Here is a 230686-nt window from a genome sequence, read left to right as displayed (position 1 = left end):
CTGAATCTCCCATTGCATTCGATCTCCCAGCCGCATCTGCATAATTTGAAGATAACGCTCTGCGTGTTCCAGTTCGTCGGCAATCGTAACCCATTCATCCTGCTGTGAACTGGAGATCGTATAGCGGAATAATCGGGACATCGCCACAACCATGTGTGCCATCTCCTCGTCTCCCTTTTCCTCAAGGGACCAATAGAACGCCTCCAGTGTGTTGAATAGAAAATGGGGATTAATCTGAGACTGTAACGCCTTCAGCTCGGCCCGGGACTGCATGACTTCCTTCTCATGAACCACACGGGTCAATTCGTTCTGCCTGTAGACCATCTGGTTATACACGTTGTTGAGTTCGTTGATCTCCATCGTAGAGCTGACCATTAGATTAGGCCTCATTGCTCCCGGCTGTGCACTGCGCATGGCCCGCATCAGGCGTATGAGCGGACGTGTAATCATCGTGGACAGGAAGAAGGACATGATAAGGAACAGAACAACTCCAATCATTCCCGAGACGAGCAGCGCCGTCCTTAGAATGGATACACCTTCCGTTGTCTCCCGCAGTGGAGTCAGGACAGCAAGTGTCCATCCCGTCAACTCCGATTTTTGACGGACGATGATATAGGAGTCCTCCCCATTGTGGACGACTGATCCGCTGTCCAATATGGCTTTTGGATCAAGATTAATCTCCATATCGGAAGTCACCACTTCGCCTGCCCCATCCAAGAGCATGATGGAGTCCTGCGAACCATCTGCCCCATTCGAATCATTGAGTTGAAAGAAACTGCGTTGCATCCGCACCACAATATAGCCTCCATGCTCAAAGGAATGTTCCAGCAGGTTAATGCGTCGAATAGCCAGAAGCACTCCTGGGTCTTCAGGATCATTACCTGCCCACACCAGTCTGCCTTTTCCTTCATCCGCCTTGGTTATCCAGCTGTGTTCCACTCTAAGATCGAGGGATCGGTCATCCATGGGGAAGATGCGATGGTAACCGGTTGTGTAAATCTCCATACTTTGCGCACCATTGATAAAAGACTGATAACTGCCTGCAATCTGCAAGAGGGCCTGACGCTGATTAAAGGTGGCCGGATTGCCTTGCTTCTCATCGCTGAGTAGACGCTGCACATATGAATCATCCGCCACCTGGGCGGTCAGCGAATTCACTTGTGCAATGAGTGCATCCAATCTGCCACTGGCTTGGACGGCGGTTTGATGAATATGTTTCTCTGCATTGCTTTTCAGCAAAGCAGCCACCCGATCATAAGCCGATATGCCTGCGAGCAGCAGAACAACGAGCATCACCATAACGAAACCAATGAAGATCTGATTGCGGAGTGAGTTAAAATGTCTCTTTTTCCCGTGCAACTTCCCCATTCTCCTCTCATTACGCATGTAAAAGAATCCACCACCTTACGCCCGTGCTCTTGAAGACTGGGTACAAACGATGCCGGATTTATCCACGTATTCAGTTTTTCTTGTTAAAGCGCTTGCATAAAACAGAATCCCCTCTTCTCATTATCTTTGTTTACCGATTAAACGAACGACTAAAAAATAGCATAGATTTACAGGTTAATCAATCCTCCCGAGCGTTCCCAAACGTCAAATGACAAGAATCAAAAAAAGAGAGGGGACGTTTACAGTCCACCTCTCTTTGTTCATATCCCTTCACACCTATTCTTTTCTTTAGCACATCTTCAGTTATTTCACTGACCCTTGTGTAACCCCGTTGATGATCCACTTCTGTGCGAACAGGTAGATGATAATCATCGGCAGCAACGCGAGCAGGTAGGATGCAAATGCCAGGTTAAACTCGGTATTGAACTGTCCTTGGAATACATACTGTACCAGCGGCAACGTGTACTGCCCCGGATCACTGATAATAATGAGTGGCAGCAAGAAGTCGTTGTACGTGGACAGGCAGGTCAGAATACCAACCGTGGCACTGATGGGTGCCATGAGCGGGAAAATGATTTTCCAGAACGTGCCCCAGGTTGTCGCCCCATCCACAAAAGCCGCTTCCTCCAGCGCTACCGGAATGGAACGGATATACCCCACGTACACAAATACGTTGAATGCCAGACCATAGACCGTGTGCAGCAGGATCAGACCTACCAGGTTCGTCATCTCCAGCGATGCGGTCAGCTTCACAATCGGCAGCATGATAATGGGGAACGGAATAAACATCGCGCTGACGAAGTAATAATAGAGCCCTTTGAAAAACTTGCGTTTCTCCATATTCCGCGCAATCGCGTAGGCCACCATCGAGTTACTGAGCAATGTCAAAAGCACGGTTGACGCGGTAACGATCGCACTGTTACGGAACGATTGGAAGAAGTTCGTCATGTCGATAGCTCTCGCGAAATTCTCCCAGTGAAGCGTTGTCGGAATGGCAAAGACCGATTGGGCCATCTGTTCCGGATTTTTCAAAGCAATCGTAACGGTCATATACAATGGGAACAGGATAAACAGCGTGCCCAGTACAACGAGCAGCATAACGAGCCAATTGATTCGTGTACGGCTTCTCATTACAGATCCATCTCCCTTCTTTGCAGGAACCGGATTTGCAGAATTGAAATCACCGCAATAACGATGAAGTAAATAACCGAGTTCGCAGATTGATATGCATATTCGCCGCCTTCGAATCCGCCGGTATAGATCAGATGGGAGATGGACTGCGTCGCCCGTCCGGGACCACCGTTGGTCAAGGCTACGATTTGGTCGAAGACCATCAGCGAGTTTTTCATCGCCAGCACCATATTAATGGTGAAGAACGGGGCAATAAGCGGGAATGTAATACTCCAGAATTCACGCCATTTGCCTGCACCATCGAGGTTGGATGCCTCGTATAGCGTCGTTGGTATCGTTTGCAGACCAGCCAAATACAGAATCGTATTCAGAGCCACGGATTGCCATACGGCAACAATGACGATACCGATCCAGGCCAGACTTTCGCTACCAAGTATGTTCGTAGATAGTGCGTTAATGCCCAAATTTTGTCCCCAGATCGGGAATACGTTGGAGAACAGGTAGTTAAATATGTAACCTACGATCAGCACACTCAGAATATTGGGCAGGAAGTAGATGCCACGGAAAAAGTTACGGAACTTGATCTTGGCATTCAGCCCGAGTGCAATGAGCAGGCTCAGAATATTCGTCAGGATCGTCACAACGATCGCAAATTTGAAGGTAAACCAGTAGGCATTACCTACATTGTCATCCTGGAACAAGTTGAAATAGTTTTTGAAGCCAACAAAATCATACTCTTTCCCGAATCCGTTATAATTCGTAAATGAATAATAGATTCCCTGAAGGGCCGGCAGTGTCATAAATACGAAGAACAATACTACCGCCGGAACCGTCATCCAGTAATAGGGTGCGATACGCTTGTTCATATTCCATCCTCCTTCAGACAAGGCTTAGCGCCGATTGGCAACCTTGTCCCATTCTTTGTCGAGTGTATCTAGATAGTTGTCGATGTTTTGGTTCTGCAAAAAGGACTGTACGATGGAATTCAGCTGCACGGCAGCCGGAATATAGTGATCGGCAAAGTCAATAACCTTCCCCTGCTCGATATAAGGCATCAATTCCTGTACGGCAGGATCATCCTGCTTCACGTCTTCTACCGCAGAGAACAACGTCTGTTCGTCAATGTATCTTCCGATATTCTCAGGCTCCAACAGAAACGCAATAAACGTCTCTGCCTGCTCGCGATTAGGCGTGTCCACCGCAATGGTAAACAGGGAGTCGATCCCGTTCACCAGCTTAATCTCGTTTGCATCGTTGCCCGTCGGGAATGGGAAGAAACCGATGTCCACATTCGGGTTCGCTTTGCGAATCTCCGAGATGGCCCAGGTTCCCTGGATGTACATGAAGGCTTCACCATTAGCAAAGGCACGGTTACCATCTGAATAGGCTTTACCAAAGTTATCGCCGTGACCATACTTCATGAGTTCCAGCTGCTTCTCAGCTACCTCGCGGTACGACTCCTTAAACGTCACTTTGTTATCCCGACGCTCCTGGTAGAAATCGATACCGACCAGATTGGAGCCGAGTGCATTGAAGGGCAGGCTCGTCTGCCAGTCATCCTTATATGTGAAGTAAAAAGGTATTTCACCTGCATCCTTGATCTTTTGGGCGGTCGTAATGAGTTCATCCCACGTCTTGGGTACGTCCAATCCCATTTCCTTAAACAGTGTTTTGTTGTACATGATGCCGTTTGCATTGGTTGCGTAAGGAATACCCGTTACTTCGTCCATACCTGTGAGATCCTTCAGCATTTGTATGTAGTTCGGATCAATCGTCTTGAGCAGTGAACTGTCCGTCAGATTGGTAAAAATATCACTTTGGGCCAGGATTGAATACGTATCCGTTGCACCCATGGCCATAATATCCGGGATATCATTTTTGACGACACGTGTCTTCAATACCGTCTCCGCGTCTGGCGGATTCACCTGTGTCACCTGAATATCATCATGCTCCGCGTTGAACGTTTTAATTAATTCATCAAAGGTTGTTTTGGCTTCCGGCTTGTTCTGGAAAAATTCAATCTGCACTTTGCCATTCGCACTATCCCCACTGGTACACGAAGATAGAAGTACAGCCATCATTCCACATAGCAACATGGTTCCGAGAGCCTTGGTAAGCGTTGTTCTCATGTTGTACCTCCCTCAGCTTTATAAATTAAACTAATATGATTTACACGGTGCCACTCCGATTGCAGTACCATCTTCCGATCGTTGTTATCCCCAGATTTTTTCGATTCCCTTCTCAAAGGGAAAATCCGGTGATAAACACGCACGCTTCGCTTCTTCAGATTGGTTCTGCACTCTCCGTGTTCGTGTATATCTTAGTTTCACTTTATATACGTAAGAATTTACCCATTCAGATGGTGAAATAACCATTTGGTTAATCCTTCCATCCACTCATACTATGAGCGTTGACTATACAGGTCTTTATTATTTCTAAAACGGTTTCGATAAAAATGAATCAAGGCATTTCTTCCCATGGGCCAAAATTGGCATAACAAAAAGGACACTGGATAATCTCCAATGTCCCTCATTGATTATGCTTATATTCAGCGACTGCAAAGCTTTTATCCGTGTATCACGAACGCTCAACTTTCGGCAAAGCATTGCGCAAACGCTTGGCTCTATAACTCTGATATGCACGAATCAACATGCCGATAATGATCATGATCACGCCGATGTTAATTGCGACATCAGCGAGATTTAAGATACCGCGTCCTGACGGAAACACGAGGAAATCCGTTACCCTCGCATAGATAAATCGATCGATCGCATTTCCTAGAGCCCCGCCGACCATAAAACCTGCGCCAGCTTGCATCCAGAATCCGCGAATCTCCCCTTTACTCCGGTAGTACAGCATGCCCGCTATGAACAGAACAGCAATCACACCAAACAGACGTGCATTTCCCTGAAACATGCTGCCCGCCATTCCACTATTCTCATAATGCTGTAACTGCATGCCCGAATTACCCAGTCTCATGACATCGCCAACTTCCATATACATCCGCACTACAATCTTGGTTCCCTGATCTATCAAAGTCACCAGCAGTGCTACAAAATAAAACAGCATCGTGTTTCTCCTCCTGCCTACTTAGCCATACCTTATTTTAACTTTAAGAGTGTTGTATATTTTGGGTCCTTTCACTTTAACACAGCCGATGTATGGTCTCCAAATGAGCCAGCTTCAACCACGCCTGTAACATCCACTAAACAAACTCGCCCAGTCTGCATGGGGAAGGTACTATGCCCATTCATGTCGAATGTAGACATCAATCATATATGTAAAGGGGCTGCCTGTAATTTGAACCTGACCATGACCGAAAGATTAAAGGAAATGCAGCAGGAAGAAGTGGACTTGGTATTTGGCACATTTGATTCTGCAACAGCGCTTAACCTCGGCCTGCATCTGGTTGAAGAAGCGAAGCGTCGTTCCCAAGCCGTGACCATCGATATTACGCTGAAGGGACATCGTCTCTTTTTGCACGCCATGCAAGGCACTCATCCCGACAACGAAGACTGGATTAGACGCAAGAACAATGTGGTGAACCATTTCTCTTCCAGCTCCTGGCATACCGCCCTGCGGTTGAGAAATGAGAATCAGACACTTGAGCACGACTTCAACCTGCCTGCTTCTGATTATGTCCTGGCTGGAGGTGCCTTCCCACTGATTCTGTCAAATGAGGGGCAGGTCGGCACCATTACGGTATCGGGTCTGCCTGATGAAGAAGACCATGACCTGGTTACCACAGGAATCCGTTCATTTTTGTTACAGCAAGGTTAGATTAAAATGAGCAAAAAAATCCGTACCTGGGATAGGCACGGATTTTCTTCTTTTTCCTGCAGTTTAAATTACTGCGTTTATTGGATCGCTGAGAGAACGTCCAGAAGCATAGATTTGAATTTTGGCCGATCAATGGCTTCACATACACGTACATTAGGCTCTTTGCCAAAACGTCCGTTGATATCAACCACACTGTATCCGCGTGTCAATTCTCCTGCCGCTTCTACATCCACATAATAGTGACCCGACTTGGTCATGATGGATTCATCTGCCGCTACAGCCATCAGCAGCGTATCGGGATGAGTGGTGCCATTCAGCTTATGTACCGACTTGTTGAACTGCATAACCACTTTGTTGATTGTGGTGAAGAAATCGGCACCAGATGTACCCAGAGCCGCAATCTCAGCATGATCGTCATCATCCATCACTGAATATTGCGTGCACATCTCCCAGCCAACCATCGTGATCGGAATGCCCGCATGCAGTACAATTTTCGCTGCTTCCGGGTCTACGTAGAAGTTGTACTCCGCCGCCGGTGTGATATTGCCTAGTGCATTATTCGTTCCACCCATGATGTACAGGTGAGCAATCTCCGGAATAATCGTTGGGTCTTTCTGGATCGCCATCGCAATATTGGTCAGCGGGGCAATCGCCAGCAGCTCCATTTCACCGGGATGTGCATGCACCTTCTCAATGATAAAATCAACCGCGTGCCCGCTCTCGGGACGCTGATCCGCCTTCGGAAAATGTGCGCCACCCATGCCGTCATCGCCATGTACGTCTTCCACTGTACGGTGCTGGGCCTTTCCGTAGGCCATTAACGGACGCTCGCAACCTTTATACACGGGTACCTTGCCGCCATGTCCAGCAACCTGTACCGTGTACAGGGCATTTTCAACCTCCTGGTCGAATTGAACGTTACCGCCCGTAATGGTGATGCCCTCCACCTGAAAGTGGTGCAATGCCGTCAGGATCGCAATCGTATCGTCTCCTGCTGTATCTGTATCGATGATGACTCTTCTCATGATGCCGCGCTCCTTCTTCCGTTTATTAGTACATCCTATAAAACACTATGTCTTATTTTACATCAAAAATGTACCGATGACGATGGAAACGCCGATGATGATCGAACGCAGCAGTTGTGCTACTGCCATATTGCCCCGTGCAATTTCCTCACACACCCGCATCTTCGGAATCAGGAAGTCAAATATAATATAGACCAGACACAGAATAATGATTCCAAGCGCCGACCACATCAGCATATCCAGCCACGAGTGCGTCGAGAAAGATACCATTCCCACAATAATACACAGCCCGAGCAATTTGCTGCCCATATACATGCCTGCCGCCTCGTTACCCTTGGCGATTTCCTCACTATCGTTATACCGGGTCAATTTGCTAAAGGCAAAATATCCACATACCAATACCACCAGCAGAATGCCCACACCCACCGCCACATTCACAAGGTTTAATCCCAGGTTCTCCATTCGTTCTCCTCCTCATCATTCATCCGTTTACGAACCGTAGCCGCGCAATAATACGCCATATCTCCGGTTACTTTCTCCCCGACCCGTGGTAACAACCCGGCCAACCGTCCACCGATAACAAACACCCCTGTAAGCAGATAACCGCTGTACGCTCCGTCTTCCGTCTTGATCATGACCTGTTCCATCGGAACCAGCTGCTGATAGATTTTGGGCTGATTTTCGTAATAAGCTGTAATTTCCGCTTCATCCACATCTGTTGCCCCAGTCGCGAGTTTGGATTGAAGCTCCTCGGTAAGAGGATGTTCTATATTCTGCTGTCCAAAAGCATTGTCCGTTCCTAAATCCAACAAAAGTGTTCCTCTACCCTCGCGTCCCCAATAGCTCTTGGCTACATATGACATGGCGTTCAAGCGGAAGGGTTCAGCCGAAAAATAAGTTGGCAGCAGATATCGGAAAATCACGTCCATTTCTGCTTCATCAAAGAGGGTAAACCCGCAATATTCCGGGGTTTGCTCGTTACGCTCATAGAGCGACCAGATCGCCGCCATGAAGCCTTTGCTCTGCATGAGCACATGCTGCACCGGATTCATCAGGCCCAATTGTCCATCTCGCACCAGATCAAGCAGTGCAGCGCCAATGTCCACACCGGTTGTCTCATCCCGATCATCGATCAGATATTCCAGTGGATAGAGGCGGTATAGCAGATTAATCTTCCGACCCTGATGGTACAGCGCTTCCCCGGGAACAATCTCCAGCTCCTCCAGTGGGGCATAGAGAACATCGTAACCCGCTTCCTGACAGCGTTTCATCAGGTATTTCGTATTCGTTCGATCTTCGACATGTTCGCCAAAAGAAGTGAACGTCACCGGACCCTGCAATCCCTGTTGTGCATAGAATTCCAGCCATATCCTGAAACATTCCTGAATAAGTCCATCCATCTCGGCAGATAGCGCTGCTAGCGTAGTATCCTCGGCAAGACCGACCAGAATATTTTCCAGAGCAGCAGCCTCCGGTATACCCGTAGGGGTGTCCGTATTATTTTCAATACACTTGGGACCCGCTTCTCCAATAATCCAGTCCTGACGGGTAATGCCTCCAGTAACTATCTCCATACGTGCCGCCGGAATTAGCCCCGGATGGATACCGAGCTGATGCTCCAAAAAGGAATCCGGCATGTACTGTTGGATAAATCGCATCACTTTGCAATAAATGCCGTCTACCGCCTCGGCTGCGGTACGCAGCTCTTGTACCTCCGAGGGAGAATAGACCGTTAATGCAGGCACACAATATTGCTTCCCGTACATTCGATGGTATGGAATCTGTTGTCCGGCTTCACCCTGAAATACCTCTTCGTGACTTAACGGCAGTTGAACCACTTGCCTCATCAGGTTATCCTCCCGAACTGCGGAAGAAGCTACCGAAGCCGCTTGATTTGGATTTGGATTTGCTAATGGAGCTGTTACTGTCCTTGTTGCTTCGATACGACGACCCACCATAGTAATAGTGTCCACTGCTGGAATCATATTCGCAGCCGGTATCGTACTCCGGATCACATTCATCATTGTTGCTGCCACAACCGGATAACACGGCAGGAACGGCCAGCATCAGGGAGAAAGCAACCAGCTTCGCTTTTGATCCGGGTTTGGATGCTTGCCCCCGCTCTTGGTCACTCATCACAGATCCACCTCTTTCATATAAAACAACACTTTCTTGCGATCCGCATCCAGCACGGAATACAGGAACTCATACGTCTTGCCATCACGAACCATGTAATGGTCCAGCAATTGCTCGGCAAGCTCCATCGTATAAGTGGATGACGCTGTCAGTTCCAACTCCTGAAATGAGCTTCCATTCCACAACATATACTCTGCGCTGTACATGGAAGACATTTTGCACATCGCCAGCGCAGCATCCGCAATGGCTGCACCGTACTCGTCCGGCATCTGTTGGTCATAGGCCGTCACGTATACTGCATGTTCACGCCCATCCTGGCATTCATTGGACAGATGTGCCCAGAGCTTGTTTTTCACCAAGGTGGCATCCACCAGTTTGCGCATAAACAGTTCATCTCGGGTGACTGAAGTCTGTTCCAGCACCCCTGTCTCCACCTGTCGATCATCCGACCAACTCCGATACGTCAATGAATAATAGATACCGATTACCTCCCTTTCTGTAAGCTCTTAGATGAGCCGTTTCCATTCATACAAACGTATTTAACGCATGTGGAGGAAAAAAGTTACACTAATCCAGTTGTATTGAGTTATGAAATTGATTTGATTCACCATGACATGTAAAAAAAGAACAGATTGTCGCCAAGGTTTTGGCTCAACAAAGCTTGAAAAAAGGTAGATTCCGCGTTTGGTATATTTTAATCACGCTCCAAAAAGGCCAGAGAAGATTCTCCGGCCTCGTTGGTTCCATCTTATGCTCATGCCATTCCGACTTATAACTCAGCCCACTGGGCCAATACATCATTATATTTAGCGGACAATTGCTCGCGATCATGCCAGATTTGTTCCAGTTCAAGCGGATTGTTCTGCACCGTTTCCAATTGTTGATCCAGTGCCTGAATCTGTACCTCCAGACGAGCCAAAGTCTGTTCCAGCTTCTCCGCAGACGGTTGGTTGCCATTGCCACCTCTATGATTCGATGAAGCTTCTGCCGAGGTAGCTTCTGGCTTCTTTCCTGATCGGACAGTCCCGCTCGACGCTGTCGTCATACCTGACTTCATCTCTGACTTGGCGTTTCCGCCGGATGGAACGACTCCCCCTGCTGTGCCCTGACCTGCCGCCGCCGAACGAGCTTGCATATCAAGCTTCTTCTCGCGATACGCTTCATAGTCTCCGAGATAAGCGGTCATCTGTCCGTCCTCCAGTTCCCAGACACGGGACGCGAGGCGATTGACGAAGTATCTATCATGCGAGATGGCAAGTACAGTTCCTTCAAAATCAACTAACGACTCTTCCAGTGCTTCTCTGGATGCGATATCCAGATGGTTCGTCGGCTCATCGAGCAGCAAGACATTGGGTTTGCGTTGCACCAGCAGCGCCAGCCGCAGGCGCGTCCACTCCCCGCCGGATAACTGTCCCACTGCGCGGAATACATCCGCGCCATAGAATAGATATCGTGCCAGAATCCCGCGTGCTTCACCTTCCTCCACGCCTGCTTCGAGACGGAAGTATTCGAGTACATTCAGCTTCGGATTCGCAGGTTCCTCCTGTTGAGCCAGATACCCCACATCCACGCGTGCTCCCCACTCCAGCTTGCCCGCATTGGGTTGCTCATCTCCAAGCAACAACTTGAACAAGGTCGTCTTGCCGGAACCATTGCGGCCAATGAGTGCGATCTTGTCGCCATATTCCAGCAGACCCGAGATCCCGCGTAGAATTGTACGCTCGCCATAACTCTTCTCCACTTGCTCCATGACAATTACCCGTTTGCCCGTGCGGTCTGTAGGACGTACATCAAAGTCTGCGCTGCGGCGCTCCAGCACAGGACGCTTCACCTGTTCCATCCGTTCCAGCGCCTTACGCATGGAAGCGGCCCGCCGGAAGAACTTTTCATTCCCACCAACTCGGCCCCACTCCTCCAGTTGACGGATCGTTTCTTTCATTTTCTTGATCACCTTCTGCTGCTCCTTGAACTCCTCGAATTGCTGCAACAGCCGTTGTTCCTTCACTTTCATATATTCCGTATAACCGCCAGCAGACGTTTCCGCTTCTCCATCCTCCAGCTCCAGTGTTCGATTCACCACCCGATCCAGGAAATAGCGATCATGTGAGATCAGGACAATGGTGCCAGAGTATTCTCGTAAAAATCCTTCCAGCCACTCGACCCGCTCCAGATCAAGATGGTTCGTTGGTTCATCCAGCAATAACAGGTCGGGTCTGACGATTAGCTGTGAAGCCAACACGACCCGAGTCTGCTCCCCACCGGACAGCGAACCAAAGCGCCAATTATAATGGGCCTTGGCGATATCCAGACCGTCCGCCACCTGATCGATTCGGGCATCCATTTCGTATCCACCCTCACGCTCGAACTGATCTTGCAGCGCCGCATAGCGTTTGAGCAGGCGTTCCAATTGATCTGGGTCTGCTGCACATGCCGGATCGGACATCTGTTGTTCCATATCCTTCATTTGCGTGCGACACATCATAAGCTCCCTGAATCCAAGACTCAGTACATCCAGAACGGTATGGTCATCCAATCCTTCCGGAACCTGAGCCACATAACCCATTCGTGTATCTTTCTTGATCATCAATTGCCCTTCATCCGGCTTGTTTAGTCTTGCCATCAGGCGCATAAGTGTGGTTTTGCCGCTTCCGTTGCGGCCGATCAGGGCGACCTTGTCGCCTTCCATAATCTCAAACGTAATGCCGTCCAGCACCAGATGTGCTCCGTGGTATTGAGTCAGTTGTTGCGCGCTAATCATCATCATAATAAGGTTCCTCCTATGGTATGGAAGATCCTGACCGCAACACAAAAAGAGCCGCAGGAGGTTAGCTCCGCGGCCCTTCAGAATTCAAGCAATATCGCTTATCGTCCGAATGAGGTCAAGGCAGGCATCTTCTCGCACATGTTAACTTCCGTATATTCAAAATTGGACAGACTTCTCCCGTTGGTCAGAAAAGTATGAACAATGCCAGCCATAGCAATCGGCAGCTGGCTAATACGGTTGTTAAGCATCTCGTGATTCACCTGTCTTCACCTCCCTTGTCATAATTAATGTCAATATATCACAGACGAATGCATTCCTGCAACCATCCTTTGGCCTAATTCATCCTTACTCGACAATAGCTTTACTGCTCGATCTAGTTCCTGCCCCGTCGTCGAAGCATCACATCCCTGATCGCCACCGTAATAAGTGTTAACATTCCCGAGGTACCCAGTGATGCGCCGAGCAGGGCGTAACCGATGCCGTTCCACCCGCCCATATCGATACTGATCATGATTACAACGGCACCGCCAAGCAAGGCCACACATGGCAATATATATTGAACCCACGTCATTCGCCGTCCTTGCAAACGGTAGATAAGCCATTCAATCAGCAGCTGCACCGCCCACATTCCCAATGTCCACAAGATCAGTACTTCCATAAAGTCTCCTCCTAAGTGCTGGAAATGGAAAGTGAACCTCCATCCAATGGTCCTGCCTTATTTCAACCTCATTATTACTGATCCGTCCAACTTCATACCCCGCACGATTCTCCTTTATTTTAACCAATCGGAGAAAAACTGCCGGTACCCTTCCTTCATCTTCGTACGCGAAAAGGCACCAAACGCATACTCGCGGTTGTCTTCCGACACACTGCGCGGCGCGGCCGCAGCCATGTTCACCAGTTCAAACCAATTATCCTCGTTGCCTGCAAAGGCATGTGTGGATCGAATATGCCCGTAGCAGGCATGCTCCGGTTTCACGACCATTTTGCCCATCGCCATCGCTTCAGTCAGCGGCATCGCAAACGTATCAAAGGCGGAACAGTTCCAATAGACCTTGGCAGAGTTCATCAACGTAAATATCTCGTCCTGCGTGAGCGCAAATTTCAGCTTAACGTTGGCAGGAATGTCGTACTTCTTCATGGTTTCCTTATAGCGAACACCGCCGAACACCATGTACACTTCCTTGTCCGGGTTCTGCCGAGCGTACTCCAAAACCAGATCAGGGCGACGGTTTGCTTCATCCCGACCGATCCAGAGCACCCGATTATGCACAACCTGACTCGGGTCATAGTGCCGGTTCGCCAGTTCTTCGCTGAAACCAATCGGGATGACGTTCACGTCATGTACGCCAAAATTACGGCCTAGCTCTGTTTTCAAAAACTCGGTCTGCACAATCGCCTTATCCACCATCGTATAAAATGGCTTCATCATCTCATATCCCGTCAGCGCGGGATCGGGGAAACTGTGCGGGAACAATACACTCTTTGGTAGGAACATCTTCAAAAACGTAAACCCGGATACGGTGTAGATGACATGCTCAATATTTTGGCTATGAATCTGGTCCAGCACGATATCGTAATTCACCAGGTCACCTTTCTCATGCTCATAACCTGGCAACCAGTCGTATCCGCTGACATGACGCTCCGGCGAAATGAACACAATATCCACGCCCAGCTCCAGACCAATCTGCTTCAGCCGATCCGCAAATACGCGCGGTCCCTGAGCTTCCGTGAATTGAATTTTACGCATAACAAGTCCGACTTTACGCAAGCTTCTCACCCCTCATTTCTATTCCTCACCCAAGTGCTTCATGCACTGTTCCAGCGTCGCTGCCGTCTCATGCCACTGGTTACGCAACTGTCCCTTCGGCCATACACATTCCTCACTTCTCAGGTCACCATCAATCAAATGCAGCATCCAGAGTGAGAATACAATAGCATAGGCGTCGTACCATTCTGCAAAAGAAACCCGTTCAATCTGCATGCCCAGGCTCCCCAGTTTGTCCAGATACACATCCATGACCCGCTCTCGCAATGCAGGCGTCACCGTTCTAGGAAACAGCGGATGCGAGAGATCAACTAGGTGATATATATCCCACAGTGGCGTATTCAGATGGGCATGCTCCCAGTCCAAGACGACCAGTCTGCCGTCCACTTCTGCCAGATTACCGGGATGCAAGTCTCCGTGACACAGAACGGTTGGAAGTTCTTCCTCTGCCGTGAGGATCAATCTGGTGATCTTGTCCCAATCGGATTCGGACAGATGCATATCCAGTCTGGATAACAGTTCATCGTTAGATTGCCTATGCATTTGCAACACATCCAACATCGTGCGAATGGACGGTTTCTGCCCCACACGAGGCAGCTCACACCAATTCGTAACAGGCAATGCATGCCATGCTGCCATATGTGCCGCTGTGTTAAGCATGGTCGCTTCTTGCGAATCGTGCACCAATTGACCCAGATCCTCATAGATCATCCAGCTCTGTGCTGGAGCAATGGTAAGATCCGACGCTGCAATGAGTTGCGGATAGATCGGTGGCAAGCCAGACATCACACGTTCGTACATCCATCGTTCCCGTCCATGCTGCGCAGGATTCGTCAGCGGTTTAAAAATATAACTTTCACCGGTAGGAACAGTGAATCGCTCCACATATCGTCCGTTCATTCCTTTATACAACTGTTCGCGGCTTGTTATATAGTGATCATTCAGCATTCCTTCAGGCGTCACCCAGCTGTATGCATCCAACTCTTCGTTCACGCTACCCACCATCCATTTCGTTCTTCCTGCTGCTCCGATGTTGATTTCTATTCATCATACGTTGCTGTTCACTAGCCTGCAAGCTTTGGTCGTAAGCGCTTATTCCATGGTTCAAGTCAGAGGATTTAAAATGCTTGTTGCATTTTAGTTAGTAATCACTTACTATACAATCATGAAGAACAAACCTCATGTGGATAGCAAAAAGAAAGATATCCTACAAGCGGCGATGCGCTTGTTCGCAACCAAAGGCGTTGACGGCATATCCGTCAAAGAGATCGGTGACGCTGCCGGAGTAACCGATGCGGCGATCTACAAACATTTTAAAAACAAGGATGCCGTTGCCCTGGAAGCCTTCACCCAATACTGCGCGGACTATACCTCACTGATTGACGGGTATGTTCGACAGGAAGGTCCGGTGTTGGAACGTTTCAAACAATTGGTGACCGAGGTTCTCCATCTGCACGATGAAGATCCCTACGGGCTGCTGCTGATTTCACAGAATCATGAAATATTCATTGAAGCTGGAAGCAGCGAGGATTACCGTCAGCCATTGGATGCGTTAATGGATCTGATCGATCAGGGAATAATGCGGGGCGAACTGCCTCAGCAGGATTCACGGCTCACAGCCGTCCTGGTGATCGGTGCAATTACACGTATGGCTGTCTCCAGTATGCAAGGTGAGCTACCGGAGCTGTTGGTACCTTATACGGGCGAGACAGTTCATCGTCTTGCATCCATGTTGGGACAGATAACCCCAGAGTAGCGAGAGAGAATGGGAACCATTCTGACATCACAGAACACCAAGTAAGGTTAAGCGCTAAACGTTATAAAAAGAGAGTTTTCAACATACGATCAGGATATAGTGATCGATTACCAGGTCATACGTGACCTTTTCTTTTTGCACATGAGGTTAGTGTTCATTAACTAAAATAGTCAGGAAGTGTCATTTCCAATGAAGAAAATATTAATTATTCAAGGTAATCCCGTCTCACCGAGTTATAACGGCGCACTAGCTGAGGCGTATCGTAAAGGAGCTGTGCAGGCGGGTGCCGACGTCCGCATGATTACCCTGAACGAGATCACGTTCAACATGAATCTGGAGGGAGGATATCGTAATAAACTTCCACTCGAACCGGATTTGCTACAAGCTCAAGAAGCAATCAAGTGGGCCGAGCATCTCGTATGGGTGTTCCCAATCTGGTGGGGAGGACCTCCTGCCCTGCTCAAAGGTTTCATTGATCGAATCTTCATGCCAGGTTACGCATTCAAGTATCAAAAAGGAAAACCCTTCCCGGATCAGTTGCTCAAAGGCCGCACCGCCCGCGTGATCACCACGATGGATGGTCCGAGCTGGTACTTCAAATGGTTCCAGGGTGAGCCCGCACATAAAATGATGAAAATCTCCACATTTGCACTCACTGGCATCAAACCTGTTCGGATAACAACTGTAGATCAAGTGGGTAAGAAGTCAGATGAACAGAGAAAGAGTTATCTGGATAAGATTGAGCAGCTGGGGCGGAAGATGGAGTAAACGATTTCTGCAAGAAAGCCCTCATTGAAGCAGATGTTTAGCTCCAGATGATCACCTTATACGTTAAATCGAAAATCGGGGGATATGCACAACAGAGGTAGTCCGGTAATTCGAGTGGCTCCATTGTAATTTTAGTTTAACTTATATAAGAAAGTCGAACTGTGCCTACTTCCATTACAAAAAAAGGTTGCCCTTATGTCTTGTTCAAGACGTAAGCGACAACTTTTTTAGTATTCATGATGGTCTAACGAACCGTAAACACGCTATTCGCCCCATTTCCAATAAATTTGGGGTGTTCGTTAGCCACTTCGCACTTCTCATCGCATTACCCAAACCTAATACGACCGGACGGATGCTCAGGCAAAATAGCCGTAATCAACTGCTGCACAGCCGGATGATCCGACTGCATGACCGAATCCCCGGCATCACCGCTATAGACCAGCCTGCCCTGGTCCATCACGGCAATGCGGTCACAGATCGTCATGGCAGCCCGAATATCATGCGTGATAAATAGATACGATAACCCATACGATGCTCTGAGCTCCGCCAATAAGGATAGGATTTGCGTCTGGTGCACCATGTCCAGGCTGCTGATCGATTCGTCCAGTACAATTAACTTGGGCTTGAGCGCAATGGCTCGTGCGATGTTAATTCGCTGTAATTGCCCGCCGCTGAACTGGTGCGGAAGCTTGCTCCCATCCTCTGGTGTAAGTCCAACCTGCTCCAGCAGTTGTCCAACCACACGAAGCTGTTCTTTTGCCGACAAACGCTCGTAATTATCCAGCGGCTCACCGATGATCTGCGCGGCAGTCATAAGCGGATTCACAGCTGAATAACAGTCCTGAAACACGACTTGCAGATCACGTCGTAATCCCTTAAGCACGGGTTTGCTGGATCGGTAGATATCCTGACCTTGAAACAAAACCTGACCCTGGCTGGGCTTCTCCAGACCAAGGATGATTTTACCCAAGGTACTTTTACCTGCCCCGCTTGTACCCAGCAGTCCCAGACATACACCTTTCTCAATCGTAAGTGAGATGTCTGCCAGCACAGGAGGACGCGCTCCCGAACGATCCAGCCAATTGCGTTTGCCATAGCTATGGCTTACTTCACGTACCTGAAGCATCAGGTCATCCTCCTCTCTTGTACTTGGCAGAAGCAATCTCCGAAGAAGACGAAATTACACATCACCATATCCATTCCACCCCTACACTACCCACTCAAAATACAGTTCATACCCGCTCTACGTATACATCCACTTTGTAAATATACTCATCTATAATTTGCTATCGTCCCAAAGACATACTGGGCCTCGCATTTAACAACATCCGGGTATACTCATGCTGCGGCTGATCGAACAGTTGATACACATTCGCCTGCTCTACAATTCGACCCTTCTGCATAACCGCGACTTCATCTGCCATTTGCGAGATCACGCCCAGATCGTGGGAGATGAGCAAGACGGATGTGCCGTATTCGGTACGCAGCCGATCCAATTCCTGAAGCACCTTCAACTGATTCACAACATCCAGTGCCGTCGTTGGTTCGTCAGCAATTACCAAGGCGGGGCGCAGGCACATCGATATGGCAATCATCACCCGCTGCAACATGCCACCACTCAATTGGAAGGGATATCGCTTCATCAGCTTGGCCGGTTCGGGCAGGTTCATATCTGCCAAGGCGGCAATGGCTCGCTCCCGGGCAGCTGCTTTGGACATTCCCGTATGCGTACGCAAAGTTTCAATGAATTGAGATCCAATCGTATATACGGGTGTAAAAGCATTCATCGGATTCTGCACAATAAATCCGATGTCCTTGCCTCGGATGCGTCGCATCTCCTCCCCTGACAACGAGCCCAGCTCCCGTCCATTCAGACGGATGCTGCCCGATACCTCCATCCTGCGTGGATCAAGCAGATGGAGCAACGCGTTACATGTAACCGTCTTGCCGCTGCCACTCTCGCCGACAAGGCCAAAGACACGACCTTTTTTCAATTCAAAATCAATGGGCGCAAGTAACGGGACGGAATCCTCCGCTGTTCTAAGATTCACTTGCAGACCACGAACTTCGAGTACCTTCGCTGCATCATCCATCGTTACGTTCACCTCCGTGTGAGTTTGGTTCCGAATCAACTACCGTTTTGCAATGCCATAACGCTCGGATAATGCTTCACCCAAGATATTGAATGTAATGACGACCAGCAGAATCAATGCACCCGGGTAGATCATTAACTCCGGATGACTGCGAATATAACCCGTTCCTTCATGAATCATGGCGCCCCACTCTGCATTGGGTGGTTGAATGCCAAGCCCCAGGAAGGACAGTGCGGATATATCCATAATCGCCCAGCCCATCTCTAACGTGCCCATAACAACAATGGGACGCTGCACGTTGGGGATGATATGTTTACGAATAATCGTCCACGAAGAAGAGCCGCTAATCCGCGCCGCCGCGATGAAATTCCGTTCCTTCAGACTCACGACCATATTCCGGCAGATGCGTGCATAATACACCCACTGTACCATCATGAGTGCTAGGAGCACCTGCATCAGACCTGGACCAAATATCCCCACAATACCGAGCACCAGCACCAGATTCGGAAACGCCATAATGCCCTCACACAAGCGCATTAGCAGACTGTCCATCCAGCCACCAAGATAACCGGAGATCGAACCTACAATGACACCAATGAGCAGAGAAGACAGAAAAATCAGGGTAGCAAATCCAAGCGACACTCTCGCGCCGTACATCAGCCTGGTGAGATTGTCGCGTCCCAGATGATCCGTTCCCAGCCAATGCTCCAGTGATGGACTCGCCAGCTTCTGTAACAGATTCACCTTCACAGGATCATGAGGAGCAATCCACGGAGCAAGCAGTGCAATCACGAAGAAAAGCAATAGGATCACCGAGCAGATCTGGATGGCTCTCTGTCCTCTAAATACCGCACGCCATTTGTTTATCAATGCTCTGCACGTCCTTTCGCTGAGATCCGTGGGTCCATATAGAGCTGCACCAGATCAACGAGCAGATTGCATACGATGAACAGGCATGCCGCGAGGAAGACATAACATTGAATCACGGGAATATCCCGGTTAAATATTGCATCGACAAAGTATCGTCCGAACCCCGGCCAGGAAAACACTTGCTCCACAATAATGGTGCCTGTGAGCAGCTTGCCCATACTCATCCCCATCCCAGTAATAAGAGGCGATATGGCGATCTTCAGAACATGTTTCAGCATGATGACTCGTTCGCGAATCCCGCGTGTTCTCGCATACTGTACATAGGTCTCCTGCAATTGCTCCAGTACACTGGAACGCAACAATCGGGTGTAGATCGCAATAAGAATCAAGGACAGTGTAATCGTAGGCAGAACCAGATTCTCCCACGATCCACGCCCCTCCACAGGCAGCCAGTCCAGCTTCACCGAGAAAAAGAAGATCAGCAGGTAACCGAGCCAGAATTGCGGGATAGATGCTCCAAAATAGGAGATTGCCCGGCTGACCATGTCAATCCAGCTATTCTTGTACACTGCGGCCAGTATTCCCAAAGGAATACTCACCAAGGCCGATAACAATATACTCCAAAAGGCCAGTTCAGCCGTAGCCGGAAGCCTTAATTTCACTTCATCCCATACGGGTTTATTGGTGAGATAGGAAGTGCCGAAGTCCAACCGGGCAATCTTCTGAATCGTATGCGCATATTGGGTCAACAAAGGCTGATCCAGGCCAAACTCATGCCGCTTCTGCGCAAGCAGCTCCGGTGTTGGATAGATATGAGCAGCTGTCAGATAAGCCTCGGCCGGATCAACCGGTGAGATATGAATAAGCCCAAAGGTCACAAGTGTAGCGACAAAAACGATAGGAATGATCGCGATCATTCGTTTACCAATATAACTGATCACCAAACGTTCCTCCCTTTCATCAAGCTACATGACCTTACCAAGGCCGTACCACTTCCGGAATTAGAGTAATGACATCTTACTGATTGCCCAATTCAATGCCCACAAACGGATTTTCGTCACGGTTTGCCGGGAAAATAAAATTGGAGATTCTCTTCTGATATACAGCCGTTTTCTTAATATAAGAGATCGGTACGATCGCCGATTGCTCCTGAAGTGTCTTCAGGATAGAGCCATATAACTCCTGGCGTTTCGTCTCGTCTGTAGATGACAGGGCTGCATGCACCTGATCGTCCAGTTCCTTTTTCATCGGCAATGCACTCAGGGTCTCGGAAATCCCGAATCCAGGGCTCGCCACAACGTTAATGAAGGAATGCGGATCATACGGCGCGCCGTAGTTATACCAGAAATACAGGTCAAAATCATTGGCTTTCAGACGTTTGATCTGAACCGTCAGTTCCAGTCCCGTGAGGTTTACTTTAACCCCAAGCTCACTCCATTCCGCCTGAATGGTCTCCGCCATCGCTTTCTGAATCGGGTCCGTTTTATCAAAAATCATCTCGAACTCAAGCTGCTGCCCGTCTTTCTCACGAACCGTACCACCAGCCGGCAGCTTCCAGCCCGCTTCATCCAGTAATGCTTTGGATTTCTCCACGTCATACGTGATCGGTTCCAGGTCTACATTGGTGTACGGATAGTTTTTGGACAATACGGTATCGGCTGGTTCTTCCAAACCGGAAGTAACGCCTTCCACCATTGCCTGTTTATTAAACCCTTGCTGTAACGCCATCCGTACTCTGACATCGGACAGCTTCGGATTGGAAGAGTTCAGCAGCAAGCTGCGAGTACCCACCGGATCAGACAATTGGGTCACATATTCATCGTTGTCACGCAACTGTTGGAACGCATCCAGACTGATTACACCTTCACCGTAGATCAGGTCAAGATCGCCTTTTTCAAAAGCAAGTACACGGGTTTCACCATCAGGAATGATTTTGACTGTAATCTGATCGACCTTCGGTGCTGTTCCCCAATAGTTCGGGTTGCGTTTGAACACAGCATATTCGTCCTGCTTGTAATCAGCCAGCATCCACGGGCCAGTACCCACCGGCTCTTTGATGCCTTGGGATGTATCCCCGTCATCCGGGAATCCGGCTTCACCAAGGAAGCGGAAAGGACGGACTACCGACAAGTCCTGAAGAACCGGATAATAAGGCTCAGTGAGTGTCAGCCGGAAAGTCTGCTCGTCCACAACCTCCGTCTTGTCGAGCACACCTACAATGCCCAGCCAGCTATGTGTATCTTTATTTTTCATTACAGCATCAAAATTCTTTTTCACAATCTCAGCATTAAATGGCGTACCATCTGAGAATTTTACACCTTGGCGAAGCTTGAATGTATATACTTTGCCGTCATCGGAGATGGTCCATGATTCTGCCAGCGCAGGTTCCAGTTTTCCGTCCTTCTGGTAACTGATCAGCGGCTCATAGAGCATCGATTGGGCAAATAATTGCGAAGGATTGTACGTATGCGGATTCATTGTACCGATATCACGCGGCCACGACATCGTAATCGACTTCGTTGATGTATGATCCGAGGCAGCAGATGAGGACTCATCTCCACTTCCTGTATTGCTGCAACCCACAATAACAAATAGCAACAAGAGCATCGTTGCCAATGTGAGAGCCGAAGATTTGCGATGTTGTACAGACATGGATGTTGAACCCCTTTTCTCTATTTTATGATAATGATTATCATATTCATCCATTAAGAATAGGCAGGAGCCCTCCTTTTGTCAACAAAATTCGACATTGTATGTATACCTATTAAATATGCCAAAAAAGCCCTTCCTGCGAGAGGAAGAGCGACTTGACCTGAATATGCCTACATATATACGAATAAGCTTGCCTTTACGTGCTATTCCTTGCTCACAGCCCGGATATCTTCGAAAGTATAACGTGCCCGAAACAGGTTTGGTTGAATCCACCTCATTAGTTTAGATAAAGAAATCCTGAATGATAATCTACATCTAAAGCTCCAAAAACGCCTGTAACGTTCGATCAGACAAACCCGGAATGTACTCGTGTCCGTACTCGTGATAGACCACCAACTCTTTTTCCGAACGAATCCGGTTGTATGTTGCAAACTGGGTGGATGGCGGGCAGATGGTGTCCGCAAGTCCGGTAACAAACAAAACCTTGGCCTGAATCCGTTCAGCCAGATTGGAGATATCAACGTATCCCAGCTTATTGAAGATGGCATTCTCCCGCTCATGATTCGGATCAAATAACCGGAAGTAATACACCAGTTCCTCATAGGCAGAGGTTGAGGCCCCTAATTCCCATGCTTGTCTGTAATCTGATAAAAAAGGATATACCGGCACTGCCAGCTTCACGTGCGGTTCAAGTGAAGCACACGCCATGGCTAACGCCCCACCCTGTGAACAGCCGTATACACCCACCCGCTCCGCATCAACGTGTGGCATTGACATCAGAATGCGCACGGTCTGCACCGTATCGAGGAAAACGTTACGGAAATATAACTTATTGGGGTCAGGGTCATCGATGCCCCGAATGATATGTCCTCGAATGGTTGTTCCTTGGACATGCAGGTTATCCTCGGAGAGGCCACCTTGTCCACGGCAATCCAACGCCAGCACCGTGATGCCATGAGCTGCATATGCAATCTTGTCGAACCAGTCGCCGCTATCACCGGAATATCCATGAAACATGGCCATTGCCTGGCCTTTGTTATCAATAGATGCTGCTATAGGCCGAACCAGCTTACCATGTACGCGTGCGCCTCCCACACCCGTGAAATAAAGATGGAAGCATTCTGCAAGCGGCGATGTGAAAGCCGCCGGAATCAATTCATATTCAAGCGATTGCGCATCAAGCTCCGCGAGGGCCCGGCTCCAATAAGCATCGAAATCGTCCGGTTTCGGACTGCTTCCGCTATATTTTTTCAATTGCTCCAATGGCATGTCGCCCATAGGATTCACTCCTGTCTGCATGTACACGAAACATGCCTCTTCGTGAGTCATGTTCAGCTCGTATTTAAATGGATACAAAAAAGACGCATATGAGGATATCACTAAAGATTCTTCTTCACATACGCCCTCTTGTTTCTGGTTAGACTTCTACCGTGATGCCCTCATAGAACCGACGAATGACCTTCTCCGCGGGCTTACCATACACCCCGTATCCGTCATCGATCAACGCATCCTTCTCTGCGTACAACTGTGCGCTCCAGTCCCATAGGCCGAATCCGCGCACCCAGTCACGCTGACCAACATGCCGGAACATGGCTTCATAGAAACGTTCCTGTTCCTCCGCGCTCACTTCGCCTTCCAGTCCCCAATCATTCGGCACCTGGGCTGATCCGCTGCGGCTGGGGCAACCGGCTTCCGCAAAGAAAAAGGGTTTGCCATAGGGAGCAACTGCCTGCTCAATACGATCGAGCTGTGCCTCCCAATCTCCAATGGGGTAATAACCGCTGGATGAGATTACATCCACAGCATCCCACCACTTCACATGGGCTTCCTGATACTTGTCGGTGTTATACGATACGAGTCCGGAGTACACTTCACGAACAGCAGTGATCACCTCACGCCACTCCTGATCCCGACGCTCGGACTGTACCATCTCACAGCCAACGATGAACATCTCACACTTCTCCTGCTCCGCAATTGCCGCATAGTGCTTCTGAAATGCCGTGTAGCTGCTGAACCAATCCTTCCACTTCGGCTCACAAGGTACATCGATATCAAAAAAGTTAATGTGTGCACGCCATGTGCCATCCGTGCAGTTGACGGTTGGTTTCAGAATGACACGCAGCCCGAGTGTGCGGGCATATCGTATCATGTCCACCAGTTCATCATCCTCCACCAGATGTGCACCGCGATATTTCACCTCTACCGCCTGCGGATGATCCTGATGTGCCGCCAGTGCAAAAATAATATGAGAACTGCCTGTGCGCTCAGCCATCAGACGCAACGATTCTTTGGCCTCCGGCTTGCGGAAGTCTCCCCTGCCACTCATCCAGCCAAATGTAAATCCCTTGATGTACTCCATGTGCATTACTCCCCTGTGTTCCTGTTCACTTTAATTACAGCTTGCCTTCCTCGTGGTCACCAGCAATGACTTCGTCCGTCTCGATCACATAGTTCACGATCTCTTCGATGGTCGTGTACGCCACCCCAACATACGTATCGGCTGCGCCGTAATAGATCGCAATGCGTCCGGTTTCTGCATCATGCAGCGTTGCACACGGGAAGATGACGTTATCTACAAATCCTTGTTCCTCATACCATTTTTCCGGTGTCAGAACGAAGTTGGAGGAACGATATTTTACTTTGGAAGGCTCATCCAGATCCAGAATGACCACACCCATGCTGTAGACAAACCCGTTACATGTTCCAGTTACGCCGTGGTAGAACATCAGCCAGCCTTCGGACGTTTCAATCGGAGCAGGTCCGCCGCCAATTTTGACCGATTGCCACCAGCCTTGGCCGCCTTTACTCATCACATGACGATGTTTGCCCCAGTACACAAGATCCGGGCTCTCGCTCAGGAAAATATCTCCGAATGGCGTATGTCCACTGTCGCTCGGTCTGGACAACATTACATAGTTATCGTTGATTTTTCGCGGGAATAACACGCCATTACGGTTGAACGGCAGCATAGGATTTTCGAGACGGACAAATGTTTTGAAGTCATCCGTTTTGGCCAGTCCCAGTGCTGCTCCGTAAAAATCGGTACACCAGATGATATAATACGTATCTTCGACTTTCACCAGACGCGGATCGTACGCATAGTTCGGCATAAACGGATCGCCATTTTCATCGACAAAGGCAATGCGTTCCTCTTCAATCGTCCATTCCAGACCGTCCTCACTCGCTCCCATGTGAAGATGCGGACGTCCATTAACGGTTTCAGCGCGGAATACCCCAATGAATTTCCCTTCATAAGGTACAACGGCACTGTTGAAGATACGGGCAACGCCTTTAACCGGGTTACGCGGAACTACCGGATTCGCCGAATGTCTCCATACCGGCCCTTCTGTTCCCTCCGGTTTGGCTTCCCACGGCATATTCGGCAAAGCATCCCCAACAATGTGTACGTTTTTCGTTTCAGCAACTGACATTTTCATTTCTCCCTTCGAATTTTATTTAACTGAGCCTTGCGCGAAGCCATTGTAGATGTACTTCTGTAGCAGCAGGAAGATGATCATGGTAGGAATAATGGCGATCATGATGCCGGCGCTGATGACTTCCCACTGCGATCCGAACGGTCCCTTGAATTTGAACAAGGCGGTGGATATGACCTGCAGATCGGTCTTCGGCATGTAGAGGAACGGTGTGTAGAAGTCGTTATAGATGTTCACACCTTTCACGATAATGACCGTTACAATGGCCGGTTTCAGCAGTGGCAAGATGATTTTCCAGTAGATCGTGAAGTACGAGGCTCCGTCCAGCATGGCAGATTCATCCAGTGCACTTGAGATGGAGCCAAGGAACTGCAGGAAGATGTACACCGCAATGATATCTGTCCCCAGGTACATCACGATGGCTGCCCAGCGCGTGTTGAACAGGTCGAGCGCGTTGATGATCTGGAATGTGGCGACCTGCGTCGTAACACTTGGAATCAGGGTGGCGAGCAGGAATGCAGCGACCATGATCTTTTTGCCTTTGAATTTGAATCGATCCAGTACATACGCAATCATGGAACCCGTTAAGGTTGCACCAATAATGGAGATGATCAGGATAATAATCGTATTTTTGAAACCAACCAGCATGTTGCCATCCACGAAGGCCTTCGCATAATTCGCAAAGTTCAGCCAGTTGGCGGGTGGGGCAAGCGGGCTGCTGGTAGCATATTCTGCATTCGTTTTGAGGGATGCGAACAGGATGACCACGATGGGTAACAAGGCGATAAACGCTGCCAGAACCAGGGAAGCATATTTCACCACGCTCGCAAGGGTGTATTTAAATTGTGTCACGTTTATTCCTCCCCTTTCATGGTAACGCGCTGCACAAGCGTAACAAGAATAACAATCATGAGCAGCACCACAGCCATGGCGGATGCCAGTCCCAGCTTGCCGTATTTAAACGCCAAATGAACCGTTTGGATTACAAATGTCATACTGCCGTTGGAACCATCGGTCATGATATATGGAATATCGAACGCACTAATTGCGCCGCTAATGGCCAAGATCAGGTTAAGCTGCAGAATGCGCGTAATACTCGGCAGAATGATATGGCGGAATTGCTGCCAGCGATTGGCACCATCAATATCCGATGCTTCATACACATCCTTCGGAATGGAAGAGATCGCACCCAGGAAAATGATAAAGTTGAAGCCCATGTATCTCCATACCGATGCGCCTGCAAGCGACACATTGATAATATTCGGATTACCGAGCCAGAGCTGTGTATATTGTCCAAGACCTACAGCATGCATGAGCATATCAAGTGTGCCGTCCGGTTTGAAGAAAAAGAGGAAGATAAAACCGATAGCTACCCCATTCAGCAAATAAGGGAAGAACAATATGCCTTTGAAGAAGTTTTTGCCTCGGACTTTGAAACTCAGAATTGTGGCAAAGTAGAGCGCCAAGCCCATCTGCACGAACGTAGCCGCGAAGTAGTACAAACTGACAATAAATACTTTGAAGTATTCTGGATCACTAAATATGCGGGTATAGTTCTCAAAGCCAACATAATCAAATCTTTTACTATATCCATTCCAATCGGTGAAACTGTATTTGAACATGTTGATGACAGGTAAGTATGCAAACGTGAACAGCAACGCCAGCGGAATAATTGAGAAGGCACAGATGATAAATATGCGTTGCGCTGAGTAACCCCAATTCGAAAGTTTTAAGTACTTCATGCTCTCCACACCTCCAAGCGGTTCTCCCGCCTATATATCGAAAGACTCCCGTCCAGGAAAATTTGGCCAAACAACTGCCAGGGAAGGCACATTCGGCATCATAACTTTTGAACCCCCATGCCCCCCAACATGGATTTCTCCATGTTCCCGCAGTCTGTTCGCCATCTGATCCAATTACGTTAATCCATTTATTTCGTGAGTTCTGCTCGTGCTTTTACCCACTTATCGTTCAGATCTTTCATGATGTCGTCATACGATTCCTTGCGGTTGCCGATACCTGCCTCGATAATGCGTTTTTTGAAGTCAGGCTGCCAGAGGCCAATTTCACCTTCGTTGTCGATCTTGTCAACCAGACCTTCCTGGCCTTCTTTGGCAGGTGTAAGTGTAGAGAATTTAACGTCTTTGTATTGATCCAAAATCGGTGGCAATTCCGCATTTTTGTCAGCATCCATACCGCCGCCCTGTTCAACTGCGTAGTTCGATTTCGCCAGGAACCAGTCAATCCAGGCTTTGGCAGCAGGTTTGTTCTCACTGTTCACGTTCATGCCGATGTTGTAGTCAGCAGAAAGTGGTACCACAACCTCGCTTGCATTGGTTGGGAATGGAAGGAATCCAATATCGTCTGGTGTATCCGTCATCCCCTGGATCTGTGTAATCGCCCAAGAACCAAGTGCCATTGTAGCAATTTTGCCTTTGGCCAGATCCGCTTTGGAGCTTTCCCAGTCGGTGGTTGTTGGGTCTTTCTCAATCAGACCGTTCTTGGCTGCGTCATAGAGCACTTTGTACAGTTCATAATGCGGCTGACCGGGCACAAAGTTCTCATCTGTGTTCGGTTGGTCCACATTCACGTAATCTACGCTGCCGGCAACTGTTGGCAGATCCGATTCCCATTGCGTTAATGCCCAGCCGGATGCGTAGTTGGTATAGAGCGGAACGGCATCAGTATTGTCTTTGATTAACTGAAGCGCAGCCTGGAATTGCTCCGGTGTTTTTGGAACTTCCAGAATGCCTGCGTCTTTGAAGACCTGTTTGTTATAGATAATCCCGGAGAACGTGATGACCGTAGGGATCCCATACACCTGACCATCCACCATGCGTTCTTCAATCGCGGTATATTTGTCTTTCAGTTCATCGTACGTGCCGAGCGGCTCGAAAAAGTCCGGGATATCCGCGATCGGAACACTGGTCGGGATCATCAGTACGTCACCATAATCTTTGGTGCTCATACGGATCTTTACTTGCCCTTCATAATCAGCCAGCGCCTGGAAGTTTACTTTCACATCCGGGTATTCCTTATTGAACTCCGCCGCGTAGTCTTTGAACACGGTATCCACAATATCTGTCCGTTGCGTCAGAACAGTGATTTCACCTTTGATATCTGCCGGATCCGTACTGATCTCCTCCCCCGCCTGCGAAGATCCACCTCCGGATGAACATGCAGCAAGTAGCGAAGTGATGAGCAGCATCGTCAGCAACATCATCCAACCTTTGTTTTTTCTCAATTGTTTCGACCCCTTTCTTAATTCCATTAGGTTATCGTTAAGGTTACAAAATGAATTCTATTATGGTAACGCTTACCTGTCAATTGATTTATTTATAACCTAACAAGAAAATTTGTGAGGGATTTCGTTGACATCTGTTTTTCAGAGCACTAATATTATTTTATAAAGTTACCGTTAACTTAATATATTAGAATGATGCACTATTTTGAAGGAGCGCTCACTTATGAATACAACAACATCCCAACTCCAATCTGAGATTAAGGCGCATTGGGAGAAGCAGATTTTACCCTTCTGGTCCAACCTTAAAGATACAACCCACGGTGGGTTCTATGGCTGGGTGGGCAATGATCTTCAGTTGAATCCGCAAGCCCCCAAAGGCGGGATCGCCACGGCACGTCAACTCTGGTCTTTTGCAGCGGCGTATCGGGTTACCGGAAACGAGAGATGGCGCGAGCAAGCGGAACACGCATACCGTTTTCTCGCCGATCATGTGATGGATACCGAACATGGCGGTATGTACTGGATGGTAGATTACACAGGGGAAGCACTGGACACGAGCAAACATGTGTATACGCAATCCTTCGGCGTGTATTCACTCAGTGAGTACTATCGTGCAACCGGGGATGCTTCTGCATTGGAACTTGCGAAAACGCTTTTTGCTCTCATTGAGGATAAAGGTCTGGATGCCGAGCTACCTGCATACAAGGAACAATTTGATCGCACATGGAAGGAACAGCCCAATGAAATGCTGAGCGAAAACGGGGTGATTGCGGATTACACCATGAATACGCATATCCATGTGTTAGAGGCCTACACCACACTCTATCGCGTGTGGCCAAATCAGCAAGTGAAGGCGGCGCTGGAACGCCTGCTCGGCATTCTATATGAACGGGTGTATGACCAAGACACCACGTTTCTCGGGGTATTTTTCAACAAACAGTGGGAGTCCATCATTGATCTGCGCTCGTTCGGACATGACATTGAAGCCAGCTGGCTGATTGACGAAGCACTGAAAGTTCTGGGGATGGAACAACATCCAGAGTATGCGGCGATGGTAACAGATATTGCCTATAACATCTCCAATGTAGCCGTGAATGCGGATGGTTCCCTGCTCAATGAACAAGAAGGTGAACATGTCGATGAGAAGCGCATTTGGTGGGTTCAGGCGGAGGCGATGGTCGGTTTCTATAACGCGTATCAGCGCACAGGTGATCCACTGTTTCTGGAGAGAGTGGAACGCTTGTGGACCTATACAAAAGAAAACATCATAGATCAACGTGCCGGCGGGGAATGGTACTGGTCGGTTGATGGGAACGGAACACCGGATCAGAGCGAAATCGCAGGACCGTGGAAATGCCCGTATCACAATAGCAGATTCTGTATTGAACTAATCGAGAGGATGGGATCAGAATGATACACCCGAAGTACAAGGAGTTACTGGAGAAACAGGAGCAGTTGCTTACACGCCCCAATAAGATCAATTCTTCTTTCTACAACGGCATATATGATCGGTATCAATACCCGGTCATCACTCGCCATCATGTACCGCTGCATTGGAGATTCGATCTGGACGAGACGACCAACCCGCATTTCATGGAACGTCTGGGCATTAATGCGACGCTAAATCCAGGAGCCATCTATTTCAATGGCAAATACGTCATGGTCATCCGTACGGAAGGATTGGACCGTAAATCGATCTTTGCGCTCGCCGAGAGCGATAATGGAATTGACGGATTCCGTTTCACCGGTAAACCATTGGTCTGGGATGATATCGATGCGGAGGAAACCAATCAGTATGACATGCGCCTCGTTCAACATGAAGACGGCTGGATCTATGGCATCTATTGCTCTGAACGCAAAGACCCCGAGGCTCCTCCATTTGATACATCCAGTGCAGTTGCACAAGCTGGATTGGTCCGTACACGCGATCTTACAAGCTGGGAACGGTTGCCCAACATCACAACCAATTCCCCTCAACAGCGCAATGTCGTATTGCACCCGGAGTTCGTGGATGGAAAATATGCCTTCTACACCCGCCCACAGGACGGATTCATCTCGACTGGCAGCGGCGGCGGTATCGCCTTCGGTCTGTGTGAAGACATCCTGAACCCGGTCATTCATGAAGAGACGGTTATTGATGAACGGCAATATCATACGGTCTACGAAGTCAAAAACGGCCAGGGCCCTGCTCCGCTCAAGACGGATCGCGGCTGGATTCACATTGCTCACGGGGTTCGGAACACCGCAGCAGGGCTGCGTTATGTGTTGTACACTTTCGCAACGGATCTGAATGATCCGACGCGGATGATTGCCAAGCCCGGCGGCCATTTCATTGCCCCTTATGACGACGAACGTGTAGGCGATGTATCCAATGTTATTTTCTGCAACGGTGCCGTGGTCAATGAGAAGGAAAAAGTCTTTATCTATTACGCATCCAGTGATACCCGCTGTCATGTGGCAACTACCACTCTGGAGAAACTGGTTGATTATACGTTCAACACACCGGCCGATCCATATCGTTCCCTGGACTGTGCCAGCCAGCGGGGTCAGCTGATTGAACAGAATGAGAAGCTTCTTCAGAAACAATTAACGTAACATCGGTAGAACGTCCTCTCAGGGAAACCTGCCATGTGCTGAAAATTAGCGAAACAACATCCAGAATGGCTTTATTCCAAGTGGGTAACGATGTATACTGATATGGATTGTTATTATGTTGGAGGAAAGCACTCATCATAGTGACAGCACAGTGTGCCTATACCGGCTTGAAGGAGGCGACCATACTGAAGAACAATATCACCATGCGGGATATCGCCGACAGGCTCGGGGTCAGCAGTGTGACCGTCTCGAAAGCGTTGAATGATAAAGATGGCGTGAGTGGCGAATTAAAAGAAAAAATTAAAGTGCTTGCTATTGAAATGGGCTATCGTTATAATGCCGCTGCCCGTTCGATGAAGGAAGGCTTAACCCATAATATTGGCGTAATTATCCCGGAGCGTTTTACCGGACCTACGCAATCGTTCTATGTACGCGTGTTCCAGCGCATTACGAAACATCTGGAGGAACAGGGCTACTACGGTATTCTGCACATTCTGAATGTGGAGGATGAGGAAGAACTAACACTGCCCAAGCTGTACAGCGACAACAAGGTCGATGGTTTCATCGTGCTCGGACAGATCAGCAAAGAGTATATTGAACTGGTGCGATCAATGGAAGTTCCCAAAATGTTTCTCGACTTCTACGATGAACATTCCGACATTGATTCCGTCGTTACCGATAACTTCTACGCTGCCTATGAGCTGACGAATTATCTGGTTCAGCAGGGCCACCGTAACATTGCTTATGTAGGGAACCTGTATTCAACGAGCAGTATCCAGGACCGATTCCTCGGGTATTACAAATCCTTGCTGGAACATCGCTTGCCAATGAATCCGGATCTGGTCTTAAATGATCGGGATGAACGAGGTACTTTTATTGAGATTGATCTGCCTGAGCAACTGCCAACGGCTTTTGTATGCAACTGTGATCAGGTCGCTCACCTGCTGGTCCAGAAACTGACTTCCATGGATATTCAGGTGCCTGGCCAATGCTCTGTTGTTGGTTTTGATAATGATATCTATGCCATGCTCTCCGATCCCAAGCTGACAACCGTCGAAGTGGATGTGGAACAGATGGCGCGCACGGCAGTCCAGTCGATGCTCAAAAAGATCGACAATCCGAACCGCAGTTTCGGCCGTGTTCATGTGAAAGGTAATATCATCTACCGTGACTCGGTGAGTGCTGCGTCTGCCTCATCCGATACCACGAATATCTGAATTAAAGAATGAGATTAACGAACACAGATGACTGGCCTCTACCATACTGGCCAGTCTTTTTCTGATGCATCCGGGCTTAAAGACGGCGACGATCTGTTGAATCCGTCAAAAACGTAGTCGTTCTCCAAATCGAGAGGATGAGAATCAGCTCATACACATTGGTTAAAGTCCCGGTTTCCACCGGTAAGGAGATTAACTGCCCTACAAACAACAATGCAGTCCCAACAAACAGCCATACCCATTTATGTTTGAAAAGAACGATTAGGCTAACCAATAAAAGTACAATCCCAACGATGATAACCATCATCGGCGGACCTCCATGACCTTCTGCCATATATCTCAGTACTCCATACTCTTCTATAACCTTGAGATGGTTAACTTCGGATAGAGTAAAGCCTACGATCTGGTAGATGACCAGACCCAGTGTAATGAGCCAGGCTGCCACTTCCGATATTCTTCTATTTGCAAACTTGGTACCTGAGCTGCGCAAGATATGGTAGCCAACAAGAATAAGGGTAGGGGTAGCAAAGGAGTGTAGCCAAAACCGAAGGCTACTGAGAACCATTAGCAGTCTCCCCTCCCCTATCACATTACCTGCAGCAATAATTCCATTGTCATATGCCAAACTGAACGCTACCAATAGTTGAAAACTGGAATACGTGAGCCATTGCTTACTTCGGGTTAAATTGACGGCCATCCAAACCACAAGGATCAAATAAACAAGAGTAAGTGCGGAGTATATCCATACATCCACGCTGTTTCATCCTCCCTTTACCCAGCCCTATTCATACAGAAAAGGCTGTTCTAATTTTTTTAAGACTTATGTGTTAATTCTTACTCATTCTAACCATGTATTGATTAGCCCCCTTTCTATGACCAAAATGTCATAGCGATAATTAATAAATTATATTTACCGGTAAGTAAAATTACAAGACGAATTTGTATAAATAGTTAATTTGTCATAAATTTAGTCATAATTTATATAGAAAGAGCACCCCCGGCTATCGTAGCTGCAGGAGCACTCTTTTCTTAGTTTAAAGAATGAAAAAGCAACAGGTTACTCTGCTGTCCCACGCTTGGTTCTCCGACCAAAATCACATCATCGCTTAATAACTTGTTTTCAACCAATTGTCCTTGGACCAAGTCAGTTTACCCGAACCCGCCCCATTGGATGCTGTGAGGCGTGCATTCAACGTGGAGGGGTCATCCGTGGTATAGCTGTATGGAAGTGACGAGAAGCCGTTCCAGGAGAATGATTTTACCACGGCCGGGATTGGCGCCAGCGGGCTGCCAGATGTATCGCTGCTGCCACGGAAGGAGCTTCCATCCAAAGAATACATCGTATCGGTCACTCTGATTTTGCCGGTATAGGTTGGATCTGCCGGATCGGTTTGATTGTTACGAACAGGATACAGCACGTCTTTAATGACTGACTTCTCAACCAATACAGCTCCGCTCTCCGTAGAGATTGCCCCATTGCCAATGATATCGAACTTATAGCCTTTGGACGCAATCGCTGTTGCCATCGCCGTTGTAATTTTGGCTTTAGCGGCACGTGCCCCTGTTGCATCCATCACGATGTTGTACGCATGTGCGTTTCCTCCGCGCAGGCGTGGCATCCGGTCCTGAATATCTTTGTAGAGATTATGGTGCAGCGTCATGGACAGATTGGCGTTAGCTGATTCCAGGCTGGTCGAACCGACCAGATGTCCTTTCTTTTGCGGTCCCGAGATGGCGATAATGTCCGCTTTGCTAAGACCTACAGCACTGCTGCGGAGGTAGTTGTACATGGGATAGGAAGCCTTGTTCGCTTCCAATTCATTGATCTGCTGGGTAACCCAGCTGTTCGAGCTGCCGTCATCCCCTTTGAAGAGGGACCAGGAGATGGTCACGCCACTGGTTCCTTTTTTCGAATCGATGAGTCCGTCATAAGCTTTATTGAAAGTGCAGTGATCAATCCATACGTTGCTGTTCTCCTCCAGGGTGATATAATCCCAATCGTTCTTGTCGTAATCGCCCTTGGTGGATTCATCCCATTCCCATAACTCATCGAATTCCAGGTTGCGGATGATCACGTTGGAGCTTCGTTTCACGCTGATCGCAGCGTGTTTGATTTTGGAGCCGTTGGCGGAGAAAATGGTGAGTCCATTGAAACCGTCAATGGTGAGCTTGCTGACACCTGTCTGTTTCAATACGGGATGGGTCAGTGCATCATTATGCTTGGCAAAAGGCGAAGTCTGCGCTGCACTCGGAATTTCATTCCAGCCCAGATTCAGATCGTTCATGATCTCAACCACTTTGACACCCGAGTTCTTCTTCAGAGCCAGTGCCAGATCGGTCGCATTATACACTTTCTTATACGTGGCTGTGTTCGATTCACTAATGATGCCGCCGCCCGTGTTACCTTGGGAGAAGCCTGTGAGATTGTAGTCCGCATTGCCCGCTGCCCGCACACTTGCCGGTCCGGACAATAATGTTAGCCCCAACGTTATAGCCAAGGCTGTGCTGCACCAGCTTCGAAATGTCATTTTCATCGAATCCATTCCTCCCGATATATGATGATTACAATCGTCCAGCGCTTCCATGACAGGTCACGAAGGACATGTCCTCAATGTAAATGTTGTAAGCGATTACAACAATAATCCCTATCTCACATTCAGGTGGAAATGCTGATGCAGATAGGGATTGTACCGGAAGCAACCTTGAATCGTACGGAGTTAACTTGGGATGTAAGATTTCCGTGATCCCTTGAGACAGCAAGGCGATGTCGGATAAATGGAAACCAAAAAAGCAGGACTGCATCTGCTGCAGACCTGCTCGATTCTACTTTTTGATGGAACGTGTCCAGAAGCCGCCATGGAACTGTTTGGGCTCCACGGTAATGACAAATGCTTTGGGGTCCAGATCGAGAATCGTCTGATAGAGCAGTTTCTGGTTTTTGCGTTTCGCCAGAATCTCCATCACAAGCCGATCCCCGTCACGTCCACTCCCCACCCATGCAGTAACGCCGTACCCTTTATCCCGCAGGGCATTCGCTACGTTGCCGCCCATCTGGTTACAGATGACTTTAACGGTAACGTAACCGAGTGCAATCTTCTCTTCAATCCAGGCTCCGAGCAACACACCCAGTCCATAACCCACAGCGTAGACGATCAAGGCAGAAGGCTGGGTCAGATATTTAAGTACCAGATTCAGACCGAGCACATAGATCACAATCTCACCCATGCTGATCAGTGCGGCGATATATTTCTGTCCTTTGAGTGTCAGAATCATCCGGAGTGTATAAGCCGATACGTATACAATCTGGATCAAAAAGATAAATACCAATATTTTAAACAATCACAATCCCTCTTTCCTGGCCTTCACAACGGAATTGGCCCTTTGCTGCATCTACTCGACGATTTCGTTTCATTCTATGCTCTCTGTACGTTCGCTCTATCTCCATCATTGGACGTTATACCCTCATTCTAAACGGTTGGATGTAAATCCGTAGGCATTTTCTGCTCTCCGGCATACCGGAACTGCCATTATAGAACCGTTTGTACCGATTATCAACCCGGCGAAGGTCCCAGGGTCGAAAACCGGTGATTGTGAATATGCTGTATCATCATAACGCCGAGCACGAGCGTACAGAACCAGGATGGATGGGTCACAACAAAAGGGGGTATCGTCATGCAGCTATGGCAGGAGATGGAGCGGGAAGGCATGGAGGAACTCATTTTTTGCCATGATGCGTATAGTGGTTTGAGGGCAGTCATTGCCATTCATAGCACAGCCCTTGGACCTGCGCTCGGTGGATGCCGCTACTGGACGTATGCGTCCGAAGAAGAGGCTGTTCGGGACGCTGTGAAGCTTGCCAAAGGCATGACGTACAAAAATGCAATCTCCGGACTGCCCTATGGCGGCGGGAAAGCGGTCATATGGGATGTACCTTTTGCAAGGAATGCAGCACCTCATAAGGGGAGTCATGGGTCTCAGAACGTTGAGCGTGTCGTTGGAGGTCTGAAGGTAGAGCACCAAGAGAGCGTTGCCTCTGAAGGGGAAATCGTCGCTGAGGAAGTGTCGCATCATATAGCTGGGAGCCCGGATACAGACGTATTCAGGCGAGCGGAGCGCTTTCGCGCACTGGGACGTTGTCTGGAGCGACTGAACGGGCGGTACGTGACCGGTCTTGATCTGGGTACCACGGCGACAGACATGGACCAGATCCGAATGGAGACCGCACATGTGACGGACACCACCGGTTCGCTTGGGGCGCAGGATGACTTCACAGCGGAGATGACCGCCTACGGCGTACACATCGGCATTGTGACCTCGCTGCGCCAGCAAGGCATTGCATCCTTGCAGGGCATTCCCGTTGCCGTCCAGGGACTGGGCAAGGTCGGGCATGCCCTGTGCCGTTACCTGCATGCAGCCGGGGCACGGCTCATCGTGGCAGACGTTGTACCGGGGCGTGTACAACGTGCCCTTGAGCAGTTCAGCGGCGCCATCTCGGCCAATCCGGCCCATATCCACGCCGCTGAATGCACGGTCTTCGCCCCCTGTGCCCTAGGGGGCGTACTGACCCCGGCAACGGTGGAGGAGCTGCGCTGCTCCATCGTTGCCGGGGCGGCCAACAACCAGCTGAGTGAACCACAGCTGGTTGCAGGCCGCATGCAGGCGCGCGGCATCCTGTACGCGCCTGATTACGTGCTCAACGCAGGCGGAATCATCTCCACTGCCTACGAGCTGGAAGGCGCCGAGCCTGACCTGATCCGCCAAAAGGTGGCGGGAATTGCAGGCACGCTAAGCAAGGTATACGCAGAAGCTGCGCAATCTGCACTCTCCACAGCGGATGCAGCTGATTGGCTGGCGGAATCCATCCTCCGATCTGGCCATAAAAAATAGGTCGCCCCACTCTGCCACCTGGGTATATTCATACCGCCAATACCTTCTCCGCCACGCTATAGATTCAAAGTTATAGCATAACTGGAACTCATTCATTACGGGCTTCATTGGATGCCGACCTACCCGCAAGAGGAGCCAGCATCTGTTTTACTCCATTCTAACGAATCTGACACACGCTATTTGCCCCTTTTTCATGGATCTAATATGTAACGAATCACAGAGACGTTATCCCGCTTGATTGGGTCCTCTTTTGAGCAAAAAGACCACTTTTCGGAAGGATAGCGTTCTTGAGATTCGTTAGAATTTATATTTTAGATATTTACACTGAATAGGTTGTCTCAGGTTCGTTAGCGCTACGGCGGCGAAGGTTTCTTCAGGGAAACATCACCTATCAAAAAGAGCTAACCTCGACATCCGTGTCAAGGTTAGCTCTCCTTAGCTCTTCTCACTTCATCCTTCTCATCTCTAATCCCTTGATTCTTGGTTCTTGCTTCCTCGTTCTTCATTCTTGGCTTTTGGCTCTTTATTCCTCGGTGTTTAATCCATGCTTCTCTGGTGCACTGCAGCTCTAATATCTTGCTTCTCTAGAACGTTGATCCTTAGGTTCGCCTCATCCAAGTGCTCTAAAGCACAGATGGCATGGAGTTTTCTTGGAACATTCCCTCTTATCCCAATCACCTTTTTGTTCGCTCCATCTTTTATTCTTTTATTCTTTTTCTTCTGTTCTCTATTCTCTGTTCTCTGTTCTACTCTATTCTTAAGCTGCAACCGGCCTCTTATCCGCTGTCTTCTTCTCCCGAAACAGCAGCGTCCACAGCAACACATTTGCCACGATCAATAGCACTCCATAGATCCATACGCCCCCCGGCACGGAACGGAAAAAGACATGGATTCCCCAACATATGGCAAGCACAGGGAGGGCGGCGAATACATACCAGCCATCACTTTGTTGCGCCATACTGAAGGATTGAGAGAACGGTGGCTTGCGCAACAACAATTTGCCTGCCAGCGGGACAAGCGCCGTAGCTGTCAGCATAATAATCGCAATATCCGGCAGTATCCGTAATCCAAATGTCCAGGTAAACAGCACGGCATTCGCCAGAAATATAGGCAGGAACATATTGCACAGGAACGCCTTCAGAGCACCTTTGTATAACGCGCTATCATTTGCCATCGGTGCAGCGCGAAAGGTCCAGAATGCCTTATATTGTCCCGAAAATTTCAGCATGACTACGACCGTGACAACCAGCATTAGCACGATATAAAAGGTGTATACGAACGAACTTTGCCTAAACTCTGTCCAGGTAGAAGATTGCAATTCGGTAAACCAAAATACATAAGGTAAAACAAATGATAATCCAAGCGATGGATACACCTTCAGCTTGAATTCCCGTTCATTACGCATCATGCTGGCTGACAGACGGAAGCAAGCTTGTTCCTCTCTGGAACGACTGACCACCTTGGAGATCAACCGATCCCATCTTCCACGTCTGCGTCCAGAGGACTGGCCCGAATGTGCCATTTTTTCCAAATACAATTCGAAGGCAGGCATAAGCTTCACATATACGATCAGACTCACCACCGGAACAAAGACTGCCAGTGCTGTGAACGTATAGATCCACACATTTCCGCCCCCTGCAAATAACCATTCATATGCCGCCGCATACCATAACGGAGGCAACAGCAACTGCCACCATGCCGGGGTAAATACCATACCAAAATCAATAATGCTGCACGAGCGGATGACCAGCTGATAACCGATTGCAATCCCCACCGAGAGCAAAATCTGCACCATGTTGATCATATCCTTCAGCTTCTCGCCATCCAGAAACTTCATCATGAACAGATAGATCAGGGACGTTGTCACCAGAATCAACATATTGATCAGAATCAGTTCCACAAGGAAGATCAGGAAGAATAAGACCCCATGTGTCACCAATGCAGCAATTAACGGTATGCCAGTTAAAGAACCCGTCAGCAGCAGCAGATATACGCCTGCGTGGATAGCACGTGCCATACCCACCGTTCGCCCATTAACAGGCTTCGTCATGATGATATTGCGGTCCCGGATGTCTAACAGTACGGAGGAAAAATCCGAGATCATGGACGTCATGATCATAAACATCAAGATGCCAAACACAAGTCCCATCTGAAGCATGAAATGCCCCGTATCCCAGACGATGAAGGGAACCATCATCAGTCCCATTAATCCATACAACCACAGGGAACGAAGAAACTGATTACCTTCCTTGCGATCTTTTTTCCCTGAATTGTTGGACAAGATGGTAGGTACTCTGCGTTGATCCATCTGGAACTTCACTCGCAAGATGAGGCGCAGCACATCATAATCCGCCCCTGTTCTGGCGATGAGCGGACGAAAGCGATCCAGAATCTTGAGTGTGCGGAAGTCGGAGGTTTCCTCCATATCAGTACACCTCCTGCACAATCGATACAAACCGCTCTGCAATGGCTATATGCTCATTGAATCCCGTCAATTGATTAAACACTTCCTCCAGCGTGCCTTCCATCGATTGCTGTTGGAGTTGTTTAAACGTTCCATCTGCCACTACGCGTCCTTCAGCGATGAGTACAATTCGACTGCTGATCTTCTCCACCACATCCATGATGTGTGACGAGTAGAAGATGGTTGTGCCTTTGGCTGACAACTGCGACAATATCTCTTTGACCACCATCACACTATTGGCATCCAAACCGCTGAGTGGTTCATCCAGGAACAGCAGATCCGGGTCATGAAGCAGCGCAGAGATCAGCAACACTTTCTGACGCATGCCTTTGGAGAAGGAGGCAATGCGAGCATGATATGATTTTTCGAGTCCAAAACAATCCATCAATAGCTTGGCTTTGTAATCTGCATCTTCATAGGACATCCCGTACAGCTCACCCGTAAAAGTCAGATACTCCGCAGGCGTTAATTGTTCGTACAATTCCGCCACCTCAGGAACATAGCCGATTCTGCGCTTATACTCCACATCCCCATCCGCAATATCTTTACCAAAGATTCGCACCGTACCTACATATCCTTCAACCAGCCCGAGTAAAATCTTAACCGTTGTACTCTTGCCGGCTCCGTTGGGACCAATATATCCAATCATCTCACCGCGATTTACTTCCAGATCGATGCCATTCAGCACATAACGTCCGTTGTATCTCATACGCAAGCTTTCAATTGATAGCACTTGTTGTTCATTCACTTCGTTATCCAGCTCCTGTCTCTATCTTTTTCTACAATTCTACTAGTTTACCACAGTTTGGGATGGTAATGATCGGAAATGCATCACGAAGTGAGCCATCATCTGGTTTCCCCTTTGGTGCAAAAGCATCACGTAACAAGCGTGAACACATCACAAAGCCCCTGTCCCACCTTAAAGGCAAGAGACAAGGGCTTCTACTTCACTTTATTCGGAAACTTATTAGGTAATATCTACAAAGTCTTAAAGTCTTACTGCACCTTCACAATCTGAAAATGCTGATTCGTACCCCCATTATCCGTCCACTGGATGGCCGCAGCCCCATCAGCCAAAGATTGACCCGAGATGTCCAAGACCTTGCCTGTACTGCGGTTCTTCAGTTTATAATAACCACCACCTACATGGACGAGCTGCCATTGCTGGCTGGCCCAACCCCCGTCATTCCACTGTTCAATGACCGCCCCATCGGTCGTGGCACCATTCTCTACACCGATCAGCTTACCGCTGGAACGGTTGATTATTTTGACATAGCCGCCACCCGCATCGGTAATCTGCCACTGCTGACTCGTTGTTCCCCCATCTGCTCGCTGCTCCAAATCCGCACCGTTGGCGGAGGAACCCCCAATAACATTCAGCAATTTGTTACTCTTGCGGCTAATCAGCTGATATGAAGCATTCGGGTCCCATACCTCTGATGTACTTGCTCCAGTTACGTTACCAGTTGCTGTATCAATCGTAATACTGCTGGCCCAGTTCATTGCCAGACTGGTTGCGCTTGGGAATGAAAGTGGAAGCCAGACATACTTGGAATCCTGCACAGGCCCGCTCCACGCCCCTGCCCATCGATCACCCATGTAGAGATAGGAGGTCGTCTGCGAACCCTCTACCGGAACAACATAGGTGGATTGAGAACCATATGTTGTGCTGTCTCCAAAGTTGCTAAGCCCACTCCATGTACCTGTAATGCTGGAGGCTGTCGCATATTTGGCCTGATTTGGATTCCATCCGGTCGCACCCGAGGTGATCAGGAAGTAGACGCCGTCTTTTTTGAACAAGGCAGGTGCTTCACGATATTGTCCGGGCCACAGTGTTGTGACAAGAGAATCCACACCCAGGAAATCCGGGGTCAGCTTATATATATTCAGATCCGCATTCACTCGGGTTGCAGAGATCAGATAAGCAGTTCCGTTATCGTTATACACCGTCATATCTCTGGAATCATATCCAAGTGGACGATAGCTGCCCACATATGTGTAGTTGCCATCAACCGTATTCGAAGTAGCTACGGCTACTCTGGCTTCGCCATAATCCAGCCCATTCTCCTTGTGCATCCAAAGCACATATTTGCCAGTTGCACTGTTGTAGATGACTTTCGGGCGTTCAATGTTGGAGACATTCAGCTCGGCTGCCGAACTGCTGGTAAGCACATCATTGCGATACTCCCAGTTCTTCAGATCCGATGAACGATACACCGACACCGCCTTGAACGTTCCATTCGGGTTGCGATTCTCCCCAAACCAGTAATAATACCCGTTTGCCTTGATCATCCCGCCCCCATGGGCATGAACAACATTGCCATTGATGTCTTTGAACTGGATCCCGTTCGTTACACTGAGCGGAGCAGCTGAAGCATTTGGTCCGGGTGCGAGCAACATGCCTAATGATTGCAACGCCAAGAGTAAAGCAAGCAGATAACTCAAGCGGCGAGTAAAGCGGCGTGAATGTGTATTCTTTTTTAACCATCCATCGTTCATAGCCATATCGTAATGCACCTCCATGTTTTTTTGTGAAGCGCTTACACAAATAAAATCGATATGTCTCGTCTGCCTCCGATCGATGATGCATTTTAACAATAGAATCCCTGGTAAGACTGGCTGGGCATTCACCTCCCTGATTCCGATTGTATCCGCCACGTTCCTGCTCGAATAGTGAACAATCCGGCGGAAGATGTACAATTATATACTCCGCTCTCTCCATCAACAGCAAAAAGACGCTTCCCCCGAAGCGTCCTCTGCTATACCTGCCCTGCCCCTCCATGATGAACGATCTCTAGCTGTGTGTAGCTGTTCATAGGCAGGTTTATATGATGTTTTAACAGCGTATGCTCGCCCTTATTGCTTAATCTTGATCGTCAAAATCCTGGTCGAACGATAACACTTTACCTGTGTTGGCATCAATATCTACATCTGCTTCACCTTGGGCGGTTCTCAGTTCGATCTCATACACATAGCGACCATCATCATGATCCAGTTCAACTTTGGTTACCTTACCACCCGTAACTTGTTTCAACGCAATGTTTGAAGCTTGGGATGCCGTCAATTTGACCTGCTTGGAAGCAGAGTTGTTAGATGTATTGCCTGTTACAGCACCCTCATAATCATCGTCATCATCGTAGTCTTCATCATCCACGACTGCCAGGATTTTGCCTGTGTACGCATCCAGACGAACGACAACATCATTTTTGCCTTTTCGATCGATCTCGATTTCATAAAACGTTTGGCCGTTTCTTCGCTCCAGATCCACATCATCCACCTTACCATCGGCTGCTTTCAACGCCAACGCTTTCGCCTGGGATGCATTCAGCATTTTGCCTGTGCTGTTCTGGTTCTGTGTTACGGATTGTGTTGTTGATGCTGGTGTCGTTTGCACAGATTGTCCATTCACATTCCCACTAGCCGCCACGGCTGATCCACCAAGTAATACCGCTGCTGACAAGCTGCCAATCCATAGTTTATGTTTGTTCATCATCATCATTCATCTCCTCGTTTGTTGTTCTCGTTCTCGTCTACATCTATAGAATAACTTGCAGGAATGAGAGATCAGCGAGAGTTAGATTAGAAATTGATGAGAAAATGAGGAGAGTGCTCATTTAACATCTGTTCATGATGCAGGTGTTCATAAACATGTATTCAAAAACAAATGAAAAAGATGATTCCACATCAGGAATCATCTGTCCAACGAAGTAACGCTATATTCAATCGGTCTTTTGTAAAAGTTAATCCTCGTCCTCATCCCAAGTTACGGAACGAATTGCTCCCGAGATCGCATTCACCTGCACGATAGCCTCCCGGCCATCCTCCAGATCAATTTCCACCAGATAATACGGATTACCGCTGTTGGTTCCACGCAGTTCGATGTCATCCACTTCCCCCGGGACCTCCGCAAGTGCCTTCTGCTTGGCTTGTTTTTCGTTCAGAAACTGAGGCTTGGGATCATCCTTGGTTGGGTCAGTTGTCGGGGCTGCGATTGTTTTGGATGATATCGTCTCTCCCGTATACGGATCAATCGTGAGTTCTTCACGGCTGTTATCCTTCGCCTTCACGACCGCCGTGTAGACCGGGCTGCCTTGTTGCTCCACAAGTTCAAGCGAGACCAATTGGTTATCCGTTTGTTGTTTTAACAAAGCCGTCTTGATCTGCTCGCGGCTCCATAACGTCTTCTCTTCCGCTTGCGGGTTCGACTCCAGCCGTTTGATGGAATTCACAGTAGCCGTAACAGCATCCACTTGCACGTCATATAATCCGGTCTCCGAACGGAGCTGCATGATATACGTCCCGTCTTTCAACGTGGAATTCACAATCTCTCCTGGATATTGATCCAGCACCGATTGGGCTGCCGCATCTGCCGTAAGTACCTCACCAGTCGATTGCCAAGGCTTCCACCAGGCAACTGCTGCCACAATCAGCACAATGAGAAGCCCCGAACCCCACCAAAGTGTTCTTCTCGATTTGGCCCAACCACTGTCCCCCTGCTCATGCCGCTTCATTTCCGGTGGTCGCTGCTCATGCTCTGTCATCCTTTTTCCCCCTAACTCCCCCATAGCCGAATTCTTTTGCTGTATATCAGTATATAAGAGAAGAATGAGAATTTCATGAGAGCGGTCCGTTCTGAGCCGATAATGGCAAAATAATGGAAGCCTCGGTACCTTCACCCTCGGTACTGGTCAGTTCAACCCGCGCTCCCACTGCACCTGCAAGTTCTTTGGCAAGCGACAATCCCAGACCTGAACCACTTGCGCCCAAGCTGCGTGTTCTGGCTGGATCAACCCGGTAGAATCGGTCAAACACCTTCTCCAGCTCGTCCTCCCGCATGCCAATCCCTGAATCCACAATCTGAATACGGCACTCTTGTCCCTTGGCTTCCAGCTTCACTTCAATTGCATCTTCACTATACTTCCGGGCGTTATCCAGCAAAATAAACAACAGTTGCTTCAGCTTGCTCTCATCGCTGATCGCCCAGATTGGACCCGGATCTTCACACTGGACTTCGCGGTGGTAGGCTTCGCGAAACGCACGTGTGGATTCTGTTGCCAGTCTCGTAATGTCCACACGCTCCAACTGTACATTCCACTGCTCTGGCTGCTTCGCGAGCAGTAGCAGTTGCTCGGTCATCTCCCGCATGCGAACCGATTCGGACAGAATCGCTTCCACCGCTTCATCAAATACCTCGGGACGTTCTTTCCCTCGCCGCTGTAGCAGACTGGCATAACTTTCAATAATGGTCAGCGGTGTTTTGAGCTCATGAGATGCATCGGATACGAAACGTTCCTGTCGTTCAAAGTTGGATTCAAGCAGATCCATCATCCGGTTAAACGTCTGTCCCATCGTTTTCAGTTCATCCTTCGACCCTTCCTCCAGTGGTAGGCGCTTGAATTGGCCGCTGGACTGAATGTCACTCATCGTGCGTGTCATCTGCTGAATCGGTCTGGTCATCCGGTTCGCCAGAATCCGGCTGGAGATGATGGCTGGAATAAGAGCAATAATCGTGACTGCCACGAGCACGGTACGAAGTACGGACAGACGATTCTCCGTCTCTGCAATGCTCTCGGTGACCTGCACGTTCACCACCTCACCATCAGGCCAGATGACGGGGACCGAAACCCACACGTAACCAATCTGTTCAACTTGGGTATACTCTGATTTCTTCTCACTTTCGTACTTATAGGGCAGCTTGCTTAGCTGTTCGGAAGCTGCTGTTGTCGTCACCGGTGAACTGGTGCCGTCCTCATTGACGATCCGAAGCATGCCGTTCACAGGCGCGTAGGCCCGCAGCAAGTCATCCGGCGGAATGGAGCCGGCAGACTGACGCACTCCTTTGACAATAGACTCCGCTTCCGCTTCCACCCGATTAACCTCGTTATCAATGGACATCCGTTCAAACACGATATAGACGGACAGGTTGACCGCGATTAACAGCACAGCAAATAATACAGACGAATATCCGTAGATTTTACTGCGCAGGCTCATGACTGTTCCTTCAGGACATATCCCACGCCCCGTACGGTATGTATTAAGGGCGGTGTGAATCCGTTATCCACCTTTTTGCGCACATAACGGATATACACATCCACCACATTGGTATCTCCATAATAATCGTATCCCCACACGGCCTGTACAATCTGGTCACGACTGAGCACCTGACGTTGATTCTGAAGCAGATACACCAGCAGATCGAACTCACGTGGTGTGAGTTCAATAGACACACCATCTCGGAATACCTCTCGCGTTCCTTCATTCAGTTTCAGCCCGGCAGCCGTCAACCAGCCTGCATCAGCTTCATCCTTATGCCCAGACAAGTCATTGCCTGTATCAGCAGGTGTAGACGAAGAAGCGGAAGAAACAACCGATGCCACTGCACTAAGCCGCAATGCGGCCCGAACTCTGGCAAGCAGCTCTTCAATCTGGAACGGCTTGGTGATATAGTCATTGGCTCCGAGATCCAGGCCGGATACTTTATCTTCCACGGAATCTTTGGCGGTGAGCATAATAATCGGAACTGTAGCATCTTTAGCCCGAACTCGGCGCAACACTTCAATTCCACTCAGACCAGGCAGCATCACATCAAGCAGAATCAGATCCCACTGACCTTCCCCATACTTCTCCAGTCCTTCTGTTCCACTCCCCGCCTTGCCTACCTGATATCCCTCATACTGTAATTCCAGTTCAAGCAGACGTGCTATTTTGGGCTCATCCTCTATGACCAGCACGGCTTCGTTCATGCAGCGCTCCCCCTCATCCCCATCATTTCATTCTCCCGTTATCTTACAATAACATCTACAGTTTGCCCAAGGCATCTTCAACGGACTGATTCCCGGCAATCAGATCAAAGGCCATTCGGTACGTCTTCTCTTCCTGCAAAGAAGCCACGATGACGCGGGCCACATCTTCACGCGGGATGCTACCCGGTTCCAGATCGGTTCCAACTGCAATCTTGCCAGTGCCCGGCTCATTCTTCAGACCACCCGGGCGGATAATCGTGTAATTCAGATCACTTGCAAATAAAGCACGATCCGCATAATGCTTGGCCACGTAATATGGCTTAATGGACTCTGACCATTTCTCCCGTTGATCTGCGCCATACGCACTGACCAGAATATATCTGGAGATGCCTTGCTGCTCTGCGGCTTCCATCGTTTTCACCGCACCGTCGAGATCAATAAGCAGTGTTTTGTCCTGACCCGTAGATCCGCCAGAACCTGCTGTAAACACAATGGCATTATGATCCTTCATGGCTTCAGCCAAGTCGTTAACACTACCCTCCAGATCACCAATTACTACTTCGGCACCAAGTTCCTTTAGTGCTTCTGCCTGCTCCGGTTTGCGGATCAGGGCCGTTACCTTATGCTGGCCTTCCTGTACCAGCTGCTCCACTACATACTTGCCGATTTGTCCATTGGCTCCTATAACTAAAACGTTCATGCGTCATTTCTCCTCTCAGTTGAACGGACTGCCTATTGCAGCTACCCATTCCTTGTATATATGGATGCTCATCCTATCATTTAAACGAAAGCCGGCGCTTCTAAGCGCCGGCTCCTGGTCCATGTCCGTTGAATACTTATCCGGTACATCATCTGAACATCTATGGGAAATGCAACATTCCGTTGTCTAATAATATACCTTAGACCCTATATGATTTATACGCGACCTCAGATCGGCCACTACCGCCGCATTCTCTTCACATCTGAATAGTAATGATCTTTGTTGTCCATTTCAACAGAAAAAAGGACGCCCAGAAGGACGCCCTTGAATGACATGAAGATTAGTAAGCCAGTGCGAACAAACCGTGAATGTGAGCCAGGTAACGAATGTTACTTGCTTCTTTCATCATGGTTGCAGGCAGACCTTTCAGACGAGTCTGGTTGCCACCGATCATGCCGACAGCATCTTTGCGACCCAGACTTCCCAGCGTACCGGAGAATACTGGTGTGAAGGATTCCATTGCGCCACCTTTGAACATTACGCCCAGGTTGTGACCAATGGTTTCACCCATTTGCCAAGCCAATTGTGCTGTTGGAGGATAAGGGCGAGCACCTTCGCTAGGGAAGACCACTGCGCTGTCACCAGCAACAAACACATCTTTGTGGGATGTGGATTGCAGAACTTCCGTAACTTTCGCACGGCCGCGATCCACTTCAATTCCGCTGTTAGCAACAACCGCGTTACCTTGAACGCCACCAGTCCATACGAGAGTGTTCGTAGGGATGGAGCTGCCGTCTTTCAGCATAACTTCATTTTCTTTCATCTCGGTAATCGCTACGCCAACGATGAAGTTAACGCCACGTTTCTCCAGACTGGATTTCGCACGATCAACCAGCTCTGGCGGGAAACCAGCCAGGATGGAAGGACCTGCTTCAACCGTGTACAGGGAGATATCGTTGAAATCGATACCTTTCTCTTTACATGCAGCTGGAAGAAGATCAACGAATTCGCCGACAAGTTCGATACCTGTCAAGCCGCCGCCACCAATAACAAACGTTGCGTCTGCTTTGTTGCCGGATTTTTTGTATGCATCCAGACGTGCATCAACGTGTGCACGAATGCGGTTTGCATCACTAACCGATTTCAGCGTGAAGCTGTACTCTTGCAGTCCCGGAATTCCGAAGTAAGCTGTTTCGCTACCCAGGGCAACAACGAGTGCATCGTAAGAGTATGTGGAGCCGCTGGTCATCAGAACTTTCTTCTCGTCCGGCTTGATTGTATCCACCGTATCGATTTTCAGGTTCACGTTTTTGCCACGCAGCAATTTTTCGAGCGGAAGAGCAACTGCTTGCTCAGCAATGCTTCCTGCTGCAAGACGGTGCAGTTCCGTGATAATTTGGTGTGTAGGGTAACGGTTCACGACAGTAATTGTCGCTTCTTCCTGAGACAAGTATTGACGTGCAGTCAATGCAGTCAACAGACCGCCGTATCCTCCACCCAAGATCAAAATTTGCTTCGACATATCCATCCTCCGTTCTTCTAAGTCTTAACGTTTCGGTTGTTGACGCTCGTTCAGGATGCTCAGGAAAGATTGAGCAAAACGAAGCGATTGTTGTACGTTTGGATCTTTAAGCATTTTCAGCATAGCGAACAAGCCAACTGAAGTTTGCTCTGTTTGCGCACGGTCATTGGCTTCGATGGCAGCAGAAGCTACACCTTTAGCTTTGTCTACAACAGGCTTAGCGAACTCGCCCATTGCGCTCATTGTGTCGCTGATCAGAACTTTGTCTGTTGCTACACTTTGTGCAAAGTCATAAGCTTTCGTCATAGCAGTAACCATTTCAGCCAGTTTAGGCAGGTTCTCCACCAGAACGGTTAAAGACTCCTGTACCTCAGGCTTCATCAGTTGATCCAGTACATCCAAGGACTGGCGTTGGGAAACGTCGGCACCTTCTGTAACCGGCACCTCTTGTTGAGTAGGCGATTGTGACATAAGAGAAAGTCCTCCTTTACTTTGGGATAGAAGTCCGCGACTTTCATGATGCCTGTCAAGCAGAGCCGAACCACAAAATACATTGAATACAACTAAATGTACCAAATTTCACACAATAGGATAAGCGTAGCTCAGGGCCACTCTCACATCATGCATTGTATCTTGGATCTATTGCGGACAACATGTGTTGACGCACAAAACGACAAGCAGGCCGAAACCGAACTCTATACCCTTATATTACACCTCTTACACATGAACATGAAAAAGAAATTTTTTACACTTGTGAAGATATTGTGAACATTGTAACAAAATCGATTTTTTTGTCAACCCGTGCAAGCAGGATAAGTCCGCCAATTCCTCTGTCCAAAATCCGTATACCTACCATATGTGGTATGAAGACAAGATCACATATGACCAGATGTACGATATGTACACAAGAAAGGGTGTATTCATCAAAAATCACAGGAATTGTTTTCCAAATCCAAGAATCTTGTGCAACGAAATTGGTCACTCTCGTTATTATGCAGCGTTGGGCTCAGCCTTATTCCATCATTGAGACATCTTTTCTATTTCAAGTATGAACCTCTTGCACCGCGATTGCAAAAATTGAATTAAACTGCCTGCGTTTAGATTACGGGCATCCCGGTTAATAAGGACTACACCAGACAACGAAGGAGATGTTCGATATGAGTAATTCAACTGGCGATAAAATCAAAGCAGGCGTAAACAAGGCCAAAGGCGAAGTGAAGGATCAGATCGGTAATGCAACCAATAACAGATCCCTTCAGGCTGAGGGTAAGAAAGACAAAGCCAAAGGTGCTGTACAGGATAAAATTGCCGACATTAAAAAAGATCACTAGATCCTTTTGATGTGAGGTCAAAAAGCACGATAATTCGTGCAATATATCGTTTGATAGTTAGCCTGCGTCTGTATTCGGAAGAAAACCGAAAGATGAGACGGAGGCGCAAAAAAGCCAAGGAAGGTGTCAATACACCCTTCCCTGGCTTTTTTTGTGTATGTGTATTTTACACAGCTGGAACCGCGTATCTTGCCATATCGATAATAAAACTGCGTGTTTCCCTTGTTCTATGATATTCACGGCTGAACTGTCTTACCCATTCGGGATGTTCCTGGTACCAGCGGAAGGTTCTTTCCAATCCTTTTTCCAATGTCATCTGGGGTAACCATCCCAGTTCGGCCCGGATTCTACCTGAATGTACGACCAGACTGGACCCTCTGGACTGAGTGGGTTCTTGCTCCCGAATCTCTACAGCCGCTAAGGATCGATCCATTGGTTGCAATAATTCCCCGATCTCCTGCATGGTTGTTCCAAGCCCTGTCGATATGTTGTATACCTGTCCGTCTTTGCCTTTCAGCATGATCTGCTCAATGGCCCGAAGCGCATCATCCACATACAAGAAATCACGCACTGCCGATCCCTGAATATCCAGAGGCAGTCCATCCAGCATCCGACCGAAGTTTCGAGGAATAATACGGTCTGGCAATTGCCATGGACCATAGAGGTTGGTCAAACGAAAGAGTTTGACTGGAAGCTCGTAACATTGAGCGTAGGAGTGGGCTAGCATCTCACAGGCGACTTTGGATGCAGAATAAGGAGAGACGGGTGCATACGGATCTGATTCATGATAGACCCTGCCCCAATCCCCGCCATACACTTCAACAGATGATGCCAGCAAGACAGGGATGTGATGTTCGGTAGCATATTGCAGAACAGCCTGAGTACTGAGGGTATTATTGCGGAAGACTTCCCCTGGTTGATGATACGAATAATCCACGTGAGGCATGGCTGCCAGATGAATAATGTAATCTGTGCCAGAAGGCAGATGAATCCGGTCTGAGGCAAGGTCACAACAAATGAACGGCATCTCATGCAGAGGAGAGGCGTGAACAAGCCTCTGACAATAATCATCCCGATCCAGCAGGGTGATTCGATGCCCCTTTTTTGCCAAATACTGTGACAGATTAAATCCCACAAATCCAGAAGCTCCTGTAATAACAATGTTCACACACGATTCCCCCTTGCGATTTATACAACGAGTGCATTGAAGAGAGTTTATGTACTGAGTATAACCTTAAAATGATACATTTTGTATCATTTTACAATTGTTTTTTGTTCGTCCTGGAACTTATCGGGTAATTTATAATGAGGTGATATGAGATGAATGAACGGAGAAAGAATGTAGAGACCTTATTTCTTCAGGATAACGGTGTAATTCCCAATCATCCGACCCTGCCTGTGCTTTTGTATAAGAACGTATGGCCTGAAGAGGCCCTTCACGCAGAATCGTTGCTGAACCGTCATGGATGGGGAAATAGCTGGTTGAATGGTGTGTTCAATTATCATCATTATCATAGTAACGCGCATGAGGCTCTTGCGGTGGTGAGTGGATTCGTGGAACTGATTCTAGGCGGAGAAAATGGGCAAAAAGTTTATCTTCAAACAGGCGACGTTGTTGTGCTTCCCGCCGGGACAGGTCATAAACGTCTGGAATCCAGCACGGACTTTCGTATTGCCGGTGCCTATCCAGGCGGTATGAGTTACAACACACGCACAGGTGAAGAAGACGATCGTGCCAAAGCTCTTCAGGAAATCCAGGAGGTTCCGATTCCCGATACCGACCCGGTCTATGGGCAACACGGACCGCTACTGGAAATCTGGAGTGGGAAGAAGTCATAACAGATATCATGGAGAGGAAAAAGAACTTTATTAAACAATGCACAGGAGAAATTGGTCAAGTATTCAAGCATGAACAAATAGACTGTCCCCCGGACAAGTAGGAGAATCATGCCGGAGTACAGTCTATATGTTTTTCTTCAATCTCTAATCTACAGCACGCAAGTAACTTTTAGTTCCGCTCCTTACTCGCAAGTCTGACACCATAGTATCTCATCGCATGTGGGATACCTTCCATCTCCAGTCGGCCCTGCAGCACAAGTTGACGTATTCGATATTCAATAAATGCGTCTCCCACAGTTTGTTCTAAATATCCAAGTACTTCACCTACAACACGGGCACATATTATAAATTCATCTGATTGTCTGGTTAACGTAAGATCTCTCACCTTTTGCATTATGAAATCATCAATTCCGTCCTCCGACAAGCTATGAATCTTACTATCTTTCATTATTCTCAGATGGCCTGGTTGTTCAGAGAGACGATCCCACTCTTGCTCCATTTGCTTGCGTTCTTCTGAAGACACTGGCTCTGCATTAGCACAATGGTTCCACATGGCCAACAACTTCTCAGATACAATCTCTCCTGTTCTCCAAACATCATACTCGATATCAGGGTTATGGAATAACTCCTGATACAGTCCACTTGTCTCGATGAGATAAATTGGACTCTTCCTGTTACTCAGCAAATGCATAGCATGCAGGAGACCTGTTCTCTCATGAGCGTTATTTGCATACCACATGGTTATTCTGGTCTCTTCATCGATGGAACTCATCACAGTATTTAATTGCATCAGTTCATCTAAGCCTTTGATAGCGTAACTTCCGTGTTCACTCAAATAAAGTCGCTCCAGCAACCAAAGGTGTCTGCGTTGTAGAACTATCTTATCAGTAAGATCTCCCAATGGTCCGATCGCATAGTAGTCATTCATAGAATAAAATCGCCGCTCCAAGCGTCCCGGAACGTTACCCATGGCAACCTTAATGCTACCCAACGGCGATTCACCAATCGCTATATGAATTTCACGCGGCTTCTGTGTATCAAGCAATTTCTGCTCAGCTTGCTTCCTTTTCCTCTCCTCGTCTAACCCCTCAAAAATCCGCTGTACACTCACTGCAAAATGAACTGAATGTTCTTCTGTCTGATGACTGACTGCCATGTCCACGCTAAGATAGAGCATACGCAATAATGAACGAAGTTCTTCTTCATCCATGCGATATAATTCTTTATCAAAATCAAAGACATTTTCAATCATACTGATCCCCCTTTAAAAAGGTTCATCTCCGAGGTAATTCATAATACTACATAACTATACCACTGTACCCCGAAACTAGGAGGAAATCGATTTTCCATCTGGTTGATTCAGATCTTGTAGATTCTCGCGTTCTGATGATGACCGGGTAAAATGTCGCTCCAGTTTGCGGCTTGCCCACAGGGATACCGCTATGAAGAGCAGTACGCCTATCCAACGCACAGGATGCTCCAGAAATTGTGCCACATTGGAACCGATATACGTAACAGAGAAGATCATAATCGCTTTACCACAGCCCACCGCAAGCAGGAAGGATAATAACCGCATTCGCGCGATACCTGCTGCCACATTAATAATGACGAACGGACCCACCGGGAAGATGCTCAGCAAAAAAACATAACTGAATGCATTCCTTCGAATCCAAACCATACTGCGTTGCACACGCGGTTTGCGTGCCCACCGTTCCACAAAAGCGGATTTCCCGATCTCCCGTACGATCAGAAATGTAACCGTACAACCAAGGACCATGCCGATCCATGAATATAAAAACCCTGCCCACAGACCGTATACCGCACCGTTCACACCCACAATTAACAGCGTTGGCAGTGGCGGTACAAATGATTTCATAAACGTAAGCAAAATTCCCGGTAATGGGCCCAGAGAGCGGAACTTTTCCAGCCAGAAACGAATATTTTCTTCCGTAATATATGACATAATGTCCAATGCTGCCGGGGTCATCTGCATCCATCCAATCTATACCGTCTACGTTCTCAGGTTTGATGTTCACTATACATTTCATCAACCTTAAGGATGATGAAGCTTCTTTAGCAACTCCCTCCCAGTATAACGTACATCTTCAATGAACACCGTTGTCAATTTGAAGAAATTTATTGCACGGTGAACTAACGCCCCACCGGAAACATAATTAAATGCAAAAAGCACACCTCGACCTCTTGTGGTCTTGGTGTGCTCTTGATATCCAAACCCCGATTCCATCTTCGGGGGCATATTATCATGATTCCAGCTGCGCTTCCTGCATTTCCAGTTCAATCAATTCTGCCTGATGGGCAGCATTCCATTCGGGAATACCTGAACGCATGAACTCTTCGGCATCCATCGCTGCTTTGGACTGGTTGCACAGATTGCAGGCGCAGACACAGTTGAGGGGAGTAGTGTGTCCACCTTTGGCACGCGGCAGCAGATGGTCAATCGTATCTCCGTACGATCCACAGAAGTAACAGGTGTAGTGATCCCGGGTCAGAATATACCGCTTGAAATCCTTATTGCTGAACAACCGGCGAATCGTGTACCGATTGACCACCACGGCGGCTTTTTCCTTCACCAGTGTGACGGCAAGCTCCATGTCCACTTCCTGATGCCAACGCCTGCCCTTATCCGTCTTGCCGCGCATTCGTACCATGCCTTGCCGGTTGGTCCGGAGCAAAGCCGGATCTTCCGGGTCAATGGCTACCGGGGTCGCCGGCGTCTGGCGGCGAGGACGGCCATCCGTGCCAGCTCCGTGACTACGGCTGGCATGCGCGGGTCGCTGCCCGGATGTACCGCGGGCAGCATCTTCGCCGTTCGCCTTGGGCGCACGCTCCTTGCGCGTCTGGCGCGGCTTGGACCCTGGCGAGCCAGGCTGGCGCACGGGCGCAGGAGGCCCTGCCTCCGCAGCAGCCCCCGGCGCTTGCCCAGGCTCGCGCCTGGCGGCGGCAGGCTGTGCCTCCGCCGCCTTAGGTGCAGCGACCGTGGTGGCATCGCCACGGTCGCCCAGTGCCGGCGCATGGGCCTCAGCAGCGATGCTGCGGGCCTGCCCTGCGCCGGGCGCAAGCGCGGCAGCACGCTTGCGGCGCCGCTTGCGCTTGCGTTTGGCTGCGGTCGGTTGATCCGCAGCCATGGGCTCTGCTGCCGGGCCTTGCGGCTCAGCCGGCAGCAGCGCTTTGGCCGCCGCAGTCTGCTCGGCGGCCTGCACGGCAGCGGCTGCTCGCGCGCCAGCCCGCTGTGCAGTGTCCCTTGCATTCGCAGATGCATGGCCCTGCGAATGCCCCGCGCCACGCCAGCGCTCGCCTGGCTGTGACTCAGCAGAATCAGTTACAACCTCACCTGCCAAACCATCATGCTCCAGACTTGTCTCTTTCTGCTCATTACCTTTCGTTCCCTCTATCCGCTTGCTCTTCCTCCGTCTTCTCCTCTTCTTCCGAATACTTGAGGAAGAGGATGAAGAAGTCACCAAGTCAGCATGTTGATTGTCATTGGAAGATGACGAGTCTCCTGACGTTTGAGACACCAGACTTCGATCAGACTCAGACACCGTAGCAGCTCCCTGCTCCGTACCACCTGCCTCATATCTCGCAGATGCTGAGGGTCTGACAGGAACAGGACGAGTTCCCACGCTATCCCGTTGAGTCTCCCTCGGTTCAGCTGCTTGCCCGATGGAACGAGTATCCTGATCAGCCTGTCCACCGAGCTTACGACAGCTGCGGCAGGCTCCCCGTCTGGCTCCGGGACCTGCCCGCTTTCCGGTTCTGCGCCGGAATTCGGACATCGGCCGCTGTTGTCCGCAATACATACATGTTTTGCTCATTCGCGCTTCTTGTTCCGTCTTTCCTTGCCGGAAAGGGGCTGGACCCGTCTCCATGTTGTCACCTCGGTTCCGTATGAATCCGGTTTCTTTCTATTGTATCACATCTGCTCGTGAACACCCTCATGGCCATAGGCCTGATAATCTTTCGAGTTGTAATCCTGAGTCTGTTCACTGCATTCGTGAAGAATGTGTTCCACATATTCCAATATATCTTGCATCGGTCTCCCGCATTTTTCGCATGTTGTCATTATATTCACCTTAATCCTGTTATCCATAGTGTATTATCGTTCCGCCTTATGATTACCCTTCAACCATGAAAAAGAAACACTCGTTCGCCATATCATGCATATCTGTGCAGGCAAAAAAACCGCCCCCTGCTCTCCCCTAAGGTCGACCAAGAAACGGTTTATTATTCCGGTGTTGGAAATGTATCTTAACGAACGTCCAGTTGGCCCGAGTTCTGTTGTGGGGCGAGACGTGGTTTGGGTTTCGGCAGATTGCCAAAGATGACCCATGCATATGGAACGAACCTTGCCGTCAATCCAACGACGATCCACGAAGCGATCAGAGCTACGCCAAATCCTCCGGCATACCAGAGATGCACTAACCAGGAGACTCCTGTTTGCGGTGGAAATTCACGATACACCAGCAGGAAGAAGGGATGGATCAGATAGATCCCGAAAGACAGAGCCCCAAGCCGGTTTAACGGCTTCACGATCAGTGATGGCCCTTTGCGATAGAGCAAGTAGGCAATCTGGATAAGTACCAGCGCACAAGCGAAGGTATGCACATTCCAGAAGAATTCATACCACAGTGTGTTATACGTTGCGATCTTCAGACGCAGCAGATAATAGATATACACATGGCCAAGTCCGGCAATGATCCACACAGCCCAGAGCAGAATCCATGAAGCTACGCGTCCTTTGGTAGCATTGGCCCGACTGATGACAAACCATTGCTTGATTTTAGGAAAATACACCCCAATAAATGCACCCAGCATGAAATAGGAGAAGTACGAGAACGCCCAGCTTCCCTTGTTGGGTACCTGGAATCCATATTTATTGCTTACGATGAATGCCCATTGAATCAACAGTCCAATCGGAACAGACCATTTCACCACGGAAGGGTACTTCTTGAGCAGCCATAATACCAATGGGAATAACAGATAGAATTGCATGTTAATGAATACAAAGTACAGATGTGTATAAGCCTTACCCGTAAACAATTTTGTGATGAAGCTTACTGCCGATTCGCCGAAAGGTCGGCCTTGGTAATGCGTGAAATGCAGCAAAACAAAATACATCAATGAAAACAGGAAGTATGGAAGTAAAATATATACAAATCTTTTCTTGTAAAAGTTACTCACAAGTTTCTTGTCCAGCGGACGGGAATAATAATTATAGAACAGTACAAAGCTGCTCATAAAAATAAAGGTTGGCGTACCATATTTCATAAAAATATTGATAAAGTTGTACAGCCAGTAGTAGCCTGAGCCCGTCATGTCTACCGTCGCATAAGACGTGGAATGCACGCACAGTACGCCGATAATCGCCATGGCACGTACCAGATTCAGCTCTGGAATTCGCTCTCTTTTCAGTGTTTCACTCATGTTCACGTTTCTCCTTCATGTGTTCGTCAATATGTCAGATATGACTTAATACATTAAAGCTCTCTATCTATTAAAAGCCATATTGCTTAAGAAGGGTAGTCCAATTTCTTAATAATTCCTAAATTTTCATCACATTTCACACTATTTTCATGTCTATATATGTAAAAAAGACCGCGAATACGCGGTCTGTAGAACATCCTGTGTTCAATCAATTAATTGTTGGTTCAAACGGATGAGAATGGTAAATCGGGCTTCAGGGAATGAATCATCCTCTGACCGATTCTACTTCTCACGGCTCGCCAGAATCTGTTTATACACGTCAATCGCCGCCTGTCTCGATGCCTTCAGATCCACAATGGCATCCTTGCGCGGCTGATGGATGTCCTTACTGTGCAAATCTTTCAATTCAGGCAACCACTTGCGAATATAATCACCTTGCGGATCATATTTCTCGGATTGCGTTACCGGATTGTTTACGCGAAAATACGGAGCTGCATTCTCGCCGAGCGAAGCACACCATAGCCAGTTCCCCCGGTTCTGAATGTTATCATAGTCACGCAGCTTGCGCCTGAAATAGGCTTCACCCAAGGTGAACGGGCATTGCAGGTTTTTGGTGAGGAACATTGCCGTGAGAATCCGTAAACGGTTCGGCATATGTCCGGTCTCATTCAATTCCGTCATGGCTGCATCAATAATCGGAATACCCGTCTCCGCCCTGCACCACCGTTCAAAATGTCCGTCATGGAGAGACGAGAGATCATACACCTTTTCATAGGTAAAATAGTGACTCTCATAGACCGCCCGATACAGATAGAAGTCGCGGAAACATAGCTGCCTGATCCATTCCCCAGCATCCGCTGTGAGACTCGCCGCATCGTACATCTTGCGGATCGACACGGCTCCCACCGCTACGTATGAGCTAAGATGACTCGGCTCGTAAGCCTCATATTCATCCCGATGATCTCCATATTCAGCAATTCGATCCGATAAGAATTGCTGCAACAGCAGGTGCGGGTCCTCATCCTTCGAACCACTGCCCTCCAGCAACTCCTGAGGTACCTGCATTGCATCCGGCCAATCAATCTGACGATCACTCACCTTCAACTCTGCAACCGTTGTTGACGAAGGAGGGTTGGGATGTTCATTCATGAATTCCACCCACCGCCGATGGAACGCTGCAAATACTTTATAAGGCTCCGACTTACCTGTGAAATCAGCAAATCCATTCAAATCCATCAGCAGATGATCCGTCAGTTGTGTAAAGGTAACCTCGTGTGCCTCGCTGACTTTGCGTATGGCCCTGTCCCGCTCGATTGCATATGGCGTCATGTCCCGATGGACCACAACCTCATTCATCTCGCCTTTGAATTCGTTCAGGATGTAGTCAACCACTTCATCCGGTTTTCCGTAAGCAACATGCAGTTTTTGTTTGGCTTCAAGATACTGCCTGCCTAATGCCGCTGCATGCTGTCTAAAATTCACACCGCTGTGTTCCTTCTCTCGTCCTTGACGCAGTAGAAATGAATCATAGATGAGAACATGTACACTCTCTTCCTCGTGATGCAGCAGATAATCGAATGCGGTCAGATCATCCGTACGCAAGTCTTTGCGGTGTATGAATAGCTTCATGCCCCACCCTCCTGTCTCAGCTTACGTTAATTTATCCGTCAGCCTCTGATATAACCTGCTTGTTTCCGGCTCTGGCTGATGCCCCAGATCCTCATTCAGGGTCAATGTAAATGAATGATATAAACGAAGTATGCCTTGCTGATCATCCATGGATGCATACACTTCCATCATGAGTCGGCAGATTTCTTCCGAATAAGGCTCCCGTTCCTGCAATATCGTTAATTGCTCAATCGCTTCCTTGCTGCGGCCCTGCATCATGTCCCATCTCGCGATATCCATAACCAGCCCTGTATACTTGCGTCTGAGTTCCCTTGCTTTGGCCTGTGCCCATCGATAATCATGCTCTTCCAGATAATCGCCACGATAAAGTGGAATCATGTGCCTCAAGTCACCGACATTGTCTGATGTGATGACGTTGTAGACCATGGCTTTTTCAAATTGATCCACATCACTTACCAGATTGCCTGATAACAGACGATAGCGGTTCATGTTGTACTCCAGCTTGCCTGTCATGTTCCATTCCTTAAGCAGCTTCCGAATCTGGTACACGGAAGTATGTAAATGGGTTAACCCCTTTTCCTGGGGGACATCACCCCACAGCTTATCCAGCAGAATCTCTTTGCTTACCCATTCTTCCCGGTGATGAAACAAAAAAGCAAACAGTTCCTGTGATTTGGTTGTGCGCCACTTATGTTTCTCGGCACCCAGATCCAAGCTTTTGTAAATATCCAGATGTTTGAACGTAAGCAGCCCCGGAACTTCGGTATCCAGCTCCACAGAGACAGGTTCCGATTCCTGTACCTCGGCGGTGGCTGCAACCTGGGAAGTATATGACAGGGTGCCCGCAATTCGATCAATGGTTTTGGCCAATCGTGCGGAGCTTACCGGTTTAAGCACATAATCCAGTGCATGCAGCTCAAATGCCTCAACCGCATGGTCCGCATAAGCCGTAACAAAGATAATACGAATACTCTGATCCAATTGCTGTATATATTCAGCCGCTTCCAGGCCATTCATCTCCGGCATTCCAATGTCCAAAAATACAACATCCACACGTTCCTTTGCCAGGAAATGAAGACCATCACGAGCTGTTGAAAAACATTGCACGGGTGTAATTCGTCCGTCCGTTCGCAGTAGACGCTCCAGATGAAGCTGCGCCGGCTTCTCATCATCGATCACAATGGCTCTCACCGTTCTTCCAGCCTCCTGCCATGAAAGATTCAATAGGAATACCGATTCTATCGGCATCCGCTTATTAGTCTGTTAACCATAATTGCTTAACTCGGCACATGATTGAGCTTAATCCACCCTTTGCACAGGGATACGGAATCGGATCTGCGTGCCTTTACCCACATGGCTATGAATCTCCAGTCCGTGACCATATAGCGACATCAGGCGACGGTTGATATTTTGCAGACCGACTCCACCCGGACCTTCGGTACGTCCAGACTTCACCTGCACCATACGCTCAGGAGGGATCCCCACACCATCATCCTGAACCTGAACGACTACATGCTCGCTCTCTTTGAAAATCCTGAGATGGACTGTACCACCAGCTGCCCGCTCCATCACGCCGTGTCGAATGGCATTCTCCACAAGCGGCTGAATACTGAGAGGTGGCAGATATAGATGCACATCCGATTCCACCTCATACTCAACCACCAGTCTTTCCTCAAATCTGGCCTGTTCCAGATGCACGTAAGACTCCACGAGTTCCAACTCTTTGGTCAAAGGAACAAGCTGTTCCCTGTTCTGGAAATCAAAGCTTCCGCGCAGGTAATGACTGAGTTCAATCAGCAGATCGGTTGCTTTGTCCGGATTCACTGCACAGGTCGCGATAATGACATTGAGTGCATTATACAGAAAGTGCGGCTTGATCTGGGCTTGCAAAAAGGCCATCTCGGTCCGAATAGCTTCCTGCACAGAACTCCTCATCTCAATTAAAGTCCGAACTCTGGCTCGTAATTCACCGGCATCCACCGGCTTGCTCAGGAAGTCATTGGCTCCTGCCTGGAATCCGTGCTTAATATCCTCAGGCAACCCTCGGGCGGTCAGCATCAGAATCGGTAACTCAGACAAGGAACTGTGTTCGCGCAGCTTGCGACATAATTCAAGCCCGGACATTTTAGGCATCATCCAGTCCGTAATAACAAGATCAATGGACGGGAATTCTTCACGGAGTTTCAAGGCAGTGGACCCGCTGTCCGCTGCAATCACACGATACCGTTCTGTCGATAACAGGTTAAGCAATACCTGTCGATTGACAGGGTCATCGTCTACAATCAGAATCGTGTGCTCCGCTTCTGTAAGATCCGAAGGCTCATCCGACTCTCTCGTCACAAGCTCCTTCGTCCCTGCCCCTTGTGCAGCAACATATCGGGCGGCAACTGGTTTCGAATGAGTTTGCAGCAGCGGCATCTTCATAACAGGCAAGGTGAAATGAAAGGTCGAACCTTTCCCCGGCTCCGATTCAACCCATATCTCACCACCGCCAAGCTCAACGAGTTTCCGCGTAATACTCAGACCCAGTCCGGTTCCATTATTCAATCGCTCGATCGTCCCGTTACTCTGCTCATACGCCTGAAAGATATCCTCCTGTTTGTCCAAGGCAATGCCTACCCCTGTATCAGCGACAGATACCTTCACCCAATCCCCTTCAACACTGGCGTACAACCGAATCTCACCTTGCTCAGTGTACTTATAGGCGTTACCCAGCAAGTTATACAGAACTTGGCGGAGGCGATCTTCGTCTGCCTCAACAAGCGGCAATGACTGGGGCCACTCCTGAATCAACAAAACCGGCTTATCCTCAAACGTGAACCCCGACACTTCAACCACAGTACGAGCAACGGATTCCAGATCGACAGCTACCCGTTTCAACTCAATCTCACTATTTTTTAATTTTGAAAAATCCAAAATGTCGTTAACCAACAGTGACAGGCGCTTGCCGGTTGAAGTAATCATGGACAGATTTTTGGCTTGCTTGGGCGTAACCGCTCCGGCTGCCCCTTCCAGCATCGATTGCGCAATATTAATGATGCCGTGCAGGGGAGTTCGCAGCTCATGCGACGTGTTCGCCATGAACTCGTCCTTGAGACTGTCAATGGCAAGCAACCGCTCCGACAGGGCTTCCACATCGCGGAATGATTGTGCAAAACGGATGGCGGTCACAATCATCTGGGCAATGACAAATAACAAAAGTTCAATCAGCGCGAAGAATGCTGTGTCTACCGTAGTGAACGCACCAAGCGTGTGCAACACAACAACCATAAGTATGCTCATCATGCTCACCAGTGCAAAGTGGCTATCATTCGGACGTCCTTTCAACCAATAGAACATCGCTCGCAATGCATAGAACATGACAACAAGCGAGATCAACAGCATGGGAAGCTCAAACGATGAGAAAAGCGTCGGCGGGAGCGTTAGACCCACAATGGTTTGGACAACGATTAGCACGACAGCCAATCGAACAAACCACTGATGAACTGCTCCCGGTACACGGGCATCCATATACCGAAGCAAAAAGTAATATGCTAGGGCTGAACTAAGGAGCTGAATCCGAAGCATCTCATTATTGGTCAGGAACGGTACAAACGTACCCAGTAACTTCTCTCCATGGGTCAGAGCGTATACCGCACCGGAAAGGCTGAATAATCCGAGGAAACGAAGCTCCTTTTCCGTACGCCGCAATCTGAACAGAAGCAGAAAAAAGGCGGCAGGCAAGATAAAACCGAATAAGGTCATCAGATCCTTGAGCCAATCTTGTTGCTGGCTTTTCAGAATACTATGCTCGTCTCCAAATAAAATGGGCGCTACAATGCCCCCAGAAGAATAACTATAGTTCGATACCTGAATTACAATGTCAGCCGTGTTGCCATCAATGGACGTGAATCCCGTAAAAGGCAGATTTAATTGCACATCTGTCGCCGGGGTTCTTCCTGGCAGGCCTTTGCCGCCAATCTCTTTACCATCGATAAATACCCGGTGAGCCATACGGATATTCTGCGTGCGTATACCATAATCGTTTTTCATCGTCCGGGGTGTAAGCTGGACTTGCAAATGATAGGTCCCATACCCATGCGCTTGCCCCAGCGATTTGTTCCATCGGGCCGGAACCTGAGTACCAGACGAATCCGGCAATGGCTTACGGCCAGATACACTCGCTTCAATATCCGCCGGGCTCAGCAACTGGCCAGGGTAGAAATCCCAGTCTCCCTTTAAAGACGCTGCACCCTTACGATCAAAGTCCCATTGGGTCAGGTCAATTTTTCCATCCGTAGCCTGGGGGTTACCACGCTCGTTAATTAACGTCTGGGCAATCCAGCCCAGCGGAAAAATAACAATACATATGAAACTGATGGTCAGCATAATCCAGTGTTTTCTCATCTATGTATTCCTTCCATCCACAATGGCGAGAGACGTCTAATGTTGTCGAATTTATTGCTATAAAACATGTTACACGTTTCTGGTGCTCACGAAAATAGTTTCCGTTTCATAATTGGTCATTATCGTTATAATTTGAAGGTTTTCTGTCTCTTTTCACCCGTTCCTGGTACACCAAGGAACCCCAGACCGATGTCCACCCGGATGAGCGGGCGAAATGGGCTGAGGTTGATTGTATGAAGAAGTTTAGATGATAATCTTTTTTTGAATCTGATTCCGGAATCTGAATTTCAATGATTATTTAACAACTTGGGCAAGCTTCTGAACAATTCCGGCCCATCCTTGTTCCATACGTTCCCGCACCATGGCATGTGCTTGTCCAAACTCGGTTAGTTTATCCGCATCCCAGCCGCTGTGAATCAGTGTGAACTCCGTACCTTCCGGCTGTTCATTCAGTTGGAACGTCAATGTCCAGTCCTTACCCCAGCGAAATGACAGCTTCTGCAGCGGGAGAACTTCCGTCACCTGACATGGTGATTGGCCGAAGGGGCCTGCCTCCAATATAAACTCGTGACCCTCCACAGGTTCCAGATTGCCCGGCATGAACCAGACACCCAATCCTTGCGCTGTCGAGACCATCTCCCACACCTTCTCTACAGGTGCATAAAGTAATAGTTCCTCCCGGATATCCGGCAATGCACTTGATGATGATTCCACTTGAATCGCCTCCTTGGATATATTTATTCATTGTTTGAGATTTTAAGATTCATGTCAAATGGGTTCACATAACGACCAATAAAGGTGTTGACCCCAACTATGACATCACCCATAATTGGAATATACTACATATAAGGTGCGTGATTTCTATGATAGTCTGCTCTGAAAAATACAATTCCAACCGCTGCCGGAAGGGATAATCATGATTAACTTCCCTTCCACGATCTCAATCATTATATTGAAATGTGGGGGATACTTACACGATGTCTTTCAGTTATTATGGTCCATTGTGCACTGCCGTTTATGATCTAACCAAACCCGTGGGGCACTCCCTGGGAGGAGACATCGAATTTTATCGCCATGATCTTCAAGGCTGCAAAGGACGAATTCTTGAAGCCATGTCCGGTTCAGGCCGAATGCTCATTCCATTGCTTGAAGCAGGTCTGAAGGTGGACGGAGTTGATTATTCAACCGATATGATTGACTCTTGCCGTTCTCGTTGCACCGAGCGGGGATTGCCCATGCCTGAGCTGTTCGTTGCCAATCTGGAGAAGCTTGACCTTCCATATCGATACGAAACCATTATCATTCCCGGAGGATCATTGCTCCTCATTCAAGACAGAGAGGCTTCGATTAAAGCATTGCATAATCTATTTCAACATTTGGAACCTGGCGGCAGGCTTGTGTTTGATCTTTTTCTACCCGATGTGACACAGCCATCCTCCGTAGAAACATCAACCGTTCCATTACCCGACGGGAATACAATCACCGTAGAAGTGAAAACCATTGAAGTGAACCTTCTACACCAATATAAAGTAAGTCTGATTCGATACGAACAATGGCATCAGGGCCAACTTGTCACTACAGAGATGCAACAACTCACTCTGCGTTGGTACGGCATTGAAGAGTTACGCCTGATTCTCGAACACATTGGTTTCTCGGATATTAAAGTATATGCCGACTTTAACCCGGATCAGCCACCGACACATCCGAACCAAAAATTCGTTTATGAAGCAACTCGAAGAGTGTAGTCATTGGAAATTGGATGCATAAGATAAGGCCACAGCATAAGGTTTAACCATGCTGTGGCCTTTTTTTTATTTACTATAAAAATTTGCACTAACATTTACACGAAAAAGAGGACAGAAATAACTTGAAGAAGCGGAGCGTTCGCCTTTATCCTCAGATTTTCACCTTTGAAAAAGTAAATCAAAAAATCTGAGGATAACAGCGATCGGAAGGTTGTTCTGTCATCGGAGTGGCAAGTGTAAATATAATTTAGAGCAAATTAGTACCCACGGGAATATTGTTCCGCAATGGCAGCTTGGTCCTTGCTGACACCCAGCTCCAGAGCCGCATGGTTCGCCCAGTACGGATCACGCAGCATGCCTCTTCCAACGGCAACCAGATCCGCATCGCCGTTTCCAATTACCGCCTGAGCCAATGCTGCATCCTCCAGCATCCCCACTGCGATGACAGGAACATTCAGTTCCTCACGGAAGCGACGGGCAAAGGGTACCTGATATCCCGGATAGTTCCCCGGTTTCCGCTGTCCCGAAGGTCCTTCTCCACCTGAACTGATATGGAACATGTCCACGCCTGCCTCCTGGTAGGCACGAGCGATATTGATCGTGTGGTCGATGTCGTATCCGCCATCCGCGTATTCTACAGCCGAAACCCGCATAATGAGCGGCATATCTGCTGGCATTTCTTTTTTCACTGCACGAATGATCTCAACGCCAAAACGGGACAGATCCTGCCCATATCCATCCTCACGATGGTTCATCAGCGGGGAATGGAACTGGTGAATCAGGTAACCATGTGCACCGTGCAGCTCTATGGCATCCACTCCAGCCTGTACTGCGCGGCGAACACCGTCTGCGAACTTCTGCACCATGGCTTCTAACTCTTCCGTACTTAACGCACGTGGTTCCTTGTAGTTTTCTCCCGGGAATGTAACTACCGATGGGGCAACCGGCTGAGGGGCATCCTCTGCTTTTCGTCCGGCATGTGCGATCTGAATAGCTACTTTGGAGCCGTAGGCATGGATTCCATCTACCAGTTTGGTGAATGCAGGCACATGCTCATCTGACCATATACCCAAGTCATTATCGGTAATACGTCCATCCGGATCTACATCGGTCATCTCAATTACAATCAGTCCTGTTCCTCCAACCGCACGGCTCACATAGTGAACCTGATGCCAATCGTTCGGAATGCCATCCTTCGCAGTGACAGAATATTGGCACATCGGTGCCATGACGACACGGTTATTTAATTGCAGACTCTTGAATTGATAAGGGGAAAATAGTTGTTCAGTCATTGTTGCTGCATCTCCTGTTCCATGATCATGATATATATGAAGCCTTACGTATTGTCCAAATCCGAAAACAGTTTACCATTCTTGCCGTAATTGTCCTTCTCCAAATCCTCAATGAAGATAAAGACTTTGCTCGGATCAACATCCAGTGTCTCACAAGCCACCTGAGTCATACGTTCAATCAGCTGACGTTTCTGCTCAACCGACTTGCCTTCCAGTACCTTAACTGTAATAAATGGCATGTCTAGAACTCATCCTTTCTTCATCATTTATTATGAACCTCAGTTATAGAAATACAAGTACGTACATTTTTGTGACCTAGTACCCTTTTTGATACCTAACCATCCTCATATTTCGATGCTGTCCATTCTGGAAATGACTGCAAAACATGATATGATAACCATAGAGAACCACAATAATTACTATACCCAATTTACATAAGTTGTGACTAACGGTTACACGATACAGCGATCAGAAGGTTATTCTGGCCTCGTAGTGGATCTGTGTAAAACAAGTAGCTCAACTTATATACTACTCAAGCCAGGGAGAGATTATAGATGAAAGATATATTAATTCAAAGACTGAGTACTTACGTTCAGATGGACACCCAATCCGATGAAAATAGCGAGACCTGCCCTTCCACACCCGGCCAACTGGCCTTGGGCAAACTGCTCGTAGAAGAGTGCACCTCCATCGGTCTGCAGGAAGTGACAATGGATGAGAACGGTTATGTCATGGCTACCCTGCCATCCAATACGGACAAGGATGTTCCCGTGATCGGTTTCTTGGCTCACCTCGATACAGCGACAGACTTTACAGGGAAAAATGTCAAACCACAGGTTATCGATAACTATGACGGTGCTGACATTGTGCTGAATTCCGAACTGGATGTAGTCCTGTCCAACAAGGATTTCCCGGAATTGCACGAGTATAAGGGCCACACGCTGATTACAACCGACGGCACAACGTTGCTCGGTGCAGATAATAAGGCAGGTATCGCCGAGATTATGACCGCAATGGCCTATCTGATTGCACACCCGGAAGTGAAACACGGCAAGATTCGGGTTGCTTTTACCCCGGATGAAGAGATTGGCCGCGGACCGCACAAGTTTGATGTCGCTGCATTTGGAGCCAAATATGCATATACCGTCGACGGAGGGCCACTTGGTGAACTGGAGTACGAGAGCTTTAACGCAGCAGCAGCCAAAATCACCGTACGCGGTACCAATGTGCATCCCGGAACAGCGAAGGATAAAATGGTGAACTCTCTGAAAATTGCGATGGAATTGAATCGTCTCCTGCCGGTGGAGGAGGCTCCCGAATTCACGGATGGTTATGATGGTTTCTACCATCTGCTGTCTCTGGAGGGTGACGTCGAGCTGACCATGATGAGCTACATCATCCGTGATTTTGACCGGGAGAAGTTTGAAGAACGCAAAACAAATCTGCTCCAGATCGCGAACGAACTGAAGACCAAGTATGGGGAGAAAAGCATCACGGTTGAAATGAATGACCAGTACTACAACATGCGCGAGAAGATCGAACCCGTACGCCAGATCGTCGACATCGCTCATGAAGCCATGACCCGATTGGACATTGAACCTGTCATACGCCCCATCCGTGGAGGAACAGATGGTTCCCAGCTATCCTATATGGGCATGCCAACACCGAATATCTTCACTGGCGGTGAGAACTACCATGGCAAATTCGAATATGTATCGGTAGATAATATGGTGAAGGCAACTCGTGTCATTGTAGAGATCGCTCAATTGTTCGAGCAACGCGGAGATATCTGATCCACTTGATGTACAGTGCACAAAGAGCACCCCCTGATATACTCGGGAGGGTGCTCTTTGTTATGCCGTATTGTATTTTATTGTGCGCCGCGTCATGTCGTATGGCTACACTGGCTTGATCAATATTTTAAATGCCTTCACTCATATATATTGCCTCCCGCGATGATACGCAACTGTTCCAGATCACGGACGACAAGCTTTCGCTGCACTTTATGAATAATATTTCGATTACACAGATCCTGAACGACTCGGTTAAGATGTCTATAGCTGGTGCCCAGCATATCCGCCAGTTCGGTAAGTTTGGAAGTCTGGATCTCTTCCGAAGGGGACTCCTCCCGGCCCATTGTGGACAACAGATAGCTGGCAAATCGGCTCTCGACCGGATATAACATATTCAGACTCGACAGGTTGGAAAAGGTATATAATTTGTGCGTAACTTGACTCAGCATAAAATGGAGAAATCTAGGGTTCTCTGCATACGTATTCCGGAGAGAGCGATAACTGATACCCAGCAGCAGGCTTTCGCTCACAGACTCTACCGTATTCATCGCCTCCTTGCCATTAATCAGTTCCAAATCCCCCACGAGTGCGAGTGGTGTACTGAAACGAAGCAACAGAGACTTACCGTTAGGCAGGGTGGTATAGATCTTGAGCTTGCCCTCCACGAGAAAATACAAACGCTCGGGTCGTTCACCCTTGGCACAGATCAACTCGCCCTTCGCAGACTCAAGTAATCGCAACTCAGCGAGTGCAGACTCGTCCAGCACCTGATCGAGCCCATTCTCACGAGCGAGTTGCTGCACCCGTCCAAAATCCATGATTTCTTTCATTTCCGACTTCCCCCTCCGTTGCCCCAAATAACCTACACAAAGGGACATATGTCCCATAATGGATATACTTTCTTACAATTATCTTGATATAAAAATAGTTACAACTAGAACTTATATCCAAGAAATCATTTTAGATGGGAAATATTTTAAAATTTAATCATAAAATGTTCATTCTTTTAACAGAATGCCGTTCACGAAAAGCCATTTCTATCCGATGATAGATAGAGTCAATCCATAGACCGTTAAACTATTTTATTTATATATTGAAAGGATGGTCCTATTCCATGAACGTTGTAGATGCCCTGCTTAAAGTAATGCCTTATATCAGTCAGATCCTCAGAGAACCCGCAAGCCTAACGGTATATGATCACGAGAAGGTATTGGAAGTTATCACCACGGAGAAGTTTAACCTTGGTTTTGAAAAAGGAATGGCCCTCCTGGATTCGTTCCAAAACTTTTCTGTTCTAAAAAATGGAAGAGAGGCCAGTCTTTCCACAATCCCCAAAGAGGTTTTTGGTGTTGAACTGGATACCCTGAACGTTCCGATCTTTGATGATAACCAAAACGTTGTTGCTGTTTTCTGTGTATCTTACGACCAATCCAATCAGAACCAACTTGAAGATATTATACAAGAAAATCAAACCATCAATGGTAACCTCGTTGATATGGTGCAGCATGTTGCCGCTCATGCCGAAGAATTGCAAGCAACGAGTGAACAGATCTTGCAGAACACAAGACTTGCTGTTCAGAACTCTTCCCAGATCAATAAGGTTGCCGGATTCATTCGTGAAATCTCTGAGCAAACCAACTTGCTTGGCCTGAATGCCGCTATTGAAGCCGCCCGTGTTGGTGAAGCAGGTGCCGGATTTGGTGTGGTTGCATCCGAAGTACGCAAGCTCTCTGTGGATGCGAAACAAGCTACAACAGATATTGATGTCAGTCTAAGAGATGTACAACAGGTGATCAAACAGATGGAAGTTGAGGTTTCACAGATTGCTGCTTCTTCACAGGAACAAGCGACGCTTGTATCATCCTTCACAGATGTCATTGAGAAACTCAATGACACAGGCGAGCGAATGAAGGCTCTGTCTGAACAACTGATTAGCTACTCGATTAAAAACTAAATCTTGATGTAATAGAAGTGCTTCGGTTCGTCCGAGGAACTACCACTATGTATGTAACAAACAGGACTCGGGTTGCCCAATGATGGATAATCCAAGTCCTGTTTATTATGTCCATTTGTATGAATCAACTCAATGTAGCTGCAAACTTATTTCACTACATGTACTGATTTATCTCCAATAACTTCTTCTTCCGACTGCCAGCATTCTACCTCACCCGGAATATGAATTCGGTCCCGGGTAAAGACGGGATCAAGCCCTTCAGCCTTCTGTTTTTTGTAGTCCTTCAATGCTTCGAAAGTCACCTTGGACAGCATCAGAATCGCAATCAGGTTCACCACCACCATAAGCCCCATGAACAGGTCAGCCAAATCCCATACCAGCTGAACTTTGGCTACCGCACCAAACACCACCATCGCGATAACGCAAATACGGTATACCCACAGCCAAACTTTGTTGGATTTGATAAACTCAATGTTGGTTTCTCCGTAATAATAATTTCCGATGAGTGTACTGAAGGCAAACAGGAACACCATAACCGCCAGGAAACCTGATGCCCATGAACCAATATGTACACTTAATGCTGCCTGAGTTAACTCAATGCCACCCAGACTGGAACCTTTGTACACTCCGGATAGCATAATAATCATGGCTGTGCTTGTACATATCACTAACGTATCTGTCAGCACGCCAAACGCCTGAATAAGTCCCTGTTTCACCGGATGAGTTGTATCCGCCGTTGCAGCAGCATTCGGGGCACTACCCATGCCCGCCTCATTGGAGAACAATCCACGTTTCACACCGTTCATCAGTGCAGCGCCCAACGTTCCGCCAGCGACCTGTTCGATGCCGAAGGCATTTTTGACGATCAATGCAATCATGGCCGGAAGCTGGGTAATGTTCGCCAGCACCACAAAAGCCGCTACCCCAATGTACAATACCGCAAGCACAACGACGATGTATTCCGATGCTTTCGCAATTCGTTTGACGCCACCCATAATAATTCCTGCAAATACCACGGCCATAATGATCCCAACCGTTAAGCGATCGGTACCAAATGAGTTCTCAAATGCAACCGTAATCGTGTTAGACTGGACCGCATTAAAGACCAAGCCGAATGAAAGTGTGATGAGGATGGCAAATAAAATGCCCATCCAGCGCTTCCCTAGCCCACGCTCCATATAATACGCCGGACCCCCGCGGAATCCGCCCTTATCCTTCACTTTATAGATCTGAGCCAGCGTGCTCTCCACAAAACTGGAGGCAGAACCAATAATCGCAATCACCCACATCCAGAATACAGCTCCCGGTCCCCCCAGTGCGATAGCCAGTGCAATACCAGTGATATTCCCTGTGCCTACCCGGGCCGCCATACTGATACAAAATGCCTGAAATGGTGAGATTTTGCCTGGTTCCTTGCTTTTCCGCTCCAGAAGCACCTTCACCATATCGCCAATCATGCGGAATTGCATGAAACGCGTCTTGGTGGTGAAGTATATCCCACATACTACCAATAGTATAATTAACACTTTGGACCATAGAAAATCATTGAAAATGACGACAATATCTTGTATTGTTTGCTCCATCGGTATGCCCCTTTTATATGGTGTATTTCAAGTACAGAGATGGGTCATGTGAAAGTTTGTACCATTCTGCACAACACTAGCCCCGGACTTCGGGATGTTACTTATACTACAAGGGCATCTACGAAAATCGACAAATACCTACATGCATTTTCTACATTTATTTTAAAAATGGGCTTTGATCGCCCAATCATTGTCATTTAACCTGACATGTCAGGTTCTATGCAAAAAGGAAAGAAACGATTACACTGGAGCGAGAGTTCATGGCGGAGTTAACCGCCTTTACCATAGATTTATCAATCACACCATTCGCAAAGAAAGGGAATGACTGACATGCGTTATTTTATCGTGGATGATGATCCTGGCGTTCGTTCCATGTTAATGGATATTATTGAGGATGAAGGCCTGGGCGATATTGCCGGGGAAGCTGAGGACGGAGCACATATTCACGCGGAACTGTTGGAACTGCATAAGGTGGATGTCCTGCTGATTGATCTGCTGATGCCACAACGAGACGGGATTCAGACCGTGCGGGCACTAGAAGGCAGGTTCGAGGGCAAGATCGTCATGATTTCCCAGATCGAGTCGAAAAATATGATTGGAGAAGCCTATTCACTAGGCATTGAATATTATGTTACGAAGCCCATTAACCGATTGGAGATTCTATCCGTTCTGCGGCGGGTCAGTGAAAGGCTTCGGATGAAGAAGTCCATCGCAGATATTCAGCGGACATTGCAGGGACTGTCCGGTTTGCATCCCAACGAGCGCACTGCGGTTCCAGTTCCGGACAAAACCATTACAACAGCAGGACATTTCCTGCTGTCCGAGATGGGCATGATCGGTGAAGCGGGCAGCAGGGATCTCCTGGACATGCTGGAATATCTGGAGCAGGTAGAGACAGATGAGCATAAGCTTTCCCCCTATACATTCCCATCTCTCAAAGACATCTTTCAGAACGTGGCGGTACGCAAATTGGGGGAGAACGCCTCTCTTGCAGAGGTTAACAAGGAGATCAAGGCTTCAGAACAGCGTGTGCGCAGAGCCATATTCCAGACACTGAGCCATGTGGTTTCACTCGGGTTAACAGATTATACCCATCCCAAATTCGAGAACTATGCCTCCAAATTTTTTGATTTTACCGAGATCCGCAAAAAAATGCTGGAGCTGCAGAACAATGTGGAGCCTTCCTTGTCCCAGACCCGCATTAATACGAAAAAGTTCGTACAGGTCCTATATCTGGAATCCAAACGATTGCTGCATTAGACAGGTAGTGATGGATATTGGGTAAAAAACAAACGGGCATGAATATGACGCCGGTATGATACCGCCTCTTCAACTGAGGCAATGCATCCCGGCTATATTCATGCCCGTCTGTATATTCAGGTGTTGCTGATCTATGTGATTCGTTCTGTATATAAAATTAAAATCCCTTCGGGTTCAAGCCCGTGAATGGTTTCGGCTAATTCGGTTATACTCATTAATCAATTCGTCCAATGCCATAGACTGCCGAATCACATCGGGATGCCCAAGACCACCCTTGTTATGCTCTACCAGCATATGAAGGTTATGTCTGGCCTTCTCTATTTTATTTTTCAAATCCAAACTCATAACCATGACCCCTGATACCTCCTTATTCTGTGAACCATTTTAGTTTTTCCTGTCAATCTACAGTTGGATTAACATATGGCATAGGAGACAAGGATGTTTTGTATTCTTCTCCAAATTTTGATAAATATTATTTTATCATACAAGTGCTTATCCGAAAATGGCTGATATGACGCAATTTAGCGGTAATTACGAGAGTTCGATTCCAGCCTCTAGCCTCATCGTTCAGGGCCAGAACGGATTGTGTCGTAAATGTGTATATTGAAAAATCAAAAACTCTATTGACTCAAAAGGTAATAAAATCCCTTTCCTTAATGGGGTCATTCAGGTACAATAGGGCGATGTGTGTGTCCGGACCCGGCGGATACAAATGATGTAATTTAGAGGACAGCCAACGACGGCTATTGATCCTGATTTGATATTATTGGAGGCTTATCATCACCATGCAGACCGATTCACAGACTAAAGTCAAAATTGTTAACGCCGATCCCAGCGCAATGGGATTATTTGGGTTGGCTATCGTAACCCTGGTCGCTTCTTCCCAGAAACTTGGTATTACGGATGGACTTAGCTACGCTATTCCTTGGGCAATCTTCCTGGGTGCCTTTGCCCAGTTATTCGCATGCATTCAAGATTCCAAACGCAACAATACCTTTGGCACAACGGCTTTTGGCGCGTACGCATTCTTCTGGTTCGCCATGGCTGCCAACTGGATGATCAAAATGGGCGTATTCGGCTCCACTCTCGCTGAACAGGCCGATGGCAAGCAACTCGGATTTGCTTTTGCCGGATACCTTGTATTCACCCTGTTCATGACAATCGGTGCGATTGAAGCGAATAAAGTATTGCTTATCATCTTCATTCTGATTGACTTCCTGTTCCTCGGCTTGACTTTTGACGCTTTCGGCGTAGCTCCTCACATTTTCCACACCATTGCAGCATATGCTGAAATGGCGATCGGAATTGTGTCCCTGTATGGTACAGGTGCTTCGGTACTGAACGCCCACTTCGGCTATGCGTTCTTGCCGATCGGCAAACCGTCCGGCATTTTCAAGCCCAAGGCTTAATATACAGCAGTAAACCGCCAGCGCGCCGGTCCGCGCCTGGCGGTTTTTTTGCAGTCCAACTTCATTTGAATATGTCTGACCGACACCTATACTAAAAGATACTATATAAGTCAAACTAAACATTTACACAGAACGAAGAGGAGAGAAATAACTTGAAGAAGCGGAGCGTTCGCCTGAAAGCTTTCTGAAAGAAAGCTGCATCGGAAGCATACGCTATCCGCGGATTTTCACTCTATAAAAAGGAATAATAAAAATCTGGGGATAACAGCGATCGGAGAGTTATTCTATCATCGGAGTGGCCGATGTAAATAATCTTTAGTTGAACTTATGTCACAGCAGCCATACGGTGAGGAGGAACAAGCATGAGAGAGATACCGAAACCTACGGAGATGGATCAGGTGGAGAAAAAGTACGTACGCGAAACGCGTTGTTTTAAGACGGCACGGGTGTTCCCGACCGATGTCAATAATCATAACACTTTGTTCGGCGGGAAGCTGATGTCATACATTGATGATATCGCATCCATCGCCGCTTCCAAGCTATGCCGGGTCAATACCGTTACAGCATCAACCGACTCGGTTGACTTCCTGTACCCAATTAACCCAACGGACTCCGTTACGCTTGAATCGTTCGCGTCCTGGACAGGACGCAGTTCCATGGAGATTTTCGTAAAGGTGATTCGAGAGGATCTGAAGACCGGAGAGAAGAAAATTGCGGCGACTGCATTTCTGACCTTTGTGGCCCTGGACGAAAATAATCGCAAACTGATCGTACCTCGTATTATCCCGGAGACCGAAGAAGAGAAGAAACTATACGAGACTGCTCCGGATCGGGCGGCCATGCGGAAAAGGCGGCGGGAAGAGAGCAAGAAATTCGCTGACTTCCTGACCGTTACTTATCCTTGGGAATAAGAATGCGCTAAATATGCACAAGCTCGAACTACGATTTATCTGGACGATGCCGGATAGATGGACACCGCTCTGTTATCCGGCAGTTCGCCCCCCATCGAGACACACCACTGTTGATAGATGCGATACGCTGCGCCACTTTCCAGCAACCCCTGACAAGTGTATATGCCCTCTTCGATGGAATTAACTCGCCCCGCTGCGTACAAGCGGAACCCCCCATTTAACAAGACCTGATTCACAAAAGCAATATGACCTTCGCCGCATAACACACTTTCCGCCACTTCGAGCTGCTTGGCAGCCGTCCAGACCAGTTCCGGCACAGGCATATCCAGTTCGTAAGCTGCGGGGTCAATCAGTTCCAGCTTCATATCCCCGTCTTCTACTGCGTATACGCGGGTTGGCCGATCAATATACAGATCCTCAGAACCTTCCATTCCCTGTACCACATAAGCACGGCGGTAGACAAATCGGGTAAGAAGCTTCGCAATCCGATCCAAAAAGGTATTATGAAACACACCGAACACCAGATATGGTGAATGGTTATAATCAATGAGTTTCTCTGCCGTGTTAAATACCGTGCGGAATCCCAACTCTTCCCGTAACGGACGAAGCTTGCGAAGAGGCTCGCACCACTCCTCGGAGGATACGTACATGACACCTGAACGCAACGCAGCACTTCGGGCATCTTCCCGATCCATCTTACCCGTATCTATCCCCGCTTCCTTTAGCAGTAACGACAGCGTAACGCCCCACTTGGGCGGTAAAGGATCACTCCCGTGCAGAGTCACTGGTAACCCGGCCGCCGCAAGCACAAACGCAACCGGAAACGTCGCCATGAACGACTTGGTCCGCCCGTCATAAGGGCCGGCACAGTCCAATCCGTCCTGAAATACGGAGAAGCGTTCAGCACTGTTACGGCATGCATGAACAAAGGCTTCCAGTTCCTCAACGTTTTCCATTTTCATTCGTTCAGCCATTAGAAACGCAGCCGTCTGGGCAGGGGAAACCTCCTGTTTCAGGATTTTCTCCGCAACGGTCAGTGCCTCTGTATAGTTCAGATCACGCGAGCCTCGTTTCCCACGTCCGACTTCTCGGAGTATGTGAGACATATCCATGGAGAATCCTCCTTCCAAATTAAGACTGGAGCAGTTGATGTGCCTTCACAATAGCTGTGGCTACGTCGACCATCCGTTTGCGTTCATCCATCGCTTTCTTACGTAACAGGTCATAGGCTTCGGCCTCGGAGATCTGCTTCAGGTCACTAAGAATGGCCTTCGCCATATCAATCCACTTTCGATCCTCCAGCCTCGATTGCAACTGCTTCCGTTCTTGCTCCCACTGTTTACGTTCCATGTAGCGCCGAGCTGCAAAGTGAAGCGTCCAGTGGATCTCGGGCCCGGTCATGGAAGGTGTAAGTATTCCATCAAATGAAGTTTCGACCTCGCAGGATTCTGCGGAGGAAGAGGCCGTATCTGGCCCGCACCACCAGAGCAGCGGGGAATCCGCCTTCCCCTTTCCCAGGCAGTTCACCCAGTACTCCACATCAGCCAGCGACAGATGCAGGATGGAAGCTTCCGCCTCACGGGCGAGCTTCAACGCATCCGCTTCACTGCCTGCCACCTGTACATGGTACCCGTTCGCTCCCAGCAGTCTCTCCGGTGTCAGAGGGATTGCATCGGACGAATCAGCTATCGTCGATTGTATACGGATGACCAATAAAGATCGCATGATGGAGCAATCCCTCCCTAATTACGTATAATTAGAATCGCTTTATTTAAGGCATTAACACATGAAAGCGCTATATATGTTATATTACCTGACAAAAAATACAGATCAATCTGATTTTACACTTGATTTCGAGATAATGAATACAAAAATTATGACGGATCGTCCTACTAGCCAAAAAGAGTGAAACACTAATCATGACACCTTTTCTACAATTTATGTAGTGACCGGTGCACTATTTTTCACTAAAACATTCATTTTTATGAATATATATCCTTAAAACCTCTTCGATCATTCGTGTTCCAATAAATTCATGTAAACATAATTAACTTTAAATTTCAAATACTTTTTTGTGTCAACTATATTGACATGGGTGGATCGATCTTTTATAGTTAAGCCATAACAACTCCATATTTGAATCGATCACAGTTACAACGGCGTAGCTGGTTGAAACGGCAATGAAGCCTGTTTTGCAATCTCGGAGCAAGGGATGCGTATGTATATGCGCAGTCCTCCGAGGCATAACAGGCTTTTTCGATTTTAGAGACAAGGTTTCGAGGCAGTATGCAGAATGGACCTAAGGGGGCTAATCATAATGAGTACAACGAAAAAACTGGTGCTGGTCGGCAATGGCATGGCGGGAATCCGCACAATCGAACATATCCTTAAGCTTGCTCCGCACGCTTATGAAATTACAGTCTTCGGCGCAGAGCCACATCCCAACTACAACCGGATCATGTTATCCTCTGTATTGGCTGGCGGAACATCCATCGAAGATATTGTAATCAATGAGTGGAGCTGGTACGAAGATAACGGCATTAAGGTATACCCGGGTGACCCGGTCGTTCAGATCGATACCGAGCGCAAGGAAGTTGTATCTCAGAATGGTGTACGCGCAGCCTATGATGAGCTAATTATGGCAACCGGTTCACAGGCGTTTATCCTCCCGCTTCCCGGTGCTAACAAGGAAGGTGTTATCGGCTTCCGTGATATTAAAGACTGCGAGACCATGATGGCTGCATCGCAAAAGTATCGCAAAGCGGCCGTCATTGGAGGCGGATTGCTGGGACTGGAGGCGGCGCGCGGGTTGCTCAATCTGGGCATGGACGTTACGGTCATCCATATTAACGGCCATCTGATGGACCGGAATCTGGATTTGCCAGCAGGCCTGATGCTCCAGCGTGAGCTTGAAGAGCAGGGCATGAAGTTTCTTTTGAATAAACATACCGAAGAAATCACAGGCAAACATCGAGTGAAAGCCATTCGTTTCACCGATCAGTCGGTACTTGAGGCTGACCTGGTTGTCATGGCTGTCGGGATTCGCCCTCAGATTGAACTGGCTCGGAAAGCCGGCCTTGATGTCAATCGGGGTGTCATTGTAGATGATTATATGCATACCAGCATCCCTGGTATCTCTGCCGTAGGCGAATGTGCAGAACACCGCGGGATTGCCTACGGACTGGTTGCTCCATTATATGAACAAGGTATGGTACTCGCGAAACGCCTGGCTGGTGCGGCAACCGAAGGATACGAGGGGTCGGTCACGTCTACCAAGCTGAAAGTATCCGGTGTGGACGTATTCTCTGCCGGACAATTCAAAGACGCCGCTGACACTCGCAGCATTCGTATTCAGGATGATGTCGATGGTGTGTACAAAAAGATGGTGATCAAAGACGGGCAGTTGATTGGAGCTGTATTGTTCGGAGATACCACAGACGGCGCATCGCTGTTTTCCCTCATTAAGAGTGGTGAGAGCATCAGCGGTCGTGAGAAGGAAATTTTACTCGGCGTACCTTCCGGTGGTTCAGGTTCAGGTCCGTCTGTCGCAGAACGCATGGCCAGCATGCCGGATGATGAGATCGTCTGTGGTTGCAACGGTGTTACCAAAGCTTCCATTGGAGATGCTGTGCTGAATAAAGGCTGTAACACCCTTGGTGCAATTAAATCCTGTACCAAAGCTTCGGCTTCCTGCGGTGGATGCAAACCTATTATTGAGAACCTGCTCACATATTATGCGGGTGATAATGTAGGCGAACAGACCAAAGAAGGAATCTGTGGTTGCACATCCTACGATCGGGATGAGATTGTTGCACAGATCAAGGAAATGGGCCTGAAAACCGTCAAGGAAGTCATGAATGTGCTTGGCTGGAATGAGCCTGAAGGTTGCTCCAAATGCCGCCCTTCCCTGAACTATTATCTCGGAATGATCTGGCCGGCTGAATACACAGATGAGCGCCAATCCAAATTCACCAATGAACGTTACCACGCCAACATCCAGAAGGATGGTACGTATTCCGTTATCCCTCGGATCTATGGTGGTGTTACTTCCCCGGCTGAATTGATCAAGATTGCGACTGTCGCAGAGAAATACGATGTTCCGATGGTGAAGTTCACGGGTGGACAACGACTCGATCTGCTCGGTGTACAAAAGGAGAACCTGCCGAAGATCTGGGAAGAGCTCGATATGCCTTCCGGTTTCGGTTATGGCAAGGCACTTCGTACCGTGAAGACGTGTGTTGGCAATACATTCTGTCGATTCGGTACACAGGACTCCATCGAGATGGGCATTCGTCTGGAGAAAAAACTCGACAAAATGGTGGCGCCGGCCAAAGTGAAACTCGCTGTCTCCGGATGTCCGCGGAACTGCGCGGAAGCAACCATCAAGGATCTGGGTGTTGTCGCAATCGATGGTGCATGGGAGATTCATGTTGGTGGTAACGCCGGAGTCAAAGTTCGTACAGCCGAGCTGCTCTGCACAGTGAAGACCGATGCGGAAGTGGAAGAGTGGACTTACGCCTACCTGCAATATTATAGAGAAAACGCCAAATGGAATGAGAGAACAGCGGCTTGGATTGAACGGGTAGGTCTGGATCACGTGAAGGAAGCATTAGCGGATCGGGATGTACGTCTCGCTCTGATCGAACGTTTGGAAGTTACATTGGGTCACACAGTCGATCCTTGGAAAGAAATCCTTGAAGACGAGAAGTTGCGCAAGAACTTCACCCCACTGTCCGGTGCCGAGCCGGTAACTCATTAGAATAGGAGGAACAGCGATGAACAAATTCCGGATTGGACACGTTGCGGATATTGATGAAAAGGGAGCACGGACCTTCCTGGTACAGGATACCGAAATTGCAGTATTCAAACTGAGCGACGGCAGTCTGCACGCCGTCGAGAATCGCTGCCCTCACAAGGGCGGCAAGCTTTCGGAGGGCATGGTATGCGGAACAGCCGTTCATTGTCCCTTGCATGATTGGAAGATTGATCTGCGCAACGGCAAGGTACATGAGCCTGACGAAGGCTGCTTGAATACCTACAAAACCGAAGTGGACGGCCACAGTGGAGAAATCTACATCACAATTGCAGGTTAAAGGCTAGAGATACCCTGACATCAAGGAGGCGTGCGCGATGGATTTTGTTAAACCTGCAGAAGTGCTGCAATCGATGGTCGAAGCTGGTGAGAGCAAAGCCAGAATGAATCGGGTACAGATGCTGATTCGCGGTTTTCTGGCAGGGGCTATTCTTGCTTTTGCTACCACAATGGCATATACCGCTGTATCTCAAACTTCCGTTGGTTTGGCAGGTGCACTGATATTCCCCGCGGGGTTCGTCATTATTATTCTGCTGGGCCTTGAATTGGTGACAGGAAACTTTGCGATGCTTCCACTCGCAATGATGAAACGCAGAATCACATGGATGGATATGCTCCGTAATTATTTCTGGGTGATCACAGGTCATCTGCTTGGATGTGCATTCTATGTTCTGTTATACGGCATGACCATTACCAAGATGGGTACGGATATGAGCAACCCTCTAATTCAAACGCTGATCCAGACCAGTGAAGCCAAAACATTGGGATATCAACACTTGGGCGGAGCTGGCATTGTACTGGTGATCATCAAGGCCATTCTATGTAACTGGATGGTCACACTCGGGGCAGTGATGGCGATGACATCCACGTCTACCCTGGGCAAAATCGTAGCGATGTGGCTGCCCATTACGATATTTTTCGCCCAAGGTTTTGAACACGCTGTGGTGAACATGTTTGTCATTCCGGCAGGCATGATGCTCGGTGCACAGGTCAGTCTCGCTGACTGGTGGTTGTGGAACCAGATCCCGGTGTTGGTGGGTAACCTCATTGGCGGAGCTGTATTTACAGGCCTTGGTCTATATGCTGCCCATCATTGGGGAAATCCGATAAAGCTCACATCCTCCAAACTGGCAACCATTCAGGGTGGTCGTTCAGGATTGGCAAGTTCCGATGTTGCACCGAAGATGGGGACACGATCATGAGCCGGGGCCTGGTCAGTATTGTTGGCGCAGGTCCTGGCGACCCGGATCTGATTACGGTAAGAGCCCTGAAACGTATTCAATCCGCAGATGTCATTATGTACGATCGGCTTGTGAATGATCAATTGCTCGCTGAGGCTCGTGAAGGAGCACTCCGCATCTATTGCGGCAAAGCGCCAGGCCTTCACTCCATGAGTCAGGAGATGATTGGACGAATGCTGGCTGCACACGCAGCAGAAGGCAAACAAGTCGTACGACTCAAGGGCGGCGATCCGTTCATCTTTGGCCGTGGTGGCGAAGAAGCGCTTTTGCTGGCAGAAGCAGGGATAGCATTTGAAATCATTCCCGGCATCACTTCAGCTGTAGGTACATCCGCTTCCTCCCTTATTCCGTTAACTCATCGCGGAATTTCTTCATCTTTCGCATGTGTCACGGGAACCGGCAGTGATGGAAATGTTTCATCCGTTCGCTGGGACCTGCTCGCCCATAGCGTGGATACACTGGTCATCTATATGGGCATTAGCCAACTCCCCCAGATCCAACATGAATTGCTTCACCATGGGAAAAGTGGACACACCCCTGCAGCTTTGATCGAACGGGGAACCACCTCGGATGAACGGATTATTACCGGCACACTTGCCGAACTTCATTCACTCGCCCTGTCACATCAAGTGAATAATCCGGCACTAATTCTGATTGGAGAGTCAGTCCTGATTCGCGAACAGCTGCTTCAGATGCAACAGGCCGTGAGCGCCTCCATGACCGGATAAGCGTTCACTTTAATCCAACAGCATGCGCTCGTGAATCGTCCGACCCTTCTGTCCTGGTTCAATCAGCAGACGGGTCGGTTTGATGTTGATCAGTGCCGTAAGCTGCTCTCCCATATAATGCGCAGAATACTTGAATCCAATCTCCGCCCAATGCATGATCACTCCCACCGTAGCAGATACCAGATAACTTAACATGATGTCGTAATTAATCGTATGCTCGCTATCTTCGGTCACCAATACAAAATCCTCGGTTAGATACGTTCTAAACATATTGCACAGCCGGGAATTCATATCGGAATGCATCGTGATTAATGCGCGAAAAATATCCTGATGGGCTTCAATATATTCAAATACAGGCATCGTGGATGGCAGCAATGCAGTCATATCCACTTCTTTGAGCTGTGCGTATGGTGCTGCATAAGCTTGTCCTACTCCCTGCATGAAATCATCCAGTATGAACTGCAACAACTCCGGTTTGCCGGGAAAATGTAAATAGAAGGTTCCGCGGTTATAATCCGCCCGCTCCGTAATATCCCGGATGGTGAGGGCATCCGCTCCCTTCTCCAATATCAAAGAAACCGCCGCAGCGATGATGGCATCCTGCGTTCTTCGTGCTCTCCGGTCCTGAGGATGTTCAATAATCAACATTCTCGCCTCCTTTGTTCATTATTGTAAACTAAATGAACACCGCTTACATCACTGTCCGATAGCTGACATATGCGCTGTCAATGATTATTGTCACATGGCTATGTATATCTTAACATTGAGACAGGAAAGATAGACGACAGGTTGAAACTTTTTTTGAGAAATACCTGCCAATAATGAATAAGGAGCGAGTATATCATGAGTACATCGTATACACATACAGCCGTTATTACAGGAGCAGCCGGAGGCATTGGTAAAGAATTGGCACGCCGCCTCGCTGAGCGTAAAATCAATCTGGTTCTGGTCGACCTGAATGAAGAAGCCATCCAACAGACAATTGCTGATCTGAACATCGACAAAGAGCACGTCATCGCCGTAAAAGCGAACGTATCTCAAGAAGCCGACGTGAAAAACTATGTGCAAAAAGCATTGGATGCGTTTGGCCGAATCGATTATTTTGCCAACAATGCCGGGATTGAAGGTCCAACAGGACTGATCGAAGACCTGAGTGTTGAAGCACTCGACACCGTATATAACGTCAACATTCGTGGCGTATTCCTGGGTCTGCAAAATGTCATTCCAGTGATGAAAAAACAAAAATCCGGTGCGATTCTAAATACCTCTTCCCTTGCGGGTCTGATGGGTGCACCTGCTGTATCTCCATATATTATGTCCAAACATGCCGTAGTTGGCCTCACGCGTACCGCTGCCAATGAACTGGCACCTTACAATATCCGCGTTAACGCTGTATTGCCAGGTACAATCAATACCCGTATGATGCGTCAGATCGAAGCAAATTCCGGTAATGTGGAAGATTATCAATCTGCTACGGTATCTGCCATTCCAATGGGCCGTTACGGTGAACCGGAAGAAGTCGCTGCGGTGATGAACTTCCTGTTGTCCGAAGAAGCATCCTATGTAACAGCTTCCCTTTACACTGTAGATGGCGGCATGATGGGTCAATAAGGAGCTGTAAACTGTAGGAGATACACCGACAGGTGCCCCTGAAGGGATGCCTGGTCACTACAATCTAAAAAAGGCCTCAACACCACCATAATGTGGAGTTGAGGTCTTTTTTACAGTACGATACTTCGACTTAGCATGCTTAAGGCAGATGGCTGCACATGTGAAATGTTACTTTTGGAACAGCCTTATAACGCCTCGCCGTTGCCCTTGTGATCACTCACGCTAACGAACCCGGATTTTGACTACGCTGAACTTAATCGACGTACCCCGCGTGCCCCTTGTCCATCAAGTAGTCCATCTCAGCATCCAAAATGCTTTCCACGGTCAACTCATCCAGCTTCACATCTTTACGACTAAGGATGTAGTCAGCCAGATCATCGCCATCAATATCCACGTCATTACCTTTGGCATTTTCGTGTGCCTTGTTGATGTAAGCTTGCTCATGCTTCAGCACAAGAGCGATGTTCGCCTGGCTTGCCTTCGTTTTATCTGCAATATATTGCATCATTTCTTGTTCATTAATTGCGTTTGCTTCTGCCACGTTCCATTCATCTCCTTGATCATATATACTGTTGCCATTGTAGCATAGGTTAACCCGTTACAGGCAGATCTTATGCCTCATGAACGATTATAGATAGAGCCGGAAGCAAAGCCCCCCCACTCCCGCCCTATGCTCTAAACCTTCATCCGACTCTACGTCAGCAAATCACTCTCCCCTACGACAACTGCACGTAAAATGTGGCACCCTCTCCGACCACACTTCTGGCGTATAGCTCTCCTTTGTGCTGAGCCACTATGGAACGAGCAATGGCCAGACCCAGACCATGCCCACCATGTTTGCGGGCTCTTGACGAATCCGTACGATAGAATCGATCGAAGATCCGATCCAGGTGTTCCGGTGCAATGCCTTCACCAGTGTTGGACACGGCCAGCATAACATCATTATTCTGTTTCTGGAGCGTAACGTTCACGGACCCTTTGGGCCCGGAATACTTCACCGCGTTATCGAGCAGGATCAGAATGACCTGTTTGATCTGCTCACTGTTCCCATGAACCGTAAGATTCGGCTCAATGTTGTAATCGAGGGAAATATTTTTTTCAAAAATCACGGCCTCCATCGGTAAAATAATACTCTCCACCGCATCGCTTATATTAAACTTCGCATGAATCATCGTGGAACGTGAATCGTCCATCTGTGTCAGATAGAGCAGATCATTCGTAAGTCCGGTCATGCGCTCGGTTTCCGACTTGATGTAGTGAAGCCATTTGGCCTGGTTCGCTATGGTATCCTCCTGATTTGCAAGCAGCACGTCTGCATTGGTATTAATGATCGCCAGCGGTGTCTTCAGCTCATGTGAAGCATCACCAATGAACTGTTTTTGCTTCTCGAACGCTTCTCTGACTGGCGCAATGGAGCGATTCGCAAAGTAACGACTCAAGAAATAGATCACAATTAACATGACCAGTCCGACAACAGCAAAGGTATAGATCAGATTCGTAAGAATACCTTGTTGCGCCGTCACATCAATGAATACGACCATATGCCCTTCACTGCTCGGATCAACCACATAGGCCCAGTCCGTCCCATCCAGTGCAAACTGCCCGGTTTGCCTTTCCGAATCGCCACCTTTATTCTGGTCAACTTTTTGCAAAGCCTCCGTATAGAACGCATCGTCCATATCAAAGCGGGAATGTGTGTCTGTAATCTGCCACTGACTATCGGTCTTGATCATGAATGAAACGGAACGTGCCGGTGGTGAGTTGGGATCGCCCCCCGGTCCTCCATTGGCACCACCCATGGCGTCGGAGGGCAACGATTCTGAACTTGAACCTGTACCAGCGCCTGTCCCCATCCCCCCATCTTCTCCGCGCGGCATCTTGGACGAATTATAAGGACTGTGATAGAAATCAGACACCTTGTACAACTCCATATTTGTCTCCCGTTGCACATTCTGATAAGTAATCGTATAGATCGTCGCAAATGCCACCAGCATCATAATGGAGATGGACACCAGATTCACGATCAGGAATCGATTTCGGAGTTTTTTGAACATCAGGACGTCACCTCAAGTACATAGCCCACACCCCGAATGGTGTTAATGCGGACAGCCGAGTTCAGGAAGGTTAATTTTTTGCGCAAAAACGAGATGTACACCTCCACATTGTTATACTCCACTTCCGAATCGAATCCCCATAACTTCTCAATAATCTGCTCTTTGGAAGTGATCGCCTGTTTGCGGGCAATTAACAGCTCCAGCAGTTCATTCTCCTTCAGATTCAGCTTGATTTCCTTACCCTGAACGCTCAGCTTCAGCTGAGTTGTATTCAGCTCCATGTCGCCAAACTTCAGCCCGTCCTCCGGAACCACTTCGCCTTTACGTCGCAAGGCTGCTCGAATCCGGGCCAGCAATTCTTCTGTGGCAAAAGGCTTGGCAATATAATCATCGGCACCATAATCGAGGCCTGTCACTTTGTCCGATAGTTCACCCTTGGCCGTAAGCAGAATGACAGGCGTATGATTGCCTTCGCTGCGGAGTTTCTTCAGGACGGTGATCCCGTCCATCTCCGGCATCATGATGTCGAGCAGTAACAGGTCATAGATACCGCTTTGCGCATAATCGAGTCCTGCTCTGCCGTCGTGGACCATGTCCACGGAGTAGTTGTTTTTTTTCAAAATCTGAGATACTGCCTCTGCCAAATGAACCTCATCTTCCGCAATTAATATTCTCATCATCTATTCATTCCTCTGCTTGAATTATTCGTCATCATGAACGCTGTATGGTATCACCTATTCTATCAATTAAACCTTGAATCAATCTTAATATTTTTTTGGGGCAGCAACTATATAAAATGAACAAAAGAATATTTACACTTGCCACTACGATGACAGAATAACCTTCCAATCGCTGTTATCCCCAGATTTTTTGATTCCCTTTTGAGAGGTGAAAATCCAGGGATACAGGCGAAGCATATGCTTCCGATGCAGCTTTCTTTCAGAAAGCTTTTAGCTCCGCTTTTTCAGCTTATTTCTGCCCTCTCCGTTCTCGTGTAAATGTGTAGTTCAATTTTTATATTATAGGAAGGTAAAAAAATGTTAACGCAATGTAAAACCATTTAAGATTCATTCAAGGTTGACGCTCTAAGATACAGACATGGAAGCAATACACGATGCAACAAAACATACAACCCACCAACGAAAGGAATGAGTCCCACATGGCTATTGAAGTATTCAACCGATATGAGAGCAAGTATCTTCTGACGGATGAGCAGTACGCACATTTTTACAATGACCTGCTGAAATACATGGAGCTGGATGCCTACAACAAGAAACATGAGTACTACTCCATCAGTAACCTGTACTTCGACACTCCGCAGGATTCACTGATTCGCGCCAGTCTCTCCAAACCAAAATACAAGGAGAAGCTGAGACTGCGTGCGTATGGAGTCCCTGAAGAAAATGCCAAAGTGTATCTGGAGATCAAAAAGAAAGTCTTTGGCCTGGTGAACAAGCGCAGAACCGCCTTGAAGCTGGATGAAGCGTACGAATTCGTTCGTTCAGGACAGGCACCGGAGCTGGCAGATTATATGAACAAGCAGGTTGTTGAAGAGATCAAATACTTCCTTCGCCTCTACGATCTTGAACCAAAAGTGTATCTGGCGTATGAACGCAAAGCACTCTTCGACAAGAACAGCCGGGATCTCCGCATTACCTTTGACACCAACATTCGCAGCCGCAGATACGATCTGAAGCTGGAACAGGGAGATTACGGTGAACCGCTCGTGAAGGACGGAAGGTGGCTGATGGAAGTAAAAGCCGAGAAAACCGTTCCGCTGTGGCTGTCGCAACTGCTCTGTGAGCATGGTCTATATCGCACCGGATTTTCGAAATACGGCAACGAGTTCAGACATCTGGTGAGAACAACCAACCTGAATTACCAGTCGGAGCGCATTCTTGTACCAGGCACCGATTTCAACCCATCCATAGAACAAGATAAAACGATTATAGAAAGAGAGCGTGTCCTATATGCTTGATTCCCTGTTCAGTTCAGCCCTAACCGATACCAACCTGACGTTTAACAACGCAGTCATTACCATTGGTCTTGCCATCATTCTGGGATTAATCATTAGTCTCACGTACATGAAGACCAACCAAGCCACATACTCCCAGAGCTTCACCTTAACGATGGTCGTCCTGCCCGTCATTGTCGCCATCATCATCCTGCTCATCGGCAGCAATATCGCTAGAGCATTCAGCTTGGCAGGTGCCTTCTCAATTATTCGTTTCCGCAGTGCCCCTGGTGATCCAAAGGATATTGCTTATGTATTGTTCACGATGGCTTCCGGTCTTGCCTGCGGTGTAGGTGCTTTTGGATACGCAGTGCTGTTCACGATTATTCTGTGTGTGCTGATGTTTGTCCTGAGTCGCTTCAACTTCGGCGGCAAGAAGAGTCAGCTGAAAACGCTGAAAGTCACCATTCCTGAGAATTTGAGTTATGAAGAAGCACTTAATGAAGTGTTCCATACATTCAACGTACCATTTGACCTGAAAAAGATCAGAACGACCGAGCTCGGCAGTCTGTATGAGCTGGTCTACAGTGTAACCATTCACGAAAGTGTTAGCCAAAAGGAATTCCTTGATGCCATCCGCACACGGAACGGCAACCTGGATATCTCGTTAACCATGAGTCCAACAACGGAATATTAATTCTTAATTCGAAGGGAACGATCTATATGAAGAAAAACATGATAACAGGCAGCAAACTTTGGTCCATCGCCATGATTACCGGCCTACTTGCCGCATGCAGTTCACCAGCAACCACAAGCACAACCGCCAATGCCGCAACGTCAACGACAGGAACAACCAAAACGGTATCGGTCAGCGAGCAAACCTCTGTGAAATATGCAGATCTGGTCTCTCTGGATGCTGACGATACCAACATTAGCTGGAGCGAGGCAGATTCCACAGCGATCAAGCTGAACGGAACAACGGCAACAGTGACCGGTTCGGGCGCCAAAGCAGCGAGTGGTTCGGTAACCATCTCCGAAGCAGGTACTTATGTACTTAGCGGTGAGCTAACCGATGGGCAAATCGTGGTCAACGTTGCCGATAAGGGCACCGTACATCTCGTATTAAACGGAGCTACGATCCATGATAATGACAGTGCAGCGATCTATATTCAGAAAGCCGGTAAAGCGGTAATTACACTTGAAAAAGGAACCAAGAATACTGTTTCCGATGGTAAAACGTATGTGTACGCCGACGCTACGACAGACGAGCCGGATGCTGCGATCTTCAGCAAAGCGGATCTTACGTTCAACGGTGCAGGTCAATTGACTGTAACAGGTAACTATAATGAAGGTATTACGAGTAAGGATGATCTGAAGATCATCAGCGGTAACATCCGTGTCAAAGCGGCTGATGACGGCATCAAGGGTAAAGACATGGTCGCTATTCAAGCGGGTACGATTACCATTGAATCCGAAGGTGACGGCATCAAATCCACCAATGACACGGATACCACCAAAGGCTTCGTTGCCATCGCTGGAGGTACCTTCGATATTCAAAGTGGTAACGATGGTATTCAGGCCGAAACCGCACTCGTTACAGATGGCGGCACATACAACATTGTGACTGCTGGCGGTAGCGCCAATGCACCAGCCAAAGTCGAAGAAGGTCCATTTGGCGGCGGTGGCGGATGGGGTGGCGGAACACCTCCAACCGATATGGGCACACCACCAGATGGCGAACCTCCTGCAGATATGCCGGAGATGCCTAATAACAGCGGGACCAATGCAGGTGCTAATACAAACGGCACAACATCCAGCTCTGCGAATACCGATACCAATGCCGATGCGGACACTGCTACAACAGCAACCGAGTCCACAAGTGCCAAAGCACTCAAGGCAGGTACAGACCTTACGGTGAATGGCGGTACGTATACCATTGATTCCATGGATGACTCCCTGCACAGCAACAATAACGTGACAGTTAACGACGGAACATTCAACATTGAATCCGGTGATGACGGCATTCATGCCGATCAGGAGCTGACGATTAACGGCGGAACCATCACGATTGCGAAGAGCTATGAAGGACTTGAAGGTGCAATCATCACCCTGAACGATGGCGATGTGGATGTAACAGCATCCGATGATGGTGTTAATGCTGCAGGTGGCGAGACGGAAACGGCGGCTAGTACAGATCGTGCTACTACTGCAACCGATGCTGCTACGACTTCCAACATCTCTGTAACTGAAACGACGGGCACAACATCGACTACCGATCAGGCATCCCAAGGTACAGCTACTACGCAGCAAGGACGTGGACCGGGCGGTATGGGAGCAGCATCGAGCAATAACGAGTTCCACATTAATGGCGGTACACTTACTGTGAACGCTGGTGGTGACGGACTGGATTCCAATGGTTCCATTAACATGACTGGTGGTACGGTTATTGTAAACGGCCCAACGGATAACGGTAACGGAGCATTGGATTATGACGGTACATTCGAGATCAGTGGTGGATACCTCGTGGCTGCCGGAAGCTCTGGCATGGCACAAGGAACATCCGAAGCGTCTACGCAAAATACCATTGTGATGACATTCCCTTCAACGCAAAAAGCTGGAACACTTGTCCATGTACAAGATAGCGAAGGCAACAACATTCTGACGTTCGCTCCGGCAAAGGAATATCAAACTGTGGTCGTCAGCTCCCCGGATCTGAAAAAAGATGGCTCCTATGTAATCTACTCCGGTGGTACGTCTACAGGTAAAGCGGTGGATGGACTCTACACAGACGGTACCTACAGTGGGGGAACTCAAGTCGTTGCATTCCAATCGACAAGCAATGTAACTTGGGTGAATGAATCTGGTGTAACTACAGCCAATACAGGTATGGGCGGTCCTGGTGGCGGCGGCGGACAAGGTGGATTTGGAGGCGGACGGAATCGTTCGCAATCCGGTACAACCTCTGAGAGCACAGGCACAACGGATTCTGCAAAATAATCACAATTTTAGTTAAGTGTATGATAAGAAGCACGAGGTCCCGAAATCACGATAACAGTGAATTCGGGACCTCGTGCTTTCATTTTTTCAGGAAGAACATGAGTAACTGTTCATGCGTTCCTTTTATTTGTAAGATACAAACTGGGGATTAGAATAATTACAAGAATAACGCTGGATAATAGAAATCCGGCATGGTACCCCTTCAACTCATTTAAGCCCGTTGGTTGCAACCCTTGTATGACCGTTGCAACAACCGTTGCGATAATAGCTGAGCCAAAGCTTGAACCAAGGTTCTCAATCATATTAATGCCCACACTCGCTTCGGGGAGCTGCGTGCTATCAAGTCCAGTGTATGCTTCACTTGTTAACGGCAGGCTAATCCCTCCAATACTCGCACCACGAATGAACAATATAGCGGAAATCCAGATCATACTTGTTTTATCAGAGATGAAAATAAGCGGAATTGAACCAATGAGAGAAAGAAATAAACTGACGATCACTACATATTTGGGTCCAATTTTATCAATCATTTTTCCAAGTAAAGGCCGAGTAACAAGCATCCCAACCCCTTGCGGGATAAGAGCAACTGCTGTTTCAATCGCCGTAAAATGGCGAAAGTTTTGAAAAAATAGCGGGAGGATTAACATCGGGCCCATGAGAGCAATATTTGCCATAAACAGGCCGGCGCTTGAAGCAGCAAAACTTTTGTAAGTAAACAAACTCATGGGCAGGACCGTTTGATTCTTGCGGATGAGATTATAAGCCATATATATGACAGCCAAACCCACACCAATACCCACCCATAAGATCGTTTCATTGTTGTTAAACGTAGTATGTTCCGCAGCTCTCGTTATCCCGTAGATTAAAGCCCCGCTCATGGAAGACAAGTTAATAATGCCAAACAGATCAAGCTTGTTCTCTTTGTTGAAAGGTTCAAAGTCAGGAATGGTTCTCATCATTACTGGCGCAGCGATCAACACGATGAACACGTTAATGAAGAAAATCCATTGCCAGGATGCCCCCTGAACGATGAATCCTCCAAGGACTGGACCCAGAATAGGGCCGAAGATCATAGGCGTACTTACGATGGCCATCACTTTTCCCAGGTGATCTTTCCCCGCCGTTTTCACCAAGAGGGTAAACATGAGGGTCGTAATCACCCCTGCGCTGAACCCTTGAAGTAAACGAAAGAAGATAAAACTCGAAATGTCCCAGCTAACACCTACTAAACTAGAAATAACTCCAAAGAGGATAACAGCACCGATGAAAATCTTCTTGCTATTAAACTTGTTCATAAGCCAACCGGAGATGGGAACTGCCATGGCAAGAGCCAGAACATAGCCTGTAATGGCCCATTGAATAATATTCAAGGTTGTATTGAAATCATGTGTTAATTGATCTATGGCAATATTAACCATGGTAGAGTCAAGCATAGGTGCAATGGCTCCAAGAGCTATAGCCCAGGCTGCAATTAGCACCCCTTTGGGTAATTCAGTGGTTTTGACGTTTTCTTTAGTCATATGTGTCTCCTTCTTGATTATTGTTTCCTATTCAACAAAAATGTAACTCTTTTTAGTTTCCTTGTCAACAATAATTATTGAAAATAAAAAGCAACCTGCCCTTTATTAGAGTAGGTTGCTTATTGTGTTACGCTTATTACACACACACATATATCTAAATGTCCAAACCCTGTTTCTTTATCTCTGCGTCCAAATGTTTGCTGTATTGCTCCATAAACCTGAGCATTCCCTCCAATTGCGCCTCGGTTACCTGCTCAAACACAGCCTGATCCCGCTTTTGAAAGTCTTGGTGAAGTTCCTCGTGAATACCGAATACAACGGTCCCTTTCTCTGTCAGTCTGAAATAGACCTCTTTCTTGTTCTCCGGCTTTTGGTAGACTTCGATCAGTTTTTTTTCGATAAGTTTCTTCGTCAATTTACTTATGGCACCCTTGGTCATATACAGCGACTCTGCAAGCTTTGTCACATTGGGATCTATATTCTTTCCAATATATTCAATGCAATGAACTTCGGAAGACTTATAACCACGAAGGCTGGCTTCCATCTTCGACTTGTTAATCCAGACCATTTTATTAAATAATTCTCTGAAATGATTGGTCACTTGTTCTTGTTTATTCATGGCTGTACACCCCACGTGAGTTATAACATGCATTGAACGAAAGCCTCTTCATCAAAAAGCATACACATACACCTTGGTTCGCAAGGCATCCCGGCATGTAATCGTACGTAGCGGTTCTTTGCCCGGCAGGGCAAAACAGACGCTAATTACCTTGGCACCCGGCGGAAGCTCCCGACTGAACTTGTCCAGAAGCCGGGTCATGGCTCCCGGAAACAGATAACAGATTACACAATCTGCATGTTCATAGGAACTGGTGTAGATATCCCCGCGCATGAAGCGCAGCCTGCCCTTGAGAGAGTGCTTGTTCCCTTTCGCTCGACGTAAGCGAACACTGAGATAGGCAATCATTTGAGACGACCATAAGGGAATGACTGAATTCTCAATTCCAGTCAGCCTTTTACCAGGGCAATGCCTTACAACATCCAGCCCCAGTGTGCCCCATCCGGAACCTGCTTCAAGCACGTCACCGTACCCGGGTATACGATTCACCTCTTGAATGACCACCTGCCTGACGCGACTGGATGTGGGCATCGGTGAAATCCCGTTTTTCCAACTGACCAGTACGATGGATATGACACCTATTAATGTCACCACGGCAATCAGCCATGGAATCAGGTATATGACGAACATGAACTCATCCCTTTGTTATCACTCATTCATTCCGGCACATGAGACTTCATATATACACCCTTTTTATAAACGGACTTAATGGTAAAGTGTACACCCAACTTGCGATTCGTCCGATAGATCAAGGAGTTAATCTCGTCAATCCCTACCGCTTCACTCTCCAGCATGCTCCGTTCCGGCCACACCTGAGCCACGATCTGTTCCCTTGTCACAAAGTGGTCAAGTTGGCTGTACAGCAGCTTGAACAGCTGATATTCCTTCTTGGACAACGGTATCTCCACTTCACCGATCTGCACGGTTTGCAGGTGATCCTGCAAGCGTACACCCTCACCCAGCAGATCCGAAACCCGATATTCCCTCGTCTCTCCAAGATCACCTTCAGCGCGAAGCTGGATCAGGCCATTGACCAACGTCAGGCTGTCTCCTTCGCCGAACGGGTATTTCTCATGGGGAACGAGGCGCTGCCCGTTCAGTTCGGTTCCATTTTTGCTATCCAGATCCTCAATCCATAACTGTTGCTGTACATCATAATGAATGCGGCAGTGCCGCTTCGATATCATCTGATTATAGACAGACAACTCCAATTCACTACCGCCTGTGTAACGTCCCACCGTAATGGAGCGACCTTGGCTTACATAAGCGAATGAGCCGTCACTTTCCTGTCCTGGCGTACGAATGACGATTTTTGCCGTCTCCCGCATATTATTCTCCCACCTTCAATGATCACTCGATTTCTATAAGAGGTTGTTCAAAAAACCGCTTTTGAACACGTACTATACACATTTCGTTATTAATAATGATAGATTCATCAGATTTGTTCCATTGTTTGCCCCGCTGTAATTCAATATAGTGGTATACAGGAACGAATGAAGTTTGGTTCTATTCACTCTACTATACCAGACGTTGTGCTTTTTTTCTCATGACGGCCGGATACCCACTTTAGCTTATTCAACAAGAGAGGTACCTTTCCATGAACAAAAAAAACATTTTCATAACCGTACTGCTCGCCTTCGCCTTGTCCATGACATTAACCGTGCTCTCCCGTATGAACGATGATGGCGGAGAATCACTGAAAGGCACATCAGCTGCCGAAACCTCATGGTTACAAATGAAGATCCAACCCTAAGTCTACTCTATTATAACGCGATCTCTGCGCAAAACGTTTCACGAATGTCATATTAGGCTATAAGATCGAATCCAAATTAAAACAGATCAACAAGGCTCCGGATTGCTGGTCACAGCAGCCCGGAGCCTTATTTCAAACCAAAGAATCTATAGTACACGCAAGATCGTCTATCCGTTCAACAATAGAGATAACGACTTATTTCCAAAAGCAAAGTGAGGTGGACAGCGGATTCCCACTATCCCATCAACACTCAAGTCAATGCCGCTTCTTTCTCGCGCCGAACTTCCTCCACGCATACACGGTAAGAGCTACAGGGCCAGCAAGCCATAACAGCTGCCATAGCATGATTTTCAGGTCGAATCCCATCTCAAGACTCCCTCCCCAAATCATTCGCAAATGCGACTTTGGTCGTTCAAAATCAAAGTTAGTCTTGTTCTTCCTCAGGTACAGTCGGTTCATCGCCAAGCTTCGCTGTTTCCCTTGACTGTATTTCCTCCATCCGGCTGGACACCTTCTGATACAGGTAAGAGATCCCAAGCAATAGTACGCCGAAGCTGAAGTAGGCAAAGATTTTGCTGCCCGAGGTGAGCATCCCCACATCATAGAACACCATCTTACCCGTGGCGAACAATGTTAGACCCAGACCCAGACGACGAATCATGACATATTTTCTACGGAATCCATAGGCAATATAGAGAATCGCGAGCAGCAGATAGATCAGGCTGAACATCAGCCCCACATCACCCCACTGGAACTGGATCGTCAGGAATACGGTGATGACACCTAGCAGATATACCCCTGCAATCACCGGGTACCATTCAATGCTCTTGAATTGCCCGCGGATGCTGGCAATGAGCAGATCCCTTCCTGCAAAGAACACCCCTACATTAAAGATAATCAGCACCAGCAAACCAACAATCTCTGCTGCTGTATGCTGCTGAACTTCCGGTTGAAGCGCTGGCATGGTTAAGGTTACAGCCAGTGCAATACAGCAGCCAATAGCATGCAGGAAGGTCGTATACACCTGCACGTATCGATCATGCAGCAGCTTCACCTTGCTCAGTCCATATGCCAATGCAATCGTGAGCGCTGCGAACATGAGTAACTTGTAGAACATGTATAACAGGAACGTCTCATCCACTGCTCTGGTATACAATTCATTCGATTCATACAGCACGTATAACCACAGGTTCGCAAGTGTCACATACTTGAATCCATTTAGGAAGCCCAGCTCTAGTTGGCTGTACTGGAATCTCTCCTTGGCAACGGAGCTGCTGTGAACTGCCCAGGCATAATACAACGTAATAAGCAGAGTCCCCAGCGTGATGCTGGAGTATTTTAACATAAAGTAAGAACGTTCCCCGATGAAGAACAACGCCAGCAGGTCGTAGTACACGAAAGTGATTAGACATAAAAGCACAATGCCCCATCCGGCACGTTCCACCGACTTGAGCCGTTTCAGATGTCCAAGCGTAACCAGCAGAACCCCTTCAATTAACCAGCCCATTGATAACCACTTGGCCCCGAACTGGAACGGAATAATCAGAATGGCAAAGGTCAGGGAAGTGACATAGAAGAGCAGAATGGTCTGTTTCTCCTGAGCCATATGGCGCTGAACGAATCGTGCGAGGCCCAGATACACCACGCAGAAGATCAACGCCAGCAAGCCCTGAGCATCATTCCAATTCGCCACATCGAATAACACATATAACATCAGACAGCTGATACTCGTATTCATGGCCAGCAGAGCGAAATCCCACCAGGTTAACTTCATCCGATGTTTGAACGGATATGCCAGTGTAATGCCCAGATATAATGCAAACGTCACAATGGAATACAACATGCCAATCTTCTCACTTGGCGACAGCCACAAGAGGATAAGCATGGATGGTGTGTTGAACAGGAAACTGATATAGTGCACTACCGGCCACCGTTTTCCAAACGAAATGAACACAATAATGCCGTTTAAGAGCAGCAGATAGATCATGGCTACATAGACAGCCGTGCCCTCAAGCCCAAACGAGAACATGTAGGAGAATAGCGGAAGATATCCACCTACCAGACCCAGTGAACAGATGGTCTTCGACTGATACCTCAGGGACAACAATACGGAGATTGCCGATACCAATACTGACAGGGCAAGTCCCGTATATAACCCGATAATATGCAGCAAAAAGTAACTATAGAAGATGGAGCCGAACAAGACGGAGATCCCGCCGCCAAGCAGGCCCATCGCAAACGTCTGCTTTTTACGGCGGAACAGCCACTCTCCTCCAGCAAGCATCAGTGCACCGAGCAGGAAAAAGGCTCCGCTCTTCATCTCGTCATTAAACCAGGTCGAGTATGAGTACTGGAATGCTGCTCCAACCCCCAGAATGAGGAGCAGGATGGCTACTTTGTTGATCCAGCTGAGTCCAATCTTCATCTCCATGCGATTCTGCTTGATCCGCCGTTGAATCGTCTCTTCGCTCAACCCTTCTTCCGCCATGTGCTCATATCCACGTGCCATGTGCCCACGCAGAGCCTCTTCTCTCTCCCGCACGGCTCGTCTGTGCGATTCAATGCGCTCATTCACCTCTGCCGCAAGGGATGCAATTCTCTCCTTCACCTCGTGGGAATCCTCTTGCAACTCCTGTGCCGCCTGGTTGTACAGCGCGTTCAGGTTGGACTTCGTTCGATGTTCATGGAATGCAATTCGATCATTATGTACTGCTGTTTTCCCTTGAAAATAGGTCTCCATCTTCTCCCGGGATACCCGGATCAGATTGAGCTTCTCATCCAGCATCTGTTCAGATAACGCCATGCGAAGACGTGCATTCTCTTCTTCCATCTTGCGTGAGCGAAGTTCAAGCTGATGCAGCTTGAGTTTGTGGGCTTCATACTGTTCCTGTAACTGTTCATTCTTAACGATCAGATCATCGGACTGGTATTCCTGGAGCAAGGCTTGATACTCCTTGGCCAGCTGTTTCTGCTGCTCCTGAACTTGCCCAAGCCGATCCTTAAAGTCCTTCATGAGCTTCCTCCGTTGGTTGATGTTTAGTCTTTTCCCTATATTTTACTATATGTATGCCTTAAAAAGAGGTTTAAACATTAGATATATCCGTACAACATTTCATCCAAAAGATTACGAACGCAAAAAAGCCGGGAAGCAACCGCTTCTCCGGACTTTTATCCATATGAGTATTTTGCACAAGAATCGAGGTTTATGCCGCGTCACTCGTCTCCGATTGTTCGGCTGACTCGGGTTCAATAATCTCGGTCGCATCCGGGTCCAGCCAACTGGCGATCATGCCACGCACATATTGCAGATCGTCCTCCGACAGATCGTAGAACCATACGCCACTGCGCATTGCACCTTCCCCCTTCAGCATATAGTTGCTGATCGTAGGTGCACTGTCTTTCATATATAAGGACTCGGCAAACTTAACGATGAAGTCCGAGGTCATGTTGGTTGTAAAATTCGATCCGGCAATCTGGATGACGTCCGGGATCTTGGTCAGATTTTTGACCTCCAGCGCACGATTCATGAAGGCACTTAAGAAAATCCGGTGGCGCATCGTCCGATTGAAATCGGAATCTTCCCGGTAACGCACATAACCAAGCGCTTCTTCCCCGCTATAGATCGGCTTATTGGCTTCAACAAAAAGTTTCTCATGCGCTTTTGATTTGTTCTCAATGTTCTTCTTGATCGGCAGTTCAACTCCGCCCACCGCATCGACAATGTCCTTGAGCCCGTTAAAATTAATCGCGGCATAGAAATCCACTTTGTTCTCCAGCAGATTCTCCACTGTATCCATCGCCATCTTGGCCTCACCGTGGGCATACGCTGAGTTGATCTTCGACTTCACATCCCGGCCAACAATTTCGGTATAGGAATCACGCGGAATGGACAACAGCAGCACTTTATTGTCTTCTGGACGCACGACGGAATAGATAATGGTATCCGAACGGCTTGGTTCGTTATCCCGTTGGTCAATACCCAGGAGCAACAATGAGAACGGGTCCGTATGTTCCACGACCGGGGCATCCTTATCGCCAGCTGGTTTAAAGGAGTCATCCAAGGCTTCCTTCACCGTACCGGAGGCGAACATATTAAAGGCAAACACGACGAGTTGCTTTTGATAAATAAATCCGAATCCTCCAAGCACAAGCAGCACAATTAGGGTGATGATTAATGGCTTCTTCCATTTCTTCTTCGGTTTCTTCGGCTTCCGTCTTGTTAAATGTGCAGCACTGTTTTCCATCTTATCTCCTTTAATAACGGGTTCTTAGAATCATTTAACTATATTAATAACACGTTTACAATAGATTACGTTATAATCTGCAATACAAGAGAAGGTACAGAAGGAGAGATGAAGGATGGAGTATAGACCTTTAGGCAATAGCGGTCTGCGTGTGTCGGCGCTGGGGCTGGGCACCAATGCATTTGGCAAACGCGCGGATGAAGCAGCTTCTACCCGTATTATTCATGCAGCGATGGATCAGGGCATCAACTTTATTGATACCGCCAATATCTATGCAGGTACAGAATCGGAACGCATCATTGGACAGGCTCTCACAGGTCGACGGGAAAACGCGGTGCTTGCTACCAAGGCCGGATTACCCCGGCATGACGGTCCCCATGGGCGCGGTTCCTCCCGCTACCATCTGCAACAAGAGCTGGAACATAGCCTGCGGCGTCTTCAAACGGATTATGTGGATCTGTATCAGATCCACACCTTTGATCCGCACACACCGCTGGATGAGACACTGCGCACACTGGACGATATGGTCGCTTCCGGTAAAGTTCGTTACATCGGAGCCTCCAACTACGCAGCCTGGGAGTTGATGAAAGCGCTGGGCATTAGTGAACAGAAAGGTTATGTACGCTATATCTCCACCCAAACCAGCTACTCCCTGGCTGACCGTACGCCTGAACTGGAACTGGTACCGATGTGTCTCGATCAGGGCGTAGGCATTATCCCGTATTTCCCACTGGCAGGCGGGATTCTGACAGGTAAATATAACGGACAGACCAGCGTGCCTTCCGGCTCCAGAGCCGACACCGATCCGTCCTTCAACCGTTTTCTGCTGGAGCATAACATCAAGCTAAGTGAACAAGTAAGTGCAAAAGCCGCTTCATACGGGTGCTCCCCAAGCGTCTTGTCGCTTGCATGGTTACTGACACGCCCGGCTGTATCCACAGTGATTGTCGGCGCTACACGTACCGAGCAACTGGAACATAATCTGGCCAGTCTGGACATGTCACTGCCTGATGAGCTGTTGGCTGATCTGGATCAGATCAGTGACTCCTTCCGTCGCCGCGAGCCTTTTGCGTCCTACCGAATCGATTGAAGCAAAGCAACTGAAATAAACCTCCCGACGGATGAAGTCAGGAGGCTTATTTTGATTTTTGCATAACATTATAACCATTAGTATTCAGAAAAAATACCAATTCCACTACAATCTGTAGTTTAATAAATTAAAAAAATTATATAAATGGACTAGCCCTCTGATTTTTGGCGAAGAAACTCCTGCATAATCTCCATATACTCTTCCTTGCGATCATCCAACGTTTCAAAGAATGCCTTGTCCGATTCCTCGACCAGATGGATTCCCTCCACAGCCAATAGGGTACCTTCTTCGGTCGTTGTAATAATATTGGCACGCGTATCTGTCTGATGACGAGCTCGGGTAATTAATCCTCTCTTCTCAAGAGCACGCAGGACCTGTGAAGTCACGTTAACGTCCACTTTGGCAAATTGTGCAATCTGAACCTGAGTTACACCTTTGCCTTCCTCATCATGTTCATTAAGCCATAAACAGGCGTGCAACAATACAAATTGAGGTTGTGTCAATTCGAGGGGTTCCAGCACCCTCCGTACTTCCTTTTGCCACATGGCTGTAACCTGCCATAACAGATAACCCGGACTTTCTTGTGCATTTTTATACCGTGAGCTTGTCATCTCATACCTCCATGATGTGCGACCTTATGCAACGGATTATGTACCCACCAGTCAATGAAGCAAATCCATTATTCATATAACGATGATGGAAACTCATCCGTTGCAACTCTGTGTGTCTTTTCTCCAAAATTGAATTAGCGCGCAGGGATAAACTGCTTCACCCATTGTCCGAATCCTTGCGGATTGCGGCTCTGTATAAGAATGGTTCCTTCTCCCCGGAACCGACATACCAATCCTTCTCCACTTGTAACACTGGATAACCAGCCCTGTGAAGCTTTCTCAATACGGTAATCTACATAATGAGGCCATGCCACCAAATGGGCGTTATCCACGATTATTTCTTCACCTGCTGCCAGATTAATCGCATGGATTGCACCATAGGAAGACAGAAACACGGTTCCACGTCCGCTAATCTCAATAATGAAGAACCCTTCTCCGGAAAAGAGGCCTTTCTTCAGGTTCTGCATTTTGGTATTCACCTGAATGCCCTCAGACCCTGCCAGAAATCCATCTTTCTGCACATAGAGTGAGTAGGAACCGTCCAATTCGACAGCCTCTACATCGCCCATGCTTGAAGGTGAGAGCAGAATCTCTGCCGACCCGCCCGCAGCCGTCAGTTCCTGAAAGAAAAACTTCTCCCCGCTCAGCATTCGACCAAACCCGGCAAACATCCCGCCTTCTGCTGAACCCTTTAGTTCAACCGTAGGGGTCATGGATACCATCGCGCCGCTTTCGGCCTTGAACCGCTCTCCCCGCTGCAAATGTACCTTGAGCATCGCAAAAGCACCATCATATAGAATCTCATAGTTCACGGTTGTACCAGCTCCCTATTGTCAGAGTTAAAATCATTGAGCCCATTATCTTCCAGCACAGCTGATTTGTCTCCATATTCCTTCACAATATGTTGATCCCCCCAATTACAGAGCGCATTGAGAATCGGTTCAAGGCTTCGCCCGTAATCACTCAATTCGTATTCTACTTTGGGAGGGACCTGATTGTATACAATCCGGTTTACGATCCCGTCGTTTTCAAGCTCTCTCAATTGCTGTGTTAACATTTTCTGTGTAATTGCGGGCATAATACGCTTGAGATCACTGGTTCGCCTTTTCCCATGTGTCAGATGACAGAGAATGACGCATTTCCACTTGCCACCGATCACCTCCAGAGTAGCTTCAACCGAGATGTTATATTTTTTTCTGACCATAACTTGTTACCTCCCTGATGAATTGGATTACATCCGTCGCATGCTGTATAGGCACCAAAAAGTACGTAGGGTACTAAAAAGTACGTACTATTCAATCTATACCGAATAACTCATAATAGCATTTGCCGGTACGTAAATCTACATTCGGGGGAGTTGAGCAAGAAATGTTACACGATTCAAAACGCAGCACGTGGGCGCTGCTGGCTCTGGCTATCAGTGCGTTCGCGATCGGTACCACAGAATTTATCAGCGTTGGGCTGCTGCCCCTCATTGCAGATGACCTGGGCATTTCCGTAACTACAGCGGGACTGACCGTTACTTTATATGCTTTGGGCGTCACTTTCGGGGCTCCTGTTCTGACCTCGCTCACGTCTACCGTATCACGCAAAACGCTACTGCTTGCCATCATGATTGTCTTCATTGCGGGTAACACGATGGCTGCACTATCGACGGGCATCACCATGTTACTCATTGCACGAGTGGTGTCCGCTCTGGCACACGGCGTATTCATGTCCATCGGCTCCACGATTGCCGCCGATCTGGTACCTGCAAACCGCAGGGCAAGTGCCATTGCCATCATGTTCTCCGGTCTAACCATTGCCACAGTAACCGGTGTACCTCTCGGTACGCTCATCGGTCAACATTGGGGCTGGCGCGCTGCGTTTATCCTGATCGTTGTGGTTGGCATCGTTGCGATGATTGGAAACCTCGTACTCGTGCCATCCACATTGAAGCGAGGAACACGAACGGCATTTCGGGATCAGCTGAAGCTGGTTACAGGCGGGCGTTTGCTGCTTGCATTTGCCATCACTGCCGTTGGGTACGGAGGTACATTTGTTGTCTTTACGTATCTGTCCCCATTGTTGCATGACATCAGTGGATATTCCGAGAAAACAGTCGCGTTCATTCTGTTGTTGTACGGAATCGCCATTGCGGTGGGCAATATTATCGGCGGCAGAGCTGCCAATCGCAACCCGCTCAAGGCCCTCTTCTACATGTTCATCATTCAGACCATCATTCTGGGTGTGATGTACCTCACTGTCCCGTTCAAATTGGCAGCATTGCTTACGATTATGGGTATGGGACTACTTGCCTTCATGAATGTGCCTGGTCTTCAGATGTACGTTGTAACTTTGGCTGAACGATATGCACCACAGGCCAAGGATGTAGCCTCAGCCTTCAACATTGCGGCATTTAATGCCGGGATCGCGATAGGTGCCTATTTGGGTGGAGTGATCAATGACTCCATTGGTTTGATTCACACGACATGGGTCGGAGCCTTGATGGTTCTCGTAGCTGTAATCCTCACCGCATGGGCTAAAGTGCTGGAAAGCAAGGATCAACATGCATCCGTCGAAATGGAGAAAGCTTCGTTCTAAGTTCTTTTCTGACTGGGCTCGCCCCTTGTCCTAGTGGTTCCAACCACTGAAGGGAACCGGTTTCATATCGTTTATAATTATACTATATACGTTGAACCCAATTTGATCTACTATGATTTGATTTTGTATGATGAAATAACAGCAATACAACTTGAAATAACTGATTTTTACACATTTGAAGGAGGAAATCTCATGACAACAGCTCAAACTGCACAACATTTACAATCCACAGTAACTCTGCATAACGGTGTTCCTATGCCATGGTTCGGACTCGGCGTATTTAAGGTAGAAGAAGGATCTGAACTGATTGCTGCCGTGAAAAATGCAATTAAACACGGCTACCGTAGCATCGATACTGCTGCAATATACGGCAATGAAGCCGGTGTGGGCCAAGCGATTGCCGAAGCTCTGCAAGAAAACAACCTGAAGCGCGAAGAACTGTTCGTGACATCCAAAGTATGGAATGCAGACCTCGGATATGAAGAGACGCTTGCTGCTTTTGATACGACATTGAACAAATTGGGACTGGAATACCTGGACCTGTATCTGATTCACTGGCCTAAGGCAGGCAAATACAAAGCAGCCTGGAAAGCAATCGAGGAGCTATACGCAGCCGGCCGTATTAAGGCTATCGGGGTAAGCAACTTCCAGATTCATCATCTCGAAGACCTGATGCAGGATGCCAAAGTGAAACCGATGATCAATCAGGTGGAATATCACCCTCGCCTGACTCAAGTTGAGCTCAAAGCCTTCTGTGAGAAGCATGGTATCCAGCTTGAAGCTTGGTCCCCTCTGATGCAAGGTCAGCTGTTGGACAATCCAGTACTCACGGCGATCGCTTCAGCTAAAGGCAAATCGGTTGCACAAGTAATCCTGCGTTGGGATCTGCAAAATGGGGTCATTACCATTCCGAAGTCCACCAAGGAACAGCGAATTATCGAGAATTCCTCCATCTTTGATTTTGAACTTTCAAATGAAGAGATGGATCAGATCAGTGCCCTGAACGAAGATGTACGTGTTGGACCTGACCCGGACAACTTCGATTTCTAATGAATAGCTTTTGGAGCATGCTTTGTTTGATATAGCATAGCGAAAAACCACCGGACCAGGAGCCGGTGGTTTTTTCATTATATTCTCTTCCCTATAGCCAAACCTCGCTAACACTGCACGTTTCAATTCAAAATGAGGTATTGCAAATTTTTACTATTGAACCTGCCACAATGCAGGAACATTGGATGGCTCCCATCCAGGCAAGGAAGTGTGGGCCTGCAAACATTTATACGTCTTGCCGTTATATGTGACCAACTGTCCTACAGTATAGGCTGTATTCGCTTGCCAGGCGGAAACACCCGGATTCGTCGTTCCTGTTGCCGTTTTCACGGTCACCGCATTGCTTGCAGCAGAACCATTCCCCGCCGCATCCTTTGCTTTCACCGTAATCGTATACGAGGTATCCGCAGCAAGCCCGCTGATCGTTGCGGTCGTCCCAGTCACAGATGTTGCAAGTGTCGTTCCAATGTACACATCATAACCGACTACACCCACGTTATCCGAGGATGCCGACCAGTTCAGCGTTATGCTGGATGTCGTTTGCGCTGTCGATGCCAAGTTCGTCGGTGCAGTTGGCGCTTGTGTATCACCTCCCGGCTGAGTCGTAGTGCTTACGGTTACAGCATTACTGGCTGCAGACAGATTGCCTGACGCATCTTTTGCTTTGATCGTAAAGGTATACGAAGTACCCGCTGACAGACCGCTGATTGTTGCGGTTGTTCCGTTGACGGAGACGGCAAGATTGGCGCCATTGTAGACGTTATACCCAGTAACACCCACATTATCTGTTGAAGCATTCCAAGCCAGTGTCACCGAGGTAGCCATCACACTTGTCGAGCGGGCATTTCCCGGTACGCTTGGCGCCGTCGTATCTGCTGGAGGCACTGTACCTCCGGTAGGCAGGTCGGCTTTCAGTTTATTTTGGAGTGTTTTGTTCCGGTCACCGCTAAGCTCCCAGAACATCGCACCGCCGAGTCCTTTGCTCTTGATATAAGCCGTTTTATATCCAATAGACTCCGCATCGTCATAGCTAATAAATCGCTTGTTGGTCGCATTATAGAGATATGGCACCTTGGCCGTATCATTCCAGTAACGTGTGTACCCGTTTTTGTTAATGTAATTGGTCTCCAGATCATAGAAGTCAAAGGAACCTGCTTCCCATGTTCCAACGGAAGAACCCCCCGTGCAGGTCTGATATTGGCCATTGCTAGCCTGTGCGCATCCATCCCAGCCGCGTCCATAGAATGGAACACCAAGCACAAGTTTGGCGGCTGGTACCCCGGCATTCAAATGCCCTTGTGCTCCGGCAGCCACATTAAATGTATTGGCATCCGGCACCCCAGCAGCTGATGCCGCAGGGTCATAGTTCAACGGCGCGTTATGCGCGCTGACTTTTTGCCAAGCCCCGTTAAAATCGTATGTCATAATGTTAATCCAGTCGACGATGGCAGCTATGTTGGCAAGCTCTGTATTCGCAGCATAGGTCGTCGATGCACCGCTTGCAATCGTAAGTAGATACTTCTTGCCGTCCACAGCCCCGGCAGCATCCAGCTTCTCACGGATTTTGCTCAGAAGCAGTGTGTAATTTTGCTTATCATCAGGACGTTTGCTGTTACCATCAAGTCCGCCTGATACCGGATACTCCCAGTCCAGATCTACCCCGTCAAAATTGTATTTGCGCAGGAAGTCGACGGCAGAGTTCGCAAAAACCTCTCGCGTTGCAGCAGTCGCAGCCACATCAGAGAAGCGGTTGGACCATGTCCATCCTCCGACGGAGATGATGGTCTTCAGATTAGGATTGATTTGTTTTAGCTTGTTCAGCTGATTGATATTGCCTGCAATGGGTTGATCCCACGTATCCCCTGCAAATGTCTTGCCGGTATCAATCCATGGATCACCAAGCACGATTGTCCCATTCGGTACATTGATCGTCTGGCTCTTTTCATTCTGACACGTCCAGGTCACCGGATTGGGGCCCGAAGGGTCCGGATTCCCATGAATACCGTTCCAGCAAATATCGGCAAACGCATAGTTGATATGCGTCACTTTGGCCGGGTCGATATCCGTTACATTATAGTTCCTCCCGTACGCAGCCCAGGACGGGTAATAACCAACAATTTTATAAGAATTTGCTGCTGCTGCCGTAGCGGGTTGAAGCACAAAAGAAGGAACAATAACAGATAAGAACAGGGACAGACCCAGTAAAAATGTTGCAGTCTTCTTGAAAGCAGTGTGTTTATTAACATGTATCATCTAATACACAACCTCCTTTGTCGTTTGCGTACTCAGCCCGTTCAGGAATGGACGATGTGCGCTCGAAAACTGGTTATTCGTATATGCGTCCCAGTTGATTGACCAGGTCATAATCCCTTTTATTCCCGCATAGCCCGCAGGCTGGCGCAAAGTATAGGAACCGCCGTACGACGCACCTTTGATTAGGTAATTCAACGCCTTCTGCAGATCCGCTGGCGTGGTATACCCGCCTCCGGCAGCCTGCTGGGAAGCCGGTACACCGATTGCAATCTTGTCTGGTCGCAAAGCACTAAAGAATGGGCCGGAGCTGCCGCCTACATGAAAGCCCTGAAGCAGCATCTCTGCCATGGCCACATGGAAATCAGCAGTCCCTTGGGCGTAGGAGCGTCCATCCAGTCCCACCATGGAGCCCGTGTTATAGTGCTGCACATGAAGCAGGGTCAGGTCATTACGCAAGGCATGGATAACTGGCAGGTATGCTCCCCAAGGCCCGCCGTAGCTCAGATATCCGCCCTGTACATAGGCCGTTTCCGGTGCTGCCGTCAGGATGAAATTGGTGCCGAAGTGTGACTTAACCGCTTTCACGCCTTGAATGAGGTTCACAATTTTCGGTGTGGTTGGACTACGAAAATCGGTATCCCCTGCATTCAGAGACAGGGAGCTTCCTTCCAGATCGATATCCAGACCATTGAAACCATAGGTGGAAATGATTGATTTTAACGACTCTTCGAATTGCTGTCTCTTGGTCGCATCGGTGAGCTCAATGGTACCGTTGGCTCCCCCCATGGAAAGCAGTACCTTTTTCCCCTGGCTTTGCAGATAGGCAATATCGGATTTGAATTCCTCTACCGTCGCATTATATGGAGTAAAAGCAAGTGTTCCACTGCCATGTGAAATCGGTTCGGCAAAGGAGACATTAATGACGTCATAGGCTGTTGATACATTACGAAGTCTGATATTCGTTGAACCATTATCGAAGTTGTGCCAGTAGCCGATCAGCCATTTGCTGCCGATTGGCCCAGGATTAGAAGATCCGTTGGAAGTTGTAACACTGAGGGAGGTGCTCGCAGCGGATATATTGCCTGCGGCATCTTTGGCTTTTACCGTAAAAGCATAGGTCGTGCCGGCTGTCAGTCCCGTGACTACAACCGTTGTAGTTGAAGAACTTGTCACAAGAACGCCGTTCCGGTACACCTCATATCCCGCTACGCCCACATTATCCGTGGATGCATTCCAGGAAAGACTAACAGAGGTGTCCATAATGGAGGATGAGGTCAGACCCACAGGAACAGATGGGGGCGACGTATCTGGCGTTGGCGTTTCGCCTCCCGAACCTTCCCCGACATATTTCCACAATGCGGGCACAACAGAGGGCTCCCATCCCATCAACGCCGTGTGGGCCTGAATACACTCATAATCTTTATTCTGATATGTTACGAGGTCTCCTTTCTTGTATGCGGTGCCTGCCTGCCACTGGGCGGCGGCATCGGCTCTCGGTGCAAACCACGAAAGAAGGAGAAGAAACGCCATAGCAAATATAATGACCGGGCGGAATCGAACAGATTGATCCATGCAAAATCCCTCCTGTACTAAGGATACGTTCACCTTGCAAACTAAGCATCCATCGTCCACCTGCATCTGATCTGTGATTGATTAGAGCCAGCTCATTCAGCCATCTGATGTTGCGTGTCGCTTCACTCCCTTCCCTTATCAAAATGGACCTTCCCTCTCGTTTTCTCTTTCAGCAGACATCACCAAATTTTACAGGGAATTTACAGATCCTCACCCTGTATTTAATCAGTAAAATGCCTGGGAGATAAGGGATAAAATAGTTCTATTGGGGGCGAAAAATGTAATATGGAACGCCGAAAAGGCTTTCCGCCAAGTCCTCAGGAGACTTGAAAGAAAGCCTGTGTTATATATTGTGTAGAGAATAGGGCGAATCTTACCGCTGCTCCCCTTCCCCTTCAAAAGGCTGCCAACCATCCACGCCGGATAGAATCAGAGGTATAGCGTACTCCGCCGCTTCCTGTTCGGTCAGCATTTTGGCCCAGGGCACACGATCAGCAGCACGTCCGGCACCAGGCCCGGCACTGTTATATTCCGCATACTGAACAGTCTGCTCCGCTTCTGTCTTGTTCCAGTTATGCCATCCCTCCCGCTTCACATGAGCGCCGATCCAGCAGTTCAGAAAACAGACTTTGGCATGATGACGCCACGGCCTGCCCAGATACACCGACTGCGGCGGAGCATTGCTGGTCAGATCACAGTCCAGAAACACATAGCCGTATCGTACATCCTCCGGAGTAGACGCTGCGGTAATCCAGCCGTTCACTTGTCCATCCGCAGCCTCCGCTTCGGTCAGGCGATTCTTCGTAAAAATCTCGCAGCCCTTAAATACCACCGTAGCCGAGCCAAAAATAAAATCGATATCGCCTTCAATGTAACAGTCCTCGAAATACTGCCGCAGTTTGCGCCGCTCGGCACCATCACGTGGCCCGCCAAAGTAACTGCGATCCATGGGTTGCTCCGGCAATGGGCCGGTGAAGATCGTATCCTGGTGGCCGATCAGACGACAGCGGCGAAAGACCGCCCGGTCTCCATCTACGTAAACGGCCAGCGCCTGACCAACCTGCTTGCCCGGCCCGGCAGCATTAACGAAGGAAATGCCCTCTGCCGTAAAATCATCGGCACCGATGAAAGCGGTATAGGAATGAAACGTATGATATGGCGACCCGTCCGGGAACTTCTTAAGTGCATAATCATCATACGTAATGATCGTCTGCTCCGCCCCGTCACCAATCAGATGGATGCCCGGCTTCTCCATATGCAGCTTCTCATAATAGACGCCAGCTTTTACTCGAATCGGAACGTTTCCGATTCCATTCTCCGGCAGCGCATCAACTGCAGCCTGAATCGTCACATAATCCCCCGTCCCATCTGAAGCAACAGTCAGACAGGGAGTCGATGGTTCCAATGCTGTATTCGGAAATTTTTGCTGTGTCATGGCAATCGCTCCATTTCCAGCGCTGCCAGCAGGAGCGGAGCCACCCCCATAAAGGAATCGCTTACAACCGCTTCGCTCACATAGTAGCTGTACGAGCCATCCCGGTCCAGACTTAGTCCTGCGCCATGACAGATCCCGTTTAACCGAACGCCATCAGCCGTCTCCTCCACCAATCTGGAGGAAAGCCCCTGCCATCCTTTCTCCGCCGCAGCTCTGAAATGCGGCTCCAGATACTTCAGCCGCACACCCTTTGCAAGTGCATATACAAACATGCTTGACCCGGATGCTTCCAGATAGTTGCCTTTGCGGAAGCCCTGATCCAGCACCTGAAACCATAACCCGCTCTCCTGCTCCTGCACGCGCACCAAAGCATGGCACATCCGTTCAAAGATACCAATGATGGTTCCGCGCTTTGGATGATTCACGGGAAAATGTTCCACGCTGTCCACAATCGCCATAGCATACCAGCCCATCGCCCGGCTCCAGAAGTGTGGCGAGCACCCTGTCGATGAATCGGCCCAGACCTGCTCCTTCGATTCATCCCAGCCATGATAGAGCAGTCCGGTCCGGGGATCACGGGTCTGGCGTTCGATCAGCAGAATCTGGTGGGCCACTTCATCCCATAACTCGGGGTGATCAAATGTCTTCGCATACTCGGACAGAAAGGGAGAGGACATATACAGACCGTCCAGCCACATCTGGAATGGATAGATTTTTTTGTGCCAAAAGCCGCCCTCCGACGTTCGAGGTTGCCCTGCGAGCTGTGCGGCCAAGAGATGTGCCGCTTCTGCGTAACGCTGATCTTCAGCACCCTCCAGTAATGAAAACAGGTTTTTCCCCTGATTAATCTGATCCAGATTATATTCTTCCAAAGTATACGTGCCAATAGAACCATCTGGCTGGATATACAAGTCCATATGTTTTTTCATAAAATCAACATACTCTTGCTTGCCATAATATCGCCCAGTTCGAGCCATCGCCATCAATGTCATGCCTTCCACGTATGCCCATCGTCCCGAAGGGAACGCATGATAACCGTCCCCGTCACATTGCTGGATGATCGTTGCTGCAATTCGCTCAGACCAGGATAACTGCGTCTGTACCTGCATAAGCAATTCCTCCTTGAATGTTGTACTTAACTAATACATGTATGACTAACGGATAACCGCTTCACTCTTGCTTATTGTCGGCACATTGCCGTTGAATTGCGAAGGTTCAGCTTGGGCTGAATGACTACCGGAACATCGACCTGTTCATCACGAATCAACGATACAATCAGCTCCGCTGCCTGCACGGCCAGTTCATCCAGAGACGGGCCAATTGTCGTCAAGGCCACTTCGGCATACTGCATATCCGGCAGATCATCATACCCGATTAACGAGATATCGCGCGGAACGCTGTAACCTGCCTCAAGCAAAGCCCGAAGTGCACCTCGGGTGACCAGGTTGTTCAGCCCAATAAAAGCTGTCGGCGACTCTGTCCCAAACGCATGATTACGTATGGCAAAATACCCGTCTTCCCAGGAGGAATACGCTGGCAGCACATGGTCTTCATTAAAAGCCAGACCCGTACGCTGCAACGCTTCCCGGTATCCCTCCAATTTAATATTCTGCGAGTTGCCGATGAACCCGATTCGGCTGTGCCCCAGCGATTTCAGATGCTCCACTGCTTTGAACAGTCCTTCTTTGCGATCAATCTTAATGTAAGGAGAGTTCGGCGCTTCATCTGTACCCAGCACAAAACATGGCATGTTGAGTGTTGCGAACTTTTTCCAAAATACATCCCGATTATCCAGTGCATAGTCCCACAGAATACATCCATCCACACGCAGCTGGCTGAAGACATCCACGCCATCATCGGCCACAACCAGGATCATCTGATATCCCCGCTTCTTCAGCTCGGTGTGCAGACGGCCGGAGATATTCGAGAATAATGGATTGCTCAGCTCATCCAGCACAAAGCCGATGATGTTGCTCCTGCCTGTGGAAAGCTGCCGGGCCAGCATATTTTTCCGATATTGATGTTTCTCCGCGACCGCAAGCACCTTCTGCTTCGTTGTCGGTTTGATTCGGGGATCATCATTCAGCGCCTTCGATACCGTGCTATAGCTCACCCCCGCCAGTTTGGCAATGTCTTTAATGGTTATCAAAATCAATCAACACCTCTCATACGCCTGAAACCCTATTTCCTATTTCTGTGCAGCCTTATAACGATCATATTGTGCCTGTCTGCCCGCAATAACCTGCTCTATATTCATCTTCTTCAACGTCTCAATATAACTGTCAAACTGATCCAGACTGGCATCACCGCTAATAAACTTGAAGTTCATCTCTTCCACATATGTGGTAATGTCAGGCATCGCCATGCTCTCCACGCTCGCTTCATCCGGCAGGGCATAGACAAACGGGAACGGTTCGCGAACATACGGCTCCAGTTCCTTATCCATCTTTGCATGCCAAGGGGCTACGACGGAATCGGCAGAATCGGTGGATTGGATGTTCGGCAGATTCACCGGACCGATGCCGAGCTTCTGAATGTATTCATTGTCCTTGCCTTTGTCCGTAAATGTCTTCACGCCGTTCTCTTCCGTATACGTATCATCCTTGATGCCCCACGTATAATACGTCTGCGCCTCTTCACTTACTGCATAATCCAGGAAACGGAAAGCCAGCTCCGGATTTTTGCTGTCCCGCGTGATACCGAAGATGCCGCTAACCGGGGTACGACCGACGTAGAACTGATCGCCATGCGGTCCTTTCAGTGGCAGAATGCCTTTGATGATCGGCTCTTCCGGATTGTAATCCTTGAACAGCGGGCTGTAGACCATCGACATGTACCAGCTGAAATTAAACGTTGCGCCGGTCACATCCTGAGAGATCCGCGATGTGACCTGATCACTCGTGGTACTCGCATAATCTACCCCAAGCAGACCTTCCTTGTACAGTCCATTCAGATAGGTCAGGTACTCCTTGTATGCCGGCTCATAATAGCTGAAATGCACCTTGCCCTGATCGTCTGCATAAAACTGATTGGACAGATCAAGTCCAAATGCAGGGCCAAAGGCCATGGACACAAATTTCGCTTCCATGGACAGCGGAATCTCATCAGCCTGGCCGTTCCCGTTCGGGTCGTCTGTCTTGAATTTGCGCAGCATCGCCGTGAATTCATCCAGCGTCGTCGGCTCGCTTAATCCCAGCTTATCAAGCCAGCGCACATTAACCATAAATACTGGCATGTAATTGCGAGTGAGCGTCTGCTGCGGGATATAATACATTTTACCATCTGGCGTCGTTAAACTGGCTTTGACCGAAGGTGACTTTTCATATATTTTTTTGAGATTCACGCCGTACTTCTCCACCAGATCATTAATCGGAATGAATAGACCGCTGTTGATGTACTTCATGAGCTGATCCTGATCCGGCAAATAGACGATATCGGGCAAGCCGGTACCGGCAGCCAACCTCGGATTCACGGCATCTGCATAATTCTGTGGTGGAATCAGATCCCAGTCCACTGTAACGCCGGCATTGCTCTCAATTTTCTTCACAATGGCGGCGGTAGACAGATCCACATTGGTCGTCCAGGCGTTGGTGCCGAGAACAGACAACTTGGCATCCGGCTGATCCGTTACCGGTCCTGCACCGGTGTAATCAAATGCAGGTTCCGAGCTGGTTGGAGTACTTCCCGCATCGGTTCCCGCCCCTGTTCCGCCGCTACATCCCGCCAGGCTGATTGCCAGTATCGCTGCCATTACGCTTTTTCTTCCTGCCCCTTTAAATCTCATCCATCATTCCTCCTTGGTATGAACCATCTTGAACTCCCTTGAATGACATGAAACTAAGCATTACAAGCTATCCTTTCACGGCTCCGAGGGTAATTCCCTTAACGAAGTACCGTTGGATAAACGGGTAGATCGTAACAATAGGCAGAATGCTGACCACAATGGATACATAACGAACCTGAAGGGTCGATACCGCCAGTGCGCCGGATGTCATCGTGCCGCCCATCTTCTGCATCACTTCCGGTGATGCCATGATCAGCACCCTTCGCAGGAACATCTGTAAGGGCTGCATATCCTGTTTGCCCAGATACAATAGGGCCGAGAAAAAGTTGTTCCAGTGGAATACCGCATAGTACAGCGTGAGCACAGCCAGTGTAGGCTTGATGATGGGAACCGCCAGACGATACAGCATCGTCATCTCGTTGGCCCCGTCGATACTGGCACTTTCAAAAATCTCATTCGGAATGCCTTCAAAGGCCGAGCGGCAGATCATGACGTTAAACGTAATGACCAGCACGGGCAGCACCATGACCCAGCGGGTATTGTACAGCCCAAGCGAGGTAATCAGCATGTAGACCGGAATAAGCCCGCCCGAGAAATACATGGTGAAAGCGATGAAAAAATTCAGCTTGCGACGTAAGAAAAACTGCTGCCTGGATAATGGAAACGCGGCAAGACATGTGGCCACAATGTTCAACAGTGTGCCTACCACGGTGTACCAGAGGGTGTTGTAGAATGAAACCCATAACTCCTTGTATTGGAGTACCATTTGGTAACCTGACAAGGTAAAGCCGACGGGCCACAATACGACTTTTTGTTTGTCGATGGCATCCACCGAGCTGAATGAAATGCTGATGACGTACAGAAAGGGATACAACGTGACAACTACCGCCAATATGGTCAGCAGGTAGACACCTCCGTAGAACAAACGGTCACTTCTCGATTTTTGCATACAGGTCTCCTTTGGTCCGGTTTATAGTCTTACCAGAGTGACATCTTGGTCAGGCGGCGGGTCATGGAATTGGCAGCAAACACAAGCACAAAGGTGATAATCGAGTTAAACAGGCCGACCGCTGTGGCGAAGCCGTAGTTCTGGCCCTCAATCCCCATCCGGTATACATAGGTGGACAGGACATCCGCCGTTTCGTAGGTGGCTCCGTTGTAGAGCAGATATACTTTCTCGAAACCTACACTCATAATGCCGCCAAGCGACAGAAGCAGAAGAATGACAATGGTTGGTTTGATACTGGGAAGGGTCAGGTGCCATAGCTCCTGGAATTTGTTAACGCCGTCAATTTTGCCGGAATCATACATCTCGGGGTCGATCCCCATAATGGCTGCAATGTAGATGATGGAGCTGAAGCCAAAGCTCTGCCAAATGTCGGAACTTGTGAAGATGGTACGGAACCAGCCGGCATCCATCATGAAATTCACTTTTTCCAAACCGAGACTTGCGATGAGGGTGTTCACAATACCGTCTGTTGGTGACAGGAAGTTAATAATCATGCCGGCTACAACGACAGTGGAGATGAAGTGAGGAAGGTAGGTAACCGTCTGGGCAAATCGCTTGAATGTCCGATTCTTGATCTCTACGATGCAGACCGCGAACAGAATGGGAATCGAGAAGCCAAACAGGAGCGGCAGAAATGCGAGCAAAAACGTGTTGCGCAGCAGCCGCCAGAAGTAAATGGAATTCACGAACTGTTCGAACCAGCGGAGTCCCACCCACTCCCCGCTGAGCATCCCCTGCCCCGGCAGGAAATTGCGAAATGCCAACAGCACGCCAGGCATCGGAAGATACATGAAAATGAGGTAATACAGAAAGATAGGTGAAAACATCAGCAGCAGATACTTATCCCGTCTGATCAGGCTGAACAGCATGGACATGCGTTTTTTCAACGTGAAGCACTCCCCTTCGCCACATAATTACAACGTTTGAATTTTTGAATAAAAATGAACTTTCATTTTACTGACGTTTTGCTATTCATCCCATCCCATCTTATAACCACCTAAATTTTTCTGCATAAAACGAGATAAATGCTCGAGATGGTCCTTCTTACACCGTAATTCCGCTATATTCATAATTACCAGAACCATAATTACAACGTTGTAATTTTAGCTTAAATGTATACGCTTACATAAACTTTTTCCCATCTTAGCAAAGACTTCAATGTTTGGCAACAACAAAAATCAGTGGCATGCTGAAACGTAACAAAAAACAGTCTCGCACACGCGAGACTGCCCATTGTATTCTACACCTGATTCCGATATTGCATTGGTGTCATAACATACACTCGCTGAAAGGCTCTATATAACTGGCTGACGCTGGAAAATCCCAGATCATAACTGATTGTGGTCACGGAATCTGTTGTAAGGCGGAGCCTCCTGGAGGCTTCTTCTACGCGCAAATTCAGCAAATATTGATACGGTGTTGTTCCTGTGAGAGCCTTGAACGAACGCATAAAATGATGCCGACTCTGATGTGCAACCATCGCCATCGAATCAATATCCATTGGGCCAGTGTAGGCACTGTGAATGTAATCCAGCACGCGTTGGAGATGAGGATCCATGAATGTGCCGGGATCTAAAGTCCCTTTACCATGTTCCTGCCCCGTCAACGTGCGTCTTAGATACGTTTCGATCGCCAGCTCTGTTTCCTGCACTTGCAGCAAGTCAGGCACGTCTTCCAACAGAATGGAACTCCAGTTTCGAAACAGACTGCTGATCTCAGCAGGATCAAACGTCTGGACAGGTCGAAACTCAGCTCGTCCCCCACTTAACCCCGCACCTTCAAGGCTGCCTAATGGCGGTTTGCGGAACTTGATCACAATGACAGCCGAATCCGACCCTATCTCAAAATAATGCTCAGTCTGAGGATGGGCAATAATCCCCATGCCTGCTTTCAGAGGATAATCATACCGTTCCTGCACCAGATAACATTGGCCTCTGACCGGCAGCGTTAGCTGATACCAGTCATCATGCACATGAGGTTCATTCGAGAACCCTCCTGTAGCTTTCCATAATTCCAACCCATTTAGCATCATGTTTAATTCCATCATTACCTCACCTGCTGACATTATAGCAAATCGTGCTCACTTTCCAAGCACTTTTCACAAAGACATGATCTGCCCCCTTCTTTTATCATAGAAAAAAAATAATTCGAGGTGATCTCCCATGGCTCAGGCCACTTTAAGCAAAATGCAAATCAACTCTTCCGCCAATTGGGCACTCGCCGGAGTCAGCTTCGCCCATCTGCTGAATGATGCAATGCAGACGGTTGTTCCGTCTGCCTTCCCGCTGTTCCAGCAGACCATGCAGCTCAGTTTCGCCCAGATGGGCTGGATTGCCTTCACCCTGAATATTACTGCATCCGTCCTTCAACCCCTGGTCGGTTATATGTCGGATCGCAAACCCATGCCGATTCTGCTTCCCGGGGGCATGTTGTTCTCCCTGATCGGTGTTCTTGGCTTAGCCTTGTCTTCCGAGTTATGGATGTTACTTGTATCCGCAGCATTGATTGGCATAGGCTCATCCATCCTCCACCCGGAATCCTCACGCGTGGCCCATATGGCAGCAGGCCGTGGACGCGGAATGGCGCAGTCGATCTTCCAGGTGGGAGGCAACACAGGACAGGCCATTGCTCCATTACTGGTCGCTTTCATCCTGCTGCCGCATGGCCAGCGTAGTTTTCTGTGGCTGATGGGCTTTGCCCTGATCGGCATCTTTATTCAGTCTTATGTCAGTCGCTGGTACAGAGACAAGCTTGCCGAGACTCGCATTCGTCAGCAACAGCCTCTCAAATCAAGCGGCACAGAGCCAGTAGCCCGACCTGTGAGCAGAGGATTCATCGCTTTTACAATGGGCATTCTTATCCTGCTGCTGTTCTCCAAATTCGTATATATTGCTGGCATGACCGGATACTACGCCTTCTATTACGCCGATGCGTATCAATTGCCTCTCTCGCAGGCACAGATCTGTCTGTTTATTCTGCAATTCGCAGGCATGGTCGGAACCCTGCTCGGCGGCCCACTCGCTGATCGCTATGGACGCAAACCGATGATCTGGTTCTCCATTGCAGGCACTGCACCGTTCTCCCTGTTGCTGCCTTATGCAGGACCCGTCTTGTCCATGGTGTTGTGCGGAATGATTGGACTAATCCTGATGTCCGGCTTCAGTGTCATCATTGTGTATGCACAGGAGCTGCTTCCTCGTCATATTGGAACGGTATCCGGATTGTTTTTCGGCCTGTCGTTCGGCATGGCTGGACTTGGCTCGGTTGTGTTAGGTTCCTTAATTGATGTGACCAGCGTTGCGTTTGTTATCAAATTATGTTCGTTTTTGCCACTGCTTGGTGTGTGTGCTGTATTTCTTCGTAGAGATCAACCAAGAACCGCGTGATAACCGTTGAAACCTCATTGATATTGTGACTACAATACACCTAGGACAATCGAGGATAACAGAAGGAAGGGATAACGCATGATTATCGATGTACAGCATGTCACTTGGAAAAGGGGACCCCTTACCCTGCTGAACGATGTCAACTGGCAGGTTAACGACGGCGAACACTGGGCATTGCTTGGCCTGAATGGCTCCGGCAAAACAACACTCCTGAACATGATCACCGGTTATCTCTGGCCTACCGAAGGCAAGATATGCGTGCTGGGCCATGAATATGGGGATGTGGATCTGAGACAGCTCCGCAAATCCATCGGCTGGGTCAGTTCGTCTCTGCAAGAGAAATTGTACGGCACGGATCGCACACAGTATGTCGTGATCAGCGGCAAACATGCCACCATTGGCTTGTATGACAAGCTATCGGATGATGATCTGGACCAAGCAAAACAATTGATGCAAACGCTGGGCTGTCAGCACCTGTGGGATCGTGAATATCGTACCTGTTCTCAAGGTGAGAAACAGAAACTCCTTATTGCCCGAGCACTCATGGCCAATCCGCGCGTACTCATTCTGGACGAGCCGTGCAATGGACTGGATCTGTTCTCAAGAGAGCGACTGCTGGACAGCATTCGTGAATTATCACAGCGTCCTGACACCCCTTCGCTCATCTACGTCACCCATCATACCGAGGAAATATTGCCAGTGTTTAGTCACAGTCTCTTGCTACGCAGGGGTGAAATCGTGAATAGCGGATTAACGAGTGGGCTGATGAACACCGAAGTGCTGAGCAACTTCTTCGAGGCCCCTGTGGAAGTTGATCGACACGGGGAACGTGTGTATGTCAGAGCTGCGGCGGATTCATAATCGCGTGGTTATACACAGCAAACGCAGCATAGGTGCAGAAACATAACAATAAAAGCCCAATATCTTATCCACATGTGGATAGATTTTGGGCTTTTCACTGCTATATCTAGTGTTATCCACCGTTTTCTGTGTAAAACTTTCTACGTTTTGAGTATAACTCACCTATATCCATCTATATTCTTCTCCGCGATCTATTTCCGGGCAGCCAGGAACAGAAACAACGGAATACGCTGCCTGCGCAGATAGGTTTCCTCGTTTATGAAATGGGCACGTTGTGGTGCTGACTCACGTAAATGTTCTACACGAAACCCCGCCCGCTGCAATGCCATAAAGTAGGATTCAATGGAACGATGCATCTTTTTCACAGAACCGCCCAGCCACTGCTGCTCACGGAATCCTTCCACAAAATACTGATCAACAACCCAATCCGTTCGTGTCCCGGAAGGTTGCAGTGTGGACGTGATCACAGGATGTTCTACGGAGAATACGAATGTCCCGTTCTCTTTCAACGTATCGTATATGTTACGGAACAGGCTCTCGACATCCTCAATATAATGAACAGCGAGTCTCGATATCACCAGATCATACGCCCCGGCCGGGTAGGTCCAGTCTTCCATGAATGCTTGTTCAATCCGGGCATTCAATCCTTTTACGGATTCGTTAGCTGCCTGAATCATATTCACCGAACCCTCAATCCCTGTATACGTTGCACCTTCGCGCTCCCTGCCCAATAATTCTGCGGCGAACCTGGCATCCCCGCAACCGAGGTCCAGTATATTCTTGCCAGTTACATCTCCGATCAACTCCAGCATCACCGGCTTCTCCAATGTATCATTGGCGTTCTCCTGCCACTTGCGACGTTCCATATACTTCTCGAAATTCGCCTCATCATCGTAAAAGTCTGATCCTCTGTCCAGCATTCCATGACCCTCCCTATCGGATAAGCACGATCCTATTTACAGCCTGTATGAGTATACAGAATATGGATGATCCTGGCTATAACAAAAAAGGCTGTTACCTGGCGTTAACCAGCAAACAGCCTTTCTGCTCACACGTCTACAATTTTCATCGCCTAGCCAAAACGTTCTGTTTTGTACCATTTGCTCTCGCGCTTCCGAATCTTGTCCATAATCAAGGAGTAGAATGCCTTGATCGAGATCAGGATGAACAGTTGTGCATACGTGAAGTAGGATACACAGGCATAGATGAAATTGCGAGTATTACTCTGTCCAATATCTGCGGCAAGTGCCAGATTGATCTGCAACACGTAAATAAAGTACATAAGTGCCCAACCAATGACAAGGAAAACATACGCATCCCCGGCAAACTGGAACGGTGAAATGACCTCTGGTTTAAATATGGCAATGACCCGATAAACCAGATTCACGAGAAATATAATATCCGATACAATGATCGCCAGCATAAACCAGAAATAACTGACGGCATAATAGATGACCAGCAACTTATTACGCCAACTGGAACGGTTAAACAGGTTATGGATATTATCCAGTACCACCTGATAATTTCCCTTGGCCCAGCGCTCGCGCTGCTTCATGTATACACTAAGCTGCTCCGGCTCCTGCTGATAGGCTTCCGCTTGCGGCGCCAGTGCCACAAACTGTCCACGATTCAAAATCTCGAATGACAACGCGGTATCTTCTGTAATGGCTGTCACATCCCAGCCACCAATTTCCCGAATCAACTTGGTTTTGATAATATAATTCGTTCCCGGAATAGAACCCAGCTGGAACAATTCCCACAGACCCGTGTGATACACACGTTGCGAAGTAATAATCTCCAGATTGATGCATTTGGAGAGAAAATTCTGTCCTCTGTTACGTGCTTTGTTTCTGCCAAAAACCACGCCATATTGTTCAGGGTTCTCAAGCGATTTTTGCGCCAAAAACATTAATGAATTTCGTTCAGGTGCGGCATCTGCATCGAAGATACAGATCCAATCGCCCGTGGCTATTTCCAGTCCATCGTTTAAAGCCCCGGACTTGCCACCTGTTCCTTTTCGCTCCATTACCGTCACATTGCGATGCAAATAACTGGTCTGACTGAGGAATGATCTTAGCTTCTCTGCGGTATCATCTGTACAGTTATCCGCGATCACGATGACCTGAACTTTATCCTCCGGATAATTCAAGCGCAGGATGTGCTCTACCGTTGCGACAATGACCTTACCCTCGTTGTGCGCAGGTACCATAACAGTAACTGTTGGATAATGATGCATATTTTCAGGGATCTGAATCCCTTTTTTGTCCTGTTTATTAATAAAGCGAATTGCACCTGCCATAATAACAATCGACTCGAATACGGCAATCCAGATACTGAATATGGATAATATTAATATAAAATCAGCCACTTACCTTCCTCCGATCATACTTGCGAATAACTCTCGATCGAAAGCGAAGGGTTGCAATCGTTAACCAAATCGTAAATACCGCAAATAGTCCACTGACGGCGATACAGATCGGGATGAACCAGGACATATAGTCCACTGTGCATCTCTCCTTCCCCTATATATATTCACCGATGAGATCTGTCTCTGTGTTTCGTTCAAGGGCTGCAATAACTGCGTCTATGTCCTCGTATTTGCTGAATTGCTCCTTCTGAAATACCAGAGCACCGGAGCGGATCACCGTCTGCAACTCATTTCCCTTTTTATCAATGATGTGAAGATCCATAATGGCTTTTTTGATCCGCTCTGTTAGAACGGGAAGATACTCCACATTCATCATCGGACATAGGATGACAAATCGTCCACGATCCACGAAAAATTTATAATCCTCATACCGAATCTGCTTCTGAATCGTACCCGAGATTTCAAGAAGGAACTGTGCGTACCGGACTGAACCGAGAGATTCCATTACCAGCGGCAAAAATTCAATTTTGAACATGGCGATACTAAATCCATATTTTTCGGAGTACCGACGAGCAAGGTTACTATGTTTGATTAACGTATCTGCCAGAGCTCTTTTATTACCAAGCGAGGTATCCAAGTCAATTTCCGGGTTACGATCCTGCATATCCTCGAGACGCTCCACTACACGTGCACTGCGCAGCAGGCTTGCCTTGATGAATGCAGCAACGGCAAGGTTGGCAGGGATGAGCAACCACCAGGAGAATACAAGCACATTCGCATCGGCGTACGTAACAAGCCATACAAAATAAGAGACCAGATATACAAATCCCGTCACGACGGATACGCCAACAGGCAGTAAAAGACCAAAAACCAATGCACCCAGCGACACGATACTAAAAATCATATCTCCTGCAGTGTAGCTCTGATCCATGTACACTTTAAGAAAAATCAACAGTTGCTGCATGAGGGCAAGTCCAATCAACAGGGCATATCCCCATGCAATACGGCGGGTAGGTGCTTTATTTCTCATAATTCCTTCTCTCCGTTGCATTTTTGAGAACTTTGGTACACACTCACTCTTTATATTGCAACAATTTATGACACGATTAGACAAAACTATGCTAACACATTGAACAAATCATTAAATGACAAAATTATTACTTTTTAATGTTTTTCTGTAAATCAGTTTCTCCCAACAAAGGAAAAAGATTATCAAACAGATGCGTGTTACCGTCAAATACATATCCACCTGGATAACGGGCATCCTGACCACGCAACGTAATCATATGGTTATACAGCTGTTTGGCCCATTTTGGATCACCTGAACGTACAGCCAGTAAAATGGCGAGGCCATATACCGATGAAGATTCATAAGATACCGCAGGTGTGCGTGATTCTCGTTTATATTGTCCGGGCAGCTGATGCCGGGTGTTGAACTCCTTTTTCAGGAAAGCAATGAGCTTGTCCGGTTTGCGATCGGTTACCGTTAGATGATTCGCTACAATCAACTGGTCGATCAGATTGACCGTATCATCATACGTATAATCTTTACGAACCACATCGAAGGTCTTTGGGTAAAATACTCCATCGTCAGGCATCTTCTTCAGCAAAGCTTCGTATTTCGCGTAGGTTCCGGGTTCCACCATTTCATGTTTTTCCATCGCTTGAAGAGACGGAAGATCTACATAGACCAGACTTAATGTATTCGTTGAATGTCCACCCGCAAAATCGTGAAAATCTACCAAATATCCTTTCTGCCGAGTTGACTGTGTTAAGGCACGGGAAATAGCGGCTGCGGTCGTAAGCTTAGCCTCTCTCCCTTGCTCCCACTGATCCGTAGCCTGTAATAGGCTACCTATAATGCGAAGATCGTCGCCAAGTGCATTGGTCGTTACTTGGGATTCACCCTTGGCATTCAGCTTCCAGGCTATATAAGGGTCTGGCGGCGTGAGAAAATAGGTCGTCAATTGCTCGTAGCTCTGCTCAAACAAAGCCTGATTATCACTCGCCAGGGCATATTGCATCCACAGACCGAGTGACTCCGACAGCGCCTCTCTTCCCGCAACAATATCCGCTTCCTTCGAAGCTGCATCCTGTAAATAGGTGGCCAGCGTTCCGTTCGGATTGGTCATATCATTCTCGATAAAAGATACTGTTGGAGATTCTTCGTCCATCAGGAACCGCTCCTTTATCAACAACCAGCTGGCTGCGGTAATACTGATCAGCAGTAGGACCAGCCATGTTCGTTTTTTTCGAAATATGATCTTCACGCCATTCCTCCCGAATATATACGACTGTGAACTCCTAAATTTTCTGGTGTGTGACTGAGGCACATCGAGAGTTCGCATTATTCAAGGTTATCCATATAAGGCCGTCGTCCACCCTTTTTGACAAATTTCCAGTCCACTTCAATGTTATGACGCATCCGTCTGAGAAGGTGAATGGCTGTCTCAATCTCTTTCTCGGTCAGACCATCCAGAGTCACCTGATCCGAATGCACTCCCTCTTTACGTATGAATTCCCATGCTTCAAGCCCAGCATCGGTGGGATACAACACCTTATTCTTCTTATTACCCAATGCTGGCTGTTTAATAATGAATCCATCCGATTCAAGTTTGCTAATGGCTCTGGCCGCCGTCGTGCGATCCACTTTGATTAGTTCAGCAAGCTGATTCGGAATAATACCTGGATTCTCACAGATTCGATACAGATACAGATATTGTCCACGGGACAGGTTTAGATGCTGAAACTCGACATTACTGATGGAATCCAGACAGCGGGCAATCATGCCGATTTCCCGCAGCACTTCTTTTTTCTCAGTCAATATATTCACGCCCCTATAAAATTGTTGCATTCGCAACATAATCAATGGTATAACTACAGTTGAATTGGTTTCAATTTTAAACATATAGCTCAAACGTTATACATGGAACGAAAATCGTTCCAACTCCTGTTATGTACCAGTTTATCACGTCAGGATCACATTACGATCACCCAAAGGAGAAACATTCATGAATACAACCATTGTTGAAGTTAATAATCAGGAATTGCTTGATGCCTGCTTCGCCATCCGTACCGCTATTTTCGTTGAAGAACAAGGCGTACCCGCAGCGGATGAATTCGACGCTTATGATACATTAGACGCGGAGGCGCGCCATATTCTGCTCTACGTAGACGGTGTACCTGCTGCCTCCTCCAGACTGCGCGTTGTGGAGCAGGTCGCCAAATTGGAACGGATCTGTGTCATGCTCGATTACCGTAAACACGGTCTGGGCCGTGTGCTGATCGACAAGCTGGAACAGATGGCTGTTGCCGAAGGACTTGAGAAAGCCAAGCTGCACGCCCAGGTACAAGCTTCCGGGTTCTACGAACGTCTCGGATATGCACCCGCTTCAGACGTATTTATGGAAGACGGCATTCCCCATCTGCTGATGACCAAAAAACTGAAATAATGACATTCCAAAAACGCCTCCGTTATCACTTCTCAGTGATGTACAGAGGCGTTTTGTATTCAGGCAACACATTCATTGGTGAACCAACAGCGTTAAATAGCACGCACAGACACCGATTATAGCAACCAAGTAAGCTAAACTGACTTGCCCGCTCCGCGTTGTGTCTTATCCCAATGCCAGACGGTCTGGCTCTGATTCGGCAGTGTTGTTCTTCATTTGTTTACTGCGCAACTGTCCGCAAGCAGCATCAATATCGGTACCATGTTCCATACGTACAGTGGAGTTGATATTGTTCTTTTTGAGTGTATCATAGAAGCCCAGAATCGATTCTTCTGTACTCCGTTGATACTGACTGTGTTCATCCACCGGGTTGTATGGAATCAGATTCACACTGACCATACTTCTGCGACTGGACAACAGTTCAGCGAGCTCAGCGGCATGCTCACGTTGATCGTTAACATCACGCAGGAGGATATACTCGAACATGATACGTTTGTTCGTCGTAGCCAAGTAATAATCTACCGCGTCCATCAATTGCTCAATCGGGAAAGCCCGGTTGATCTTCATGATGTGCGTACGCAGTTCATTATTCGGTGCATGCAGAGAGATCGCCAGATTGACCTGTAGACTGCTGTCTGCAAATTCCTTGATTTTGTCCGGAAGGCCACTCGTCGATACAGTAATCCGTTTGGCGGCAAGTGCCAGTCCTTTGCGATCCTTGATCACTTCGATGAAATCACTCATGTGCTGGAAGTTGTCGAATGGTTCGCCAATCCCCATTACCACCACGTTAGTTACCCGCTCTTCTTGACCTGCTGCATCCAGATGTCGCTGCACGTGCATAATCTGTTCGACAATCTCGCCAGCGGTCAGATCACGGCTCTTCTTGATCAGACCGCTCGCACAGAAGCTACAGCCAATGTTACAGCCCACTTGTGTGGTCACACAGACGGTAAGTCCGTATTTTTGCCGCATCAATACGGTCTCAATCAGATTACCGTCCTGCATCCGAAGCAGAAACTTCACGGTACCATCTGCCGATTCCTGCTTCACATGTTCGCTAAGCGAGTTCATGGTGAAATGCTCGGAAAGGACATCCAGACATTCTTGACGGACATCGGTCATCGCTGGGAAATCGTGTACACGCTCCTGATATAACCATTCCCAGATCCGGGATGCACGGGATTTCTTCTGCCCATGCTCCGGCAGCCAGGAACGTAATTGCTCTAATGTTAATCCATATATGGATGATTTGTTCATTGTATAATCCTCTTTTCGCAAGAAAGCATATGGCTTATCGGTCCTACCCAAAAAACCTCTACTCCGTATTGTCCCAAAATTGACGAGGGAAAACAAGGGCTTTTGCATTTCTTCCAAGAGGTTTTATCCATGGTAAATCTGCACAACAGACCATATTTAACCCTATCGGGCCTTCACATTTTAGAAGTGAATGATACCGGATGTGTGCAGTAGAACCAGCAGAACCAGGATCGGAGCCACGTAACGGAGCATGAACAGCCACACCCGGAACCATCCGGAACGCAGACCGGAAGCTTCAGCAGCCGTTTTCCAGAAGTATCCGGCAAAGATCGTCACAAGCAGTCCACCTACAGGCAACAGGATGTTGGATGCGACAAAGTCCATCCAGTCGAACACGCTCTTCGATCCAATCGTCCATTCAGGCAGCAAACCGAGCGATAGTACCGAAGGAAGCCCCACGATAAAGACCGCGAGTGATATTACCCATACCGCACGATTCCGGCTCCATGACAAACGTTCCATGAAATATTTCACCGGAACTTCCAGCAAGGATACTGCTGACGTCAAAGCCGCAATAGCCAGCAGGATGAAGAACAATCCGCCAAACAGGAATCCAAGCGGCATAGCTGAGAAGGCTGCCGGAAGAGCCACAAAGATGAGTGACGGGCCTTGGTCCGGTGCAATACCGAATGAGAATGTCGTTGGGAAGATGATCAAACCAGCAATGAATGCATAGATCAGGTCACCCGCACCAACGGCGACGGTTGCCGCACCGAGAGATTGATTTTTATCCACATAAGATCCGTATGTTACCAGAATACCCATCCCAAGTGACAGGGAGAAGAAGGCATGTCCAAGCGCCACCAATGCAGATTCAGTTGTCAGCTGCGAGAAGTCCGGATTCAGGAAGAAGGATACACCCGCACCTGCACCCGGTAATGTTACTGCACGGATCATCAGGATAATAAGAAGCACCAACATCGCGGGAATCAATACCTTGTTGAACTTCTCGATTCCGTTCGATACCCCTTTGGCCACAATCCATCCTGTGATCAGAACGGAAACCAGTTGCCACACGATCGGCATATACCCGCCTACAAAGGAGCCGAATTGTCCAGCATAATCCGGATTGTCAAACAACGTACCGCTGAAAGACGTAATCGCGTATTGCAATGTCCAGCCCGCGATAATGACATAAAAGGACAGGATGATAAATGGTGTTAATACTTGCAGCAATCCGGCTGCGAGCCAACCTTTATGTCCACCTGCTTTGATAAAAGCAGTGGCTGCACTCCCTCTGCCGCTGCGACCAATCGCAAGTTCAGCCAGGAGCACGGGCAGACCGATGAGCAGCAAACAGACGATGAAGAGCAGGAAAAACGCTGCTCCTCCGTTCTCCCCCGTAATGTACGGGAATTTCCACATGTTGCCCAGACCAACCGAACTACCAATGGCTGCCAGGATAAATCCAGCTCGGGAGAAGCGTTCTCCTTTGCCAGCGTTGTCTTGATCCAGATTAGGCTTACTAAAATTCATCGTATCTACTCCATCACTTTAAAGTTTTCCCGTAATTATATACTACTCTACCTGTTAGGTCATTCGAAAATCGAAATTTGTCGAAATGTTATTTATTTACATAATGTATCCATGGAAAGCTTCATTGCATAAATTCTCTTAGAAAACAGTATGTGATAAAATCCGGTCATTCAACCGCATCAAGTTACGCACAAGCCAATCCCTTAGCAGTAAAGGTAAATAAAATAAAAAAGGCGTCCCGTTAGACACGTTCATGTCCGCGGAGCACCTCGTTCTCTGATTACACTCTTATTTCAAGCAACTCATATTTGATAACGCCCATCGGAGCGTTGACATGAATGACGCTGCCCACTTCTTTGCCCATCAGTTCTTTGCCCAGTGGGCTTTCATAGGAAATTTTATTATCTGCTACATCGGCCTCAGCAGGACCAACCAGCTTATATTCAATCTTCTCAGCGAACTCGATATCATCAAGCAATACCGTGGAACCTACACCCACCTTGTTGGCATCCATGTTCTCGGACGTAATAACTTTGGCATTCTTCAGCATCTTTTCCACGATCAGAATCCGGGTCTCCATAAAAGCCTGATCATCTTTGGCTGAATGATATTCACTATTTTCCTTGAGGTCACCATAACTGATCGCGAGTTTCAGACGCTCAGCCAGTTCTTTACGCTTCACTGTCTTCAATTCCCTCAGTTCGTCCTCCAGCTTTTCCAAGCCTTCCTGTGTCAAAATCACTTCTTCATTAGCCATTTTTCCATCTCCTAATCCTGCTATCTATCTATATTCTAACCTATATCCACTCCAAAGGGTTAGCATACCCCAGAAAAAGAAATAGCTCATCCATATATTGTATTTCATTGTCATCAAATCCATGTATATCTCTTGAGATCATTTTCGAGACTGTCCTAAGAATTGTACCGTTACAGTTGGCTCAATTGACCATGTTGTTTTCACCCGTTCACTTCTACAATGAACTCAGGGCAGCAGAAGTTTATAAGCAATACCTGCTCCCACTATTTAACATGAGGTGATCTGGATGATTGAACGATTAAATACAGCTGAAATACAGGCCTATCTGAAACGGATCGGCATTGATGGTATAAAGAAACCCACACTGGAATTCTTGGCTGAACTCCAGCGAGCACATGTGCAATATCTATCCTGGCAAACCGTCGATATTTATACAGGTCGTCCTGTGGGTATCAGTCTTCAAGAGTCGATCCAACTTATATTACAAGGCCGCAGCGGCTACTGTTTTCATCTCAATGGTGCATTCAGTGTTCTTCTCCGCTCGCTGGGTTATACGGTTGATTGGCATCGGGGCGGAGTACAGCCTCATGGGGAACAACCCCGTGTGAACTCGTTCCATCTCGGTCTGTCTGTTCTTCTGCCGGATGCCGACCCGACAGTTGAGCGCTGGATTGTGGATGTAGGTCTTGGTGGAATGCCCTTCGAACCTCTGCCACTTCGTTATGGAACCTATGGTTCCGCTCCATTCACATACCAATTGATGCCATCATCTGTTGCAGCTGGGGGATGGCGGCTTGAGTACGAACCAAATGGGCCAAGTAAAGGCGTCGACTATGCCCCTGAGGCGGTTCACGATCTGGGGGAGTTCATACCGAAGCATGAATTCTACAGTCAAGCGACCGAATCACCGTGGCATAATGTATTTTTGCTTCGTCAGCGGGATGAGAACCGCAGTCACGAACTACGAGGTTGTATGCTCCGAACCCATGATATCGAAGGAATCCGCAAAACGGAGATTCAGACCTACACGCAGTGGCGTGACGTATTAACTGAACTATTCCATGAGCCATTGGTGAATTACAGTGAATTGGAATGCCAAGACATGTGGGAGCGATTGCAGGCTGCGCATACCGAGTGGAAACAAGCGCAAGAAGCATAGAGATCAATTAAGGGTTCGTTCCATATAAAGGAAAGTTATTGATTCGTGCCGAATACGTCCTTAGGTGATAAATGATGATAACAATTCGTGTGCTCCACGTTCCAGAAGTATTGCCCGAGGCGTACTGGAACCATTTCCTCTCGCAAGTCTCTGCTGAGCGTCGTGCCCAGGCTTCGCGTTTTGTGCGTCAGGCCGATGCGTATCGCTCCGTACTGGGAGAGATATTGACTCGTGTGACTTTGAGCAAGTTAACTGGACTGAGACCTGATGTGCTTTCTTTTACCCGTAATTCCTACGGCAAGCCTTCGCTCAGTCACCATTCGGATGTACCATTCAACGTCTCCCACTCTGGTGATTGGATTGCTCTGATCTCCGGCGGTACAGATGAACTGGGTGTGGATGTGGAAAAAACAGCACCCATTGACATGCAGATTGCAGAGCGATTCTTCTCTGCCATGGAGAGCCAGTTCTTGACTGCCGAGCCTGACAATCGGCAGCTGGAAACCTTCTACCGTCTATGGACGCTGAAGGAAAGTTATATCAAGGCAGTCGGTATGGGCTTGTCCATACCATTGGACTCCTTCGCGATCCTGCCTGACGAGGCAGGCGCTTGGCAATGTGAGCAGGCTGGGACATATCGCTTTCACAGTCAGCGACTGGATGAAGGGCATATGCTGGCAGCTTGTTCGGCTGGGGGAGAGCTGCCGAGCCAGCCCGAGATCATTACCTTGGAGGATCTATATACAGAGTTGGTTTAGTGCACGGCTAGTTGCGGCTTGATTGGGGGGGCTCTTGGAGTCTAGTTTGAGTTTGGGGGTAGGGTCAGGGTTAAGATTGGGTTCAAGCTTTAACGAATCTGACACGCCTTATTAACTAGAATTACGCGACTCTCGCACTCTAAGGAATCCTAAACACGTTATTCCCTTCAATATGCTCTGTTTTACGTTGTTATTGCTTAATTCTACACCAATAAGGTGGCTAAGGTTCGTTAGGTTTCCCTACACCCAATAATCCACTATTAAGAGGTGCGCGATTCGTTAGAATCTCTCACCTCTTCTTGCAAATAAATAAGCGATTAACCACTTACCTAACCGATCCAAAAAAGAGCGAGTCACTCCGGCGATAAATGTCTCCTTGCCCGGTATGACTCGCTCTTATTTATCAAAACTCTATTAGGTAGCACCATCTGCTTGTCTTTCGTTGCTTCGTTCTCAAACTCAATCCTATCCTTCTTGCTGTGCCACCGATTCTGAAGAACCCACCGCGGACGTACGTTTCAACTTGACAAATAATCCTCCAGCTGGCGTCTTCCGTATCGTGGCTGCCGCATCGGTATCACGGATTTTCAGGGCAAACCATAGCCCGATGAGCAGAAATGCTGCTGCCCCCAACAAAGCCAAACGGTACGCCAGCATATTCGGCTCCATCGCGCCTGTAGCAGTCACCGTTGTTGTACCTACACCTGCCAGAACAGCAGAGAGTAAAGCCATGCCGATGGCTGATCCCAGACGGTTTTGCACCGTGAACCAGGTGGAGGCTCGTCCCATGGATGCAGGCGGAATCTGGGCAAAGGCAGCAATCTGCACAGCCCCTACCGTTTGTCCCAGGAAAATTCCCACACCGAACAATAATGAACGGATGAACCATGGGTTCGTATCCACTGTGATCTGACTAAGCGTGATGAAAATGACTGCCGTACAGATCAAGCCCATCGATATCAGCTTTCGCGGGCCCAGCCGCGGATAAGTCCAAGGGACCAGCTGAGAAGCAATCATCAGTCCCAGCGCTTCCGGGAATGTGGTTAGCCCGGTTTCCAGTGCAGAGGCCTGTAGTACATTTTGATACATTAATGGGAACACATACAGCATGCCCAGCAGTCCAGCTGCCCCACATACGGATACCAGGCCTGTATAACGGAACAGTCGGTGCTTCAGCAAACGCAGATCAAGCAAGGGCTGCTTGGCGCGCAGCTCCACCACAACGAGCAACGTCAGCAGCAGCATGCCTGCAAAGCCCGCTCCCATAATAAGCGGTGACGTCCATCCCCGCAGCGGCCCCTGACTGAGCGCATACATCATCAGTGCGAGTCCCGGTGCAGATAATAACCACCCCGGCAGATCAAGTCGACCAGCTCCCTGTTCTCGGTGCTCCTTCAGATACAGTATGCCGAAGATCACGGCTGGAATACCAACAGGCAGATTCACATAGAAAATCCAGCGCCACGACAGTTGATCCACAATCAATCCGCTCACAATCGGCCCCAAGGCTGGAGCAAGGGCAATGGGCAGCACCAACATACGAGATACCTTGGCCCGCTCCTGCGGTGGAAAGGTCCGAAATAACATCGCCATCCCTACAGGTGTAAGCAGACCACCTCCTGCTCCCTGCAAGATGCGGAAAAATGTCAACGTGCCTAGTTGATCAGCTGTGGCACACAGCGCAGAGGACACCGTAAACAGTGTCAACGCCGACAGGAAAACCCGTTTCGTGCCCCATCGGTCACCAAGCCATCCGGCAACAGGCAGAAATACAGCCAAACTCACCAAATAACCTACATTCAAGGTACCGGCAGCAGCCGGGGGAATACCCAGTTCGTCACTGATGGTTCGCAGCGCCACGTTTAAAACCGTTGCATCCATGGCAACCATAAACATCGCCAGAACATAGACAATGCTCACAATTGCCTTTGGATTCAGACGAAACCTCATCTGCCAACCTCATGAATCATCCCCGGCATCCCCGTTTCATCACAGAGACTCAGCGGCTTCAGGTCCGTCCACTGCTCCGCAATGTAATCCAGACATACACGTCGTTTGGCTTTCTCCAGCATCAGGGTCCAACCTGCCGGTACCGGAATGGATGCAGGCCACAGCGAATACTGTCCTTCATCGTTCATTAACACCAGATAATTGCTGTCTTCATATTCGAAAGGGTTGCTCATCAGCTCATCCTCCTATTTGTGTTGAATGTTACGCTTCTTGTTCAGCATCTCCAGCCGGACGGACAGGGTACGGCAAATTTCCTCCAATGGACCCGGCTGACAAAGGTCTTTGTGACGACAGGCAATATCATGACGTTCCAATTGGCCTCCAATGAATGTATTCCACATCTCGGGTTCGATCGGATCGAACCAGTCGGGAATAATGGTAGAACGGAAGAAGATCAGGTCACCTTCGAATCGGGATGGCGTGTACGCCCCCAAGATCCGGACGGAATTTTCATAGGTTTTCCGCAGCTTCATGATCGTCTCTTCATCCAGACTTGCAAGTGCACTTCCTTCGCTGCGCAGGATGCGCATTGCTGTAGCCATATCCAGCGGCCCATCCCCAATACTGTCCGGATCATATCCGCCGAGTGCAAGCAATGCCGTTAACGCCTCTTCCTCATCCGGTTCCCCGCGAATAGGTAGATAGTGACTCGGATACGCATCCAGCATGGCGAGAAACTCTACTTCCTCCCCTTCGGACTGAAGTTGCACGGCCATAGCCTGAGCCACGTTACCGCCCAGTGACCAGCCGAGCAAACGATACGGGCCTTGCGGCTGCACAGACCGGATGTGACGGATGTAATCCGCCGTCATATCCTCCAGTGTCGACGGGAGCTCCTCGTACTCGGCAATCCCTCTTGCCTGCAATCCGTACAGCGGATACTCCATGCCCAGATGTTTCATCAACCCGGCATAACACCAACTGAGTCCTCCCGCCGGATGCACACAGAATACAGGCAGATGCTGCCCATGAGTCCTCAGCGGTAACAACACTTGCAGCGAGCTTTTCCCGGAATCGGCACCCATCTCCAATCGCTCGGCCAGACCAGCTACCGTGGCGGTCTCGAACAAAATACCGATGCCCGGCTCCTTGCCCATCGCTTCGCGAATTCGACTCATCAGGCGCACCGCAAGCAGCGAATGACCACCCAGTTCGAAGAAGCTGTCATCAATACTCACACTCCGCAATCCCAATACTTCGGCAAACAGATCACAGAGAATCTGCTCCTGCGGATTGCGCGGTGCTCGGCCATCAACCGAACATTGCATCTCCGGGGCAGGCAACGCCTTGCGATCCAGCTTGCCATTTGGCGTAAGTGGCAGGATGTCCATCCAAACAACCGCAGACGGAACCATATAATCCGGAAGGCTCGCTGCCGCATGTCGGCGTAACGCAGCCGTTTCCAGTTTCGCTTCAACGTCCGATGCAGGAACAGTATAAGCGACAAGACGCTTATCTCCCGGCTGGTCTTCACGAACGATAACAGCAGCCTGAGCCACGCTCGGATGTTTTGCCAGTACAGCCTCAATCTCGCCAAGCTCAATACGGAACCCGCGGATTTTCACCTGTTGATCTGCTCGTCCCAGATAATCGAGCGAACCGTCGTGCAGGCGCTTTGCCAAGTCCCCTGTACGATACATTCGTGTACCCGGTGGTCCATAAGGATCCGCGACGAATCGCTCTGCCGTGAGATCCGGCCGTCCCCAATATCCACGTGCCAGACCGGCTCCCGCCACATACATCTCTCCAGTTACACCTGTCGGCACAGGCTTCAGATCATCATCCAACACATAGACGCGCAGGTCTGGAATAGCGCATCCAATCCAGCTGCTTGCGCCTTCTGCAGCGCTGCCCGCGTGCAGTTCCTTGTAGCTGACATGAACCGTTGTTTCCGTAATACCATACATATTGATGAGTCTTGGAGCGTCATCCGCATGGCGTTCATACCAGTCATCCAAACGTCCCAGCTCCAGTGCCTCGCCTCCAAAGATCACATAGCGGAGCGCAAGCTGCTGTCCCGAGACCGGATTTTCCCTGTCAGCCTGCATCAGTTGGTAGAATGCAGATGGCGTCTGGTTCAGTACGGTTACCTTCTTTTCGGCCAGCAGTTGCAGGAACGCTCCAGGTGATCGGCTAATCTCATGGGGAACAACAACCAAGCTGCCTCCATACAACAGAGGGCCCCAGATTTCCCACACGGAGAAGTCAAACGCATAGGAATGGAACAACGTCCACACATCGCTCTCGTCAAAATGGAACCAGTGCTGCGTAGCATCCAGTAACCGGATGACATTCGCATGCGGAATCACGACACCTTTGGGTTTCCCTGTTGAACCGGAGGTATAGATCATGTAAGCCGGGCTCAGCGGAGTCACCCGTCCGTTCCGTTCATGGTCTGCCGGGTTTCGCTCATCCATGGATTCCAATTGCCGCTGGGTATGCAGATCGTCCATGTTGATACATTCAATATTCGCCATCTGCGGCAGCAGGGCGTATACGTCTGTACTTGTAATCATCACTTTTGGCGCTGCGTCCGTCAGCATATGCGTTAAACGGTCTGCCGGATAATGCGGGTCCATGGGCAGATAGGCAGCGCCCGTTTTGAGTACAGCAAGAATGGCTACGACCATCTCTACCGATCGAGGTAAGGCTAAAGCCACCATCTGTTCCGGCCCAGCACCTTCTGCGATCAACAGTCTCGCCATTCGATTAGCCCGTGCATTCAGCTCCCTGTAAGTCATACAGATATCCTCACAATGGAGGGCGACCGAACTGGGGTGAGCGGCTGCCTGCACTTCAAAATGCTCGGCTATGGTCAGCTGTGGACCTTCATGCGGTGAAGATGTCCACTCCTTCTCAAGCTGGGCATGCTCTGAAGGTGTAACCAGGTCAAATCTGCTGATGCGTTCATCCATCTGCTGTACAGCATCCTCAAGCACCTGCATTAACCGAACCACCAGCTCTCCAGCAGTCGATTCACGGTAGAGATCTGTACTATACTCCAGTACACCTTCAATTCCGGCTGGGAGTCCGTTCTGCTCCCGTTTCTCCGTCAGTTCAAGTGTGAGATCGAATTTGGATGAACCCACACCGTGGATGCGAGTCTCCGCTTCAACACCTGGCAGGTCAAGACGAACATCTGGCGTGTTTTGAAGCACCAGCATCACCTGAAAGAGTGGATGTTTGGAACGCGATCGGGGCGGATTCAGCACTTCGACCAGCCGTTCAAACGGTAAATCCTGATGTTCATAAGCCGCAAGATCTGCATCCCGTACGCGGGCCAATAGCTCTCGGAAAGTAGGATCGCCCGAAGTGTCTGTACGCAGAACAAGCGTATTGATGAACATCCCCACGACATCATCCAGCGCATCGTCACTCCGTCCGGCAATCGGTGTACCTATCGCAATATCCGTCCCTGCACCCATTCGAGTAAGCAGCACGGATAACGCGGAGTGCAGAAGCATAAACAGACTGACTTTATGCTCACGGGCAACTATCGCAAGCTGCTCATGCAGACGTTGACTGATCGTAAACGGCACCGATCCGCCTCGGTAACTGGACACAACTGGACGGGCATAGTCTGCAGGGAACGTGATTTGTTCTGGCAATCCTGCTAGCCGATCAGTCCAGAACGCTAACTGCCTCGCGATCAGACTGTCCTGCCGCTTCTCATCCCCAAGCAGGCTCTCCTGCCACACCGCATAATCTGCATACTGAATGCGTAGCGGCTCCCAAGCCGGAGCAGACCCACGCAGACGAGCAGTATAGGCCTCCGACAAGTCCCGGATGAGCCGTGATAAGGACCATCCGTCCCCTGCAATGTGATGAGTCAGCAACAGCAATGCATGTTCATCCGCATCCGTATGGAATAATTCCGCGCGTATACCCGGCTCGGTACTAAGTTCGAAGCTGTAACGTGACGCTTCTGCCAGCAGCTCGGGCAGCTTCTCAGACGAAGCCCGGGTGAGCTTCATATTCACCGTCACCTCTGATGCAGGGAGGATATGCTGGCTCGCCGAACCCAGATCTGGCGGATACAATGTGCGCAGCGTCTCGTGACGGGCAACAATATCTTGCAGAGCGTTTCGGAGAGCGTCCACATCCAGCTTCCCGGTCAACCGTGCAACCAACGGAATATTGTAGGTGGGATTAGCCCCCTCAAGGCAATAGAGGAACCATAACCGTCGCTGGGCAAAGGAAAGCGGAATCTCACCCGCACGCGGAACAGGTTGAATAACGGGTCTGACGGACTTCGCCTGATCCAGCTTTCGGGCAAGCCCTGCCGCTGTCGGAGATTCAAACACACTGCCGATGTTCAATTCAGCTCCGAATACATCACGCACTCGGGCTATAATTCGCCCGGCCAGCAGGGAATGTCCACCCAGTTCGAAGAAATCATCATCAATCCCTACGCGAGCTACACCCAGAATCTCTGCAAACAGGCTGCACAGGATCTCCTCCTGCGGTGTACGTGCCTCCCTTCCGTTTGCATTAGATATCAATGCAGGCACAGGAAGACGTTTGCGATCGATTTTTTTGTTCGGTGTCAGCGGCATCTCTGGAAGCAGCATGAAGGCAGAGGGCACCATATAATCCGGTAACGCATCACCTACGTGTGCTCTGATATCAGCCAGATCCATGTCAGCTTGACGATCTTCCGCATCAACCACAATATATGCCGCTAACCGCTGATTCCCAGGTTGGTCTTCACGCGCCATGACCGTGACCTGTGCTACACCCGGATATCTGGAGATGACTGATTCAATCTCCCCCAGTTCAATACGAAAGCCCCTAATTTTGATCTGATGATCTGCTCGTCCCAAATAATCGATGGAACCGTCCGGCAACCATTTGGCCAAGTCTCCTGTCCGGTACATTCTGCTGCCCGGCTGTCCGAAGGGACTCGCGACAAAACGTTCTGCGGTCAGATCAGGTCTGCCCAAATATCCCCGTGCAAGTCCCTCTCCTGCGATATACAATTCCCCTGCTACACCCGGAGGGACAGGTTGCATACTCTGATCCAGCACATAGAGCTGTGTGTTACGAACCGGACCACCAATAGACGGTTTGCCTGAATGTCCTTTCCCAAGCGATGCAGCTGTAGAATAGATGGTTGTCTCCGTTGGCCCGTACTGATTATTGACCTGACAACCCAACGCCTCCAGCGAAAGCTTCAGTTCCTCGGATAAGGCCTCTCCTCCGGTAATCACCGTTATTCCGTCGAACCTTCCCGGGCGGCTCGCAACCAGAGACTGCCATAACGTTGGCGTAGCCTGTATAATCGTCGTCTCTTGCTCTCTCATCTTCCTGGCCAGTGCTACCGGATCAAGAATGGTTTCCTTTTGTGCGATATCCAGTCTGGCCCCAGTCGTCAGAGGCAGGAAGATTTCCAGTACCGAGATGTCAAAAGCAATCGTGGTCACCGACAGCCAGCGATCCTGCGGACCGACATGTAGTCTCGTCTTCATATCTTCAAGCAGATTCGCTAATCCAAGATGGGTCACAGCTACACCCTTTGGTTTACCGGTAGAACCCGAGGTATAGATCAGATACGCAGGGTTGAGCAGAGAACCTGTGCCTGTCAGATCGTCATCTTCGGGATTGCTTCCCGACCGACCGCTCACTGCCTGTATCCTGTCCGGTTCATCCATGACCAGAATCGGTACACCGGACGCCTGCGGAATGTGAGAGAAGTTGTTCATCACCGTCACTACACAAGCAGGCTTGGCATCCTCCAACATGTAGATGAGACGCTCTTCGGGATAATCCGGATCAAGCGGCAGATAGGCTGCTCCTGTTTTGTGAACAGCTACAATCGCGATGACCACTTCCAATGAACGAGGCATCGCAATGCCAACCACCTGCTCCGGCCCTGCCCCGTAAGTCTGTATCAGTTCATGTGCCAGTTGATTGGCACGTTCGTTCAGCTCTGCGTAAGTCAGCGATGTCCCTTCGAATGTCACTGCTGCTGCAAGAGGTGTACGCCGAACCTGCTGCTCAAATAGCGCTGCCGAATTCGATTCAACGAAGGCATGTTGCGTCTGATTCCATCCTTCCAGCACTTGTTCGCGTTCGGCAGGGAGCAGAATGTTGATCTGTCCAACCGATATGTCTTCTGCCCCTTCTGACATCATGGATTGCAGGATTTGCACATAACGAAGCTGATGATTACGCAATTCCGAATCCACATAGATCGAAGGGTTCGCATCAAAAGAAATACTCAGTCCATGACCATGTCCCTGGTCTACAATATGAATCGACAGATCGTCCACCGGACCGGTGGACAGATTATGGATCATGCCGCGTGCGCCTGCAAAATTCAACTCATGATGGAAGGGCATTACATTGATCATCGGTCCAAACAGACGCCGATTCTCTCCCAGAAGCCTGAGGTCTCGCCGCAGGTCCTGATGTCGGTATCGCTGGTGTTTGCGTACGGACCGAATCTCCTTCACAATCTGTCCCATCAATTCAGACAAGTTCATCTGCGAATTCAGGTACAGGCGGAGCGGAAGCACATTCATGACCATGCCCGGAACACGCAGCGATGCTGAACCCAATCGGCACATCACGGGCAAGGCCAGAACAACATCGTTGGACCCTGTCATTCGCTGCACATAGACCGCTGTTGCCGCTACACACAGATCCGGCCAAGTCGCACCGAACCTCCCCGCTGCTGCTTGCAATTGCTCCCGTTGTGACGGCGTGAGCACCGCACTCTGTCGTAAGAACTCGGTGGATGTACGCGAAGCACGTTCACCCAGACTGACCACATCCGGTGCATCCGCGAATCGGTCGATCCAGAACTGCTGATCCTGCTCACGGTTGGTGGAGGATGAGTACACTTCATCTTCTTCCAGAACGGAAGTCAGTGATCCAAACGCTGCCGTGCCCTGTACCTGTCCCGCACCCTCTCCCTGAATGCTTGCAGAGTACAAGCTGGCAACCCTGCGTGTGATCAGGGATACGCCGTACCCATCAATCGCAATATGGTGAATGCGCTGGTACCAGTAATACCGATCCTCACTCACCCGGAACAGAGCTTCTGTGAAGAGTGGACCAACTGCCAGATCAACAGGCTGTGCCAGATCCTGCTTCATCCAGTTGAGCGCAGCCGTATGAGGATCAGCCTGATTACGCACATCCATGACATGGAATGTCCAATCATTCCTATTGGTGCGCAGACATTGCCACGGGCCTTGCTCATTTTCGCCATATACCATATTCAGCGATTCGGCCTCCATCACGGTCTGGCGTACACTCTCCTCTAAGCGTCCCGTATGGATCTCACCCTCAATAACCACATACTCGGCCGTGTTGTACATCGGGTTGTCCGGATTCAACTGTTGGGCATACCAGATGCCCGACTGTGCAGAAGATAAAGGCCAAGCTGTGTTCCGACTATGCGACATCTGCACCGCCCCGCTCAAAAGTAGTCTCCGTTCGGCAGTACTTTCGGTTGGACATGATCAAGGAGTCTTGCCCAAGCGGCCAATGTAGGCTGCTCCGCCAGATCAACAAAGGTAACCTCTGCTCCTTCCGCGCGAAAACGTTCAGCCAGACTCATCATGCGAATGGAATCCATTCCCCAGTTCTGAATCAGATCATCATGCTCCCCAATGGAATTGGGCTGCTCCTGTAACAGATCACCAATCTGAGCTCGTAATGCTACCAACCTTGCATGATCAACGCCTTCTCGTCCTTCTACGACACGCCCAGTCTCCGCGGTGGATGCTGAGTGCTGCTGCACCTCGGACGTAACTTCCTCTCCAATTCTGGTTGAAGCTGATGCATTCAGCAACGCAATCGAACGTTCGGTCGTTAGTGTTACCGCACACCGCTCTGCCGCGTACGTCAGCGCCATACGATGTTTTTCCGCTGAAAAATCAGCAACCGCATCGGCAATCAGAAACGCCTGAATGTCTCGCATGAATGCCTCACTTGACGTCATCAGACATCCGATATGCGCATATATGCCGCAAACCATCAATTGATCCCGGTCTTGCCGCTCCATCAATTCAAGCAGTTCTGTCTTCTGGAAGGCGCTGTAGCGCCATTTGGTCATGAAGATGTCCTGTGGAGTGGGTGCTAGCGATTCTACAATTTCTTTTTGCACAGGTCCGCCATCAATCCCCGCACCCCAGAAATCCAGCTGTAACCCACGCTGCTCCGGTGTCTGCCCACCCGGTTGTGCCGAGTAGACCACGGGAATCCCTAGTTCATGACACGTTGAACGAAGCTCTGCAATATGATCAATCAGCTCTACCGCCGGGGATGCTCCCGCCGTAAATGCATTCATGAAATAGTTCTGCATATCGTGGATCAAGAGTACTGCACGCTTCGCATCCGGTGTCCAGGCTACCTTGTTGACCGGAAGCTCCGAAGCTACAGGCATTGCATATGGTTGAATCACTGGAAGTGCCATGAATATCCCTCTTTTCGGCTTTATTTATCAAAAATTCTTATTTAGTTACAGGTTGCTCGGTGGTGAACATCTCACGTAATGCTTTTTTGCTGACCTTACCTACTTGCGTCTTCGGAAAAGCGTCTACCCACTCAATCCGGTCCGGGATTTTATAACTGGCCAGGCCCCGATTGCGTAGAAACGATTTGATCTCGGCCACCGCCAGCGCATCACCGTTTGGCACGATAAAGGCGCAAGAGCGTTCGCCCAGATACTCATCCGGCATGGAGACCAAAGCTGCATCATGCACACCAGGATGGGCCAGCAGGTGATTTTCCACTTCCTCGGCAGCCACTTTATCCCCGCCACGGTTAATCTGATCCTTCGCCCGCCCTTCGACAACGAGATATCCGTCAGCCGTCAGGCTCGCAATATCGCCTGTGCGATAGAAACCGTCCGTAGTAAACGATCTGGCGTTATGTTCCTCGGCTTTGTAATAACCACGAATGGTATAGGGCCCGCGTGTCAGTAGGTGTCCGGCTTGTCCCTGCTCCACCTCAACGTCTTCGTCATCCACAATCCGCACCTCGTCATAGGGTGACATTGGTTTCCCTTGTGTATGGGTAATGACATGCTCGGAATCGTCGAGACGTGTGTAGTTCACCAGCCCTTCGGCCATCCCAAACACCTGTTGTAATGTACAGCCAAGAACCGGTTTGACGCGTGCCGCCACCTCTGCACTGAATTTGGCTCCCCCCACTTGAAGCACCTGGAGCGACGGAAGCTTGGTTCCTCGGGCAGCCGCTGCGTTGAGCCAGACGAGAGCCAGCGGCGGCACCAACGCCGTGATCGTTACCTGATGGCGCATAATCAACGGAAAGGCTTCATCCGGGCTTGATCCCCGTGACAGCACAATCGTGCCACCTGCGTACAACGTGCCCAGAATGCCAGGTGAGCTCATTGGATAGTTATGTGCTACAGGTAGTGCAGCCAGATAGACGCTTTCGGGACTGAGACCACACACCTCAACGCTTCTTCGTAAACTGTAAATGTAGTCATCATGAGTACGTGGGATCATCTTGGACAACCCGGTACTTCCACCCGACAACTGTAGAAAAGCAACATCCGAAGACATCGGTTCATCCGGCAGTGTGACAGGTTCTGCATAGACATCTTCCAATGCTGTAAACGGCCCGGCCTCTCCCGCCACGAAAATATGCCGAAGTCCCGGAACCTCTGCCTGTACCTCCTCTGCCAACGTGCGATAATCAAATCCTCCATCCTGATCCGGAATCAGATATGCTACGGCCTCGGAGAACCGAGCGAAATATGTGATTTCGCTCTTTCGATGCAAGGGAAGAGCGAATACAGGCAGCGCACCGATGCGGAATAAAGCAAAACATGCTTCAGCAAACGCTATAATATTGGGCAGCTGAAGAATAACCCGGTCATGCTGCCGGATGCCTTTGGCATATAAACCAGAAGCCAATCGATCCACCCGGTCATCCAGTTCTGCATAAGTGAGCTGTTGTTCACCGCTAATAACGGCTACCCGATTGCCATATAGATCAGCTCGCTGGCGAAGCATTTCCCCAAACGTAATCCCTTCCCAGCAACCCTCCTGCCGATAACGCTCTGCAACTTCCTCAGGCCAAGCCTGATATCCTGACAGCATTGCTCATTCCTCCTTCTGACTGGACACAGTCGAATCCAAACCCATCGCGAGCAGCATCGTTCTGAACTTGGCAGCAGTCTCTGCCAGCTCAGCTTCTGCTGTAGAACCTGCTACAATGCCCGCTCCAGCGAACAATTTCACAGCTGTGCCTTCCACTTCAGCACATCGGATTGTTACGGCCCACTCGCCGTCGCCCTCACTGTCGCACCAGCCCACCATTCCCGTAAATAATCCCCGGTCGAACGGCTCCTGTTGCTTAATCGCTGCCCGCGCAGCCTGTACAGGTGTTCCACAGATGGCGGGTGTGGGATGAAGAGCCAAAGCGAGCTCCAGTGACGTTGTGGCTGCGTCCGCCAGCTCTCCGTGGATTTCGGTGGATAAATGCCACATCGTGCGCGTCTGAATCAGCGAAGGTTCTGCTGGAACGGATAGTTGGCGGCATAATGGGCGCAGTGCCTCCACAACTGCCTCAATGACTACGGCGTGTTCATGCCGATCCTTGGCTGAAGCCAGCAGTGCCTCTGCACGGCGGCGATCTTCTGCTGGATCATCACTCCGGGCAGCAGAGCCTGCCAGTGGGTTGGCACGTACTTTTAATCCTTTGCGGGTAACTAATAGTTCTGGACTTGCCCCGATGAAGGTGCGACTCGTTTGGTTTCCAATTTGTTCGTCTATTTTTAAATGTTTTTCCTTCGTTGTTAGAGTACTTTTTGACTGAGTTATGCTCTTCATTGGTACAGCAAATGTATATCCATGCGTGTTGTCCTTGAACAAATTACGCAGTAATTGATGCGTGTCCACAATGGTCTGTGATGTCACCTCAAGTGTACGGGATAACACGACTTTGTGGAGGGCACCCTGGTTCAGGTCAGCCAATACGTTATCTACACTTTGCTCATACACTGTCCCCGCCGGTGCCTCAACGACCTCACAACCTACAGCTGCTGGCAGCTTCTGAATGAATGCTCGTGATTCCAAGGGTAGCGGTTCAGCCCACTGCACCGTCTCTGGTACATATAGCTCAACAGAATCGTCTAGCGGATCAAACGGGATGGCGCCAACCACCATCGGGTTCGATTGTCCAGCTTGTTTGGCCTTGTCCATAAGCTGTTGAATACCATCTATATAAAAATGTATCTCTTCCTTATGTTTATGTTCAATAAGATCAGCAGAATCGCTGGGATCTGATAGAATTGCGTGCTCCGAATGTAGCGGAGACCAACGAATCCGTTCTCCTTGCGCGAGCAAGGTATGTTGCGGTGAAGACCAGAAAAAGGACGTCCCCTCCCGATATTGCTCCAGAAGGTGTATGGCGGAAGTTGCAGTGACCGTACCCGCTTTTGACATGATTCATCATCTCCTTATCTCTTGATTCAGGCACCAAGTGTGGCGCCTCCATCCACACATAGATCGTGCATCGTAATATGTCTGGCTTGATCCGAAACCAGGTAGACCACCGCGTCCGCGATATCCTCTGGTAATGCCATCCTGTTCAGCGGAATGCCCAAGCGGAAAGTTTGCGGTGAGCCTGCAATGACTGCCTCTGCGCCATATTCATCCTGCCACATAGCTCGCTGCATTGGCGTGTCCGTTGAGCCTGGAGAGACAATATTGCAACGAATATGCCGATCCGCGTATTCCAGAGCCAAACATTTGGTGAAGATGGTCGATGCGGCTTTGGAAGCCGCGTAAGCAGACATGTGCATTCGCGGAACACCCGCAGCATTCGAACCAACGGTAACTACCGCACCCGTCTGGCGTTCAGCCATATTTCTCACTACCGCACGCGACATATAAAATACACCATGCGTATTCACGTCAAATGTCTTCGTCCATTCTTCATCTGTCAGCTCGCTGACTGCCCCTGTGTGCAGTACCCCCGCTGCATTCACCAGAATGCCAATGGGGCCCACGGTCTCTTCGATCCGTTGAACGGTATCCTCAACCGCTTGACGATTCGATATATCAGCAACGTGGGCTGTTGCCTGATGGCCCTGACTGTGCAGATCGGTGACCAGTTGATTCAGCAAAGACTCCTGTCGATCCACCAGAGCAACGATAGCGCCATTCTGTACAAGCAACCTCGCCACCGCTTCACCTATTCCTTGCGCAGCACCGGTGACCACGGCTACTGTTCCATGGATTCCTGTGTAGCTCACCTCGTATACCTCCCTTACTACCTATAGCTGTGTTCTCCCCTAGAAAATTTCCCTCATTCCATCCTTCTATCACTCCGGACTACAGGCAAAACGCATCGTGCGACTAATCAGAAAAGGCAATACCGAGACATGGTTCTCTTCCTCGAACTCGGTGTAGGCGATATTTAGCCCCGGCTGATTTAATGCAGATAAACGTTCCGTGAGACTCGATGCCTTGTCATTGTTACGAGCCGGGTGGGTCTTCTCCTGTTCTCCCATACCGATCCACACCCTGACATTCACCGGATGCTGTTCCAGCCTTGCAACAAACTCCTGTTCCTCGGCCTGCATGACCTTCTGATTCCAGTGCAACGAGGGACTGCCGGCAATGTAATATCGAAAAGCCTCTGGCTTCTTAAATAATGCATGGATCACGAACAACCCACCGAGCGAATGACCAAATATAGCCTGTCTATCCCGATCAATCCGAAATTGCTGCTCCATATCCGGTTTCAGTTCTTCTTCAATAAAACGCAAGAATGCATCGGCGCCTCCTTGTTCCGGAAGAGGTGTACCATCGGACTTTGTGGTATATTCCGTTGTGGCCTTTGGAGTGAAGTCATAATATCGGTGAGGGGAAAAGGGGCCCGTGATTGGGTACCCAATGCCTACGACAATTGCTGGGACCGCTCCTGTCTTCTCCGGTCTGCGTCCCTGTACACGAATGGCTTCCACCATGGTGCCGAATACGGAATTGGCATCCAGCAGGTAAATCACCGGGTAACCGGACGGAGGCGGAGGTTCGGCAGGCTTGAATACCATAATCTGATAGTCATGATGGCCTGAACGTGATTTCATGATCCATTGTTCGGCGTTTGGGATATGAACGGTACTGCGTGCGATGTGCTCCAGGGAGCCAGGAACGGTTGGGTTGGGCTGAAACGTCATTACGGATGGGTCCTCCTCGTTGTTCTGCTTATATAAGTTGAATAAATAACTACACATACACTACGCCGTCAGAATAACCTTTCGATCGCTCCGTTTCTGTGTAGTTCATAAACTCAACTTATATTGGTTATGGTTAATTAAATAATTGATCAGTATATGAGATTGATTCTCATTACCAATTATAAAAGAGTGAATGCGGCTGTCCCATGGACGATATCCAGAAATCATTTTGATTATCTCCATATTTCCATATTTATGTCATATCATGTTCACGTTTCTATTGTAAAAAAAAGCTCCCTCACGGTGCACCCGAAACGCTGGACTATCATCCGGTTCCCGGCACTCCAAAGGGAGTTGTACTTTTGCGATTATTGCGTTAACGCTTTGAGTGTATCATCGATAACATGACCGTATGCGATCAATCCACCGCCCAGCCACGGAGCTGGCTCAACAGCGTACACATGCCCTGCTTTTACCGCAGGCATACTGTTCCATACGTTGGTTTCGGTCATTTCCTTCATACTGCCCGGGCCCTGTTCCACGGTGAAAATAAAGTCGGCATCAATCTCGGGTAATACCTCAGCGGATACAATAGCGCTGTTCTCCGACTCGACCAATGCAGGCTTACCAAGTCCCAGTTGTTCATATACAACGTAACCGCTGAAGTAGTTTCCACCCATCATGCTGATGCCACGCGGGGCAAAACGGATGATGGCTGCTTTTTTGCCTTCGGCTACTTTCGCCAGTTCAGCTTTGGCTGACTCAACCTTGGCATGGTAGGTTTCAATGGCCTTTTCGGCTTCAGCCGTTTTGCCCAGCAGATCACCAATGACCTGCAAAGACTTCTCTACATCACCCGAAGCGTTCGTAAATACGTAGGTCGGTGCGATCTTGGAATAACTCTCGTATACCCCGTTCTCGGCATACTGGGCCGTATGTAAAATAATAAAGTCCGGTTTATACGACATCAACGCTTCAGGTGAAGGTAACCCACTGGAGAAATCAAGTGTAGGGACATCACTAAGCTGATCCTGGAGATAGACATGTCCTTTCGTACCACTCGCCCATTGGGCTACCGGTTTAACACCAAGGGTTAACAGGGAATCTTCCAGATATGGCGCAAATACACGCTCTGTCTTCGCAGGTACAATCACATCATGTCCCAAGTCGTCTTTTACGGTGCGTTCACCCGCCGTTTCTTTCGCTTGTTCTTCCTCTACAACCGTCTCGGTCGCCGGGGTTGAAGTCTCCGTTGCAGGCTGCTCCTCTTGGGCCGCTCCTGTATTTTCGGATGCTGTGCCACAGGCAGACAACAATCCTGTAATTAACATCAATAGGATCAGAGCTGACAGCCGGGCACTGCGGAATTTGCTACCAACGGAACGTTGTCCGATGCTTTTGATATAGTGAAGCATGTGTAATATCCCCCTTGATAAACATTCTCATTTAGATACAAGGATTATATGTCACGTCGCTTTAGAATCACCATGGACGTTATCCAGATAAATGTTTGGACAATATCCCGTGAAGATCAGTAGCGCTTCATCCAGCATACGCATTACGCCTACAGCCGAATAATCAAACCAAGGGTCGCCAGTGATCAGATGGACCTGGTACTGACGAATAGCCTTGAGCTGACGCCATGTAACCGAATGCTGCAAACTGAGCCAATACGCCCGTGAAGCTGCTTCGGGACACACCATCACGAGAATCCGATCAGGGTTCATTGCGGCGAGCTGCTCCAGCGTTAACGGATTATTGGCACTAAGATCAGAGAACGTATCCCGTTGCAGAGCTCCATACAATACTTCTTCAATACCGGGATTGCTATAGAGGTACAGACTCTGCCCGTAAACCCGCACGACGATCACTTTCTCCCGGCCCACTTCCCGCTGTACCGATTCACGCGCCTTTTCTGCTCGCTGGTTGTACATGTGTATCCATTGCTCCGCCTGTTCCTCCCGCTCCAGAAATGATCCAATCATTCGGAGCTGTGCCCGCCAATCCGAATGATGTTTGGGGACAAAACAGCAAGGCGCAATCTCGGCCAATTGGGCCTGATCCTGTTCACTAATCTCATCTGTACCTAAAATGACATCAGGGCGAATATGAACCAACCGTTCCACATTGGCCTCAAACCGCAAGCTCGTGTAGGGATCCGTCAATTTCAGGTGAGACTGAATCTCTGTACGATGTGAATTATAATAGTACGCCGTCCATTTGGGGTCGATGGGTGCAGCGACGGGGATGACATTGAGTGCCAGAAGTTGTCCAATCACACTGGAAGAGCAGGTAGCAATCCGTTTTCTGGCGTTTTTTGCATATTCCGAAGGAGATACGCCAACTTCCTTTTTAAACTTGCGGCTAAAATAGTATTCGTCACTGTATCCCACTCTCAGCGCAATATCGCGAAGCTTGTATCTGGATTCCTTCAGATATCGCTTGGCGCGATTAATGCGCAGATCAGTAAGATACTCCATTGCACTCTGTCCGTATGTTTTCTTGAACAAATCCACGAAATATTTCGGACTGATTCCCGCTTTCGAGGCGAGATCTGCAATCGACAGGGGCTGATCGTAATGTTTGTCCATGTATGTTTTAACGTTGGCAAGATCCGTCTTGGGACTGCGGCCGGTAACAGGGTGGTGCGCAGCAATTTGCGAATCATTTTCCAGTATCATGAGGCCACTCCTTTCGATCTGCTTGATATTTAGCTAGAGAATGATAACGGCAGGCAGCTTAATAAATCCAAACGAAAATGATAATCATTATCAATAAAATAACATAACTATTTCCAGATCGTCAATCCAAATATGGTAACATGTACACACCTCACTCCACACCAACGGCTCTCCTTCTGCTCGCAATGTTGCTTTCAGACTACCTCCAGATAAAACAAAAAAGCCAACGACGTGTAACACGCGTTAGCTTTGTGGCTTTTTAGCTTTAAATTCAAGCTCCGTTTACTTCTCGAACATGATTTAATCAGGACTAGTCCCGACTCCGCAATTTGCCAAGCAAACGGATGATCTCGATGTACAGCCATACCAGTGTAACCATCAATCCAAATGCACCGTACCACTCCATATACTTGGGCGCACCACGTTCGGCACCACCCTCGATGAAGTCGAAATCAAGGACCAGATTGAGGGCAGCAACAATGACGATAACGACCGAAATACCGATGCCGATCAAGCTGTTATCATGCAGATATGGAATCGAAATGCCGAAGAAACCAAGTACAAAGCTCAGCAGATACATGATCATGATGCCGCCAGTTGCAGCCACAACACCCAGCTTGAAGTTCTCTGTAGCTTTGATCAATTTCGTCTTGTATGCCATCAACAACGCGATGAATACAGCCATCGTCAACAGGGCGGCCTGCAAGGTAATCCCGTTATACAGGGATTCGTAGGTTGCAGAGAGTGCCCCAAGGAACAGTCCCTCAGCTACCGCATAAATGGGTACGAGATAGGGTGCCATCACTGGTTTGAACGAAATGACAAGCGCCAGAATAAAACCAACGATTAAACCACCATAAGCGAGCGGCATCACTTGTTGTCCGTTAAAGAACATCATCCAGGTTGCAAAAGCACTAGCCAGCAGGATCACCAGCGTAATAAACGCTTTGTTCACCGTGCCGTTGATCGTCATGTAATTCTGATACCGATCTTCTCCATACCCTCTGTTTTCAAACGTGCTGTCTTTAAGTGTAGGGTTACCGCTACGACCGATCAACACAATCACCTCTTCATATGTATTTGGTATATCTGTGATACTACGTTTGTTTGGGCTTGCTACGTTTCCAATTCTACAATCTACTCCCTCGAAAAATCGGGATGGCACCGATGGGATGATCGGATGCAATCCTTCGATTACATCCTTGCCCACTAGCGCAACTCTTAGGACATATGTCCCAGACATTGCCTATTCAGTTGCTTTTATGCGGCTTATTTGTACAACACTTTGTCTACATTGTATTTCGCACGCATGGTGTTAATGATATAGGTCTCGTAAATTTCACGATCTACCGGATCTTCAATCACGCACACTTCAATCTTTGTTACTTCCTCACGGTGGTTCTTGATTGGTGATACAGTATCTTCAAAATGCTTTTTGATGCGGGGTCTTAATTTTCGTGCTTTCCCGACAAACAACAGCTCTCCAGCGGCATTGTAAAACATGAAAATTCCGCCCAGTTCCCGGGTAATCAGGTGAAAATCAGTGAATCCATAAATGTGGCTAAGCTGTGGATCAACCTGTTTGGTAATGGTTACATCTGGTGTTGGCACGGTAATATTAATCAATAGGCTCACTTCCTCATTATCTATAGGTTTACATCCTATCACATATTATAAAGGGACACCATTTCAATCTATATGAAGTACAATTCACGCAATTTTCGCTATTACGACAAATATTTCAAAAAAAAGGTTAACTTCCCTGATTCAAAGTGGTACTATAGGGGTATGAGGAAGAAATTGGGCACTGAGACATACGTCTTTATATCTACCTCCGTCTATTGTATCCTATGATTGAAAATCTTTTTCATGCTGAATTCTGTTACGTGATCACAACAAGAGTACAGTTAGCAAGAACCTTAGCTTATAGATTGTAGATTCATCATCTAATCGACCCTTGCAGCAAGCAAACGTAGAAAGACCCAGATTCCGGATCCACTGTAGATTTTAAGTATCACCTAGAAAGCCTGCAATTATAGTCGTACTGAAGTTAATAGACACACGTAGAAGGTCAGATAGCTATCGATCCTAGAGAGACTAGTCATGTAATGCAACTGTAGAGTTATAGCAGCAGTACTATAGAAGATGGATCAAGTTCCACCACCAGGCCCAGGCATAATGCCAGGGCTTTTTTGCGTTTGCGCGAACAACCAACCACACTCGCAGGGAAACAGAGGTATCGTGGTTCTTTCTGCCGGGTTTATAATATGACAAGATACCAGTAGAGGGAGTGATGGGATGTATTCCGATCTGCAACTGACGGAGGACCGCCCTGTATATATACAAGTCAAAGATTATATGAAGCGATTGATGCTCAAAGGTGGCCTGCAAGCCAAACAAAAGCTGCCCTCGACCCGTGAACTCAGTACACTCATGAAGGTTAGTCGCAGCACGGTCCTGCTCGCTTATGCTGAGCTTGAAGATGAAGGTCTGATCTATGCCGTCAAAGGCAAAGGCAATTACGTCAGTGCTTCCATTGAAGCGCCTGAGGCAACCGTGAGCTGGCAATTGGACTGGACGACCGAGATGAGCGAGTATGCCATTCAGGCAGAGCAGTACGATTTGATGAAGCATGGTTCCGGAGCAGAGCGTGGCGAGATCTCATTTACCAGCATCGCACCGGATGAAAAGCTGTTTGATCTGCACAATGTGAAGCGGGCTTTTCTGGATCGCATGTCACTTGAAGGTGAAGTACTGCTGAATTACGGATATGCGCAAGGATACAGACCGCTGATGAACTATTTACTACGCTATATGGAGAACAAAGGGGTTGACCTCCGTGGCAAGGACATCCTGATCACCAACGGATTCACCGAAGGTTTCGACCTGGTGCTTGGAGCATTACGCAAAAAGAGCGAAAAAGCGCTCTGCGAGAATCCAACGCACCACACGGCAATCAAAAACCTGAAGCTGCACCAGTTCCACCTGACCGGTGTGAATATGGAGCCGGACGGCCTGGACTTGAAGCTGCTCGAACATGAGCTTGAAACAAGTCCATATGATCTGATGTACCTGGTGCCCTCCTACCACAATCCAACCGGGATTGTGACTTCACCCGCGAAACGTGCAGAGATCATCCGGTTGATGAACAAGTATCAGGTACCCATTATTGAGGACGGGTTCAACGAAGAATTACGCTATTCTGGCTCCCACGTCTCGCCTCTGATTGCCAGCATGGGTCAAGGCAACGGGCTGGTATATCTGGGCAGCTTCTCCAAAGTGTTGTTCCCGGGACTGCGGGTTGGTTGGGTTATTGCAGATGCAGCGCTGATTGATTATCTGGAGAGTATGAAACGGGCACGCAGCATCCACACCTCCACACTGGATCAATCGTTATTGTATCAATATCTGAGCAACGGTAATTTCGAGAAGTATCTGAAGCGAGCCCGCACGGAGTATAAGCGAAAATATGAATTGGTTGTGCGTTGCCTGAAGCAGCATCTGCCTATGTGCCGGATTTCCGGTGAAGGTGGTCTGCACCTGTTCGTGCAGTTCCCTTCGGAATACAGAACGCGTGAACTGCTGGAGGCTTGTAAAGCAAACGGTGTAACGTTCACACCAGGGGATACCTTTTATCTGGAGCCAGGTCAGGGCGTAAACACGATGCGTCTGGGTTTCTCCAGAGTCAGCGATGAAAATATACGTAAAGGCATTCGCATCATTGGCGAGACAGCAGCCCACATGAAATAAGGAGGATTTTACATGAAAGTCGGCGTGATTATGGGCGGTACATCTTCAGAGCGGGACATTTCCCTGCTCACCGGACAGGAGATGATTGCGAATCTGAATAGAGATAGATACGAGGTAGTGCCCATTGAGCTGAATACCAAGCGCGATCTGATCGACAAATCAGCGGGGATCGATGTGGCACTGCTTGCCCTGCATGGCAAATACGGTGAAGACGGTACCGTCCAAGGCACACTGGAATCCCTGGGTATTCCCTACACGGGCTGTGGTGTACTAGCAAGCAGTGTATGCATGGATAAAGACATGTCCAAACAGCTCATGCAGCATGCGGGTGTCCTTACCGGGCAATGGCTGCGGGTTAGCCATATGGAGGAACTTTCTTCTATTCCTGTTCAACAATTAACGTACCCCGTGGTGGTCAAACCCAATTCAGGCGGTTCCAGCATTGGTACACAAGTGGTGTACGAAGCTTCCGCCCTATCCGCTGCTGTAGAGGCTGCCCTCGCCTGGGATGATACGGTCATGATTGAACAGTATATCGAAGGTGAAGAGATTACCTGTGCCATTCTGGATGGCAAGATGCTGCCGGTGATCTCCATTCGTTCGAATGCTGCATTTTTCGACTATGCTTCCAAATACGATGACCACGGGGCCGATGAACAGGTAGTGCAATTGCCTGTGGACCTTCACCATCGCGTCGAAGCTGCGGCCTTGGCCTGTTATCAGGTGCTCAAATGCAGCGTCTACGCTCGCGTGGATATGATGATACGGGAAGGCATGCCTTATGTTCTTGAAGTGAACACGCTGCCGGGACTTACCCGCAACAGTCTGCTGCCCAAAAGTGCAGCCGCTGCAGGCATTTCTTTTGCAGAGCTGCTGGATACCATTATTGAACTTTCATTGAAGGAAAGACCCAAGGAGGATACAACTTTATGAGCCTGGATGTGACGATTAGACATAGCTCCCCTACCGATCTGCAAGATATGGTCATTCTGATGGACCAACTCGGTTATCCCACCACTTACGCCGAGATGGAGGAGCGCTATACCCACATTGCTGCAGACGCGAACTTTACCACATTGGTTGCTGAAGCACGCGGACGTGTCGTTGGCTTGATCGGATTACAGACATCTTATCTGTATGAAAAGAACGGAAGACACTGCCGCATCATGGCTTTGGTTGTACATGACCAGTTCAGAGGCTCAGGTATTGGCCGTCAGCTCATTCTTGAAGCTGAACAATGGGCAGCCACGCATAATGTGGACTCCCTGTCTCTGAACAGTGCCAATCGCCCGGAACGTGACGCTGCACATCAATTTTATCGCCAGATGGGCTTCACAGCCGGAAGTACCGGGTTTAGCAAAAAGCCGCAGATTTTGCAGCACACTTAACCTGCGGGATACGTTATCCGCATGATATGAAAAAGAACGCCCCACTCAGCACATTGGCCAGTTAAGGGCGTTCTTCCGTATATCTATGGCTCTTCGTCGGACAGCAGGAAGGCAACGATGTGCCTTTCAGGACTTCAAAGTTTCATAAGCCGCGAGCAACTTCTCTACCTCTACTCCGTTGATCTTCATCCCAGCCACTTGACACTGTTCCAACTGAACCCCAGATAGATCGCAATCGACAAAACGGCTCCCTCCAAGATCACAATGCGCCCAATGCATGGGCACACGGTCAGGTCCAAGATGAGTATCCTGGAATTGAACGCCATCCAAAGCACAGAATTCAACCTTGCTATCGGTTAAGCGTAAATCAGCTAGCAATATGTTGGTCATATTTAAATTGGTGAACTTGCTGCCACTTAGGTTGCAGTCGGTGATCCGACTATTGGTCAGATTACTGCTACTGTAATGAACGGAGTCCAGATCAGCTTGAACAAACTCAATCACCGAGTCACCCGAGTCCTTGAATGAGGTCTTATCACTTTTTGGATCCAAAGAAACCGATGATACATTCTTCTCGTATCCAAACTCTTCCTCAGATGCATAGGTACGAACATATCCCATTTTTTCGTAAAAATGATGATTATCCAGCTGCCGACCTGAGGTCTCCAGCTTCCAGGTTTCTATCTGCGGATACTCAGCCTCAATAAGCCTCATGACTTGAGTTCCCACGCCACGTCCCTGACATACGGGGTCAATATAGATCTTATCGATCCGGGCATGTTTTCGTCCGAGCACGTTAACACTCACTCCGCCGATAGCACATCCATCTGATTCGACAACATAATAATCCCATTCACGGATTACGTAACGATGCATTCGAACTGACGAATAATCAGGTGGACACAGATTCCTATCGATATCCTCCCCACCATCGGACCAGACTTTTATGACATGATCAAAAGCACGAGTGCAAATCTCTTTAAGTACAACAGCATCTGCTTGCTGCGCTCGTCGTAAGCGAATTTCAGAATGTACCTGGTTCAATTGACTTTTCATATACAACACCTCTGGGGATTTATTTAGGATGACACGACAAAGAGGAGCACCTCCAATAGAGGCACTCCCCGATCCGTTTCATCATTTCAGAAACGCGGAAGCTTCTCGTAATGGGGCAAAAGGACACACGTATCCCGTTCATGGTCTAACGGAATTTTTGCAGTGTTCTTTTCACGATCATTACGAGAAATCTGGCATACTCTGAAATCCCCTCTCATGCTAAGGAATACTTCAACGTCTCAGTTAAGGACGGTCAATATAAATCCAGCCTGTTTCTTGTTCCTTATCTACAGTAGCTCCAAGGGATTCAGCCATAAAGCGCAGTGGCACATATGTCTTGCCATCCTTGCCTACATAGGCGGATTCCACCATGGTTACTTCTTTACCAGCAACGGTTGCTTTCTTGGAACCTACAGTCAGGACAATCTCATCACCAGTGATGTCGTCAATGACAACAATTTGGTTCGAGCCTTTGGTCCATTTCACTTCAGCATCCAATTCTTCAGACACGTAGCGAAGCGGAACAAATGTTGTATTCTTAACGGTGATCGCTCCAGCGTACTCGTCATCCGGGAAGAGCACTACACTTTTACTCGTGATCCCGGCTTCATCTTTCAGTAATTGGTATGCCAGTGAATTGGAATCAAAATTGCGCAGCATCTGACCAGGCGTAATGTCATCCTTCATCAGATCCATAACGCCGCCCGATACATCCACTTCATCGACTGCAACCGTTCCACCGATATTCCACTGTTCACTGTCTCCGCTCACGGTTACAGCGTTCACTGGCAGATCTTCGGAAGCCGGCAGTGCCACTTTCAGTTCAAAGTTTTGCTTGCGAATATCCAGTTTGTTGTCGAGATAGAAGTCCAATTTCAGTTTGGTATCTGTGCCAAATACCGTTTTGAATTCAGGCGTCTCATTCAACAGGTTGTTCAGCTCCTGATCATAATTGACCAGCATACTGTCCAGTCCCACTTTGATCATGGCATACAGTGAAGCCACCGCTTCATCTTTCGATTCAGGAATGATGGAATTCAGCGTTTCATCTCCCCCGCCTTCAACCTCATTCACAGCTTCAAATACCGGGTAGAACACATCGTACAGATCACCAATCAGATCTTTCAGTCCCTGCTCATCCTTCGAAATACTCGTCAGGAACGGTTTAACCATGGCAAGCATCTCTTCACCACTAATCTCCAGGTGCAGCTTGGAGAGGCTAAGTGCTTCGCCATTCACGGATTCCTGTACCGGTGTTACGGAGATGTTTTTCGGATTGGACAGATGCTTCAGGACAAAAGAAAACAGTTTCGGGTAAATTTCTTCGAGTTGTTTCTCCAGAGCCTTCGTGTCTACCATTGGAAGAGCCTGAGCATCCTGGAACGTATCCAGAGATATGTACAGCGGTTTCTGGGCTCCATCCAAATCAATGACCAATTGGGACTCATTCATGGACAGGTGGAAAGGTAACTTCGTTCCCTCCATGCTCAGTGTCCCTTTAATCGATGCTGTCTTCGCATCTTTCATTTTGGCTTGATCAATATCCAGGGATATGGAGTTAATGAGTTCAATCATTTCAAGGTCTTTCTCTGTCGCAAATTCCTTAGCCGGTTCTAGCTTTATATTCATGGATTGTCTGGATTCACCGGACTTGATACTCGCGCCATTAGCCATGGCTTTGCCAACATCTACTCCACCCACAGCCTGACATCCTGTAAGAACAACCATTAATAATACGAGTGGCACCGCCATCCATTGGACTAACTTCCGATTCGTAATAGGATCTCCCCCTTAGAAAAATATGGTTCATTTCCATTATGAAGGTACAGGTAATTCTTGTAAACGGATACGCAAAAAAATAAACCAAAAGGCTGGAACATGTCCGACCTCTGGTCTATCTATATTTCAGCATATCGTAAATTTCGATAAAACATCCTGCTTCATTATGCATAGCTGAAAGTTAATCTTGCTCCTGATCTTCTGCAAGTTTCTCATCCGTTTCTTCATCTTCCGCAGTTACGGGAGTCTCGAATTGATCCGGCTCGTCCTCTTGAATCGCTTTGTTCTCTTCGTTCTGATCCTGTGTCATATCGCATTCCCTCTCTTCTACCGGATTGTCTTGTCAGCAAGGCCTGAGCCTTGTGTCTATCAATAACCCGAATAGGTATAGTTCAAACCTTTCCCGGCGTTGGCCAACCATTTTCCCTTCATCATTTCATGCTCATCTAGAAAACATAAAAGACGATCCCGTTCCCACTTGCACCCGTTGCCTGAAATAGGGCCTGGACATCATCCACGGTCTGAACGATCTCTTGGAATGTCTCTTCCGCATCCCAATCTTCCATGACAGGATAGACGCCTTCTGCGATCATCTGGTCCAGACTATACCGCTGCTTTAATTCTTCTCGTGTGAGCTGCTCCAATGCCATGTAGGCTTCCAACACCTGCTCATTACTGAGCAAGAACAGATCCATGTCCGAATAGTTTCCCAAGTATTGCTCACCTGCGAGAGGCACCACATAACCCAAGGGCGGTTCCCCTTCTACCAGATTCCCGTTCAGCGTGAATTGAAGCATCTGCCATGTTTTATCAATATCCAGATCAACTGCACAATCATGCACACTGATCTCACCTGACTTGATGGATTCAACTAGCTCCTTCGTTACCACAAGATATCTGCCGGACATTCCCATACCGTTATCCCTCCTGTGTAATTCCTTCTGTTGTTCCCCATTAACCGTGCTTGTTGGTTCAGAATCGGGGTAATCCCTATTTAAGGAGGGCATATAAATGAAAAAATTTGATTACAGTCTCAATTATGAAGAGCTCAATCTGCGCAAACATCCTGAACTGTACACCGTAGGCCGGGGTGAGCAGGGTGTGCTGATGGTAGAGCCCTACAAGGGCGAGATCCTGCCACACTGGCGGTTCAAAACACCCGAGATTGCGACAGAGTCATCGGAGAAGATCTATGAGCTATTTTTGGAATATAAGAAAAAGGGAGATTTCGTGGGTATGGATATGGCTCGCAAATTTCTCCAGATGGGCTATACACGGGCCAGACGGTATACCAATCACAAGGGTGGACGCAAATATTCGAAGGAGGATGGCTCAATCTTGCCCTACCAGAATGATAAGGTGAAAGCAGAAGCCGCAGCCATATTCAAAGCGCAATGGGAGATTGCGAAGACGGATCCGGACTATGTGAAGATGAAGAAGGAGCATCGGGAAAAGTATGAGTCTGATGAGGCGTAGGAAACCAACACAGTGCCTCTAAAGCAGCGTATTAATCATGCCCTAATTAAATTAAATTCTAATAAGACGTTACCCGAGCTTCTTACACCGATAACGTCTGATATTTGAATCGTCAAATCTGGATATTTTCTGGTCTACCACCCTTGGAACGTGGACGAAAGTCCATGGATATACAAACAAATGAAAAAGGAGCAGGTCCATTGGCGTAATACACCGAGGACGTGCTCCTTTATTGGGTTCATTCAATCTATAACCATATCGACTTTCAGCCGATTTAGCGTGCTTCTTGGTTCTCCGCTTCCCAGCGTGCAATCTCTTTACGCACGATTGGAGCAACTTCTTTTCCGAGCAGTTCGATTGCTCTCATGACCTCGTTGTGCGGCATGGTGCCGAGTGGGGTGTGCAACATGAAACGTGTAATACCGACTTCTTTGCGCAGATGAATAATTTTCTGAGCGACGGTATCCACATCACCTACATACAATGCGCCTTCCAGGCTGCGCGCCGCATCAAATGTCGCACGACTGTAGTGTCCCCAACCACGTTCACGGCCCAGTATGTTCATGACCGCCTGAGCTGGCGGGAAGAATTTCTCCACAGCTTCGTCAGTTGTATCGGCAATGAAGCCGTGAGAGTGAGAAGCAACGGTCAGCTTGGAAGCATCATGCCCCGCATGAGCAGCTGCTTTCTTGTACAGCTCCACCAGTGGTGCGAATTGCACCGGACGACCACCGATAATGGCAAGCACCAGCGGCAAACCGAGCAGTCCTGCACGAACAACCGATTCCTGATTACCGCCGCTGCCAATCCATACCGGAAGTTTTTCCTGTACCGGGCGAGGGTAGATGCCCAGATTATTAAAGGAAGGGCGGTGTTTGCCTTCCCAGGTTACTTTTTCCGAATCACGCAGCTTGAGCAGCAAATCCAGTTTCTCGTCAAATAGTTCATCATAATCATTCAAATCATAGCCGAACAGTGGGAACGATTCGATAAATGACCCCCGCCCTGCCATAATCTCTGCACGTCCGTTCGAAATGCCGTCCAGTGTCGCAAAATCCTGATATACCCGTACCGGATCATGTGATGACAGTACCGTTACCGCACTCGTCAAGCGAATATTCTTGGTCTGAGAAGCTGCGGCGGCCAGAATGACAGCTGGGGATGAAGCGGCGTAATCAGCACGGTGATGTTCCCCCACGCCGTATACATCCAGACCCACCTGATCTGCCAAAACAATCTCTTCAACGACATCGCGAATGCGCTGCGCATGACTGATAAGCTCTCCTGTTTTCACATCCGGGTTCGTCTCCACAAATGTACTAATTCCGATTTCCATTGTCTGTTCCTCCTTGGTATGAAGCGATCCGTCGTCTATCTAACCTATTGTAAGTAGATCACCTTTTGTTATGTATCTTAATATTGAACTATTTTGACGAAAAACACAAGTACCCCCTGTTTCCAGAGGGCACTTTTATGTTATTTCTTCCTCCCGATGTACAACAGATGAGACGAGATTCCCAATATGGAAGGGTCTTTGGCGGCTTCAATCATATATTGAATGAGTTCATCATACTCGCCACGTTCTTTCCAGTGTTGTTGCTGCTCGTTCGTAAGCATGGCTCTAAGACTGGATGAACCAATGAGATCAACGGTTTCAAATCCTTGTTGCTCCATGAAGGGCGTAACGTCCTGAATATTAAAATAATATGCCCCCGTAAATCGTCCTTGATCCTGATGATCGAAAATACCTTTTTCCACAAAAGAAGAGATCGCTGCCATATTATCATTCGGCTTCCAATGCTGCGGGGATTGCAGCGAATTGATACTCATGCGCATGCGGCTTTGCATCGCTACAAATACCACGCCTCCTCGCTTGGTCACACGATACAACTCCCGTACAGCAGTCGTCCGCTCCTCGTCTGTCTGCAGATGATATAACGGCCCCAGCATAAGGGAAGCATCATACGTCTCGTCAGCCATACCGGATAGCGAAGTGGCATCGAGAACATGGAATCCATTGAATTGCTTTGTCAAACCGAACTCCTGAGCCTTTTGCCGTGCAATATCCACGGAGGAGGGTGTCAGATCCGACAAAGTGACCTGGTACCCTAGCTTCGCCAGTTCCATGGCATACTTTCCCGGTCCTGCGCCATTATCCAGGATGTGACCCGTAGCAGGGAGACACGCCTTGATGTAGTGCATGTTAATGATAAATTCAATCGGTTCCCGCTCCAGTCTTCCCCATTCATCAAACCCGGAATAATATTGGATAATATGATCTCTCTTCATCACTCTGGCACCTGCCCTTTTTTAATACGTAGACCACCTAACCATGTTCAAAAATTAAATTCCAACCAGTATATATCTGCTAAATATTTCCTGTAAACCAAAAAAAACGTTCAATTCCCAATGTATGCAGAACTGAACGTTTCTTGATCTTATATCTTTTTCACGAACTCGGACTTCAACTTCATCGCACCCAGGCTATCGATCTTGCAATCAATATCATGATCCCCGTCAATCAGGCGGATATTCTTGACCTTCGTGCCCTGTTTGACTACAAGCGAGCTACCTTTAACCTTCAGATCTTTAATGACCGTAACGGTATCACCATCACTCAGCACATTTCCGTTGGCATCACGGATTACTTTTGCATCCTCTGTGTTCTCATTGTCTGCTTCCAAAGACCATTCATGCGCACACTCCGGACATACCAGCAGGTTACCATCCTCGTACGTGTACTCCGAATTACATTTCGGGCAGTTAGGCAAATTAGACATATGTATTAAACTCTCCATTCTACGATTGGCTATCCAGCAAGTATACGGGATTTCGGCGGTATGTTCCATACGCTTGATCACTGCATGAATGGATTTAAACCAAATTTAAGGTTCATGCATCCCTCACTTTAAGGGTAACTACATATGATGTAATTATTGGATACGCAATACACTAACACATACTTTTATGCCGCTATGAATTGATCATATATTTGATACCAAAGGAGTCCCTGCTCATGTCCTCATATGTTTTTCCTGTGCAAACGGCTTTTTTCATCTTTGTTGTTGCGGCCATGTTCTTGCTGGTGCCGTGGTTGATCTATGGTTATCGCAAAGACGGCTTCTTTAGCTGGTCGCGGTTTGGCGTCAGCTTTTCCTTTATCTTTTATATTCTGGCTGCCTATTGCCTCGTCATTCTCCCGTTTCCAACGACGCGAGATACCTGTGCGCAGCAAGCCGTTGACACGATCCACTACAATCTGATTCCATTCACATTTGTCAAAGACATCATGAAAGAAACACCCATGGTATGGTCTCAGCCATCCAGCTATCTCAGCATGATTCAGGGCAGAGCCTTCCTGCAAGTTCTATTTAACGTCCTGCTTCTCATGCCGCTGGGTGTATATATCCGTTACTTTTTTCAAAAGAGAGCCTTCTGGAAGTACGCCCTGCTTGGTGGATTCGGGCTTTCCTTATTCTTCGAGATCACTCAGATCACCGGATTCTACAGGTATTATAATTGTCCTTACCGCCTCTTCGATGTAGATGATCTGTTATTGAATACTTCAGGAGCGGTCATTGGATTCTTCACAGCTCCCATCCTGCTTGCCTTATTCCCATCACGTGAAAGCATTCAGGCAAGGAGCGAACAGATTGTGGAGCAGAACCGAGTGTATGCCATGCCTCAGTTGCTCGCGTTAATGATTGATGGTGCGGTAGTCGTGCTGATTACCAATGTGTTGTCCCTTTTCACCCCGTCCGATGTAATTCAAGGAGCACTGGATACATCCATTGCGATGGTCATCGTGCTGTTCTTCATTCCGTGGGTAAGGAACGGAACAACACCAGGCTCAGCTATTCTGCGCTTCCGATATGTGAATCGCCAGAGTGGATCACCCACCATCGAGTCATTATTTAAAAGACTGCTCGCACTTTACACCCCTTGGTTCGTGATTACAATCATCCGCTGGGTCAATGATTATGCCTTCACCAGTAATGAGAATGTTATGCTCCGGCCTTATCAAATATTGCTTTCCCTGGGAACAGTCGGGGTCTATATCTTAGTCTACGCAGTGCTCTTGGTTCATGTCTTGATCGTGCTCTTCTCCCGTGGGAAACGTTCCTTCTACTTCGATGAGGTGTCCCGCACGCGTGCCTCTCGTAAATAATGTTTGGTGTGTAACAATGCAATGCATAATGTCCCACCTAAATGGAGCTTACGTTCTACTTACTCTTCAGCCGGATTAATCAAAGAGGACGCTCATTCTGAGAATGAACGTCCTCTTTGATTTGAACTCTTAGCAATGATTCAGGGTAACACATACACAATAATCGGCCTGTTTTATAAACCCAACAGCTCTCGCTTGGCTGCTTCCGGATCATGTACAACCTCAATCTCATGGTTGAAGATTAGTGTCGCACGATCCTGCTCGTATTCTGGCCAGTTCACACCTGCAACTTCAGGTTTGCCGTTCTTGGCAAAGGAAATCCAGGCATCCTGTACCTTGAGGGCAAGTGCCGCCGCAGCCTCGTCAGGCTCCGCATTCATGAATTTGAGGACATGCAGGGTATTAAACACAAAGAACATTTCGATGCTGTGAATCGCTCTTTGTAACAGAGGATGTTCCGGCATCACCCAATCAAATCGATACATCCACACCGGAGCATATTTCTGCTGTGCAACAGCATATTGCAACGCAGACCGCCAGAAGAACATATCCGTCATGACTTGGGCTTGTCCGTCTGCCGTTTTTGGATAACTATCCGCGATGGCTACGCGGTTCTCCAGATCTGGTGTCATAAAGTCTACGCCCTGGACCATATCAATCTCTTTTGAAAAAGGGACATGCGGCTGGATGAATAGCGCACCCTCGTGCAATGTCGTACCAATCAGCACGGGAATGTCCTGCGCTGAGCCTTCGCTCACTGCCTGAAGCGGCACCTGTGGTAGTGTATGTCCGTCCAATACCGGTTGGAAGAATAATGCCAAACCTGCGCCGCTCTGCTGTTTGACCGTTTCACCCGCTGCAATAATCTGCTCTGCAGGGATTGTACTTAGCTTGTGTAGATTATCCGTGTCCACGCCAAGAATCTTCAGCATGCCTTCCCGCAACGCTGAAGCTTGCTCTGCAGGCATGAATTGTGAAGCTCCGCTCTCCATAATGGCACGCTGGAAGAGTCCTCTGGCCGATGGCATCGCCATTAACGCAGCAATACTCATACTGCCTGCAGATTCGCCGAACACCGTAACCTGGTCCGGATTACCGCCAAAAGCAGAGATATTATCCTTCACCCACTGTAATGCCGCAACCTGATCCAGCAGACCTGCATTGGATACATATGAATCACCTAATGGAGCCATATGAAGAAAACCCAAAGGTCCCAGTCGGTAGTTGATCGTCACAACAATGACGTCCCCCCGCACCGCTAACTGTGTACCATCATACATCGGCTGGCTGCCCGAACCGGATACGAAGGAGCCGCCGTGAATCCATACCATAACCGGCAGTCGTGTTGCTTCCTTTTCCTTAGGCGCCCAGATGTTTAGATACAGACTATCTTCTGACTCATTCGGTAGTTCTGTCAGGCCTTCAGGTTGATGATTTCGAGGTTGTATATTTTCAGGCCCAAATTGTGTAGCCTGTCTGATTCCATCCCATGACTCGGGTTGTACCGGAGCCTTGAACCGCAGCTCACCTACCGGGGGTTTGGCATAGGGAATGCCTTTCCATACGCTTGCACCGTGCAAAAGCTCGCCTTGAACAGTACCATATTTCGTTTGAACCTGAAGTTCTCTCATGCCGCTTCTACTTCCTCTCCATATATAGGTTGAATGAACGAGTACGTGCATATCATGTGTACTTATTTGAGTATAGTTTGTACGCATACTCATTTACAACTTTACCCAAACCTAGCCTCTCCGGCTACGTTTCACGTGGAACTTTATGGTCCAGACCGGATCAATCTCTATCTACATTCTTACATTAACAATACACTTAATGAGTTCCAGATCATATGAAGTAATATTCCTGGAAGCAGTGATTTTGTTTTATAAAATATACAGCAAAACACAAGTCCAAATATGGAAGTAGCTAAAAAAACATCACCGTGCAACAATCCGAAAATCACTGAAGAGATTACTAAGGACAACCATGTTCCATATTTGTTTGAGAGCGTTGAAAAAAGTAACCCTCTAAACAGTAGTTCCTCGTAGAGCGGAATACCAATACAGATTGCGAAAATAACAAAAACATTTTGAAAAGTCATGATTGAGTCAAGATCGCCCACGTTAAAGATTTCTCTCTGACTCTCGTTGGATTCAATCCCGGAACCTAGTATAAAAAAACTGGTAAAGCCCAATAATACGATTCCAATCACGATATAAAGGGTGGCTGTCCTCATTTTTATTTTGTAACACAGTGATTCACGTATGTATTTTCTGAACCTCTTGTTAAGAGCGAGAAACCACGTATAAAATATCAATTGAAATAACAGGATTATAAATGCTTCATTCACATCTTTTATTCCCAAACTCCCCAAAACTAAGGATGCAAGCATAAAAGCAATTGCAGGAAGTATCAGTAATAATCCTATTTTTATAGCTACCTCTTTCAAACTATAACTTCTTTCTAACGGCATTAGCAGGTCCACCTCTTATAGTAATGTGCTCATGGGGACTAGCAAAGGAGTTGTGCACTGCTTCTCAAACTGCGTTAAAAAAATGTTCAAGAAAGTTTCCTAGCTTTTGTCCCAATCCATAGAATCCTACTGTAAAGTAAACTGCTCCTTTTATAAAAATATTAAATGCATGAAAGATAATGATTGCCAGCATGATTATAATCAAAGGTAACATCGACTTTCCAAGTGAATTCAAGTTAATCTTGTGCATGGAATTTTAATCCTTTCAATAAAATTTTCTGGTCCTTATTCACACACAAATAAAACGAGATCATAATTAAGCCCATTACGAGTTCTTACAAGCCCAATACAATTGCCTCCTCACCTTTAAAGAAATTAATATTATTATTCTCTCATATTGCATATGACAAGAATCAGATAACAAAGGTACATTCTACCAGAGCCTAATTACCTAATCCATTAAATTATCTATGTTAGTGCTAGCTTTGTATGATATTTAGAAACATATTATTAATAAAGAGCCACCCATAAAAGTGACTCTCTCTCTAAACCACTTAGTCTTACTATAAGTTCTACTTTGGGTAGCCTTTTCGGGTACCACCCCAGGTACTCTGTTTTTAATACCCTTTTACAGGATAACGCACCGTAAACTCAGCACCCTCGATCCATTCGCCCGCGACAAAGTCCCGGCCCTTCACAACCACTCGATCCTTATATATCTCCACATGAAGTCCTTCACTGCCCTCCAGATGCTCATCCTGATCCGTCCAGAGATAACCTACGGACGACGCATTGAACATCGTTGGCATGTGGCCTGCACCATTGAACATCGTATGCTGTGCTTCCAGTTGCCAATGGGTATGGCCTGAGAAGAGAATTGCTTGCGGGTATTTAGCCAGAACGGCCTTGAGTTCCGCATCCTGATTCACACCATACCACCCCTGTTCCTTCATTGATCCAGCTACCGTATCCATCAGCGGCTGGTGCAAGAACAGGAAGATGGGATGATCCGGTGTTGCACGCTCAGACAGTTTCGCATCCAGCCATGCCAGCTGTTCAGCCGACATATCACAATCCTTCGGATGAGGTTGCTCGGTACCCAGGAATATATAATGATACCCATCAATCCAGTGATCGTGGTAAGAGCCCTTCATGCCTGTTGTGCCTTGAAAATCACTCCATCGACGTTGCCATAACCTTGCGACCGTAATGGATACAGCTTCGTCAGAGATATCTTGACCCTCCTGCTTTGAAGGTGCAGCAGGCAATGTATAGGTCCCGCCGGATAGTTGCTCAATTAGTGCAGCTGATTCAGCAGCGGTTTGTTTAGTGACCAGCTCCATATCTGCTCCCTGCTCCAACAACTCGGCTACTTCATCCTCTTTCATCTCAAGCAAAACAATCGGGGGATCTTGCCACACCACGGCTCCAATATCATGATTACCTACCGTGTACCGAATGTCCGGCAAGCTCTCCGCATGTTGCTTCCATATGCGCTGCAACTCACGATATTCGCTCGGCAGCCCCCGATCTGTCACATCACCCACATGCATAATCCCGCTGCTCCCTTGACTGAATGTAGCTATATCGGCGAATGCTTGGTCCAGATGCCGGTTATGAATATGGTCTGCCTCATCTCGCACATGTGTGTCCGTAATGACCTGGAAGCTGGCAATAGGTTGCTCTGGTGTATGTTCATTTTTCATCAAGAATCACTCCATTTCAGTCCAATAATGCCAATCAGAATAAAACCGATCCATACCATCGACGTGAGCCGCAGACGTTCACCGAAATAGTAATGTCCCACGACGCCAATAAGCGTAATGCCCACGCCAGACCAGATCGCATAGGCTACAGCCAGCGGCATATACTTCACTGCAAAATTAAGAAAGGTAAAGCTTGCGCCATAACAGACAAACATCATCACTGACGGCCATAACCGAGAGAATCCATCCGATACTTTCAGCAAAATGGTAGCACTAAGCTCCAGCCCGATGGCCATTGCCAACAGTACCCAGCCCAAATAGGCATGACTGTTCGTCATCGGCCAAGCCCACCATTCAGCAATTCATGGAAGGATTGAATCGTTCTATCCGCCAAATGGATTCTTCCCGGTTCTCCAATGCCAATCCTGTACCCTGCACCAGCAGTCCGTGCCATCTCCATGTCTCCGTCCGTATCTCCAATAACTACAGTATGCTGTACAGGTATTCCCAACCGTTCACAGGCAAGCAGAAGCATATCGGGGAATGGTTTGCCTCGCTCTACCAGATCTGTACCAATCACCACGTCAAAATAGGAATCCAGTCCCATCCACTGCAAATGTTTAATCGCACTGGGTGTATCATCTGCCGTTACGACACCCATAACCATGCCTTCACTGCGGCACTGTTCAAGGAATTCTTGAACTCCCGGTAACGGACGTGCAGGACGATGGTTCTCCATCTCTTCCTCTGCATGCGCCAAACACTCCCGAACCATCATCTTGGATTCCGCCCAGCTGAGACCCGCACGATAACCATGCCACGTCAGCACGGCATACACTTCATCCATCGTGCCCATGGCAAGCGGGCCGCGCACATCATACCCATTCATTCGACCTTGGTCATCGTGGAGCGTTCCCCAGATCTGTGGAAGTTCATCCGTGTTGATACGCAATCCCCGGATAGCTAGCTGGTCTCTGAAGTCGTTCAACACACAATCGGTCCAGAACCCCCACATGCCCGTAAAATCTAGTAATGTCCCATCCTTGTCGAACAAAACGGCTTCAGTCGGAATTGTTAATCCATCCACATACGTTCCATCTTGCATCGGTTAAACTCCTTGTCTGCGATCTTGTATGAACGGAAAGGACGGTACAGCATGTACCGCCCTTTTCGCATGAGTTACTAATCATAATACGTTTTTGCTTGAAATCCGAACAGGTTCACAACCAAATCTCGCGGAAGCAGTTCGTCGATATCGTTACTTCACAATACGATCCAGTTCCTTCTGCGCCTTCTCTTTCGCTTCCTTCAGCGCTTGTTCAGCTGGCATATTATTGATCTGCACCTGATCAGCCGCATCTTTCAATGCATCATTGATTTTGCCACCCGTTGGATCCTGGAATGGAGCCGAAGCGTGAGCTGCCTGTTGCAGTGGTACAGTGATCTGTGGATTTTCCTCACTGAATTTCATGAACTCTGGATCTTGTTGAGCCGATTGACGTACTGCGATATATCCGGTGTTCATGGACCATGAAGCTGTGTTCGAAGTTTCAGAGAAATACGTAAGCCATTTGTATGCTGCCTGTTGTTGTTCAGGCGTTGCAGCTGACGGGATACCTGCCGAAATGGCACTTGCTACCGGTTTTCCTTCACCAACGCCTTCCCAGCCTGGTTGTTGCATCGCAGCGACTACGCTAAAGTCCAAGTCACCTTGGTCACCACTAGATCCGGTATAACCTGCTGCTTTATTTTTCATCACATCATCAATCGTTTTGTACCAATACTCCCAGCCCTGACCTCCATAATGAATGCCCATAATCTTGTCTTCGTTAATCCATTTACGGAAAAGTTCCCATGTCTCGATCCATTCCGGGGAATCAATCATGACGGTTTTGCCATCATCGCTAAGAATCTGTCCGCCCTTACCCAGCACGGCATCAATCATATTGTCGCTACCCCACATCGGTTCCCAACCGTAGAAGGTGGTCTTTCCATTTTCTTGTTTGCTCATCTTCGCAGCCGCCTCAGCCAGCTTCTCCCATGTCGTCAGAGTTGCTGGGTCGATTCCGTTCTCCTTGAACGTATCCATGCGGTAATACATGATCTGAGTTGTACCGTACATTGGCAAAAAGTATTGTTTACCATCCACCTGTCCCTGGTTCAGGAATGTCTGGATGAAATCATCTTTCTTAAAATTCGGATCAGCAGCAATCATCTCATCCATAGGCGCATAATATCCTTTGCGTGCCCAGTCTATATTGGAGCTAAGTACCGCGGCTGGAACATTCTTGGAAGCAATCGCTGCTTGCAGCTTCTGTTCCGTCTCCGTGTAATCTGCTTGTACAATTCCTTTTACAACGACTTCGTTCTGGGAGGCGTTGAATGCATCAATCGTCTTTTTCATGTTATCACCCAGATTACCACCCAGACCATACCAGAACTCGATCTCAACCGGATCTTTGGCCTGAACTTCGGTTCCACTGGCAGCAGCCGTTGTGCCTGATTCTGCGGGTGCTTGTGTTCCACAAGCGGTCAACAGAGCAAAGCTGGTCGCGAGTACCAGCGACATGCCACCCTTCCAGTTCAACCTCAATCTCTTCTTCCATGTCATGCTTGCCTGACTCCAATTCATTGTCGTTCCTCCCGTTTTAGGTGAAATGGTAATTCATATCAGTTCTTGTTCACACCTGCCGTGATATTCACGCTCTGCATGATCGTCTTCTGGGTGAACAGGAAGAGAATAAGCAGCGGTGCGATCGTGAAGGCACTCGCAGCCATAATCTGTGGCCAAGCCAGGCCATATGCCCCGCCTTCTACAAAGAAGCTGCGCAGACCCGCCGATACCAGCTGTAAATCAGGGTCTTTGGTGATGAGCATCGGCCAGAAATAGTTGTTGTACTGTTCAATAAACGTAATCAGCACCATCACGGCGAAGCTTGAGCGAACAAGCGGCGTGATAATCGTCCAGAGAATCCGGAAGTGGGATGCACCGTCCAGCTGTCCGGCTTCCACCAATTCATGAGATACCTGCATGAACGCCTGCCGGATCAGGAAGATCGAGAACACGCTGACACAGTTGGAGACAATTAAGCCTGTGTAGGAATCCAGCAAGTTGAGCTCACTAAGTACCAGGTAACTAGGCAGATACACGGCTGTACTTGGTATCATATAACCCACCAGTATCAGGGAGGTCAGTACACCTTTGAGACGGAATTTCATATGGGTCAGGGCGTATGCCATCATACTGGAGTTGACGATCTGAAATAGACAGATGGCTAAGGCCACCCCGGTACTATTCAGGATGTAACGGGCAAATGGTGCCGCATTCCAGGCATCCACATAGTTGCTCCACAGGAACGTCTCCGGCCAGAAGGTCGGCGGGAACTGCCAGATCTCGTCATTGGTTTTGAATCCGCTAATGACCATCCAATAGAAGGGAAAAGCTGTACCCAGTGCGATAACGGCTAACAGCAGATAGCGGATGATTTTACTTATTTTAAAATTTGGTTGTGACACGTTCTGCAACTCCTTGCGCTTCATCCGTTTAGACTTTTTGGTAGGCCATGTCATTGTCATTAGTAGTGCACCAGACGTCTGCCAAGCAGGAAGGATACACCCGACAGCAAGACGCAGATCAGAATAATCACAACGGCGATGGAAGAAGCTTCACCTACGTTAAAGGATTCGAATGCAGACTGGTAATACATGTACAGTAACGTTCTCGTTGAACCCGCCGGCCCACCTTGCGTCATGACATTAATTTGGTCATAGGCTTGCAAGGACTGGATCGTAAGAATAATCGAGAGAAAGAATGTTGTTGGTGAGATGAGCGGTAACGTGATGCTTCTGAACTTGTCCCAACCATTTGCCCCATCGATCGAAGCTGCTTCGAGCAGATCAGACGGCAGATTTCGTAATGCAACCAGATAAAATACCATCGCCCACCCAATCGACTTCCAGAGGGTGACGATCAGAACAGCAACCAGTGCCCAGTTCGCATCACGCAACCAGCCGATCGGAGATACACCAGCCCAACCCAGCATAAGATTAGCGAGCCCCACTTCAGGCTCGAAGATCCAGGACCACGCAATGGACACCGCAACTGTTGGGGTAACCCATGGTGAGAAGAGTAATGTTCGGAAGATACCGGATGATTTGATTTTGCTATTCATGAGCATCGCAAGCGCCAATCCGCCTACAATGGTTGGGATTACACTTCCCAGTCCGAATAACAAGGTGACTTTCAATGACCGATAGAATTCAGAGTTAGTCAGCAGATAACTGTAATTGTCCAGTCCAACGAACAGCTTGTCCGGGCTCATGAAGTCCCAGTCGGTGAAGCTGAGATACACGATATATCCCAGAGGTCCCAGCCAGAAGATCAGCAATGGGATTAGAGCTGGCAGCGTGAATAGTACCGCCTCAGACTCCCTCCATAGTTTTAAACGCAAATCCCCCACTCCTTACTGTCCAATTTTTCTTTAATGATTGGGAATTTTTGAGTATAATCAGCTTTATATTTCTTCTGTACAAAATTGATTGTACACTCGGATTGAAAATTCTAATTCCGGCTTATGTTAAAATTGAAGCAAGTCATGTAAAATATGAGGCAGCAAGTGGGAACGCTATCATAAACCAGAGGTGACATTGTGGGAAAAGAAACTGCCGGGAACCTGAATCAATCTTCGTTATCTGATCGGCATGCGCTGAGGGAGAGAGTCATTGAGGCCATCGCCAATACGATGGATCTGTATGGAGTTAATCATACATTTGGCAAATTATACGGCATTATGTATTTCGAAGATCGACCGATGACACTTGAAGAGATGAAGACCTCGATGAATATGAGCAAGAGCAACATGAGCTATGCGGTTCGGTCACTTACGGAGTCGCAGATGATCTATAAATTGGAGGAGAAGAAGGATCGTCAGGATCAGTATCTGGCTGAGACCGACTTTTATCGTACATTCCAGAATTTTTTTGGTTCGAAGCTGCAGCGGGAAGTGGATGTGATGTTGGAAGGCATTCGTGAGGTTGTTCCTGACCTGTCCGCCATGATTCTTTCGGAGCATACCTCTTCCGAAGATCGAGATGATGCACTGCGTGATCTGCACAAACTCCAACACGCTGAGCAATATTACGTCTGGTTACAAGGATTCGTGGATCAGTTGCGTGACGGTAAGTTCTATGAAAATGCTGCACACTCCCCCAACAAAGATTAGGCGACTGCGCTGTGTTATCCTTGTACAAATTATCTAGAGGCTGGTCCAAGCACTAACGAACTGTACAAGCCTTATATGGCGGAAATAATCGCGATACCAACTCTAACGAACCCGTGAGAAGCTATTATAGAAGAATAACGCAAAAAGAGCTGTCCCAAGCCAATGTATGGCTTTTGGAACAGCTCTTTCTTCTATCTATTCTATTCCCCTGCTATCCTGTTACCTTGTATTTATCTGTGAACGTAATTACTTCTGCGCTGCCGCTTCAATATCTGCATATGCCCAGTGTGTTGCTGGTACATCGCTGAACGTTGGCACAACTGCGCCAGTGAGTGGGGTGCGGTTGAACAATACGTTCAACACTTTCACCGCTTCTGCACGCGTCAGCTTGCTATCCGGTCTGAATGTACCATCGTTGTATCCGACCATCAGGCCAGCATTTTGCACGTATGCAATCGCATCGGTTGCCCACAGGTCTGCGGATACATCTGAGAAGGAAACTTCTGTGCCATTCACGATTGTAGTAGTAGATTGTTGCTGCATCCAACGATAAGCAATCGTCGCCATCTGTGCACGGGTAATCGAGCCTTCCGGTGCAAATTGGGTGTTGCTCATACCGTTCATGATGCCGGCAGATTGCGCTTTTTGAATCTCGCTGGTTGCCCAGTGTGTCGCAGATACATCCTTGTAGCTAACGCTAGTGGTGGAACCTGCTGCTGCCGCTTCATTCGACAGATTACGAGCCAGCATGGCTGCCATTTGTGCACGTGTTACGAATGCATCTGGGCGGAAATCTGCACCAAAACCTTGAATGTACGGTTGGTTTTTACCTTGTGAAGCTTTCAGCCCATCCACCACAACGAGGGTGAATGTACTGAATTTCGTTACGGTAAACTCAATGCCTTCGCTGTTATCCGCGAGTTGCACCAGTTTGCCTTGAATCAATTCTTTTGTGCCGTCACTGTGTTCGATGTAGATCGCCAGGTTGTCCAATGCTTGCTGACGAGCAGCCGCATCCGTCGGCAGACTATCACGCAGTGGCAACGTCAACGTCACTTCGCGGCTCTGCATATTCGTGTCGATTTCAACCGGACGAGCCAGTACACGCACATTGGTATTCGGAGCCACTTGCTGAATCAACTGCTCTTTCTTAGCACGCTCTTCGACTTCTTTTCGCTCCGATTCTTTTTTCAGCGGAACCACACGGAAGTACAGATCTTGATCGAATCCGGCGATGGAATTCGTCGGCACGGAAATCACTACATTTTCAGTGGAAATTTCGAGTTTCAGCGAACCATCATTCAATTCTTTTACGGCTGCCTTAGGCAGTTCAATCCGTGTCTCGGACACGGCATCTTTGGTGTCTGGAATGACAATGCGTGCAGTGTTCATGTTCAATTGCTTCGCTTTTTCCACCGATTCCTTGGCAATCGCTTCGGTCATTTTCACCAAATCTTTAATGATGCCATTCGTTTCGGTTGTACGGGTGATCGGTGTTTTGGTCAAGTTGGTGCCGTTCGTTCCATTAACATCGACCACGATCTGTTCTTGTTTCGTTGTTGGTGCAGGTGTAGATGTTACAGGCGCTGTCGCAGATGATCCGCCACCTGTGTTTCCACCCGGGTTAGGGGTTGGAGTATTTCCATTGTCTGTGCTGCTATCACCGTTCTGTGTAAAGACAATCTTCACAGCGCGGCCTGGCAGTTCATCTCTGATTGCTTTGTAACGAACCCATACCGTTTTGTTACCGCTAAGATCAAGTTTCTGAATATTAGCCAGATCCAACCAGTGCAACTTGTTGTCAAAGGAAATTTCCATCGTGTCGTCCAAGCCCGTTAGGGTGTTATTGATGTCATTCCCCTTCACATTAGGAGCTGTAAAGAATCGATCAAATACATACTGTAGATTCTCAACAGTCTCGTAGCTGTCTTGTTCAGTAAGCATCCACTCTGCCAATTCCTTTTGGTCTTCAGGACTCAGCTCTGCTCTTTTGGATAAATCAAGAGCACCTGTACGATCAAATTTGTATTTGTTGAAGAATGCTTCACCTGTAATGTAGTCATTCATAGCTGAATCAAGCCATTGATCCATTCGATTAACCTTGGTAGCCTTATCGATTGACTGGTATGGCGTAGTCAAGTGCCCCAGCACAACCATAGGTTCCACGATATCCCCTTGGTAATTCCCTTCTAACCTCTCATAAGCTATTGAATACAAGTATCTGTAGGCAAACACACTTTTGTCTACTTCGTTGGTACGTTTCAAGTATTCTTGACCAATACTACGATATTCTTCGCTTTGTTGATCATTAAAGGATGCTGGCAAATTGGCCAACTTCTGCGCAAGTGCATCCAGCTTGTTTTTAAGAGTAACAAGTTCCTTTTGCTCCCAAACCGATTGTGCGAGGACACCCAGTTCAATCATGTATTGAACCTGTTCTTTATTTTTGAACTCTTTACTTACATATTGAATCAGGAATCCTGCAATGAAATTTCTAACCTGCGGGGTTAAAGCGCCGTAGCCATCCGGCAGAGTAATACCCAGAGCCGGGTTTTCCATCGCGACACGCATAGCATCTCTATCAAAGTTGCTTTTTGCAATATTTAAGGCAGTCAGTGGATCGGTCTCGTTATCATCAGGGAAAAATTTATTAAATGCAGTCTGAATTTCTTCAAAACTTGCATATCCACCAAGTGGTCTCTCGCTAAGCATATGGTCTGCCAGTTGTTCTTGCTCTTCAGAAGTGAGATTATCCAATTTGCTAACATCCAAAGGGAACTTCCCAAGTGGAATCTCCACGTCTTCATCGGAGTTGTATGTCTCAATATCTCCCTGAATTTCTAACATATTTATTAACTTTTTCAACATTTCTTCTGATGTTTCTACTTTGTTAATAAAAGGGGTATCATCCAAGGCTGATTCTGTATAATACAGTATATCTGAGATATCAAGATTTCTTGTGAGTTTGCGCTCATATCTAAAAGCTGCCATACGTCTTTCAACTTCGGAGGAATTGAGATAATAGTTAATATGTTCATAGTATTCATCATCTGCTTCTATATCATTGAATTGTTGGTGTATTCGCTCGGCTTGTTTATTAAAAAATGCATCAAGGATTTCTCTGGAGTCAGTTCCTCCAATTTTCTGAGGAAGCTCCAAGGCTTGCAAGGCCAACTGCACTACATATTGGACTTGTTCCTTACTCTCATACCTACTAGATGCTGGCGTACTTGATTCCTCCAACATATACTTTGCAATGTCAGATTGTTCTTCCTCAGATAATGAGTCAAAATCCGGAGTAGCAATGAAATTTTTGTTGCTAAGCAGCTCTATTACTTCTGGGATGAAATCGGTAATATGATCTTGAACTTTTTTCTCTTTGATATCGTTAAATTGCTCCAACAAGGCTGAACTATTGGGTTCGAAAAAAGCATCAAACGTGGTTTGAACTTCAGATACTGTTCCATAACCGCTTTGCGGCTTATGATCAATCATCCACTGAGCCAGCTCGGATTTTTTGGTTGTATCATTCTGGATGGTCGACATTTTCCTCATATTGACGGGGAAAATATACAATTGAAGGCTAGGGTTATCCCCAGCAAAAATCATACTTGTAAAGTGGTTCCAATACATTGCATTTAGTACAGCCTCCATATCTGTAACATTGCTCGCTTTATTAATTGGGAGGTATTCTGATAGAGTCACGATCAAGGCTTGGAGTTGACCATTATAATAGATGGCCTTTTCAAAATTCCCCAGAGCAGGTTCAAACATCAAAATATTAGTATACATCCCTTTATCAGCACCGCTTAAAATGCGGTAGGCAGCACTGGCCTCAACCATCGGTTCTGCTTGATCTGTAGGAAGAAATTCCTCAGCATGACTATACAAATCGTATATCCCTTTCAGAAGGTTCTCTGCAGTATCTGGATACTTCTCTTTAGGAAATTTCACTAATTCATATAGAAGTGCAAAAACATACTCCACTTGGTTTTGACTCTCATAATTCATTCCCAGTGGAAGCAGCATGACCATGCCTCTGGCAATTTCATATTTTTGATTGTCGTTCAATGCTTCATAGTCTTCAGGCAGTGTAATTAAATCTTGTTGTTCAAGTAGATTCTGAACATGGGTCACCGTCGTACCTTCATCCGACTCAATATACATCGCTCTCTCCAAATTAAGTTGGTCCAATGGAGTAACCGGGTCAGCACTTGCCACCCCACCCACACTAACCACCTGTAACAACAGAACCGCAATTAAAAGGCAGCTTATCAGCTTTCTGTAATTCATGTACTTGATCCTCCCGATCTCATGTTTTTTTACATATAAATTCATTACCTCTGATACGTAAGGCCTATTGTATTGCACTGCAATAAACAGAATCTAAACAAAAATTGAAAATAAAAGGAAAAAGATCCACCCTGTAGTACAAAAATAGGGTGGATCTCAATTTTTTTCGCTATATTTCATCATTTTATTTTTAAAAAGTATTCTTATAGACCTATATAACTCAGGCTCTTAAATCAAGGTATACCCGCCATCCACATACAAGGTGCTGCCAGTTGTGAATGTATTGGTCATCAGATACGTCACTGTATGTGCAATTTCTTCATTGTAGCCAACCCGCTTGAGCAGAGAAAGCTTCTCATAATCTTTAAAATGATCACCACGCGGTGTCCCTTCTTGCCCCTCCCGCCAGATGGTTCCTGGAGATACAACATTCACACGAACCGGTGCCAGTTCCACCGCGAGTGCTTTTCCCAGACTCTCAATTGCACCGTTACATGCGGCGTAGGAGGCGCCGCCATCCAGTGGTCGCTGGCTGAATCCACCAGACATTAACGTGATCGAACCGGAAGCCGAGAGAAACGGTGCAGCGTATTTAGCCGCAAAGTATTGAGGCCAGAACTTGCCTTTGAAACAACTCTCTGCCGTCTCCCGATCCGAAGTCAGCGGGCCTCTAGTGTAGGCTGCTCCTGGCGTGAAGAGATGGTCGAACATGCCGATCTGGGCGAAAAATGCTTCCAGCTGCTGTTCATCCTGATTATCTAATACATGAACTTCCACTACCGTTTCTCCAGAAACGCCTTTGCCCGCAACCTTCGCAATCTGTTCCCTCGCTTCCTCCAGTCTGGGCGCCGATCGGCCTGCAATAATCACATCCGCACCTGCCTCTGTTGCCTGAATTGCCGTAGCCAGTCCGATACCTGAGCTCCCTCCAATAATAACGACCCGTTTATTCTCCAATGTATCATGATTCATCTATGATCATCCTCTCATCCCTAGTTATGTATGTGCATGTTCGCTTACGTTGTGTTCATTATTCATGAAATGAAGGAGGTTGAATAGTACGCATTTACATCGTACCTAGTACGAATATTCGTACTAGGTAGACCGAATCCCAACGGTTTCTCCTCTCTTTTTAGAGTGGTGGTCAAGCAGAGATTGCGAAAATCCGATATGATAGAAATACATAATGTATTATAAAACGAGGTGATTACTATGGATTTGCAAGAACCAAGGTTACAGGGAGTACTGACAACACTGGAGACCATTAATGGAAAGTGGAAACCTCTTATTTTGTTTATTTTATTAAAGGAAGGTACGAAGCGATTCGGTGAGCTGCGCCGCATGATTCCTGATGTAGCCCAAGGCACGTTAGCGAAACAACTACGCGAGCTGGAGCAGGATCGAATTATTGTGCGCACGCTCTATGGGGATGTTCCACCCAAGGTGGAATACAGCCTGTCCGAACACGGTCAGACCATTGGTACGTTATTGGACGGCATGTGCGGTTGGGGCAAAGCACATCTGAACTACCTGAACAGTACACAAGGCTCCATAATTCCATGAACACCTTCAATTCGAACGGCCCTGCTTGTGTAAGCCTTACCATTCCTCTATAATTTCGTTCAGATGCACAATATGGATATCGGGCGGAATTCTCATCAGAGAAGAAGTACATTTTGCATGATGAGATGGAAGGGGTGGAACTTCGTTGTTGCAGCTTTCGGAAAAACAGGCACAGGATATCGTAGATAAAATGATGCAGGACATTCCATACAACATCAACATCATGAATGAGCAGGGTATTATTATTGGAAGTGGTCAGAAAGAGCGTGTGGGCACAGTTCATCAGGGTGCTGTCCGCGCATTGACGACAGGCAGCAGAATTGAAGTCTGGCAGGATGGCATGCTTGAGAAAATGGGCACTAATGAACCGATTCTCATCAATCAGCAGCATGTCGGAGTCATCGGCATATCCGGTCATCCGGATGAAGTTCGGCCTTTCTGCAACATCGTGCGCACCACCGTATCGCTCTTGATCGAACAGCGTAATCAATTGGAAAGTATGGCCCATGAAGCCTCACGTAAAAAAGCCTTTATCGAACGACTGCTCAATCAGCCAGGTTCATACTCACAGAAGGTCAAAAGGGAAGCCCTGCAATACCGGATTGATTTGCAATTACCAACCGTTCTTCTATATGTCCGTTTCCCTATGAAATCCTTGGCCGCTGACAACGAGGTCAACCGAATATTGCTCCAAGTTCCTTCATTCGCTATGGAAGGGGATGGCCATACACAGCTTATCCTGATCCAGAATGAAGCAGACGTTGATCCGATGATTCAGCGTTTGAGCCAGATTTCACCCCAAGCATTCATTGCCGTTAGTCAAAAAGAAGCGAATATCGCCATCGGTTATGAACAGGCCCGGTCTGTGATGAACATCCTGTTGGCACTTCAACCAGACTCAACAATCATTCGGTATGAAGATGTGCCCTTTCTGGTACGATTCAGCGCAGCTGATTTAACGCCTCATGCCAATCTCATCAGCAAACTTGAGGATACCGCTGATCTGCTGGATACACTACGCAGCTTCATCCATCATAACGGCATTATGAGCACAACAGCAGACCATCTCAATATTCACCGCAATACGCTTCAATATCGACTCAAACGCATACAGACCTTGACGGGCAAGGATCCCCGTAATTTGCTGGAACTCATTGAGTTAACCCACGGACTACTCGCGTTCTACCAATAACATCAGAGCTTTCTTCGAGAATAGCAAAAGACGAGAGACAGACTACCTGGAATCAGGCGTGTCTGTATCCCGTCTTTTTTATGTCTCATTCAATACACCACGTAACTCCCCGTACATTTTTTTGATTCTCGCTAGCCTAAGTTAGAAGACCCAGTTTTAGCACCCTGGCGATATTCTCGGTTGTACGCTCCACATTCTCCGGGCCTTCTCGCAACAGTCGCTCCAAATCTGCTGCCCCAGGTACAATGCCAAATATGGCATCAATACCTTCCGCGTACAGGGTGTCGATTCCTTCGCCTACATAGCCTGCAATGGCAATTACAGGTTTACCCGCTTCCTTGGCTGCCCGAGCAACGCCATAGGGAGTCTTGCCAAATTTCGTTTGGAAGTCAATACCGCCCTCCCCCGTAAATACCACATCCGCAGCATGTACCTTTTCACGCAACCCCGTATATTCAATGACAATTTCAATCCCTTTACGCAGTACCGCCTGTGTAAAAATCAAAAGCCCTGCACCCAATCCGCCAGCCGCACCGGCACCGGGTATATCACGGACGTCTTTGTGCAACTGTTGTTTCACCACATCTGCATAATGGGACAGGTTCGCATCCAGCTGCTCAACCATCTCCGGGTTAGCCCCTTTTTGTGGCCCAAACACCCTTGATGCGCCATGCTCCCCGCAGAGTGGATTGGTCACATCACAGGCGACAATGAACTCCACTTCCTGCAGACGTTCATCCAGACCCGATACATCAATCTGAGCCAGTTGATCCAAAGCCCCGCCACCACGTGCAAGTGGATGACCCTTTGCGTCCAGAAACTTCGCACCAAGCGCTTCAGCCATACCAGTACCACCGTCATTCGTTGCACTGCCACCAATACCGATAATAATTTTACGGATACCCAAATCCAAACATGCCCGAATTAACTCTCCTGTTCCATAGGTTGTCGTCCGTAGCGGGTCTCGAGCTTCCTTGGTGACCAGATGTATGCCACTGGCCGATGCCATCTCAATGGCCGCCGTTGTTCCGTCACCCAGAATGCCGTACTGGGCAGTCACTGTCTGACCTAATGGTCCGCTCACCTCTTGCTGGTGAAGGACACCACCAGAGGCATCTACAAGGGACTGCACCGTGCCTTCCCCACCATCCGCCATGGGTACATGAATATATCCTGCGGTCGGATATATTTTACGCAATCCTTTTTCCATCGCGATGCATACCTCTTTGGCTGTCATGCTTTCTTTAAACGAATCCGGTGCCAGGACAAATGTATTCTCTCCAGTTTCTCTCATCTCTCTCACTCCATCCGTTAGATTTATAGAATTATAGAATAAATCCGTATAGTAACGTCGCTACGATCGCCATCGTGCCACCCACAATGGCTTCATATGGAATCACGCCCATCCGCTGCCGAATCGTCATCTTCATGCTGTCAGCCGATACGTGGAAGTAATTCCCCTGTGGCAGGGAATCAATAACGGTAGCCCCCGTGTGCACCATAACAGCAGCCGCGAGTGGTGCTGTACCCATGTTCAGGATGGCATCACCGAAGGAGCCTGTTGCCAAGATAACCCCTGTCGATGTCGAAGCTGTTGCTGCCGCCATCAGAATGCCCGCGATCGGGGCGAGGAAGGTACCGGATATGCCGGACGCTTCAATTAGACCCACTACCTGGCCCGATAGGTCTGAAGCAGAGATGAGTCCTGCTATTCCGCCTGCACCCACTAGAATAAGCACAGTGGCGGTCATTTTGTTTAACCCCGAGGTTGTATACTTCACAATATTTCTGCCTTGCCCCATCGCCAGCATACCGATGATGCCTGCAATCGGCAGAATGTACATGGCGTCCACTTTGAAGGTGGACAGTGCTTCAATGCCAGCAATGGAACCAATGGGATTAATCATCAATAGGATGATCGCTACCAATGGAGCAACAATGGCTTTACCCAGTGGCGGATACTTCGATGTATCTATATCGCCCTGTTCGGCTTCCTGATCGGAGACCATAACCCCTTTGTTCTTGAGCATTGAAGCTACGAGAACGGTTACAATTAATCCGCAGATGGCAGGGATCACTCCAGCCAACATGACATTGCTCAGATCCAGATCGAATCCTCGTGCTGCTGCAATGGTGTTGGGATTTGGGGAGATAATGTTCCCCGCCTTGCCTCCACCGGATAAAGCCAGTAACAGGGCCAATTTGGATATGCCCATTTTATTACCTACAGATAATGCAATTGGTGCAACGATCAGTACAGCTACCGGGATAAATACACCCACTGCGGTAATGATCATCGTGGCCAGGGCCAAGGCGAGAATGGCTTTACTTCCGCCAAATTTACGTACAATCGCCTGCGCTATCGTCTCCGCAGCTCCAGATTCCATCATCACACCTGCAAGTACCCCGGCAGCCAGTACGCGGAGTACAGTTCCCATGACACTTTGTGTACCATCTACCAGTATATTTACGGTCTCATCCAGGTTTGCCCCGCCAATTAAAGCGCCTACAATTGCACCCAGAAATAAAGAGTAGACCGGATTCAGTTTCCTCAAAATCAAAATGATGGCTATAGCCAGTCCTGCCAGCGCGCCAATCCAGCTAATTGTTAAAGGTTCCATTGTCAATTGCCCCCCATGCACTTGTTGAACACGCTTTCATTATAGTTGCTGGAGGCGAGAATAAATATTGATGAAAGGACGAAATTCATTGTGCATATGCACAACACGATTTCCGCCCTTCAAATGTTAAGCTGCACTTGGGCGGGCGCGAATTGAAACCATCCACTCACCCGCGGTTGGGTTGGGGCAAAAGCTGAGCTGAACCGGAGCGCTAAAGAATCTGAGACGTCTTATTGAGCGGTTTGAAGCGCCCACAGAAATCTAATGAACCTGAGACACGCTAAACCTGAATAAATAACCGTTTGCAGCGTTTTTATCAAGGGGTTGCGGGAAATAACGTATCTAGTGTTCCTTACATTTTCAAAAGAGGGCCGAGAGGCCAAATAAGACGTCCTGTGTTCCTTAGAAATCGGCTCTCACCAATATCTATATGAAGTACACAAACAGCCTGTTGCCTCGTCATCTCGTGGCAGCAAGCTGTTGTATGGTTGAGTCCTTAGCAAGCATGGGCACACGCAACGTACCCACCCCACCCTATTCCTGCTCTGCATTCCCCAATGTATATTCGCTCAGCTTTCCTTCATAGACCAACTGCAATCGTTCACTCTGACGAAAATCATCCGGTGTCACGAGTGCCGGCAGCTTGTTCCACAGCTTGATTCCCGAACGTTGCAGAATCTCGGCTACAAATTGGGAGCAGAAGTAGGAGTTGCTGAACTCCACCGGTTCCTTGAGCGTAATGCCGATCACACCCAGCAGATTGTACATGTATTTCTGGCGGCTGCGGATGAAAATGTGCAGCACGCGTTTCATCTTTTCCACTTCACGATCCGTCACCTGAAGCTCATAGATAACGCATGTGGTGTTGGGATACTTGCTGTATGTACCTGTCTGGATATCTTCCTTCACGAACCCGCCGTTCAGCGGATTGCTCGGATGCTTGCGGCCGAAGCTGTACAGCTCGGTTAATTCCCGGTCAAATGAGATTGATGCGTGATTATATGGCGCTCGGGTATAGCTCTGAATAACCTTCGTAAACAGCGTTCCTGTATTCGTAAGCAGGATATAGATGGAGCGTTCATCTGTCATAGCAAAATTTCCCCTTATCAAGTTGGCACTATTCCTTCATAATAACATAGGTGCCCTATAATGGAATCTTACTTTGAATAAGCAGGTGATCGGTTCGTGAGCAGTTCACTCTTTACACTAACACTCATCTTCACAGCTTTACTTGTGATACATATCGTCTACAAAATAATTACGAAGCTTCAGCCAAGCAAAGACTATTCAGGTATCGGTCAAAAAATTAAAACCTGGTGGGGCATGCTCGTAATCTTCTGCCTTGCTACCCTTTTCAACCCCATCGTGTCCCTGATCTCCCTCATGGTGCTTGCTTTCTTCTCACTCAAAGAATACTTCTCCATGATTCGCAGCACACGCAAAGCCGACCGCAGACTGTTCCTCTGGGCGTATCTGGCGATCCCGGTTCAGTTCTATTGGATCTACATTGGATGGTATGGCATGTTTATCGTGTTTATTCCACTATATGTGTTCCTGGTGCTACCCTTGCCACGCCTGATTAACAAAGGCACGGTCGGATTCCTGCGCAGTGTCAGCTCCACACAATGGGGATTGATGCTGATGGTCTTCGGGCTGAGCCACCTGGCCTATTTCCCGTTCGCCACTCCGGAGTATGGGTCCAAACTGGTACTGTTCCTGGTCGTGTTAACACAGCTTAACGATGTGGTGCATTATCTGGTCTCTCTCTATCTGGGCAAAAGAAAAGTGGTGCCTACCGCCAATCCGTTTGTCACCTGGGAAGGGTTCGCGTGTGCGTTCATTGTAACGACAGCTACGTCTTATTTCATTCATCCCTACCTGACACCATTTGATTGGAAATTCTCGCTGTTCATCGGGGTGTTGATTAGTTTGGCTGGATTCTTCGGCAGTCTGACGGTGTCCGTGCTCAAGCGCGATCTGTTAATCGGGGATGACAACAAGTTCGATTCGCTCAAAAAAAGCTACCTTAGCCGGGTCGACAGCCTGACCTACACTTCTCCGGTAATGTTCCACGTGGTCCGTTATTTCTTTGACTTTATGTAGCAACTATATAAATTGAACTAAAAAGTAATCTTTACAACTGCCACTTCGATGACAGAACAACCTTCAGATCGCTGTTATCCCCCGATTTTTTAATTACTTCTATAAAGGTGAAAATCAGGGGATAAAGGCAAAGTTTATGCTTCCGAAGCAGCTTTCCTTTAGAAAGCTTTTAGCTCCGCTTCTGCTGGTTATTTCTGTCCTCTACGTTCTTGTGTAAATCTTCAGTTCAATCTTTATAGATATAGCCACATATAGGTCGGTGACCTTGTAATCATACATGTCAAAAAAAGCAGCCCAAGTGGCTGCTTTTCCTGTTCAACAGGCTCCTGTCTGAGCCATAATGGTGTATTTAACGTTATTTCAACGTAATTTCTTTCTCCGACATGATTTCGTCGCCCTCATCATTGGTAAATACAAACGTAACTTTCCCGCGCTCGCCCTTCATCTCATCCGAATAGATAAATCCGGAGATTTGTCCATTACCGCTAAAATAAAAGCCATCTTCGCCGTTAGCACCATGTTCTATGGCTTCCTGTAGCGAATTCACAATCGTTACCGTGTTAGAGGTCCATCGCATCTCCGTTAGAGCATAACCCTTTGGAACCTGTTTAATTCCAAAATCAAAACTGTTGCCTTCCATCGGTTTCTCCGACTGGTCAATGACGATATCAATCTGTTCAGACGGTTCAGTGGATTCCGATTGAGCTGTCGGCTTGCCCTCATCACCACCTGCACTACCTTGATCATTGTTATTCTTTGCATCCGCATTCGGAACAGAGCTTTCACCAGCTTCCTCTATGGGTTGCTTGGATTGCGGATAGGCATGTTCCTGAACGGATTCGTTATTATTTTTGGCACCACAGGCACTAACGACCAGTGAAAGACAGAGCACAGACATGCAAAGTGCAGATCTCTTTATATTCATGATCATCATCTCATTCTCCCTTCATTTATCTACAGCACATATATCTACCACAACACTTATTAATCACTACACCATATCGTCCCTCATGAAGCTCCATTATATGTAAATGATTAATAAATTAAGTATGTGTCTGCACCTCAATGAATAAAGAAAGAGCTCTGTTCACGACATCATGCACCGTTTATTTTATCGATCAAACCCTGGCAAGACTAATACTTGTCCAATCTGAATAGCGTTATGTTCCAGTTCATTTACTTTTTTGATTGCTTCTACGTAGATACGAGTATCCATCTGCTGAGGTTTATGGGCCAATGAGATACTCCACAGCGTATCTCCCTGAGATATAACGATCTGGTCCCCTGATAACAATTGCTCATCCCCGGCAAACGCAGTGAATACAGCACTGCACCCTATGATTATAATTAGAGTTATGGTGACAATCTTCAATAGCCAGGTTGGCGTCTTCACACGCTGCATGAATTGCTCTTTAACATATATGGTGCGAGACTCGGACGTTTTGGTATACACGGACTCATAAATACTTTTGTACGTAGAATATCTCATTCTATTCGACCTCCAGAATTTCATTCGGTTCATCTTGAATTTCATGTTTACCTATGTATATTTCCTATAACAATGGACAATCAATAATTCACTTTTCGACACCTAGGTATGTTTGCCTAAGTCATTTCATCATGATAGGTCTATACTACCAGTTCACTCTAAACAAATTCTGAACAAGCGAATTTCATTGTTGAATCAAATTCAATCTTTCCAATATTCATGCCTGATTTTCGGCGATGCTTGCCGCAACGTTTTTCTATAATAGGTTATAGATAAGATTCTAATGAGGTAAGGACGTGCCCCCATGATTTCTGCTGATCTGAAGGAACAATATTACGAGGCGCTTGTGGCCAAGGATTCGGAATACGAGGGTTTATTTTATGTTGGGGTCCGAACCACAGGTGTGTTCTGTCGCCCCACATGCCCTGCGCGCAAACCAAAATTCGAAAACTGCGAATTCTATGAGACCGCTCAGCAGGCACTTCTGGCTTCGTATCGCCCTTGCCAGCGCTGTCGCCCGCTCTCTCACCCCAACCAGGTATCCGATGTCGTTCGCATATTAGTTGAAGCTGTGGAGAAAAATCCGGAGAAACGATGGAAAGGACAGGATTTCAAGGCACTCTCCATCGATGAATCCACGGCTCGCCGTCAGTTCAAGAAGCGGTTCGGTATGACATTTATCGAATATGCCCGTGCCCGCCGTATGGGACTTGCACTGAAGAATATTCGCTCCGGTCGCACCGTGATTGATAGCCAATTATCGACCGGATATGAGTCAAGCAGTGGCTTCCGAGATGCTTTTTCACGAATTATGGGTGCTGCTCCTACTCAAGTGCATGAAGGACAAATTCTAAAAGCGTCCTGGATTGACACCCGCCTCGGCCCGATGATGGTTATTGCTGATGACGAGGCTTTGTATTTACTGGAATTTGTAGATCGCAGAGGCCTTGAACGCGAAGTTGAGCGCCTGCGCAAACGGACCCAATCAGCTATCGTACCTGGTACTACCGCTCCCATACAGTCCATTGAATCTGAGCTAAACGAGTACTTTCAGGGAAAAAGGACAGCATTCGACACACCGTTGTTCTGTTTAGGAACACCATTTCAAAAGCTTGTGTGGGAACAGCTAATGGCCATTCCGGCAGGTGAAACGAGGTCATATCAGGAGATTGCAAATGCACTGGGAAAACCAACGGCGTGTCGAGCCGTGGCACAGGCGAATGGGGCCAATCAGCTTGCGATTGTGATCCCATGTCACCGTGTAATCAATGCCAGTGGTGAACTGGGTGGTTACGGCGGGGGCTTAACTCGCAAAAACTGGCTTTTGACTCACGAGAAACAGGGACAGGAATAAGATCGAAGCGAATAATGGTTTGAAATAATAAAGTACGTATCAAATATCCAAAGCAATACATGATATAACAGAGGAGAGTCATCATCATATGAGAATTTTAGAAGAGAAAGCAGCGTTGTTCCAACAATACCATGTGAAAGGCAAACCACTTGTTCTGGTCAATGTGTGGGATGCCGGAAGTGCACAAGCCATTCAATCGACTGGGGCAACAGCCATTGCTACCGGAAGCTGGTCGGTTGCTGCGGCCCACGGTGAGCAAGATGGCGAAGCCATGCCATTCCATCTGGTGCTTGCCAATCTCGCACGGATTACAGCGAGCGTGGATCTGCCTGTAACGATCGATATAGAGGGAGGGTATGGGAGGTTGGTGTCAGAAGTGAAGCAAAATATCCTGCAAATCATCGATCATGGTGCTGTAGGCGTCAACATTGAAGATCAACTTCCTGCTGGCTTGGGATTGTACACTGTGGAGGAGCAATGCCTGAGACTGTCCGCTGCCCGGGAAGCTGCGGAGCAGGCAGGGATACCGTTGTTCATTAACGCCCGCACAGATATGTTTCTGCAACATGCACCTGAACACCATAACCACTCCCTTCTGGAGGAAGCACTTATACGTTCGATCCGTTATGCAGATGCAGGAGCTAGCGGTCTGTTTGTACCCGGTCTGCAGGATCACCAGCTGATTCAGGAATTGTGTGAGCGTTCACCGCTGCCAATCAACGTTATGGTTACGTCTCCTGAGCCTTCCCCCAAACAACTTGCCACACTGGGTGTAGCACGTGTAAGCTATGGGCCTTATCCTTATCTGCAAGTTATGGAACACCTGAAAGAACTAGGGCGAAGCATTTTGATGGGTAGTCCCGAATCGTCATAAGCGATCACCTATGGTATAATCACCCCTACCCGACATTAACTAGGAGGCAATTATGCTTAACGTGGAACAAAAGCTTGAAGTGCTACAATCGTATCCCCAACTGCAACGCAAAGACGTTTCTCTGGGTCGTGTGAATTTCCACTACGAGGAAAGTGCGTATGATAAAAAAATTGTTGCTCTCCATATTCACCCTAACGGTAACGGTTATATCTATGCAGGACTCCTGCCTAACGTTGAGACCGATGCGAAAGGATTCGTCAATATTCGGGATTACTCCGAAGCAGATCTGCGCACATTGTTAGATGAAACGATCCAAGCGATGTCTCACAACCCCAACGCAGTTGAATTCGAAGAGCAAGAACAAGTAAAAGTTGCTCCTGTATTGGTTCCAACCTCTACAGGTGGCGGAATATGGGTCGATGAAGAGGGACATACGCTGACTTTAAAATATGAAGATGATATGTGGTATGTGTATTCCGGCGATAATCTGGATATGGCCTTCGAAACACGTAGCGAAGCTGGCGAGTATCTCCATGACGAAGGATTCAAACCGCAAGCTCAGGTTTAACGTATACACATTTCATTTTGAATTGCACAATGATTGTTGATCAGATATACTCAGTATTTCAAGTGATATGCAAAAACACGAGGCGTGTTCGCACTCGTGTTTTTGGTATTACAGGAATTTTCGTATCGTTTCATTAGCCCCAGTTCATTCATGTAACAATATTCTGTCAGTCTTTTTTCGATTTCATGGTTAGCGGCGCATTCTTCATCATCGGGTACGTAGAGAGAAGTAGCGCACCACCTATGAACCCAAGAACGGTGAACAATGTCATGCGATTAATCCCAGCAATCCACAACATAAACTCACCAAGATCGCCCAATGTGATTATCAGCGTAATGACCAAACCTACCCCAAAGAACATAATAAAGAAGTTACGCAACCCCAATCGCATCCAGCAAACCGTTGGGAAAACAGAGATTCCAAGTACGAAGTAGCCACACATCAGATCAATCCACAGGTAGGCTAAGAAATGATATTCGTTTGAATACAACATGCCTGGTTGGTAGAGGGTAACGCCTACAATACCACTTTCCTGAAGCAGGTGTATGAGGAAATACACCACATGTAGAACGACCATGGTACCTGAAACCATCCATACCGAGTACATATAGAAGGATTTCATGAATTGAATTCGCGTACTACCCATACCAATCGCAACCGGAAACAATGTAATGATACCCCCGATCGCAAACGCACATATCCCCCCGTACATGGGGCCAAACAGTTGTGTGGTATACGAGACATCAAATATGAAACCAATGGCCAGATATACGACAGTGAGCATTAGCGAAATGGATGTGAATATGCCCAGATACAATCGCATATCATCCCGAATCAGTCGATTCGTGCCTTTTACTGCATTCATGGTTTAACCCCCTCTTGTTTACGGGTCCTGTTAACCAGATAATCTTGTAATGTCGCTTTCTCAATGGAAAGCCCCTGTGCATGAGCGATTTCCTTCCACATTTTCGAGTAGGGCTCATCTATCATCACTTTTACAGTCGATCCCATCTGGGAAGACTCTATAACTTTAACATCTGCTGTCACCCGATTAACATCTTCTATTTGCCCTGTTAGAAGAACTCCTTTTTCGCGTATCTCTTCCATAGGCTGATTTAATAATACCTCTCCAGCTTGCAAAACGATAAGGGACTCACATAAAGGCTGAATCTCCTCAATATGGTGACTGGAGATCAGGATCAGACGCGGGTTATCTTCATAACTTTCGAGTAGCGCATTGTAGAAAAATTTACGCTTCTCAGCATCGAGTCCATTGGTGGGTTCATCCAGAATGGTGATCTGGGCATTACTGGCCAGACCCAATATGATCTGAGCGGCAGTCTTCATGCCTTTCGAGAATTTAACGATCTTCTTCTTCGCTGGTAGTTCGAACACATCAATTAATCGCTCCGCCAGATCCTGGTTCCACTGCGGATGAAAGTATTGCCCCATTTGAACCATGTCATTAACGGTCCAGTTTTTCCCCAGGGGATGATTCTCCTGAATGTAGCATAGATGCTCTTGGGCGGCCAGATTATTATAGGGGTCTTGGCCCATGATCTGAACGGTTCCACGATCGGGACGGTTATGTCCTGCGAGTAGACTCATCATTGTTGTTTTGCCCGCTCCATTTCTTCCCCAGATCGCACTAATGATTGGCTCACGCTCGTGTAGCGTAACCTGTTTCAGAACGGGTGTCTCTTGATAACTGTAGTTGACCTGCTCCATATGAATCATAACTCACTCTCCTTATCCTTCTTGCCGCGAATCAGATCAATGATCATATCTTCATTCATGTGAATCCGTCTGGCTTCTTCAAGTAAAGGCTTGATGTATTCTTCATAAAAATCCTGCTTCCGTTCAACGAGCAAAGCTTCTCTTGCTCCCTTCGCAACAAACATCCCAACACCTCGCTGTTTGTATATAATCCCTTTGTCCACGAGCTCCTGCAGTCCTTTGCGGGCTGTAGCCGGATTGATATTGTAGAACCGTGAAAGTTCATTGGTTGAGGGAACTTGTTCTTCCACCTTCAATCTGCCCTCCACAATATCGTCCATAATCATCGTGGCAATCTGATGAAAAATAGGCTGAGATTCATCCAAAGTCGATTTCATGTGCCTCCAACTTTCATACGTATTCATTGGTTAGTTAGTCGGTTAGTTACTCATGTAACTAACTATAGTATATAAAAACGCAAATGTAAATAGGCGAACTTAATTCATCGTCTTTCCTGCGTTGTCTCTGTTGTATTGATTAATAAGACCGTCCAGGACTACGGATTGCCGGATCACTTCCGGATGAAGCAGACTGCCGTATTCCATATGCATGCGATATAACAACTGTCTGGCATCTTCGATCCGTAACATCAAATCCAGGCGCTCCATAATACCCCTCCCTTTTTGTCATATTTTAGTGTATTATGCCAATCAAAAGCGCATGTGAGATACGACATACTTATTCTTCCACTTTGATACAAAAAAAGAACGCTTCTGAAATAAATCAGAAGCGTCCGTTGGTTCAGGCTTATGTCCCTAAACCGTGATCATTCGTTCGGTAGATTGAAGGGTCTGGGTTTCCCACAGTCGGGGAAGGACCAGTAACAGGGATTACGATGCTCAATAGGATACTACATGTAACTATCAGCAAAGCCAGCTTTCTCTTCATTGAGTTTCTGCACCTCACCAATCAAGATTTTGTATTGCTTTATAGCTGTGTCAGACGCGTAGTCCCTATATTGTTCAAACAATCCGACACCTCTAAGCATACCTCGTCCATCGCTAATTTCAATAGAAAATCTCAAGCTATGGAGAACAAAATCTAACCCCTCTGCAAACCTGTCTTTTTTAAGATAATATGTTCCTAATCCAGCTAAAAGACGAACGTATCGATCATCGGTAATTTGTTTGCTCACTTTCCCAATCCGATTGCTCTGTTCCTGATAAGTGAAGTATGATTCATACTGCTCAAGCACATGGTCTATATTCATATCATAGCGGTTAGCTGCCGTTACAATATCACAAAGCGCTGGAAATATCTCATTTTCCTTCGTCGAGATATACGCCAGATAAGCAGGTAATACCTCAAACTGTCCCGCCATTAATTGATATATATAACGATTACCCTCAGCCCATTCCTGAAATTGATGAATGACCACTTTTTCCTCAGGTTCAGGATTGTTCACCCAACTGTAATCAGTGTACAATGCAACATACTTCAATGCCTCTTCATAGTTGTTCAGATGGAAATGGGCACTTCCTGATGCTAAATAAGCATACATAATATAAAAAACAATAGGTCGCTTGGTTTCTTCTTGTTTCTTTCGACCATTCATCTCATAATGAATGGTTGCTTTTATCTTCAGTTTTTCTGATAGCTCTTGAACTTTGCTCCATCTGTGGAGTGATGCAAAAGCATTAATCAATTCGTTAAGCGCATCCAACTGGTAACGTTCATCCAGCCGGTCCACATAGTATTCAAACCGGGCTGCAATAATCAGATTCCGTTGTTGATCATTGGTTAGCCCCAATCTAAACAGTCGATACTGACAGAGCGCAAGCCGCTCGGAATGTTGCATTTTCTCGCTTTCAGCGATGTTCTCATATAAAAGAATGGCCGGTTTATATTTACCCGCCTGGTAGAATTCTTCAGCCACTTCAAACAACAAAGGAATATAGGATAGATTATCCATCATCAGACGAATAACCTCTTCAATACAGTCCAGCTTGTCCAACTCGGCACAGCGATGCAGGAAAGGTCCCAGTCTTCGCCAGTCCGGGGTTGCATGCACAAAACACTCATCTATGTATAACTCGTAGAAGTAACCTTCCTCCAGTCTCATGGCGGAAGTAATGCGGTCCAACTGCTGCATGGCAATAGGCCGATTTTTATTCAAAATGTTGCTCAGCGTACCTGAATTAATCCCTGACGTCTCCGAAAAATGACTAATGGACATCTGTTCACGCTTCAAATAACTCTCTAAATGATCGCGTATCGTGGTTGTTGGCTCCAAACGAACACCACCCTCCAAAATAAAAAAACATAAACAGGATTATCGGTATGCAAAAGTAATTATATGTAATTAGAAAGTAGCGGTCAATATAATAAATTCAACTAATTTGTATAAAAACCATTTTAATCCTTTTATAAAACGAAAGACTTCTATTTATATTTTATATCGGAAATGCGCTCGGCATCAAACCTTGAAAACAGACAAAAACACGAGCCAACTACCGGCTCGTGTTCTGAACTGACTCATTAGTCAGTATACTCACTATAACTTGGATTTAAGGCAGTATATTGCCTGCCGCACGGTAAATTTCATACCACTCTGGACGAGTGAGATGAACATCTCCTGCTTTCACACAGTCTTGCAGACGTTCAATATTCATCGTGCCTGTCACAGGCTGCATCTGCGCAGGGTGACGAAGCAACCATGCGATTGCAATCGTTGTATTGCTCACGTTATACTTCGCAGCAATCTCATCGATTTTTGCATTCAATTCCGGGAACTTGTCGCTGCCCAGGAATACACCTTCGAAGAATCCGTACTGGAACGGGGACCACGGCTGAATAGTGATATCATGCAGACGACAGTAATCAAGAATGCTACCGTCACGGTTAACCGCGGCATCGTTCTCCATGTTCACGTTGATTCCGCTATCAATCATCGTAGTGTTGGTAATACTCATCTGCAACTGGTTGGCTACCAGTGGCTGTTTCACGTATTTTTTCAACAATTCGATCTGGTTCGGATTCTGGTTCGATACCCCGAAGTGACGCACTTTGCCTTCGCGCTCCAGCTGATCAAAGGCTTCAGCCACTTCCTCCGGCTCAACCAAAGCGTCTGGACGATGCAGCAGCAGAACGTCAAGATATTCCGTGTTCAGACGTTGCAGGATGCCATCGACCGAATTCAGAATGTGCTCTTTGGAGAAATCAAACATGCCTTTGCGGATACCGCATTTGGATTGAAGAATCATATTTTCACGAACTTGGGGATTCATCTGCACCGCTTCAGCGAAGATCTCCTCACATGTTCCTGTGCCATATATGTCAGCGTGGTCAAAGAAGTTTGCGCCAACCTCCATTGCGGAACGAACAAAATGTTCAGCTTCCTTACTGTCTAGTGAATTAATCCGCATGCAACCCACAGCGACTACGGGTACTTCGAGTGTGCTGCTGCCCAATTTAATGGTTCTCAAGATGTTTTCCCTCCATATTCGAATATTATCGTGTATCTTACCTATGATTGTGACACATATCTGCAATCGGTTTCAATAGATTTATCCTACATTCATATGGAGAAATGATAGGTTCTGAGTCTCAATCTGTAATTACGCAGTAATGAATTATACTTCTTCCGGTACGATGACCTCAATATGCTTTGGCAGGACACGGATGTGAATGGGCAAGGCAGGACCTTCCTCACCATCTACATTCGTTCGAATGGTTTCAGTTGAGCGAACATGAACTTCTTTGGCCGTAAAATAGTCCACATCCTTATGGTCCTTCAGATTGCCAAAAAACAGGGAAGTACCCAGTGTCAGGCTGTTGAACACACTGATGTTGCGAACAACAAAACAATGTATCAACCCATCATCTACCTCAGCATCCGGGGACAATTTCTGGAATCCTCCAACCGAATTGGTCAGCGCCGCCAGAAAAAGAGGAGATTCTCCCTCCCATATCTGGCCGTCATATTCAATGGTCAGTTGATTGGCTGGTGTATTCACCAGGTCTTTCAAGCCTTCCTTTAGATATGCGAATGAACCCAGTTTCGACTTTTCTTCCGAGGATACGGAGGATAGAGCTTCTGCCAAGGAACCTGCTGCCACCACGTTGGCAAACAGGCGATCATTGATTTTCCCGATATCCACGATATGGGTCTGATTCGAACGCAACTGCCGAATGGCCTCCTCCGGGTCAAGCGAGATATTCAGCGCACGCGCGAAATCATTCACCGTACCTAGCGGCACAACACCCAATCGGGGACGATGCTTCTGATCCATCATGCCATTAATCGTCTCATGCAGTGTCCCATCGCCTCCAATGGAAATGACCAGATCACAGCCGTCCTTGCAGGCGTTCAGGCAATGATCAGTCGCATCGCCTTTCCCGGCCGTCTCGTTAACCGCCACCTCATACTGCTGTGACTCCAGAATTTCTCTGACTTGGGACACATACTGCTCGGCCTCTTCCTTACCTGACGACGGATTGCTAATGATCATGGCTTGGCGCATACTCACATCTTCCCCTCCAAATTGGCATCTTTACTTCATCTATACCCTTTTTAAGGGTAGATTGAATAGGTTCTGCGGGAGATGTTGTATTTTTTTTGATAAACATGTCGTTGAAGTGTGCAGGGCAGGGTTTGTTTCATATAGAATAGAAGTATAGGAATATCCTCACGAAATTTCTTGTTCCTTTTTCCTGTTGACGGGTTAATAACTATAGATGTGCTTTTGGCCGTAACTGCATATGTGAAAATGGTTCTATTCACACTGAAACTTCGTGGACAGAACAACCTTCCGTTATCGGGTAAATATTAGCATCCTACAGAGTTATGAAATGGACTCACTATACTTATCTAACTCAATCTGTTCGGATTATTATATAATTCTAAAAATCGGAGGGAATGCATGCAATGAGAAGAATGACGCTTTTATTTCTAGTATTCATCCTGAGTCTCGGGGCATCGGGGCAAGCCATGGCTTACGCAACTACAGACTCGGGCGAGGGCATCATTGAAGATCCACTGCTTGAAGACGGACTGAGACTGATCCTGAACAAACCTCTGGATGTTCCACTTACCAGATCGGATCTGGAACAGCTTGAGGTGGTGGACCTGAGTAATGCAGGTATTCAAAGCCTGTCCGGTCTGGAATACGCCACCAACTTGACTCACCTCCGATTATATGGGAATGAGATCGAGGATCTCACGCCGCTGCAGCACCTAACCCAGCTTCGCGAGATCGATGTTCGCAACAATTACATTACATCCATACACGCACTTGCTGAATTAAAAAACCTGGGGCGGCTGTATATCAGCAACAATTCCATATCTTCCATAGAGGTTGTACGTGGGTTCAACCGATTACATACGTTCCACGCCAGCGGTAACCATATTGACAGTCTTGCAGCCCTCTCGGATGCGGATGCACTGGAATGGCTTGAGATCTCGAATAATATGATTGGCGATCTGACACCGCTCATGGGTAAAACCCGGCTGCAACAACTCAATGTAGCAAACAACCAGATTCAGACGATGGACGTACTCGCTGAACTGCCAAATACACTGCGGAATCTGAATGTAGCAGGCAACCAAATTACGGACCTGACAACACTGGAGCACATGACACGCCTTCGGACACTTGATATCTCTAATAACCAAGTACAACACCTCAAGGGGCTTGAGGGACTGACTGGGCTGAAGGAACTGAATGCAGAATCCAATCAGATCTACGATCTGGAACCTCTTCGGCAACTATCCAGACTGGACGTATTAAAATTATCCAACAACCGGGTATGGGATCTGACACCGATTGCAGGTTTTACATTTACCCGTGATCAGTCAGCGACGACGACCATTCAGGATATCTCGGCGTCCACCTCGTTATCCTCCGGTATTCAGGCATCAACCTCAGAGGTTGAGCCTGCCGGACTCACGGTGCAGAACAATTATCTGGATGTTGCAAGTGGCAGTCAGACGATGCAGCTTCTGAACCGGATGAATGTGCGGGAGCAGAAAAGAACGCCGCAGGGGAGCTTCCAGCGTCTGATTGAAGGGTCTACCACTGCCTATGTCGGAGATCGCGCTTATGCACTGGATGCTGCACCTTTTATTGATGAAGGCCGGACCTATGTGCCTCTGCGCTTTGTCTCGGAGCAGTTGAATGCCAGTGTGAACTGGAACAGCGGTACGCGTGAAGCGGTGATTACACAGAATGATAAGACGATTCACTGGAGCGTGGGCAACAAGCAGGTTGTCGTAAACGATGAACTTGCGATCAATGATGCGCCTCTATTGATGAGAAATGGCAAAGCCTTTGTTCCGGTACGCTTCATTTCAGAGCAATTTAATACGACGGTGGCGTATATCGGAAGCAGCAAAACAACGTTGATCTTCGAAAACAAACCACCTGCTGAGCGTATTGAGCCTTGATGTTACATCCCAAGTTGATGTACAGCAGCAAGAGAAACTTAGCGAATATCCCCGCCGAAAATATTGGTGGGGATTTTTGTTCAGCTATAATATTGGATAATGGCATATGGAGAGCCCATTCAGTAAACTAATACATTGTATTTTCTGATGTACAGACATGTACACACGGACACTCTACCTTGGATTAGGGTAAATTTTACGCGGTTTAGCATATCTTCTTTTGCTACGGGAGTTGTTATACTGAACGCAATATGTATGACAGCTGAAGTTCAAGCGAGGAGGAAATTCATATGACATTCACGTTCACTGGTTATTCCACAACTCAAGGCAGTCCATGGAGTGAGTTATCTTTTGTGTCGACAAATGAGAGCGCTAACTTAAAACTCACAGGTGAACAGCACCAGCTTGTGGAAGGGTTTGGCGGATGTTTCAACGAGCTTGGGTATACGGCTCTGTCCCACTTGAATGAGGAGCAGCGCCATGAGGTATTTCATTCTCTCTTCCATCCGGAGGGTGAACACAAGTTTAACATCTGTCGCCTGCCGATCGGCGCAAGTGATTATGCAGAGCAGTGGTATAGCCACAACGAAGTGGACGGCGACGTGGCCATGGAACATTTTTCGATAGAACGTGATTTCAAATATCTGATTCCTTACATCAAGGAAGCTCTGACGTATAACCCGAACCTGCAATTCTTCGCCTCCCCTTGGAGCCCGCCAACGTGGATGAAATCGCCAAAAGCCTATAACTACGGCACGATTCGTTGGGAGAAAGATATTCTGGAGGCATACGCCCTGTATTTCGTCAAATTTGTACAGGCTTACCGCGAAGCAGGCATTACGATTCATCAGGTGCATGTGCAGAACGAAGTGATTGCGGACCAGAAATTCCCTTCTTGCATGTGGACAGGTGAGCAGCTTCGTGAGTTTATCGCTGATTATCTGGGTCCGGCTTTTGATAAGCATGGTCTGGATACGGAAATCTGGCTGGGGACGATCAACGCCCCTGATCCATGGGAAGAATTGATCAAAAAAAAGACAAATGACTTCGATGAGTACGCCGGACTTGTCCTGAGTGATCCGAAGGCCTATTCCTATATCAAGGGTGTTGGGTACCAATGGGCTGGCAAAAATGCCATTCAACGTACCGCGGCAAGTTATCCGGAGCTGCGTTATATGCAGACCGAGAACGAATGCGGTGATGGCAACAACTCATGGAACTATGCCAAATATGTATATAATCTCTACCAGCATTACTTTAGCAACGGCGTGAACGCCTACATCTACTGGAATATGGTTCTGGAACCCAAAGGCCGCAGCACATGGGGCTGGGAGCAGAACTCCATGATCACCGTAGATCCGGACCATAAGAAAGTTACTCGGAACCCTGAGTATTATGTGATGAAACACTTCGCACATCATGTTGTCCCTGGTGCTCGAAGAGTCGGCCTGTCTGGCGCGTGGAGCGGGAAATCCGTCGCTTTCCGCAACCCGGATAACAGTCTCGTCATTGTCATCAATAATCCATTCCAGGACCGTCGTGACCTGTATCTAACCCTTGAAGAGGGGCAGACCCTTTACATGGAGCTGGAAGCTGATTCTTTCAACAGTATGGTTATTCAACCGAAATAACAAACTCAACACATCTCGAAAACGCGTATATCAAATAGCGCCGTGTCCCCCATATTCATCATGTGGGACAGGCGCTTGTTGATGTGGTATTATTACCGAATTTACAAGAGATGCTCAGCCTCATCAATACGTAAACTTATGGATTATTCGCCAGGTAATTTCTCAGCCATTGCATAGCCGGACGTTCTGTACCGTTGCTATTGACCAAGTGGGAACCCGCTTGCCAGGTTTGATTCTGGTTGTACCCCCACAGCGTTACCCCTTTTACAGCTGAATGTTTCCACAGTACAGGAAATTTCTGCTGATAACGCTGCAATTGCGTATTATCGTCACCTGTCATATCCAGCTCGGATACATAGATCGGCAACCCTGTCGCTGCGAGCTTGTTCAATACCGTATTCATTGTGCTCACAGAGACGTTGTCCATATTGAAGTAATGGGCTTGGATACCAATACCATCAACCAGACCTCTGTTTTTCAACAGGTTGATAATCTGGATATATTGGTCTGCTTTGGCCGGATCACCGATAATGCCATATTCATTAATTAACAATTTGGAGTTAGGAAAGGCTTGTCTTGCCTGTTGGAATGACCAGATGACCCAATCCCAACCTGTTGCTCCATCCCCACCAATGGCATTACGATAGGATGGTTTCGCATGCAGAGGTTCGTTCACAACATCAACGAAGGCAGACTTCGAATACCGCTGTCCTGCGGCCTTAATCCATTGTGTCACTTCAGCCTTCTGATCAGCGGCGGAGAGACTGTTAATCCAATTGGGCTGCTGATTTCCCCATACGAGCGTATGGAACTTGAACGGAAATCCGTTATTGTTCGCATAGTTGTACGCCATATCTGCCTGACCCCAGTTCATCACGTTGCGTGTGCCCTCCACAGCATCCCACTTGGTGGAGTTCTCAGGAGTTACCTGGTTCCAATAGGGGCTAAAATTCGAAGGAACCTGGTTAGCTATAATATTGCCCAAAAATTTGCTACCTTTCGCCAAACCAGCACTCACACTACCAACTGCAACCGAAGCAGCGAGAACACCTACCAATGCTAGTGAACCAACCGTCTTGAACCACTTGGACTTGAACAATGAAATTCCTCCTTAATCATCATTTAGGATATTATTAAGCGCTTACAAAATCAATTTTACTGGATAATTTTGGTCTTTAACACCTGCAAATTATACTATTTTCAAAAACCGTAAATTAATATTCAGCTATATTTATAGATTCCTCTCTTAAATCCAACATAACGCTTACATTGGAGTTTACATTTACCACATGTTTATCTAGTATGAAATGATACATATCTTTACATACACTAGATAACAAGGGAGATTACAACATGCGCAAAATTTCAACGAAACGTTTCGCCGGATGGCCTCTATCGTTCCTCTTATGTGCCTCCATCTTGTTTGCCCCTTTTGCTTCTACACCAGCTCAGGCTGCTGAGGCAGATAAGGAAACCAAGATCACATTATTGGGCACATCCGATATTCACGGTCGATTCATGCCATGGGACTATGCACTGGACGGTCCAAATCCAACCGGAAGTATGACACAACTATACACCATCGTGAAAAAAGTCCGCGCGGAGAATCCCAATACGATTCTGCTCGATGCAGGAGACATGATTCAGGATAACTCGGCTGAGTTGTTTAACGATCAACCCCAGTCTCCCATGATGGTTGCGATGAACGAAATGAAATATGACGCATGGGTTATGGGTAACCATGAGTTTAACTTCGGGCTGGACGTACTGGAGAGGATCTCTTCCCAATTCAATGGACAGCCTCTCGTGGGTAACATTTTCAAAGAAAACGGCGACCGCTACATGCCTGCCTATACAATTATCGAGAAAGACGGCATCAAAGTGGGTGTCATTGGAATGAACACCCCTATGATTACCGAGTTCGAGAAAGGTACGGATCACCTGGACGGTATTATCGTCAAAGATTTGTGGAAGAGACCAAGAAGGCCATTGCTGAGCTGAAAGGCAAAGTGGATGTCATGGTTGGACTTATGCATATGGGACTGGACAATGAGAACGGGAACCCGGGAACCGGAGTGACGGATATCGCCAATGACAACCCGGAGCTGGCTGCTATTTTTGCCGGACACATGCATACCTTGATTGAATCCCAAACGGTTAACGGCGTATTGATCTCCGAACCGAATAAATATGGCTCACATATCTCACGAATCGATCTGACATTTGCTAAAGACGGCGACAAAGTGGTGCTGAAAAGCAAAGAAGCTCAAGCACTCGCTGTAAAAGCAGCAGACGGAACATATGAAGTCTCCGATCCTGCGCTGGAAGAGACCTTGCACCCGTTCCACGAGTTCGCTCGTGCCGATGCCAACATTGAAGTGGCTGAACTGAAAGGAACCAACCTGGTCCCTGCCGATGAGATTAAGGGTATCCCTGCTGTGCAGATCCAGGAAACCCCTTTGTCTGACTTTTTCACCGAAGTGATGTTGCATTACAGTGATGCCGATGTGGTCGCGCACCAGATTGATAACGATAAGGCCAAGCTGGATGTAGGGCCGATCAAGAAAAAGGATATAGCGTTCAACTATCAATACACCTTTGGTGAAGTGACCGTATATGAAGTAACCGGACGCGATCTGATGGATTATATGGAATGGTCAGCGGGGTATTTCAACTCCACACGCCCGGGCGATGTGACCATTAGTTTTGATCCGAAACGACGTGCTTCCAAATACAGTACCGATGATTTCTTCGGCGGCGTAACGTATGAGATTGACCTAACGAAGCCATATGGCAGTCGGATTACAAACCTCAAGTACAGTAATGGCTCGGTAGTTAAAGAAGACGATACGTTGAAGCTCGGTATGAATGCCTATCGGATGGAAGCGTTGATTGCCAAAGGCGGCGCCATGGAAGGACGTAAGTTCAAGCAGCTCTGGTCCTCCAAGGATGCCTCGGCATTTGGTGAGATCCAAGGCACGATTCGCAACTTGTCCATCGCCTATCTGAAAGATGTTATGAAAGGCGTATACGAACCGAAGATTCAGCGCAACTGGAAAATCACCGGCGTAGACCTGACTGCACCAGAGCGTGCGGATGTGGTCGAACTAGTTAACGATGGCATCATGTCTGTGCCAACAACGGAAGATGGCAAGTACACCAACATTGCCTCCATTAACATATGGGATACGGTGACCCAGGAAGAGATTGATGCCCTATCTGCCAAAGCAGGTGTGAGTGCAGCACAGTTCACAGGCGTAAAAACCAAGGGAGCGTTCTATCAGCAGCTGAATAAAGCTCGCAAAGCAGCAGGTGGTGGCGAGGAAGAAACCAACCCTACACCAGCGAAGCCGACAACGCCAACGAAACCAAAACCTGAAACGACGAAACCCGGCAAACCATCAACACCAAGCACCGGTAAACCGGGCACCGTCAACCAAGATAAGCAAGCCAAGGTTACTGCGGCTTACCTGAACGTACGCGCTGGCGCATCATCCAAAGCCAAGGTCATCGCTGCGGTACCAAAAGGCACCGTACTTGAAGTGATCAGTACAGACAAGTATGGTTGGGTAAAAGTGAAGCTGGATGGACGTATAGCATTCGTATACGGAAAATATGTGAGTATTTTAAAATAAGACCAATCGTTACGCACCACATTAACGAAAAGGAAGGGCGACTCTCCCATGGAACTCATGGTGAGAATCGCCCTTTGTTAGGTTAACGAATGGTTATACGTGTTGCTGTACTCTGCTGCTCTACGGGAATGGTGTCGTTTAGCCATGTGGCAGGTTCTTGATTTTATCCATAAAAGCGTCCAGCTGGATGCCGTTCGTTTCTTCAGTGAAATCTCGTAATTCCGCAGATTCCCCCTCATAGGCGGCAAGTACGTAGTTACCATCAACAATATAGTATGTGCCATAGCGGGTGAACGAATACCCTCCCAGCTGTTCTCCGGTCGTCCCCTTTTTGACTACAGCGATAATCTTCATACCCGGCTTAAGATCTGGCTCCATACCTGCAAAGTCAGCGTTGTAGAACAAAAAAGTGTCCTCGGCTACATGCAGGTTCCCTACCCCATCATCTGAATTGACAAACCGAGTTGTACATCCTGTTAAACCAACCAGCAGTGCAATACCTGTTAGCCAACATTTCATTCGGATTCTTGCCACATACTCACCCTCATCTGGCATATTTGATATATATACCTTTAATGCTCAGCCCCTCTTCACATCCCAGTTCGCAAGCATGCCTCTCGCCATCTCCATGTCCGACTCCTTGCCCGTAATTAGTGCAAACTTGGCAACAATCGCAGGATAGGCTGCCCATTGCTCCCGAATATGCTCCAGCATCCGGGGCCATGTTCTCCCCCCTGCCTTCTCATAACGATTCAAAAGCTCACGCAGCCCATCCTCCTGAAAGAGTGCATAATAGATAACAAAGTCCTTACCCGGATCTGCAATTTCCGCTTCCGTCCAATCAATAAGTCCAGTTACTCGCTGGGCTTCATCGACAATTATATGCGGCGGATGCAGATCACCATGGATGAACGCCGAGTGCTGAGGCCAATAGCTATTCATAGAAAGCCATACCGTCCAGCGTTCAACTAACTCGGTTGGCACCGTAAATTTCCGCTTGATCTCCTCTATATTGGCTGCAAATTCTTTACGGGCCTCCATGGGAGTCTTGACCCTCACTCCGCCTTTTTTTGCTTTGTCGAGATCAATATTATGCAGTGCAACGAGAGTCGTAGCCAGTGAATCCAGGAACGCATCAGACAAGTTTTCCTGAGGGAATCGCCATACATACCCTCCCCCTGCCGGATCCACAACTGCGATCGGATCACCTTCAAGTAAAGGATAAGCGATCAACTCTGGCGTGCAGACTTGCCAATCTGGTACCTGTGCAGGTATATTTCCTCGGACCACATTCAGCACCTTTTGCTCATTCTCGGCTCGCTCCCAGACATCTTCGCGTCGCGGCTGACGCAGAACCCACCTTCGGCCTTCTTCATCCGTGGCGAATGCTACACGAAAATCCATACCCGACTCGTTGATCTCCAAGGACTCCTCAACAATGAGGAGTCCATTCTGATTTGCTAAAGATAATAATTCCTTTTGCATTGCCAAATGCTCATTCAGGTTTGGTTTTGTCATATCAGGTACTCCCCTTTTCCTGGATAAAATAAAAAACACAGACAAGTTCATCTGTGCAGCTCATTTCGGAAGTTGGCATACCTGAATGCTCACAAAAAATAGTAGTACATCAAAGAACCACTTTACGAAGTGATTCTTTCATGACTAGCGGCATACGTGTAAAATGGCAAACCAATCCCGATGAACTGCACACAGGCAGAAAACAGCAAGCGTAAACAAACGTTTCGCCACACTATCTCAATCGGGAAAAATTTTGCACACGTATCCCTCCGTTCAGTAAGTTACCCATATGCTAACATATTCCAATTCCCAGTTCCAGACTGAATGGAGATTTTGATTCTTTTTTAAAGATATACGGGAACATCGTCGTCTCAGGTAACGTCCATAGGTATAGATGTATTAAAAAGGATGAGAGGGGTGAGCAACCCAATGCCCATTGTACGAAGGTTATCCATTTTACCAATGATCTTGCTTCTGCTAACGCTTGGATGCGCAGAGCAATCCGAAGAACAAGAGAAAGCAGAGCCTCATGTACGAGGAATGATTACGGATTTTGAGTTAGAAAGAGGTCAGGTACTCATCGACAATAAAGAAGATGGCAGTGTTGATTCAGGGCCCATTTGGATCTCGCTCAGCAAGAACGCTGAACTTATCATCGAAGGAAAGACCGTCACCGCCTCTTTGGATGAGATACTGGTTGGTCGAAGTGCAGAAGTGTGGATTGGTGGAGTAATCGCTCAATCTTACCCTCCCCAAACCCAGGCTGTGAAAATGGTCATTCATTAACACCAAGCATATACGCCGATACATTTCGTTTCACGTGGAACGTTATGATACACCTACGCACAGCAACGGGCGGTTGCTCCTAATATCGGAGTGGATGAAAACAATTTGACCACTTGATGCATTTACTCCGTTAGCCTGCCTGCATATAGAGTATAATGAAGAGGTATACGATAAATGTACGGTGCAATGCTTGTATGTAAGAATATTGCATAATTCAAGACTTCAAACGCTCCCGTGTACAAAATATAGGGAATAAAACTATTCCGCTCTATATTTTACTGATTTGAAGTCGCTTTAAGAATTTATGCAATATGCTCCTGTATTCAAAACTAACGCAAAAGAGGTAAACGATGAGCAAGCAACAATTTAAAGATTATGGACTTGGTGAAGAGATCGTAAAAGCACTGGACAGTCTGGGCTATGAGACACCAACCGAGGTTCAAACTAAAGTTATTCCGGTAGCACTGGAGAACCAGGATCTTGTGGTCAAATCACAGACAGGCAGTGGTAAAACAGCCGCCTACGGCATTCCGCTCTGTGAGCTGGTGGATTGGAATGAGAATAAGCCACAGGCTCTGATTCTTACACCGACCCGGGAACTGGCTTTGCAGGTTAACGAAGATATTACAAATATCGGCCGCTTTAAGCGTATTAAAGCAACCGCACTATACGGACAGTCCCCTTTTCACGTTCAAAAAGCGGAGTTAAAACAAAGAACTCATGTGGCTGTTGGTACACCAGGTCGGGTACTGGATCATATCGAACGCGGCACGCTGCCACTCGAACGGATCGCCTATCTCGTCATTGACGAGGCCGATGAGATGTTGAATATGGGCTTTATTGAGACGGTACAGTCTATCATTCAGAAACTGCCGCAGGAGCGAGTAACGATGTTGTTCTCCGCGACGTTCCCTGAAGATGTAGCCAAGCTGTCACGTAAATACATGAACAAACCGGTCGAGATTGAGATCAAGGCAAGCGGACTGACAACAGCCACCATCGAACATGCTGTGCTTCACGTGCCAGAGGTGAACAAAACCGCGCTGCTCCAGGACTTGTTCATTGTGGAAAATCCGGATAGCTGCATCGTGTTCTGCCGTACGCAGGAGAATGTGGATAAGCTTTTCCGGGTTATGGCTGATCTGGACTATCCAGCAGATCGTATCCATGGCGGCATGGAGCAGGATGAGCGGATCGAAGTGATGAATGCATTCCGACGGGGACAATTCCGTTATCTGATCGCGACAGATGTAGCTGCACGTGGTATTGATATCACGAATATCACCCATGTGATCAACTACGATATTCCTTTGGAAAAAGAAGGATACGTTCACCGTACAGGCCGTACGGGTCGCGCAGGCAAAACGGGTAAAGCCATCACGTTGGTTACACCGAAAGACGGCAGACGTCTAGCCGAGATTGAATCCTATATCGGATTCGAAATCCCAGTGATGAAGGCTCCTTCCGAGGAAGCTGTAGATCGTCGCAGAGAAGATTTCGAGAAACGATTGAAGATCGTGCCTGAACGCAAAAAGGACAAGCGTGAACAGTTGAATCAGCAGATCATGAAGCTGAACTTCAACGGAGGCAAGAAGAAGAAACTTCGTGCCGTAGACTTTGTAGGTACTATCGCCAAGCTTGAAGGCGTTACGGCTGACGACATCGGGATCATTACCATTCAGGACAATGTAACGGATGTGGAGATCCTGAACGGCAAAGGCCCAATCGTACTGGAGCTCATGCAGAATACAACGATCAAAAAGATGCAACTCAAGGTTCGCAAAGGTCATAAATAGATTGGTGAGCACAGCCAAACGAACAGGCATTCAACCAGGGATAGTGGACTCTTTTTCTAAGTCTGCCATCCCTTTTTTCACTCTTTTCAAGGTGTGTCTCTACTATTCTAAACCTCTCTTACAGTTCAGTTGCCCTTTTCCTTTTCCGCACTGTACCGCCTTCCACCGTATACCGAAATAGTGCATCTTCCGCGCCCCCGATATCATCCGTAACCTGAAACGTCGCTGCGTCCCCGGACTTATATACACTTCCCGTCACGAAGCTGAACACCACACGGTCATCTTTGCCCCAATATTCATTCAGCATGACAAATGCACTGCCGTTCACGCCCTTTACCGTGCGCTTGCCATTGGCATTATACAGACCATTCTGATCCAAAGCCCAACTCTGGGGATCAGCATCGAATAGATATGTAAAACTGGCTCGATCCATATGTTTATTTGGTTTACCCCATAGATACACCCGATTGGCATCTACCGCCCAGCTTCCAGAAGGGGTTATCAACTCAAATGTCGATGAATCTGCTCCCTTAATCATCTGAAGCATATTATCTGGATGACCGAAAGGCTGGCTTGTCCGCACAACCTCGGCACGATACACATGTTGCTGATCCTTGGAAATTCCAAGATGCTCCGTCCCGGCAAACACTTCAAACTGCCGAACATCTGCCTCATCGACACGGTATCCGTTGTAATACACATGATTGCGGTCACGTCCAAAAGGTCCACCTAGTGGCTGGAACGTATCCGGGTCTGCTCCCTTGAGGATACGCCACTGAAAATAAACACGTTCCCGGTCCCGCGCAAACTGCTCATCCAGTGGTTCAAAGGAAGATCTGTCCGCTCCACGAACAAGGTTAAATACAACTTTGGCTTCTCGATGCGGGGTTCCGCCCCATTCCGTTCTATAAAAAACAGACGATGTATTCTCAACCCAATTGCCTGTGATCTGCGTAGCACCCTCCGTACCATAAGCATAATCAGGTTGCCACCAGCCAGGTACGTCGGGATGATGTTCACGCAACCACGCCCTCACCTCATCCTTTTCCCCATTCGCATAGCGAAGAGAGCTGGACAGATGGAACAAGTGATCTTGGTCGGTACAATAGTCGTGATAAGCAATCACACCATTCGTATCGATATCCTCAAATAGATGAAAATGCCCGCTGCTCTTCACATATAAATAACGTTGATCCTGCGCAAAGTAGGGCGTATCCGACAACAGCCGAAAGCTGGACGGATCAGAGTTAGGCACAGCCTGATCTTCCAGATAGACGTATTGAGAATCGCAGCAGTAATCTTCATCGATTATACGAAAAGCTTCCGTATCCTGGCTGAACAAACTCGCCTTGTTCTTACGGGCATTGAACCACCATATTCCCTGATGATCACGCAGATATGCGAAGGTCAGCCATCCTTTTTGATACGTAGAGATGACTTCAAATCCCTGAGCGGTAATGCCTCCCTTAATTGGAGTGCTGGTACCATCTTCTTCATTGCGCAATATCACTTGAAGGTCTTGATCTACAATAAAATTGTCCATGCGGTTCACCCTCCAACCCTGTTGTGAAATCAGTCTTTTCTTATTTTAGCGCGTGTATCTGATTCTCTCCACATCATCGCATATGATATTTAAGTACAACTCCCTCGCTCTCACCGCTCAGCCCTGTTGAACTGCCGGTTTGTTCAGCAATGCATGGATTGTTCACTTGTCAAAGAGTGTAGCCGAACTAAAATAAATATGAAAGCGTTATATCCTTTTTTCTATCTTCTGGGAGGTGTATGCATTGGGTAACAGGAAAGCAGTCTGGATTCTGGTCTTCACACTCACGTTCACCCTGTTTGGACTTCATCCTGAACGAACAAGCGCAGCAAGTGTCACGATGACCAACGGCACCGATTGGCTCGATACCGCGGGCAATCCCATCCATGCGAACAGCGGCAACATTCTGCAGGTCGGATCGACGTATTATCTGTACGGTGAACATGCAGTCGGCGGCAAGTTCGACAGTGTGAACGTCTACGCCTCAACCGATCTGAAGAACTGGACTTTCAGCAACGCCATTCTGACGAAAGATTCCGCAACCGAGCTGGCCTCCAGCAAGATCGAACGCCCCAAAGTCATCTACAACGCTTCAACCAACCAGTACGTGCTCTGGGCACACTATGAAAATGGTACTGACTATAACCTCGGGCGTGTAGCGGTCGCAACCAGCAATACCCCGAATGGCAAATTCACCTATGAGGGCAGCTTCCGCCCACTCAATTATGAATCTCGTGACATGACCGTCTTTGTTGATACGGATGGCACAGGGTATCTGGTTACCGCTTCACGCAAGAATGGCGGTGCCAATGATACGATGGCTATCTTCAAAATGAATGTAAGTTACACCGGAATACAATCCTTCGAGGGCTGGCTGTTCGAGAACGCCTACCGTGAGGCACCTGCCGTGGTGAAAAAAGGGAACCGTTACTACCTCTTCACCTCCCAAGCCGCTGGCTGGTATCCGAATCAGGGGGCATACGCTACAGCAACTTCCATGACGGGTCCATGGACAGCGCTTACGCCATATGGCAATCCATCCGCCTTCGGTTCGCAGATCCATGATATTGCCACAATTACAGGCAGCAACACCACATCCTACATCTACATGGGGGATCGCTGGAATCCGATGAACCTTGGAGAACACAAGCATATCTGGCTGCCGCTAACCTTGAATGATTCGAACGGAACAGCATCACTGGAGTGGTATACAACGTGGAATATCGATGCAGCAACTGGCGCAGTAACACCTCCTGCTCTCGTCAACCATGCCCAAGGCAAATCAGCTACCGCCATCTCCACAGCCTCTGGCTCGTCTGCATCCAACGTCAATGACGGCAACTACCAGACCTCGTGGGCGGCTTCATCCAATAGTTGGCCCGCATGGTGGCAAGTGGACTTCGGTGCACCGAAGACGATTACGGAGATCGACACGTCCTGGTTTATGTATAAAGGTTCTGAAGGGTACTACAAATATAAAATCGAGATCAGTAACGATGGAGTCAACTATTCAACGCTGGATCGCACCAACAATCTGACTTATGGTTTCACCACGGATGCTGTGCATTTCACCGCTCGTTATGTACGGATTAATATGGTGAATGCCGTCTTGTGGAATAATCCGGGGAACTGGTACACCCCGACCCTGCACGAGGTCAAAATGTTGGGTCCAGCCACACCGGAAGCCACAGGTTACAGCCGATTCAGTTCACACAACGTTGCGGATCGATACATCCGCCATGCCAACTACATCGCACGCATTGATGCCAATGTCTCTCCTGCTCTGGACTCCCAGTTCCGCGTCGTACCCGGTTTAGCGAGCTCCACAGGAATATCCCTGGAATCCATCAACTTCCCAGGCTACTTCCTGAAGCGCAACGCCAACAACAAAATTGTGCTAGAAGCCTATGCTAACACTTCCTCCTTCAAGGGAGATGCGACTTTCCTGAGTGGCCCTGGTTGGGCTGATAGCACCAAAGTATCCCTTCAATCGTATAGTCAGCCCGGATTTTACATCCGACATTATGATTATGTATTGCAGCTCGATGCGATCAGTTCTAGCAGCAGTGCCACAGTGAAGGGTGATGCCACGTTTGGGCGGACTAATTACTAGCTAAGCCAACAATTGGAGATGAGGATTTAGCTTTAGCCACCTGAAAATACAAATATAATTTCGGGAGAAGGCCGTTTCTTCAGGATTCATAACTGAAGAAACGGCCTTTCTGCCGCAATAATCACCATTTCAGATATAGATTACGTAACCCTTTCTCAGACTGAAAATGCAGGTTTCATTAGAGCGTAATCTCCAGCCAGACTGGCTAGTGGCTGCCAGCTCTCCATGGCTATTTTATAATGACTGGCATATGCCTCTGCATCGACTCTGACGTGCTCCACTTTTCCAAGAACCCCGTATTTTATCAGGCGAGATAGGGGCGCTCGTGAATTATAATGAAAACTTTAAGTAAGCAACGACTCGCAAGGGAGAACATCATAGACATCAAAAATAGCGGCGTAGGGAAGGTAACTCCCACACCACTATTTTTTCATGAATTTCTATATTCACCTCATTAACCATCGTCCTCGTAAAATGTCTACACCGGAAATCTACTCAAGCAACCTTCATGGAAGTACTGTCTTACATTGACTATATCGAACTGTTCTCCCCTGAGCGAAGTCTTTGAGAAAGCGAAAAAATTCTTCTATGCCTCTTGGGTTTCAATGAGATAAAAGGCTCCTGCTGAGTCTTCGCCACATTGTGGGCAATATGCCTGAAGCGCAGCCCGCTCTCGAACTCGGGATTAAGCGCAATCGGGATGCCCTTATGTACGGAACGTATAATTTCTACATCGGCATGGATTACGCCAATCACGCCGATATTGAGAATATCGATAATATCCTGCATCTCTACCGTTGCCGAACGGGCTTCCTGTCCGTCGGCCATATTAATGATGAGCTGCGGCGGAGCCGGAATCATATCTTCTATTAATCCGATTACGCGATCCGCGTCCTGAAGCGATGTACGATGAGGCGTAGTAACGACAATAGCCTCATCTGCTGCCAAAGCCGCATTCCAGAATCCATTTTCAATGCCTGCCGGCGAATCGATCAGCACATAATCATAGTTCTGGGCTATTTGCTGCACAACCTCACCAAAAACTTGCGGATCATCGTGATGCACCGTGTCGTTACTACAGGAGATAAAGGACAAGGTACTGATTCGCTTATCTTTGACGATCACTTGATGTAAAGCACATCGACCCGTCAGAAAATCGGAAATATAATACCTTACCTTATTGCTCAAACCAAGCGGAATATCCAGATTTCCCAATCCAAAATCAGCGTCGATCAGACAAACGCTGCTCCCCGATAAGGCAAGGGCAGTCCCGAGGTTAGCCGTGACTGTTGTCTTGCCAACTCCACCTTTCCCTGATGTGATACATATAACTCGTGCCATTGGATCCACTTCTTTCTTCACGTATTATCGTTTGATCCGGCTGAATGTAACGTCCTCGTAGCTAACAATCAGTTAGTATTTTGGTGAAATATGTCGCTCTATATCGACCACTGTAATTTTATCATGATGGATTGTCCTACTTGAGAAACCTAAAGAAAACTTTAAATCCGTGCGTGTTGGATCGCTAAGTTCTTCTGAGAGATGGCACATCATTTTGACGAGGATGGAAAAGCGCAAACTTCTGTTGATGGATTCAATACCTTAAGTCGATTACGAAGCTAGGGGAATGAATAAAAAATGGGAAAATAGCGTCAAGTGCTGCCCCAACGCCATCTTCCCATTTAGAAAAAACTATTCCAAACCCGACTGGGCAAATTGCCCCTAATATTTTTATGAATATCCCGCCCCACTTATGGTAGGCTACCATCCTTACCGCTGTATTCATGCTTGTGACGTAGTGTTAGCAACCAACATATATCCGCTCCCCCGAACCGTAATGATTCGTTCAGGATCAGCAGGATCAGCCTCAATTTTCTTGCGTAAATTACTGATATGTACAGCAACCGTTCTCGTATCCTCCAGACTTTCCATCCCCCAGATGAGTTGAAACAATGTGTCGACACTGACGACACGATTCACGTTTTGCGCCATGTAGGACAACAGACTGAACTCTTTTTTGGATAAAAAGATAGGTTTACTCCCCGTGTTGACAGACTGCGTGTAGAAATCCAGTGTCAAACCTGGTAACTCTAGCAGTTGTTCCCTTCTACCCGTCGACACCCTGCGAAGATGTGCTTTGATTTTGGCCATGAGCACTCCCGGACTAAACGGCTTCGTCACATAATCATCCCCGCCATAGGATAATGCGCTAATTTTCACTTCATCTTCCTCCTGGCTGCTCAGAAACATGATCGGCGCATCGGTCAAGTTACGCGCATTTCTGCACCAATCAATACCATTTTCATTAGCCAGCAATATATCCAGTATAATTAAATCCGGTTCAAACGATGCAAGCAGCTCCATCGCTTCTGACCCGCTATGACTGCAGGTGGAGACGAATCCCTCCCTATCACAATACACCTGCACAATCTCGCATATATGAGGATCATCATCAACGATCATGATTTTGTGCGTGTCCATCTCATCACCACTTTCCTTCAATTACCGTACAAGGAAACATTACATAGAATGTCGCCCCCATCTTGCCGTCGCTCTCCGCTCGAACTACGCCTCCATGTGCTTGTACGATTTCCCTGCAAATTGCCAGCCCCAGTCCACTGCCCTCTATGCCCATTCCCGGCCGATCATATCTGTAATTACGTTCGAAGATTTGCTCAATCTGATCCGGAGGAATCCCCATGCCAGAATCCTGTATGCTAATGACTGCATGGGGAGCATGATTCACCACTTCCACAACTAGTGCAATACGCACCACCCCCCCGCTGGAGGTGAACTTCATGGCATTTGACACTAGATTAAATAAAGCCTGCTCTATTCTTTTCGCATCCATCTCGACAACTGGCAAAATAGATCGTCTATCCTCGGTATCTCCGATATCCAGTATGAAGTCTAATCCTGCGTCGCGCACTACCAACTCATATTGTTCAAAAAAATCATGCAAGAAAGGAATCATCTGAACTGGCTCCATTCGGTACGAGACTTGTCCGGTCTCCAAATGAGACAAGAAGGACAACTCCTCAATCATACGGTTAATCCTTATTGTGTTCTCCCGGATATACTTCAGATATTGTTCATTGCGTTCCGGCTTGACCCTGTCCTGTATCGCTTCGACATACCCGAGCATGCTGGAAAGCGGCATACGCAGATCATGCGTAATATAGGCAAGAAGTTTCTTCCTCCCTTGCTCGGAGTGAAGCAGTCGGTCATAGGAGGTTTGGAGATCATCATGCACTGCAGATAAGGCCTGTGTTCGCTCCTGAACGGTCCGTTCCAGATTCATATTCATTTCAACCAGCTTGTCATTAACATACTGTAATTCACGTGTAATTCTCTCTTCGTTTGATGCCGTCCTCGTAGATCGCGAAGACAGCAATAGCAGCTGTGCGATCGTAAATATCAATAAGCCAAGCGGGGATGTATTACCGATCAGCGACCATCCGTTGTAATATAAGAAATCGTTGACAACCGTGACCAAAGTAACCACCGACACCAGCAGAAAGATCAACGCACCCTCCATACGTCGCACAGCTGCTTGAACTAGCCCGATCATCAAATAAATCATATGTAGAACTACCATCACACCGATTACCAACAAAAATTTTGTATATATAATTGCAGGGGTTACCACAACAAAGATACAGAATGCTCCCGTTGCGATCCGCGTGGCTCTACGAAACCATCGCGACACATAGTTGGGAAAAATACAATCAAAATACATCGTAATGATATAACCACTGACACATAGAATCAGGTACTCGATCTTGAATTGCAATTCCCAAGGGAAATGAGGCAACCACTGTGTAAAGATAAGCTCGCCGTTGAACAAGGATCGGATACCAAGCAGTACAGTAAACAGGCCAAAATATAACGGAGCCCTGTCCTTGCGTCGCAGCATGAACAACAGCAGATTATACAAGCCGATCACTAGCAAACCTGCCGTGATGAACATATCCCTGGCAAGATTCAGATTGGTCTTGGTCGTTAGTACGTCACTGCCGCCCAGCTCGATATCCTTGGTAACGCCGCCCCGATGATGTTGGAAGTTAGATACTTGCATAACAAGTTCTACTGTATCGCTTTCAGGCTGAAAATACACCAGCTTCGTTTCCAGTTGCGGGATCGTACTGTATTTGTCCTGACCAACTTGACCAACCTCTACCAAAATCTCGTCATTGACCCATAATTTGTACGCATTAAAAATGCTGGGCAACCGCAAAGCAAGCATCTCATCTCGATCCTGCTCGCTTAGTTGGACAACCAGTCGAAAGGTTGCATAGCCTGTACCGCTCAGCCGTTCACTTTCTAACGGATATGCTAGCCAGGAGCTTGGAATGCTGATCCAGTGGTCCTGATTCCCTTGCCTTGCTAATTGATCCCGTATATCCTCAGGCGACAGCAGTTCTTGCCAATAGAACGCCCACTCTCCTGTTAATTTTTGCGGATTCGTACTAAGCTGGACCTGCGTTAAATCCAGAATACCCTCTTTAATTTGGAACTTAGGAGAATCCGGCGCAGAGAGAAGAGTATAGCCCGCAATCGAACCAACAACAACGGCAGCCATGATATAAAACCAAACCTTACGAGAACTGACACGGAGAATCTCCCTCATGATGAACCCAACCCCATTCTACAAAAGCACACTAAGTAAGTTGATCATCCAAATAATATCATCATTAGAGAAGAATGTACCCTGCAAATTTCTAGCAGGTGTCGATAGCTAACATCGCGATGAGACCCTTTGGACGACGCGCACTTGGCTGGGTACGCCGCTACAAAAAAAGTACGCACTTTGAAGTGCGTACTGATATGAAGGAGCTTAATCGCAATGGATAATTCGAGCATAATCTGCATGTGCCAGAATCACAGATGACTCATGCATTATAGTGAATTATTAATGATGTCTGCGAATGCATCCCTGTTGTACGTATCATCCTGAATGCGCCATTCCCCCTGATCTTGCAAAAAGGTGATATCGCCTGATAGCGGAATAGACTTGAACTCTTTGTCGTTCTCGTCTGTAAATTTCAGATCTAGCGTGTATTCCACCAGAATCCAGTCACTCTTGCTGTCTTTGATCTTGGTTTGTATATTTTCAGGATGCAGCTTCGCTTGTTCGATGTGTGCAACCTGAAGAGGTAAAATGATATATCGGTTAGCCATGTAAGCTTCATAATTCCTGGAGGTCAGGAATGGTTTCATGGTGTCTCCTTTGGCCAATAACCCTTCCATCTCTAAAGTATCCTCATAGTCCTTACCATCCACAGTCAGTTCTGTTGTTTTATACTCCAGCGACATTTCGAGCGCTTGTTGCTGCTCTTCCGCCGTCGCCTTCTGGTCCCCCGTATCACTTGGCTGTTCCGTTGCTGGTGGAGTGATGGGTTCAGTGCTTTCCGCTGGTTCAGATGTTGTACATCCCATTAACATGGCGGCGGAAAGAAATAATGTACCCATCACATATGCCAGCCTGCGCATGGTTAATCCCTCCCTTTCTCGTCATTATCACTCTCAATTATCCCTTCAATAGGATATAATGTCCAGTTAATGGGCACATCTGAACAAACACAGGTCACTTTAGTTATAGATTATGTTATAGTCATCGGGAAGTGATTTGGAGGCGATAATGATGATGATCAAATTTACAAATGGGCCAACTCTTGAAGGATAGCGCCTGCGGGTCCAATAACTGCGCGTTTCCTTCAACAATGAAGGTGTGAAAGCTATGTCAATGAATCAAGTCTTTCCCATGGTCTATAACTCCAAGGAACAGATTGATGCTATTATTTTGCTCGAACAACAATGTAAACAGCTCGATTCCGCGCATCTGAAGGCAGACCTTGACCATATTAGCAAAAAAGACGGAGACCACGCGCTCCTCTGTTATCGGGACGGTGATTTGGCAGGACTCCTCAGTTGGTATGCTTCTGACGGCGTAACCGGGAATATTAATGCCATCGTACATCCACAGTATCGTCGCCAAGGTGTGTTCACCAGCCTACTGAAACAAGCCATCCTGGACATGAAAACACAGGGGATTAATCAGCTCAGTTATCGCGTTCCTCAGGGATTATCTCCGGGTGTTCATACTGCCCAATCCCTCGGAGCCATTTATGATCGTGCCGAGTACTCGATGCAACTTGTGAATGAGGTCCTTTCGGTTGTGGAGCCGCACGAAGTAACGTTGTCCGTGGCAGAAGCCGAGGATATGGAATTTATGGTCACTTGTTCATCCCAAGCTTTTGAAGATTCGGAGGACTGGACACGCGAGTACTTTATGCAAACAAATGAACCCAGCCGAGTCACCTATATTGTATGGCAGAATCAACTGCCTGTTGGGCTGGTACGGGTCAACTCCATTAATGCAAGAACCGCATTTATTCATAACTTCTGTATCTTGCCTGCTTATCAGGGACAGAAACTGGGGCGCACTGCGCTTAGCATCCTGGTGAATCTCCTAAGAAAACAAAGTTACACAGATATTCGCCTGTCTGTGGTTACTGAGAACAAACGTGCTTTGAATCTGTACCGCAGTGTTGGTTTTGAAGTGAATTCTGAGCATCACTATTTCAACGGTAGTTTATAGAAGGCAATGGAGAGAGATCGTTTTCCTCATTGGGAGACGGTCTCTCTTTATATATTGGAGAATTGGAAAATCAATTTATAGCCATCAAACGTATGCCCGTACATTTCCCGATAGTTACCTTCGGTGTAATTGGCTACTGTTTTCCGCCAGAAAGATTGGCCGATCTTGTTTTTCTCCGATGGATTGGTGAACAACTCCCAACTTCCTCTAAACATTCCGAAGATTGTCGACGCTGCGTGTTCAGCCACGCCTACCCCTCGAAACGGCCGCATCAGAAAGAATTCATGTACGAAGAAATCTATTCCTTGTGAGCAATGAGGCGGCGTGGCTACGAATGCAAACCCTGCTGGAATGCCATCTACAATTATCAGAAACGGATAAAGACACTCCGGTTTTTCCCACCATACGTTCTGTACATCATACTGATCCTGTAACGTTTTATACTCAGGACTTGGTTCGAAAATGCCGTGTTCATTCGGGGTATGCTCTCCACCTAGACCGTAATGACCGGATAAGTCATGAAGATATAGCGGGTACATATTTTTAATTACATACGCCTCGTCCTTATTCGTTAATCTTACATCTATATTCATATACACCAACCTCCCAGATGATCGAAAGATCTAGTTAAGGAACTCTCTTTGCATATTCCTTTGTCCGTCATATTAATTGTACGCTCAGCTATAGCGCTCGAATATATAATGAATATTTATTAACCATTCTCTACATACGAAAAAGCCACATTCGGTTGTTCGAACGCGGCTTTTCGTCTTATCCCTTTTTGCCATATACAATTTTCTTGATGCTATCCACGGATAAACAGTATTGCTCTGCAAGCTGATCAATGGTCCTACCTGCGGTGAACAGCTGGCGAATCTCGTTGTTCCGTTCCTGCAAAAGCATTCTGCCACCCGAGTTCTCGCCCCACTTCTTGTGGGCATCCTTGGGCCTCGGAATATAGATTAAGCCACCAGGGATATGACGCTGTATTTCTCTAAGCAATTCTTCCGGGAAGATTGTATCCGCATTAATATATTTCACGTTGCTCCACTCCTTAAATTTAAAATCTTAAGGCCGCAGAGTCTTACGATGAACACATTGGATATGCACTACAATGGTATGGCGGAAATGAGTTTCAGGCTCTATGCAAACAACCGCCGTTGTTCATCACATGGACTCTGCATAGAGCGGGTCGTGAAACCTTTTATGAATCGAATCATGGTAGCCCCCCATTCATTCATTAAATCTGTAATAAACCCCTGTTAGTTCTTCTGAAACGCTCCATAGCTTGCTTGAAATGTTGGCATCATATAATTTTTCAATAATCGTAGCGCTCTTGGGATAGCCCCTAGTGCCACCTATACCGCTGGGAGCAATATACTCTCCTCCCGTAATCGTCGGATCTGTTGCAGCATACAAGGTAGGTAATGCCCCCATATGTGCAGGTTGACTAATGATTTTCAATAGACTGCGCATGAAAATATTGGCCTGTTTCCCCGAACCGAAGGAAAATAGATTGGTATGCGAAATTCCCGGATGAGCGGCGATACTCATGGAATCAACATGAGCGGAATTGAACTTATTCTGCAGTTCTCTCGCAAACATCAGATTGGCTAGCTTGCTCTGACTGTAGAACTTCATGGGAGCATATCCTTTGGAGCCATCCAAATTATTAAAATCAATTACACCATTTCCAGCTGCCAAACTGCTTATAGTAACTATCCTCGATTTCGGAGTAGAAATCAATTGTGGCAATAACAGGCCCGTAAGCGCAAAATGGCCCAGATGATTACTACCAAACTGCAATTCAAAGCCATCCTTCGTTAACTGGAATGGAGGATTCATAATTCCTGCATTATTGACGAGAATGGACAAGGAATCGTATTGCTCAAGAAAAGCGGCTGCAAACTTACGGATACTAGCTAAATCACTAAGGTCAAGCTGCATAACGCTTACCTCTCCAGCGACATGGACAGACGACTTTATCTGATTAGCTGCCTTTTCACCTTTTTCCAAATTACGAACTGCAAGGATAACTTTAGCGCCCTTATCCGCTAACGCTAATGCCGTTTCATACCCCAATCCGCCATTCGCCCCTGTCACAATTACTACTTTATCGGATACAGTCGGGATGGTGTCTTTCGTCCAAACTTTGCTCATTCCTCTACCACCTCTCTTATCTTTTCCTGGATACCCAAATATCGAGCGTATATAACTTTTACTCCCTACTATACTGGCTTAGACTTCGTTCGAGCAGCTCTCTAACCTGTTGCTTCAATTCAGGGGGTGAGATTACTTTCACTTCCGGGCCATAGGAGAGTAACTTTCGCGCTGTAAAAGAAAACTCCTCGGGCGGAACCAATCCGCGCCATTCGTTGCCTTGAACCGACTTGAATAACACATCTGACGCGGCCATCCTTGCTCCAAAATCCGTGAATTGCAGCACCACTTCTACGCTCGCTCTGCTTTCTTTGGCATCTAACCATGCTTTCAGGCTCGGAACAGATCCATCTACAGATTCCATAACAACCAACTGCTGCATACGATCCACCCGATACAACAACACGCGATCCTTATGCCGTGCTGGCATGTACCAATGCCCCTGCTCATAGTAGATACCATAAGGGAACACTCGTACTTTTTTACGATCATTGCGGGCATGATACATAAACTGGATTTCTCTCTTTTCTACCGCTGCACCCAATATCTCGGTTGTTAAAGGCTCCGCATGCTCACCAGGATGCTGGACGAAGGTAATATGCTCTCTCATTCGCATAATCAGATCCTGTACATCCTCAGGCAAAGTAGAGAAATACTGTTCAGCCAGATGTTCACGCATTGATCCATATGGAAAATCCGGGACTTGCTGTAGATATTCCAGCATCATAAACAGTCCTAATGCCTCCTGCTGTGTCAGTTGAAGAGGTGGCAAAATCCGATTGGGCAACACCCGGTATCCTCCGTTCACGCCAACTTCTGTGTACAAAGGAAAACCCAGCGCCTGCAATGCATCCAGATCTCGCTGGATCGTACGAACCGAAACGTCGAACCGTTCTGCCAGTTCCCGAGCAGTGAATTTCTGTCTGGAATCCATGAGACGCATGATAGCCAGCTTCCGATTATTCATGAATTCAACACCCTAACTACGTCAACTTTTGTCATAGTTAAAGTGTATCATACATTGTAGAAGGGAGCGATTACTATGAATACTAACAAAACCATTTTGTACATTGCTATGAGTTTGGATGGATATATCGCAAGACTGGACGGGTCGGTAGATTGGTTATTTGATGTGGAGGGTGACGGTGGAGACAACGGGTATGCGGCATTCTATCAAACGATCGGTAGCGTTGTTATGGGACGTTATACGTATGAAGAGGTGCTCACGCTTTCTGAAGAATTTCCCTATGCAGATCGCCCAACGTATGTGCTCTCCCGCTCGGAACAGCCGCCCGCTCCGCATGTACAGTTTACAACCGAGACGGTAGATACGCTCATCCCCCGATTAAAGCAGAATTCTGATGGAGATGTATGGATTGTAGGTGGTGGCATATTGGTTGAAGCTGTGTTAGCCAAAAAATTACTGGATGAGATTGAAGTCGCCATCATTCCGAAAATTCTTGGTGAAGGCATTCCCTTATTCCCAACAGGCACGGTGCCAAGTCAATTCAAAATGATCCGAACCCAGACGCTCGGGCAGATCATCTCGATCCGTTATGTGGTACAGAACAGCGATACAGCGGACCTACCCTCGAATATCTAAATCATGCAGTAAAGGAAAAGACCACTGTTATAATGAAGAGCCCCATGCAGTGAAACATATCTAACCATTGGGGTACCGTTCATGAAAGAGTGGTCTTTCCTTGACCCTATTTCAGGCTATCCTAGCATGCCTCGTACATATTCCGCCAACACCTCTGCCGTTCTACGGTGAGATAACTCGCCTGGATGGGTGCGCGCGCCTACCGTCTCTTCGGTTGTATCAGGAAGCTGGATAATTGTAACCTTGCGATCCCCTGTCTCCTTTGCATACGCATCAACCGCACGGTAGATGGCAGGCATCATTGGGAAGCCGAGCATGCCATAAGCCCATACGAGGTGTGCCGCCGGATTGTTTTTCCGAAGTTTGAACAGGAACTGTTCCACCGCTTTCTCAAAAGCAGCCAAATCCTCTTCATGATACGTACCGTCTTCGTTCAAACGTTGCTTGTACACCTTGCCCGTGTCAGGATCTGTCCACTCAGGTGACTGAAATGCACCCCCATCATTGCTGCCCAGGTTCACGACTACCACATCCGGCTGCCAGGAACCAAAATCATGCTGATCTCCTGCGCCTAGCGCTTCGTTACGTTCACCGGTAAGCAAGCTGCAGACCTGTTCGTACACATCGGGGATATTCCCCTTCGGATTGTTATCCCAGCTTGTCAGCACACCCCAGCCACTCTGCGAGATGACCCGGTATTCTGCATTCAGCGCTTCTGCTGTCATATAAGTATAATTATGTATGGCACTAAACCACATCGGAATCCAATCTTCCTCCGCTTTAGCCCCAATCGCGCCTTCGCCAGATGTAATGCTGTCACCGATGAACTCAATCTTGTACGGTTTTTCCTGCACAGGCAGGAACGCTCCATCGGATTTCACCGCGTGAATCTGCAAAGAGCAATCCGGATCACCACTCATTGCTTGAACATCCTTAACGATCCGTACATTCTTCACCACATCCGCGTTCATCCCCCGAAATACACAGACCCAGTACCTTCCGGCCGTCAACATCTGTCTGCTCACCGGAACACCGTTGATCAGAATACTGATCCATGACTCATACATATCGTATTCGGACTCTAACTCAACCCATAGTTCGGAGCCCTGTACATTAAGTTCAACTGCACTTCCCGTCCAAAATAACGTCAACGGCGACAACTCACCAGTTGTTCTGCCATGCACTTTGAGATTTCCGATCTCAGGCAGAGCAGTTACCTTTAAATTCTCATTAGATATCACCATGTAAACCTCCTACGTTTGGCTATATTATAAGCAGGCTCTTGCTGTTATCTCCTTCGAAATCTCCCACAATAGCAAGCTTAACATGATCGTTAACGTATTTCTGCAAAATCTCGCCTAATATCATATCTCGCAACTCTATAATAGTAAGCAATAATTATAGACTGTAATTTCTATGATATAATGGGTTTATTTCCTAACCAAACTAAATCTCGTGACTTGCGAAGAAAAGAGGAGTGCATGGACACAAAGTGGCTGGAATGGGCCAAACAGATTCAAGCTATTTCACAAACAGGTTTAACCTATGCCAAGGATGTTTATGATATCGAGCGTTATGAGGAATTAAGACGCATTAGTGTTGATATCTTAAGCAACTATACTTCTGTTAACAAAGAGAAAATATCACTTACATTTGCAAGTGATTCAGGTTACGCAACCCCTAAAGTCGATATTCGCGGTGTTGTTTTTAGGGAAAACAAAGTACTTCTGGTTCAAGAGAAAATGGATGGGGCATGGGCATTACCTGGGGGGTGGAGTGACATCGGCCTATCACCATCAGAAGTAGCGGTGAAGGAAATTAAAGAAGAATCCGGCTTTGATGTTGTACCGATGCGATTGTTAGCCGTATTGGACAAAAAATTTCATGGACACCCACCTGAGCCTTATCACGTATATAAGATGTTTATCCGCTGTGACATTATAGGAGGCCAAGCGGAAACAGGTGTAGAAACAAGCGCAGTCGATTTTTTTGCTATCGACGCTTTACCAGAATTATCATTGGAGAGAAATACGCTGGAACAAATTAAAATCATGTTCGAATTCCTCGAACAACCCGATAAAGAGGTGATTTTGGATTAAAATAATAACCCCTTCGGCTTCCCGTTCCTACGTCCATCAATTTCTGATGTCTATAGTACACGGTCTGCCATAAGGGGTTACCTCTTCAAAAGACTATAAAACCTAGCTCAGAAACGCCTTGGTCCGCTCATGCCGGCTCAGTTATTCATCTTTTCAATCGTCTCCATATAGAACACATGCAGGAACTTTTTGATATTAACCTTGCCTTTGTCGCCTGCCTGATCCTCTTCCATCGCTCTCATCTTCATGCGAACATCCTGGAAGTCGAAATAGAGGGGGGCATAATGCTCAAACTTGTGGTTGCTATAGTCGGTGAGTCCAATCGAGGCCATGTTCGTTAACGCGGCAATTACCGTTCTACGAATGCGTTGTTCCATCGCCTTGCTCTCTTTCTCCACGTCCTTGGGTGCAGACTTGTATGTCCGGGCCACCGCTTCATACGACTCCTTCAATGGCGGCCACTCTCCAGCGCGCTTCTGATCAATTGCATACTCCATAAGGGCTACAATATCCTTGCTGCCACTTTCACCGATAATCCCCAGATCCATCAGAATGCTTCTCGCCGCATCCCGTACCGTACGACCTTGGAGAGGGGCTTGTGCTTCTACCAGATTCAATCGGGCCATCGACTGCTTGACCTCCAGGATGTAGCGTTCATACTTCCACTGTTCATTCACTTTGCTGAGCACATGCTCCACTTCTACCCGATTAATCGGTTTATGAATGAAGAATTCAATTCCGTTCTGGTAGGCCGCCCCTACCATCTCTTTGTTCTCCACCTGAGAGATCATGATGAATTTGCCGGTATATCCGCTGTGCTTCAGTTTCGAAACCGTCTCTATTCCATCCTGATCCGGCATCAGCAGATCAATCAGCACCACATCGGGACGCAGATCCATGATCATCCGTGCTCCTTCTATGCCGCCCTCTGCCATGCCTGCGAGCTCGCCGATTCCACAGGATTCAATGATATCATGCAGCATGCTTCGGCTTACCACATCATCATCCACGATCATGATAGAAAGTGTCATCGACATCGCCCCCCTTGATTAGATTCATTTTGGGAATAGTTATAGCAAATAGAGTACCTTTCGCCCCCGTTGGCCCCGATTCAACCGTAATGCTTCCCTCCAACGACTGGACGATATCACGTACATGGGACAGACCAATTCCTGTTGCGGCAATGCCGACTTCATTAAACTTGGTGGTATAGCCAGGTTCGAAGATAACATCCCGTTTGGCTTCAGGTATGCCTTTCCCCGTATCCATCACGACCAGATGTACGTCATCTTCCTGCTCATATACACGAATCCGAACCGTCCCATCATGCTCAATCGCCTCTACTGCATTGGCAATCAGGTTGTTCATTACCGTTAAAAGAGGAATGTAATACGGAGACTCACAATCATACTGTTGCTCAATATCGATCTCGACCTGCTTATGCAGCATCTCACTATATTTTCGGTTTGCTTTGCTGGCAAAGTTCAATACTTCGGACAAGCTCATGTTGACCGCTTTTTCGTTATCATACAGCTTCAGCAGACCGGCGAGAATGCGTTGTGAGTCCTTCTTCACTTCATGAATCTGCTGAGCAATACCCAGCGTACGCTGACTGTATTGGTTCATGTCCTGCTCTCGAAGATCCCGATACAGATCATAACTGTCCGCCGTAATGCCTTCAATGGTATTCATTGCTTTCTTCAAGTAAAATACCTCGCCATACAGACCTGAGTTTACACTCAACATCTGCTCCATCCGCTTCTCCTGCTCTGCATGCAAAAGCCGCATCTGCCTCACCGCAAAGCTGTTGTAGAGCCCAATCACAAAATAACTTCGCAGGCCGCCCACCACAAGCAGATACAACCATTCCTTCATATAAAAGATATTGGTGCCGCTTAACATGCCGCGAAGAAGCAGTTCAACAAGATTAGAGGAAAAATCGATACCGGTAATCAGGCCGCCGAGCAGAAGAGGCTGCATTTCATGGAATCGATGCCTGAACTTGCTAAGCCCATAGGCAAAGACCACATAATACACGCCTGCCCCCAGATTGTCCCGCATGCTTTCCAGGATGGATACGGTCTGTACATGATTAATGAGATCTGCCGACTGAAACAGGACATTTGCAATACCTGTCAGAATTCCTGTCTTCACATAAGACAGGTGCGGCATAATCATCAGCAGAAATAAAAGAATGCTAACCCCCAGCCCGATTCGGAAGTAGTCTTCCCGGAACGGATTTATCTTGAATTGCGCCCCTACCGCTGTGGCAAAGGCAATGGCCGTCATCTGCACATTCTCATTTTTGACCCAATTACGCATCGATCTCTTCACCCACTATAACAACATTTAGCGCTCATTACCCGAACCTGCGCTTCTAATGTTAAATATACTAACATATGAAAGATGCATTAGAAATAATTAAAATTAGGGAATGAACACGCAAGCAATACAAAAAGGCCGGAAGTCTTCACTTCTGCGGCCTTTTCCTTATATCTCGTCCGGAATATCAAATGATACCATCGTGCCCTCTCCAGGCTCACTTACAATTGATAATCCCTGACCATACCGTTGCAACAATCTGCGGTTCGTATTCACAATGCCTATTCCGCCTTTTCCACCTGGTGTAGCATGTAGCAGCTCTGCAACCTTTTCCGGTTCCATGCCTTTGCCATTATCCTTCACCTCAATACGCGTATAACCCTCATGGCGAGTGATGGACAGGCATACTGTCCCACCCACATTTCGGCTTAATAACCCGTGTCTTACGGCATTTTCGATCAAGGGCTGAATCGATAGCGGCGGGAGAAGTAACGGAAGATCCGGCTCTACGTTTAATACCACCGACAATCGATCTTCAAATCGTGTTTTTTCAATAAAAAGATAGGCTTCCACGAGTTCCAACTCGTATGATAATTTTACCAGTTCCCCTGTATTGAGATAATTGAAACTGATCCGTAGATAGGATGAAAATGCTTCACCAAGCTTCCGCATATGCTCTGTATCAATATCACTTAGGACCATAAGTGAATTCAGCGTATTGAACAGGAAATGGGGCTGGATCTGAGCCTGCAAATAAGCGGCCTCCATGCGTAAGCGCTCTTGGATAGACTGATTCAACAGGGTCAACGCACGTATCCGATACTTTAGCTCCAACGCATCTACAGGCTTCGTGACATAATCGTTGGCCCCCGATGCAAAACCGGTATATATATCCGGTGGCTGGCTTCGTGCCGTCAACAATAACACCGGAAGCTCTGACATGGAGAATTGTTCCCGTACCTTCTGGGTTAATTCATATCCGGACATATTGGGCATCATCACATCCGTAATAAGCAGATCCCACTGGCGTGTGCCGAGCAGTTCCATCGCTTCCTGGCCCGACCGGGCCGTAGTTATGGTGTAGGGTTCATTCGAAAGAATGCTGACTAGCACATCCAGATTCACCGGATCATCATCTACAGCCAGAATGTTTGCTTTCCCCTCTTTTACCAACGGAGCCATCTCTGCTGTCGCCAGGGCTTCCGCTTCCCCCATGCCTGGGCGAGGTAACAGGAACCCACTAGGCGCATCTTCCATCATCTCCGCGGCCTGTTCCCAGATCAGGGGAAGTTGTGGCTGAACCTGATGGGTGGTTTCATTCGCGAGCGGCAGATCGAAGCTGAATACCGAGCCCTTTCCGAGTTCCGAGTGAACCGTTAGCGCCCCGCCGTGCAATTCTACGAGCTCTTTGCAGATGTTCAGTCCAAGTCCGATGCCTTGTCCATCACTGATTCCATACGACCCTTGTTCATACGGAAGGAAAATGCGCATCCGTGTATCCTCATCCATGCCTATGCCTGTATCGGTCACATGAATCAGAGCATGTCCTTCATGAATGTCGGCACTCACAGATATTGTCCCTTCCTCTGTGTGTTTAAGTGCATTATGGAGCAGATTATACAAAATCTGAACAAGCCTTTCTTCATCAGCCATGACCAGTGGGAACGATTCCGGTATCTCCATATGAAGGCGGACCGGTTTGCGCTCTGCCATGAATTGCAGCATGGCGATAATGCCAGGTACAACCGACTGTATGGAAAGAGGGGTCTGACGCAACACAATGCGGTGCTCCTTCAACCTGACTACATCCAGCAGATCACCAAGAAGATGGGACATTCGTCGACCGATCGTAATCAGCAACTCCATATCCTCCAGACTCCGTTCATCCAATCTGCTCTTCTCTCGGGTAACCACGTTGTGAGCGATGTTAATGATCCCGTGCAGCGGGGTCCGCAGTTCATGGGATGTATTCGCCAAGAACTGATCTTTAATTTTGTCACCCTTCTGCAATGCTGTATTCAGCTTCATATTCTCCATGGCATTCCTGAAATACTTCTTGAACCAATAGGCGGAAAAACCGGTAATGGCAAAGATGATATCAATGGGATAATAGACTGTTGTCACATCTTTCGATGTCTCACTTGTACTCCACAACATGTTGGATATGATGCCTCCAGCTGTCAGGAGTAGAAAGACCATATCCCGATCAGCCTGTTTCCTAAAGAGCATGACACCTACAATGTACAGGAACCAGAGAGAAGAGACGAGAAAGAATATGTCGATGATAGAGTAATGAACCATGGCATAGACTACGTGAACGGGCACCGCCAGAATTACAGCAATATAAGCTATTGTCGTGACAAGGCCTAATTGAAGGATCTTTGTTCGTATATGTACCAAGGTCAATCTTTGGAACAACAGCAGAATACACGCATTTTGCAGCAGCAGACAGATCAAACGAAGCTTGATTCCCCACGTATAGTTAATAGGGAGCCATAACATCAGAATGTTATCATGACCGAGCATAACCACGAGGCCCACAGATAAGGTTAATATCGCTGCGACGAGTAGGGTCCGCTCCTGGGGATTGAATACAAACAGAATACAGGCATACATGCCATGAAGGAGTAAAACGAGAAATATGGCCAGTTGAAAACCAATGGAATACCAACGTGCATAATCAACCGCTGCTTGGGAACCGAAGCGAACCGGTTTACCGATCCCTCCTATGTACGGGCTATCATAATTAGCTACACGAATAAGTAATTCAATCTCTGTTGCGCCTTCATCTTCGTAGGTTGACGTATAAGAGGTACTTCGCGGTTCATAGGTATCCGCATCCACCGACACCTTCCCCATGCCGCCCACGGTATTCCCATTGAGTTCAATCTCGGATGAACTTCGGATGTTTCTGAACCAGAAGGTCACAGGTACCTGGAGCGGATCGGTCAACACACGCAATCGATATGTGGCATATCCAAGTGAACTCTCCCGATCCCGGTTCTCGACATTTTTCCAATCTCCCGGAACCTGGACCACATCCGCCACCTGCGCTCCTTCCCTATCCACAGTATCCTTGCCGGTCAGTAATTCATTCGAATATAGTTCCCATTCTCCGTTCAGATACATTACCGGGACTTGCTCCAGATCGACACCTCGCAAATCAACGACACCATTCACAGCGTGATAATCGTCCAGGGCAGGGAAGAACTGCGACCAGACCCAGCGCATGCCGACCAATGCCGCTAAAATGATCGACAGGATCAGAACATATTTGAAATGTCTCATGGGATTTGTCTGTCGTACGTTCATTGGTTACGATATCCTGACTTGATCAAACCGAGCTTCCAGTCCCTGTACCATGCACGAACCTCTTCACTAATCGGTATCTCCAAATCTTGCTCCATTCTGGTGGTTAAGAGTCGATACTGCTCCTCCACACCGAGATCGTTGTGCATTTCATCATATAACTTCATTAGAATAAAATAACTTTCTTCTTCATCCGGAAGCATATGCTGAATACGTTGCGTGCTCTCAATCACTTTCTCCGCCAGTCCATGCTGCTGGTAATACAGACTCAGTTGCCTCATATGATAGAGCCACAGATAGCGTAATCTTTCCCGTTCAGGTTCAGCCCACATGTATTCATAATTACCAAGATAGGTACCCTTATATAGAAGGAGCGCTTGCTCATAGGCATGAACAGTACTTGCGTCTATGACTTTCCATTGCCTGATTTCCCGTTCCCACTGCTCACTATCCAACTGTGCCTCACCCAATTCAAGTCGATAGCCTGCCTCCAGATGTCCACTTTGAATCGTAATCATATCCATATTGCAAGTTTTCAGGGTTTGGCGGACATGATACATCGTAGTATAGAGTTGGTGTGCCGTCTTCTCTTCTTCCATGTCAGGCCACAGAAGCTCCAGTAGCGTACTGCGATGAATGACCTGGTTCCGATGGTGGAGCAAGTATGCAAACAGCTCCTGTGCTTTGCTAGTGCGCCATTTGGCTACCTGGATTTCCTTTCCCGGAAGCTTAAACTGAATCTGATTAAAACAGCAAATTATAGGTTCATTTGTATCTTTTGACCGCTGATCATGTTTTACCTTCAGTTTCTCTCTTACGCGAATCACGGTCTGCTTCAATCGATCTTTTTGAATGGGCTTCATCACATAGTCCAAAGCCTGTAGTTCAAAAGCATGCACCGCATATTGATCGTAACTGGTCACAAATATAATTTCTATGCCCGGTGTTGCCGCTTGAATCTGTCTCCCCAGATCCATACCATCCATCTCTGGCATATGGATATCCAAAAATACAACATCAGGTCGGTGCTCCACAATCCCTGCCATCGCCTCTGTTGGATTCATATATGTAGCAATAATTTCAATGCCGCTTACTTCTTTTTCTAGTGATTTTTGAAGGCCTATCAACGCTAGACGTTCGTCGTCAACCAATATCACTTTCACAGGAGCTTCCTCCTCGACCCAGAGGTCTTGAGATTTATTTTCACTATTATATCATAGGCATTTTAGTTATTTAGGTTCTTGTTTCCAAATTTCGATTTCTAGCAATTTAATTGTATAATACTTAATAAAAGACAGTTTAACAGATCAGGTCTAGAAAGAGAGAGGAAGGTACCTTATGTCAGATGCGAATCAAAGTTTTGGGCAAGCCCTTGTCAAATCATTAGTGGGGGAACGCGGTCATATCCGTATTGCTCGCGCTCTACCCGATATCGATGTCACACTTGCTGCTCGTACGCACGAGGCCATGCCGTATACGATCTATCAGTTGGTGAAGCATATGCATTATTGGCAGGAATTCATGCTCGAACACTTGGAAGGACGCAAGCCACAGCTCCCTGCTAACGTGAGTGAGAGCTGGCCTGAAGAGAAGGGCCCACAGGATGAAGCCACGTGGAAGGCAGATATTCAGGCATTCCTGGATGGGATTGATCAAGCCGTAGCCATTGCAGAAACAGCGCAATTAGATGAGCCTCTGCTCTATTTCCCCGGGGAAACCAAAGCAGGACTTCTGCGCAATATCGCCTCCCACAACTCGTATCATTTGGGCGAAATTGTTCTGCTTCGTCGTTTCTACGGTGCATGGCCGCCACCAGGAGGGGGCTTCCCGGCGTAACCCTATTTACGTCAGATCTATTGGACGGATATACAGACACATCTAAGCTGTGAAAGGACGATTGTTCCTTTTGCAGCTTCTTGTGTTTATAGGCGTAATGAGTAACATTCGTGAAAGTACAGATTATATAACGCTCATATCCTGCTCCGGGATCATATATTACTTCAAAGTACGTATATGACTTTGAGGTGCGTACTTCTCATCCTTCTTTTTCTGAACCACAATATGTACAGAAGAAGAGAGGAGCATGTCCATTGAAAACCGAACGATCTGTTATCCGCTACACTGCCCTTGTTATCGGTGCTGGAGGCGTCATTGGAAGAAACCTTATTGATTATCTGATGACACTTCCCGAGTGGAATGTCATTGGTGTATCTCGCCGCGGAGGGGAAGATGCCCCCAGATTACGTTATATATCAACTGATTTACTGAATGAAGCAGACACACAAGACAAACTAAGTCATTTAACGACCGTTACGCATATTTTCTACGCCGCGTATCAGGATCGCCCAACCTGGGCCGAATTGGTACAGCCCAACTTGGCCATGCTCGTTAATGTGGTGAATACGATTGAACCGATCGCTCCAAATCTCCAACATATTAGCCTAATGCAAGGTTATAAAGTGTACGGTGCACATCTGGGTCCATTCAAAACACCTGCCAAAGAAACGGACGCATATCATATGCCCCCTGAATTCAATGTCGATCAGCAACAGTTTCTTGAGGATCGGCAACCCGGAAGCAGCTGGACTTGGTCAGCCCTGCGCCCGTCTGTTGTGTGCGGATTTGCCCTGGGTAATCCAATGAACCTTGCCATGGTTATTGGCGTATATGCGGCTATTTCCAAGGAACTTGGCTTGCCACTTCGATTCCCCGGGAAACCAGGAGCGTATCATTCGCTTCTTGAAATGACCGATGCCACATTGCTGGCTCATGCAACCGTATGGGCGGCAACCGAACCTCGCTGTGCCAATCAGGCATTTAATATCACCAATGGTGATCTGTTTCGCTGGAACGAACTATGGCCCCGGATCGCTGCATTTTTCGAGTTGGAAACCGCACCTCCACTCCCTCTCTCACTTGCAAAAGTGATGGCAGATAAAGAAGTTCTTTGGAAGTCCATGATTGAAAAGTATGGTTTGGTAAACACCCCTTATGATCATGTCTCTTCTTGGGCATTTGGTGACTTTGTCTTCTCGTGGGATTATGACTTCTTCGCAGATGGTTCCAAAGCTCGCCGTTTCGGTTTTCATGATTTCATTGACACTGAGGCTATGTTCATGGGTATTTTTAGAAATCTACGTGATCGCAAAATCCTCCCGTAAAGTCAATAGAATGCAGAATAAGCCGATTCCCGAATTCCAGAATCGGCTTATATAAGTTTCTCAACGGTCCGTAGTCGTTGTCGGCTTAAACAAAATTTTTCCTCGATCACCATAAACATTGTCCACATGTATATCGCCCCATCTACACATCAGATGAAGAATCTCTTTAAGAGTCCACCCATACGCTGTTAACTCATACTCCACTTTTGGCGGAACCTGGTGATGGGAAATTCGGACAATGACCCCCGCCTCCGTCAGTTCACCAAGTTGCTGAGTCAACACTTTCTGGGTGATCGCAGGGATCAGTTTCATGAGCTCACCATTACGTTTCTTGCCAAAGGTAAGATGGAATAGAATAACAGGCTTCCACTTTCCCCCGATCACTTCAAGAAAGGCTTCCACTGCGGTGTTATATACTTTGAGCGGTTCCTCCATATCACCTTCAGTCTCCCTTCGAGTCCATTGCTCAATCTTCCCGATTCATCTTCTCAAAAATATGAACCAATTGCACCCGATCCTCTTCATTTAATTTCTGGAATAAACTCTTACGCAGCTTCTGGCCCTCCAATATTGCTCTTCCAAGGATTTCGGCTCCTTTATCCGTAATGTTCAAATAAATAATGCGACGGTCCGCTTCGTCTACCATTCTGACGACTAATTCCTTGGCTACCATCTTGTCAGATAGATAACTGAGTGTAGGCGGCGTGAATCCCAGAATTTTTGCAATATCCGAAGGTCGGCTTTTTCCATTTTGGTGAAGATGGCTGAGTACAAGCACATGAGAGACACCAAGGTCCTCATTGAATGCTTTGTTCCACTGTATGATCAATTTATTGGTGAAATTATCCATGTTGTGTATAAGCTCAAAAATGTTCTGTTCTTCCATTAGATCCTCCTCGAAAAAATAAAACAACAGCCCTCATTTAACTTAAGGGCTGTCATCATTTTACACGCTATTGGGCTGAGTAGCCACCATCGATCACCAGTTCAGATCCGGTAATGTACGAAGAATCATCCGACGCCAGGAACAACGCGGCTTTGGCAATATCGACAGCCTGGCCCAGACGCTGCAAAGGCGTTGCCTGAATTAACCGTTCAAGCAGTTCTTTCGATGTGTTCAGGGATTGGGTCATTGGTGTCTCGATAATCCCGGGAAAAAGAGCATTCACCCGAATACCTTGACGTCCGAAGGTGGTCGCAGCCGCTTTGGATAATGCACGTACTGCACCTTTGGATGCCGAGTAATGGTTAAAGCCTTGTCCAATCATAGCCGTGTATGATGAGATATTGACGATGGAGCCTTTTTTCTGGGCTGCCATATAAGGAGTGACATGTTTCATGCCAGCGAAT

At 47.8% G+C, this 230686-nt stretch carries 203 protein-coding genes and 1 pseudogene (2 of these 204 cut by a window edge); 55 read left to right on the top strand and 149 right to left on the bottom strand.

Going from position 1 to position 230686, the window contains the following annotated elements:
- The 5 genes from ACTHPG_RS19525 to lspA form a co-directional block, all read right to left on the bottom strand.
- Positions 1-1368, bottom strand: the 5' portion of a protein-coding gene (locus tag ACTHPG_RS19525) for a cache domain-containing sensor histidine kinase (protein ID WP_440391413.1). It extends 405 nt beyond the left edge of the window; only the first 1368 of its 1773 coding nucleotides appear in the window; the start codon lies at positions 1366-1368; its stop codon lies off the left edge, out of view.
- 324 nt (positions 1369-1692) lie between these two features.
- Positions 1693-2520, bottom strand: a complete 828-nt coding sequence (locus ACTHPG_RS19520) for a carbohydrate ABC transporter permease (RefSeq protein WP_036606635.1) — start codon at positions 2518-2520, stop codon at positions 1693-1695.
- Entirely contained in the window at positions 2520-3386 is an 867-nt protein-coding gene (locus tag ACTHPG_RS19515; protein WP_036606633.1) for a carbohydrate ABC transporter permease, read from the bottom strand. The genes ACTHPG_RS19520 and ACTHPG_RS19515 overlap by 1 nt, the downstream gene beginning before the upstream one ends.
- A 24-nt stretch (positions 3387-3410) precedes the next feature.
- Positions 3411-4601 (bottom strand): ABC transporter substrate-binding protein, encoded by a 1191-nt coding sequence (locus tag ACTHPG_RS19510; RefSeq protein ID WP_440391412.1) that lies wholly within the window; start codon positions 4599-4601, stop codon positions 3411-3413.
- A gap of 496 nt (positions 4602-5097) precedes the next feature.
- Positions 5098-5589 (bottom strand): signal peptidase II, encoded by a 492-nt coding sequence (gene lspA / locus ACTHPG_RS19505; RefSeq protein ID WP_440391122.1) that lies wholly within the window; start codon positions 5587-5589, stop codon positions 5098-5100.
- A 231-nt stretch (positions 5590-5820) separates the two neighbouring features.
- Between lspA and ACTHPG_RS19500 the strand changes: the two genes are divergently transcribed.
- Positions 5821-6300 carry a heme-degrading domain-containing protein gene (locus tag ACTHPG_RS19500; protein ID WP_440391121.1) on the top strand — a complete coding sequence of 160 codons (480 nt, stop codon included), beginning with the start codon at positions 5821-5823 and terminating at the stop codon, positions 6298-6300.
- A gap of 77 nt (positions 6301-6377) precedes the next feature.
- Here ACTHPG_RS19500 and ACTHPG_RS19495 read toward each other — a convergent pair whose 3' ends face one another.
- The 10 genes from ACTHPG_RS19495 to ACTHPG_RS19450 form a co-directional block, all read right to left on the bottom strand.
- Positions 6378-7325, bottom strand: a complete 948-nt coding sequence (locus ACTHPG_RS19495; RefSeq protein WP_440391120.1) for a nucleoside hydrolase — start codon at positions 7323-7325, stop codon at positions 6378-6380.
- Positions 7326-7382: 57 nt separating this feature from the next.
- Positions 7383-7787: a DUF350 domain-containing protein gene (locus ACTHPG_RS19490; protein WP_440391119.1), complete on the bottom strand. Its 405-nt coding sequence runs from the start codon at positions 7785-7787 to the stop codon at positions 7383-7385.
- On the bottom strand, positions 7769-9172 hold the full coding sequence (locus tag ACTHPG_RS19485) for a glutathionylspermidine synthase family protein (protein WP_440391118.1): 1404 nt from the start codon (positions 9170-9172) through the stop codon (positions 7769-7771). Before ACTHPG_RS19485 ends, ACTHPG_RS19490 begins: the two co-directional genes overlap by 19 nt.
- Before the next feature lie 4 nt (positions 9173-9176).
- On the bottom strand, positions 9177-9461 hold the full coding sequence (locus ACTHPG_RS19480; RefSeq protein WP_440391117.1) for a hypothetical protein: 285 nt from the start codon (positions 9459-9461) through the stop codon (positions 9177-9179).
- Entirely contained in the window at positions 9461-9883 is a 423-nt protein-coding gene (locus ACTHPG_RS19475) for a hypothetical protein (protein ID WP_339238614.1), read from the bottom strand. Before ACTHPG_RS19475 ends, ACTHPG_RS19480 begins: the two co-directional genes overlap by 1 nt.
- A gap of 347 nt (positions 9884-10230) precedes the next feature.
- Complete coding sequence (abc-f, locus tag ACTHPG_RS19470; RefSeq protein ID WP_440391116.1) at positions 10231-12225, bottom strand: ribosomal protection-like ABC-F family protein; 1995 nt, start codon at positions 12223-12225, stop codon at positions 10231-10233.
- Positions 12226-12323: 98 nt separating this feature from the next.
- Positions 12324-12485, bottom strand: coding sequence for a hypothetical protein (locus ACTHPG_RS19465; protein WP_181150888.1), 162 nt, complete (start codon positions 12483-12485; stop codon positions 12324-12326).
- Between the two features lie 113 nt (positions 12486-12598).
- Entirely contained in the window at positions 12599-12883 is a 285-nt protein-coding gene (locus tag ACTHPG_RS19460; protein ID WP_440391115.1) for a hypothetical protein, read from the bottom strand.
- 114 nt (positions 12884-12997) lie between these two features.
- Positions 12998-13996, bottom strand: a complete 999-nt coding sequence (locus tag ACTHPG_RS19455; protein WP_440391114.1) for a glycosyltransferase — start codon at positions 13994-13996, stop codon at positions 12998-13000.
- A gap of 18 nt (positions 13997-14014) precedes the next feature.
- Complete coding sequence (locus ACTHPG_RS19450) at positions 14015-14998, bottom strand: phosphotransferase family protein (RefSeq protein ID WP_440391113.1); 984 nt, start codon at positions 14996-14998, stop codon at positions 14015-14017.
- A gap of 160 nt (positions 14999-15158) precedes the next feature.
- Here ACTHPG_RS19450 and ACTHPG_RS19445 point away from each other — a divergent pair, with 160 nt between their 5' ends.
- Positions 15159-15749: a TetR/AcrR family transcriptional regulator gene (locus ACTHPG_RS19445; RefSeq protein WP_440391112.1), complete on the top strand. Its 591-nt coding sequence runs from the start codon at positions 15159-15161 to the stop codon at positions 15747-15749.
- 189 nt (positions 15750-15938) lie between these two features.
- The gene (locus tag ACTHPG_RS19440) at positions 15939-16517 is read left to right on the top strand and encodes an NAD(P)H-dependent oxidoreductase (protein ID WP_440391111.1); all 579 of its coding nucleotides are present in this window, start codon (positions 15939-15941) and stop codon (positions 16515-16517) included.
- A 325-nt stretch (positions 16518-16842) separates the two neighbouring features.
- Here the strand turns inward: ACTHPG_RS19440 and nikE are convergent, their stop codons facing one another.
- The 11 genes from nikE to ACTHPG_RS19385 form a co-directional block, all read right to left on the bottom strand.
- On the bottom strand, positions 16843-17643 hold the full coding sequence (gene nikE, locus ACTHPG_RS19435; RefSeq protein WP_440391110.1) for a nickel import ATP-binding protein NikE: 801 nt from the start codon (positions 17641-17643) through the stop codon (positions 16843-16845).
- A 160-nt stretch (positions 17644-17803) separates the two neighbouring features.
- Positions 17804-18610 carry an ABC transporter ATP-binding protein gene (locus tag ACTHPG_RS19430; RefSeq protein WP_440391109.1) on the bottom strand — a complete coding sequence of 269 codons (807 nt, stop codon included), beginning with the start codon at positions 18608-18610 and terminating at the stop codon, positions 17804-17806.
- Between the two features lie 39 nt (positions 18611-18649).
- Positions 18650-19480, bottom strand: coding sequence for a nickel ABC transporter permease subunit NikC (gene nikC / locus ACTHPG_RS19425; RefSeq protein ID WP_440391108.1), 831 nt, complete (start codon positions 19478-19480; stop codon positions 18650-18652).
- Entirely contained in the window at positions 19477-20421 is a 945-nt protein-coding gene (gene nikB / locus ACTHPG_RS19420) for a nickel ABC transporter permease subunit NikB (RefSeq protein WP_440391107.1), read from the bottom strand. Before nikB ends, nikC begins: the two co-directional genes overlap by 4 nt.
- 76 nt (positions 20422-20497) lie before the next feature.
- The gene (nikA, locus tag ACTHPG_RS19415) at positions 20498-22132 is read right to left on the bottom strand and encodes a nickel ABC transporter substrate-binding protein (protein ID WP_440391106.1); all 1635 of its coding nucleotides are present in this window, start codon (positions 22130-22132) and stop codon (positions 20498-20500) included.
- Between the two features lie 315 nt (positions 22133-22447).
- On the bottom strand, positions 22448-23410 hold the full coding sequence (locus ACTHPG_RS19410; RefSeq protein ID WP_440391105.1) for an acetylxylan esterase: 963 nt from the start codon (positions 23408-23410) through the stop codon (positions 22448-22450).
- Positions 23411-23549: 139 nt separating this feature from the next.
- Positions 23550-24491 carry a glycoside hydrolase family 113 gene (locus ACTHPG_RS19405; RefSeq protein ID WP_440391103.1) on the bottom strand — a complete coding sequence of 314 codons (942 nt, stop codon included), beginning with the start codon at positions 24489-24491 and terminating at the stop codon, positions 23550-23552.
- A 34-nt stretch (positions 24492-24525) separates the two neighbouring features.
- Complete coding sequence (locus ACTHPG_RS19400) at positions 24526-25563, bottom strand: glycoside hydrolase family 130 protein (protein WP_440391102.1); 1038 nt, start codon at positions 25561-25563, stop codon at positions 24526-24528.
- 21 nt (positions 25564-25584) lie between these two features.
- Positions 25585-26418 carry a carbohydrate ABC transporter permease gene (locus ACTHPG_RS19395; protein ID WP_440391101.1) on the bottom strand — a complete coding sequence of 278 codons (834 nt, stop codon included), beginning with the start codon at positions 26416-26418 and terminating at the stop codon, positions 25585-25587.
- A gap of 2 nt (positions 26419-26420) precedes the next feature.
- Positions 26421-27308 (bottom strand): carbohydrate ABC transporter permease, encoded by an 888-nt coding sequence (locus ACTHPG_RS19390; RefSeq protein ID WP_440391100.1) that lies wholly within the window; start codon positions 27306-27308, stop codon positions 26421-26423.
- 188 nt (positions 27309-27496) lie between these two features.
- Positions 27497-28810 (bottom strand): ABC transporter substrate-binding protein, encoded by a 1314-nt coding sequence (locus tag ACTHPG_RS19385; protein WP_440391099.1) that lies wholly within the window; start codon positions 28808-28810, stop codon positions 27497-27499.
- 223 nt (positions 28811-29033) lie between these two features.
- Here ACTHPG_RS19385 and ACTHPG_RS19380 point away from each other — a divergent pair, with 223 nt between their 5' ends.
- The 3 genes from ACTHPG_RS19380 to ACTHPG_RS19370 all read left to right on the top strand — a co-directional run bounded on the left by ACTHPG_RS19380 (position 29034) and on the right by ACTHPG_RS19370 (position 32622).
- Positions 29034-30224: an AGE family epimerase/isomerase gene (locus tag ACTHPG_RS19380; RefSeq protein ID WP_440391098.1), complete on the top strand. Its 1191-nt coding sequence runs from the start codon at positions 29034-29036 to the stop codon at positions 30222-30224.
- Positions 30221-31405, top strand: coding sequence for a glycoside hydrolase family 130 protein (locus ACTHPG_RS19375; protein WP_440391097.1), 1185 nt, complete (start codon positions 30221-30223; stop codon positions 31403-31405). Before ACTHPG_RS19380 ends, ACTHPG_RS19375 begins: the two co-directional genes overlap by 4 nt.
- Before the next feature lie 203 nt (positions 31406-31608).
- Positions 31609-32622 (top strand): substrate-binding domain-containing protein, encoded by a 1014-nt coding sequence (locus ACTHPG_RS19370; protein WP_440391411.1) that lies wholly within the window; start codon positions 31609-31611, stop codon positions 32620-32622.
- Positions 32623-32698: 76 nt separating this feature from the next.
- On the opposite strand, the gene ACTHPG_RS19365 is transcribed toward ACTHPG_RS19370, so the two are convergent.
- The 3 genes from ACTHPG_RS19365 to ACTHPG_RS19355 all read right to left on the bottom strand — a co-directional run bounded on the left by ACTHPG_RS19365 (position 32699) and on the right by ACTHPG_RS19355 (position 35961).
- The gene (locus ACTHPG_RS19365; RefSeq protein ID WP_440391096.1) at positions 32699-33376 is read right to left on the bottom strand and encodes a hypothetical protein; all 678 of its coding nucleotides are present in this window, start codon (positions 33374-33376) and stop codon (positions 32699-32701) included.
- 352 nt (positions 33377-33728) lie between these two features.
- Positions 33729-35156, bottom strand: a complete 1428-nt coding sequence (locus tag ACTHPG_RS19360; protein WP_440391095.1) for a pectate lyase family protein — start codon at positions 35154-35156, stop codon at positions 33729-33731.
- A 289-nt stretch (positions 35157-35445) separates the two neighbouring features.
- Positions 35446-35961 (bottom strand): DUF2179 domain-containing protein, encoded by a 516-nt coding sequence (locus ACTHPG_RS19355; RefSeq protein ID WP_062836740.1) that lies wholly within the window; start codon positions 35959-35961, stop codon positions 35446-35448.
- Between the two features lie 333 nt (positions 35962-36294).
- On the opposite strand from ACTHPG_RS19355, the gene ACTHPG_RS19350 reads away from it, so the two are divergent.
- Positions 36295-37509, top strand: coding sequence for a Leu/Phe/Val dehydrogenase (locus ACTHPG_RS19350; protein ID WP_440391094.1), 1215 nt, complete (start codon positions 36295-36297; stop codon positions 37507-37509).
- A gap of 757 nt (positions 37510-38266) precedes the next feature.
- Here ACTHPG_RS19350 and ACTHPG_RS19345 read toward each other — a convergent pair.
- From ACTHPG_RS19345 to ACTHPG_RS19300, 10 genes are all read right to left on the bottom strand, one after another.
- Complete coding sequence (locus ACTHPG_RS19345) at positions 38267-39934, bottom strand: hypothetical protein (protein ID WP_440391093.1); 1668 nt, start codon at positions 39932-39934, stop codon at positions 38267-38269.
- 1 nt (position 39935) lies between these two features.
- Positions 39936-40721, bottom strand: coding sequence for an ABC transporter ATP-binding protein (locus tag ACTHPG_RS19340; RefSeq protein ID WP_440391092.1), 786 nt, complete (start codon positions 40719-40721; stop codon positions 39936-39938).
- A gap of 248 nt (positions 40722-40969) precedes the next feature.
- Positions 40970-42478, bottom strand: coding sequence for an RICIN domain-containing protein (locus tag ACTHPG_RS19335; RefSeq protein ID WP_440391091.1), 1509 nt, complete (start codon positions 42476-42478; stop codon positions 40970-40972).
- 358 nt (positions 42479-42836) lie between these two features.
- Positions 42837-43466 carry a PepSY domain-containing protein gene (locus tag ACTHPG_RS19330; RefSeq protein WP_440391090.1) on the bottom strand — a complete coding sequence of 210 codons (630 nt, stop codon included), beginning with the start codon at positions 43464-43466 and terminating at the stop codon, positions 42837-42839.
- A 247-nt stretch (positions 43467-43713) separates the two neighbouring features.
- Positions 43714-44514 (bottom strand): PepSY domain-containing protein, encoded by an 801-nt coding sequence (locus ACTHPG_RS19325; RefSeq protein WP_440391089.1) that lies wholly within the window; start codon positions 44512-44514, stop codon positions 43714-43716.
- A gap of 73 nt (positions 44515-44587) precedes the next feature.
- Positions 44588-45964: an ATP-binding protein gene (locus ACTHPG_RS19320; protein WP_440391087.1), complete on the bottom strand. Its 1377-nt coding sequence runs from the start codon at positions 45962-45964 to the stop codon at positions 44588-44590.
- Positions 45961-46716, bottom strand: a complete 756-nt coding sequence (locus ACTHPG_RS19315; RefSeq protein WP_440391086.1) for a response regulator transcription factor — start codon at positions 46714-46716, stop codon at positions 45961-45963. The genes ACTHPG_RS19320 and ACTHPG_RS19315 overlap by 4 nt, the downstream gene beginning before the upstream one ends.
- Before the next feature lie 55 nt (positions 46717-46771).
- A complete protein-coding gene (locus tag ACTHPG_RS19310; protein WP_440391085.1) occupies positions 46772-47416 on the bottom strand; it encodes an SDR family oxidoreductase in 645 nt (214 codons plus the stop codon).
- A gap of 340 nt (positions 47417-47756) precedes the next feature.
- Positions 47757-48938: an NAD(P)/FAD-dependent oxidoreductase gene (locus ACTHPG_RS19305; RefSeq protein ID WP_440391084.1), complete on the bottom strand. Its 1182-nt coding sequence runs from the start codon at positions 48936-48938 to the stop codon at positions 47757-47759.
- A 24-nt stretch (positions 48939-48962) separates the two neighbouring features.
- Positions 48963-49409 (bottom strand): DUF1641 domain-containing protein, encoded by a 447-nt coding sequence (locus ACTHPG_RS19300; RefSeq protein WP_105406625.1) that lies wholly within the window; start codon positions 49407-49409, stop codon positions 48963-48965.
- Between the two features lie 686 nt (positions 49410-50095).
- Between ACTHPG_RS19300 and ACTHPG_RS19295 the strand changes: the two genes are divergently transcribed.
- A complete protein-coding gene (locus ACTHPG_RS19295; protein ID WP_091012520.1) occupies positions 50096-50269 on the top strand; it encodes a CsbD family protein in 174 nt (57 codons plus the stop codon).
- A 166-nt stretch (positions 50270-50435) separates the two neighbouring features.
- Here ACTHPG_RS19295 and ACTHPG_RS19290 read toward each other — a convergent pair whose 3' ends face one another.
- On the bottom strand, positions 50436-51437 hold the full coding sequence (locus tag ACTHPG_RS19290; protein WP_440391083.1) for an NAD-dependent epimerase/dehydratase family protein: 1002 nt from the start codon (positions 51435-51437) through the stop codon (positions 50436-50438).
- Between the two features lie 152 nt (positions 51438-51589).
- Here ACTHPG_RS19290 and ACTHPG_RS19285 point away from each other — a divergent pair, with 152 nt between their 5' ends.
- Positions 51590-52108 (top strand): cupin domain-containing protein, encoded by a 519-nt coding sequence (locus ACTHPG_RS19285; RefSeq protein WP_440391082.1) that lies wholly within the window; start codon positions 51590-51592, stop codon positions 52106-52108.
- Between the two features lie 169 nt (positions 52109-52277).
- Here ACTHPG_RS19285 and ACTHPG_RS19280 read toward each other — a convergent pair whose 3' ends face one another.
- From ACTHPG_RS19280 to ACTHPG_RS19245, 8 genes are all read right to left on the bottom strand, one after another.
- Positions 52278-53360 (bottom strand): DUF1835 domain-containing protein, encoded by a 1083-nt coding sequence (locus ACTHPG_RS19280; RefSeq protein ID WP_440391081.1) that lies wholly within the window; start codon positions 53358-53360, stop codon positions 52278-52280.
- Positions 53361-53435: 75 nt separating this feature from the next.
- Positions 53436-54095, bottom strand: coding sequence for a TVP38/TMEM64 family protein (locus ACTHPG_RS19275; RefSeq protein ID WP_440391080.1), 660 nt, complete (start codon positions 54093-54095; stop codon positions 53436-53438).
- Positions 54096-54369: 274 nt separating this feature from the next.
- A complete protein-coding gene (locus ACTHPG_RS19270; RefSeq protein ID WP_440391079.1) occupies positions 54370-55941 on the bottom strand; it encodes an HNH endonuclease in 1572 nt (523 codons plus the stop codon).
- Positions 55942-56374: 433 nt separating this feature from the next.
- Positions 56375-57550, bottom strand: a complete 1176-nt coding sequence (locus tag ACTHPG_RS19265) for an acyltransferase (RefSeq protein ID WP_237177932.1) — start codon at positions 57548-57550, stop codon at positions 56375-56377.
- A gap of 282 nt (positions 57551-57832) precedes the next feature.
- Positions 57833-59179 carry a cryptochrome/photolyase family protein gene (locus tag ACTHPG_RS19260; protein ID WP_440391078.1) on the bottom strand — a complete coding sequence of 449 codons (1347 nt, stop codon included), beginning with the start codon at positions 59177-59179 and terminating at the stop codon, positions 57833-57835.
- 21 nt (positions 59180-59200) lie between these two features.
- Complete coding sequence (locus ACTHPG_RS19255; RefSeq protein ID WP_440391077.1) at positions 59201-60370, bottom strand: response regulator; 1170 nt, start codon at positions 60368-60370, stop codon at positions 59201-59203.
- Between the two features lie 108 nt (positions 60371-60478).
- Positions 60479-63565, bottom strand: a complete 3087-nt coding sequence (locus ACTHPG_RS19250) for an ATP-binding protein (RefSeq protein ID WP_440391076.1) — start codon at positions 63563-63565, stop codon at positions 60479-60481.
- Between the two features lie 294 nt (positions 63566-63859).
- Positions 63860-64279, bottom strand: coding sequence for an SRPBCC family protein (locus ACTHPG_RS19245; protein ID WP_440391075.1), 420 nt, complete (start codon positions 64277-64279; stop codon positions 63860-63862).
- Positions 64280-64542: 263 nt separating this feature from the next.
- Here ACTHPG_RS19245 and ACTHPG_RS19240 point away from each other — a divergent pair, with 263 nt between their 5' ends.
- Complete coding sequence (locus tag ACTHPG_RS19240) at positions 64543-65310, top strand: class I SAM-dependent methyltransferase (RefSeq protein WP_440391074.1); 768 nt, start codon at positions 64543-64545, stop codon at positions 65308-65310.
- A 257-nt stretch (positions 65311-65567) separates the two neighbouring features.
- Here the strand turns inward: ACTHPG_RS19240 and ACTHPG_RS19235 are convergent, their stop codons facing one another.
- Together ACTHPG_RS19235 and ACTHPG_RS19230 are read right to left on the bottom strand one after the other, a co-directional pair.
- On the bottom strand, positions 65568-66602 hold the full coding sequence (locus ACTHPG_RS19235; RefSeq protein ID WP_440391073.1) for an NADH:flavin oxidoreductase/NADH oxidase: 1035 nt from the start codon (positions 66600-66602) through the stop codon (positions 65568-65570).
- Positions 66603-66646: 44 nt separating this feature from the next.
- Positions 66647-66841, bottom strand: a complete 195-nt coding sequence (locus tag ACTHPG_RS19230) for a tautomerase family protein (protein ID WP_342571378.1) — start codon at positions 66839-66841, stop codon at positions 66647-66649.
- A 315-nt stretch (positions 66842-67156) separates the two neighbouring features.
- On the opposite strand from ACTHPG_RS19230, the gene pepT reads away from it, so the two are divergent.
- Positions 67157-68395, top strand: a complete 1239-nt coding sequence (gene pepT / locus ACTHPG_RS19225; protein ID WP_440391072.1) for a peptidase T — start codon at positions 67157-67159, stop codon at positions 68393-68395.
- 137 nt (positions 68396-68532) lie between these two features.
- On the opposite strand, the gene ACTHPG_RS19220 is transcribed toward pepT, so the two are convergent.
- Positions 68533-69225 (bottom strand): Crp/Fnr family transcriptional regulator, encoded by a 693-nt coding sequence (locus tag ACTHPG_RS19220; RefSeq protein ID WP_440391071.1) that lies wholly within the window; start codon positions 69223-69225, stop codon positions 68533-68535.
- Positions 69226-69509: 284 nt separating this feature from the next.
- Here ACTHPG_RS19220 and ACTHPG_RS19215 point away from each other — a divergent pair, with 284 nt between their 5' ends.
- A complete protein-coding gene (locus tag ACTHPG_RS19215; protein ID WP_440391070.1) occupies positions 69510-70349 on the top strand; it encodes a methyl-accepting chemotaxis protein in 840 nt (279 codons plus the stop codon).
- Between the two features lie 146 nt (positions 70350-70495).
- On the opposite strand, the gene ACTHPG_RS19210 is transcribed toward ACTHPG_RS19215, so the two are convergent.
- Complete coding sequence (locus ACTHPG_RS19210) at positions 70496-71932, bottom strand: alanine/glycine:cation symporter family protein (protein WP_440391069.1); 1437 nt, start codon at positions 71930-71932, stop codon at positions 70496-70498.
- A 330-nt stretch (positions 71933-72262) separates the two neighbouring features.
- On the opposite strand from ACTHPG_RS19210, the gene ACTHPG_RS19205 reads away from it, so the two are divergent.
- Positions 72263-73192, top strand: a complete 930-nt coding sequence (locus ACTHPG_RS19205) for a response regulator (protein ID WP_440391068.1) — start codon at positions 72263-72265, stop codon at positions 73190-73192.
- Positions 73193-73366: 174 nt separating this feature from the next.
- Here the strand turns inward: ACTHPG_RS19205 and ACTHPG_RS19200 are convergent, their stop codons facing one another.
- A complete protein-coding gene (locus ACTHPG_RS19200; protein ID WP_017691636.1) occupies positions 73367-73543 on the bottom strand; it encodes an aspartyl-phosphate phosphatase Spo0E family protein in 177 nt (58 codons plus the stop codon).
- A gap of 434 nt (positions 73544-73977) precedes the next feature.
- On the opposite strand from ACTHPG_RS19200, the gene ACTHPG_RS19195 reads away from it, so the two are divergent.
- Both ACTHPG_RS19195 and ACTHPG_RS19190 read left to right on the top strand, forming a co-directional pair.
- Entirely contained in the window at positions 73978-74601 is a 624-nt protein-coding gene (locus tag ACTHPG_RS19195; RefSeq protein WP_091012490.1) for an acetate uptake transporter, read from the top strand.
- A gap of 398 nt (positions 74602-74999) precedes the next feature.
- The gene (locus ACTHPG_RS19190) at positions 75000-75512 is read left to right on the top strand and encodes an acyl-CoA thioesterase (RefSeq protein WP_124116913.1); all 513 of its coding nucleotides are present in this window, start codon (positions 75000-75002) and stop codon (positions 75510-75512) included.
- A 35-nt stretch (positions 75513-75547) separates the two neighbouring features.
- On the opposite strand, the gene ACTHPG_RS19185 is transcribed toward ACTHPG_RS19190, so the two are convergent.
- Both ACTHPG_RS19185 and ACTHPG_RS19180 read right to left on the bottom strand, forming a co-directional pair.
- On the bottom strand, positions 75548-76624 hold the full coding sequence (locus ACTHPG_RS19185) for an anthranilate phosphoribosyltransferase (RefSeq protein ID WP_440391067.1): 1077 nt from the start codon (positions 76622-76624) through the stop codon (positions 75548-75550).
- 19 nt (positions 76625-76643) lie between these two features.
- The gene (locus ACTHPG_RS19180; protein ID WP_440391066.1) at positions 76644-77237 is read right to left on the bottom strand and encodes an ANTAR domain-containing response regulator; all 594 of its coding nucleotides are present in this window, start codon (positions 77235-77237) and stop codon (positions 76644-76646) included.
- 592 nt (positions 77238-77829) lie between these two features.
- Here ACTHPG_RS19180 and nirB point away from each other — a divergent pair.
- The 4 genes from nirB to cobA are packed head-to-tail and all read left to right on the top strand — an operon-like array spanning position 77830 to position 82294.
- Positions 77830-80271, top strand: coding sequence for a nitrite reductase large subunit NirB (gene nirB / locus ACTHPG_RS19175; protein WP_440391065.1), 2442 nt, complete (start codon positions 77830-77832; stop codon positions 80269-80271).
- A 16-nt stretch (positions 80272-80287) separates the two neighbouring features.
- Positions 80288-80605 carry a nitrite reductase small subunit NirD gene (nirD, locus tag ACTHPG_RS19170; protein ID WP_440391064.1) on the top strand — a complete coding sequence of 106 codons (318 nt, stop codon included), beginning with the start codon at positions 80288-80290 and terminating at the stop codon, positions 80603-80605.
- A 37-nt stretch (positions 80606-80642) separates the two neighbouring features.
- Positions 80643-81527 carry a formate/nitrite transporter family protein gene (locus ACTHPG_RS19165; RefSeq protein WP_440391063.1) on the top strand — a complete coding sequence of 295 codons (885 nt, stop codon included), beginning with the start codon at positions 80643-80645 and terminating at the stop codon, positions 81525-81527.
- The gene (gene cobA / locus ACTHPG_RS19160; RefSeq protein WP_440391062.1) at positions 81524-82294 is read left to right on the top strand and encodes a uroporphyrinogen-III C-methyltransferase; all 771 of its coding nucleotides are present in this window, start codon (positions 81524-81526) and stop codon (positions 82292-82294) included. Before ACTHPG_RS19165 ends, cobA begins: the two co-directional genes overlap by 4 nt.
- A 9-nt stretch (positions 82295-82303) precedes the next feature.
- Here the strand turns inward: cobA and ACTHPG_RS19155 are convergent, their stop codons facing one another.
- Positions 82304-82942 (bottom strand): TetR/AcrR family transcriptional regulator, encoded by a 639-nt coding sequence (locus ACTHPG_RS19155; protein ID WP_440391061.1) that lies wholly within the window; start codon positions 82940-82942, stop codon positions 82304-82306.
- A 195-nt stretch (positions 82943-83137) separates the two neighbouring features.
- Between ACTHPG_RS19155 and ACTHPG_RS19150 the strand changes: the two genes are divergently transcribed.
- Positions 83138-83905, top strand: coding sequence for an SDR family NAD(P)-dependent oxidoreductase (locus ACTHPG_RS19150; RefSeq protein ID WP_440391059.1), 768 nt, complete (start codon positions 83138-83140; stop codon positions 83903-83905).
- Positions 83906-84158: 253 nt separating this feature from the next.
- On the opposite strand, the gene ACTHPG_RS19145 is transcribed toward ACTHPG_RS19150, so the two are convergent.
- The 3 genes from ACTHPG_RS19145 to ACTHPG_RS19135 all read right to left on the bottom strand — a co-directional run bounded on the left by ACTHPG_RS19145 (position 84159) and on the right by ACTHPG_RS19135 (position 86636).
- The gene (locus ACTHPG_RS19145) at positions 84159-84413 is read right to left on the bottom strand and encodes a hypothetical protein (protein WP_124116914.1); all 255 of its coding nucleotides are present in this window, start codon (positions 84411-84413) and stop codon (positions 84159-84161) included.
- A gap of 208 nt (positions 84414-84621) precedes the next feature.
- Positions 84622-85959 (bottom strand): sensor histidine kinase, encoded by a 1338-nt coding sequence (locus tag ACTHPG_RS19140; protein WP_440391058.1) that lies wholly within the window; start codon positions 85957-85959, stop codon positions 84622-84624.
- On the bottom strand, positions 85959-86636 hold the full coding sequence (locus ACTHPG_RS19135) for a response regulator transcription factor (protein WP_440391410.1): 678 nt from the start codon (positions 86634-86636) through the stop codon (positions 85959-85961). The genes ACTHPG_RS19140 and ACTHPG_RS19135 overlap by 1 nt, the downstream gene beginning before the upstream one ends.
- A 482-nt stretch (positions 86637-87118) precedes the next feature.
- Between ACTHPG_RS19135 and ACTHPG_RS19130 the strand changes: the two genes are divergently transcribed.
- Genes ACTHPG_RS19130 through ACTHPG_RS19120 form a run of 3 tightly spaced genes read left to right on the top strand, consistent with a single transcriptional unit; the run spans position 87119 to position 90910 of the window.
- Positions 87119-87937: a polyphosphate polymerase domain-containing protein gene (locus tag ACTHPG_RS19130; RefSeq protein WP_440391057.1), complete on the top strand. Its 819-nt coding sequence runs from the start codon at positions 87119-87121 to the stop codon at positions 87935-87937.
- Positions 87930-88610: a DUF4956 domain-containing protein gene (locus ACTHPG_RS19125; RefSeq protein ID WP_091012463.1), complete on the top strand. Its 681-nt coding sequence runs from the start codon at positions 87930-87932 to the stop codon at positions 88608-88610. The genes ACTHPG_RS19130 and ACTHPG_RS19125 overlap by 8 nt, the downstream gene beginning before the upstream one ends.
- A 26-nt stretch (positions 88611-88636) precedes the next feature.
- Complete coding sequence (locus ACTHPG_RS19120) at positions 88637-90910, top strand: carbohydrate-binding domain-containing protein (RefSeq protein WP_440391056.1); 2274 nt, start codon at positions 88637-88639, stop codon at positions 90908-90910.
- Positions 90911-91020: 110 nt separating this feature from the next.
- Here ACTHPG_RS19120 and ACTHPG_RS19115 read toward each other — a convergent pair whose 3' ends face one another.
- The 4 genes from ACTHPG_RS19115 to ACTHPG_RS19100 all read right to left on the bottom strand — a co-directional run bounded on the left by ACTHPG_RS19115 (position 91021) and on the right by ACTHPG_RS19100 (position 94377).
- A complete protein-coding gene (locus tag ACTHPG_RS19115; protein ID WP_440391055.1) occupies positions 91021-92430 on the bottom strand; it encodes an MDR family MFS transporter in 1410 nt (469 codons plus the stop codon).
- Positions 92431-92584: 154 nt separating this feature from the next.
- On the bottom strand, positions 92585-93049 hold the full coding sequence (locus tag ACTHPG_RS19110) for a MarR family transcriptional regulator (RefSeq protein ID WP_440391054.1): 465 nt from the start codon (positions 93047-93049) through the stop codon (positions 92585-92587).
- A gap of 51 nt (positions 93050-93100) precedes the next feature.
- Complete coding sequence (locus tag ACTHPG_RS19105) at positions 93101-93679, bottom strand: class I SAM-dependent methyltransferase (protein ID WP_440391052.1); 579 nt, start codon at positions 93677-93679, stop codon at positions 93101-93103.
- 26 nt (positions 93680-93705) lie between these two features.
- Complete coding sequence (locus tag ACTHPG_RS19100; protein ID WP_440391051.1) at positions 93706-94377, bottom strand: FHA domain-containing protein; 672 nt, start codon at positions 94375-94377, stop codon at positions 93706-93708.
- A 269-nt stretch (positions 94378-94646) separates the two neighbouring features.
- Between ACTHPG_RS19100 and ACTHPG_RS19095 the strand changes: the two genes are divergently transcribed.
- A complete protein-coding gene (locus tag ACTHPG_RS19095; RefSeq protein WP_181150882.1) occupies positions 94647-94802 on the top strand; it encodes a hypothetical protein in 156 nt (51 codons plus the stop codon).
- 424 nt (positions 94803-95226) lie between these two features.
- Here the strand turns inward: ACTHPG_RS19095 and ACTHPG_RS19090 are convergent, their stop codons facing one another.
- Both ACTHPG_RS19090 and ACTHPG_RS19085 read right to left on the bottom strand, forming a co-directional pair.
- On the bottom strand, positions 95227-97815 hold the full coding sequence (locus ACTHPG_RS19090) for a DUF2339 domain-containing protein (RefSeq protein WP_440391050.1): 2589 nt from the start codon (positions 97813-97815) through the stop codon (positions 95227-95229).
- 190 nt (positions 97816-98005) lie between these two features.
- Positions 98006-99046, bottom strand: coding sequence for an LCP family protein (locus ACTHPG_RS19085; RefSeq protein ID WP_440391049.1), 1041 nt, complete (start codon positions 99044-99046; stop codon positions 98006-98008).
- A gap of 115 nt (positions 99047-99161) precedes the next feature.
- Between ACTHPG_RS19085 and ACTHPG_RS19080 the strand changes: the two genes are divergently transcribed.
- Complete coding sequence (locus ACTHPG_RS19080; protein WP_440391048.1) at positions 99162-100136, top strand: aldo/keto reductase; 975 nt, start codon at positions 99162-99164, stop codon at positions 100134-100136.
- Between the two features lie 149 nt (positions 100137-100285).
- Here ACTHPG_RS19080 and ACTHPG_RS19075 read toward each other — a convergent pair whose 3' ends face one another.
- From ACTHPG_RS19075 to ACTHPG_RS19065, 3 genes are all read right to left on the bottom strand, one after another.
- The gene (locus ACTHPG_RS19075; protein WP_440391047.1) at positions 100286-100747 is read right to left on the bottom strand and encodes a MarR family winged helix-turn-helix transcriptional regulator; all 462 of its coding nucleotides are present in this window, start codon (positions 100745-100747) and stop codon (positions 100286-100288) included.
- Between the two features lie 134 nt (positions 100748-100881).
- Complete coding sequence (locus tag ACTHPG_RS19070; RefSeq protein WP_440391046.1) at positions 100882-101559, bottom strand: TIGR00266 family protein; 678 nt, start codon at positions 101557-101559, stop codon at positions 100882-100884.
- The gene (locus tag ACTHPG_RS19065) at positions 101556-101951 is read right to left on the bottom strand and encodes a winged helix-turn-helix transcriptional regulator (protein ID WP_017691613.1); all 396 of its coding nucleotides are present in this window, start codon (positions 101949-101951) and stop codon (positions 101556-101558) included. Before ACTHPG_RS19065 ends, ACTHPG_RS19070 begins: the two co-directional genes overlap by 4 nt.
- 164 nt (positions 101952-102115) lie before the next feature.
- Between ACTHPG_RS19065 and ACTHPG_RS19060 the strand changes: the two genes are divergently transcribed.
- Together ACTHPG_RS19060 and ACTHPG_RS19055 are read left to right on the top strand one after the other, a co-directional pair.
- Positions 102116-103330 carry an MFS transporter gene (locus ACTHPG_RS19060; protein WP_440391045.1) on the top strand — a complete coding sequence of 405 codons (1215 nt, stop codon included), beginning with the start codon at positions 102116-102118 and terminating at the stop codon, positions 103328-103330.
- A gap of 192 nt (positions 103331-103522) precedes the next feature.
- Complete coding sequence (locus tag ACTHPG_RS19055) at positions 103523-104380, top strand: aldo/keto reductase (RefSeq protein WP_440391044.1); 858 nt, start codon at positions 103523-103525, stop codon at positions 104378-104380.
- Positions 104381-104533: 153 nt separating this feature from the next.
- Here the strand turns inward: ACTHPG_RS19055 and ACTHPG_RS19050 are convergent, their stop codons facing one another.
- The 9 genes from ACTHPG_RS19050 to ACTHPG_RS19010 form a co-directional block, all read right to left on the bottom strand.
- Positions 104534-106633, bottom strand: coding sequence for a glycosyl hydrolase family 18 protein (locus tag ACTHPG_RS19050; protein ID WP_440391043.1), 2100 nt, complete (start codon positions 106631-106633; stop codon positions 104534-104536).
- On the bottom strand, positions 106634-108205 hold the full coding sequence (locus tag ACTHPG_RS19045) for a chitinase (RefSeq protein WP_440391042.1): 1572 nt from the start codon (positions 108203-108205) through the stop codon (positions 106634-106636).
- A gap of 373 nt (positions 108206-108578) precedes the next feature.
- Positions 108579-109640, bottom strand: coding sequence for a pectinesterase family protein (locus ACTHPG_RS19040; RefSeq protein ID WP_440391040.1), 1062 nt, complete (start codon positions 109638-109640; stop codon positions 108579-108581).
- Positions 109637-110749: a glycoside hydrolase family 88/105 protein gene (locus ACTHPG_RS19035; protein ID WP_440391039.1), complete on the bottom strand. Its 1113-nt coding sequence runs from the start codon at positions 110747-110749 to the stop codon at positions 109637-109639. The genes ACTHPG_RS19040 and ACTHPG_RS19035 overlap by 4 nt, the downstream gene beginning before the upstream one ends.
- A gap of 71 nt (positions 110750-110820) precedes the next feature.
- On the bottom strand, positions 110821-111789 hold the full coding sequence (locus ACTHPG_RS19030) for a LacI family DNA-binding transcriptional regulator (RefSeq protein WP_440391038.1): 969 nt from the start codon (positions 111787-111789) through the stop codon (positions 110821-110823).
- 39 nt (positions 111790-111828) lie between these two features.
- Positions 111829-113424 (bottom strand): extracellular solute-binding protein, encoded by a 1596-nt coding sequence (locus ACTHPG_RS19025; RefSeq protein WP_440391037.1) that lies wholly within the window; start codon positions 113422-113424, stop codon positions 111829-111831.
- Positions 113425-113491: 67 nt separating this feature from the next.
- Positions 113492-114373, bottom strand: a complete 882-nt coding sequence (locus tag ACTHPG_RS19020) for a carbohydrate ABC transporter permease (protein ID WP_339238692.1) — start codon at positions 114371-114373, stop codon at positions 113492-113494.
- Between the two features lie 29 nt (positions 114374-114402).
- Positions 114403-115308 carry an ABC transporter permease gene (locus ACTHPG_RS19015; protein ID WP_440391409.1) on the bottom strand — a complete coding sequence of 302 codons (906 nt, stop codon included), beginning with the start codon at positions 115306-115308 and terminating at the stop codon, positions 114403-114405.
- Positions 115309-115673: 365 nt separating this feature from the next.
- Entirely contained in the window at positions 115674-116480 is an 807-nt protein-coding gene (locus ACTHPG_RS19010) for a helix-turn-helix domain-containing protein (protein WP_440391036.1), read from the bottom strand.
- A 115-nt stretch (positions 116481-116595) separates the two neighbouring features.
- Here ACTHPG_RS19010 and ACTHPG_RS19005 point away from each other — a divergent pair, with 115 nt between their 5' ends.
- Positions 116596-117819 (top strand): MFS transporter, encoded by a 1224-nt coding sequence (locus ACTHPG_RS19005; protein WP_440391035.1) that lies wholly within the window; start codon positions 116596-116598, stop codon positions 117817-117819.
- A gap of 78 nt (positions 117820-117897) precedes the next feature.
- The gene (locus ACTHPG_RS19000) at positions 117898-118680 is read left to right on the top strand and encodes an ABC transporter ATP-binding protein (RefSeq protein ID WP_440391034.1); all 783 of its coding nucleotides are present in this window, start codon (positions 117898-117900) and stop codon (positions 118678-118680) included.
- 191 nt (positions 118681-118871) lie between these two features.
- Here ACTHPG_RS19000 and ACTHPG_RS18995 read toward each other — a convergent pair whose 3' ends face one another.
- The 6 genes from ACTHPG_RS18995 to ACTHPG_RS18970 all read right to left on the bottom strand — a co-directional run bounded on the left by ACTHPG_RS18995 (position 118872) and on the right by ACTHPG_RS18970 (position 123836).
- The gene (locus ACTHPG_RS18995; RefSeq protein WP_440391033.1) at positions 118872-119600 is read right to left on the bottom strand and encodes a class I SAM-dependent methyltransferase; all 729 of its coding nucleotides are present in this window, start codon (positions 119598-119600) and stop codon (positions 118872-118874) included.
- Between the two features lie 152 nt (positions 119601-119752).
- Positions 119753-121048 carry a glycosyltransferase family 2 protein gene (locus ACTHPG_RS18990; protein WP_440391032.1) on the bottom strand — a complete coding sequence of 432 codons (1296 nt, stop codon included), beginning with the start codon at positions 121046-121048 and terminating at the stop codon, positions 119753-119755.
- The gene (locus ACTHPG_RS18985) at positions 121041-121184 is read right to left on the bottom strand and encodes a hypothetical protein (RefSeq protein WP_440391427.1); all 144 of its coding nucleotides are present in this window, start codon (positions 121182-121184) and stop codon (positions 121041-121043) included. The genes ACTHPG_RS18990 and ACTHPG_RS18985 overlap by 8 nt, the downstream gene beginning before the upstream one ends.
- A gap of 18 nt (positions 121185-121202) precedes the next feature.
- Positions 121203-122078 carry a diguanylate cyclase domain-containing protein gene (locus tag ACTHPG_RS18980; protein WP_440391031.1) on the bottom strand — a complete coding sequence of 292 codons (876 nt, stop codon included), beginning with the start codon at positions 122076-122078 and terminating at the stop codon, positions 121203-121205.
- A 127-nt stretch (positions 122079-122205) separates the two neighbouring features.
- Positions 122206-123318, bottom strand: coding sequence for a glycosyl hydrolase (locus ACTHPG_RS18975; RefSeq protein ID WP_440391030.1), 1113 nt, complete (start codon positions 123316-123318; stop codon positions 122206-122208).
- Between the two features lie 77 nt (positions 123319-123395).
- Complete coding sequence (locus ACTHPG_RS18970; RefSeq protein WP_440391408.1) at positions 123396-123836, bottom strand: MarR family winged helix-turn-helix transcriptional regulator; 441 nt, start codon at positions 123834-123836, stop codon at positions 123396-123398.
- Between the two features lie 223 nt (positions 123837-124059).
- Between ACTHPG_RS18970 and ACTHPG_RS18965 the strand changes: the two genes are divergently transcribed.
- Positions 124060-124500, top strand: coding sequence for a GNAT family N-acetyltransferase (locus tag ACTHPG_RS18965; RefSeq protein WP_440391029.1), 441 nt, complete (start codon positions 124060-124062; stop codon positions 124498-124500).
- Between the two features lie 165 nt (positions 124501-124665).
- On the opposite strand, the gene rlmN is transcribed toward ACTHPG_RS18965, so the two are convergent.
- The 3 genes from rlmN to greA all read right to left on the bottom strand — a co-directional run bounded on the left by rlmN (position 124666) and on the right by greA (position 128053).
- Positions 124666-125760 (bottom strand): 23S rRNA (adenine(2503)-C(2))-methyltransferase RlmN, encoded by a 1095-nt coding sequence (gene rlmN / locus ACTHPG_RS18960; RefSeq protein WP_440391028.1) that lies wholly within the window; start codon positions 125758-125760, stop codon positions 124666-124668.
- A 180-nt stretch (positions 125761-125940) separates the two neighbouring features.
- Positions 125941-127296, bottom strand: a complete 1356-nt coding sequence (locus ACTHPG_RS18955; RefSeq protein ID WP_440391027.1) for a sodium-dependent transporter — start codon at positions 127294-127296, stop codon at positions 125941-125943.
- Positions 127297-127576: 280 nt separating this feature from the next.
- The gene (gene greA / locus ACTHPG_RS18950; protein ID WP_440391026.1) at positions 127577-128053 is read right to left on the bottom strand and encodes a transcription elongation factor GreA; all 477 of its coding nucleotides are present in this window, start codon (positions 128051-128053) and stop codon (positions 127577-127579) included.
- A 286-nt stretch (positions 128054-128339) separates the two neighbouring features.
- Here greA and ACTHPG_RS18945 point away from each other — a divergent pair, with 286 nt between their 5' ends.
- Both ACTHPG_RS18945 and ACTHPG_RS18940 read left to right on the top strand, forming a co-directional pair.
- Complete coding sequence (locus tag ACTHPG_RS18945) at positions 128340-129212, top strand: arylamine N-acetyltransferase family protein (protein WP_440391025.1); 873 nt, start codon at positions 128340-128342, stop codon at positions 129210-129212.
- Between the two features lie 74 nt (positions 129213-129286).
- Positions 129287-129970 (top strand): 4'-phosphopantetheinyl transferase family protein, encoded by a 684-nt coding sequence (locus ACTHPG_RS18940; protein ID WP_440391024.1) that lies wholly within the window; start codon positions 129287-129289, stop codon positions 129968-129970.
- Between the two features lie 465 nt (positions 129971-130435).
- On the opposite strand, the gene ACTHPG_RS18935 is transcribed toward ACTHPG_RS18940, so the two are convergent.
- The 12 genes from ACTHPG_RS18935 to ACTHPG_RS18880 form a co-directional block, all read right to left on the bottom strand.
- Positions 130436-131920: an MDR family MFS transporter gene (locus ACTHPG_RS18935; RefSeq protein ID WP_440391023.1), complete on the bottom strand. Its 1485-nt coding sequence runs from the start codon at positions 131918-131920 to the stop codon at positions 130436-130438.
- Entirely contained in the window at positions 131917-132153 is a 237-nt protein-coding gene (locus tag ACTHPG_RS18930; RefSeq protein WP_440391022.1) for an MbtH family protein, read from the bottom strand. Before ACTHPG_RS18930 ends, ACTHPG_RS18935 begins: the two co-directional genes overlap by 4 nt.
- 12 nt (positions 132154-132165) lie before the next feature.
- Positions 132166-139392, bottom strand: coding sequence for an amino acid adenylation domain-containing protein (locus ACTHPG_RS18925; RefSeq protein ID WP_440391407.1), 7227 nt, complete (start codon positions 139390-139392; stop codon positions 132166-132168).
- A 14-nt stretch (positions 139393-139406) separates the two neighbouring features.
- Positions 139407-140405 (bottom strand): isochorismatase family protein, encoded by a 999-nt coding sequence (locus ACTHPG_RS18920; protein ID WP_440391021.1) that lies wholly within the window; start codon positions 140403-140405, stop codon positions 139407-139409.
- 37 nt (positions 140406-140442) lie between these two features.
- Positions 140443-142059, bottom strand: a complete 1617-nt coding sequence (locus ACTHPG_RS18915) for a (2,3-dihydroxybenzoyl)adenylate synthase (RefSeq protein ID WP_440391020.1) — start codon at positions 142057-142059, stop codon at positions 140443-140445.
- Positions 142060-142062: 3 nt separating this feature from the next.
- Positions 142063-143406, bottom strand: coding sequence for an isochorismate synthase DhbC (gene dhbC, locus ACTHPG_RS18910; protein ID WP_440391019.1), 1344 nt, complete (start codon positions 143404-143406; stop codon positions 142063-142065).
- A 26-nt stretch (positions 143407-143432) separates the two neighbouring features.
- Positions 143433-144218 carry a 2,3-dihydro-2,3-dihydroxybenzoate dehydrogenase gene (locus ACTHPG_RS18905; RefSeq protein WP_440391018.1) on the bottom strand — a complete coding sequence of 262 codons (786 nt, stop codon included), beginning with the start codon at positions 144216-144218 and terminating at the stop codon, positions 143433-143435.
- Positions 144219-144287: 69 nt separating this feature from the next.
- On the bottom strand, positions 144288-145145 hold the full coding sequence (locus ACTHPG_RS18900; protein WP_440391017.1) for an alpha/beta hydrolase: 858 nt from the start codon (positions 145143-145145) through the stop codon (positions 144288-144290).
- 368 nt (positions 145146-145513) lie between these two features.
- Entirely contained in the window at positions 145514-146560 is a 1047-nt protein-coding gene (locus tag ACTHPG_RS18895) for an ABC transporter substrate-binding protein (RefSeq protein WP_440391016.1), read from the bottom strand.
- A 51-nt stretch (positions 146561-146611) separates the two neighbouring features.
- Complete coding sequence (locus ACTHPG_RS18890) at positions 146612-147826, bottom strand: AraC family transcriptional regulator (protein ID WP_440391015.1); 1215 nt, start codon at positions 147824-147826, stop codon at positions 146612-146614.
- A gap of 310 nt (positions 147827-148136) precedes the next feature.
- Positions 148137-148883 (bottom strand): Bax inhibitor-1/YccA family protein, encoded by a 747-nt coding sequence (locus ACTHPG_RS18885; RefSeq protein WP_440391406.1) that lies wholly within the window; start codon positions 148881-148883, stop codon positions 148137-148139.
- A 212-nt stretch (positions 148884-149095) separates the two neighbouring features.
- Positions 149096-149452: a nucleotide excision repair endonuclease gene (locus ACTHPG_RS18880; protein WP_278297627.1), complete on the bottom strand. Its 357-nt coding sequence runs from the start codon at positions 149450-149452 to the stop codon at positions 149096-149098.
- Between the two features lie 672 nt (positions 149453-150124).
- Here ACTHPG_RS18880 and pdxR point away from each other — a divergent pair.
- Genes pdxR through ACTHPG_RS18865 form a run of 3 tightly spaced genes read left to right on the top strand, consistent with a single transcriptional unit; the run spans position 150125 to position 152964 of the window.
- Complete coding sequence (pdxR, locus tag ACTHPG_RS18875) at positions 150125-151576, top strand: MocR-like pyridoxine biosynthesis transcription factor PdxR (protein WP_440391014.1); 1452 nt, start codon at positions 150125-150127, stop codon at positions 151574-151576.
- Positions 151577-151588: 12 nt separating this feature from the next.
- Complete coding sequence (locus tag ACTHPG_RS18870; RefSeq protein ID WP_440391012.1) at positions 151589-152509, top strand: D-alanine--D-alanine ligase; 921 nt, start codon at positions 151589-151591, stop codon at positions 152507-152509.
- On the top strand, positions 152506-152964 hold the full coding sequence (locus ACTHPG_RS18865) for an N-acetyltransferase family protein (RefSeq protein ID WP_440391011.1): 459 nt from the start codon (positions 152506-152508) through the stop codon (positions 152962-152964). Before ACTHPG_RS18870 ends, ACTHPG_RS18865 begins: the two co-directional genes overlap by 4 nt.
- Before the next feature lie 126 nt (positions 152965-153090).
- Here the strand turns inward: ACTHPG_RS18865 and ACTHPG_RS18860 are convergent, their stop codons facing one another.
- The 4 genes from ACTHPG_RS18860 to ACTHPG_RS18845 all read right to left on the bottom strand — a co-directional run bounded on the left by ACTHPG_RS18860 (position 153091) and on the right by ACTHPG_RS18845 (position 156713).
- The gene (locus ACTHPG_RS18860; RefSeq protein WP_440391010.1) at positions 153091-154020 is read right to left on the bottom strand and encodes a GNAT family N-acetyltransferase; all 930 of its coding nucleotides are present in this window, start codon (positions 154018-154020) and stop codon (positions 153091-153093) included.
- Positions 154021-154263: 243 nt separating this feature from the next.
- Positions 154264-155772 (bottom strand): copper amine oxidase N-terminal domain-containing protein, encoded by a 1509-nt coding sequence (locus tag ACTHPG_RS18855; protein WP_440391009.1) that lies wholly within the window; start codon positions 155770-155772, stop codon positions 154264-154266.
- A 208-nt stretch (positions 155773-155980) separates the two neighbouring features.
- Positions 155981-156109 carry a hypothetical protein gene (locus tag ACTHPG_RS18850; RefSeq protein WP_440391008.1) on the bottom strand — a complete coding sequence of 43 codons (129 nt, stop codon included), beginning with the start codon at positions 156107-156109 and terminating at the stop codon, positions 155981-155983.
- A gap of 136 nt (positions 156110-156245) precedes the next feature.
- Positions 156246-156713, bottom strand: a complete 468-nt coding sequence (locus ACTHPG_RS18845) for a DUF1877 family protein (RefSeq protein WP_440391007.1) — start codon at positions 156711-156713, stop codon at positions 156246-156248.
- 97 nt (positions 156714-156810) lie between these two features.
- Between ACTHPG_RS18845 and ACTHPG_RS18840 the strand changes: the two genes are divergently transcribed.
- On the top strand, positions 156811-157275 hold the full coding sequence (locus ACTHPG_RS18840) for a DUF4385 domain-containing protein (protein ID WP_440391006.1): 465 nt from the start codon (positions 156811-156813) through the stop codon (positions 157273-157275).
- A 274-nt stretch (positions 157276-157549) separates the two neighbouring features.
- Here ACTHPG_RS18840 and ACTHPG_RS18835 read toward each other — a convergent pair whose 3' ends face one another.
- From ACTHPG_RS18835 to ACTHPG_RS18825, 3 genes are all read right to left on the bottom strand, one after another.
- Positions 157550-158611, bottom strand: a complete 1062-nt coding sequence (locus tag ACTHPG_RS18835; RefSeq protein ID WP_440391005.1) for an LLM class flavin-dependent oxidoreductase — start codon at positions 158609-158611, stop codon at positions 157550-157552.
- 140 nt (positions 158612-158751) lie between these two features.
- Positions 158752-159564 carry a class I SAM-dependent methyltransferase gene (locus tag ACTHPG_RS18830; protein WP_440391004.1) on the bottom strand — a complete coding sequence of 271 codons (813 nt, stop codon included), beginning with the start codon at positions 159562-159564 and terminating at the stop codon, positions 158752-158754.
- Between the two features lie 149 nt (positions 159565-159713).
- A complete protein-coding gene (locus ACTHPG_RS18825) occupies positions 159714-160055 on the bottom strand; it encodes a zinc ribbon domain-containing protein YjdM (protein WP_440391003.1) in 342 nt (113 codons plus the stop codon).
- A 236-nt stretch (positions 160056-160291) separates the two neighbouring features.
- Here ACTHPG_RS18825 and ACTHPG_RS18820 point away from each other — a divergent pair, with 236 nt between their 5' ends.
- Entirely contained in the window at positions 160292-161443 is a 1152-nt protein-coding gene (locus tag ACTHPG_RS18820; RefSeq protein WP_440391002.1) for a VanZ family protein, read from the top strand.
- 173 nt (positions 161444-161616) lie between these two features.
- On the opposite strand, the gene ACTHPG_RS18815 is transcribed toward ACTHPG_RS18820, so the two are convergent.
- The 8 genes from ACTHPG_RS18815 to ACTHPG_RS18780 form a co-directional block, all read right to left on the bottom strand.
- Entirely contained in the window at positions 161617-163074 is a 1458-nt protein-coding gene (locus ACTHPG_RS18815) for a carboxylesterase/lipase family protein (RefSeq protein ID WP_440391001.1), read from the bottom strand.
- Between the two features lie 179 nt (positions 163075-163253).
- Positions 163254-163913: a lysostaphin resistance A-like protein gene (locus ACTHPG_RS18810; protein WP_440391000.1), complete on the bottom strand. Its 660-nt coding sequence runs from the start codon at positions 163911-163913 to the stop codon at positions 163254-163256.
- Between the two features lie 617 nt (positions 163914-164530).
- Positions 164531-165619, bottom strand: a complete 1089-nt coding sequence (locus tag ACTHPG_RS18805) for a metallophosphoesterase family protein (RefSeq protein WP_440390999.1) — start codon at positions 165617-165619, stop codon at positions 164531-164533.
- Entirely contained in the window at positions 165619-165957 is a 339-nt protein-coding gene (locus ACTHPG_RS18800) for a DMT family transporter (RefSeq protein WP_440390998.1), read from the bottom strand. The genes ACTHPG_RS18805 and ACTHPG_RS18800 overlap by 1 nt, the downstream gene beginning before the upstream one ends.
- Positions 165954-166724, bottom strand: coding sequence for an HAD family hydrolase (locus tag ACTHPG_RS18795; RefSeq protein WP_440390997.1), 771 nt, complete (start codon positions 166722-166724; stop codon positions 165954-165956). The genes ACTHPG_RS18800 and ACTHPG_RS18795 overlap by 4 nt, the downstream gene beginning before the upstream one ends.
- 153 nt (positions 166725-166877) lie before the next feature.
- On the bottom strand, positions 166878-168251 hold the full coding sequence (locus ACTHPG_RS18790) for an ABC transporter substrate-binding protein (RefSeq protein ID WP_440390996.1): 1374 nt from the start codon (positions 168249-168251) through the stop codon (positions 166878-166880).
- Between the two features lie 38 nt (positions 168252-168289).
- Positions 168290-169135, bottom strand: a complete 846-nt coding sequence (locus ACTHPG_RS18785) for a carbohydrate ABC transporter permease (protein ID WP_440390995.1) — start codon at positions 169133-169135, stop codon at positions 168290-168292.
- 59 nt (positions 169136-169194) lie between these two features.
- A complete protein-coding gene (locus ACTHPG_RS18780; RefSeq protein WP_440390994.1) occupies positions 169195-170070 on the bottom strand; it encodes a carbohydrate ABC transporter permease in 876 nt (291 codons plus the stop codon).
- Between the two features lie 198 nt (positions 170071-170268).
- On the opposite strand from ACTHPG_RS18780, the gene ACTHPG_RS18775 reads away from it, so the two are divergent.
- Positions 170269-170841 (top strand): GbsR/MarR family transcriptional regulator, encoded by a 573-nt coding sequence (locus ACTHPG_RS18775; protein ID WP_440390993.1) that lies wholly within the window; start codon positions 170269-170271, stop codon positions 170839-170841.
- 246 nt (positions 170842-171087) lie between these two features.
- Here ACTHPG_RS18775 and ACTHPG_RS18770 read toward each other — a convergent pair whose 3' ends face one another.
- The gene (locus ACTHPG_RS18770) at positions 171088-175134 is read right to left on the bottom strand and encodes an S-layer homology domain-containing protein (RefSeq protein ID WP_440390992.1); all 4047 of its coding nucleotides are present in this window, start codon (positions 175132-175134) and stop codon (positions 171088-171090) included.
- 228 nt (positions 175135-175362) lie between these two features.
- Entirely contained in the window at positions 175363-176106 is a 744-nt protein-coding gene (locus tag ACTHPG_RS18765) for an SDR family oxidoreductase (RefSeq protein WP_440390991.1), read from the bottom strand.
- A gap of 240 nt (positions 176107-176346) precedes the next feature.
- Here ACTHPG_RS18765 and ACTHPG_RS18760 point away from each other — a divergent pair, with 240 nt between their 5' ends.
- On the top strand, positions 176347-176697 hold the full coding sequence (locus ACTHPG_RS18760) for a winged helix-turn-helix transcriptional regulator (RefSeq protein ID WP_440390990.1): 351 nt from the start codon (positions 176347-176349) through the stop codon (positions 176695-176697).
- 145 nt (positions 176698-176842) lie between these two features.
- Positions 176843-177889: a CdaR family transcriptional regulator gene (locus ACTHPG_RS18755; RefSeq protein ID WP_440390989.1), complete on the top strand. Its 1047-nt coding sequence runs from the start codon at positions 176843-176845 to the stop codon at positions 177887-177889.
- Between the two features lie 136 nt (positions 177890-178025).
- Here the strand turns inward: ACTHPG_RS18755 and ACTHPG_RS18750 are convergent, their stop codons facing one another.
- From ACTHPG_RS18750 to ACTHPG_RS18740, 3 genes are all read right to left on the bottom strand, one after another.
- The gene (locus ACTHPG_RS18750; protein ID WP_440390988.1) at positions 178026-179183 is read right to left on the bottom strand and encodes a glycerate kinase; all 1158 of its coding nucleotides are present in this window, start codon (positions 179181-179183) and stop codon (positions 178026-178028) included.
- Positions 179184-179214: 31 nt separating this feature from the next.
- Complete coding sequence (locus ACTHPG_RS18745) at positions 179215-180510, bottom strand: GntP family permease (RefSeq protein ID WP_440390987.1); 1296 nt, start codon at positions 180508-180510, stop codon at positions 179215-179217.
- A gap of 534 nt (positions 180511-181044) precedes the next feature.
- On the bottom strand, positions 181045-181599 hold the full coding sequence (locus ACTHPG_RS18740) for a hypothetical protein (protein ID WP_062836632.1): 555 nt from the start codon (positions 181597-181599) through the stop codon (positions 181045-181047).
- 96 nt (positions 181600-181695) lie between these two features.
- On the opposite strand from ACTHPG_RS18740, the gene ACTHPG_RS18735 reads away from it, so the two are divergent.
- Entirely contained in the window at positions 181696-182613 is a 918-nt protein-coding gene (locus ACTHPG_RS18735) for a phosphatidate cytidylyltransferase (protein WP_440390986.1), read from the top strand.
- A gap of 355 nt (positions 182614-182968) precedes the next feature.
- On the opposite strand, the gene ACTHPG_RS18730 is transcribed toward ACTHPG_RS18735, so the two are convergent.
- Together ACTHPG_RS18730 and ACTHPG_RS18725 are read right to left on the bottom strand one after the other, a co-directional pair.
- Positions 182969-183538 (bottom strand): hypothetical protein, encoded by a 570-nt coding sequence (locus ACTHPG_RS18730; RefSeq protein WP_440390985.1) that lies wholly within the window; start codon positions 183536-183538, stop codon positions 182969-182971.
- Between the two features lie 186 nt (positions 183539-183724).
- A complete protein-coding gene (locus ACTHPG_RS18725) occupies positions 183725-184102 on the bottom strand; it encodes a LysM peptidoglycan-binding domain-containing protein (RefSeq protein WP_440390984.1) in 378 nt (125 codons plus the stop codon).
- 304 nt (positions 184103-184406) lie between these two features.
- On the opposite strand from ACTHPG_RS18725, the gene ACTHPG_RS18720 reads away from it, so the two are divergent.
- The 3 genes from ACTHPG_RS18720 to ACTHPG_RS18710 all read left to right on the top strand — a co-directional run bounded on the left by ACTHPG_RS18720 (position 184407) and on the right by ACTHPG_RS18710 (position 186898).
- On the top strand, positions 184407-185456 hold the full coding sequence (locus ACTHPG_RS18720) for a bifunctional transcriptional activator/DNA repair enzyme AdaA (protein WP_440390983.1): 1050 nt from the start codon (positions 184407-184409) through the stop codon (positions 185454-185456).
- Positions 185457-185544: 88 nt separating this feature from the next.
- Complete coding sequence (locus ACTHPG_RS18715; RefSeq protein ID WP_440390981.1) at positions 185545-186330, top strand: isocitrate lyase/PEP mutase family protein; 786 nt, start codon at positions 185545-185547, stop codon at positions 186328-186330.
- Between the two features lie 52 nt (positions 186331-186382).
- Entirely contained in the window at positions 186383-186898 is a 516-nt protein-coding gene (locus ACTHPG_RS18710) for a hypothetical protein (RefSeq protein ID WP_440390980.1), read from the top strand.
- A gap of 166 nt (positions 186899-187064) precedes the next feature.
- Here ACTHPG_RS18710 and ACTHPG_RS18705 read toward each other — a convergent pair whose 3' ends face one another.
- From ACTHPG_RS18705 to ACTHPG_RS18675, 7 genes are all read right to left on the bottom strand, one after another.
- Positions 187065-187763 carry a hypothetical protein gene (locus tag ACTHPG_RS18705; protein WP_440390979.1) on the bottom strand — a complete coding sequence of 233 codons (699 nt, stop codon included), beginning with the start codon at positions 187761-187763 and terminating at the stop codon, positions 187065-187067.
- Positions 187760-188635, bottom strand: a complete 876-nt coding sequence (locus ACTHPG_RS18700) for an ATP-binding cassette domain-containing protein (RefSeq protein ID WP_440390978.1) — start codon at positions 188633-188635, stop codon at positions 187760-187762. Before ACTHPG_RS18700 ends, ACTHPG_RS18705 begins: the two co-directional genes overlap by 4 nt.
- Positions 188632-189012, bottom strand: coding sequence for a GntR family transcriptional regulator (locus ACTHPG_RS18695; protein WP_036611682.1), 381 nt, complete (start codon positions 189010-189012; stop codon positions 188632-188634). The genes ACTHPG_RS18700 and ACTHPG_RS18695 overlap by 4 nt, the downstream gene beginning before the upstream one ends.
- Before the next feature lie 99 nt (positions 189013-189111).
- Positions 189112-189282: an aspartyl-phosphate phosphatase Spo0E family protein gene (locus tag ACTHPG_RS18690; RefSeq protein WP_440390977.1), complete on the bottom strand. Its 171-nt coding sequence runs from the start codon at positions 189280-189282 to the stop codon at positions 189112-189114.
- A 242-nt stretch (positions 189283-189524) separates the two neighbouring features.
- A complete protein-coding gene (locus ACTHPG_RS18685; protein WP_440390976.1) occupies positions 189525-190907 on the bottom strand; it encodes a transcriptional regulator in 1383 nt (460 codons plus the stop codon).
- Positions 190908-191181: 274 nt separating this feature from the next.
- Entirely contained in the window at positions 191182-192099 is a 918-nt protein-coding gene (locus ACTHPG_RS18680; protein WP_440390975.1) for an aldo/keto reductase, read from the bottom strand.
- A gap of 147 nt (positions 192100-192246) precedes the next feature.
- Positions 192247-193137 (bottom strand): diacylglycerol/lipid kinase family protein, encoded by an 891-nt coding sequence (locus tag ACTHPG_RS18675; protein WP_440391405.1) that lies wholly within the window; start codon positions 193135-193137, stop codon positions 192247-192249.
- A gap of 404 nt (positions 193138-193541) precedes the next feature.
- On the opposite strand from ACTHPG_RS18675, the gene ACTHPG_RS18670 reads away from it, so the two are divergent.
- Both ACTHPG_RS18670 and ACTHPG_RS18665 read left to right on the top strand, forming a co-directional pair.
- Positions 193542-195059, top strand: a complete 1518-nt coding sequence (locus ACTHPG_RS18670; protein WP_440390974.1) for a leucine-rich repeat domain-containing protein — start codon at positions 193542-193544, stop codon at positions 195057-195059.
- Between the two features lie 290 nt (positions 195060-195349).
- A complete protein-coding gene (locus ACTHPG_RS18665; protein WP_440390973.1) occupies positions 195350-196690 on the top strand; it encodes a glycoside hydrolase family 30 protein in 1341 nt (446 codons plus the stop codon).
- A gap of 136 nt (positions 196691-196826) precedes the next feature.
- Here the strand turns inward: ACTHPG_RS18665 and ACTHPG_RS18660 are convergent, their stop codons facing one another.
- The gene (locus tag ACTHPG_RS18660; protein ID WP_440390972.1) at positions 196827-197789 is read right to left on the bottom strand and encodes an endo-1,4-beta-xylanase; all 963 of its coding nucleotides are present in this window, start codon (positions 197787-197789) and stop codon (positions 196827-196829) included.
- 419 nt (positions 197790-198208) lie between these two features.
- Here ACTHPG_RS18660 and ACTHPG_RS18655 point away from each other — a divergent pair.
- Positions 198209-200325: pseudogene (locus ACTHPG_RS18655) on the top strand (5'-nucleotidase C-terminal domain-containing protein).
- Positions 200326-200463: 138 nt separating this feature from the next.
- On the opposite strand, the gene ACTHPG_RS18650 reads toward ACTHPG_RS18655, so the two are convergent.
- Together ACTHPG_RS18650 and ACTHPG_RS18645 are read right to left on the bottom strand one after the other, a co-directional pair.
- Positions 200464-200859: a hypothetical protein gene (locus ACTHPG_RS18650; RefSeq protein ID WP_440390971.1), complete on the bottom strand. Its 396-nt coding sequence runs from the start codon at positions 200857-200859 to the stop codon at positions 200464-200466.
- Positions 200860-200904: 45 nt separating this feature from the next.
- The gene (locus ACTHPG_RS18645; RefSeq protein WP_440390970.1) at positions 200905-201843 is read right to left on the bottom strand and encodes a macrolide 2'-phosphotransferase; all 939 of its coding nucleotides are present in this window, start codon (positions 201841-201843) and stop codon (positions 200905-200907) included.
- Between the two features lie 417 nt (positions 201844-202260).
- On the opposite strand from ACTHPG_RS18645, the gene ACTHPG_RS18640 reads away from it, so the two are divergent.
- Positions 202261-202629 carry a hypothetical protein gene (locus ACTHPG_RS18640; RefSeq protein ID WP_440390969.1) on the top strand — a complete coding sequence of 123 codons (369 nt, stop codon included), beginning with the start codon at positions 202261-202263 and terminating at the stop codon, positions 202627-202629.
- Between the two features lie 350 nt (positions 202630-202979).
- Positions 202980-204425: a DEAD/DEAH box helicase gene (locus ACTHPG_RS18635; RefSeq protein WP_440390968.1), complete on the top strand. Its 1446-nt coding sequence runs from the start codon at positions 202980-202982 to the stop codon at positions 204423-204425.
- 118 nt (positions 204426-204543) lie between these two features.
- On the opposite strand, the gene ACTHPG_RS18630 is transcribed toward ACTHPG_RS18635, so the two are convergent.
- Positions 204544-205968 (bottom strand): DKNYY domain-containing protein, encoded by a 1425-nt coding sequence (locus ACTHPG_RS18630; RefSeq protein WP_440390967.1) that lies wholly within the window; start codon positions 205966-205968, stop codon positions 204544-204546.
- A gap of 268 nt (positions 205969-206236) precedes the next feature.
- On the opposite strand from ACTHPG_RS18630, the gene ACTHPG_RS18625 reads away from it, so the two are divergent.
- Positions 206237-208081, top strand: a complete 1845-nt coding sequence (locus ACTHPG_RS18625) for an AbfB domain-containing protein (RefSeq protein WP_440391404.1) — start codon at positions 206237-206239, stop codon at positions 208079-208081.
- A 155-nt stretch (positions 208082-208236) separates the two neighbouring features.
- Here the strand turns inward: ACTHPG_RS18625 and ACTHPG_RS18620 are convergent, their stop codons facing one another.
- The 5 genes from ACTHPG_RS18620 to ACTHPG_RS18600 form a co-directional block, all read right to left on the bottom strand.
- Positions 208237-208362 (bottom strand): hypothetical protein, encoded by a 126-nt coding sequence (locus ACTHPG_RS18620; protein ID WP_440390966.1) that lies wholly within the window; start codon positions 208360-208362, stop codon positions 208237-208239.
- A 250-nt stretch (positions 208363-208612) separates the two neighbouring features.
- Positions 208613-209422 carry a septum site-determining protein MinD gene (gene minD, locus ACTHPG_RS18615; RefSeq protein ID WP_440390965.1) on the bottom strand — a complete coding sequence of 270 codons (810 nt, stop codon included), beginning with the start codon at positions 209420-209422 and terminating at the stop codon, positions 208613-208615.
- A 441-nt stretch (positions 209423-209863) separates the two neighbouring features.
- The gene (locus ACTHPG_RS18610; RefSeq protein ID WP_440390964.1) at positions 209864-210562 is read right to left on the bottom strand and encodes a response regulator transcription factor; all 699 of its coding nucleotides are present in this window, start codon (positions 210560-210562) and stop codon (positions 209864-209866) included.
- 4 nt (positions 210563-210566) lie between these two features.
- Complete coding sequence (locus tag ACTHPG_RS18605; RefSeq protein WP_440390963.1) at positions 210567-212711, bottom strand: ATP-binding protein; 2145 nt, start codon at positions 212709-212711, stop codon at positions 210567-210569.
- Positions 212712-212980: 269 nt separating this feature from the next.
- Positions 212981-213574, bottom strand: coding sequence for a hypothetical protein (locus ACTHPG_RS18600; protein WP_440390962.1), 594 nt, complete (start codon positions 213572-213574; stop codon positions 212981-212983).
- A 247-nt stretch (positions 213575-213821) separates the two neighbouring features.
- Between ACTHPG_RS18600 and ACTHPG_RS18595 the strand changes: the two genes are divergently transcribed.
- The gene (locus tag ACTHPG_RS18595) at positions 213822-214682 is read left to right on the top strand and encodes a GNAT family N-acetyltransferase (protein ID WP_440390961.1); all 861 of its coding nucleotides are present in this window, start codon (positions 213822-213824) and stop codon (positions 214680-214682) included.
- A 47-nt stretch (positions 214683-214729) separates the two neighbouring features.
- Here the strand turns inward: ACTHPG_RS18595 and ACTHPG_RS18590 are convergent, their stop codons facing one another.
- The 4 genes from ACTHPG_RS18590 to ACTHPG_RS18575 form a co-directional block, all read right to left on the bottom strand.
- Positions 214730-215275, bottom strand: a complete 546-nt coding sequence (locus ACTHPG_RS18590) for a hypothetical protein (protein WP_440390960.1) — start codon at positions 215273-215275, stop codon at positions 214730-214732.
- Between the two features lie 178 nt (positions 215276-215453).
- Complete coding sequence (locus ACTHPG_RS18585; RefSeq protein WP_440390959.1) at positions 215454-215723, bottom strand: CD3324 family protein; 270 nt, start codon at positions 215721-215723, stop codon at positions 215454-215456.
- A 192-nt stretch (positions 215724-215915) separates the two neighbouring features.
- On the bottom strand, positions 215916-216842 hold the full coding sequence (locus tag ACTHPG_RS18580; RefSeq protein WP_440390958.1) for an oxidoreductase: 927 nt from the start codon (positions 216840-216842) through the stop codon (positions 215916-215918).
- A gap of 58 nt (positions 216843-216900) precedes the next feature.
- Entirely contained in the window at positions 216901-217809 is a 909-nt protein-coding gene (locus ACTHPG_RS18575; protein WP_440390957.1) for a helix-turn-helix transcriptional regulator, read from the bottom strand.
- 75 nt (positions 217810-217884) lie between these two features.
- Here ACTHPG_RS18575 and ACTHPG_RS18570 point away from each other — a divergent pair, with 75 nt between their 5' ends.
- Positions 217885-218445: a dihydrofolate reductase family protein gene (locus ACTHPG_RS18570; protein ID WP_440390956.1), complete on the top strand. Its 561-nt coding sequence runs from the start codon at positions 217885-217887 to the stop codon at positions 218443-218445.
- Positions 218446-218561: 116 nt separating this feature from the next.
- Here ACTHPG_RS18570 and ACTHPG_RS18565 read toward each other — a convergent pair whose 3' ends face one another.
- Together ACTHPG_RS18565 and ACTHPG_RS18560 are read right to left on the bottom strand one after the other, a co-directional pair.
- Positions 218562-219689, bottom strand: coding sequence for an SGNH/GDSL hydrolase family protein (locus ACTHPG_RS18565; RefSeq protein ID WP_440390955.1), 1128 nt, complete (start codon positions 219687-219689; stop codon positions 218562-218564).
- 19 nt (positions 219690-219708) lie between these two features.
- Entirely contained in the window at positions 219709-219822 is a 114-nt protein-coding gene (locus ACTHPG_RS18560) for a DUF4180 domain-containing protein (RefSeq protein WP_440391403.1), read from the bottom strand.
- A gap of 104 nt (positions 219823-219926) precedes the next feature.
- Here ACTHPG_RS18560 and ACTHPG_RS18555 point away from each other — a divergent pair, with 104 nt between their 5' ends.
- Positions 219927-220544: an NUDIX hydrolase gene (locus tag ACTHPG_RS18555; protein WP_440390954.1), complete on the top strand. Its 618-nt coding sequence runs from the start codon at positions 219927-219929 to the stop codon at positions 220542-220544.
- A 137-nt stretch (positions 220545-220681) separates the two neighbouring features.
- Here ACTHPG_RS18555 and ACTHPG_RS18550 read toward each other — a convergent pair whose 3' ends face one another.
- The 4 genes from ACTHPG_RS18550 to ACTHPG_RS18535 all read right to left on the bottom strand — a co-directional run bounded on the left by ACTHPG_RS18550 (position 220682) and on the right by ACTHPG_RS18535 (position 227338).
- Positions 220682-221575, bottom strand: coding sequence for a response regulator (locus ACTHPG_RS18550; RefSeq protein WP_440390953.1), 894 nt, complete (start codon positions 221573-221575; stop codon positions 220682-220684).
- Positions 221547-222866 carry an ATP-binding protein gene (locus ACTHPG_RS18545; protein WP_440390952.1) on the bottom strand — a complete coding sequence of 440 codons (1320 nt, stop codon included), beginning with the start codon at positions 222864-222866 and terminating at the stop codon, positions 221547-221549. Before ACTHPG_RS18545 ends, ACTHPG_RS18550 begins: the two co-directional genes overlap by 29 nt.
- Before the next feature lie 168 nt (positions 222867-223034).
- Complete coding sequence (locus ACTHPG_RS18540; protein WP_440390951.1) at positions 223035-226178, bottom strand: ATP-binding protein; 3144 nt, start codon at positions 226176-226178, stop codon at positions 223035-223037.
- Positions 226175-227338 carry a response regulator gene (locus ACTHPG_RS18535; protein ID WP_440390950.1) on the bottom strand — a complete coding sequence of 388 codons (1164 nt, stop codon included), beginning with the start codon at positions 227336-227338 and terminating at the stop codon, positions 226175-226177. The genes ACTHPG_RS18540 and ACTHPG_RS18535 overlap by 4 nt, the downstream gene beginning before the upstream one ends.
- 175 nt (positions 227339-227513) lie before the next feature.
- On the opposite strand from ACTHPG_RS18535, the gene ACTHPG_RS18530 reads away from it, so the two are divergent.
- Positions 227514-228011, top strand: coding sequence for a DinB family protein (locus ACTHPG_RS18530; protein ID WP_440390949.1), 498 nt, complete (start codon positions 227514-227516; stop codon positions 228009-228011).
- Positions 228012-228265: 254 nt separating this feature from the next.
- A complete protein-coding gene (locus ACTHPG_RS18525; protein ID WP_440390948.1) occupies positions 228266-229336 on the top strand; it encodes an SDR family oxidoreductase in 1071 nt (356 codons plus the stop codon).
- Positions 229337-229396: 60 nt separating this feature from the next.
- On the opposite strand, the gene ACTHPG_RS18520 is transcribed toward ACTHPG_RS18525, so the two are convergent.
- The 3 genes from ACTHPG_RS18520 to ACTHPG_RS18510 form a co-directional block, all read right to left on the bottom strand.
- Complete coding sequence (locus tag ACTHPG_RS18520; protein ID WP_440390947.1) at positions 229397-229771, bottom strand: winged helix-turn-helix transcriptional regulator; 375 nt, start codon at positions 229769-229771, stop codon at positions 229397-229399.
- A 31-nt stretch (positions 229772-229802) separates the two neighbouring features.
- Positions 229803-230222, bottom strand: coding sequence for a MarR family winged helix-turn-helix transcriptional regulator (locus ACTHPG_RS18515; protein WP_440390946.1), 420 nt, complete (start codon positions 230220-230222; stop codon positions 229803-229805).
- Positions 230223-230289: 67 nt separating this feature from the next.
- A protein-coding gene (locus ACTHPG_RS18510; protein ID WP_440390945.1) for an SDR family NAD(P)-dependent oxidoreductase crosses the window boundary here: on the bottom strand, positions 230290-230686 show its 3' portion. 338 nt of this gene lie beyond the right edge of the window; 397 of the gene's 735 nt are visible here — the last part of the coding sequence; its start codon lies beyond the right edge, outside the window; it ends in the stop codon at positions 230290-230292.

The sequence above is a fragment of the Paenibacillus sp. SAF-068 genome, assembly GCF_051967555.1.
Classification (GTDB): Bacteria; Bacillota; Bacilli; order Paenibacillales; family Paenibacillaceae; genus Paenibacillus.
This window is presented reverse-complemented; position numbering and strand designations above follow the sequence as displayed.

Coding starts and splice junctions, on each gene's coding strand:
- ACTHPG_RS19520 (WP_036606635.1), bottom strand. CDS start 2,520: ATGAGAAGCCGTACACGAATCAATTGGCTCGTTATGCTGCTCGTTGTA.
- ACTHPG_RS19515 (WP_036606633.1), bottom strand. CDS start 3,386: ATGAACAAGCGTATCGCACCCTATTACTGGATGACGGTTCCGGCGGTA.
- ACTHPG_RS19510 (WP_440391412.1), bottom strand. CDS start 4,601: ATGATGGCTGTACTTCTATCTTCGTGTACCAGTGGGGATAGTGCGAAT.
- lspA (WP_440391122.1), bottom strand. CDS start 5,589: ATGCTGTTTTATTTTGTAGCACTGCTGGTGACTTTGATAGATCAGGGA.
- ACTHPG_RS19495 (WP_440391120.1), bottom strand. CDS start 7,325: ATGAGAAGAGTCATCATCGATACAGATACAGCAGGAGACGATACGATT.
- ACTHPG_RS19490 (WP_440391119.1), bottom strand. CDS start 7,787: ATGGAGAACCTGGGATTAAACCTTGTGAATGTGGCGGTGGGTGTGGGC.
- ACTHPG_RS19485 (WP_440391118.1), bottom strand. CDS start 9,172: ATGAGGCAAGTGGTTCAACTGCCGTTAAGTCACGAAGAGGTATTTCAG.
- ACTHPG_RS19480 (WP_440391117.1), bottom strand. CDS start 9,461: ATGAGTGACCAAGAGCGGGGGCAAGCATCCAAACCCGGATCAAAAGCG.
- abc-f (WP_440391116.1), bottom strand. CDS start 12,225: ATGATGATGATTAGCGCGCAACAACTGACTCAATACCACGGAGCACAT.
- ACTHPG_RS19460 (WP_440391115.1), bottom strand. CDS start 12,883: ATGGAAGTACTGATCTTGTGGACATTGGGAATGTGGGCGGTGCAGCTG.
- ACTHPG_RS19450 (WP_440391113.1), bottom strand. CDS start 14,998: ATGGTGGGTAGCGTGAACGAAGAGTTGGATGCATACAGCTGGGTGACG.
- ACTHPG_RS19445 (WP_440391112.1), top strand. CDS start 15,159: ATGAAGAACAAACCTCATGTGGATAGCAAAAAGAAAGATATCCTACAA.
- ACTHPG_RS19440 (WP_440391111.1), top strand. CDS start 15,939: ATGAAGAAAATATTAATTATTCAAGGTAATCCCGTCTCACCGAGTTAT.
- nikE (WP_440391110.1), bottom strand. CDS start 17,643: ATGCTTCAGGTACGTGAAGTAAGCCATAGCTATGGCAAACGCAATTGG.
- ACTHPG_RS19430 (WP_440391109.1), bottom strand. CDS start 18,610: ATGGATGATGCAGCGAAGGTACTCGAAGTTCGTGGTCTGCAAGTGAAT.
- nikA (WP_440391106.1), bottom strand. CDS start 22,132: ATGTCTGTACAACATCGCAAATCTTCGGCTCTCACATTGGCAACGATG.
- ACTHPG_RS19410 (WP_440391105.1), bottom strand. CDS start 23,410: ATGGGCGACATGCCATTGGAGCAATTGAAAAAATATAGCGGAAGCAGT.
- ACTHPG_RS19405 (WP_440391103.1), bottom strand. CDS start 24,491: ATGGAGTACATCAAGGGATTTACATTTGGCTGGATGAGTGGCAGGGGA.
- ACTHPG_RS19400 (WP_440391102.1), bottom strand. CDS start 25,563: ATGTCAGTTGCTGAAACGAAAAACGTACACATTGTTGGGGATGCTTTG.
- ACTHPG_RS19390 (WP_440391100.1), bottom strand. CDS start 27,308: ATGAAGTACTTAAAACTTTCGAATTGGGGTTACTCAGCGCAACGCATA.
- ACTHPG_RS19380 (WP_440391098.1), top strand. CDS start 29,034: ATGAATACAACAACATCCCAACTCCAATCTGAGATTAAGGCGCATTGG.
- ACTHPG_RS19375 (WP_440391097.1), top strand. CDS start 30,221: ATGATACACCCGAAGTACAAGGAGTTACTGGAGAAACAGGAGCAGTTG.
- ACTHPG_RS19370 (WP_440391411.1), top strand. CDS start 31,609: ATGCGGGATATCGCCGACAGGCTCGGGGTCAGCAGTGTGACCGTCTCG.
- ACTHPG_RS19360 (WP_440391095.1), bottom strand. CDS start 35,156: ATGAAAATGACATTTCGAAGCTGGTGCAGCACAGCCTTGGCTATAACG.
- ACTHPG_RS19350 (WP_440391094.1), top strand. CDS start 36,295: ATGCAGCTATGGCAGGAGATGGAGCGGGAAGGCATGGAGGAACTCATT.
- ACTHPG_RS19345 (WP_440391093.1), bottom strand. CDS start 39,934: ATGGAGGAAACCTCCGACTTCCGCACACTCAAGATTCTGGATCGCTTT.
- ACTHPG_RS19335 (WP_440391091.1), bottom strand. CDS start 42,478: ATGGCTATGAACGATGGATGGTTAAAAAAGAATACACATTCACGCCGC.
- ACTHPG_RS19330 (WP_440391090.1), bottom strand. CDS start 43,466: ATGATGAACAAACATAAACTATGGATTGGCAGCTTGTCAGCAGCGGTA.
- ACTHPG_RS19325 (WP_440391089.1), bottom strand. CDS start 44,514: ATGACAGAGCATGAGCAGCGACCACCGGAAATGAAGCGGCATGAGCAG.
- ACTHPG_RS19320 (WP_440391087.1), bottom strand. CDS start 45,964: ATGAGCCTGCGCAGTAAAATCTACGGATATTCGTCTGTATTATTTGCT.
- ACTHPG_RS19315 (WP_440391086.1), bottom strand. CDS start 46,716: ATGAACGAAGCCGTGCTGGTCATAGAGGATGAGCCCAAAATAGCACGT.
- ACTHPG_RS19310 (WP_440391085.1), bottom strand. CDS start 47,416: ATGAACGTTTTAGTTATAGGAGCCAATGGACAAATCGGCAAGTATGTA.
- ACTHPG_RS19305 (WP_440391084.1), bottom strand. CDS start 48,938: ATGTCGAAGCAAATTTTGATCTTGGGTGGAGGATACGGCGGTCTGTTG.
- ACTHPG_RS19300 (WP_105406625.1), bottom strand. CDS start 49,409: ATGTCACAATCGCCTACTCAACAAGAGGTGCCGGTTACAGAAGGTGCC.
- ACTHPG_RS19295 (WP_091012520.1), top strand. CDS start 50,096: ATGAGTAATTCAACTGGCGATAAAATCAAAGCAGGCGTAAACAAGGCC.
- ACTHPG_RS19285 (WP_440391082.1), top strand. CDS start 51,590: ATGAATGAACGGAGAAAGAATGTAGAGACCTTATTTCTTCAGGATAAC.
- ACTHPG_RS19280 (WP_440391081.1), bottom strand. CDS start 53,360: ATGATTGAAAATGTCTTTGATTTTGATAAAGAATTATATCGCATGGAT.
- ACTHPG_RS19275 (WP_440391080.1), bottom strand. CDS start 54,095: ATGACCCCGGCAGCATTGGACATTATGTCATATATTACGGAAGAAAAT.
- ACTHPG_RS19270 (WP_440391079.1), bottom strand. CDS start 55,941: ATGAGCAAAACATGTATGTATTGCGGACAACAGCGGCCGATGTCCGAA.
- ACTHPG_RS19265 (WP_237177932.1), bottom strand. CDS start 57,550: ATGAGTGAAACACTGAAAAGAGAGCGAATTCCAGAGCTGAATCTGGTA.
- ACTHPG_RS19260 (WP_440391078.1), bottom strand. CDS start 59,179: ATGAAGCTATTCATACACCGCAAAGACTTGCGTACGGATGATCTGACC.
- ACTHPG_RS19250 (WP_440391076.1), bottom strand. CDS start 63,565: ATGAGAAAACACTGGATTATGCTGACCATCAGTTTCATATGTATTGTT.
- ACTHPG_RS19240 (WP_440391074.1), top strand. CDS start 64,543: ATGTCTTTCAGTTATTATGGTCCATTGTGCACTGCCGTTTATGATCTA.
- ACTHPG_RS19235 (WP_440391073.1), bottom strand. CDS start 66,602: ATGACTGAACAACTATTTTCCCCTTATCAATTCAAGAGTCTGCAATTA.
- ACTHPG_RS19230 (WP_342571378.1), bottom strand. CDS start 66,841: ATGCCATTTATTACAGTTAAGGTACTGGAAGGCAAGTCGGTTGAGCAG.
- pepT (WP_440391072.1), top strand. CDS start 67,157: ATGAAAGATATATTAATTCAAAGACTGAGTACTTACGTTCAGATGGAC.
- ACTHPG_RS19220 (WP_440391071.1), bottom strand. CDS start 69,225: ATGAAAGAAATCATGGATTTTGGACGGGTGCAGCAACTCGCTCGTGAG.
- ACTHPG_RS19215 (WP_440391070.1), top strand. CDS start 69,510: ATGAACGTTGTAGATGCCCTGCTTAAAGTAATGCCTTATATCAGTCAG.
- ACTHPG_RS19210 (WP_440391069.1), bottom strand. CDS start 71,932: ATGGAGCAAACAATACAAGATATTGTCGTCATTTTCAATGATTTTCTA.
- ACTHPG_RS19205 (WP_440391068.1), top strand. CDS start 72,263: ATGCGTTATTTTATCGTGGATGATGATCCTGGCGTTCGTTCCATGTTA.
- ACTHPG_RS19200 (WP_017691636.1), bottom strand. CDS start 73,543: ATGGTTATGAGTTTGGATTTGAAAAATAAAATAGAGAAGGCCAGACAT.
- ACTHPG_RS19195 (WP_091012490.1), top strand. CDS start 73,978: ATGCAGACCGATTCACAGACTAAAGTCAAAATTGTTAACGCCGATCCC.
- ACTHPG_RS19185 (WP_440391067.1), bottom strand. CDS start 76,624: ATGGATATGTCTCACATACTCCGAGAAGTCGGACGTGGGAAACGAGGC.
- ACTHPG_RS19180 (WP_440391066.1), bottom strand. CDS start 77,237: ATGCGATCTTTATTGGTCATCCGTATACAATCGACGATAGCTGATTCG.
- nirB (WP_440391065.1), top strand. CDS start 77,830: ATGAGTACAACGAAAAAACTGGTGCTGGTCGGCAATGGCATGGCGGGA.
- nirD (WP_440391064.1), top strand. CDS start 80,288: ATGAACAAATTCCGGATTGGACACGTTGCGGATATTGATGAAAAGGGA.
- ACTHPG_RS19165 (WP_440391063.1), top strand. CDS start 80,643: ATGGATTTTGTTAAACCTGCAGAAGTGCTGCAATCGATGGTCGAAGCT.
- cobA (WP_440391062.1), top strand. CDS start 81,524: ATGAGCCGGGGCCTGGTCAGTATTGTTGGCGCAGGTCCTGGCGACCCG.
- ACTHPG_RS19155 (WP_440391061.1), bottom strand. CDS start 82,942: ATGTTGATTATTGAACATCCTCAGGACCGGAGAGCACGAAGAACGCAG.
- ACTHPG_RS19150 (WP_440391059.1), top strand. CDS start 83,138: ATGAGTACATCGTATACACATACAGCCGTTATTACAGGAGCAGCCGGA.
- ACTHPG_RS19145 (WP_124116914.1), bottom strand. CDS start 84,413: ATGATGCAATATATTGCAGATAAAACGAAGGCAAGCCAGGCGAACATC.
- ACTHPG_RS19140 (WP_440391058.1), bottom strand. CDS start 85,959: ATGTTCAAAAAACTCCGAAATCGATTCCTGATCGTGAATCTGGTGTCC.
- ACTHPG_RS19135 (WP_440391410.1), bottom strand. CDS start 86,636: ATGAGAATATTAATTGCGGAAGATGAGGTTCATTTGGCAGAGGCAGTA.
- ACTHPG_RS19130 (WP_440391057.1), top strand. CDS start 87,119: ATGGCTATTGAAGTATTCAACCGATATGAGAGCAAGTATCTTCTGACG.
- ACTHPG_RS19125 (WP_091012463.1), top strand. CDS start 87,930: ATGCTTGATTCCCTGTTCAGTTCAGCCCTAACCGATACCAACCTGACG.
- ACTHPG_RS19120 (WP_440391056.1), top strand. CDS start 88,637: ATGAAGAAAAACATGATAACAGGCAGCAAACTTTGGTCCATCGCCATG.
- ACTHPG_RS19115 (WP_440391055.1), bottom strand. CDS start 92,430: ATGACTAAAGAAAACGTCAAAACCACTGAATTACCCAAAGGGGTGCTA.
- ACTHPG_RS19110 (WP_440391054.1), bottom strand. CDS start 93,049: ATGAATAAACAAGAACAAGTGACCAATCATTTCAGAGAATTATTTAAT.
- ACTHPG_RS19105 (WP_440391052.1), bottom strand. CDS start 93,679: ATGTTCGTCATATACCTGATTCCATGGCTGATTGCCGTGGTGACATTA.
- ACTHPG_RS19100 (WP_440391051.1), bottom strand. CDS start 94,377: ATGCGGGAGACGGCAAAAATCGTCATTCGTACGCCAGGACAGGAAAGT.
- ACTHPG_RS19095 (WP_181150882.1), top strand. CDS start 94,647: ATGAACAAAAAAAACATTTTCATAACCGTACTGCTCGCCTTCGCCTTG.
- ACTHPG_RS19090 (WP_440391050.1), bottom strand. CDS start 97,815: ATGAAGGACTTTAAGGATCGGCTTGGGCAAGTTCAGGAGCAGCAGAAA.
- ACTHPG_RS19085 (WP_440391049.1), bottom strand. CDS start 99,046: ATGGAAAACAGTGCTGCACATTTAACAAGACGGAAGCCGAAGAAACCG.
- ACTHPG_RS19080 (WP_440391048.1), top strand. CDS start 99,162: ATGGAGTATAGACCTTTAGGCAATAGCGGTCTGCGTGTGTCGGCGCTG.
- ACTHPG_RS19075 (WP_440391047.1), bottom strand. CDS start 100,747: ATGACAAGCTCACGGTATAAAAATGCACAAGAAAGTCCGGGTTATCTG.
- ACTHPG_RS19065 (WP_017691613.1), bottom strand. CDS start 101,951: ATGGTCAGAAAAAAATATAACATCTCGGTTGAAGCTACTCTGGAGGTG.
- ACTHPG_RS19060 (WP_440391045.1), top strand. CDS start 102,116: ATGTTACACGATTCAAAACGCAGCACGTGGGCGCTGCTGGCTCTGGCT.
- ACTHPG_RS19055 (WP_440391044.1), top strand. CDS start 103,523: ATGACAACAGCTCAAACTGCACAACATTTACAATCCACAGTAACTCTG.
- ACTHPG_RS19050 (WP_440391043.1), bottom strand. CDS start 106,633: ATGATACATGTTAATAAACACACTGCTTTCAAGAAGACTGCAACATTT.
- ACTHPG_RS19045 (WP_440391042.1), bottom strand. CDS start 108,205: ATGGATCAATCTGTTCGATTCCGCCCGGTCATTATATTTGCTATGGCG.
- ACTHPG_RS19040 (WP_440391040.1), bottom strand. CDS start 109,640: ATGACACAGCAAAAATTTCCGAATACAGCATTGGAACCATCGACTCCC.
- ACTHPG_RS19035 (WP_440391039.1), bottom strand. CDS start 110,749: ATGCAGGTACAGACGCAGTTATCCTGGTCTGAGCGAATTGCAGCAACG.
- ACTHPG_RS19025 (WP_440391037.1), bottom strand. CDS start 113,424: ATGAGATTTAAAGGGGCAGGAAGAAAAAGCGTAATGGCAGCGATACTG.
- ACTHPG_RS19020 (WP_339238692.1), bottom strand. CDS start 114,373: ATGCAAAAATCGAGAAGTGACCGTTTGTTCTACGGAGGTGTCTACCTG.
- ACTHPG_RS19015 (WP_440391409.1), bottom strand. CDS start 115,308: ATGTCCATGCTGTTCAGCCTGATCAGACGGGATAAGTATCTGCTGCTG.
- ACTHPG_RS19010 (WP_440391036.1), bottom strand. CDS start 116,480: ATGATGGAATTAAACATGATGCTAAATGGGTTGGAATTATGGAAAGCT.
- ACTHPG_RS19005 (WP_440391035.1), top strand. CDS start 116,596: ATGGCTCAGGCCACTTTAAGCAAAATGCAAATCAACTCTTCCGCCAAT.
- ACTHPG_RS19000 (WP_440391034.1), top strand. CDS start 117,898: ATGATTATCGATGTACAGCATGTCACTTGGAAAAGGGGACCCCTTACC.
- ACTHPG_RS18995 (WP_440391033.1), bottom strand. CDS start 119,600: ATGCTGGACAGAGGATCAGACTTTTACGATGATGAGGCGAATTTCGAG.
- ACTHPG_RS18980 (WP_440391031.1), bottom strand. CDS start 122,078: ATGAGAAATAAAGCACCTACCCGCCGTATTGCATGGGGATATGCCCTG.
- ACTHPG_RS18970 (WP_440391408.1), bottom strand. CDS start 123,836: ATGATTGCCCGCTGTCTGGATTCCATCAGTAATGTCGAGTTTCAGCAT.
- ACTHPG_RS18965 (WP_440391029.1), top strand. CDS start 124,060: ATGAATACAACCATTGTTGAAGTTAATAATCAGGAATTGCTTGATGCC.
- rlmN (WP_440391028.1), bottom strand. CDS start 125,760: ATGAACAAATCATCCATATATGGATTAACATTAGAGCAATTACGTTCC.
- ACTHPG_RS18955 (WP_440391027.1), bottom strand. CDS start 127,296: ATGAATTTTAGTAAGCCTAATCTGGATCAAGACAACGCTGGCAAAGGA.
- greA (WP_440391026.1), bottom strand. CDS start 128,053: ATGGCTAATGAAGAAGTGATTTTGACACAGGAAGGCTTGGAAAAGCTG.
- ACTHPG_RS18945 (WP_440391025.1), top strand. CDS start 128,340: ATGATTGAACGATTAAATACAGCTGAAATACAGGCCTATCTGAAACGG.
- ACTHPG_RS18940 (WP_440391024.1), top strand. CDS start 129,287: ATGATAACAATTCGTGTGCTCCACGTTCCAGAAGTATTGCCCGAGGCG.
- ACTHPG_RS18935 (WP_440391023.1), bottom strand. CDS start 131,920: ATGAGGTTTCGTCTGAATCCAAAGGCAATTGTGAGCATTGTCTATGTT.
- ACTHPG_RS18930 (WP_440391022.1), bottom strand. CDS start 132,153: ATGAGCAACCCTTTCGAATATGAAGACAGCAATTATCTGGTGTTAATG.
- ACTHPG_RS18925 (WP_440391407.1), bottom strand. CDS start 139,392: ATGTCGCATAGTCGGAACACAGCTTGGCCTTTATCTTCTGCACAGTCG.
- ACTHPG_RS18920 (WP_440391021.1), bottom strand. CDS start 140,405: ATGGCACTTCCAGTGATTCAACCATATGCAATGCCTGTAGCTTCGGAG.
- ACTHPG_RS18915 (WP_440391020.1), bottom strand. CDS start 142,059: ATGCTGTCAGGATATCAGGCTTGGCCTGAGGAAGTTGCAGAGCGTTAT.
- dhbC (WP_440391019.1), bottom strand. CDS start 143,406: ATGTCAAAAGCGGGTACGGTCACTGCAACTTCCGCCATACACCTTCTG.
- ACTHPG_RS18900 (WP_440391017.1), bottom strand. CDS start 145,145: ATGACGTTTCAGCCCAACCCAACCGTTCCTGGCTCCCTGGAGCACATC.
- ACTHPG_RS18895 (WP_440391016.1), bottom strand. CDS start 146,560: ATGCTTCACTATATCAAAAGCATCGGACAACGTTCCGTTGGTAGCAAA.
- ACTHPG_RS18890 (WP_440391015.1), bottom strand. CDS start 147,826: ATGATACTGGAAAATGATTCGCAAATTGCTGCGCACCACCCTGTTACC.
- pdxR (WP_440391014.1), top strand. CDS start 150,125: ATGTATTCCGATCTGCAACTGACGGAGGACCGCCCTGTATATATACAA.
- ACTHPG_RS18870 (WP_440391012.1), top strand. CDS start 151,589: ATGAAAGTCGGCGTGATTATGGGCGGTACATCTTCAGAGCGGGACATT.
- ACTHPG_RS18865 (WP_440391011.1), top strand. CDS start 152,506: ATGAGCCTGGATGTGACGATTAGACATAGCTCCCCTACCGATCTGCAA.
- ACTHPG_RS18860 (WP_440391010.1), bottom strand. CDS start 154,020: ATGAAAAGTCAATTGAACCAGGTACATTCTGAAATTCGCTTACGACGA.
- ACTHPG_RS18855 (WP_440391009.1), bottom strand. CDS start 155,772: ATGGCGGTGCCACTCGTATTATTAATGGTTGTTCTTACAGGATGTCAG.
- ACTHPG_RS18850 (WP_440391008.1), bottom strand. CDS start 156,109: ATGACACAGGATCAGAACGAAGAGAACAAAGCGATTCAAGAGGACGAG.
- ACTHPG_RS18845 (WP_440391007.1), bottom strand. CDS start 156,713: ATGGGAATGTCCGGCAGATATCTTGTGGTAACGAAGGAGCTAGTTGAA.
- ACTHPG_RS18840 (WP_440391006.1), top strand. CDS start 156,811: ATGAAAAAATTTGATTACAGTCTCAATTATGAAGAGCTCAATCTGCGC.
- ACTHPG_RS18835 (WP_440391005.1), bottom strand. CDS start 158,611: ATGGAAATCGGAATTAGTACATTTGTGGAGACGAACCCGGATGTGAAA.
- ACTHPG_RS18830 (WP_440391004.1), bottom strand. CDS start 159,564: ATGAAGAGAGATCATATTATCCAATATTATTCCGGGTTTGATGAATGG.
- ACTHPG_RS18825 (WP_440391003.1), bottom strand. CDS start 160,055: ATGTCTAATTTGCCTAACTGCCCGAAATGTAATTCGGAGTACACGTAC.
- ACTHPG_RS18820 (WP_440391002.1), top strand. CDS start 160,292: ATGTCCTCATATGTTTTTCCTGTGCAAACGGCTTTTTTCATCTTTGTT.
- ACTHPG_RS18815 (WP_440391001.1), bottom strand. CDS start 163,074: ATGAGAGAACTTCAGGTTCAAACGAAATATGGTACTGTTCAAGGCGAG.
- ACTHPG_RS18810 (WP_440391000.1), bottom strand. CDS start 163,913: ATGCCGTTAGAAAGAAGTTATAGTTTGAAAGAGGTAGCTATAAAAATA.
- ACTHPG_RS18805 (WP_440390999.1), bottom strand. CDS start 165,619: ATGAAAAATGAACATACACCAGAGCAACCTATTGCCAGCTTCCAGGTC.
- ACTHPG_RS18800 (WP_440390998.1), bottom strand. CDS start 165,957: ATGACGAACAGTCATGCCTATTTGGGCTGGGTACTGTTGGCAATGGCC.
- ACTHPG_RS18795 (WP_440390997.1), bottom strand. CDS start 166,724: ATGCAAGATGGAACGTATGTGGATGGATTAACAATTCCGACTGAAGCC.
- ACTHPG_RS18790 (WP_440390996.1), bottom strand. CDS start 168,251: ATGAATTGGAGTCAGGCAAGCATGACATGGAAGAAGAGATTGAGGTTG.
- ACTHPG_RS18770 (WP_440390992.1), bottom strand. CDS start 175,134: ATGAATTACAGAAAGCTGATAAGCTGCCTTTTAATTGCGGTTCTGTTG.
- ACTHPG_RS18765 (WP_440390991.1), bottom strand. CDS start 176,106: ATGAATCATGATACATTGGAGAATAAACGGGTCGTTATTATTGGAGGG.
- ACTHPG_RS18760 (WP_440390990.1), top strand. CDS start 176,347: ATGGATTTGCAAGAACCAAGGTTACAGGGAGTACTGACAACACTGGAG.
- ACTHPG_RS18750 (WP_440390988.1), bottom strand. CDS start 179,183: ATGAGAGAAACTGGAGAGAATACATTTGTCCTGGCACCGGATTCGTTT.
- ACTHPG_RS18745 (WP_440390987.1), bottom strand. CDS start 180,510: ATGGAACCTTTAACAATTAGCTGGATTGGCGCGCTGGCAGGACTGGCT.
- ACTHPG_RS18740 (WP_062836632.1), bottom strand. CDS start 181,599: ATGACAGATGAACGCTCCATCTATATCCTGCTTACGAATACAGGAACG.
- ACTHPG_RS18730 (WP_440390985.1), bottom strand. CDS start 183,538: ATGAATATAAAGAGATCTGCACTTTGCATGTCTGTGCTCTGTCTTTCA.
- ACTHPG_RS18725 (WP_440390984.1), bottom strand. CDS start 184,102: ATGAGATATTCTACGTACAAAAGTATTTATGAGTCCGTGTATACCAAA.
- ACTHPG_RS18720 (WP_440390983.1), top strand. CDS start 184,407: ATGATTTCTGCTGATCTGAAGGAACAATATTACGAGGCGCTTGTGGCC.
- ACTHPG_RS18715 (WP_440390981.1), top strand. CDS start 185,545: ATGAGAATTTTAGAAGAGAAAGCAGCGTTGTTCCAACAATACCATGTG.
- ACTHPG_RS18710 (WP_440390980.1), top strand. CDS start 186,383: ATGCTTAACGTGGAACAAAAGCTTGAAGTGCTACAATCGTATCCCCAA.
- ACTHPG_RS18705 (WP_440390979.1), bottom strand. CDS start 187,763: ATGAATGCAGTAAAAGGCACGAATCGACTGATTCGGGATGATATGCGA.
- ACTHPG_RS18700 (WP_440390978.1), bottom strand. CDS start 188,635: ATGATTCATATGGAGCAGGTCAACTACAGTTATCAAGAGACACCCGTT.
- ACTHPG_RS18695 (WP_036611682.1), bottom strand. CDS start 189,012: ATGAAATCGACTTTGGATGAATCTCAGCCTATTTTTCATCAGATTGCC.
- ACTHPG_RS18690 (WP_440390977.1), bottom strand. CDS start 189,282: ATGGAGCGCCTGGATTTGATGTTACGGATCGAAGATGCCAGACAGTTG.
- ACTHPG_RS18675 (WP_440391405.1), bottom strand. CDS start 193,137: ATGCGCCAAGCCATGATCATTAGCAATCCGTCGTCAGGTAAGGAAGAG.
- ACTHPG_RS18670 (WP_440390974.1), top strand. CDS start 193,542: ATGAGAAGAATGACGCTTTTATTTCTAGTATTCATCCTGAGTCTCGGG.
- ACTHPG_RS18665 (WP_440390973.1), top strand. CDS start 195,350: ATGACATTCACGTTCACTGGTTATTCCACAACTCAAGGCAGTCCATGG.
- ACTHPG_RS18645 (WP_440390970.1), bottom strand. CDS start 201,843: ATGACAAAACCAAACCTGAATGAGCATTTGGCAATGCAAAAGGAATTA.
- ACTHPG_RS18635 (WP_440390968.1), top strand. CDS start 202,980: ATGAGCAAGCAACAATTTAAAGATTATGGACTTGGTGAAGAGATCGTA.
- ACTHPG_RS18630 (WP_440390967.1), bottom strand. CDS start 205,968: ATGGACAATTTTATTGTAGATCAAGACCTTCAAGTGATATTGCGCAAT.
- minD (WP_440390965.1), bottom strand. CDS start 209,422: ATGGCACGAGTTATATGTATCACATCAGGGAAAGGTGGAGTTGGCAAG.
- ACTHPG_RS18610 (WP_440390964.1), bottom strand. CDS start 210,562: ATGGACACGCACAAAATCATGATCGTTGATGATGATCCTCATATATGC.
- ACTHPG_RS18605 (WP_440390963.1), bottom strand. CDS start 212,711: ATGAGGGAGATTCTCCGTGTCAGTTCTCGTAAGGTTTGGTTTTATATC.
- ACTHPG_RS18600 (WP_440390962.1), bottom strand. CDS start 213,574: ATGCGCAGGCTGGCATATGTGATGGGTACATTATTTCTTTCCGCCGCC.
- ACTHPG_RS18595 (WP_440390961.1), top strand. CDS start 213,822: ATGTCAATGAATCAAGTCTTTCCCATGGTCTATAACTCCAAGGAACAG.
- ACTHPG_RS18590 (WP_440390960.1), bottom strand. CDS start 215,275: ATGAATATAGATGTAAGATTAACGAATAAGGACGAGGCGTATGTAATT.
- ACTHPG_RS18580 (WP_440390958.1), bottom strand. CDS start 216,842: ATGAGCAAAGTTTGGACGAAAGACACCATCCCGACTGTATCCGATAAA.
- ACTHPG_RS18575 (WP_440390957.1), bottom strand. CDS start 217,809: ATGAATAATCGGAAGCTGGCTATCATGCGTCTCATGGATTCCAGACAG.
- ACTHPG_RS18570 (WP_440390956.1), top strand. CDS start 217,885: ATGAATACTAACAAAACCATTTTGTACATTGCTATGAGTTTGGATGGA.
- ACTHPG_RS18565 (WP_440390955.1), bottom strand. CDS start 219,689: ATGGTGATATCTAATGAGAATTTAAAGGTAACTGCTCTGCCTGAGATC.
- ACTHPG_RS18555 (WP_440390954.1), top strand. CDS start 219,927: ATGGACACAAAGTGGCTGGAATGGGCCAAACAGATTCAAGCTATTTCA.
- ACTHPG_RS18550 (WP_440390953.1), bottom strand. CDS start 221,575: ATGACACTTTCTATCATGATCGTGGATGATGATGTGGTAAGCCGAAGC.
- ACTHPG_RS18545 (WP_440390952.1), bottom strand. CDS start 222,866: ATGCGTAATTGGGTCAAAAATGAGAATGTGCAGATGACGGCCATTGCC.
- ACTHPG_RS18540 (WP_440390951.1), bottom strand. CDS start 226,178: ATGAACGTACGACAGACAAATCCCATGAGACATTTCAAATATGTTCTG.
- ACTHPG_RS18530 (WP_440390949.1), top strand. CDS start 227,514: ATGTCAGATGCGAATCAAAGTTTTGGGCAAGCCCTTGTCAAATCATTA.
- ACTHPG_RS18520 (WP_440390947.1), bottom strand. CDS start 229,771: ATGGAGGAACCGCTCAAAGTATATAACACCGCAGTGGAAGCCTTTCTT.
- ACTHPG_RS18515 (WP_440390946.1), bottom strand. CDS start 230,222: ATGGAAGAACAGAACATTTTTGAGCTTATACACAACATGGATAATTTC.